Origin of the sequence: Pseudomonas sp. EL_65y_Pfl1_R83 (assembly GCF_963970695.1) — a bacterium.
Taxonomy (GTDB): Bacteria; Pseudomonadota; Gammaproteobacteria; order Pseudomonadales; family Pseudomonadaceae; genus Aquipseudomonas; species Aquipseudomonas tritici.
In genome coordinates, this window is sequence record NZ_CAXAQI010000004.1 from 1 (window position 1) to 226,340 (window position 226,340).

At 60.6% G+C, this 226,340-nt stretch carries 205 protein-coding genes and 11 pseudogenes (1 of these 216 running past the window's edge); 111 read left to right on the top strand and 105 right to left on the bottom strand.

All coding sequences use genetic code 11. From position 1 onward, the window contains the following. The 4 genes from AACY08_RS06470 to AACY08_RS06480 all read left to right on the top strand — a co-directional run. On the top strand, nucleotides 1-917 hold a 917-nt coding region (locus AACY08_RS06470; protein ID WP_339468679.1), incomplete at its 5' end, for an RHS repeat domain-containing protein. Next, on the top strand, nucleotides 914-1,279 hold the full coding sequence (locus tag AACY08_RS06475; protein WP_339468680.1) for a hypothetical protein: 366 nt from the start codon (nucleotides 914-916) through the stop codon (nucleotides 1,277-1,279). The genes AACY08_RS06470 and AACY08_RS06475, both read left to right, overlap by 4 nt. Then, nucleotides 1,227-1,442, top strand: a complete 216-nt coding sequence (locus tag AACY08_RS30365) for an RNase A-like domain-containing protein (protein ID WP_445262019.1) — start codon at nucleotides 1,227-1,229, stop codon at nucleotides 1,440-1,442. Before AACY08_RS06475 ends, AACY08_RS30365 begins: the two co-directional genes overlap by 53 nt. Continuing rightward, nucleotides 1,439-1,741, top strand: coding sequence for a contact-dependent growth inhibition system immunity protein (locus AACY08_RS06480; protein ID WP_339468681.1), 303 nt, complete (start codon nucleotides 1,439-1,441; stop codon nucleotides 1,739-1,741). Before AACY08_RS30365 ends, AACY08_RS06480 begins: the two co-directional genes overlap by 4 nt. A gap of 171 nt (nucleotides 1,742-1,912) precedes the next feature. Here the strand turns inward: AACY08_RS06480 and AACY08_RS06485 are convergent, their stop codons facing one another. Then, complete coding sequence (locus AACY08_RS06485; protein ID WP_049712913.1) at nucleotides 1,913-2,500, bottom strand: NUDIX domain-containing protein; 588 nt, start codon at nucleotides 2,498-2,500, stop codon at nucleotides 1,913-1,915. An 11-nt stretch (nucleotides 2,501-2,511) separates the two neighbouring features. Then, entirely contained in the window at nucleotides 2,512-3,369 is an 858-nt protein-coding gene (locus tag AACY08_RS06490; RefSeq protein WP_339468682.1) for an SDR family NAD(P)-dependent oxidoreductase, read from the bottom strand. Between the two features lie 160 nt (nucleotides 3,370-3,529). Between AACY08_RS06490 and AACY08_RS06495 the strand changes: the two genes are divergently transcribed. Continuing rightward, entirely contained in the window at nucleotides 3,530-4,456 is a 927-nt protein-coding gene (locus AACY08_RS06495) for an alpha/beta hydrolase (protein ID WP_339421277.1), read from the top strand. 192 nt (nucleotides 4,457-4,648) lie between these two features. On the opposite strand, the gene AACY08_RS06500 is transcribed toward AACY08_RS06495, so the two are convergent. After that, nucleotides 4,649-5,809, bottom strand: a complete 1,161-nt coding sequence (locus AACY08_RS06500) for an alpha-hydroxy acid oxidase (RefSeq protein WP_339468683.1) — start codon at nucleotides 5,807-5,809, stop codon at nucleotides 4,649-4,651. A gap of 121 nt (nucleotides 5,810-5,930) precedes the next feature. On the opposite strand from AACY08_RS06500, the gene AACY08_RS06505 reads away from it, so the two are divergent. Next, on the top strand, nucleotides 5,931-6,716 hold the full coding sequence (locus tag AACY08_RS06505; protein WP_339468684.1) for a DeoR/GlpR family DNA-binding transcription regulator: 786 nt from the start codon (nucleotides 5,931-5,933) through the stop codon (nucleotides 6,714-6,716). Between the two features lie 124 nt (nucleotides 6,717-6,840). Here the strand turns inward: AACY08_RS06505 and AACY08_RS30370 are convergent. From AACY08_RS30370 to AACY08_RS06520, 3 genes and pseudogenes are all read right to left on the bottom strand, one after another. Continuing rightward, nucleotides 6,841-6,936 (bottom strand): annotated as a pseudogene (locus tag AACY08_RS30370) (DUF72 domain-containing protein); the annotation flags it as partial. Between the two features lie 14 nt (nucleotides 6,937-6,950). Continuing rightward, nucleotides 6,951-7,382, bottom strand: coding sequence for a DNA methylase (locus AACY08_RS06515; RefSeq protein ID WP_339421269.1), 432 nt, complete (start codon nucleotides 7,380-7,382; stop codon nucleotides 6,951-6,953). A 2-nt stretch (nucleotides 7,383-7,384) separates the two neighbouring features. Then, the gene (locus AACY08_RS06520) at nucleotides 7,385-7,609 is read right to left on the bottom strand and encodes a hypothetical protein (RefSeq protein WP_339421267.1); all 225 of its coding nucleotides are present in this window, start codon (nucleotides 7,607-7,609) and stop codon (nucleotides 7,385-7,387) included. Nucleotides 7,610-7,805: 196 nt separating this feature from the next. On the opposite strand from AACY08_RS06520, the gene AACY08_RS06525 reads away from it, so the two are divergent. Further along, on the top strand, nucleotides 7,806-8,309 hold the full coding sequence (locus AACY08_RS06525; protein ID WP_339421266.1) for a DUF4142 domain-containing protein: 504 nt from the start codon (nucleotides 7,806-7,808) through the stop codon (nucleotides 8,307-8,309). 26 nt (nucleotides 8,310-8,335) lie between these two features. Continuing rightward, the gene (locus AACY08_RS06530) at nucleotides 8,336-8,896 is read left to right on the top strand and encodes a type 1 glutamine amidotransferase domain-containing protein (protein ID WP_339421265.1); all 561 of its coding nucleotides are present in this window, start codon (nucleotides 8,336-8,338) and stop codon (nucleotides 8,894-8,896) included. Between the two features lie 58 nt (nucleotides 8,897-8,954). Here the strand turns inward: AACY08_RS06530 and AACY08_RS06535 are convergent, their stop codons facing one another. Continuing rightward, complete coding sequence (locus tag AACY08_RS06535) at nucleotides 8,955-9,161, bottom strand: PLDc N-terminal domain-containing protein (protein WP_049712903.1); 207 nt, start codon at nucleotides 9,159-9,161, stop codon at nucleotides 8,955-8,957. A 279-nt stretch (nucleotides 9,162-9,440) separates the two neighbouring features. Between AACY08_RS06535 and AACY08_RS06540 the strand changes: the two genes are divergently transcribed. Then, nucleotides 9,441-9,917 carry a hemerythrin domain-containing protein gene (locus AACY08_RS06540; protein WP_339468685.1) on the top strand — a complete coding sequence of 159 codons (477 nt, stop codon included), beginning with the start codon at nucleotides 9,441-9,443 and terminating at the stop codon, nucleotides 9,915-9,917. Nucleotides 9,918-10,438: 521 nt separating this feature from the next. Here AACY08_RS06540 and AACY08_RS06545 read toward each other — a convergent pair. After that, complete coding sequence (locus tag AACY08_RS06545) at nucleotides 10,439-10,984, bottom strand: putative natural product biosynthesis protein (protein ID WP_339468686.1); 546 nt, start codon at nucleotides 10,982-10,984, stop codon at nucleotides 10,439-10,441. Nucleotides 10,985-11,047: 63 nt separating this feature from the next. Beyond that, nucleotides 11,048-11,431: a DUF2946 domain-containing protein gene (locus AACY08_RS06550; protein ID WP_339468687.1), complete on the bottom strand. Its 384-nt coding sequence runs from the start codon at nucleotides 11,429-11,431 to the stop codon at nucleotides 11,048-11,050. Between the two features lie 181 nt (nucleotides 11,432-11,612). Between AACY08_RS06550 and AACY08_RS06555 the strand changes: the two genes are divergently transcribed. Both AACY08_RS06555 and AACY08_RS06560 read left to right on the top strand, forming a co-directional pair. Further along, nucleotides 11,613-12,221 carry an SCO family protein gene (locus tag AACY08_RS06555; protein ID WP_339468688.1) on the top strand — a complete coding sequence of 203 codons (609 nt, stop codon included), beginning with the start codon at nucleotides 11,613-11,615 and terminating at the stop codon, nucleotides 12,219-12,221. After that, on the top strand, nucleotides 12,221-12,703 hold the full coding sequence (locus AACY08_RS06560; RefSeq protein WP_339468689.1) for a copper chaperone PCu(A)C: 483 nt from the start codon (nucleotides 12,221-12,223) through the stop codon (nucleotides 12,701-12,703). Before AACY08_RS06555 ends, AACY08_RS06560 begins: the two co-directional genes overlap by 1 nt. A gap of 48 nt (nucleotides 12,704-12,751) precedes the next feature. Here the strand turns inward: AACY08_RS06560 and AACY08_RS06565 are convergent, their stop codons facing one another. Continuing rightward, entirely contained in the window at nucleotides 12,752-13,081 is a 330-nt protein-coding gene (locus tag AACY08_RS06565; protein ID WP_314569705.1) for a DHCW motif cupin fold protein, read from the bottom strand. Between the two features lie 124 nt (nucleotides 13,082-13,205). Here AACY08_RS06565 and AACY08_RS06570 point away from each other — a divergent pair, with 124 nt between their 5' ends. Next, nucleotides 13,206-13,694 (top strand): HIT family protein, encoded by a 489-nt coding sequence (locus tag AACY08_RS06570; protein ID WP_339468690.1) that lies wholly within the window; start codon nucleotides 13,206-13,208, stop codon nucleotides 13,692-13,694. A 112-nt stretch (nucleotides 13,695-13,806) separates the two neighbouring features. On the opposite strand, the gene AACY08_RS06575 is transcribed toward AACY08_RS06570, so the two are convergent. Continuing rightward, nucleotides 13,807-14,277, bottom strand: a complete 471-nt coding sequence (locus AACY08_RS06575; RefSeq protein ID WP_339468691.1) for a GNAT family N-acetyltransferase — start codon at nucleotides 14,275-14,277, stop codon at nucleotides 13,807-13,809. A 207-nt stretch (nucleotides 14,278-14,484) separates the two neighbouring features. Between AACY08_RS06575 and AACY08_RS06580 the strand changes: the two genes are divergently transcribed. Both AACY08_RS06580 and AACY08_RS06585 read left to right on the top strand, forming a co-directional pair. Next, nucleotides 14,485-14,982, top strand: coding sequence for a GNAT family N-acetyltransferase (locus AACY08_RS06580; protein ID WP_339421324.1), 498 nt, complete (start codon nucleotides 14,485-14,487; stop codon nucleotides 14,980-14,982). Beyond that, a complete protein-coding gene (locus AACY08_RS06585) occupies nucleotides 14,979-15,404 on the top strand; it encodes a GNAT family N-acetyltransferase (RefSeq protein ID WP_339437291.1) in 426 nt (141 codons plus the stop codon). The genes AACY08_RS06580 and AACY08_RS06585 overlap by 4 nt, the downstream gene beginning before the upstream one ends. Before the next feature lie 15 nt (nucleotides 15,405-15,419). Here the strand turns inward: AACY08_RS06585 and AACY08_RS06590 are convergent, their stop codons facing one another. Further along, nucleotides 15,420-15,971 (bottom strand): hypothetical protein, encoded by a 552-nt coding sequence (locus tag AACY08_RS06590; RefSeq protein ID WP_049712798.1) that lies wholly within the window; start codon nucleotides 15,969-15,971, stop codon nucleotides 15,420-15,422. Nucleotides 15,972-16,271: 300 nt separating this feature from the next. Between AACY08_RS06590 and AACY08_RS06595 the strand changes: the two are divergent. Beyond that, nucleotides 16,272-16,634 (top strand): annotated as a pseudogene (locus AACY08_RS06595) (ATP-binding protein); the annotation flags it as partial. On the opposite strand, the gene dapF reads toward AACY08_RS06595, so the two are convergent. Continuing rightward, nucleotides 16,622-17,425 carry a diaminopimelate epimerase gene (gene dapF / locus AACY08_RS06600; protein WP_339468692.1) on the bottom strand — a complete coding sequence of 268 codons (804 nt, stop codon included), beginning with the start codon at nucleotides 17,423-17,425 and terminating at the stop codon, nucleotides 16,622-16,624. The pseudogene AACY08_RS06595 and the gene dapF overlap by 13 nt on opposite strands. Before the next feature lie 74 nt (nucleotides 17,426-17,499). On the opposite strand from dapF, the gene AACY08_RS06605 reads away from it, so the two are divergent. Next, nucleotides 17,500-18,051, top strand: a complete 552-nt coding sequence (locus AACY08_RS06605; RefSeq protein WP_339468694.1) for an AAA family ATPase — start codon at nucleotides 17,500-17,502, stop codon at nucleotides 18,049-18,051. On the opposite strand, the gene AACY08_RS06610 is transcribed toward AACY08_RS06605, so the two are convergent. Next, nucleotides 18,032-19,627: a L,D-transpeptidase family protein gene (locus AACY08_RS06610; protein WP_339468695.1), complete on the bottom strand. Its 1,596-nt coding sequence runs from the start codon at nucleotides 19,625-19,627 to the stop codon at nucleotides 18,032-18,034. The two genes, AACY08_RS06605 and AACY08_RS06610, sit on opposite strands and share 20 nt — an antisense overlap. 40 nt (nucleotides 19,628-19,667) lie before the next feature. Here AACY08_RS06610 and AACY08_RS06615 point away from each other — a divergent pair, with 40 nt between their 5' ends. Together AACY08_RS06615 and AACY08_RS06620 are read left to right on the top strand one after the other, a co-directional pair. Further along, nucleotides 19,668-20,381 carry a murein L,D-transpeptidase catalytic domain family protein gene (locus AACY08_RS06615; protein ID WP_049712791.1) on the top strand — a complete coding sequence of 238 codons (714 nt, stop codon included), beginning with the start codon at nucleotides 19,668-19,670 and terminating at the stop codon, nucleotides 20,379-20,381. 32 nt (nucleotides 20,382-20,413) lie between these two features. After that, entirely contained in the window at nucleotides 20,414-21,160 is a 747-nt protein-coding gene (locus AACY08_RS06620) for a creatininase family protein (RefSeq protein ID WP_339468696.1), read from the top strand. 57 nt (nucleotides 21,161-21,217) lie between these two features. On the opposite strand, the gene AACY08_RS06625 is transcribed toward AACY08_RS06620, so the two are convergent. Together AACY08_RS06625 and AACY08_RS06630 are read right to left on the bottom strand one after the other, a co-directional pair. Beyond that, the gene (locus tag AACY08_RS06625; RefSeq protein ID WP_339468697.1) at nucleotides 21,218-21,559 is read right to left on the bottom strand and encodes a hypothetical protein; all 342 of its coding nucleotides are present in this window, start codon (nucleotides 21,557-21,559) and stop codon (nucleotides 21,218-21,220) included. A 34-nt stretch (nucleotides 21,560-21,593) separates the two neighbouring features. Continuing rightward, complete coding sequence (locus AACY08_RS06630) at nucleotides 21,594-22,229, bottom strand: ATPase (protein WP_339468698.1); 636 nt, start codon at nucleotides 22,227-22,229, stop codon at nucleotides 21,594-21,596. A gap of 131 nt (nucleotides 22,230-22,360) precedes the next feature. On the opposite strand from AACY08_RS06630, the gene AACY08_RS06635 reads away from it, so the two are divergent. Further along, nucleotides 22,361-22,633: a hypothetical protein gene (locus tag AACY08_RS06635; protein WP_339468700.1), complete on the top strand. Its 273-nt coding sequence runs from the start codon at nucleotides 22,361-22,363 to the stop codon at nucleotides 22,631-22,633. On the opposite strand, the gene yfcF is transcribed toward AACY08_RS06635, so the two are convergent. Next, complete coding sequence (gene yfcF / locus AACY08_RS06640; protein ID WP_339421310.1) at nucleotides 22,608-23,240, bottom strand: glutathione transferase; 633 nt, start codon at nucleotides 23,238-23,240, stop codon at nucleotides 22,608-22,610. The genes AACY08_RS06635 and yfcF overlap by 26 nt on opposite strands. 96 nt (nucleotides 23,241-23,336) lie before the next feature. Next, the gene (locus tag AACY08_RS06645; RefSeq protein WP_339468702.1) at nucleotides 23,337-23,873 is read right to left on the bottom strand and encodes a DUF924 family protein; all 537 of its coding nucleotides are present in this window, start codon (nucleotides 23,871-23,873) and stop codon (nucleotides 23,337-23,339) included. Between the two features lie 146 nt (nucleotides 23,874-24,019). On the opposite strand from AACY08_RS06645, the gene AACY08_RS06650 reads away from it, so the two are divergent. Then, complete coding sequence (locus tag AACY08_RS06650; RefSeq protein ID WP_339468703.1) at nucleotides 24,020-25,174, top strand: DUF1624 domain-containing protein; 1,155 nt, start codon at nucleotides 24,020-24,022, stop codon at nucleotides 25,172-25,174. Nucleotides 25,175-25,222: 48 nt separating this feature from the next. On the opposite strand, the gene metE is transcribed toward AACY08_RS06650, so the two are convergent. Beyond that, complete coding sequence (gene metE, locus AACY08_RS06655; protein ID WP_339468704.1) at nucleotides 25,223-27,511, bottom strand: 5-methyltetrahydropteroyltriglutamate--homocysteine S-methyltransferase; 2,289 nt, start codon at nucleotides 27,509-27,511, stop codon at nucleotides 25,223-25,225. Nucleotides 27,512-27,693: 182 nt separating this feature from the next. Between metE and AACY08_RS06660 the strand changes: the two are divergent. Beyond that, nucleotides 27,694-27,921, top strand: a pseudogene (locus AACY08_RS06660) (GNAT family N-acetyltransferase); the annotation flags it as partial. 165 nt (nucleotides 27,922-28,086) lie between these two features. Here AACY08_RS06660 and AACY08_RS06665 read toward each other — a convergent pair. From AACY08_RS06665 to AACY08_RS06695, 7 genes are all read right to left on the bottom strand, one after another. Beyond that, on the bottom strand, nucleotides 28,087-29,406 hold the full coding sequence (locus tag AACY08_RS06665; protein ID WP_339468705.1) for an OprD family porin: 1,320 nt from the start codon (nucleotides 29,404-29,406) through the stop codon (nucleotides 28,087-28,089). 137 nt (nucleotides 29,407-29,543) lie between these two features. After that, nucleotides 29,544-30,377 carry a phosphodiesterase gene (locus AACY08_RS06670; RefSeq protein WP_339468706.1) on the bottom strand — a complete coding sequence of 278 codons (834 nt, stop codon included), beginning with the start codon at nucleotides 30,375-30,377 and terminating at the stop codon, nucleotides 29,544-29,546. 9 nt (nucleotides 30,378-30,386) lie between these two features. Next, the gene (locus AACY08_RS06675; protein ID WP_339468707.1) at nucleotides 30,387-31,418 is read right to left on the bottom strand and encodes an ABC transporter ATP-binding protein; all 1,032 of its coding nucleotides are present in this window, start codon (nucleotides 31,416-31,418) and stop codon (nucleotides 30,387-30,389) included. Then, entirely contained in the window at nucleotides 31,415-32,209 is a 795-nt protein-coding gene (locus AACY08_RS06680; protein WP_339428500.1) for an ABC transporter permease, read from the bottom strand. The genes AACY08_RS06675 and AACY08_RS06680 overlap by 4 nt, the downstream gene beginning before the upstream one ends. Further along, on the bottom strand, nucleotides 32,206-33,024 hold the full coding sequence (locus AACY08_RS06685; protein ID WP_339436934.1) for an ABC transporter permease: 819 nt from the start codon (nucleotides 33,022-33,024) through the stop codon (nucleotides 32,206-32,208). Before AACY08_RS06685 ends, AACY08_RS06680 begins: the two co-directional genes overlap by 4 nt. Continuing rightward, on the bottom strand, nucleotides 33,025-34,029 hold the full coding sequence (locus tag AACY08_RS06690) for an ABC transporter substrate-binding protein (RefSeq protein WP_339468708.1): 1,005 nt from the start codon (nucleotides 34,027-34,029) through the stop codon (nucleotides 33,025-33,027). Further along, entirely contained in the window at nucleotides 34,013-35,032 is a 1,020-nt protein-coding gene (locus AACY08_RS06695) for a LacI family DNA-binding transcriptional regulator (protein WP_339468709.1), read from the bottom strand. Before AACY08_RS06695 ends, AACY08_RS06690 begins: the two co-directional genes overlap by 17 nt. Before the next feature lie 262 nt (nucleotides 35,033-35,294). On the opposite strand from AACY08_RS06695, the gene AACY08_RS06700 reads away from it, so the two are divergent. The 4 genes from AACY08_RS06700 to AACY08_RS06715 all read left to right on the top strand — a co-directional run bounded on the left by AACY08_RS06700 (nucleotide 35,295) and on the right by AACY08_RS06715 (nucleotide 38,896). After that, a complete protein-coding gene (locus tag AACY08_RS06700) occupies nucleotides 35,295-36,392 on the top strand; it encodes a carboxynorspermidine decarboxylase (RefSeq protein WP_339468710.1) in 1,098 nt (365 codons plus the stop codon). 28 nt (nucleotides 36,393-36,420) lie between these two features. Continuing rightward, entirely contained in the window at nucleotides 36,421-37,665 is a 1,245-nt protein-coding gene (locus tag AACY08_RS06705; RefSeq protein ID WP_339428497.1) for a saccharopine dehydrogenase family protein, read from the top strand. 415 nt (nucleotides 37,666-38,080) lie between these two features. Beyond that, complete coding sequence (locus tag AACY08_RS06710; protein WP_445262020.1) at nucleotides 38,081-38,320, top strand: DUF6124 family protein; 240 nt, start codon at nucleotides 38,081-38,083, stop codon at nucleotides 38,318-38,320. Nucleotides 38,321-38,392: 72 nt separating this feature from the next. Then, on the top strand, nucleotides 38,393-38,896 hold the full coding sequence (locus AACY08_RS06715) for a signal peptidase II (RefSeq protein ID WP_339468711.1): 504 nt from the start codon (nucleotides 38,393-38,395) through the stop codon (nucleotides 38,894-38,896). A gap of 38 nt (nucleotides 38,897-38,934) precedes the next feature. Here AACY08_RS06715 and AACY08_RS06720 read toward each other — a convergent pair whose 3' ends face one another. The 4 genes from AACY08_RS06720 to AACY08_RS06735 form a co-directional block, all read right to left on the bottom strand. Next, nucleotides 38,935-39,678 (bottom strand): zeta toxin family protein, encoded by a 744-nt coding sequence (locus tag AACY08_RS06720; protein WP_339468712.1) that lies wholly within the window; start codon nucleotides 39,676-39,678, stop codon nucleotides 38,935-38,937. Then, entirely contained in the window at nucleotides 39,675-39,965 is a 291-nt protein-coding gene (locus AACY08_RS06725; RefSeq protein ID WP_314565446.1) for a hypothetical protein, read from the bottom strand. Before AACY08_RS06725 ends, AACY08_RS06720 begins: the two co-directional genes overlap by 4 nt. Before the next feature lie 152 nt (nucleotides 39,966-40,117). Beyond that, on the bottom strand, nucleotides 40,118-41,026 hold the full coding sequence (gene glsB, locus AACY08_RS06730) for a glutaminase B (protein ID WP_049712766.1): 909 nt from the start codon (nucleotides 41,024-41,026) through the stop codon (nucleotides 40,118-40,120). A gap of 55 nt (nucleotides 41,027-41,081) precedes the next feature. Beyond that, nucleotides 41,082-41,417, bottom strand: coding sequence for a hypothetical protein (locus AACY08_RS06735; RefSeq protein WP_339468713.1), 336 nt, complete (start codon nucleotides 41,415-41,417; stop codon nucleotides 41,082-41,084). A 91-nt stretch (nucleotides 41,418-41,508) separates the two neighbouring features. Here AACY08_RS06735 and AACY08_RS06740 point away from each other — a divergent pair, with 91 nt between their 5' ends. Beyond that, nucleotides 41,509-41,856: a hypothetical protein gene (locus tag AACY08_RS06740; protein WP_339468714.1), complete on the top strand. Its 348-nt coding sequence runs from the start codon at nucleotides 41,509-41,511 to the stop codon at nucleotides 41,854-41,856. 55 nt (nucleotides 41,857-41,911) lie between these two features. Here the strand turns inward: AACY08_RS06740 and AACY08_RS06745 are convergent. Then, nucleotides 41,912-42,055: pseudogene (locus AACY08_RS06745) on the bottom strand (LLM class flavin-dependent oxidoreductase); the annotation flags it as partial. Nucleotides 42,056-42,061: 6 nt separating this feature from the next. Between AACY08_RS06745 and AACY08_RS06750 the strand changes: the two are divergent. Next, a pseudogene (locus tag AACY08_RS06750) lies at nucleotides 42,062-42,583 on the top strand (sugar-binding domain-containing protein); the annotation flags it as partial. 24 nt (nucleotides 42,584-42,607) lie between these two features. Further along, complete coding sequence (gene tal, locus AACY08_RS06755; protein WP_339468716.1) at nucleotides 42,608-43,531, top strand: transaldolase; 924 nt, start codon at nucleotides 42,608-42,610, stop codon at nucleotides 43,529-43,531. Between the two features lie 260 nt (nucleotides 43,532-43,791). Here tal and AACY08_RS06760 read toward each other — a convergent pair whose 3' ends face one another. After that, complete coding sequence (locus AACY08_RS06760; protein WP_445261442.1) at nucleotides 43,792-44,265, bottom strand: Lrp/AsnC family transcriptional regulator; 474 nt, start codon at nucleotides 44,263-44,265, stop codon at nucleotides 43,792-43,794. 158 nt (nucleotides 44,266-44,423) lie between these two features. Between AACY08_RS06760 and AACY08_RS06765 the strand changes: the two genes are divergently transcribed. From AACY08_RS06765 to AACY08_RS06775, 3 genes are all read left to right on the top strand, one after another. After that, on the top strand, nucleotides 44,424-46,223 hold the full coding sequence (locus AACY08_RS06765; protein WP_339468718.1) for a tyrosinase family protein: 1,800 nt from the start codon (nucleotides 44,424-44,426) through the stop codon (nucleotides 46,221-46,223). Beyond that, nucleotides 46,220-47,953 carry a hypothetical protein gene (locus AACY08_RS06770; protein WP_339468719.1) on the top strand — a complete coding sequence of 578 codons (1,734 nt, stop codon included), beginning with the start codon at nucleotides 46,220-46,222 and terminating at the stop codon, nucleotides 47,951-47,953. The genes AACY08_RS06765 and AACY08_RS06770 overlap by 4 nt, the downstream gene beginning before the upstream one ends. 65 nt (nucleotides 47,954-48,018) lie before the next feature. Continuing rightward, complete coding sequence (locus AACY08_RS06775; RefSeq protein WP_339468720.1) at nucleotides 48,019-49,605, top strand: hypothetical protein; 1,587 nt, start codon at nucleotides 48,019-48,021, stop codon at nucleotides 49,603-49,605. Nucleotides 49,606-49,728: 123 nt separating this feature from the next. On the opposite strand, the gene AACY08_RS06780 is transcribed toward AACY08_RS06775, so the two are convergent. From AACY08_RS06780 to gspG, 9 genes are all read right to left on the bottom strand, one after another. Then, complete coding sequence (locus AACY08_RS06780) at nucleotides 49,729-62,301, bottom strand: filamentous hemagglutinin family protein (RefSeq protein WP_339468721.1); 12,573 nt, start codon at nucleotides 62,299-62,301, stop codon at nucleotides 49,729-49,731. A gap of 184 nt (nucleotides 62,302-62,485) precedes the next feature. Then, nucleotides 62,486-63,667: a substrate-binding domain-containing protein gene (locus AACY08_RS06785; RefSeq protein ID WP_339419770.1), complete on the bottom strand. Its 1,182-nt coding sequence runs from the start codon at nucleotides 63,665-63,667 to the stop codon at nucleotides 62,486-62,488. A 383-nt stretch (nucleotides 63,668-64,050) separates the two neighbouring features. Continuing rightward, on the bottom strand, nucleotides 64,051-65,262 hold the full coding sequence (gene gspF, locus AACY08_RS06790) for a type II secretion system inner membrane protein GspF (RefSeq protein ID WP_339468722.1): 1,212 nt from the start codon (nucleotides 65,260-65,262) through the stop codon (nucleotides 64,051-64,053). Then, nucleotides 65,262-66,680 carry a type II secretion system ATPase GspE gene (gene gspE / locus AACY08_RS06795; protein ID WP_339419767.1) on the bottom strand — a complete coding sequence of 473 codons (1,419 nt, stop codon included), beginning with the start codon at nucleotides 66,678-66,680 and terminating at the stop codon, nucleotides 65,262-65,264. The genes gspF and gspE overlap by 1 nt, the downstream gene beginning before the upstream one ends. A 370-nt stretch (nucleotides 66,681-67,050) precedes the next feature. Then, complete coding sequence (gene gspD / locus AACY08_RS06800; RefSeq protein WP_339468723.1) at nucleotides 67,051-69,357, bottom strand: type II secretion system secretin GspD; 2,307 nt, start codon at nucleotides 69,355-69,357, stop codon at nucleotides 67,051-67,053. Next, nucleotides 69,354-69,866, bottom strand: coding sequence for a type II secretion system protein GspM (gspM, locus tag AACY08_RS06805; RefSeq protein ID WP_339468724.1), 513 nt, complete (start codon nucleotides 69,864-69,866; stop codon nucleotides 69,354-69,356). The genes gspD and gspM overlap by 4 nt, the downstream gene beginning before the upstream one ends. Next, nucleotides 69,859-70,917, bottom strand: coding sequence for a type II secretion system protein GspL (gene gspL, locus AACY08_RS06810; protein WP_339468725.1), 1,059 nt, complete (start codon nucleotides 70,915-70,917; stop codon nucleotides 69,859-69,861). The genes gspM and gspL overlap by 8 nt, the downstream gene beginning before the upstream one ends. Next, a complete protein-coding gene (gene gspK / locus AACY08_RS06815; RefSeq protein ID WP_339468726.1) occupies nucleotides 70,914-71,783 on the bottom strand; it encodes a type II secretion system minor pseudopilin GspK in 870 nt (289 codons plus the stop codon). The genes gspL and gspK overlap by 4 nt, the downstream gene beginning before the upstream one ends. An 8-nt stretch (nucleotides 71,784-71,791) precedes the next feature. Then, on the bottom strand, nucleotides 71,792-72,241 hold the full coding sequence (gene gspG / locus AACY08_RS06820) for a type II secretion system major pseudopilin GspG (RefSeq protein WP_339419759.1): 450 nt from the start codon (nucleotides 72,239-72,241) through the stop codon (nucleotides 71,792-71,794). Between the two features lie 148 nt (nucleotides 72,242-72,389). Here gspG and gspI point away from each other — a divergent pair, with 148 nt between their 5' ends. Then, complete coding sequence (gspI, locus tag AACY08_RS06825) at nucleotides 72,390-72,755, top strand: type II secretion system minor pseudopilin GspI (protein ID WP_049708806.1); 366 nt, start codon at nucleotides 72,390-72,392, stop codon at nucleotides 72,753-72,755. Here gspI and AACY08_RS06830 read toward each other — a convergent pair. Next, nucleotides 72,742-73,173 (bottom strand): type II secretion system protein N, encoded by a 432-nt coding sequence (locus AACY08_RS06830; RefSeq protein WP_065889397.1) that lies wholly within the window; start codon nucleotides 73,171-73,173, stop codon nucleotides 72,742-72,744. The two genes, gspI and AACY08_RS06830, sit on opposite strands and share 14 nt — an antisense overlap. 93 nt (nucleotides 73,174-73,266) lie before the next feature. Between AACY08_RS06830 and gspH the strand changes: the two genes are divergently transcribed. Continuing rightward, nucleotides 73,267-73,719 (top strand): type II secretion system minor pseudopilin GspH, encoded by a 453-nt coding sequence (gspH, locus tag AACY08_RS06835; RefSeq protein WP_339468727.1) that lies wholly within the window; start codon nucleotides 73,267-73,269, stop codon nucleotides 73,717-73,719. Further along, nucleotides 73,716-74,336: a type II secretion system protein GspJ gene (locus AACY08_RS06840; RefSeq protein ID WP_339468728.1), complete on the top strand. Its 621-nt coding sequence runs from the start codon at nucleotides 73,716-73,718 to the stop codon at nucleotides 74,334-74,336. Before gspH ends, AACY08_RS06840 begins: the two co-directional genes overlap by 4 nt. On the opposite strand, the gene AACY08_RS06845 is transcribed toward AACY08_RS06840, so the two are convergent. The 3 genes from AACY08_RS06845 to AACY08_RS06855 are packed head-to-tail and all read right to left on the bottom strand — an operon-like array spanning nucleotide 74,333 to nucleotide 76,495. After that, complete coding sequence (locus AACY08_RS06845) at nucleotides 74,333-75,259, bottom strand: FecR family protein (RefSeq protein ID WP_339468729.1); 927 nt, start codon at nucleotides 75,257-75,259, stop codon at nucleotides 74,333-74,335. The genes AACY08_RS06840 and AACY08_RS06845 overlap by 4 nt on opposite strands. 37 nt (nucleotides 75,260-75,296) lie before the next feature. Further along, the gene (locus AACY08_RS06850) at nucleotides 75,297-75,842 is read right to left on the bottom strand and encodes an RNA polymerase sigma factor (protein ID WP_065876202.1); all 546 of its coding nucleotides are present in this window, start codon (nucleotides 75,840-75,842) and stop codon (nucleotides 75,297-75,299) included. Next, on the bottom strand, nucleotides 75,839-76,495 hold the full coding sequence (locus tag AACY08_RS06855) for a TonB family protein (protein WP_339468730.1): 657 nt from the start codon (nucleotides 76,493-76,495) through the stop codon (nucleotides 75,839-75,841). The genes AACY08_RS06850 and AACY08_RS06855 overlap by 4 nt, the downstream gene beginning before the upstream one ends. Nucleotides 76,496-76,697: 202 nt before the next feature. On the opposite strand from AACY08_RS06855, the gene AACY08_RS06860 reads away from it, so the two are divergent. Continuing rightward, complete coding sequence (locus tag AACY08_RS06860) at nucleotides 76,698-76,997, top strand: hypothetical protein (RefSeq protein WP_339419748.1); 300 nt, start codon at nucleotides 76,698-76,700, stop codon at nucleotides 76,995-76,997. A 462-nt stretch (nucleotides 76,998-77,459) separates the two neighbouring features. On the opposite strand, the gene AACY08_RS06865 is transcribed toward AACY08_RS06860, so the two are convergent. Then, on the bottom strand, nucleotides 77,460-78,527 hold the full coding sequence (locus AACY08_RS06865; RefSeq protein WP_339468731.1) for an NAD(P)-dependent alcohol dehydrogenase: 1,068 nt from the start codon (nucleotides 78,525-78,527) through the stop codon (nucleotides 77,460-77,462). Nucleotides 78,528-78,667: 140 nt separating this feature from the next. On the opposite strand from AACY08_RS06865, the gene AACY08_RS06870 reads away from it, so the two are divergent. The 3 genes from AACY08_RS06870 to AACY08_RS06880 all read left to right on the top strand — a co-directional run bounded on the left by AACY08_RS06870 (nucleotide 78,668) and on the right by AACY08_RS06880 (nucleotide 81,861). Then, complete coding sequence (locus tag AACY08_RS06870) at nucleotides 78,668-79,564, top strand: VOC family protein (protein ID WP_339468732.1); 897 nt, start codon at nucleotides 78,668-78,670, stop codon at nucleotides 79,562-79,564. Beyond that, entirely contained in the window at nucleotides 79,561-80,952 is a 1,392-nt protein-coding gene (locus AACY08_RS06875; RefSeq protein WP_339468733.1) for an alginate export family protein, read from the top strand. The genes AACY08_RS06870 and AACY08_RS06875 overlap by 4 nt, the downstream gene beginning before the upstream one ends. Before the next feature lie 90 nt (nucleotides 80,953-81,042). Continuing rightward, nucleotides 81,043-81,861 carry an alpha/beta fold hydrolase gene (locus AACY08_RS06880; RefSeq protein ID WP_339468734.1) on the top strand — a complete coding sequence of 273 codons (819 nt, stop codon included), beginning with the start codon at nucleotides 81,043-81,045 and terminating at the stop codon, nucleotides 81,859-81,861. Nucleotides 81,862-81,916: 55 nt separating this feature from the next. On the opposite strand, the gene AACY08_RS06885 is transcribed toward AACY08_RS06880, so the two are convergent. Beyond that, nucleotides 81,917-82,303: a DoxX family protein gene (locus AACY08_RS06885; RefSeq protein WP_339468735.1), complete on the bottom strand. Its 387-nt coding sequence runs from the start codon at nucleotides 82,301-82,303 to the stop codon at nucleotides 81,917-81,919. Between the two features lie 77 nt (nucleotides 82,304-82,380). Then, a pseudogene (locus AACY08_RS06890) lies at nucleotides 82,381-82,614 on the bottom strand (LysR substrate-binding domain-containing protein); the annotation flags it as partial. On the opposite strand from AACY08_RS06890, the pseudogene AACY08_RS06895 reads away from it, so the two are divergent. Both AACY08_RS06895 and AACY08_RS06900 read left to right on the top strand, forming a co-directional pair. Continuing rightward, nucleotides 82,613-83,293 (top strand): annotated as a pseudogene (locus tag AACY08_RS06895) (YbfB/YjiJ family MFS transporter); the annotation flags it as partial. The pseudogenes AACY08_RS06890 and AACY08_RS06895 sit on opposite strands and share 2 nt — an antisense overlap. Continuing rightward, nucleotides 83,290-84,288, top strand: coding sequence for an NAD(P)H-quinone oxidoreductase (locus AACY08_RS06900; protein WP_339468737.1), 999 nt, complete (start codon nucleotides 83,290-83,292; stop codon nucleotides 84,286-84,288). The pseudogene AACY08_RS06895 and the gene AACY08_RS06900, both read left to right, overlap by 4 nt. A gap of 148 nt (nucleotides 84,289-84,436) precedes the next feature. Here the strand turns inward: AACY08_RS06900 and AACY08_RS06905 are convergent, their stop codons facing one another. From AACY08_RS06905 to AACY08_RS06915, 3 genes are all read right to left on the bottom strand, one after another. Next, nucleotides 84,437-85,561, bottom strand: coding sequence for an alkene reductase (locus AACY08_RS06905; RefSeq protein WP_339468738.1), 1,125 nt, complete (start codon nucleotides 85,559-85,561; stop codon nucleotides 84,437-84,439). A gap of 80 nt (nucleotides 85,562-85,641) precedes the next feature. Further along, the gene (locus tag AACY08_RS06910; protein ID WP_339468740.1) at nucleotides 85,642-86,319 is read right to left on the bottom strand and encodes a type 1 glutamine amidotransferase domain-containing protein; all 678 of its coding nucleotides are present in this window, start codon (nucleotides 86,317-86,319) and stop codon (nucleotides 85,642-85,644) included. Further along, nucleotides 86,316-86,945: a TetR/AcrR family transcriptional regulator gene (locus tag AACY08_RS06915; RefSeq protein ID WP_339468741.1), complete on the bottom strand. Its 630-nt coding sequence runs from the start codon at nucleotides 86,943-86,945 to the stop codon at nucleotides 86,316-86,318. Before AACY08_RS06915 ends, AACY08_RS06910 begins: the two co-directional genes overlap by 4 nt. A 172-nt stretch (nucleotides 86,946-87,117) precedes the next feature. Here AACY08_RS06915 and AACY08_RS06920 point away from each other — a divergent pair, with 172 nt between their 5' ends. Continuing rightward, on the top strand, nucleotides 87,118-88,053 hold the full coding sequence (locus AACY08_RS06920; RefSeq protein ID WP_339419730.1) for a GlxA family transcriptional regulator: 936 nt from the start codon (nucleotides 87,118-87,120) through the stop codon (nucleotides 88,051-88,053). Nucleotides 88,054-88,253: 200 nt separating this feature from the next. On the opposite strand, the gene AACY08_RS06925 is transcribed toward AACY08_RS06920, so the two are convergent. Further along, nucleotides 88,254-88,760 carry a GNAT family N-acetyltransferase gene (locus AACY08_RS06925; RefSeq protein ID WP_339468742.1) on the bottom strand — a complete coding sequence of 169 codons (507 nt, stop codon included), beginning with the start codon at nucleotides 88,758-88,760 and terminating at the stop codon, nucleotides 88,254-88,256. A 179-nt stretch (nucleotides 88,761-88,939) separates the two neighbouring features. Here AACY08_RS06925 and AACY08_RS06930 point away from each other — a divergent pair, with 179 nt between their 5' ends. Next, nucleotides 88,940-89,812 carry an undecaprenyl-diphosphate phosphatase gene (locus AACY08_RS06930; protein WP_339468744.1) on the top strand — a complete coding sequence of 291 codons (873 nt, stop codon included), beginning with the start codon at nucleotides 88,940-88,942 and terminating at the stop codon, nucleotides 89,810-89,812. A gap of 102 nt (nucleotides 89,813-89,914) precedes the next feature. Here the strand turns inward: AACY08_RS06930 and AACY08_RS06935 are convergent, their stop codons facing one another. The 4 genes from AACY08_RS06935 to AACY08_RS06950 are packed head-to-tail and all read right to left on the bottom strand — an operon-like array spanning nucleotide 89,915 to nucleotide 93,386. Then, a complete protein-coding gene (locus AACY08_RS06935; RefSeq protein ID WP_339468745.1) occupies nucleotides 89,915-90,739 on the bottom strand; it encodes a sugar phosphate isomerase/epimerase family protein in 825 nt (274 codons plus the stop codon). 1 nt (nucleotide 90,740) lies between these two features. Beyond that, nucleotides 90,741-91,940, bottom strand: coding sequence for an NAD(P)/FAD-dependent oxidoreductase (locus AACY08_RS06940; RefSeq protein WP_339468746.1), 1,200 nt, complete (start codon nucleotides 91,938-91,940; stop codon nucleotides 90,741-90,743). 2 nt (nucleotides 91,941-91,942) lie between these two features. Further along, nucleotides 91,943-92,263, bottom strand: a complete 321-nt coding sequence (locus tag AACY08_RS06945) for a MocE family 2Fe-2S type ferredoxin (RefSeq protein WP_339419721.1) — start codon at nucleotides 92,261-92,263, stop codon at nucleotides 91,943-91,945. A gap of 28 nt (nucleotides 92,264-92,291) precedes the next feature. Then, nucleotides 92,292-93,386: a fatty acid desaturase family protein gene (locus tag AACY08_RS06950; RefSeq protein ID WP_339468747.1), complete on the bottom strand. Its 1,095-nt coding sequence runs from the start codon at nucleotides 93,384-93,386 to the stop codon at nucleotides 92,292-92,294. Nucleotides 93,387-93,548: 162 nt separating this feature from the next. Here AACY08_RS06950 and AACY08_RS06955 point away from each other — a divergent pair, with 162 nt between their 5' ends. Further along, complete coding sequence (locus AACY08_RS06955) at nucleotides 93,549-94,592, top strand: LacI family DNA-binding transcriptional regulator (protein ID WP_339468749.1); 1,044 nt, start codon at nucleotides 93,549-93,551, stop codon at nucleotides 94,590-94,592. Here the strand turns inward: AACY08_RS06955 and rtcA are convergent. Genes rtcA through AACY08_RS06970 form a run of 3 tightly spaced genes read right to left on the bottom strand, consistent with a single transcriptional unit; the run spans nucleotide 94,589 to nucleotide 97,651 of the window. Beyond that, complete coding sequence (rtcA, locus tag AACY08_RS06960) at nucleotides 94,589-95,614, bottom strand: RNA 3'-terminal phosphate cyclase (protein WP_339468750.1); 1,026 nt, start codon at nucleotides 95,612-95,614, stop codon at nucleotides 94,589-94,591. The genes AACY08_RS06955 and rtcA overlap by 4 nt on opposite strands. An 8-nt stretch (nucleotides 95,615-95,622) precedes the next feature. Further along, nucleotides 95,623-96,411: a nucleotidyltransferase domain-containing protein gene (locus AACY08_RS06965; RefSeq protein WP_339468751.1), complete on the bottom strand. Its 789-nt coding sequence runs from the start codon at nucleotides 96,409-96,411 to the stop codon at nucleotides 95,623-95,625. 13 nt (nucleotides 96,412-96,424) lie between these two features. After that, complete coding sequence (locus AACY08_RS06970) at nucleotides 96,425-97,651, bottom strand: RtcB family protein (RefSeq protein ID WP_339468753.1); 1,227 nt, start codon at nucleotides 97,649-97,651, stop codon at nucleotides 96,425-96,427. A 212-nt stretch (nucleotides 97,652-97,863) separates the two neighbouring features. Here AACY08_RS06970 and rtcR point away from each other — a divergent pair, with 212 nt between their 5' ends. Then, nucleotides 97,864-99,444, top strand: coding sequence for an RNA repair transcriptional activator RtcR (rtcR, locus tag AACY08_RS06975; protein WP_339468754.1), 1,581 nt, complete (start codon nucleotides 97,864-97,866; stop codon nucleotides 99,442-99,444). A 262-nt stretch (nucleotides 99,445-99,706) separates the two neighbouring features. On the opposite strand, the gene yghU is transcribed toward rtcR, so the two are convergent. Together yghU and AACY08_RS06985 are read right to left on the bottom strand one after the other, a co-directional pair. Then, nucleotides 99,707-100,540 carry a glutathione-dependent disulfide-bond oxidoreductase gene (gene yghU, locus AACY08_RS06980; RefSeq protein WP_339468755.1) on the bottom strand — a complete coding sequence of 278 codons (834 nt, stop codon included), beginning with the start codon at nucleotides 100,538-100,540 and terminating at the stop codon, nucleotides 99,707-99,709. 103 nt (nucleotides 100,541-100,643) lie between these two features. Beyond that, nucleotides 100,644-101,867, bottom strand: coding sequence for an MFS transporter (locus tag AACY08_RS06985; RefSeq protein ID WP_339468756.1), 1,224 nt, complete (start codon nucleotides 101,865-101,867; stop codon nucleotides 100,644-100,646). Between the two features lie 65 nt (nucleotides 101,868-101,932). On the opposite strand from AACY08_RS06985, the gene AACY08_RS06990 reads away from it, so the two are divergent. Together AACY08_RS06990 and AACY08_RS06995 are read left to right on the top strand one after the other, a co-directional pair. Continuing rightward, nucleotides 101,933-102,931: an AraC family transcriptional regulator gene (locus tag AACY08_RS06990; RefSeq protein WP_339469029.1), complete on the top strand. Its 999-nt coding sequence runs from the start codon at nucleotides 101,933-101,935 to the stop codon at nucleotides 102,929-102,931. A gap of 80 nt (nucleotides 102,932-103,011) precedes the next feature. Beyond that, entirely contained in the window at nucleotides 103,012-103,608 is a 597-nt protein-coding gene (locus AACY08_RS06995) for a glutathione S-transferase family protein (RefSeq protein ID WP_339468758.1), read from the top strand. Between the two features lie 64 nt (nucleotides 103,609-103,672). Here AACY08_RS06995 and AACY08_RS07000 read toward each other — a convergent pair whose 3' ends face one another. Continuing rightward, entirely contained in the window at nucleotides 103,673-104,440 is a 768-nt protein-coding gene (locus tag AACY08_RS07000; protein WP_339468759.1) for an SDR family NAD(P)-dependent oxidoreductase, read from the bottom strand. A gap of 136 nt (nucleotides 104,441-104,576) precedes the next feature. Here AACY08_RS07000 and AACY08_RS07005 point away from each other — a divergent pair, with 136 nt between their 5' ends. Further along, entirely contained in the window at nucleotides 104,577-105,725 is a 1,149-nt protein-coding gene (locus AACY08_RS07005) for an aldose epimerase family protein (protein WP_339468760.1), read from the top strand. Nucleotides 105,726-105,779: 54 nt separating this feature from the next. Here the strand turns inward: AACY08_RS07005 and araH are convergent, their stop codons facing one another. The 7 genes from araH to AACY08_RS07040 form a co-directional block, all read right to left on the bottom strand. Next, nucleotides 105,780-106,748 (bottom strand): L-arabinose ABC transporter permease AraH, encoded by a 969-nt coding sequence (araH, locus tag AACY08_RS07010; protein WP_339468761.1) that lies wholly within the window; start codon nucleotides 106,746-106,748, stop codon nucleotides 105,780-105,782. A gap of 9 nt (nucleotides 106,749-106,757) precedes the next feature. Beyond that, a complete protein-coding gene (araG, locus tag AACY08_RS07015; protein ID WP_339468762.1) occupies nucleotides 106,758-108,290 on the bottom strand; it encodes an L-arabinose ABC transporter ATP-binding protein AraG in 1,533 nt (510 codons plus the stop codon). Between the two features lie 63 nt (nucleotides 108,291-108,353). Next, entirely contained in the window at nucleotides 108,354-109,358 is a 1,005-nt protein-coding gene (locus AACY08_RS07020; protein WP_339419328.1) for a substrate-binding domain-containing protein, read from the bottom strand. Between the two features lie 37 nt (nucleotides 109,359-109,395). After that, nucleotides 109,396-110,259, bottom strand: a complete 864-nt coding sequence (locus AACY08_RS07025; RefSeq protein ID WP_339468763.1) for an SMP-30/gluconolactonase/LRE family protein — start codon at nucleotides 110,257-110,259, stop codon at nucleotides 109,396-109,398. A gap of 25 nt (nucleotides 110,260-110,284) precedes the next feature. Further along, complete coding sequence (locus AACY08_RS07030) at nucleotides 110,285-111,865, bottom strand: aldehyde dehydrogenase (NADP(+)) (RefSeq protein WP_339468764.1); 1,581 nt, start codon at nucleotides 111,863-111,865, stop codon at nucleotides 110,285-110,287. Between the two features lie 11 nt (nucleotides 111,866-111,876). After that, nucleotides 111,877-112,866: an AraD1 family protein gene (gene araD1 / locus AACY08_RS07035; RefSeq protein WP_339468765.1), complete on the bottom strand. Its 990-nt coding sequence runs from the start codon at nucleotides 112,864-112,866 to the stop codon at nucleotides 111,877-111,879. A gap of 15 nt (nucleotides 112,867-112,881) precedes the next feature. Then, on the bottom strand, nucleotides 112,882-114,204 hold the full coding sequence (locus tag AACY08_RS07040; RefSeq protein WP_339468766.1) for an MFS transporter: 1,323 nt from the start codon (nucleotides 114,202-114,204) through the stop codon (nucleotides 112,882-112,884). Nucleotides 114,205-114,396: 192 nt separating this feature from the next. Here AACY08_RS07040 and AACY08_RS07045 point away from each other — a divergent pair, with 192 nt between their 5' ends. Then, nucleotides 114,397-116,133 (top strand): IlvD/Edd family dehydratase, encoded by a 1,737-nt coding sequence (locus tag AACY08_RS07045; RefSeq protein ID WP_339419338.1) that lies wholly within the window; start codon nucleotides 114,397-114,399, stop codon nucleotides 116,131-116,133. Between the two features lie 48 nt (nucleotides 116,134-116,181). Further along, on the top strand, nucleotides 116,182-116,904 hold the full coding sequence (locus AACY08_RS07050; RefSeq protein ID WP_339419340.1) for a FadR/GntR family transcriptional regulator: 723 nt from the start codon (nucleotides 116,182-116,184) through the stop codon (nucleotides 116,902-116,904). 45 nt (nucleotides 116,905-116,949) lie between these two features. Here AACY08_RS07050 and AACY08_RS07055 read toward each other — a convergent pair whose 3' ends face one another. Beyond that, nucleotides 116,950-119,076: a TonB-dependent siderophore receptor gene (locus tag AACY08_RS07055; RefSeq protein ID WP_339468767.1), complete on the bottom strand. Its 2,127-nt coding sequence runs from the start codon at nucleotides 119,074-119,076 to the stop codon at nucleotides 116,950-116,952. Nucleotides 119,077-119,264: 188 nt separating this feature from the next. Beyond that, complete coding sequence (locus tag AACY08_RS07060) at nucleotides 119,265-120,356, bottom strand: NADH:flavin oxidoreductase/NADH oxidase (RefSeq protein WP_339468768.1); 1,092 nt, start codon at nucleotides 120,354-120,356, stop codon at nucleotides 119,265-119,267. 78 nt (nucleotides 120,357-120,434) lie between these two features. Here AACY08_RS07060 and AACY08_RS07065 point away from each other — a divergent pair, with 78 nt between their 5' ends. Further along, on the top strand, nucleotides 120,435-120,746 hold the full coding sequence (locus AACY08_RS07065) for an ArsR/SmtB family transcription factor (protein WP_339419343.1): 312 nt from the start codon (nucleotides 120,435-120,437) through the stop codon (nucleotides 120,744-120,746). A gap of 8 nt (nucleotides 120,747-120,754) precedes the next feature. Here the strand turns inward: AACY08_RS07065 and AACY08_RS07070 are convergent, their stop codons facing one another. Continuing rightward, nucleotides 120,755-121,213 carry a metallophosphoesterase family protein gene (locus AACY08_RS07070; RefSeq protein ID WP_339468770.1) on the bottom strand — a complete coding sequence of 153 codons (459 nt, stop codon included), beginning with the start codon at nucleotides 121,211-121,213 and terminating at the stop codon, nucleotides 120,755-120,757. A 123-nt stretch (nucleotides 121,214-121,336) separates the two neighbouring features. Between AACY08_RS07070 and AACY08_RS07075 the strand changes: the two genes are divergently transcribed. From AACY08_RS07075 to AACY08_RS07090, 5 genes and pseudogenes are all read left to right on the top strand, one after another. After that, entirely contained in the window at nucleotides 121,337-122,227 is an 891-nt protein-coding gene (locus AACY08_RS07075; protein WP_339468771.1) for a bestrophin family protein, read from the top strand. A 227-nt stretch (nucleotides 122,228-122,454) separates the two neighbouring features. Then, nucleotides 122,455-123,456 (top strand): annotated as a pseudogene (locus AACY08_RS30375) (cache domain-containing protein); the annotation flags it as partial. A gap of 324 nt (nucleotides 123,457-123,780) precedes the next feature. Beyond that, a pseudogene (locus AACY08_RS30380) lies at nucleotides 123,781-124,317 on the top strand (methyl-accepting chemotaxis protein); the annotation flags it as partial. Nucleotides 124,318-124,521: 204 nt separating this feature from the next. Continuing rightward, nucleotides 124,522-126,930 (top strand): glucose/quinate/shikimate family membrane-bound PQQ-dependent dehydrogenase, encoded by a 2,409-nt coding sequence (locus AACY08_RS07085; protein ID WP_339468773.1) that lies wholly within the window; start codon nucleotides 124,522-124,524, stop codon nucleotides 126,928-126,930. A gap of 55 nt (nucleotides 126,931-126,985) precedes the next feature. Next, nucleotides 126,986-128,251, top strand: coding sequence for a carbohydrate porin (locus tag AACY08_RS07090; protein ID WP_339468774.1), 1,266 nt, complete (start codon nucleotides 126,986-126,988; stop codon nucleotides 128,249-128,251). Nucleotides 128,252-128,257: 6 nt separating this feature from the next. Here the strand turns inward: AACY08_RS07090 and rpiB are convergent, their stop codons facing one another. After that, nucleotides 128,258-128,740 carry a ribose 5-phosphate isomerase B gene (gene rpiB, locus AACY08_RS07095; protein WP_339419352.1) on the bottom strand — a complete coding sequence of 161 codons (483 nt, stop codon included), beginning with the start codon at nucleotides 128,738-128,740 and terminating at the stop codon, nucleotides 128,258-128,260. 255 nt (nucleotides 128,741-128,995) lie between these two features. Here rpiB and AACY08_RS07100 point away from each other — a divergent pair, with 255 nt between their 5' ends. Genes AACY08_RS07100 through dhaL form a run of 5 tightly spaced genes read left to right on the top strand, consistent with a single transcriptional unit; the run spans nucleotide 128,996 to nucleotide 133,919 of the window. Continuing rightward, nucleotides 128,996-130,483 (top strand): sugar ABC transporter ATP-binding protein, encoded by a 1,488-nt coding sequence (locus AACY08_RS07100; RefSeq protein WP_339468776.1) that lies wholly within the window; start codon nucleotides 128,996-128,998, stop codon nucleotides 130,481-130,483. After that, complete coding sequence (locus tag AACY08_RS07105; protein ID WP_339468777.1) at nucleotides 130,480-131,457, top strand: ABC transporter permease; 978 nt, start codon at nucleotides 130,480-130,482, stop codon at nucleotides 131,455-131,457. The genes AACY08_RS07100 and AACY08_RS07105 overlap by 4 nt, the downstream gene beginning before the upstream one ends. A 14-nt stretch (nucleotides 131,458-131,471) precedes the next feature. Beyond that, nucleotides 131,472-132,230 (top strand): SDR family oxidoreductase, encoded by a 759-nt coding sequence (locus AACY08_RS07110; protein ID WP_339468778.1) that lies wholly within the window; start codon nucleotides 131,472-131,474, stop codon nucleotides 132,228-132,230. A gap of 36 nt (nucleotides 132,231-132,266) precedes the next feature. Next, a complete protein-coding gene (locus tag AACY08_RS07115; protein WP_339468779.1) occupies nucleotides 132,267-133,268 on the top strand; it encodes a dihydroxyacetone kinase subunit DhaK in 1,002 nt (333 codons plus the stop codon). Nucleotides 133,269-133,271: 3 nt separating this feature from the next. Next, complete coding sequence (dhaL, locus tag AACY08_RS07120; protein ID WP_339419361.1) at nucleotides 133,272-133,919, top strand: dihydroxyacetone kinase subunit DhaL; 648 nt, start codon at nucleotides 133,272-133,274, stop codon at nucleotides 133,917-133,919. Nucleotides 133,920-134,106: 187 nt separating this feature from the next. Here the strand turns inward: dhaL and AACY08_RS07125 are convergent, their stop codons facing one another. From AACY08_RS07125 to AACY08_RS07145, 6 genes are all read right to left on the bottom strand, one after another. Then, nucleotides 134,107-135,084 (bottom strand): sugar-binding transcriptional regulator, encoded by a 978-nt coding sequence (locus AACY08_RS07125; protein WP_049708871.1) that lies wholly within the window; start codon nucleotides 135,082-135,084, stop codon nucleotides 134,107-134,109. Nucleotides 135,085-135,172: 88 nt separating this feature from the next. Beyond that, nucleotides 135,173-136,345, bottom strand: a complete 1,173-nt coding sequence (locus AACY08_RS07130) for a XylR family transcriptional regulator (RefSeq protein ID WP_339428055.1) — start codon at nucleotides 136,343-136,345, stop codon at nucleotides 135,173-135,175. Nucleotides 136,346-136,433: 88 nt separating this feature from the next. Further along, entirely contained in the window at nucleotides 136,434-136,823 is a 390-nt protein-coding gene (locus AACY08_RS07135) for a hypothetical protein (protein WP_339436254.1), read from the bottom strand. Next, nucleotides 136,820-138,103 carry a PAAR domain-containing protein gene (locus tag AACY08_RS07140; RefSeq protein WP_445262023.1) on the bottom strand — a complete coding sequence of 428 codons (1,284 nt, stop codon included), beginning with the start codon at nucleotides 138,101-138,103 and terminating at the stop codon, nucleotides 136,820-136,822. Before AACY08_RS07140 ends, AACY08_RS07135 begins: the two co-directional genes overlap by 4 nt. Next, nucleotides 138,024-138,236, bottom strand: coding sequence for a PAAR domain-containing protein (locus AACY08_RS30385; RefSeq protein WP_445262021.1), 213 nt, complete (start codon nucleotides 138,234-138,236; stop codon nucleotides 138,024-138,026). Before AACY08_RS30385 ends, AACY08_RS07140 begins: the two co-directional genes overlap by 80 nt. 75 nt (nucleotides 138,237-138,311) lie before the next feature. Next, nucleotides 138,312-138,794, bottom strand: a complete 483-nt coding sequence (locus tag AACY08_RS07145; RefSeq protein WP_339468781.1) for a hypothetical protein — start codon at nucleotides 138,792-138,794, stop codon at nucleotides 138,312-138,314. 337 nt (nucleotides 138,795-139,131) lie between these two features. On the opposite strand from AACY08_RS07145, the gene xylA reads away from it, so the two are divergent. The 4 genes from xylA (at nucleotide 139,132) to AACY08_RS07165 (ending at nucleotide 144,238) form a co-directional block, all read left to right on the top strand. Beyond that, nucleotides 139,132-140,448 carry a xylose isomerase gene (gene xylA, locus AACY08_RS07150; RefSeq protein ID WP_339419371.1) on the top strand — a complete coding sequence of 439 codons (1,317 nt, stop codon included), beginning with the start codon at nucleotides 139,132-139,134 and terminating at the stop codon, nucleotides 140,446-140,448. Nucleotides 140,449-140,549: 101 nt separating this feature from the next. Further along, nucleotides 140,550-141,551, top strand: coding sequence for a D-xylose ABC transporter substrate-binding protein (gene xylF, locus AACY08_RS07155; protein ID WP_339468782.1), 1,002 nt, complete (start codon nucleotides 140,550-140,552; stop codon nucleotides 141,549-141,551). Nucleotides 141,552-141,556: 5 nt separating this feature from the next. Next, complete coding sequence (gene xylG, locus AACY08_RS07160; RefSeq protein ID WP_339468784.1) at nucleotides 141,557-143,101, top strand: D-xylose ABC transporter ATP-binding protein; 1,545 nt, start codon at nucleotides 141,557-141,559, stop codon at nucleotides 143,099-143,101. Continuing rightward, nucleotides 143,102-144,238 carry a sugar ABC transporter permease gene (locus tag AACY08_RS07165; protein WP_339468786.1) on the top strand — a complete coding sequence of 379 codons (1,137 nt, stop codon included), beginning with the start codon at nucleotides 143,102-143,104 and terminating at the stop codon, nucleotides 144,236-144,238. It abuts the gene before it with no gap. Nucleotides 144,239-144,538: 300 nt separating this feature from the next. Here the strand turns inward: AACY08_RS07165 and AACY08_RS07170 are convergent, their stop codons facing one another. The 3 genes from AACY08_RS07170 to AACY08_RS07180 all read right to left on the bottom strand — a co-directional run bounded on the left by AACY08_RS07170 (nucleotide 144,539) and on the right by AACY08_RS07180 (nucleotide 148,718). Then, nucleotides 144,539-145,789: a glycoside hydrolase family 68 protein gene (locus AACY08_RS07170; RefSeq protein ID WP_339468787.1), complete on the bottom strand. Its 1,251-nt coding sequence runs from the start codon at nucleotides 145,787-145,789 to the stop codon at nucleotides 144,539-144,541. A 251-nt stretch (nucleotides 145,790-146,040) separates the two neighbouring features. Then, nucleotides 146,041-146,979, bottom strand: a complete 939-nt coding sequence (locus tag AACY08_RS07175) for a pectate lyase family protein (RefSeq protein WP_339468788.1) — start codon at nucleotides 146,977-146,979, stop codon at nucleotides 146,041-146,043. Nucleotides 146,980-147,218: 239 nt separating this feature from the next. Beyond that, a complete protein-coding gene (locus tag AACY08_RS07180) occupies nucleotides 147,219-148,718 on the bottom strand; it encodes a CoA-acylating methylmalonate-semialdehyde dehydrogenase (protein WP_339468789.1) in 1,500 nt (499 codons plus the stop codon). 109 nt (nucleotides 148,719-148,827) lie between these two features. Between AACY08_RS07180 and AACY08_RS07185 the strand changes: the two genes are divergently transcribed. Both AACY08_RS07185 and AACY08_RS07190 read left to right on the top strand, forming a co-directional pair. Then, nucleotides 148,828-149,763, top strand: a complete 936-nt coding sequence (locus AACY08_RS07185; protein WP_339456103.1) for a LysR family transcriptional regulator — start codon at nucleotides 148,828-148,830, stop codon at nucleotides 149,761-149,763. A 172-nt stretch (nucleotides 149,764-149,935) separates the two neighbouring features. After that, nucleotides 149,936-151,618, top strand: a complete 1,683-nt coding sequence (locus tag AACY08_RS07190) for an AMP-binding protein (protein WP_339468790.1) — start codon at nucleotides 149,936-149,938, stop codon at nucleotides 151,616-151,618. A 54-nt stretch (nucleotides 151,619-151,672) separates the two neighbouring features. On the opposite strand, the gene AACY08_RS07195 is transcribed toward AACY08_RS07190, so the two are convergent. Further along, nucleotides 151,673-152,947: a glucarate dehydratase family protein gene (locus tag AACY08_RS07195; RefSeq protein WP_339468791.1), complete on the bottom strand. Its 1,275-nt coding sequence runs from the start codon at nucleotides 152,945-152,947 to the stop codon at nucleotides 151,673-151,675. Continuing rightward, complete coding sequence (locus tag AACY08_RS07200; protein WP_339468792.1) at nucleotides 152,944-154,305, bottom strand: MFS transporter; 1,362 nt, start codon at nucleotides 154,303-154,305, stop codon at nucleotides 152,944-152,946. Before AACY08_RS07200 ends, AACY08_RS07195 begins: the two co-directional genes overlap by 4 nt. A 106-nt stretch (nucleotides 154,306-154,411) precedes the next feature. Here AACY08_RS07200 and AACY08_RS07205 point away from each other — a divergent pair, with 106 nt between their 5' ends. The 4 genes from AACY08_RS07205 to AACY08_RS07220 all read left to right on the top strand — a co-directional run bounded on the left by AACY08_RS07205 (nucleotide 154,412) and on the right by AACY08_RS07220 (nucleotide 159,510). Further along, nucleotides 154,412-155,320 (top strand): LysR family transcriptional regulator, encoded by a 909-nt coding sequence (locus AACY08_RS07205; RefSeq protein ID WP_065876275.1) that lies wholly within the window; start codon nucleotides 154,412-154,414, stop codon nucleotides 155,318-155,320. A 149-nt stretch (nucleotides 155,321-155,469) separates the two neighbouring features. Then, nucleotides 155,470-155,925 carry a (2Fe-2S)-binding protein gene (locus tag AACY08_RS07210; RefSeq protein WP_314569485.1) on the top strand — a complete coding sequence of 152 codons (456 nt, stop codon included), beginning with the start codon at nucleotides 155,470-155,472 and terminating at the stop codon, nucleotides 155,923-155,925. Next, nucleotides 155,925-158,150 carry a xanthine dehydrogenase family protein molybdopterin-binding subunit gene (locus AACY08_RS07215; protein ID WP_339468793.1) on the top strand — a complete coding sequence of 742 codons (2,226 nt, stop codon included), beginning with the start codon at nucleotides 155,925-155,927 and terminating at the stop codon, nucleotides 158,148-158,150. The genes AACY08_RS07210 and AACY08_RS07215 overlap by 1 nt, the downstream gene beginning before the upstream one ends. A gap of 16 nt (nucleotides 158,151-158,166) precedes the next feature. Then, nucleotides 158,167-159,510, top strand: a complete 1,344-nt coding sequence (locus AACY08_RS07220; protein WP_339468794.1) for a c-type cytochrome — start codon at nucleotides 158,167-158,169, stop codon at nucleotides 159,508-159,510. A 2-nt stretch (nucleotides 159,511-159,512) separates the two neighbouring features. Here AACY08_RS07220 and AACY08_RS07225 read toward each other — a convergent pair whose 3' ends face one another. Continuing rightward, nucleotides 159,513-160,589, bottom strand: coding sequence for a GlxA family transcriptional regulator (locus AACY08_RS07225; RefSeq protein ID WP_339468795.1), 1,077 nt, complete (start codon nucleotides 160,587-160,589; stop codon nucleotides 159,513-159,515). Next, entirely contained in the window at nucleotides 160,586-161,995 is a 1,410-nt protein-coding gene (gene gabP / locus AACY08_RS07230) for a GABA permease (RefSeq protein ID WP_339468796.1), read from the bottom strand. Before gabP ends, AACY08_RS07225 begins: the two co-directional genes overlap by 4 nt. 511 nt (nucleotides 161,996-162,506) lie before the next feature. On the opposite strand from gabP, the gene AACY08_RS07235 reads away from it, so the two are divergent. From AACY08_RS07235 to AACY08_RS07265, 7 genes are read left to right on the top strand one after another with little or no spacing between them, the layout of a single operon-like run. Next, a complete protein-coding gene (locus AACY08_RS07235) occupies nucleotides 162,507-163,097 on the top strand; it encodes an amino acid synthesis family protein (RefSeq protein WP_049708911.1) in 591 nt (196 codons plus the stop codon). A gap of 44 nt (nucleotides 163,098-163,141) precedes the next feature. After that, the gene (locus tag AACY08_RS07240; RefSeq protein ID WP_339468797.1) at nucleotides 163,142-163,975 is read left to right on the top strand and encodes an alpha/beta fold hydrolase; all 834 of its coding nucleotides are present in this window, start codon (nucleotides 163,142-163,144) and stop codon (nucleotides 163,973-163,975) included. After that, entirely contained in the window at nucleotides 163,972-165,453 is a 1,482-nt protein-coding gene (locus tag AACY08_RS07245) for an aldehyde dehydrogenase (RefSeq protein ID WP_339468798.1), read from the top strand. Before AACY08_RS07240 ends, AACY08_RS07245 begins: the two co-directional genes overlap by 4 nt. A gap of 12 nt (nucleotides 165,454-165,465) precedes the next feature. Next, entirely contained in the window at nucleotides 165,466-165,951 is a 486-nt protein-coding gene (locus AACY08_RS07250; protein WP_339468799.1) for a flavin reductase family protein, read from the top strand. 13 nt (nucleotides 165,952-165,964) lie between these two features. Further along, complete coding sequence (gene pcaC, locus AACY08_RS07255) at nucleotides 165,965-166,354, top strand: 4-carboxymuconolactone decarboxylase (RefSeq protein WP_339468800.1); 390 nt, start codon at nucleotides 165,965-165,967, stop codon at nucleotides 166,352-166,354. Nucleotides 166,355-166,377: 23 nt separating this feature from the next. Then, nucleotides 166,378-167,130 carry a GntR family transcriptional regulator gene (locus AACY08_RS07260; RefSeq protein WP_049708916.1) on the top strand — a complete coding sequence of 251 codons (753 nt, stop codon included), beginning with the start codon at nucleotides 166,378-166,380 and terminating at the stop codon, nucleotides 167,128-167,130. 2 nt (nucleotides 167,131-167,132) lie between these two features. Then, complete coding sequence (locus AACY08_RS07265; protein WP_339468801.1) at nucleotides 167,133-167,696, top strand: NUDIX hydrolase; 564 nt, start codon at nucleotides 167,133-167,135, stop codon at nucleotides 167,694-167,696. Between the two features lie 50 nt (nucleotides 167,697-167,746). Here AACY08_RS07265 and AACY08_RS07270 read toward each other — a convergent pair whose 3' ends face one another. After that, nucleotides 167,747-168,040, bottom strand: coding sequence for a DUF1330 domain-containing protein (locus tag AACY08_RS07270; RefSeq protein WP_339468802.1), 294 nt, complete (start codon nucleotides 168,038-168,040; stop codon nucleotides 167,747-167,749). Between the two features lie 68 nt (nucleotides 168,041-168,108). On the opposite strand from AACY08_RS07270, the gene ribBA reads away from it, so the two are divergent. From ribBA to AACY08_RS07295, 5 genes are all read left to right on the top strand, one after another. Then, nucleotides 168,109-169,218 (top strand): bifunctional 3,4-dihydroxy-2-butanone-4-phosphate synthase/GTP cyclohydrolase II, encoded by a 1,110-nt coding sequence (gene ribBA / locus AACY08_RS07275; RefSeq protein ID WP_339468803.1) that lies wholly within the window; start codon nucleotides 168,109-168,111, stop codon nucleotides 169,216-169,218. Nucleotides 169,219-169,446: 228 nt separating this feature from the next. Beyond that, the gene (locus AACY08_RS07280; protein ID WP_339468804.1) at nucleotides 169,447-170,472 is read left to right on the top strand and encodes an ABC transporter substrate-binding protein; all 1,026 of its coding nucleotides are present in this window, start codon (nucleotides 169,447-169,449) and stop codon (nucleotides 170,470-170,472) included. Beyond that, nucleotides 170,469-171,386 carry an ABC transporter permease gene (locus AACY08_RS07285; RefSeq protein ID WP_339468805.1) on the top strand — a complete coding sequence of 306 codons (918 nt, stop codon included), beginning with the start codon at nucleotides 170,469-170,471 and terminating at the stop codon, nucleotides 171,384-171,386. The genes AACY08_RS07280 and AACY08_RS07285 overlap by 4 nt, the downstream gene beginning before the upstream one ends. 6 nt (nucleotides 171,387-171,392) lie before the next feature. After that, entirely contained in the window at nucleotides 171,393-172,202 is an 810-nt protein-coding gene (locus tag AACY08_RS07290; RefSeq protein WP_339468806.1) for an ABC transporter permease, read from the top strand. 17 nt (nucleotides 172,203-172,219) lie between these two features. Next, a complete protein-coding gene (locus AACY08_RS07295; RefSeq protein ID WP_339468807.1) occupies nucleotides 172,220-173,374 on the top strand; it encodes an ABC transporter ATP-binding protein in 1,155 nt (384 codons plus the stop codon). Nucleotides 173,375-173,584: 210 nt separating this feature from the next. Here AACY08_RS07295 and AACY08_RS07300 read toward each other — a convergent pair whose 3' ends face one another. From AACY08_RS07300 to glnT, 5 genes are all read right to left on the bottom strand, one after another. Beyond that, a complete protein-coding gene (locus AACY08_RS07300) occupies nucleotides 173,585-174,910 on the bottom strand; it encodes an ammonium transporter (protein ID WP_339468808.1) in 1,326 nt (441 codons plus the stop codon). A gap of 205 nt (nucleotides 174,911-175,115) precedes the next feature. After that, a complete protein-coding gene (locus AACY08_RS07305) occupies nucleotides 175,116-176,444 on the bottom strand; it encodes an FMN-binding glutamate synthase family protein (protein WP_339468809.1) in 1,329 nt (442 codons plus the stop codon). Between the two features lie 14 nt (nucleotides 176,445-176,458). Beyond that, nucleotides 176,459-177,133 (bottom strand): protein glxC, encoded by a 675-nt coding sequence (locus AACY08_RS07310; protein ID WP_339468810.1) that lies wholly within the window; start codon nucleotides 177,131-177,133, stop codon nucleotides 176,459-176,461. 11 nt (nucleotides 177,134-177,144) lie between these two features. After that, the gene (locus AACY08_RS07315; protein WP_339468811.1) at nucleotides 177,145-178,050 is read right to left on the bottom strand and encodes a class II glutamine amidotransferase; all 906 of its coding nucleotides are present in this window, start codon (nucleotides 178,048-178,050) and stop codon (nucleotides 177,145-177,147) included. Nucleotides 178,051-178,072: 22 nt separating this feature from the next. Continuing rightward, a complete protein-coding gene (glnT, locus tag AACY08_RS07320; protein WP_339468813.1) occupies nucleotides 178,073-179,407 on the bottom strand; it encodes a type III glutamate--ammonia ligase in 1,335 nt (444 codons plus the stop codon). 282 nt (nucleotides 179,408-179,689) lie between these two features. Between glnT and AACY08_RS07325 the strand changes: the two genes are divergently transcribed. The 7 genes from AACY08_RS07325 to AACY08_RS07355 all read left to right on the top strand — a co-directional run bounded on the left by AACY08_RS07325 (nucleotide 179,690) and on the right by AACY08_RS07355 (nucleotide 187,528). Next, nucleotides 179,690-180,289 (top strand): helix-turn-helix domain-containing protein, encoded by a 600-nt coding sequence (locus AACY08_RS07325; RefSeq protein WP_027603577.1) that lies wholly within the window; start codon nucleotides 179,690-179,692, stop codon nucleotides 180,287-180,289. Nucleotides 180,290-180,759: 470 nt separating this feature from the next. Further along, the gene (purU, locus tag AACY08_RS07330; protein ID WP_339468814.1) at nucleotides 180,760-181,626 is read left to right on the top strand and encodes a formyltetrahydrofolate deformylase; all 867 of its coding nucleotides are present in this window, start codon (nucleotides 180,760-180,762) and stop codon (nucleotides 181,624-181,626) included. Further along, nucleotides 181,623-182,528, top strand: coding sequence for a bifunctional methylenetetrahydrofolate dehydrogenase/methenyltetrahydrofolate cyclohydrolase FolD (gene folD, locus AACY08_RS07335; RefSeq protein ID WP_339468815.1), 906 nt, complete (start codon nucleotides 181,623-181,625; stop codon nucleotides 182,526-182,528). Before purU ends, folD begins: the two co-directional genes overlap by 4 nt. Further along, complete coding sequence (locus tag AACY08_RS07340; RefSeq protein WP_065881107.1) at nucleotides 182,510-183,751, top strand: FAD-dependent oxidoreductase; 1,242 nt, start codon at nucleotides 182,510-182,512, stop codon at nucleotides 183,749-183,751. The genes folD and AACY08_RS07340 overlap by 19 nt, the downstream gene beginning before the upstream one ends. A gap of 13 nt (nucleotides 183,752-183,764) precedes the next feature. Next, complete coding sequence (locus AACY08_RS07345) at nucleotides 183,765-184,064, top strand: sarcosine oxidase subunit delta (protein WP_065939715.1); 300 nt, start codon at nucleotides 183,765-183,767, stop codon at nucleotides 184,062-184,064. Beyond that, nucleotides 184,061-186,958 carry a 2Fe-2S iron-sulfur cluster-binding protein gene (locus AACY08_RS07350; RefSeq protein ID WP_339468818.1) on the top strand — a complete coding sequence of 966 codons (2,898 nt, stop codon included), beginning with the start codon at nucleotides 184,061-184,063 and terminating at the stop codon, nucleotides 186,956-186,958. Before AACY08_RS07345 ends, AACY08_RS07350 begins: the two co-directional genes overlap by 4 nt. Nucleotides 186,959-186,961: 3 nt before the next feature. Then, entirely contained in the window at nucleotides 186,962-187,528 is a 567-nt protein-coding gene (locus tag AACY08_RS07355) for a sarcosine oxidase subunit gamma (protein ID WP_339468820.1), read from the top strand. On the opposite strand, the gene AACY08_RS07360 is transcribed toward AACY08_RS07355, so the two are convergent. Beyond that, nucleotides 187,516-188,922 carry a purine-cytosine permease family protein gene (locus tag AACY08_RS07360; protein ID WP_339468821.1) on the bottom strand — a complete coding sequence of 469 codons (1,407 nt, stop codon included), beginning with the start codon at nucleotides 188,920-188,922 and terminating at the stop codon, nucleotides 187,516-187,518. The two genes, AACY08_RS07355 and AACY08_RS07360, sit on opposite strands and share 13 nt — an antisense overlap. A gap of 320 nt (nucleotides 188,923-189,242) precedes the next feature. Here AACY08_RS07360 and AACY08_RS07365 point away from each other — a divergent pair, with 320 nt between their 5' ends. Then, on the top strand, nucleotides 189,243-189,728 hold the full coding sequence (locus AACY08_RS07365) for a flavin reductase family protein (RefSeq protein ID WP_339468822.1): 486 nt from the start codon (nucleotides 189,243-189,245) through the stop codon (nucleotides 189,726-189,728). A 96-nt stretch (nucleotides 189,729-189,824) separates the two neighbouring features. Here the strand turns inward: AACY08_RS07365 and AACY08_RS30390 are convergent, their stop codons facing one another. Beyond that, the gene (locus AACY08_RS30390) at nucleotides 189,825-190,592 is read right to left on the bottom strand and encodes a methyl-accepting chemotaxis protein (RefSeq protein ID WP_406984843.1); all 768 of its coding nucleotides are present in this window, start codon (nucleotides 190,590-190,592) and stop codon (nucleotides 189,825-189,827) included. A gap of 90 nt (nucleotides 190,593-190,682) precedes the next feature. Beyond that, a pseudogene (locus AACY08_RS30395) lies at nucleotides 190,683-191,771 on the bottom strand (cache domain-containing protein); the annotation flags it as partial. A gap of 188 nt (nucleotides 191,772-191,959) precedes the next feature. On the opposite strand from AACY08_RS30395, the gene AACY08_RS07375 reads away from it, so the two are divergent. After that, complete coding sequence (locus tag AACY08_RS07375; protein ID WP_339468824.1) at nucleotides 191,960-193,003, top strand: LLM class flavin-dependent oxidoreductase; 1,044 nt, start codon at nucleotides 191,960-191,962, stop codon at nucleotides 193,001-193,003. A gap of 201 nt (nucleotides 193,004-193,204) precedes the next feature. On the opposite strand, the gene AACY08_RS07380 is transcribed toward AACY08_RS07375, so the two are convergent. Then, the gene (locus tag AACY08_RS07380; RefSeq protein WP_339419505.1) at nucleotides 193,205-193,510 is read right to left on the bottom strand and encodes a YdcA family protein; all 306 of its coding nucleotides are present in this window, start codon (nucleotides 193,508-193,510) and stop codon (nucleotides 193,205-193,207) included. Nucleotides 193,511-193,892: 382 nt separating this feature from the next. Beyond that, complete coding sequence (nhaA, locus tag AACY08_RS07385) at nucleotides 193,893-195,086, bottom strand: Na+/H+ antiporter NhaA (protein ID WP_339468825.1); 1,194 nt, start codon at nucleotides 195,084-195,086, stop codon at nucleotides 193,893-193,895. A gap of 388 nt (nucleotides 195,087-195,474) precedes the next feature. On the opposite strand from nhaA, the gene AACY08_RS07390 reads away from it, so the two are divergent. The 3 genes from AACY08_RS07390 (at nucleotide 195,475) to AACY08_RS07400 (ending at nucleotide 200,804) form a co-directional block, all read left to right on the top strand. Next, complete coding sequence (locus tag AACY08_RS07390) at nucleotides 195,475-196,962, top strand: SulP family inorganic anion transporter (protein ID WP_339469031.1); 1,488 nt, start codon at nucleotides 195,475-195,477, stop codon at nucleotides 196,960-196,962. 228 nt (nucleotides 196,963-197,190) lie between these two features. Further along, on the top strand, nucleotides 197,191-198,858 hold the full coding sequence (locus AACY08_RS07395; protein ID WP_339439203.1) for a BCCT family transporter: 1,668 nt from the start codon (nucleotides 197,191-197,193) through the stop codon (nucleotides 198,856-198,858). A 326-nt stretch (nucleotides 198,859-199,184) separates the two neighbouring features. Continuing rightward, the gene (locus AACY08_RS07400; RefSeq protein ID WP_339468826.1) at nucleotides 199,185-200,804 is read left to right on the top strand and encodes a methyl-accepting chemotaxis protein; all 1,620 of its coding nucleotides are present in this window, start codon (nucleotides 199,185-199,187) and stop codon (nucleotides 200,802-200,804) included. A 281-nt stretch (nucleotides 200,805-201,085) separates the two neighbouring features. Here the strand turns inward: AACY08_RS07400 and AACY08_RS07405 are convergent, their stop codons facing one another. Both AACY08_RS07405 and AACY08_RS07410 read right to left on the bottom strand, forming a co-directional pair. Further along, entirely contained in the window at nucleotides 201,086-201,808 is a 723-nt protein-coding gene (locus tag AACY08_RS07405) for a 3'-5' exonuclease (protein WP_339425983.1), read from the bottom strand. Next, complete coding sequence (locus AACY08_RS07410; protein WP_339419404.1) at nucleotides 201,805-203,685, bottom strand: DUF294 nucleotidyltransferase-like domain-containing protein; 1,881 nt, start codon at nucleotides 203,683-203,685, stop codon at nucleotides 201,805-201,807. Before AACY08_RS07410 ends, AACY08_RS07405 begins: the two co-directional genes overlap by 4 nt. 300 nt (nucleotides 203,686-203,985) lie before the next feature. Here AACY08_RS07410 and AACY08_RS07415 point away from each other — a divergent pair, with 300 nt between their 5' ends. Next, complete coding sequence (locus AACY08_RS07415) at nucleotides 203,986-205,239, top strand: cation:proton antiporter (protein ID WP_339468827.1); 1,254 nt, start codon at nucleotides 203,986-203,988, stop codon at nucleotides 205,237-205,239. Between the two features lie 107 nt (nucleotides 205,240-205,346). Next, nucleotides 205,347-206,624, top strand: coding sequence for a DUF2254 domain-containing protein (locus AACY08_RS07420; protein WP_339468829.1), 1,278 nt, complete (start codon nucleotides 205,347-205,349; stop codon nucleotides 206,622-206,624). Between the two features lie 5 nt (nucleotides 206,625-206,629). Here AACY08_RS07420 and AACY08_RS07425 read toward each other — a convergent pair whose 3' ends face one another. Next, nucleotides 206,630-207,952, bottom strand: a complete 1,323-nt coding sequence (locus tag AACY08_RS07425; RefSeq protein WP_339468831.1) for a chloride channel protein — start codon at nucleotides 207,950-207,952, stop codon at nucleotides 206,630-206,632. Between the two features lie 241 nt (nucleotides 207,953-208,193). Between AACY08_RS07425 and AACY08_RS07430 the strand changes: the two genes are divergently transcribed. From AACY08_RS07430 to AACY08_RS07460, 7 genes are all read left to right on the top strand, one after another. Continuing rightward, nucleotides 208,194-209,147, top strand: a complete 954-nt coding sequence (locus AACY08_RS07430; RefSeq protein ID WP_339468833.1) for a TAXI family TRAP transporter solute-binding subunit — start codon at nucleotides 208,194-208,196, stop codon at nucleotides 209,145-209,147. A 75-nt stretch (nucleotides 209,148-209,222) separates the two neighbouring features. After that, nucleotides 209,223-211,250 carry a TRAP transporter permease gene (locus AACY08_RS07435; protein ID WP_339468835.1) on the top strand — a complete coding sequence of 676 codons (2,028 nt, stop codon included), beginning with the start codon at nucleotides 209,223-209,225 and terminating at the stop codon, nucleotides 211,248-211,250. After that, nucleotides 211,247-211,633 (top strand): DUF1850 domain-containing protein, encoded by a 387-nt coding sequence (locus AACY08_RS07440; RefSeq protein WP_339468836.1) that lies wholly within the window; start codon nucleotides 211,247-211,249, stop codon nucleotides 211,631-211,633. Before AACY08_RS07435 ends, AACY08_RS07440 begins: the two co-directional genes overlap by 4 nt. A 214-nt stretch (nucleotides 211,634-211,847) precedes the next feature. After that, on the top strand, nucleotides 211,848-212,528 hold the full coding sequence (locus AACY08_RS07445) for a response regulator transcription factor (RefSeq protein ID WP_339468837.1): 681 nt from the start codon (nucleotides 211,848-211,850) through the stop codon (nucleotides 212,526-212,528). Next, nucleotides 212,506-213,921 carry a sensor histidine kinase gene (locus tag AACY08_RS07450; RefSeq protein WP_339468838.1) on the top strand — a complete coding sequence of 472 codons (1,416 nt, stop codon included), beginning with the start codon at nucleotides 212,506-212,508 and terminating at the stop codon, nucleotides 213,919-213,921. The genes AACY08_RS07445 and AACY08_RS07450 overlap by 23 nt, the downstream gene beginning before the upstream one ends. A 161-nt stretch (nucleotides 213,922-214,082) precedes the next feature. Further along, nucleotides 214,083-215,216 carry a D-alanyl-D-alanine carboxypeptidase family protein gene (locus AACY08_RS07455; RefSeq protein ID WP_339469032.1) on the top strand — a complete coding sequence of 378 codons (1,134 nt, stop codon included), beginning with the start codon at nucleotides 214,083-214,085 and terminating at the stop codon, nucleotides 215,214-215,216. Between the two features lie 17 nt (nucleotides 215,217-215,233). Further along, a complete protein-coding gene (locus tag AACY08_RS07460) occupies nucleotides 215,234-215,530 on the top strand; it encodes a DUF6388 family protein (protein ID WP_339468839.1) in 297 nt (98 codons plus the stop codon). A 91-nt stretch (nucleotides 215,531-215,621) separates the two neighbouring features. Here the strand turns inward: AACY08_RS07460 and AACY08_RS07465 are convergent, their stop codons facing one another. After that, the gene (locus AACY08_RS07465; protein ID WP_339468840.1) at nucleotides 215,622-217,076 is read right to left on the bottom strand and encodes a TrkH family potassium uptake protein; all 1,455 of its coding nucleotides are present in this window, start codon (nucleotides 217,074-217,076) and stop codon (nucleotides 215,622-215,624) included. Nucleotides 217,077-217,212: 136 nt separating this feature from the next. Continuing rightward, nucleotides 217,213-217,299 (bottom strand): annotated as a pseudogene (locus AACY08_RS30400) (Crp/Fnr family transcriptional regulator); the annotation flags it as partial. 553 nt (nucleotides 217,300-217,852) lie between these two features. Here AACY08_RS30400 and AACY08_RS07470 point away from each other — a divergent pair. The 5 genes from AACY08_RS07470 (at nucleotide 217,853) to AACY08_RS07490 (ending at nucleotide 221,774) form a co-directional block, all read left to right on the top strand. Then, the gene (locus AACY08_RS07470) at nucleotides 217,853-218,848 is read left to right on the top strand and encodes a TRAP transporter substrate-binding protein (RefSeq protein ID WP_370467854.1); all 996 of its coding nucleotides are present in this window, start codon (nucleotides 217,853-217,855) and stop codon (nucleotides 218,846-218,848) included. A 65-nt stretch (nucleotides 218,849-218,913) separates the two neighbouring features. After that, nucleotides 218,914-219,546, top strand: a complete 633-nt coding sequence (locus tag AACY08_RS07475; protein ID WP_339468842.1) for a TRAP transporter small permease — start codon at nucleotides 218,914-218,916, stop codon at nucleotides 219,544-219,546. After that, nucleotides 219,543-220,826 (top strand): C4-dicarboxylate TRAP transporter large permease protein DctM, encoded by a 1,284-nt coding sequence (gene dctM / locus AACY08_RS07480; RefSeq protein WP_339468844.1) that lies wholly within the window; start codon nucleotides 219,543-219,545, stop codon nucleotides 220,824-220,826. Before AACY08_RS07475 ends, dctM begins: the two co-directional genes overlap by 4 nt. A gap of 55 nt (nucleotides 220,827-220,881) precedes the next feature. Beyond that, nucleotides 220,882-221,316, top strand: a complete 435-nt coding sequence (locus AACY08_RS07485) for a YeeE/YedE family protein (RefSeq protein ID WP_339468846.1) — start codon at nucleotides 220,882-220,884, stop codon at nucleotides 221,314-221,316. Nucleotides 221,317-221,318: 2 nt separating this feature from the next. Beyond that, nucleotides 221,319-221,774: a YeeE/YedE family protein gene (locus AACY08_RS07490; RefSeq protein ID WP_339468847.1), complete on the top strand. Its 456-nt coding sequence runs from the start codon at nucleotides 221,319-221,321 to the stop codon at nucleotides 221,772-221,774. A gap of 88 nt (nucleotides 221,775-221,862) precedes the next feature. Here AACY08_RS07490 and AACY08_RS07495 read toward each other — a convergent pair whose 3' ends face one another. Continuing rightward, the gene (locus tag AACY08_RS07495; protein WP_445262024.1) at nucleotides 221,863-222,441 is read right to left on the bottom strand and encodes an amino acid permease; all 579 of its coding nucleotides are present in this window, start codon (nucleotides 222,439-222,441) and stop codon (nucleotides 221,863-221,865) included. A gap of 271 nt (nucleotides 222,442-222,712) precedes the next feature. Here AACY08_RS07495 and AACY08_RS07500 point away from each other — a divergent pair, with 271 nt between their 5' ends. The 3 genes from AACY08_RS07500 (at nucleotide 222,713) to AACY08_RS07510 (ending at nucleotide 225,315) form a co-directional block, all read left to right on the top strand. Further along, nucleotides 222,713-222,988, top strand: a complete 276-nt coding sequence (locus tag AACY08_RS07500) for a DUF2169 domain-containing protein (RefSeq protein WP_339468849.1) — start codon at nucleotides 222,713-222,715, stop codon at nucleotides 222,986-222,988. Between the two features lie 289 nt (nucleotides 222,989-223,277). Then, on the top strand, nucleotides 223,278-224,336 hold the full coding sequence (locus tag AACY08_RS07505; protein WP_339468850.1) for an aromatic ring-hydroxylating dioxygenase subunit alpha: 1,059 nt from the start codon (nucleotides 223,278-223,280) through the stop codon (nucleotides 224,334-224,336). A 28-nt stretch (nucleotides 224,337-224,364) separates the two neighbouring features. Beyond that, on the top strand, nucleotides 224,365-225,315 hold the full coding sequence (locus AACY08_RS07510) for a PDR/VanB family oxidoreductase (RefSeq protein WP_339468851.1): 951 nt from the start codon (nucleotides 224,365-224,367) through the stop codon (nucleotides 225,313-225,315). 6 nt (nucleotides 225,316-225,321) lie between these two features. On the opposite strand, the gene AACY08_RS07515 is transcribed toward AACY08_RS07510, so the two are convergent. Further along, entirely contained in the window at nucleotides 225,322-226,035 is a 714-nt protein-coding gene (locus AACY08_RS07515; protein ID WP_339468852.1) for a GntR family transcriptional regulator, read from the bottom strand. Between the two features lie 55 nt (nucleotides 226,036-226,090). Beyond that, nucleotides 226,091-226,340 carry the end of an acyl-CoA dehydrogenase gene (locus AACY08_RS07520; protein WP_339468853.1) on the bottom strand. It continues 1,493 nt past the right edge of the window, so only the last 250 of its 1,743 coding nucleotides appear in the window; its start codon lies beyond the right edge, outside the window; it ends in the stop codon at nucleotides 226,091-226,093.

Genomic DNA, 226,340 nt, shown 5'->3' on the forward strand with positions numbered 1-226,340 from the left:
TCCGCCCGTTGGCGCTGCTGGAAGGTTTCGGTCCAAAAGAAACGAAGCCCTACCATTACCAACTCGACCACCTCGGCACGCCACAAGAACTCACCGCCCCAGATGGCGAAATCATCTGGTCCGCGCATTACCGCGCCTACGGCGAAATCAGCCGCCTGGACATAGGAAAAGTCGACAACCCGCTGCGCTTCCAAGGCCAGTACTTTGACCAGGAAAGTGGGCTGCATTACAACCGCCATCGCTACTACAATCCGGATGTTGGTCGCTACCTGACGCCGGATCCGGTGAAGCTGGCGGGTGGGATCAATGCGTACCGGTACGTGCTCAACCCGACAGGATGGGTGGATCCCCTGGGATTAAGCACTTGCCCTGGTACGGATGCTTGCAAGCCGAGCGGTTCCGCTCAAAATCCTGCAAAAGGTGTTGATCACGGAGAACCAGCGTTACCGCAACTAACACATGCAGAACGACAGGTAAGAATTAATGAGCTGGCTGAGTCAAATATTCATCGGCGCTTATCGGAGCTTGAGACGTCAATTCCAGGAGCTCACTTCTTGGAAAAACATGGAGCTCAAACATCATTAGAGTCCCAATTTGTGCGGGTAACAACGGCTAGAAATCCGACCACAGGCGAAATCGAGACCTTCGACAGGGGAAGAAGAGCGGGTACACCAAGACCACCAAGTGCTGCTACGCACTTTCTTAGCCATAGAGATCAATTCAATGCAATTGAGCGAGCAACCTTAATATTAAAACTCAATGGTCGAGCCGAGGCCCAAAAACCCATAAACATGGGAAAAATTATCGGAGAAGGCTATAAAAGAGACGGGCTAGAATATGGAAAACAAACCAAGGCAGTCGTGTACTTCAATGAAGATGGAAAACCAATCACAGCCTACACGGAGTTTGACAGATGAAAAAGAAACCAAGCCTCGCCATATTGAAAGGTCTTTTATTCACTTACAGCACAGAAAACACTAAAAACTTAGAGCGCGAAGAAATCATAGCTTCAAAAAATGTCAATAATACAGCTGAGCTTTCAGAGCTTTTCGATATTTTAACCAAACCGGATTTCCTATTATACAGAAAGGATGAGCAAACATGGTTTATAGAAACCATTGAACACTACCTGTCAAAAAAGGAAAACTTCGAATCTGTCTTTTATCTACTCGACACATATTTCGAAGATAACATCACCAACAAGAGAGCGTTTATGGAAGTACTACTTGAACGCCTTAAAGATTACAGCAACGAGGCGGGAGCAAAAAATCAAGAATAACAATCAAATCGTCATCGCTCAAAAAACCAAATATCCCGTAGGCACCAGCATTAAAAAGGACAGTACGAGAGCGGTTTCGGGAAAGGAAATTTACCTAATAATCCGCAGAGACCATAACATGCATACTGGCTGCCGAATTCATACTGGATTTCCAAACCCATGAATCAAGACCACCCTGAACTACAACAATTTCTTGCTGGCTACTTCAATCAAGACTGGGTTGATGACCACAAAAAAGCGGACGATGTTATTGAATTTTTCATCTCCGAATCATCTGAAGATACGCTATTAGAAGTACAAGAAGAACTAGGTAAGCTGATGCGCAGTGGAAAGACAGAGCAAGAGCTTGAAGATTACTTATTCAGCGATATTGGTTGCTACTACTATTACCGCAGCGAGTGGCCCGACGGAATAACTTGGTTGAGACACGTTGTATCAATCCTTAAAAAGGGAAAAACCTAAACCACGCTCAAGAAAGCGAGACCCACTCCTGTGGCGAGCGAGCTTGCTCGCGTTGGGCCGCGCAGCGGCCCCAATCCAGGCAATGGGTTTTTCAGTTAAATCGGCAGTGTCTATTTTTAGGGCTGCTTAGCAGCCCAGCGCAGGGCAAGCCTGCTCACTACAAAAGCTGACTCACCACCCTTCTTTCAACATCCGCAATTCCAGATGCTGCAACAGCATGATGGTCTTCCCGTCCGCAATCTCCCCGCTTTGCACCATTGCCAGTGCTTGCTCAAAGCCCAGTTCCAGCACCTCTATATCCTCGCCCTCTTCTTCCAGCCCGCCGCCGCTGCCAACCCGATCCCCCGGTTGATATTCACCGATGAAAAAGTGAATCCGCTCCGTCACCGAGCCCGGGCTCATGAACGCCGCATAAACCTTCTCCACATGCCCCACGCGATAACCGGTTTCTTCTTCCGCTTCCAGGCGAATACGTTCTTCGGGACTGGCATTGTCGAGCAACCCCGCCGCCGCTTCGATCAGGTATCCGTGGTAATCATTGACGAACGTCGGCATCCGAAACTGGCGAATCAACAACACGGTGCGCCGCTCGCGGTTGTACAGCAGGATGGTCGCGCCATTGCCGCGGTCGTATACCTCGCGGGTCTGGGCTTGCCAGCTGCCGTCGCGGCGGCGCAGGTCGAAGCTGTATTTTTTCAGCAGGTACCAGTTTTCCGAGAGTGTCTCTTCTGCGGTGATGCGAACGGGGCTGTTATCCATGATCGGTTTTCTCAAGAAAGTGTCTGCGTTTGTTTGATGCGACCCCAGGCGGCAGCGACTTCTTCTGCGCTTCGGGCTTTGATTCGGGCCAAATCACGGGGGTATTCCACACCGGGATTTTCCGTAAAGCGCGTGGCGGTGAATTGCCCGTTGCTGGCGCGCAGAATGTAACCCGTGTCGTCGCACTGCGTTGATGCAAGGAACACAACCCCCGGCGTCACCCACTCCGGCTTGAGTTCATCCGGTTCTTCGGTCACGCCCCACATGCGCGTCTTGGCGACCGGCGAGATCGCATTGACTCTGATCCCCGCATCAAAGCCTTCATGGCTCAACGCGTTCATCATCCCCAGTTGCGCCATCTTGCCTGCGCTGTAGGCCACCAGGCCGGTCTGTTCATATTGCGCATACATGGCGCGGTCGGAGGTGCTGAGAATGATGCGCGGCGCAGATGAACGCAGCAGATGCGGCCAGGCGTGCTTGCACAACCAGAGTGGTGCGTAGAGGTTGATATCCATGGCACGTTGCAGGAACGCAACGTCGAGGTCGGCGATGTTCTGGTAACCCACCCAGCCCGCGTTGTGAATCAGGATATCGAGTTGGCCGAATGCCTCGATGGCGAACGCAACCAGTTGTTGGCAGCCCTCGTCCGTGGACAAGTCACCGCCGTGGCCGATAACAGTCAAGCCTTCGGCCTGCAAGGCCTCTGCCGCCGACTGCACCACCGAGGCATCGCTGCCTGAGCCGGCGTTGTCGGCGCCGATATCGCTGATCACCACTCGCGCGCCGCCTTGGGCCAGTGCCCGTGCATAGCTGAGTCCCAACCCGCGTGCGCCGCCAGTGACGATTGCGGTTTTGCCTGTGAAATCCATGTGCTTGCTCTCCTGTTCGGCCCCACCCTAACAATCCCTGCACGCATTGTTCAATGCTGTAACACTTTGCAAGCAATCCGCGTGGACGGCTGTCGAATTAATTCCTGCCTGTGTGGGCCATCTGGTAAAAACCCTGCTTCACCTTTTCTCTGGAAGCTTCATGCCCTCTCGTTTTTTCTCGCGCCTGAGCCTGCGCTGGTTTCCGCTGTTGTGCATGGCGTTGTTGATCGTAGGCCTGCCGGTGGGGTGCACCGTGCTGCAGCACAAGGAACGCGAACTGGTGTTTCGCATCGAGCCAGGTACCGCCAGCTGGTACAGCGGCTTACCTAAGGCCGTGCAGGAGTTCGAACTCAAACCCGCCAGTTTCAAATCGGGGCAGAACATACATGGCTGGTGGTACCCGGCGGACAAGAAGGACGCACCCGCGATCCTCTACCTGCACGGCGTACGCTGGAACCTCACCGGGCAACTGTTTCGCATCGAGCAATTGCACGCCCTGGGCTACTCGGTGCTGGCCATCGACTACCGCGGTTTCGGCCAGAGCCACGGCGAGCTTCCGTCAGAAACCAGCGTGTATGAAGACGCTCGAATTGCCTGGGAACGCTTCCAGGTGCTGCAACCTGACCCCAGCAAACGCCTGATCTACGGGCACTCCCTGGGCGGCGCGGTGGCCATCGATCTGGCCGCCGAGTTAGGCAAACAAACACCACTGCCAGTTCGCGGCTTGGTGATTGAATCCACCTTTACCTCGCTGGCAGATGTAGCCACGGCGGTGGCCAATAGTTCGTTGCCGGTGCGCTGGCTGCTGTCGCAGAAATTCGACTCCATCGACAAGATTGCCGATATCCATATGCCGTTGCTGGTGGTGCATGGCCTAGACGACCGCTACGTGCCGCCGCGTTTCAGCCAACAATTGTTTGAAGCCGCCCAGGAACCCAAACGGCTGTTATTGGTACCCGGCGCCAGCCATAACAACAGCATGAGCCTGGGCGGTCGCAGTTATGGCCAGGCGTTGGACAAACTGATGCAAGCGAAGATGCCACCCCAGGTTGTCACGCACGCCACAGGCCGCAACGGCGAGTCTTGAAAACACATTCCGGCACTGGATTCGCGCTTGCCTGTCAAGCGCAAACCCAGCCCATGCTGGGCCAAGTCAGAAGTTGATCAAATATTGATCTTGGCTTAAATCGCCAACCCTGTCGGGGCTTCGCAAAGTTATCCACAGAGATACCCACGGTTTTCGTGGACAACTCTTTTCATATTTTTACGTTTTTTTTGCTCAATAAAAGTTTTCTGGAAATGTGCCGGGCAACAAAATCTCGCGATTCACATCGCGTATATCGTTATACCCACACAGCGCCATCGACACGTCCAACTCACGGGCGATGATTTCAAGTGCCTTGGTCACGCCCGCCTCGCCCATCGCACCCAGGCCATACAAATGCGGCCGACCGATCATGGTGCCCTTTGCACCCAACGCCATCGCCTTAAGCACGTCTTGGCCAGAACGAATGCCGCCGTCGAGCCACACTTCAATACGCTCCCCCACCGCCTCCACGATTGCCGGCAGTTGGCTGATGCTCGACGGCGCGCCATCCAGCTGGCGACCGCCGTGATTGCTCACCACCAGTGCATCGGCGCCGGAATTCGCGGCCAGGCGCGCATCTTCTACATCGAGAATGCCCTTGATGATCAACTTGCCGCCCCAGCACTTCTTGATCCACTCCACATCGTCCCAGCTCAGGCGCGGGTCGAATTGCTGGGCCGTCCAGGAAGACAGTGAACTCATGTCCGCCACACCTTTCACATGCCCGACGATATTGCCGAAACCACGGCGCTTGGTGCCCAGCATGCCCATCACCCAACGCGGCTTGGTGGCCATGTTGAGGATATTCGGCAGGGTCAGCTTGGGCGGTGCCGAGAGGCCGTTGATCAAGTCCTTGTGGCGTTGCCCGAGGATCTGCAGGTCGAGGGTCAGCACCAACGCATCCACGCCGGCAGCCTTGGCGCGTTCGATCAAGTGTTCGATAAAAGCGCGATCGCGCATCACATACAACTGGAACCAGAACGGCTGGCCGACGTGTTCAGCGATGTCTTCCAGGGAGCAGATACTCATGGTCGACAAGGTGTAGCGCAGGCCAAACGCGGCAGCCGCGCGGGCGGTCAGGATCTCGCCATCGGCATGCTGCATGCCGGCCAATCCGGTCGGCGCCAGCGCCACCGGCATGGCCATGTCCTGGCCGATCATGCTGGCACGGATCGAGCGCTCGTCGATATTGCGCGCCACCCGCTGGCGGAATTTGATGCTGGCAAAATCGCTTTCATTCGCCCGGTAGGTGCTCTCAGTCCAGGAGCCGGAGTCGGCGTAGTCGTAGAACATCCGTGGGACACGTTTTTGCGCGAGCTTGCGTAAATCTTCGATGGTTGTAATCAACGACATCTAAGTCACCTCTCCCTGAACTGAACACTGAGAGTAACCGCCCATCGGCTGCTCAACCAGCCATTGCGTTTATATCGGCAGACGCATAATCTTGCATAAACACGCAAAATGACGCAAAAACATGCACGACACTCATCACGCCATTGACCTGCCTTCTTTGCGCAAACAGAAGATCCTGTTGTTGCTGGAACGCGACGGCAAAGTCACCGCCTCGGAATTGGTGGACCACTTTGCCGTATCCCAAGACACCATCCGCCGGGACCTCGGCGAACTCGCCGCCGCCGGTCTGTTGCAACGCGTGCACGGCGGCGCCCTGCCTCGGCCCAAGGACACTGGCAAAGACTTTTTCACCCGCGTTGGCGAAACCAACGAGGCCAAGCGCCGCCTCGCCCGACTGGCGGCCGACCGCGTGCAAGATGGCCAGATCGTGCTGTTCGATTCCGGGTCCACAACGCTGCAGATCGCGCAGTCATTGCCCCGCTCCATTCGCCTGACCGTGGTCACAACGTCGCCCTTGATCGCCATCGCATTGGCCGACCACCCCGATGTAAAAGTGATCCTCACCGGTGGCCAACTCAACCCCGCGACGCTCTCCACCAACGGCCACGAAACTGTGCGCCTTATCCAAAGCATAAAGGCCGACCTGCTGTTTACCGGGGTGTGCGCGCTGCATCCGCAAGTGGGCATCAGCTCGCTGCACTTTGATGAAGTGGCGGTCAAGCAAGCCTTGCTCGACAGCGCCTCCCATGTAGTGGCGGTGACCATGGCGGACAAGCTCGGTGCGGTGGAGCCCTTTGTGGTGGCGCCCTGCAGCCGCATTCATACGCTGATTACCGAATGGCATGTGCCGAGTGTGGAGGCGTATGAGCAGTTAGGCTTGGAAGTGTTGCGGGTAGAGGTCGAGTAGGGACAAGGCGTCGGGCAAGGCTCCGGTTTCAATCACAGCAGGATCAGCGGCAACCCTGCCAATTTCAAAATCCTGCAACATTACCTCAGCTGCGAGCCAGGTAGCGTAACGCGGCTCAAGCACCCGCATTGAAGCGTGACGCATAGCGCTGCAAATGGGTGCCCTCGACCACAAATGCCGGCCAATGCTCACGCGGTAAACTCCAGCCCGCGCATCCCACAAAAAGCGACGTGGTTAAAACAGCACCGGCGCCGCATCACGCATGAAAATCTCGATGGTTTTAGGTCCTACGCCGTCGAATTCCCCGAGGCGCTTTTCAAACGCCTGGCGGTCTTTACTGGCACTGCGCATCTGGGTGAGCTTGCCAGCGTACTCGGCATTCAGCTTGGCACTGAGGTCCAGCAAGCGCTGCGCGGTGGTTTCGTCGTAACGCACGTAGTGAGCACGCCCTAACATGACGACCAATTCCCGTGAAGTGCAGTGCTGCAACTTGCGTGCAGTGTCGCGACCTTGTTCTTCAACGATCACCTTGTAGGCCTGCGCAGCGATTGGCGCCTGAATCCGCTTGCCCATCAAGAAGCTGGCGATAAACCATTTGAACAGGCTCGCGTCATCGTCAGGCTTGAGCTCGATGCCCAACTCAGACGCGGTAATCGCCCGAGCCATGGCTAGTGCCCCAACTTGCGCTCGGCTTTGTCGGCCTGCTCGTTAATCGCATCGGTCTGGCGCTCAGTCTCTTTGATCGAAGTCGGTGTCAGCACTTTATCGACGGTTTCGGTCTTGGGGTTCGGACGGTCCAGGGTCTGCCCCTTGGATGGCTGTTCAATGCCTTTCTGCACGTTTTCCGAGCTGATCGGGTCTGGGGTTTTGTCAGCGTTTTTGTGATCGGTCATGGTCAATCTCCTGGCAGTTTCAGCCCGCAAAAATCCGCGGGCACCTAAGCAGCAGAGGCCACTGAATTTCGATAGTTCAAGAATTCAACCGGGCACGGCCACTGGCGAAATAAGCGCGAATTAAATTAAACCTTTTGCACAGCCACCCCCTCAACACTCAGGTAACGGCATCACGCCACCTTTAAGGAGCCACACCATGACTACTCAGTTAATGAAACAAATGGGCCTGACCTTCGTACTGGTTGCAGGCTCAATTTCGACCGCCATGGCGGCAACGTCCAATAGCTTTGTCGACAATGCGGCCGAAGGTGGCATCACCGAAATCGAAGCGGGCAAGCTGGCCCTGCAAAAGAGCAGTTCGGCTGATGTGAAGACCTTTGCCCAACACATGGTGACTGAACACACCAAGGCGAATCAGGAACTGGCGACCCTGGCTAAAAAGCTCGACATCGAAGTACCGGATGATGCTGCCCTGACGGATAAGGCTAAGAAAGCCATCCTGGAAATGCGCGACGAATCGTTTGACGAGGCCTACGCCAACAATCAGGTCGCCGCCCATGAAAAAACCGTCGAGCTGTTCAAGAAAGAATCCATGTCTTCGGACAATGCCGAGTTGAAGGCCTTCGCCACCAAGACTCTGCCAACCCTTGAAGCTCACCTGAAGGCCGCCAAGGATCTGCAAGCCAAATACGCCAAGTAACCCCACGACTCAGGAGGCACTCGAACATGAGCTCGCAACTCAACGGCAAGAACATCCTCATCATCACCTCCAACACGGGTATCGAACGCGACGAACTGCTTAAGCCCCTGGAAGCGCTGCGCGGTTTTGGCGCTACGGTGACCCATGGATCCAGTGAGGGCGGCACCACCCAGACGTTTGTCGGCGACACCGAAAAGGACCGCACCGTAGAGTCGGACGCCAAGCTGTCCGAACTGTCCGGGGCGGACTTCGATGCCCTGGTAATCCCCGGTGGCACCGTCAATGCCGACACCTTGCGCCAGGATGCAGCTGCCTTAACGTTGATCAACGAATTCGTCACGGCGGGTAAAACCGTGGCGGCGATCTGCCACGGACCATGGGCTCTGATCGATGCGGGCGTGATCGAGGGCAAGACCCTGACCTCGTATAAGAGTGTGCGCACCGACTTGGTCAATGCCGGCGCGGCGGATTGGGTCGATGCCGAGACCAAGACGTGCACAGCCAATGGCTGGACGCTGATTACCTCGCGCACGCCGGACGACTTGCCGGCGTTCAACGACACGATTGCCAAGGCTGTCGCAGGCTGAACAGGTGGCTTTGAACGCAAACAGGCGCCCAGTGGGCGCCTGTTTTTTTACCTCTGTTTTAGCCTCGATGCTGCTCGGGCATCTCACGTTTTGGCCCGAACATTGCCCATGCAATCAACCCAAACAGCGGCACAAAGATCAGGATTATCAGCCACAACCCCTTAGTCTCCCAGCCACTCGTGCTGCGCAACACAACGTTAATCGCCCACAGTTCTGCGAGCAGCAAAATCACGGCCAAACCGATCCAGATATATTCTAATTGCATGAGTCACCTCCTGAGGTCTTGTGCATTAGGTCAAGCATCGGCGCTGAGGGTTCATTTAAATTACCTGCAACGGCTAATACGCCCGCCATTCATGGTGGAATGCAACCCTCCACGCAGGCAACCATGCAAGCTGCACGACAACCGGCCCGTTATCTAGCCGCTAACCGCATGATTTATTTAAATATTCAGAAAAGGCTCAGCTTGGTACACCTGATGCAATGTCTCCTCAAGACGAGGCGTGCAATTCGACACGCCTGATTCTCCCGTGAGGTGTCACCCATGAATGCCATTGACCTGCTTAAAGCCGACCACGAACGCGTGAAGGCCCTGTTGACTCAATTGAGTGAGTCAACCGAACGCGGGGTTAAAAAGCGCACTGAGCTACTGGCCAAGCTGGAAGCAGAAATCAGCCTGCACACCAAGCTGGAAGAAGAGATTCTGTACCCGGCTTTCAGAAAGGCCGGTGGCAAGGAACAGGACATCATGTACCACGAAGCCAAGGAAGAGCATCGCACCGTCGACTCGCTGGTGCTGCCTGACTTGAAGCAGACTGAGCCTTCGACAACAGAGTTTTCCGGCCGCGTCAAAGTGGTCAAGGAGTTGCTGGAGCACCATATCGAAGAAGAGGAAACCGAGATGTTCCCCCAGGCTAAAAAACTGCTGGGTAAGGCGCTGCTGGAAGAGTTGGGCGCTGAAATGGAAGCCATGAAGGCCGCGCATAAAAAGGCGCAGTCGGCCAAGCCAATGGCGGCTTGATCGGAGCATGACCGAAGCCTGGACGTGATCCAGGCTTCGGGGCTGTTTCTGGATGTACCCACCCGATAGGGGATTGCGTCATGCAGACCAGATCGTCCCAACGGATTTTTCTTATCGTCGGCCTCTCAGCCTTGCTCGCCGGCCCCGCCCTCGCCGCCTTTGGTGATAACCCCGAGCCTGCCGCTAACGCCTTGACTGGCGACAGAGACGCCGGTTCCGCCCTGCCGCCTGGGACCTACCCCAGCAGCCCCTCAGACAGCGACAAAAAAACCAAAGCCACCGACAGACCGCCGAGCAAGCGGGCTAAGCCCGCCGATAGCCATAGAGACAGCCAGGAAGCACCCCGCACAGGCAGTTGACGGTTCATCCGTGACCGGTGACGGGTGCTTGGAGTGAAGCGGAAAAGGCTCGACCATAGGCGACTCCTTACCGGCGGACGACGCTCACACCCGACCTCCTTGATCGGCATCGCGCCTTGATGCAGATCAAGGCGGAGCTGTTGGGAGGCGCTCGGCAGCCGCTCAAGGCACCGGCAACCACCCACTGAAGTCACACGACGCTTTCAGCGGGCTCCAGGCAAAATCCCAGGGTGGCGGTGGCAGCGCCGGGTGCTCGGTCCCGGTACGCTGAGCGTGTTTCCAATCGAAAACCCGCGACGACTGCCAGGCCAGGACCACACCCTGGGCCTGGCTTTCGTCCGTATTGACCCAGCCCGCGGCCGCCGCCGCCATGAACGCCTCGATCGGCTCATCATCGATCTGCGCCCCATAGACCGAGCCCAGCAGCCAGCGGCAGACATTCAAGTGGTAGGTCCAATCCAGCGGCGGCCGGTTGCGATAGGCCCAGGTCATGAAGCTGCGAAACAGGTTGAGGCCCTCGGGCGGGTCGAGTTTGAGCAGCGCCGGGCAGATATCGAACAGGGTGTGCCAATAGGGCAAAAGGCGCGCATCCAGATGCACGAAGTTACGCGAATTACTGGGGTATTCAGGCGGAACAGGTGCCGCGCGCAGGCGACGGGACGCCTTGCTGACCAGGCGGCTGGCGCCTGCGGGCAGTAGGAGGTTCATGAAACGCACTCACAGTCATGACGATGGAACGCCTCCTGGTTTCAGGAGGCCCCGGGGCGGACGTCAGAATGCAGGTGAAGCGCGGGGGTTCGCCGAGGGCCAGGAATAACGCGGCGGCGCCTTGTTGCGTCGTTCATGGGTCGGACGTGGCGTTCGTCCCAGGCCTAACAGCCAGGCCAGCCCGACCAGAAACACCAGCGCAAGCGTCAACGCATTGCAAACTGGGCAAGCAAAGTAGTTCGAGATGTTGCTGGAAGACGGGCTGCCCAACCCTTTGTCTGAAACTGGCGCCTGGCTGCCATCCACCGAACAGAACGCCCCGCCGACGCCATTGAGTGTCTGGCCCGTCATCTGTCCATGAGCCAAACCGCAGACGAACAGGTTCATCAGCACGCAAAAGTACAGGGCCCAGGCGATCAGTGAACGGTCGGGGTGGGTCAATTTCATGGCGGCGACTCTACCACCAGAGCCACAAAAGGATGAAGCACGGCACGCCCCTGTGACAGAACGTCGCAGATTACGTGTCGCCGCCAGGGTTGGTAGACTTGGCGCCCTCCTCCTTTACTCCTTTTCAAAGCCTGATGTGTAGATCCAGAGCAATGCAGGCGTTTCACAGGACGCACCGTCGATGAGTACGCTATTCACCCGCCGCAAAGTGCTGACCGGCATGGGCCTTCTGGGCCTGGGCAGCCTGCTGGGCGGCTGTGACTACAGCCCCAAGCTGAACTTCAAGTACGGCAAGGACTTGAGCGACAAGATCATGGGTCGCACCTTCAAGCTCAAGAACACCGCCGGCGAAACCGTCACCCTCAGTTCGTATCGTGGCCTGATGCCGGTGGTGTTCTTTGGTTTCACCCAGTGCCCGGCCGTGTGCCCGACCACCCTGGCGCGTGCCGCCCAGGCCAAGAAGCTGATGGGCCGCGACGGCGAAATCATGCAGGTGGTGTTTATCACCCTGGACCCGGAACGCGACACCCCCGAGATTCTCGACAAGTACGTCAAGGCCTTCGATCCCAGCTTCGAAGCGCTGTATGGCACCCCGGAAGAAATCGCCGTGGCCGCCAAGGAATTCGGCATCTTTTATGAAAAGATCCCCGCCGGCGACACCTACACCCTGTCCCACACCGCCACCAGCTTCGTGTTCGATACCCGTGGCAACCTGCGCCTGGGCCTGCGGGCATCCCTTACCGCTAAAGAGTGCGCAGAAGACCTGCTCACCGTCATGGAGGTCTGCTAATGACTGCCGTTCAACACCTCAAACGCCTGACGTTCGGCCTGACCCTGCTCGGCCTCGCAGCGCACGCCAGCGCCCAGGTGCAAGTGACCGACGCCTGGGTGCGCGCCACCGTGCCGGGCCAGCCTTCCAGCGGTGCGTTCATGACCGTCACGGCCGACAGCGACAGCCAACTGCTGAGCGTGGCCTCGCCCGGGGCCAAGGACGTGCAGATCCATGAAATGAGCATGAAGGACGACGTGATGCGCATGGGCCCGGTGGATTCGGTGGCACTGCCTGCCGGCAAAGCCGTGACCTTCGACCCCAACGGTTACCACGTGATGCTGATGGGCCTGACCGGCCAGATCAAGGAAGGCGACCAGGTGCCGCTGACCCTCACCGTGCAAAATGCCAAGGGTGAAAAGCAGACTGTCGACGTCAACGCCAAGGCGCGTGGGCTGGATGGCATGGACCATGGCCATATGGACCACAGCAAGATGCATTGATGGAAGACCGTAGGCGCGAGCCTGCTCGCGCCTAAGGAGAATGACGGTTTAGTCCACGATAAACAGCTTCGCCCCGACGCCCGTCGATGAGCGATGCCCTTCCATGTCATTGCCCACCTGGTAACTCATTCCAGCTGTCAGTGTGAACTGGCGGCCATCTTCCAGCTCCGTGTGCAACTCGCCTTCAAGGCACAACAGCACATGCCCGCGCCAGCACCAGTGATCCGCCAGGTAGCCGGGCGTGTACTCGACCATGCGCACCCGAGTGGTACCAAAGTGACAGGTGCGCCACAAGGCGCTGCCGGTGACGCCAGGGTGGATACTGGGTTCGAGGGTGGACCAATCGGTGGTGCCAAAGGGGACGGCGGTGAGATCCATGGTGGGCTCGGTGGTGGTTGAAAGCCTTTGAGGCTATTCACCTGGTGCCGCGTGCGATAGACACAGATCGACCGCATTTGTGGGATACAGGTATTCTGCCGGTCCTGCTCCCATGGATACGCTTATGCAGATCGACCCTGCCTTCGTCCTCCACCAAACCGAACACTGGCGCCTCAACCATCACGTGGCTTCCGCATTGCCGGGGTACCTGATGCTGGGTGCCAAAGCGCCAATCCACTCCCTGGCGGAGATGCCGGAAGCGGCACTGGCCGAGTTGGGCGGTTTGCTTGCGAAGATCCAACGGGTGATGGAGGCGCAGTTCAAGCCGAAATGGCTGTACATCAGCCGCTATGGGCACATGCCGGGATTCCCGCTGCATTTTCATTTCATCCCGGTGTACGACTGGGTGGAGGACGCGTTTTGGCGGGATGAGCGATATCGGGTTCTGCAGGGTTTTGGCGCGCAGCCTCCCGCGCGGGCCCTGACCGACGGGGCCGAACTGACGCTGTTTGTGTGGCGCGAATTTGGCGAGAGCACTACGCCGCCGCAGGTCCAGGGGGAATCAATCTACCCAGTGATTGCGCGGTTGCGCACGGCTTTTCGGTCGATGTGATGAACATTGGCGCTGTCGAGCTCCGGCGCGGCTGCGAAGGCGGCAGCATTCCCAACATTTTCGTCGCCTGACTCACCGGCAAACCAGCCCCCACATCGGGAACCGTGCTCAGTCAGGCGCTCAGCCGTTTTGTCATCGGGATGCACACTAACGCTAACCCCGAGGGCGAGTGGTAAATCGCCTGCTTGTCCCCCACGTAGCCGCAGGCTCGATAGAACGTCGCTGCGTTCAACGTCGCATCCAGCACCACGGTTTCAATCTCCAGCTCGCGCGCCACGCTCTCAAGGTGATTGAGCATCGCCTTGCCATACCCACGCCCGGTGAATTCGGGCAGTACAAACAGCGCGCCCACTTCGTTGTTGTCCAAGTCGAGCATTCCAGTGGCTACCGCCTGACCGTTTACCTGCCCCAGGTAAAACAGTTTATCCATCAGCACGCCGTAGCCATCCTCGGCCTTTCCCCTCGTCCACAGCATCATTTGCTCGCGCGTGTAAGCGCCGATGCACTGGCTGCAGATGGCCTGCAAACGGATGTCGAACGCCACCTGCGCATCCTCCGGGGTAGCCCGTTTTATCTCCAGCACTTCACTCTCCCTCCATAATCCGCCGTCTTCGCAGCCTCGCTAAAGCTCGACAGCTCCCACATTTTGATCGTCGAACTGTACAGGCGATGCAGTCCCCTGTGGGAGCCGTCGAGCTTTAGCGAGGCCGCGAAGGCGGCAGCATGACTGGCAGTGATCTTGCCTGATGCCTATGATGTGGCCTTTCGCTCAACACCCCCTGGACACCCCATGCCCGCACTCACTTTCCGCAACGCCCTCCCCGCTGACGCCCCGCGTTGCTTCGAGATCGAAACCACCGCCTACGAAGGCGACGAAGCCGCCACCCTGGGAAAAATCGCCACGCGCATTGCGCAGTATCCGCAGGGCTTTCTGATTCTGGAAGCCGATGGCGAGGTGGTAGGTTTTATCAACTGCGGCTGCGCTCATAACGTGGTGATGTCGGACGAGGCATTCAAGGAGTTGGTGGGGCATTCGGCCGAGGCGCCGAATGTGGTGATCATGTCGGTGGTGGTCGACCCGGCGCATCAGGGCAAGGGGTATTCCACGGCGTTGATGACCGAGTTTGTGCAGCGCATGCGCGGGATGGGCAAGCAGACGATTCACTTGATGTGCAAGGAGCGGCACGTGCCGCTGTACGAGCGCATGGGCTATCGCTATGTGCGCCCTTCGCCGTCGGATCACGGTGGGATGGCGTGGCATGAAATGGAAATGGCGCTCCAGGGATGAACGCACCGCGTATTGAAGTCAGCGACCAACCCAACCCCGACGCAGAGCGCATCTTGGGCCATGGCCTCGCTGCCTTCAACGAAGCCATCACCGGCTACAACGATCGCCGCTTGCTCACGGTGCTGATCAAGGACCCCGACACCCAGCAAATCCTCGGCGGCATCACCGGCAAGACCACCTTGGGCATGGCCTTCCTCGACCTGTTCCACCTGCCCGATTCGCTGCGCGGCACAGGGCTCGGCAGCCAGTTGCTGCAAGCCTTCGAAGATGAGGCCCGGCGCCGGGGTTGTGCTAACGCGATGCTATATACCCTGAGTTTCCAGGCGCCGGGGTTTTACGAGAAGCATGGCTGGGTGCGGTTCGGCGAGATACCGTGCGAACCGCAGGGCAGCAGCCGGGTGTTTCTGTCTAAGGTGTTGTGACGCGCACCGGCGGGGTTATTCTTCCTCACCCGGCAACGGAAAAATCACTTCCTGGGTGTCCAGGTTCCGGATGCTCGAATAGGTGCGGTATTCAGTGCTGTAGTTCGGCCCCACAGGCCCGATACCTTTGGTGCTGGCCGTCAGGCGATAGGTCACCACGTAACGCTGGCCGGCTTTGAAGTCGACGTCGTCCGCGCCTTTGTTGCAGAACGCGCCACCAGTGCCCAGGGCGTTCATCGACACGTTGCACCAGCGCAGCGAGTGCTTGCCCGGCGTGAGTTTGAGGGCTTGCTCACCGCTGACGTCGAGGATCGAGCGACGTCCTGCCCCGGGCAGCGGTTGACCATCTACTTCGACGGCCAATACCAGGCGGTGGAACGGCACGCCCAGCTCGCGCTCGCGCCAGGTGTCGAAGTACACGAGCACCGCGTCCGGCGCGTTGTTGGACAGGTCGACCGGGTGAAGTTTTTCCGGGGCCCAGTCGCCCTGGTAGTTTTTGTAGTGGTAGTCGGAACAGGCGCCGAGCAGTGGGAGAGTCAATACGGCAGCGAGTTTCAGCAGTTTCATCGGGAGGACTGTCCTTGTGAGCGATGAGATCCTATCGACATCATCGCGAATATCTTGAGGTGAATGCCACTGGCGATTAGCGGCAGCCACTACCAGCTTCCGCAAGCGCCGCCGCTGGAACCACCGGCGCCGGAGGAGCTGCTGCTCGAGCTACTGCCGGAGCTGGAGCTGCTGGCACTCGAGTGTGAACCGCCGTCCGAGCTTGACCCGATCCCGCCGTGGGCCTTGCCAAAGATGAACAGCGCCGCGCACTGTTTGCCGAGCAAATGGTGGCGATCGTCAGCCATGACTTGCCCCCCTCACCCCGAAGGCAGCGCCGAAGCCAGCCTGAGCGCCGATCGCGTGCAGCAGATCATCGGCAACCGGGTGGCCAACAGCGTGGCCTATGGCGACCTGCAACAGCCGATCACGGTAACGTCGCGGCTGGGCGATGGCGCTTGCGAAGTGTCAGTACACGATTATGTTTCGGCGATTCCCGACGTGTTGCTGGCCGGGCTGTTCGAGCCGATGCCCCATGGCACCGACCAAGGCAGCGATGTACGCAGTGTGGGCCTTGGCCTGCATAGCGTGCGCAAGTTGGCCAAGGTACACGCCGGGGATGTGGCGGTGAGTTCCTGTGCCACACTCGGCACCACGTTTACCGTGGAGTTTCAGGGCACGTAGACGCTGCCCTGCATGACCGGCTCCACACTGCCCGTCAGCACCACACCGCCCTCGCCTGCCCAGTGCACGGTCACCGTGCCGCCGTCGCATTGCACCTGCACCGTGGCATCCAGCAACCCACGTCGAATCCCGTTGACCACCGCCCCACAGCAGCACGAGCCGGAACCCAACGGCACGCCACCGCCGCGCTCCCAGATACGCAGGCGGATATGGCCCCGGTCGAGCACCTGCACGAAATGCACATTGGTCTTGGCCGGGAACAGCGGGTGATTTTCCAGCGTCGGGCCCAGGGCAGCTACGTCGATAACAGCAATGTCTTCCACGAAAAACGTGCAATGGGGGTTACCCATGCTGCACGCCGCCGGGTTGCCTTCCAGAGGCAAGGTGCGTGTGTCCATGGCTTCAGCCAGCGGCACTGCCGACCACTCCAGCGAAGGTTCGCCCATGTTCACTGACACTTGCCGCCCCGGCGCACGCGCGCAGGTCAGCAGGCCCCGGTCAGTGCGCAGCACCACCGAATCCGTGCCGGCCTCATGCATCAAACGGTCGGCCACACCACGGGTGGCGCTGCCACAGGTCGCCAATGGCGTGCCGTTGGGGTTCCAGAATTTGATGCGTGCGGCGGCGTCTTCACAGTCGAGCAGCACGGCCAGTTGGTTGAAGCCGATTCCGGTGTGGCGGTTACCCAACTGGCGGGCGATTTTCGGGGTGATCGGATCGTCGAGGCCACGGCGGTCAACGATCATGAAATCGTCGCCGTGGGCGTGCATTTTTACGAACTGCAAAGGCATCGGCTGTCCAGTGGTCGACCTGCGGGGAGAGTGAAGGATACTCTGAACGGGCCCAACCCCATCGAGAGCAACGCATGTTAATTGTCTTCAGCGGACTGCCCGGCACCGGCAAAACCACGATTGCCCAGGCATTGGCGCGCCAGATCGGCGCGGTGTACCTGCGCATCGACGTGATTGAACAGGCGATCCGCGAGGCGGGTGTGTTGTCGAGCGATGTGGGCACCAGCGGCTATGGCGTGGCGAATGCGCTGGCGTTGAGCAATCTACGCTTGGGTCACACCGTGGTGGCCGACTGCGTGAACCCGGTCGAGGAAAGTCGGGAGGCGTGGAAGACCGTGGCGGCAACGGCAGAGCGGGCGTTGCTGGATGTCAGGGTGATTTGCTCAGACAGGCTGGAACATCAACGGCGGGTAGAAGCCCGTGCGGGGGACATTGCCGGCCTGGTGCCTCCAACCTGGGCGTCGGTTCTGGTGCATGAGTACGAAGATTGGAATGAAGCACCGCTGACGGTCGACACCGCCTTCATGACACCAGATCAGGCAACTGCAATGATTTTGACAAGTCTCACTTCTATTGCAGAAGAGGTCTTTGTAGTGAGCGGGCCCCTCAGAGCACACTCCCCATAGCCTTTATCAACACCAGGTCCCGCGCATAAATATCCGGCGCGTATACCAACCCACCCTGGCGGTCGACCTCGACCGTCCAGTAGCCCAACAGCACCGGCACCGGTGTGGCCAACCTGAACTCATGGGTCACGCCGGTCGCCAGCAGCTCATCCGTGCGGGCGCGTTCGGCCGGGCTTACCAATAAATCCCTGAGCACCAACGGTTGCTCGACCCGCACACAGCCCGAGCTGAACGCCCGCGGCCCTTTGGTAAACAGTGGCTGGCTGGGCGTGTCATGCAGGTACACCGAAAACGGGTTGGTAAAGCGCATCACAATCTTGCCCAGCGGGTTGCGCGGGCCGGCTTCCTGGCGCAGCAGGATATTGCCGGGGCGTGCCCAATCAATTTGCTCCGGTGCCAGCGGGTGGCCTTCAGCGTCGAGCACTTGCAGGTTTTGCTGGCGCAGGTATTCGGGGTTGAGGCGGATGGCCGGGAGCTTGTCCTCGCGCATGATGGTGGGCGGGATGGTCCAGGTGGGGTTGAGCGTCAGCCGCGTGATGCGCGATTTGAGCAGTGGCGTCTGACGTTCGGCGCGACCCACTTGCAGGCGGGTTTGCCACACCGGGATGCCGCTCTGGTACACGCTCAGTTGCGCGGCGGCGACGTTGACAAGCACGCCTTCAGGTTCCAGGTCCTGGGACAGCCAGCGGAAGCGTTCAAGGTTGATGCGCAGTTGTTCGCGACGGATCGCCGGGCTGATATTCAGTTCAGCCAAGGTGCCGGCGCCGATCACGCCGTCAGCCTGCAACGAATGGCTAAGCTGGAAGGCCTTGACCGCCTTGACCAGCTCGTCGTTGTACTGCTTGCCGCTGGAGGCGTTGGCCAGGTAGCCGCCACTGATCAGGCGTCGCGCCAGTTCCGGCACGCGTGGGTCTTCCATGCCGGGGCGCAAGAGTGGGCCGCTGGCGACCGGGTCCCAATGGGGCAACGGCTGCTGGCGCACAGTGGCATAGGCGTTACGCAGGCTGCGGTAGAGGTCCGCGCTGGGGCGAGCCTGGTCAAACGCCTGGGCCATGTCTTGCAGGCCGGTGGCGGCAAAGGCCAGCACTTCGATGTTGGGATCGCGGGTGGGCGGTTGGGAATGCCACAACGGTTCGAAGCGCGATTGCTGCAGGCGCCCGTAGTGCAGATCCTGCAGCGCTTGCAGGTAGCTTTGACTGATACTGATATCGCTGCACAGCACATTGGCCGTGGCGTGCGCCGAAGGCAAGCTATAGTGGGTGGGGTTCAGGCCGTCATCGGCGAGCATTTGCAGTTGGGTGTGCAAGGCTTGGCGGCGATCTTCGGCGGACCACAACGGCGCATTGCCCTCTTGTTGGTAGAAGGCTTGCAGGCGCAGTTGGCCGACGGCATCGATCTGCGCCGCCAGGCCTGGGCAGACACTGAGCAGTTGCGCCAACGCCTGCTGCACGGGCGCCAGATCGACCGGCGCCGGCGTGGTCACCGGCAACGGCTCAACCGGTAGCGCGTCGGCTGTCGCGACCAATGGTGCAACGAGCAGGCAAATGCTCAAGTAACATGCGTGTTTTTTGAACAATTGTCTTAGCTCCAATCCACAGCGGGGGAATGTACTGTAGATGTTGAATTTTCTTTGCCGCCTCGGCCTGATCGCCATGCCCTTGGTTACGTTGAGCAATTTTGCGCTCGCCGCCAATGGGATTCCTCCTTCCTTGTATAGCAGCCTGGCGCGATCGGCTCCAGAACTCAATCCCACAGTCTTGAAAAGCGCCCTGAACGCGGTGCAGTGCGCGGTTAATAACGGCGAAGAACGTTCCGATCGCCTGGCCGTTATTGATTACTCCCAGCCCTCGACCGCCCGTCGGCTGTGGATCTTCGATTTGCGCAAGAAGACCCTAGTGCTGCGCGACCTGGTGGCCCATGGCGCCAAATCCGGGGAGAACTTCGCCACGCAGTTCTCCAACCTTGAGGGCAGCCATCAATCCAGTCTGGGCCTGTTCCGCACCCAGGAGAGCTACCTGGGCACCCACGGTTACTCACTGCGCATGGATGGCCTGGAGCCGGGCTTCAATGACCAGGCCCGCGACCGCGCCATCGTCATTCATGCCGCCGACTACGTGAGCCCGTTGTGGAGCAAGCGCGAAGGCCGTATCGGCCGCAGCCAGGGTTGCCCGGCCGTGCGCCCGCAGGTGGCGCGCCAGGTGGTGGATAAACTCAAGGATGGGCAGTTCATGTTTTCGTGGTACCCCGACCAGCGCTGGTTGAAGTCTTCGACGTACCTCAATTGCAAACCCCAACAGGTGGCGAGTAGTCGTACAATCCGTGGCGGATAGCCTGTCCCCATAGATAAAAAAGTGAGCGTCGAATGCTTCTACACCAATCCACCTGGATCGAGATCGGGCAGTTTCTGGAGCGCAGCCGCACGGTGGTGATCCCCATCGGTTCCAACGAGCAGCACGGCCCCACCGGCCTGCTCGGTACCGACTGGATGTGCCCGGAAATCATCGCCCATGAGGCGCAAAAGAATGCCGACATCCTCATCGGCCCGACCTTCAATATCGGCATGGCCCAGCACCACCTGGGCTTCCCCGGTACCATTTCGCTGCGCCCTTGCACCTTCATGGCCGCAATTGGCGACTGGGTGCGTTCGCTGGCCGGGCATGGTTTCGAGAAGATCCTGTTCCTGAACGGCCATGGCGGCAATATCGCCACGATTGAAGCGGCGTTTTCCGAGCTGTACGCCGAAGCGAGCTTTGCCCGCCGCCCGGCCGGTTTTGCGTTGAAACTGGTGAACTGGTGGGACCTGGAAGGCGTGAGTGAACTGGCTCAGCGCCAATTTCCAGTGGGCCATGGCAGCCATGCCACGCCATCGGAGATCGCGGTGACGCAGTGGGCGTACCCGGACGCGATCAAGACTGCCGACTACTCGCCACAAATCGCCAACACCGGGCCGATCCGCGAAGCGCTGGACTTCCGCGCGCGTTTCCCAGATGGGCGCATGGGCTCGGACCCAGCGCTGGCGACGGTAGAGAAAGGGGGGGAATTGGTGGCGCTGGCGGCTCAAGGGCTGATCAAGACGGTCAACAACTTCAGCAACGAAGCCAAACCTTAAGCCCTACACACATCCAACTGTGGGCGCTGGCTCGCCAGCACCTACAGGGATCGTGTGTTACTTACATTCCTGTGCAGCCAGCTCCAACCGCGACGGCGTAATCGTCGACGCCAGCGGCTTGCGTCCATACAAGAACACCTTGGCGCCCTCCTGGGACTTGTAGGCTTCCAGTACATCGTCAGCGGCAATCTTACTGGTCAACAACACCCTGGCGTGGCGCGAGCCCTGTGTCACGGTGGCGGTAATCCCGTGCTTTTCCAGCTTGGGCAACACACATTGCACATAAGCCTCGGGGGTCTTGCTGGTTTGCAGGGTCAGCGTTGGTGCGTTGGGAGCAGAAACACAACCGGCCAGCAACAGGGAAGCAAAGGCCAAGCCCGGGGCGAAAGAAAAGCGCATGAAAAATTCCTGCCTATAAAAATAATGGTTCACATCAACCCGCACGGACTAATGCCTTGAGCGACGCATCGAACTGCTTCAAGGCATCCAGTTGCACATCGCGCTGCCGCTCGATCTGCGCGGCAATCTCTGGCGCGGCCTTGTCACGTACCCACACCGATGGCACCTGCTTGTGCACCGAACCTTCGGCCTTGGCGATGTAGTGCAGGTTCGCGTCATAGAACCGCGCAATAAAACGCGCCTCGACCTGGTCATTACGCTGGGTCAACAGTTGGTTATGGGTATCGAGCATCACGACCACATCGGGGTGAGCCTGCACCAGGGCATCCAGGTTGTCGTAGACAGTCACCGACAAAAAACTGCCTTGCAGCGAGTTCATCAACCAATCAATGGCCAATTCCGGGTCGGAACTGTTGACGAACGCCTGGCGGATACGCACGTCGAGGGCATCCTTGGCGCCATTCAAGGCCATGTCGTGATAGCGTTCAAGGTAGCTGAGGTTGTCGCGGGTGGTATCGCTCAACAACACACCTACCGATTGCGTGTGCCGCAGGGAGTCTACGCTAATGACGACAGGTAGCAAATGGCTATCATCGGCGAGTGCGACGTTGTTCACGGCGACCGCGCCAAGCATCAGCATCATTAAAACAAGCTGAATAAATGTCCTCATCACGCATTTCCTTGAACAGCGTCTCGATGGGGGGATTTTCCGCTTTTCCTGCAAAAACAGAACTTGCGATCCGTGATGGTGACTATTATCTGAACCGATAGTGCACTGATAAAACCTATAAGGACCACGCCATGAAGCCCCACCAGAAAACCTTCGACCGCATCCGCGAAGCCGTCCTGCCGGAGTTTCGCGAGCGGGTCGCCGATTACCTGGCCGACTATGAAAACGTACTGCAGGATGACGCGGCGGATGCTGGACAAGTCACGGCCAGCGCCCAGCAACTACGCGGTTACCTGCGTGGTTTGAATACCACGCGGGTACTGGGCATGGCCGACTGGGAAGACCTCGACCGCCGCGTCTTGCACATCACTGAACGCTCTACAGTGCAGGGCGTTGTTGATTGACCCACGCCTGTACGGATGGCCGCTGCCACTGGCGCTGCGCGTAATCCACCAGTTCGGCGGGCACGCTGTCGCCGTTGAGGATCAGGCGGTTGAGCATTACCGCCAGGTCTACGTCCGCAATCGACCACTCGCCGAACAGGTACGCCGGGTTACCTGCCAACAGCGTTTGTGCCGCACTGATCAACTTCGCAGCGCCAGCTTCAGCCACGGATGAAAGGGGTGGCATTTTCTGCCCATAGAACACCACCATCGTCGAACGCTCCTGGCGAATCGGCAGCAAATCGCTGCGCAGCCACGCCTGCACCTGCCGCGCCCTCGCCCGCTGCTTGGGGTCGGCCGGGTATACCGGCGTTTCGGGGTAAGCCTGTTCAAGGTACTCAGTGATCGCCGAAGACTCCGACAGCGCAAAATCACCCTCTACCAAGGTCGGCACGCGCTGGGTCAGCGACAGTTGGGCGAAGTCGGCTGTCTGATTCTGCGCCGCGTCCAGGTCGAGGGTGAGCGTATCGAACGCCAGGCCCTTTTCCTTCAAGGCTACGAACACCGACATCGCGTAAGGGCTGGTGTACACGTGATCAACATACAGGCGCAACGGACGCTGGCTCATAACGGCTCTCCTTGAATGGAACTCCACGCTACGAGATGTACGACGAGAAAGACAATGCGCTGTTTTTATGGGGGCATTCCTCGGCGGAATACCGGGCTAACCAGCAAACCCGCCCCTGTCCAGAAATGCACGTTCCTCATACGTAGTCTGCCGGGCCAACACCTCATTACGATGGGGAAAGCGCCCGAAGCGCTGAATAATCTCAGCGTGTTCCTTGGCCCAATGGTAGGTGCTGGCGTCCAGTTGCTGGTTCAGGATCAGAGAGCGCTGCTGATCCGCCGGGTCCTCCGAATGTTCGAACGGCAGATAGCAGAACGCACGCAACGCCGGGTCGATCTGCTGGTCCAGCCCAGCGTCCACCATGCGCTCGGCATACAACCGCGCCAGCGGGTCGGTGGCGAACATGTGCGCGGTGCCACGAAAGGTATTGCGTGGGTATTGGTCGAGCAGGATCAGCAGCGCCAGCGCGCCCTGGGCCGAGTCCAGCCAGCTTTCCAGTTCGCGGCGGGCGGCTTGCAGGTGGGCGGCATGGAAGGTGTCGCGGAACGTGGCGTCGAAGGCGTCGTCCTTGGCGAACCAGCGTTTGGGGCCGGCCTGTTTCCAGAAGTCGATGACGGATTGTGGGGTAGTCATGGTGAGGGGCCTACACAGCGATTTCGCTGAAGGTACCAGAATCCATAGGACGCCAAGGATCAATGTGGGAGCAACGAATCGCGGCAACGCGCAGATTAATGTTATAAGATAACGCCAAATTTCCACCCCTCCCTGTGACCCCGCCCATGACCGATGCTGTTCCGCTACGCCAACGCCTGCTTTCCATCGACGCCCTGCGCGGCCTGGTGATCCTGTTCATGCTGCTGGACCACGTGCGCGAAACCTTCCTGCTGCACCGACAGGTCAGCGACCCGATGACCATCGACAGCACCGAGCCCGCACTGTTTATCAGCCGCACCCTCGCCCACCTGTGCGCGCCAGTGTTTGTATTGCTCACGGGGTTGTCGGCCTGGCTATACGGCCAGAAATACCAGGGCCGCCGCGATGTCTCGGCGTTCCTGTTCAAGCGCGGGCTGTTCTTGGTGGTACTGGAATTTACCTTGGTCAACTTCGCCTGGACCTTCCAGCTGCCGCCCAGCGTGATCTATATGCAGGTGATCTGGGCGATTGGCGTGAGCATGATCGCCCTGGCCGCGCTGGTCTGGTTGCCGCGCCCGCTGTTGATCGGGGTGGCGGTGGTGATCATTGCCGGGCACAACCTGCTGGATGGGCTGCATTTCGATGCGGGTTCGGCGTTGCATATTCCGTGGACAATCCTGCATGAGCGCAACTGGATCGAAGTGGGCGACTCGCTGCGACTGCGCACCACTTATCCGGTGCTGCCGTGGATCGGTGTGATTGCCCTGGGTTACAGCTTGGGCCCGCTGTTTGCCAATGGCATGCAGCCGGCGTTTCGCCGACGTTATCTGTTGTTGGGCGGTGTGGGTGCGTTGGGGGGGGTTGTGGTATTGCGCACGGCCAATGGCTATGGCGAGAAGTCCTGGCAGGCGTATGACAGTGGCGTGCAGATGTTGATGAGCTTTTTCAACGTCACCAAGTACCCGCCATCGCTGTTGTTTTTGGCGCTGACGTTGGGGATTGGGTTGTTGCTGTTGCTGGCGTTCGAACGTGCGGGGCAGAAACGCTGGATTGGCGTGCTCGCCACGTTCGGGGCTGCGCCGATGTTCTTTTATTTACTGCATCTGTATGTATTGAAAGTGCTGTATGTCACGTGTGTGGCGTTGTTTGGCCTGAACCATGGCAACTACTTTGGGTTCGACGGCATGGGCGCGATATGGCTAATGGCGCTGTTGTTGCCCCTGGCGCTCTACCTGCCAGTGCGCTGGTTCGCCGGGCTAAAAGCGCGACGCCGGGACCTGGCCTGGCTCAAATACCTCTGACCTGACGCAGGCCCGCTCCCACATTTTTGACTGTGTTTGACTCAGGAATCAGGCCAGTTCGGCGCGCAGTTGACGGGCTGCCGTCACCAGGTGGATCAATGCCGCTTCCGTCTCCGGCCAACCTCGCGTCTTCAACCCACAATCCGGGTTCACCCACAACCGCTCCGCCGGAATCCGCTTCGCCGCCTTGCGCAACAGATTGGCCATCTCCGAAGCATCCGGCACGCGCGGCGAGTGGATGTCATACACGCCCGGCCCAATGTCATTCGGATAAGCGAAGGCTTCAAACGCATCCAGCAACGCCATATCCGAACGTGAAGTCTCGATGGTGATCACGTCAGCATCCATCGCCGCGATGCTTTCGATCACATCGTTGAATTCGCTGTAGCACATGTGGGTGTGGATCTGGGTTTCGTCACGCACACCCGAGGCGCACAGGCGGAATACTTCGGTGGCCCAATTCAGATAAAACTGCCACTGCGCCTGGCGTAGCGGCAGGCCTTCGCGGAATGCGGCTTCGTCGATCTGCACGATCTTGATACCGGCGGCTTCCAGGTCCACCACTTCATCACGAATGGCGAGGGCCAATTGACGGGCCTGCGCTTCACGGCTCACGTCTTCGCGGGGGAACGACCACATCAGCATCGTCACCGGGCCGGTCAGCATGCCCTTCATCACCTTGCCTGTCAGGCCTTGGGCGTAGCGTATCCATTCGACGGTCATGGCTTTCGGGCGGCTCAAGTCGCCCACAATCACCGCCGGTTTCACGCAGCGCGAACCATAGCTCTGCACCCAGCCGAAGCGGGTGAATGCATAGCCGTCCAGTTGTTCGGCGAAGTACTCGACCATGTCGTTACGCTCGGCTTCACCGTGCACCAGCACGTCCAGGCCGAGGTTTTCCTGCACCTCCACGGCGTGCTTGATCTCGCTGTGCATGGCTTCGACGTATTCGGCTTCGCTCAGTTTTCCAGCCTTGTACGACTGACGCGCCAGGCGAATCGACGCGGTCTGCGGGAACGAACCGATGGTGGTGGTCGGGAACAGCGGCAGTTTGAGGCCGGCACGTTGCTTCTCGATGCGCTGGGCAAACAGTGACGGGCGCCGGCTGTCCTTGGCGGTGATCGCAGCCACACGGGCTTGCACCGCAGGTTTGTGGATACGCGGCGACGCGGCGCGGGCCGCTTGTACGGTGCGGCTCTCAGCCAGGGCCGCCAGTACGCTTGGCGCTTCTGGCGCGTCGACCGCACGTGCCAACACGGCGACTTCAGCGCACTTCTGCACGGCAAACGCCAGCCAGCTTTTCAGCTCAGTATCTAATTTGTCTTCACGGCCCACATCCACCGGGCTGTGCAACAAGGAACAGGACGGCGCAACCCACAAACGATCACCCAGTTTCTCATGGGCGTGCTGCAAGGTAGCCAAGGCCTTTTCCAGGTCGCAACGCCAGACGTTACGGCCGTTGACCACGCCCAGGGACAGCACCTTATACGCCGGCAGGCGGTCGAGGATGGTCGGGTACTGGTCCGGCGCACGCACCAGGTCGATGTGCAGGCCATCCACCGGCAAGTTGGCGGCCAAACCGAGGTTCTCTTCCAGGCCACCGAAGTAAGTCGCCACCAGTTTTTTCAACGGGTCGCGCTGGATCTGGTTGTAGGCACGTTCAAAGGCGTTTTTCCAATCCTGCGGCAGGTCCAGCACCAGGATCGGCTCGTCGATCTGTACCCATTCCACACCCAGTTCAGCCAGGCGCTGGAAGATCTGGCCGTACAGCGGCAGCAGGCGATCAAGCAAATCGAGCTTGTCGAAATCGCCGCCCTTGGCCTTGCCTAGCCACAGGTAAGTCAGCGGGCCGACCACCACCGGCTTGACGTTGTGGCCCAGTTCGCGGGCTTCCTGGACTTCTTCGAACAGTTGCTCCCAGCCCAAGTGAAACTGCTGATCCGCACTGAATTCAGGCACCAGATAGTGGTAATTGGTATCGAACCACTTGGTCATTTCCTGGGCGTGGGCACCGCCGCAGCAGCTGTCGCTGACACCACGGGCCATGCCGAACAGGGTCTGCAACGTGGCGTTGCCATCCGCCGGGCGGAACCGCTCCGGGATCACACCGAACATCAGTGAGTGGGTCAGTACCTGGTCGTACCAGGCGAAGTCACCGGCTGGCAGCAGTTCAATGCCGGCCTGTTTTTGCAAGTCCCAGTGGGTCTTGCGCAGGTCACGGCCAACCGCGCGCAGGCCGGCTTCGTCAAGTTCGCCCTTCCAGAACGCTTCCTGCGCTTTTTTCAATTCACGATCGCGTCCAATGCGCGGAAAACCAAGGGAATGAGCGACTGCCATGACTTACAACTCCAATGTCAATATTTATGGAGCCATTGTCGGCAGATGCAGATAGTGAGACAAACTCATTTTATTCGAGATGATCACAAGATCTGCTCATGTTGATGGATGGTGAGCGGGCGACTCCCGCATTTGATCTTCTGGGTTTTCAGGGTTGAAAATGCCCGGACAGCCTTCCTTCGATACGCAAAATCGAACGACTTCCAGCACAGATCCGTATGTTGGAAGCCCAAGCTATCGCCGAAGGGTTCAGATTCCTTACGTGCCTGATGACCGATTGGGACGACCACGCCAATCGATTCGACCAACCGGGCGAGTGCCTGTTAGGCGTATTTTGCGAAGGGCAACTGGTTGCTGTCGGCGGTCTTAACTGTGACCCCTATGCACCTCCAGGCACGGGACGACTCCGTGCGTCTACGTTGCGCCTTCAGATTAAACTGCGGGAGTTGTCGAGCTTCAGCGAGGCTGCGATGGCGGTATGTCAGGCGGCATCTCTATCGGCAATGCCGCCGTCATCGCGGCCTCGCTGGGGCTCGACGGCTCCCACATTGGTTTTTGCAGTGCTTTGAGAGTAATTACATCAATGGAATCGAATAACTCACGAACAGCCGATTCTGGTCCTGATCCCGTGCGACCTCGCTGCGCGAAACCCCATTACGCCAGCCAAACCCAACGTTCTTGAACGTACCGCTCTGCACCACGTAATCCAGGGAAATATCCCGCTCCCACTCGCTCGCGTCATTACCGCTGGTGGTGAGGATATGCTCGCCCTTCAAGTACATCAGCGACGCCTTCAAGCCAGGCACCCCGAGCGAAGCGAAGTCATAGGCATATTGCGCAAACGCCGTGCGCTCACCGGCCTGGATGAAGGTCTGCACGGTGCGGTCGGTGTAGAGGTACAGGCTGGAACCACCCTCCCCTTTATTCACCAAACCGCCCTGGTTGAGTTGGGCGAAGTTGCTGTCGTCCGAGACTTGCTGGTAACCGGCAGTAATCGCGTGTGGGCCCAGAGAATAGATGAACGCCGCGCTCCAGGTGTTGTTGTCGATTTCACCGGTGCCGTTCTTGGTATAACCGCCAAGTTTGTAGCCTTCGGCACGACCGGCGACGGTGCTGTTTTTGCCGTCAGACGTGGTCTTGAAGTAACGCAGGTCAGTCTTCAGCGAGCCGTATTCGCCGAGCGGCAACACGTGGATCAGCCCGGCAAAGTGTTGTTGGTAATAATCCTCAAGGTTGGCGTAGTAGTACTGAACCATCAGGTCCTTGGTTACCTGGTAGTCGGCACCGGCATAGTTGAATTTATTGCTTTCCTGAGTGCCACCCGCCGCGGCCAGGCCGCTGCGATCACTGGAGCCTCGACCGGTGGTGTGTTGCAGTTGGCCGCCGACCAGGGTCAGGTTGTCGATATCCTTGCTGGTGATTTGCCCACCTTCGAACGACTGCGGTAACAGGCGGCCGTCGTTGCTCACCAGGATCGGCAGGTTCGGCCGCAGGTAACCGTAGCGCGCCTCGGTCTTGGCAAAACGCGCCTTAGCGGTGGCACCGCCACGGCTCCAGCTATCGGCGGCCTTACCGTCGTCGTTGGGGATCATCGAGCTGCCCACATGGCGGCCGGCGCCGCTGTCGAGGGTCAGACCGAGCATGCCGACCGCATCCAGGCCAAACCCCACAGTGCCATCGGTAAAGCCTGACTGATAGTTGAGGATAAACGCCTGGCCCCACTCTTCAGTCTTCGACGGTGCGGCGGCGCCGTCACGGTTGTCGTTGTTGAAGTAGAAGTTGCGCATGCTCACGTTGGCTTTACTGTCACTCAAGAAATCAGCCGAAGCCAAGGGGCTCAGGGCAATGCCCAGGCCGCCGGTCAATACGCTTAATATATTCAAAGTGGCTTTCATCAGGACGAACTCCGGCGCGGAATCCAAGTTCCGGGCGCAAATAATGGGCAGCAGGAAGCACGCGGACAAACTCGGGTTGGCCGGTGCGTTAACTAACGTTTACGACTTAGTTGCGCGAAGTGAACCTCCGTAAAACCTCAGTCAATCAATCCATGAGCGTCATAAAACGGGTACGGCCCCGGGTAGTCCCCGAACACGCCGTTATGGCTGATCAAACCTTGTTGCGCCTCCCAGCGATGCAACAAATAGCCCGCCGGCTCCAGGTTGAAATGCGCGGGCGCCGCTTCTTGCAAATCCAGCACGATCTGGTGAGACGTGCCGGGACACACACAACTCAAGCTGCCGCCGAAACGTCGCTGCATCGGCCGATGCAGATGCCCGCACAACAGCCGCTCCACTTGCGGATGGCGTGCGACGACCTGCTCCAGGCCGGCGGCGTTGATGAAGGGTTCGCGGTCCATATGGCCGATGCCGCTGATGAACGGCGGGTGATGCAGGATCAGCAAGGTGGGTGCACCAGGACGCCGCGCCAGTTGCTCATCGAGCCACTGCAATTGGCTGTCCAGCAACTGCCCGCCATGGCCGCCGGGAATGGTGGAGTCGAGGCCGATCAGGCGCAGCGGATACTCGTCCATCACCCAGTCCAACGGGCCATCTGCCGACATTGGCAAATAAGGATGGTCACGGAACGCCTCCAGCAATGGCCCGCGTGTGTCATGGTTGCCAGGCACCAGGTAGCAGGGCATGTGCAGGCGTGCGAGTTCGGGGTGCAGTACGGCGTATTCATCGGCGCGACCGAAGTCCACCAAGTCACCGCTGATCACCACGATATCGGGCCGTGGGTGGCTGGCGTTCAAGTGGTCGACGGCGCGGCGCAACGCACCCAGGGTATCCACGACGCCGTAAGTCAGGCGCTGGCCGGCTTTGAGGTGCAAGTCGCTGATCTGCGCGACGAGAAACGGACGATTCACAATAGATTCTCAAGCATTCAGGGTGAACAACATGTGCGGCGCAACCGCCAGGGAAATCGGCGCGCCGACGGCGTACAGCTGGTTGTCGCTGCTGTCGACCAACAGCGGTTGCGGGCCGCCGACATCCACCAACAGGCGGCTTTGCGCGCCCTGGAAAAACTGCGCCAGCAGATGGCCGTGCAGGTGCCCCTCGCCCTCCATCACCCGCAGGTGTTCGGGGCGGCAGTAGACCGTGCCCGGCAGGTTGGCTTCGTGCCACGGCAACTCGCCGCCGCAGACTTTCAAGCCATGGGCCGACGGCTCAATCACCGCGAACGCATTGAGGTTGCCGACAAAACCCGCGACGAAGGCGTTGGCCGGTTTCTGGTAGATGTCCCGTGGGCTGGCCAACTGGGCGACGCGACCGTGTTCCATCACCAGGATGCGATCGCCCAGGGCCATGGCTTCACCCTGGTCGTGGGTGACGAACACCGACGTAATGCCGAGCCCGCGCAGCAGTTCATTCAACTCGCTGCGCAGGCGTTCGCGCAGTTGCGCGTCCAGCGCCGCCAGAGGTTCATCCAGCAATAAAACCTTGGGGCGCGGCGCCAACGCACGGGCCAAGGCCACGCGCTGACGCTGACCGCCGGAGAGTTCATGGATGCTGCGCTTGCCGTGGTTCTGCAAACCCACCAGTTCCAGCAGTTCTTCACAACGCTTGTTGCGCTCCGGTGCCGACATGCCGCGAATTTTCAGGCCGTAGACGATATTGCCCGCCACATCCAAGTTGGGAAACAGCGCATAGTTCTGAAACACCATACCCACATCGCGCCGCTCGATGGGCAGGCGGGTCACGTTCTGGTCACCGAAAAACACCTGGCCCACATCCGGGCGCTCCAAGCCGGCAATCAGGCGCAGCGTGGTGGTTTTGCCACAGCCGGACGGGCCAAGGATCGCCAGGGTTTCGCCGCCTTCGACGGTCAGGTTCAAGTCATGCACGGCCACGGTGCCATCGGCGAACGCCTTGCGACAACCTTGCAGGCAGATAGTGATAGCGGTCATCGACGCTCTCCACGGGACAAACGGGCACTGATGGCCTGCAGTGCAATCAGCAGCGGCACGATCATCAGCAAAAAGATAAGGGTGTAGGCGCTGGCGATTTCCAGACGCGCCGAGGCGTAGCTGTCGGCCAGGCCGACGGGCAAGGTTTTGGTCATCGGCGTGTGCAGCATCCAGGTCAGGTTGAATTCACCCAGGGACAAGGTGACCACCATCAGCACACCCGCCAGAATCCCCGCCCGGCAGTTGGGCACCACCACGCTGAAAAAGCGCTTGATCGGCCCCGCACCTAGGCTGGCCGCCGCCTCCTCCAGCACCGGCAATTGCTGACGCTGCATCACCGCCATCACCGGGCGTACCAGGAACGGCAAAGTGAACAGCACATGGCCGACGAGGATGAACAGCCAACTGCTGCGAAAGCTGCCGAACTGGCCGTAGGTCAGCAGCAAGGCCAGCGCACTCGCCAGGCCGGGCATGGCCACCGGCAGCACCATCAACTCTTCGAAGGCGCGGCTGAAGCGGTTGTTCATGCGCACCAAGGCGTAGGCTGCCGGCACACCGATGACACAGACGCACACCGCGCAGGCCAAGGCCAACTGCAGCGACAGCCACACAGTCGGCGAATAGGCCTGCCACACCTGAATAACCCAATCGAAGGTCAAGCCACTGGACACACCCACGAAAAAGTTGCGGGTCAGCCCGGCCAGCAACGACATCAGCACCGGCACCAGCATGAAGGCGCACACCAGCAGGGTGAACAGCAGTTGAATCACAAACAGCGATGAGCGTTTCACAGCACCGTCCCCGCGTTTTTCACCAGGCGTCGCGTGAGCAGCAACACCGCCCAGGTCACCGCACCGAGTACCACCGACAGCGCAGCGGCGACGGCAAAATTGGCGTAGTTGGTGAATACATTGTAGATCGCCACCGGGGTGACATTGAGCCGCGTGCCCAAGGTAAAGGCGGTGCCGAAAGCGCCCATGGACGTGGCAAAGCAGATCGCCCCACAGGACGCCAACGCGGGTGCCAAACCGGGCACGATCACGTCGCAGACCACGCGCCAGTGCCCTGCGCCCAGTGAATGCGCGGCCTCCTCCAGGCTGCGGTCGAGGCTTTCGCAGGCGGCCATTACCGTGAGAATTACTCGCGGAATCGAGAAGTACAGGTAGCCCACAAACAGCCCCGCCAACGAGTAGGCGAAGATCCAACGTTCACCGGCCAGTTGCAGGCCCAGGGCGGCAAACAGACCTTGGCGCCCTGCCAACAGAATCACCAGAAAGCCCACCACCACGCCGGGAAAGGCCAAAGGAAAAGTGAGCAACGCCACCAGCGCCGAGCGCCCGAAGAACTGCTGTCGGGCGAGGAATACGCCGCTGATGCCGCCGATCACTAACGCGACCAACGTCACCACCACCGCCAGGATCAGGGTTTGCCCAAGGCTGCCCAGGTACTGCGCGCTGCTGAGCACCTGCCAATAGCCGCTGCCACTGCTGTCGCGGCTCTCGGCGCCAAGCATCATCAGGTGTGCCAGCGGCAACAACCAGAACGCGAGCAGTACTGCAAAAGCCGGGGCCAGCGCCCAGGCTGCATGCCTTGCCGATGCGGCCACTTACTTGACCTCGTTAAGGTATCGGGCAGCGAAGGCTTCCTGCACAGCGGCCATTTTTTCGTAGTCCACCACACCAGCACGGGCGTAGTCGCTGTCCGGGAGGAACTGCGCGGCCACGTCAGCCGGCATTTTCATTGGCCGCACTGGGCGCAAGTAGGCCTTGGCCCAAAGCGCCTGGCCTTCGTCCGACAGCACGAAGTCGAGGACTTTTTCGGCATTGGCGCGGTGTGGTGCATTGGCGACCAGGCTCATCACGTAGGGCACGCTGATGCTGCCTTCTTTCGGAATCACGAAGGCGACGTTGGCGTTGTCTTTGTAGCGCGCGCGGTAGGCGTTGAAGTCGTAGTCCACCAGGATCGGCAATTCGCCGGACAGCACCCGCGCATAGGCGGTTTGCTTGGGCACGATGGGGGCGTTTTTCGCGAGCTTCTGGAAGTAATCGATGGCCGGGGCAAAGTTGTCCAGGTCGCCGCCCATGGCGCGGTTGATCGCCACTGCCGACACGTAGCCGACGAAAGCACTGGACGGGTCAAGGTAACCGACCATGCCTTTGTATTCCGGTTTGAGCAGGTCAGCCCAGCTTTGCGGCACCGGCAAACCACCGAGCGCGTCGACATTGACCATGATGCCCAAGGTGCCGGAGTGGATCGCGAACCAATGCCCGGCCGGGTCTTTCAGGCCAGCGGGAATCTGCTCCCAGGCCTTGGGTTTGTAAGTGTCGACCACGCCGGCTTTTTGCGCCTGCAGGCCGAAGGTCACGCCGTAGTAGACGACATCGGCGACCGGTGCGGCTTTTTCGGCTACCAACTGCGCCAAGGACTGGCCGGAGTTCTTGTTGTCCAGCGGCACCTGCACGCCGGTGCTGGCGGCGATGGCCTTGAGCTGGGTGCCCCAATCGGCCCAGTCCGGCGGGCAGTTGTAGCAGATCGCGGTTTCGGCGGCCTGGGCCACGCTGGCCGCACCGCACAGCAACAGGGCTGCCAGGGTTTTACTGAGTGAGCGCATCAAGGGTCTCCTCGTAGGGTTGAGTACTTTCGCCAGGCCGGATATGGCAAGGCAGGCAATGGGACGTCGGAGCATTGCCGGCGATTTGCGCCAGCAGTTGGTCAATCACGGTGCTGGCCAACAGCGCAATGGGCTGCACCACGCTGCACAGGGTCGGGTGCATCTGGGTGCCGAGGCTGATGCCGTCGAAGCCCATCACCGAAAGCTGTTGGGGCACGTTCCAGGCGTTGCGACGCAGTTCGGCGATCAGGCTGATCGCCAGGAAATCGTTGGAGCACACCAAGGCGGTGGGTGCATCGTCGCCGTGGAGGAAAGGTTCGATGGCGGCGAATTCAGCCTGGGTGTGGGCCGGCATTTCGATCACCGGACGGCTCTTGAGGCCGTATTCCTGCATGGCATCGCAGTAGCCGGCATAGCGCAGGCGAGCGCGGTCCGATTGCAACGCGGGGCCGGCGACCATGCTGATGCGCCGGTGCCCGGCTTCGAGCAAATACCGCGTGGCCATGGCCATGCCGGCCCGGTTGTCGACCGACACCGCGCTGTAATTGGGGTTGCTCGGTTGGTGATAGGCCAATACGAACGGGGTTTTCTCGGTGTTCAGGCTACTGAGCACGACGTTGCTTTCGGCATCGGTGACCGTCAGCACCAGGCCGTCGACGCGCTGGCGGAGCAACTCTTCCACCACAATGCTTTCGCGCTCGCTGCTGTAGTCGGTGGTCGCCAGCAACAGGCTGTAGCCGCGCGAACGTGCCGCGCGCTCCATGGCCTGGAACTGTTCAGCGAACACCGGGTTGAGCAGGTTGGGCACCACCACACCGATCAACTGGGTGGTTTGCAGGCGCAATTGGCGACCCAGCAGATTAGGACGAAAGCCCAGCTCGCGGGCGGCGGCAAACACCTGCTCACGCGTCGCCGGGCGCACCTGGTCGGGGGAAGCAAAAGTGCGGGCGGCGGTGGCGCGGGATACGCCAGCCAGCCGTGCGACGTCTTTCAGGTCAGTCATGGTTACTCGCTTGAGATCGATCTCATTGGCGAGGACAGTACCGGGAGAATGTGGCATTCCGGCGGTAAGGAGATGACAGTTTGATGGCACCTGACTTGCTATACACAGATCAAAATGTGGGGTATGCCCATAGATGGTCATACTCCGCAGGTATTATTGAAAACCAAGGGCAGCAAATTCCGCCCACTAACCTTTCGATCTGATCCAAGTGCGGGCACAATGCGTGTCCTTTTTTGGCAGGCACCGCCGCAGGCTCTCAAAAATGATCAAAACGCCGTACTACCTCATCGATAAACAGAAACTTCTGGTCAACATGCAGAAGATTGCTTATGTGCGCGAGCAGTCCGGCGCCAAGGCGTTGCTGGCGCTCAAGTGCTTTGCCACCTGGTCGGTGTTCGACCTGATGCAGCAGTACATGGACGGCACCACCTCGTCGTCGTTGTATGAATTGAAGCTCGGCCGCCAGAAATTCGAAGGTGAAGCGCACGCCTACAGCGTGGCCTGGGCCGACGATGAAATCGAAGAGATGCTGGACAACTGCGATAAGATCATCTTCAACTCGATCAGCCAGCTGCAGCGCTTTGCCGAACGTTCCGAAGGCAAGACCCGTGGCCTGCGCGTGAACCCGCAGGTGAGCAGCTCCGACTACCTCCTGGCCGACCCGGCGCGCCCGTTTAGCCGCCTCGGCGAATGGGACCCGGTGAAGATCGAAGGCGTCATTGATCAGATCTCCGGCTTTATGTTCCACAACAACTGCGAGAACGGCGATTTCAGCCTGTTCGACAAAATGCTCGGCACCATCGAAGAACGCTTCGGCGCGCTGCTGCACAAGGTCGAGTGGGTCAGCCTTGGCGGCGGCATCCATTTCACCGGAGAAGACTATGCCGTGGACGCGTTCTGCGCGCGCTTGAAGGCGTTCTCCGAGAAGTACGGCGTGCAGGTCTACCTGGAACCGGGCGAAGCGGCAATCACCAACAGCGCCTCCCTGGAAGTGACCGTGCTCGACACCCTCTACAACGGCAAAAATCTCGCCGTGGTAGACAGCTCCATCGAAGCCCACCTGCTGGACCTGCTGATCTATCGCCTCAACGCCAAGCTGGCACCGAGCAAGGGTGAACACACCGTCATGGTGTGCGGCAAATCCTGCCTGGCCGGGGACATCTTCGGCGAGTATCAATTTGATCGTCCGCTGGCCATCGGCGATCGGCTGTCGTTCATCGACACCGCGGGCTACACCATGGTCAAGAAAAACTGGTTCAACGGCCTGAAAATGCCGTCCATCGTAGTGAAACAACTCGACGGTACAGTCGAAGTGGTTCGTGAATTTGGTTACGACGACTACCTGTCCAGCCTTTCGTAAGCTGGCGGATAAAGGAGAGATAAAGCAATTGAAAAAGAACGTTCTTATCATTGGTGCAGGAGGTGTCGCCAAGGTGGTGGCCCACAAGTGCGCGCAGCACAACGACGAACTCGGTCGTATTGCTATCGCGTCGCGCAACATCTCCAAATGCCAGGCCATCATCGACAGCGTCAAGGCCAAGGGTAGCCTCAAGGTTCCCGCCGACATCCAGGCCTTCGCGCTGAACGCCCTGGACGTGGAAGCGACCAAGGCCCTGATCCGCGAGACCGAATCGCAGATCGTCATCAACGTGGGTTCCGCGTTCCTCAACATGTCGGTACTGCGTGCCTGCATCGACACGGGTGTTGCGTACCTCGACACCGCGATCCACGAAGAGCCGGGCAAGGTCTGCGAGACCCCGCCGTGGTACGGCAACTACGAATGGAACCACCTGGAAGAGTGCAAACAGAAGAACATCACCGCCATCCTTGGCGTGGGCTTCGACCCAGGTGTCGTCAACGCGTACGCCGCGCTGGCGCAGCAACAGCATTTCGACCGCATTGACTCGATCGACATCCTCGACGTCAATGCCGGCTCCCATGGCAAATACTTCGCCACCAACTTCGACCCGGAAATCAACTTCCGCGAGTTCACCGGACAGGTGTGGAGCTGGCAGAACAGCCAGTGGACCAGCAACACCATGTTCGAAGTCAAACGCACCGACGACCTGCCGGTCGTCGGTTCGCAGAACCTTTACCTCACCGGCCACGATGAAGTGCACTCACTGTCGAAAAACCTCGACGTGCCCAACGTGCGCTTCTGGATGAGCTTCGGCGAACACTACATCAACGTGTTCACCGTACTGAAAAACCTCGGCCTGCTCTCCGAGAAGCCGGTCACCACCGCCGAAGGCCTGGAAGTCGTGCCGCTGAAACTGGTCAAGGCCGTACTGCCCGACCCGTCTTCGCTCGCGCCGGGCTACACCGGCAAGACCTGCATCGGCGACCTGGTCAAAGGCACCAAGGACGGCCAGCCGCGTGAGATGTTCATCTACAACGTGGCGTGCCATGAAGAAGCCTTTGCCGAGACAGACAGCCAGGGCATCTCGTACACCGCAGGCGTTCCCCCCGTAGCCGCTGCGCTGCTGGTAGCGCGCGGTGAGTGGGATGTGAAGCACATGGCCAACGTCGAGGAACTGCCCGCTGAGCCGTTCCTGAAAGCGCTGGACGTGATGGGGTTGCCGACTCGGATTAAAGACGAGAACGGTGATCGGGCTTGGGACGCGATTGCCTGAATAGGCGATAGCTGACCACAAAAAAATGCGCCCCGAGGGGCGCATTTTTTGTTGGGACTCACATAAATCCCAAAGAGCAATGAAAGTCAAAATGTGGGAGCTGGCACTCCGCCCCAGATTCTCGGATATTTCTCACAACCGTTTCAGGTTGTCGCTCGGAAGTGCGCTGACTAACCTCTCTGCCGTCGCTGCCAATTCAGCGACCGGATTTGACCGTCCGTACCCGAATACACTTATGCCAACATCGATTCAGGCGTTTTTTTTACGTCTGATGTATCGTGTCGCGGCAGTTGTACGCGGGATACCTTCGGGTATGCCGGGCTCCTCGGGACCGGTCGGTCAACCCGCGTATAGCTGCCACCCTATTTCGTTTGACCGCGAATCGTGGCGGCTCCATTCCCGACGGAGCTTCACCATGATTAAAAACAGTCCAAATCCCCCAGAAACACTCTTCACCGTCCGCACCGATTTAGGCACGGAAACCCTGCTGGTCAACGCCTCCCAGGACCTGGCCTCCATCAACGACATTGCAACTCATCTAGCCTTTGAAATCGACGGTGCTCAACGCAACGTCGCACTGGGTATCTGCCGCATGCTCGAAGGTGTGCAACTGCTGGTCGACAAGGCATTGGACGTTGCCCACCCGGCGGCTTGAAGATGGACGGGATAGAGCGCCTGAGCTATCTTCGGGCGCTCTATCGACCGCCCCCAAACAGGAAGTTACCGCTTGAGCACGTCCCCCCTACTGCGAGGCCGCACCTTCGCCCTCCTCGCCGGTATCGCCTTTATCGCCGTAGACCAACTCGTCAAACTACTGGCCCTGGTTACACTGCAAGCCAACAGTTTCAAAATCGGCGCCAGCCCCATCAACCTCGCGCTGGAACTGAGCCTTAACCCGGGCGCCTTCCTGAGCCTGGGCGCGGCTTTGCCGCCGCAGGTAAAACAGCTGATCTTTATCGTCGGCGTGGCGGTAGTGGTGGCCTGGGCGATGTGGTGGTCGCTTTCCAACTGGAGCCAACCGCTGCGTAAGGTCTTGCCGCTGTATGCGATTGCGTTGGGTGGCATTGCTAACCTGATCGACCGGGTTTTCCGGGATGGGCATGTCGTTGATTACATGGTGCTGAATGTAGGGCCTACGCATACCGGCGTGTTCAATATTGCCGATATCGCAATCACAGCCGGGGCGGTCTATTTAATGATCGACTTATTTGTAAAACCGCGCAGGGTTTGAGTCGATGAGCAGTAACGTAAAGGACAACGCCTTATCCTCTAAGTCAATTTGTCGATTACGTAGTGTTGAAACCAGGCTGGCTGTGTGTCCGAAACGATATCGATATCCTCGCCTTCGGTAATTTCAGCAAGCTGAGCGAAGCTAGGCTCACCATCTTGCGAGTTATCAAAAATATAAGCTCTGCTTGAAAGTAATATGGCCTCGGAGAGATTCTCCAAAGACCGCTTGTAGCGAGAGCGAATCTTGTCTGCAGGAACATCATGCCCTCCGATAGATGCCCTGTAAGCAACCCGCGCAACGTTAATATCGGCATCTGCAGTAGCAACGTAGTAAACGTATACCCGATAACCAGCGGCTTTTGCATGCCGCAGCAGCCCAATCTTGCTGCTGTCTGACATGACGGTCTCGAACGTGAAACTCACCCGCTCCTCAATCAAGGAAACTCGAATAAAGTCAGACAACGCAGACGCTATATAGGAGTCAACTTGTCGTGAGGGAAAAGCAATTTGATCGCCGTCCACGATCAGGTCTTCGAGCTTGGCAAGAGAATCAGGGAATTTTAAAAGTAATGTATGGCCACGTAAGAACGGAATCGCCCGAATGGCATACTGATCAAGCCCAAACGCAGCGAACTCAAAGACCCCCGTTTCACGGATGCTCAACTCAATTGCATCAGGGTTGATGTAGTTCACCAGCAAATGAGCCGGAACTTTCGAGTTGAACGTGCTCTTTCCACTCCCGTTCGGTCCGGCGAACATCCGGACGCGGGGGGTGGTGCTCAAGCCTGAATCTGCGCCTGGGTGGACCGTCGATCCAAGAGAGACTTCCTGGTTTTCAAACGGGTGCCTGCCTTGAGGGTGCCGTAGGTTTCCACGGGGCGGATAACCAACGTTTCTGTATTTGAGACTTTCACTAGCTGGCCGGCACGGACCACAAGCACAGATTCGCCCTTGGAAAGGGCAACTTTATAAGCATCACTGAATGCCTTGGCTGCAATAGAGGGAATACTCGACTCTTGTGCAAGAATCTGCGCCTCAGTGATTTGTGGCTTAACTTTTTTACGTGACATGTTGGTCTCCGGCTCAGGACAGGGGCAGATCAATGGCGGTTAGCATAGATCACCTCAAGCGTCGAACGCAGAGTCGACTTTACCTCAATGTGTGTCCCATGTCCTCACACCCGGCTTGCGAACCAACATATGCGTACTTCCCGTCCGAGACCTCAAAACACCGACCACCCAATCCGCTCACTCAACAACTCCAACGCCTTCATCCCCGCCAGCGAGTTCCCCGCCGCGTTCAGCTCCGGCGACCACACGCACACCGTAAACTGCCCCGGCACCACCGCGACAATTCCGCCGCCGACCCCGCTCTTGCCCGGCAATCCCACGCGGTAGGCGAAATTCCCCGCCTCGTCATACAGCCCGCTGGTGGCCATGATCGAGTTGACTTGCTTGGTCTGGCGCGCCGTCAGGATTTGCTCGCCGCTGTGGGCGCTGGTGCCCTCGTTGGCGAGAAAGCTGAACGCCTTGGCCAAGTCCAGGCAGCTCATCTGCAATGCGCAATAGTTGAAGTAGCTGTGCAGCACCGCGTCTACGTCGTTGTGGAAGTTACCGAAGGACTTCATCAGGTAAGCCATGGCCGCGTTGCGCGCGCCGTGCTGGGCTTCGGAGTCGGCGACGACGCTGTTCACCAGAATCTGCGGGTTGCCGGACAGGCGCCGTACAAAGTCGCGCATCGACAGGATTGGTACGGCAAAGCGCGATTGGTTGATGTCGCAGATCACCAGCGCACCCGCATTAATGAAGGGATTACGTGGGCGGCCACGTTCAAACTCCAACTGCACCATGGAATTGAACGGTTGCCCGGAAGGCTCGTGGCCCAGGCGCTCCCAGATGGTTTCACCGCCGTGGTCGATGGCCTGCACCAGGCTGAACACCTTGGAGATGCTCTGCACCGAGAACAACGTATCGGCGTCACCGGCGCGGTAGGCCGAGCCGTCGTTGCCGTACACGGCGATGCCGATCTGGTTGGCGGGTACATCGGCCAGCGCGGGGATGTAGTCGGCGACTTTGCCGAGGCCGATCAATGGACGAACTTCGTCAAGGATCGAGTCCAGCAGCGCCTGCATGTCTTGTCCTGTCATCTGTCTTTGAATCAGTGATAAGCGGGGCGCGGAGGATACTTCAATGCGCGCGCAAGCCCCACACAATATCTACCACCCGCTCGGCCACCACCAGATACACCAGGATCAACAACAGCTGTAGCGCCAGGTGATAACGCAGCTTGGCCAATCGACGGATGCCATCGCTGACGCTCAACAGCATCGACAGCACAATAAGCCCCCAGCCGGCCACGCTGGAGGCAAACACCCCGATAAACAGGTCCTGCTGGCTCACGAGCGTATTGGTCCCTGCCGCAAACAACAGCACGCACACCAGCAGGTTTTTCACGTTGTCGAAAATCTGTGTGCTCAGATCGTTTTCCAGCAAGGCAAAATACCGCTTCCATAACGCGAGCATGGGTAAGTACCGGGTAGGGATCGCTCGTCAATCAAAGTAGTCCAATTGCCCGTACACTGCACCGCTGCGCTTACCCAATGAGGACTTTTGCATGAAATTGATGATCGGCCTGGCCGCCCTGCTGTTGGTATCGGCTTGCACTTCAACAGCGCCTACTACGCCACCTGCGCAAGACTCCGCCGCGTCGACGTGCCTGGCAGGCGGCGGCACGATGAAGCAAGTCGGCAAGTTGCAGAGCTGGAAATGCATCACGCCGTACAAGGATGCAGGCAAGGCGTGTACCGACTCTAGTCAGTGTGATGGCGAGTGCCAGACCAGTGTCACCACCCAAACTGGCAGCACGCCGATCAGCGGCACCTGCCAAGCGGACAACAGCCACTTTGGCTGCTCGGCGACGGTGGAAAAAGGCAAGCTCGGCCGGGCGATTTGCGTGGACTGAGGGTCACCCCGATAGAACTGTGGGGCTGGCTTGCCTGCTCCCACATTGACCGAGTTCAGCGTGTGAGATCAGCGAGGCCCATGTGCTCGCGCAACGTCGCCCCCTCATACGCCGTGCGGAACAACCCCTTGCGCTGCAAATGCGGAATCACACCCTCCACACACTCCGTGAACGAGCCCGGCAGGTACCCCGGCGAAGCCAAGGTCACCTGGGAACCAGCCTGGCGTCCCAGGAGCATATCGGTATTTCGTCGTGGAGCAGCCCCCTTCGCGCCATGGTTGGCCGCTTGCAGGCGCAGCCGGGCAAACAGGCGGCCCAGGACGTGATACAACTGTTGGGCGGCGTCGGCCATAAGGGCGCATTTGAAGCCACGCTGCTCACCCAGCGCCTGGCCACCCTGGCGATTGTCGGCATCGGCGACCTGGAACCCTCGCAACTGCTGCGCAACAGCGGTAACTACTACACCGAAGACATGCGCCTGCTGGCCGAGCGCGGTGCCGTGGGTGATATCTGCCTGCGCTACTTCGATGCCCAGGGCAAGCCGGTACTGGAAGAAGACGAAGAATTCGTGGTGTCGGTGGCGCTGCCCAAATTGCGCTCGATCCACCGCGTGCTCGGCCTGGCCGGCGGGTTGAACAAGGTCCAGGCGATTCGAGGTGCGCTCAAGGGCCGCTACCTGGACATCCTGATCACCGACCTGGATACCGCACAGGCCTTGAATCACTAAACTCATTATGGAGATCGACCGCTCATGACATCCAAGCTCGAACAACTCAAGCAGTTCACCACGGTGGTCTGCGACACGGGCGACCTTGAGGCTATCAGCCGTCTGAAACCGGTCGACGCCACCACCAACCCGTCGCTGCTGCTCAAAGCCTCGGCTATCGCACACTACGGCGACATCCTGCGTCACTCGGTCGACCTGTCCAAGGGTGACCTGGGCCTGGCCTGCGACCAGTTTGCGGTGGCCGTAGGCTGCGGCATCCTCAAGGCCATTCCAGGTCGCATCTCGACCGAAGTCGACGCGCGCCTGTCGTTCGACGAAGACGCGCTGTGGGCCAAGGCCAACCAGCTCATTGAGCTGTACGACAAAGCCGGCGTCGGCCGCGACCGTGTATTGATCAAACTGGCATCTACCTGGGAAGGCATTCGCACCGCCGAGCGCCTGGAAAAAGCCGGTATCCAGACCAACCTCACGTTGTTGTTTTCGTTCGCCCAGGCGGCGGCCTGTGCCGATGCCGGGGTGTTCCTGATTTCACCTTTCGTCGGCCGCATCTACGACTGGTTCCGCAAAAGCACGGGCCTGGACTACACCGGCGCCGAAGACCCGGGCGTGCAGTCGGTTACGCGGATTTACAACTACTACAAGGCCAACGGCATCAAGACTGTGGTCATGGGCGCCAGCTTTCGTACCCTCAGCCAGATAGAGGAATTGGCCGGGTGTGATCGCCTGACCATCAGCCCCGAATTGCTGCAAAAACTCGATGAAGACCACGGCCCGCTGGAGCGCAAGTTGGTGCTGGGGGCGACGGGCGAGCCGCGCCAAACCATCGACGAGGCGCAGTTTCGCTGGGCTTCCAACGAAGATGCGATGGCGACCGAGAAGCTGGCCGAAGGCATTCGCCAGTTTGCGCGAGATCAGGAAAAGCTTGAGGCGGTATTGGCTGCGCTCTGATGAGGCTGCGTACTTTCGGTCCCGTGGCGACCTGACAGTCGCCGAACCTTATCAGGTATAAATCGATAAAAAGGTGGGGGGCTTGCTCGCTCCCACCGTTTTGACCGAGTTCGACCACACAATACCGGGTAAGCCCGCCGCGCTTTTGCTGTTGATCTGGGGCGAAGTCCTTTTGGTTACTTTTGGGTCTTTCTTTCCAAAAGTGACCCGCTGTAAAAGCGGAGCCATAAGCCGCCATTACCGCAGAAACGGCTATGCACTCACCCACCAAGAAACCCCACCCCCTGCAAAGGCAGTTCATAAGACTTCTTGACCGTGCGCACCACCAACGTCGACGAATAAGTCCGAATCGGAATATCCCGATAAGTCTCCATAAACCGATAGATATACTCCGTGTACTCCGTAGCATCCCGAAACTTGGCCACCATCACAAAATCAAACTCCCCGGTCATCAAGTAACAATCCTGAATCTCCGGGCGACTGGCGAGAATCTGCTGCATCCTGCGGTCAATATCCTTGCTGTCCCTGTCCAGCTTGATCAGGAAAAACGCCGTGACATGGATCCCCAGCTTGCGCTCATCCAGTACGGCGACTTTAGCCTTGATAACCCCCACGCTTTCCATGCGGCGAATCCGCCGGTAACAACTGGTGGACGACAGCCCCACGCTGTCACTCAACAACTCCAGGCTCTGGTCGCAATCCTTTTGCAACTTGCCCAGGATCTTCAAATCCATGGCGTCTGTCATCGGTTCCAAATCGTCCTTGAAAAATGCAATGAATCCGTCGCAATGACGGGCCAATTTGCACAAATCCTGCGCAGTGGCTAGTTAACATCGATTCAGCTTAGCAGCCCCGCCAACACCTGGCCTGAGGGCGGCATGAGAGGGATCTTATGATAGTCGCGAAACCGACATGGACCGCTGATATCCAAGGACTTTTCAGTGCACCCTACTGGGTGCCCGCCGCCCAACGCGCCGCCGTGGCGGCCACCTGGGTGGGCTGCATGAATGCCTACGACGTATTCCTGGAAGACCCGGCGTCGGTCAAGGCCTGGTCGGAAACCATCTACCAGCACCTCGCCTCGCGCAACATGCCGCTGACCACCGACCAGCAGCAATTCTGGCCGATCGACGCCCTGGAAACCTTCCGGCTGTGGGTCAACCAGGGGTGGCGGCTGAACAGCATTTCGCCGTTTGACCTGGCCGAACGCATCCCGCCTCCGGCGTTGCCGCACCCGGTTAAACGCGTACGCCAGGACATCCGCGCCCTGAGCCCAGAGCAATTGAACCTGTACCGCGCCAAGCTGGATGACCTGATGCACATCGGCGACCCGGACAGCGGCTCGCCCTGGCAGCGTTACGCCTACATTCACACAAACTGGTGCCTGCATTACCAAGAGGCCTTCGCCCTGTGGCATCGCGCTTACTTGCTGTACCTGGAAGCGTTGATCGACTGCGCGATCCCGTATTGGGACTGGATGGCCGCAGACGCCAGTGTAGACGGCAGCCCCCAAGCCGGTTTACCCCAGGCATTCCTTGATGAAACCTATGTGCACCCGCACACCAGCGAGGTGCGACGTAACCCGCTGCGCTATGCAGCGGCCAAGGATGGTTGTTCAAAGGTCTGCGCCACGGCACCCGTCGCGGGCGTGGAATGCCTGTACGTGCAACGCAACCCGTTGTTCTACACCCAGGGCGAGGCTTTTCGCGCCGAGCGGACCCAGCTGTATGGCATGAGCCGGATCTTCCAGCAGCAAGTGGTCGATGCGCTCGCGTTCACCACCTTCAGCCAGCCCCAAGGTGTGCCGGGTTATCCCTGGGCCAACATCACCGCCTTCAATCCGCCGCAACCCGACAACCTGTACCCCAACCGTGCGCTGAACTTCGACGGGCTCTACGAGCAACCCCACGACAACTATCACGGCTGGATCGGTGGCGACATGGCCGATAACGCCTACACCGCCTTTGACCCGGTGTTCTGCTCGTATCACGCCAATATCGACCGCATGCTCGAAGTCTGGATTCGCGCCAATCCGGCGGCGCAGTACACCACTCAGTGTCTGCTGCAGCCCTTCGCCGGGGCCCAGGCCGACGATGTGACCTTCACCAGCGCCGATGCCTGGCGCTACACCACGCTGGGAGACATGGCGCAGGACAGCCGGCACATCGGCTACGACTACGGCACCCCGGTGGCCCCGCAGTTCGGCGCAGCCAAAGCGATGGCTCCGGCCTGTTGCCAGGCGCAAGCGGCCGGCAGCGGGCCCTGGGTGGTGTTCGACCACGTGCGTTGCACCCACGACACGTACCTGATCGACGTCTTTCTCAATCAACCCGACGCCACGGCGCAGCACGCGAGTGCCGACAACCCGCATTACGTCGGGCGTTTCAGCCGCATCGGCATGGGCCTGGTGGACGACAAGGGCCGCTGCATCACCCAGGGCGTCTCCCGCGCACTGAATGCCGCGCGCGCCGTCAAGGCGCTGAACCTTGCCCCGACTGACGCGGCGCATTTATCGCTGATCGTGACTCACCCCGATAGCGGCCAGGTGTTGACGCCCGAAGCGTACACGCCACTGCCTGGCTTTATCGCCCAACTGGTGTGGGACGACCCACGCCAATCCTCCGCCGGCCCCGCTCCGGGAACCGGTTGCTGCTCCACTTCCACCACTACCCCTGCTGGAGAACGCACATGAGCACGCCCTTCACCCAATTCACCTCCCCTGCCGAACAAGCGCCCAAGGACTACAACAAGCTGGGCCTGGAGGACCAGCTGTCGACCTTCGAAACCAATTGGAACAACAACGTCACCGGCTGGACCCAAATGTCGGTCATCGGCAACCCCTGGTCGAACCTCAATGACGCACCGCGTTCGGGCTACTACAACCCGCTGGAAAGCGGCTACGGCACGCAGACACCGCTGACCATTACCTGGCAGCCCTTCCCCAATCGACTGTGGACGTTTTTCTACAACAATGGCGCCGCCGTGGTTCCGCAACTGGGCGGCACGGCCATGACCCTGGACCAGGTGATGCAGTTGACCGATCACGGCCAGATCACCCTTAACAACACGCTTTATTCGCTGTACCCGGACCCGGCGGCAACCCAACTGCAGATCCCCAAAGTGTTGTGCAAGTCCATCAACTGGCACGGCCCCTATGCCGATTTTTCGCCCTCGGGTCCACGAGGCTGGCTGGATGAGTATTGCGAGTGGTCCATCACCCGCGACCCCGACGGCAACATGCGCAGCATCATGTTCACCAGCGAGAACCCGGCCTACTTCCTGACCATGTGGAACATCGACCCAAATGCCGTGCTGGGGCTGTACCAGGCGTACGTCGACCCGCAGGTGAAACTCGAAGACCTGTACCTGCGCTACACCGCCAACGGCCCGACCGGCAATGCCGGTGACCCGGTGATCGATGAAACCACCGGGCGGCCCGCCTATGACACCGTCAACAAATGGAACGCCGGCACCGTGCGTATACCGGGCGTCTCAGGCGGCGCGATGCACCTGACCTCCGGGCCCAACACCCTGAGTGCCGAGATCTACCTGGCGGCCGCGGCTACCATCCTTCGGCCGATCCAAAGCAGCGGCAACCAACAGAACCTGATCTGTTGCGCTCAATACGGGCAGAACTATCGCAACTCCGACCCGCATATCGGCTTTTCCGCCAACCAGGCCGCGGTTAAAAACCTGATCTCGTTGACCAATCCCATCGGCCTGTACCTGCAACAGCCGAAATCCTTCAGCACCTGGAAAGGCCCTCAAGGCCAGGATGTGAGCAGCTACTGGCGCGTCACCCGTGGCACTGCCGGCACCGGCCCGAACAACTCCGACCAGATTTTGCAGGCGGTGTTCGAGGTGCCGCAAAGCGCGGGGTTCTCGATCAATGACATCACCATCAACGGCACGCCGATCGACTACGTGTGGGTGATTGCCAACGAATTAAATGTCGCCTTAAGCGTGACGCCAGCACCGTTGACCGCCACGCCCAAGGAATGCGACTGCGTGGCCGCCAATAACACCGATGCCCAACCCTGGCCCGTGCAACTGCTGCCATTGGACCTGTTCTACGGCCAGTCACCCAGTGACTTGCCGGCCAGTTTTGCACCCGGCAGCTCAGCTCAGTTCGTGCTGGTGGTGCAAGGGGCAGACCCGAACACCACCGTGGCGGATGCGCGGGTGCAGTTTTCCAACCCGGGGATCAGCGCCCAGGTCACGCAGTTCTTGCCGGATGCCTCGGCGATTCCCGGGCAGACCGACAGTGGCGGCACGCAAGGCTACGTCATGACCGTCAACGTCAGCGGCAACGCTGCGCCGGGGCTGGTCAGCGTGCGGGCGCTGAACCCCAGCGAAGCCGCCAACCCCAGCGCGGCCCAACACCCATGGGAAAGCGGCCTTGCGCTGGTGCCAGGCGCCTGACTGGTCCCTGCCGCCCATGCCTGGCGTGGGCGGCTCCCCTTAAGCCTTGAGCAAGGAATGCGATCATGTACGGATGGCCTCGCCCGCTGTGTCGGGCTCGCTTGAATGTTTTCTCGTTACTGGCCGGCGCCCTGCTGTCACTGGTGGCGCCGCCACCGGCCAGCGCTTCGGACGCGCAGACCTGCGTCCAGCAACTGGTGTTCGACCCCGCAAGTGGGGGCTTCCTGCCGGTGAACAATTTCGGCACCGAGCAGGACTTTCTCAATTGTTTCGGCTGGCAACTGTTCATCGCCATGAACTGGCCGGTCAATCCCGGCTGGCCGGCCGACCCGACCCTGGCGGGCGAGCCAGACACGCAAAGCAGCGCTGCACAGTTCGGCGTGCCGCAAACGCCCGGCAAGCCGATGAGCAACGCGCCGGTGTGGGCCAGCTACAAGGACGCCAACGACATTTTCCTGCCCGGTGCACCCAAACCGACCGGCTGGGGCGTGGAAACCCTGGTGCCGTCCAATTGCACCGCCACCGGCAACCTGAAAGCGCTCTCCACCGGCGCGCGCAAATTCATTACCGCCACGTCGGAAAGCGCGATCAACCGCAAGCACCGCTTCCACCTGTCCAGCGGCACCCAGGTGACCCTGCCCGATTCGATCATGGAAGCCGCCGGCGGCTGGCTGACGGACCAGTCGGGCAACCTGGTGTTTTTCGAGCGCAAGGTCGGCAAGGCCGAGTTCGACTACATCGTCAATAACGGCTTGTACGACGCCGCCAATCAATTGATCGTGGCGCAGAACAGCGACAACCGACACCCCGCCGGCCTGTCGTTGCCTGCGGGCAAGCTGGTGCGTGAGCTGCCGGCCAAGGCGCTGCCCCAGGAAGAATTGGGCGCCCTGGAACTCAAGGCGGCCTGGCGCGTCCTCACCCACAAACCCGAGCTGTACGCACGCTACCTGACAACCGTCGCCTGGCTGCAACGCCCTGACACGCTGCAATGCACCCAGGAAGTCGTGGGTCTGGTGGGCCTGCATATCATCAACAAGACCCAGACCCAGCCGAACTTCATCTGGACCACGTTCGAGCAGGTCGACAACGTGCCTGACGGCGGCGCTACACCGCCGCAGGGCTACAGCTTCAACAACCCGGCCTGCACCGGTGATGCCTGCACACCCAACGTCGCCCGCGTGCAATGTGACGCCACCCACACTCCGCCCAACTGCACGCCATTTAACCAACCGGTACAGGCCACACGGGCCAATGCCACGCCTGAGGACATGCAAGCGTTAAACACGGCGGTGCAGCAGACCTTTGCCCAGCAGACCCAGGGCCAATCAGTGTTCCAGTACTACAAACTGGTGAACGTGCTGTGGTCTAAAACGCCCAACGCACCTAACGATCCAGGCCCTGGGCCGAACGTGAAGACGCCGCTGTCCTATGGGCCGTTTGTCAGCGATCAAAGTGTTGCCGTCGCCAATACCACCCTGGAAACCTATGTGCAGACAGAGAACTGCAACGACTGCCACCAGTACGCGGCCATTGCCGGTGGTTCCAAATTGGCGTCGGACTTCTCCTTCCTGTTCGGCAGCGCCGACTCCGCGAAGAACACTCGCCTGATCAAACGCATCGAGGCGTTCAAGACCCTCAAGGATGATCATTAGGCGGGTGTTGCAGGCCTGACCCTCAGAGGGAGGCCGGCCCCACAGCCGACCGAGAAACGCCCGAAAAAAAGGGGCGATCATTGATCGCCCCGAACGGTACATCGAGAGGTCCTTTCCTAAGCCTTACAAACTGATCTGCTTGCGCTCCTCATCCGTCAACCGCGCCCGCGCCTGTTCGCTCAGCGGCCCCGCGCCCAGCACCTGAACCGGGCTGTTGGGGTTGTAGGCAGAGTTTTTCTGCTGCGGTTCCGGTTCACGCGGCAACGGCTCGCTGCCCAGGCTCAATACTTCCACCGTCATGATCGAAGGCCGGCCCTGCTTGGCCGCCGCCTGCTGGCTGCGCGCCGCGTCTTCCGCCGCCTGCGATGCCGCTGCCCCCGCCGCGCTGGCCGAGCTCATGGCTCCCGTGTTGACCGTGGCCGACACCGGCACCCCGGACGACTTGCCCTGGCTCTGGATATTCGCCGCGTTCACCACGCGCAACGCGGCGATGTTGACGTTGCCGGATACGCGAATCCCCGCCTCCCCTGCGTCGATGGTGCCCAACGGTGCGATCAGGTCGATGTCCCCCGCCGGCACTTCCGGAATCGGGTTCAAGGTCGCGATCCCCGCGCCCGTGCTCGGCACCGACGGCGACAGGCCGACGTTGCCCCAGTTGTCATAGACACGCTTGGGCGGCGTATACACCACGGTGGTCTTGGACCCGCGACCGGCGTTGATGTCGCCCTCGCTGGTCCACCCCATGATCGAACCGCCGAAGGTGGTCATGATGCGGCTCTGGCCAAGCAGGATGCTGCCCATGGAGTACAGCTGGATATCACCGGCACCTTGGGTAATCACGCCCGCCGTCGACGGGGGCGCCTCGCCTTCGATGCCGAAGGTCTGGCGGCCGCCTGGGGTGAGCATCTGGATCGAACCACCAAAGTTGGTGTGCACGCCCGAGCCGCCGAACAGTGTGATGTCGCCTTTGTAGGTAATCGGGTTGCCGGCCACGTCCTTGTCCGGGAACAGCGCCGCAATAGCGGCGCGGCCACGCAGGTAGCTGCCTTGGCGCACGCTGCCGTCGGTGTTGTACTCGCGCCCTGCGGCCTTGAGTTCGGCAAAGTACAGGTCGCGGGCAAACACGCGTTGCTGCTCGGCGGGCAGCGCCGCGTAGTAGGCGCGTGCCTGCTCGGTATCGCCGACAAAACCGAAGCGCTCGGCGAGCCAGGTGACCAGCTCGTTTTCGTACGTCTTGGCGACCTTATTGCCTTGAATCGACTCGCCAGGCTGCGCCAGGTTGGCGGGGTCCAGGTACGCCTCGACGAAGCGCCGGTAATCCGGCCCATGGGGACCGACGCCCGCCTGCATGACGATGCTCGCCCCAGGACGGTTGTCCCCGGCCAACAGGGGCCCGAGGCTGGTCACGCTGGACTCGCCCAACGCCCCGGAACCGGTCAGGAGGATATTGCGCCCCGCCGACAGTTCCAGCAGGCCGGGCCCGGCGACCTGGAAGTTGCTGTACAGAATGTCGCGGCCGGCGGACACCACGGAGATGTCGTTGAGGTTGTTGTGAAGGATCAGGTTGTCCTGGGTGCGTATGTCCACAACAGCAGTCGACTCCTGACCGAAGCGGCGACCGCTGCTGACGATATCGCGTCCAGCCATCATCCAGACCGGTCCATTGCCCTCATACCAGGTCTGGCCTTCATGCAAGCTGCCCGCCGCTGCACTGAAGGCAATCACGCGGCCACTGCTGACGCCGACCAGATCCCCGTCTATCGCGTAAAAACGTGCGGGTTCAGCACTGCCACCGGGAGACAGCGTGGCCGTCCCCGGCCCGTACACAAACAACGGCTGGCTGCCCGAGTTACCGTTAACCGACAGGTTGCTGGCCTTCACCGTGTTACCGATGCGACCCTGATACGCCGGATGCCAAGGCGTTGCCAGAGTACTTTGCGCCGTCCCGGATTGGCTGACGGTCATGCCGCCGGCGTAGATCGAATCCTGGGCCAGGAACTGCAACTGGCCGTTTTCGCCGGGCGCCAACAGCAGTGGGTAACTGTAGTTGTCGTCGCCATTCACCTGCGTCTGCGCCGCTTTACCGTAATACAGACTGCCGCCGGCTGCCGTAGCCCTGACGATCGATGGATAGACCACCGCCAAATCGGCCGTCGCGTCGGATCGGCTGAAGGGCGTGAGGTTGCCGCCCAGGGAAAACAGGTCGATCGACGTACCCTTGGTCCACAGTGTGAACCAACTGGTACCGGTGCCCTGTTCAGCCCCTTGAGCGAAGGGGGACAGGTGGGAGAGTACGACTCGCCCCGGGTCTTCGACGTTCTGCACCACCAGGTCACCCAGGGTTTGCAGATTGAACGTAGCATCGCCCGGCACCAGGGTCATTCCGCCGCGAGCCGCCCCACGGGTCGCGACCAGTGGGTCGTAGGCACGGGTTTCGCCGGGGCTCTGGAAGTTGGCGCTACTGCCATACATCACGTCGACACTGCCCACGGTAGCACTGCGTAATTGCACGTCACCTCGCAGGTTGACCAGTACACCATCACGATGGTCAGCGGTGTCGGCAACGCTGGCCGGGTTCAGTGCCCCACCGATGCGCACGCGCAGGTCGCCGCCACCGGTCAGTTGCAGGCTGCCATCGCTGGCGACCCGGCCCGTGCTGCCCACAGCCAGCACCAAGCCCTGGCTATGCGGGTTAGCCTCGACATGACTGGTGCTGTAGCCCAGTGTGTTCAACACGCCGGCATCACCGCTGACGTTGACATCCACGTTCCCGCCGCCAAGGGCACCGAAGCCGGTAAAGCCGAGCATCTTGTCCGCCGCCGTCGTTGCGGTGTAGCTGCCGAAATTGATCCACCAGGCCGTCGGCTGAGCTTGCCCGCCCGTCGCCACATCGCTACTGCCCTGGCGCCATAACCAATTGCCGACGGCAGCGGAGTCCACCCCGGCATCCTTGGGGTTGGGGCGCGTGGGGCTCAACGCGGTGAGGCTGGTGATATGACCGGTCAGGTCCCCTCCGACATTCAGCGTCAGGTTGCCCCCTGCCTCCGGGTACCAGGCCCGATACAGGCTGGTCGGCGAGCCATTGACGAACTGTTCAAAGAAGCTGCCGGGGTCGCTCAGCACCGTTTTACTGGACGGGTCAGCGCCTGTCGGCGTCGCCTTGGGCAGGTTATAAGGGTCGCCGGCAAAGGTGCCGGTCGACGAGGTGCCGGCCGTGTAGACGCCGTACAACGAATCCATGCTCAGGCTGCCCGCACTCAACAATTCCAGGTCGCCGGTGCCAGTGCGGATGACGCTGAATCGCGTGCTGGAAGGGGTGGCGGCGTATTCCTTGTCCGCCTTCAACAGGCAGAACTCAGGCGCACTGCCACACACCTCAGCCACAGTCGGGTATTCAATGCTCTGGAAAAACGCATCGGTCATCTCGGTATTGACGACCACAGTGATGCCTTGACTTGCCAACTGATCAACAGCGTACTGGGTGAATACATAGGTGACCTTGGGCTTACAGTACTCCGGCGATGCGGCACAGAAGTCCTCGATTGAACCCAGCCCGAAGCCATCGAGTACCGCCTGATCAATCGGTTCGCCCTCCTTGACGACCACACCGGCAAAGCCCATATCAATGACTGCCTGGGCGGTCCAGGTTTGCACGCCTTTTGCCGGAATTTCCTTGGCAAACATGCCGTAGTGGTTATCCGCCAAGTGGATGTCACCACTGCGCGGGTGGGCTTGCAGGATACGGCTGTCAGCCGCCTCGGTGTCGGCGCCCGCCACCAGGCGCAACGACCACGATTGAGTGCCTTCGGCCAGCATCGGCGAGATCGCCCACACCTGGCCGGCGGCGCCGGAAACCCCGACGCGCAGTTGCACCGACGTCGCCCCGTTGGGCAGTTTCACATCGGTGCCTGCGGGGATCAGTCCGCCCTTCGGCAAGGCTTTGGTGCCGCTGAGCAAGACGATGTTATTGCTCAGCGTTGCGCCGTGCACGGTGGGCAGCGGCACGCCTTTGGGCCAGATCATGGCTTGCAGGCGCGTGCCCTCCGTCAACAACGTGCCGGCCCCCAGTTGTGTGCCCGCCACCAGGGTTTGCGCCTGGCTGAGCAAGGTGCCGGCGGCAAACAGCAGGTTACCGCCGGCATCGCGCACATCCGCCGACAACACCCTGCCGGCGGGCAGCACCAGGTCCTGGTCCAAGGTCGCGGCCACCGGCAAGCGCGTGTCGGCAGCCACTGTCAAGCCTTTGATCGGCAAGTCGTAGTTAAGCGTGGCGCCCGCCGGGAAGGCAGTGCCGTCGGCCAAGGTCACGCCATTGCCCGGCACCACGATAGTCCCACCACTGAAATCGACACCCGGCAACAGCACCCAGCCTTTGTCATCCTCGGACACTGGCGGCTTGGCGAAACCGTCGTTGATGCTGCCGTAGATATTCAGGTCGCCGCCGGCACGCAGGGTCAGGCTGCCGGACTCGCCGCTGCCATACACCGCGTTGTTCTTCTGGCTGTTGGGGTTGAGGCTGGCATAGCGGTAGCCGGACAGGTCCAGATCGCCTTGCACCACCAGGTCGCCGTCCAGGGTTTTGCTGACGATTTCCACGCCTGGGCGCAGGTGGAAGGCATCGGCATACGTGGCGTTGTTCAACCCGGCGAGTTTGTTTTGCAACAGATCGTTATTGAGCAGCGCGGCATTGATAAAAGCCTCGCTCAAGGCGTGCTTGCCATCCAGGTAGCCCTGGGTGATCTCCTGATACGGTCTGCCGCTGGCGGTCGGGTCGGTTTTCTCCGGGGCATCGTCGTAGGTGGCCATGCCGTTGAGGGTAATCGAGCGCGCGCCCTGGATAGTCAGGCGCCCGCTGGCATCGATATTGATGTCATTGCTGCTGCCGTCCGGGTTGAACAACCGTGGCGCGTTCAGCTCCAGGGTGCCGCGATTGCGCCCATCGTTGCCGGCCGTGCCGTCGGTGCCGTGGCGCAGGTCGATGCGCACGCCATCGGCCAGGGTCAGTTGGCCGGTGCCGGAACCCAATACCACCATGGCGCGGTTCGGCGCGTCGATGATCTTGCCGTAACTGTCCACGCGCAGCTTGCTGCTATGGGCGTCGAGCACTGCCGTGCTGTCCAGGGTCAGGCCATTTTTGCCGGCCAGGTTGATGCTGCCGACCCGCTCACCGCTGGCGTCCACCAGGCCATTGACGCGCAGGCTGCCATTGTCCACCGACACGCTGATGGTGCCGGCCTTGAGCCCGTTGCCGATGGTCAGGTCACCCTGCTTGAGCTGGAAGCTGCGCGCGCCGAACACTTCGCCCTGGTTGAGGCGCTGGTTGAGGTCGGCGAACTGTTGGTCGAGGGCGCCGCTGCTGCCCAGGCGTTGCGCCTGGATTTCCACGGTGCCGGCCTGGTACGGCATTGAAGTGCCGCCGGCCAGGTAGCGGCCGCTGCTGCTGCCGAGGATTTTGCCTTGCAGGTCGACGATGCCCCCGGCCGCGTCTGTTGCCACGGCGCGCAGTTTGCCGGCCTGGTTGTTCTTCGCGGACAGGTCGATGGTCGAACCCGCCGCCTGCAGGATATTGCCGCTGCGGCTGTCCAACAGCACATCGCCGCCCCAACCGTATTGGGTCACGTCGTTGAAGGGAATGGCGCGACCGGCCACGTCGATCAACGCGTCATCGGTCAACACCACATCACCACGGGCGCTGAGGCTGACTTTGCCGCTGGGCAACACCACCGCACTGGCCAGCCGAATGCTGTCGCCCTGCAGGGACAGTTCGGCACCCTGGCCGCTGGCCGTGCCACGCGGGCCGGCGGACGCGCCGATGTCGATCGCACCGCCCGCCTTGATCACGTTCACCGAGCCGGCTTCACCGGTCATCAGTGGCGTGCGGATAGTCAGGTTGCCGCCGCTGTACTGAAAGCCGCTGATCGGGTCATAGGCGCCCTGGCTCTGGTACACCGACAGGCTGCCCTTATGGTTGGCCGTGATGCGCTCGCTGGCGTTCAGACTGACGTTGGCAAAGCCCAGCGCCAGGCGGTCGAAGCTTTTCACGTTGCTCGGCTGGCCAAAGGCGCCATAACCGAACTCGATCCGCTCGGCGTTGACCTCCAGGCGCCCGCTGCCGGTGCCCGCTCCCCCCGCCACCACCGCGCCCGGCGCCGTGATCGCGCCCAGCCAGATCAGGTTGGCGGTGTGGATTGTCGCCACGTCGTTGGCGCCACCGGCGCCGTACAGGGCCGGGGTGGACAGCATCAGGTTGCTCAGCAGCGATTTGCCGGTGAGCGGGTCATAGGTGTCGAGTACCGCATTGCCGTAGAAATTGAACCCGTCGCGGGCCGAGAGCTGCAGGGTTTCCAAGGCCGGTGCGCCGAACTGCGTATCGCCGCGCAGCAATTGATCAAGCAGCGCCTGGCTGAGCGTCAGCCCAGCCGGCAAGCGATTGGCCGCCGCCGCTGCGGCCAGGGCGTCCGCGCTGCCCAGGTTGATGGTGTTCACGCCCAGGTTCAAATGACGGGTGCCGTAACGCACCTGGTCGCCGAGCTGAAAGGTGCTGTCGGTCAGGGCCACGATGCTACCGTTGGAGTACAGCCCGGTCTGGCCACTGCACACACCACTGCTGCAGGCACCGATGTTGATGCCCTGGCTGATCACACTGCCCACCTTGGGCGCACTGATCACATTGAGCAGGCCATTGGACACCGCCAGCATGTTGGCCACCTGGTAGATATAGCCGTCGCGGGCATCGTAGCTGGCATTACCGCGCCCCAGGGTATTGATGGAAGCACCCTGCTCCACGACGATCGAGCCGGTGTCACTCACCAGGAACACTTCCGGTGCAGCCAGGGTTGCGCCATTGCGCAAGATCACGTTGCTATTGGCGCGATTGACCCCGCCCGCCAGGGAAATGAAGTTCCCGGACTGGCCGTACGCCACAGCCGTCATCCCACCCACCATCAGCCGCGAAGCACCCAACGCATTCAGGCTATCGGCGTTAAAGGTGATGCCAGCGAACCCGGCGGTTGCTGCCTGCCCGGCGCCGACCACTTCGATCCCTTGCATACTCCGGTCGATCACGGCCACCGTGCCGCCATACCCTCCCGATGCGGCGCCAAAGCGCCCAATACCTTGGAACGAGAAGGCCTCGGCGCCGCCTCCCGGACGCAGGGCCAGCTTCAAGGTTTTCGCGTCGGCCTCCAGCATCGGCCGTGGCACACCCAACCTCGCCGCATCGGCCCTGGCGAACTGGGCGTAACTGGTTTCGTTGTATTGGGAGTAGCGCCGCAAGGTATCGGCCGAGGTCAGGATCAATTGGCTGGCTACGCTGTTGCTGATCCCGGTATGGGCGATCGACAGCTGCCCGGCAGTGGCCCACGAGCCGTTGCGCATCAAGGTGGTTGCGGTGCCGCTGCCCAATCCGGCCAGGCCATTGATCTCGACGCGGAACGCGCCTGGCATCAACGCGTAGGTCGACGGCATCAGCGTGTAGGTACCCGCCGGCAACCCCGGCACACCGGCGCCGATGGTGACTTGCTGGCCGACCAACGGCGTTACGGCCCCGCCCTCTGCTGCGACCGGCGCGGCGCCCGGCTGTATCCCCGGCACAATGGCATAGATCGGGTTGGTGGACAGTCCCGGCAGCACGAACCCGCCAGTGGCGCCAAATTGCACCAACGGGCTGTAGCGCGCATCCGTGGAACCACCGCGCCCGGACACAAAGCCGGCACCCAACAAATCGCCTCCGCCGGACAAGTCCAGGGTGGCGTCCGGCAACACGCTGATCGACTTGCCCCCCAGAATGACCCCGACACTCAGGTCAGTTTCACGTGGGGCCACACCTCCCTGACCGATAAATTTCACAGTCTTGCCGTTGTACTTATAGACCTGGCCGTCCAGCGTTCCGCCATAGGGCAGCACCAGGCCCTTGCCACTCACCGAGGTCAGGCTGCCAGGCAGCAGTTGCACCACGCTGCTGCCCATGCTGCCGATATCGATCAACCCCAGGGGTGCGCGCACCACGCCACCCTGGCGCACCGTCGCCGCGCCCAGTTGCAGCCGGCCAAACGCCGAATACGGGACAGGCGCATCGGCGTTGCCCACGCGGCCGATGGTCAGCGTACGCAACGGATCGAAATCCAGGTCAAGGGAAGTGGTGGTCGACTGCCCACGGTAACCGGCGATGACGCGAGCACTGACTTCAGTGGTCGGGTACAGCTGCGCGGCGCGCAAGGTCATATCGCCCTGGGTCAGCAACTGCGTGCTGACACCGGTAATGATGTCGTTCTCGGCCGCACCGGCGAGAAAACGCAGGTCGCCCTGGCTGGTCAGGTTGACCTGATCGAACCCGCGACGCTCAAGGCTGGCCTGGCTGTTGTCCGCCCTGAACAGGTGGCTACGGTTACCAAAGATGACATTGCCGCGTACCTCAATCAGGCTGCCGGATGCATTGAATTGTGCCTCGGTGGCCCGCTGGGACGGGGCCGGCAGCACCGGTATCGGTCGCACATACAAATCCTTGCCCGTCTCTTCAGGCGCGAGGAAACCCGCCAACAGCAGGTGCGGCGCCGCAAGGTTGATGCGCGAGTTGCCCGCTGCGTTATCGCTGAGGCCGTAGCCACGGCTGTACAGGCGCAGGCTCTGGCCCATGTTCAAGGTTACGTCGCCATCAAAGCTCAACAGGCCGTTGCTCAACAGCGCCAGGTTAACGAAACCGCCCGCACTGACTTGGTCAACGCCCAACCGAGCATGCCCGTACTCCAGGCTGGCGGCAGCGTCTTCAGCAGTGCCGGCCAGCGTCGTCGGCTGACTTGTCTGCCCCAGCACCAGTTCACGTACTTTGAGGACGCGGTCGGTGACGGACGCTTTCTGGTAATACGGGGTGTCCAACGCCAGGTTGAGACTGCCGCCTGCCGCACCGGCACCACCGGCCCTGGCGACAAAACTACCGTCCAGGTACAGGCCATTATTCGACGCCAGCGTAATACTGCCGCCATTGCTGGCCGCTTGCACGGCGCCCTGCCCCGGCACGTTTATGAGGGCTTGGGTGCCGGAGGCCTCCAGGCGCGCGCCGTTACGCACCACCACGAACAAGTCACTGGCCTTGGCCAGGCCAGTGTTCAAGTCGAAGGTGCCGCCAATATTGATGCTGCCGCCGTCACGCACCAAGCCATAGGTGCGCCCACGGTTGTCCACCGCCGTCGCCGCGCGTGCCGCGACGTCGATCACCGCCTGCTCGCCAACCCAGATTGAGCGGCCATGGCCGATGGCGTTCACCGCTTCCGAGGCAGCCGTCGTCAAGCCGCCCAGGCCCACACTGCCGCCCCAGGCATTGAGCGTGCCGTCCATCGTCAATTGCCCGACGCTGCGCAGGTTGATCGCTTGGCCGGGATCCACGTTGATCACTGCGCCCTGACCCACGGTGAGCGCCGTGGTCGCCAGTTGCGCGGCGGTGGCATTGACATGGCCGGCGGTAAGGCTCAAGCCCGCGCCCCGGCGTTGGGTCAGCACGCCTTTGGCAGCGTCTTCCTGGTACAACGGCGGCGTCCAGCGCTCCAGTACGCTGGCAGGATCGCTACCGGTGGGCGTACCCGAGGCTTGGGCACCTAACCGGTAAACCGGCAGGCTGACGTCCACCTGAGTACCGTCCGTGACGATCAGCCCTTCATTGCCGGTGATGTCGTAGGCCGAGAAGCCCTTTTTGAAGAAATCACCCGCCAGTTTCAGGGTGTCGCTGCCAAGCGCATTGGCACTTTCACCGATCTGCACCTTATGCGCCTGCAACGCCAGGGTGCCGCCGCCGTTGACGCCATAGCCGCGAATATCACCCTCCAGGGCCAGGGCACCGAGCGCGCCCAGGGTTACGTTCCCGCCCTTGCCGCCAGTGAGCTTGCCATCCACGCCAAGGGTGGCCCCGGAAGACGTATCCACGACACTGCCGGCGGCCAGGTTCACGTTGCTGGAACTGCGCACCGACACCTTGCCACCGTTCACGTACGCCACACCCGCGCTGGAAGTCGGGTCCAGCGCCAGGTTGTTCCAGCGGCCGCTGGTGTCCAGCTTGACGCCGGCGGCGACGTTCACACTCGAACCACCGGCCAGGATCGTATCCGCCACCTCACCGGCCTTGAGCCGATCGACCTGGCTGAGAATGTTGCCGGCGTTGATACTGCCGCCGTGGGCCGTGAGGTTGGCATTAATCTGCACACCCGACCCGAACACGGTGATATCGCCACCGTCCGCCACACTGAGCGCGCCATTGACGGTCACCTGTTGCTTGGCAGCGACCTTGACCGCGCCCAACTGGTAGCCATTGAGCTGATCGCTGTCTAGCAGGATCTTGCCCTGGCGATCAAGCGGCAGCACGCTGCCGAGGTCCAGGCCGTCGGCGATTGCCTGGGTGTTGCTGTCGATCAGCACTTGGTCGGAGGTACCACTGAGGGCATAACGCAGCGTGCCGGTGGTTTTGTTGTAGATCGGAATGTATTGGCCAATGATCAGTTGCGCACGCTGGGCCCTGGCTTTCTGGGATTGCTGGTAACCGTCGAGGTTGATGTTCGGTGCCTGGGTCTGGCGATCCCCCTGGAACACGTCACTGATCACCTGGCCTTCCAGCACTGCGCTGGCGGTGCCGATGACCAGCTTGCCGGCATCGCGGCCCACGGTGTAACCGGCTTCGTAGCGACGCTGGGGAGCGATCAGCGGGTTGTAGTAATACTCGGTCTGGCCCCAGCGCGCGCTGTTGTCTTCATAGCCCTTGTAGAACCCGGAATAGAGAATGTCCCCCGGCGCTTTCGACAATTCATACAAGCGGCCATTCGGGCCCTTGAGCCAGGTCTGCTGAATGTAACCGGCCTGCACATCCACGGCACCGCCCGACAGGTTGATCTGCGCGCCCTGTTGGGTCACCACCTCCTTGCCGGTAAAGGTCACAGTGCCGCCTTGGGCCATCCACTCGCCCACCGTGTGGCCCTGGGTGCCCAGGTAGCCGCCTACTTCCAGCAAGCCGCCGGCGGTGTACCAACGGTCGGTGGCGTAGCCGTTGGTGCCGGCCGGTACAAACACCAACTCGCGCAGGTCGACCCACACGTCATTGTTGATCAGTTGCCCGCCGTCGCGGTTGACCGGCGCATCGCGCTGCTCGTTGCCCTGTACGTTGATCTTGATGTTGTTGGCTTCCATCGCCACCTTGACGCCGATGGCACCCGACACATCGATCATCGCGCCATCGCGCACCAGGCTGCGCTGCCCGGCGCTGACCGCGACCTGGCCGCCGGTGGCCAACGTGATCGAGCCCTTTTGGAAGTCCACAGTGCCGCCGCTGACAATCTCGATGCGCGACTGGTCGGTGCGGTCAACCACCGCACTGAGGTTGTTGAACTGCCCGGTGATCAGGTTGGCGGGCGTGCCGTCGAGCTTGATCAGGCCATTGTCTTTCTGGCTGTTGAGGGCCTTGCTGCCACTGGCGTCGAGCAGGATCGCGGTGGTGCTGCCCTCACCCAGGGTCACGCTGCCGCTGGTGTCGCTGGCGGCGTTGAGCAAGTGAATCGTGCCGCGTGTATCCACCGAGGTGCTGGCCAGGGCCACGCCATTTTGCTGCACCTGATGGCCGGTCAGGGTGATGTCGCCAGTGGAGGCCATGATCAGGCCGCTGTGGGTGACTTTGCCAGAGGTGCTGACAGCCTTGAGGCTGGTCGCCACTTCATTGCCACGGGTGGTGGAACGGTCGTTGCCCGCCGTGCCGACGCCTTTGCGAATGTAAAAGCTGTCGCCAGCCGCCAGGGTGGTCTGGCCCTTGGCAGTGATGATGGTCCCGGCGTTTTCCACCTCGCTGCCCAGCAACAAGGCATAGCCGCCTGAGTCCGTGGAGGTCGCGGCAGTGTGCGTCTGGATCAGCGCGCCGCGCTGTACTTCCACCTTGCCCGCCGCATCGGTGAACGTGGGTTGGGTGCCATTGGTGTCGACATACAGGCCGCGCTGGGTGAACTGGTCATCCGTGATGGTCGCGGCGGCCGCCACCAGGTTACGCACATTGACCTGGCTGGTGCCGCTGAAGACCACACCGTTACGGTTCATGATCATCACGGTGCCGGCGCCGTTGATCTGGCCCTGAATTTCGCTGGGGCGCGCATTGGGGTCATTGACGCGGTTGAGCACGGCCCAGTTGGACTGCTGCTGAAAATCGACAGTGGTATTGCGCCCGACGTTGAAGGTTTCCCAGTTGAGGATCGCCTTGTCAGCGGTCTGCTCGATGGTCACCGTGGTCTTGCCGCCGGATTGGCTCTGGGTGGGCCCCTTGGCGTTGGTCCAGCCCTGGGTCAGGCTGTTATCGACCTGCAGGCCGCCCTTGCCCAAGCCATCGGGGATATTCGAGACCTGGCCGAACGCCGCCTGGCGCCCCGCCGCTTGCGCCGCCTGCTGGGCCGCAATCGCCGCGACACTGGTGTTCAATGTGCTGATGGAACGCGCCAACTGCTGCTTGACCTGCGCCTGCTGGTTCAGCGAAGGAATCCCCGGGACTTGGCCGGCACCGGTGCGCGCTGCCGTGCTTGCCTGAGACGCGCCCTTGTCGGCAAACCAGCCGGAACTGAACGCCGTGGCCGCCTGGGCATTACCGGCCACCATCAACAAGGCAATGGCCTGGGCCAAAGGCTTGAGGCGCAGGACTGTCACGGGGGTTTTGACGTTAACCGGTGATTTGCAGCGAACCATCTGGAATCTTCCTTCTTTGTTATCGCACTGGGGCCAAGACAGGCTCACGTATGAGGGTTAGGCGGTTGGCGAGGCGCGGGACTGAACTTCTGTCATGGAAAGTTCACGCAGGGCTGTTAACGAAAATAAATCAGCAACGGCACAGGCCGTTGCTGATCGGTGTTGCGGGTCGTTGAAGCGTGGGTTACAGCGGACGACCGATGGCGTTGCAGACGCTGGTGTTGCCGATGCCTTGAGCGTTGGAAGCGGTGGCGAAGGTGTCACGCACGGCTTTTTTCCAGTTGGCTGGCAGCGGTACGAAGCGGTTGTTGCTGATCGCGGTGTCGTTGTTACCGAAAGCACCGTAGTGACGGGCGAAGAAGCCGCGCACTTGGGTGGTCTGGGTGGCGTCGGCGTAGCACTGGCTGAAGATCAGGTTAGTGAAGCCCAGGATCGGGTAGCCGCTGGATGGGTAAGCGAAGGTGGCTGGGCCGCTTGCAGTGGCAGCAAACACCGGTACCCAGTTGTCCGGGTTGGTAGCGTCGATGAACGAGCCATCCGCGCGGGCTTCGGTTGGCGCTGGAATCAGGCCAATCGCAGTCGACACGTTGGCAGGCGCAGGGGAAACACCGCCAACCTTGGCCACTTTGGTAGCGTCATCCAGACCGGCCAGGGTGGTCGCCGCGTAATCCGGGCTCATGTAGGTGATACGGCCTTCTACGGCGTTCAGTGCATCCATCACGCCCTGGCTGCCAGTGGCGGCCACAGCCGTCGATGGCAGACCACCGCCGTAGCTGGAGGAGAAAGTGGTAGTCACTGCGAAAGGCAAGGCTTCGGTGCATTTGGCATTCAGGAAGCGCGTGAACAGCTCAGTGGTGCCGCTGGACTCGCTGCGATACACCAGGGCAATCGGGCCAGTGCGGCCAGAGTTGGTGATCTCGTTCCAGGTGGTCAAACGACCGGAGAACACGCCACACAGTTGGTTAACGCTCAGGTTGACGGCGTTGGTGCCGGCCTTGTTGAACGGAATGGCAACCGAAGTGGCCACCGAAGGCACCTGGATCAGCTTGCCCCAGGTAGGTTGCTTGGTGGAAGCATAGGTCGACAGTTCAGTCGCGCTCAGCTTCGAATCGCTACCCGCCCAGTGCACGTTCTTGTTAGTCACGCCAGCCACGAACTTGGTGTAGTCATTGTTCAGGAAAGCCGACTTGCCGTTGCCGCTGCCCACGCCGATGTACGGAGCGAAGCCAGTGGTGAGTACGCCAGCGGTTTGATACAGCGGCTGTGGCAGAGTTGCGCCGCCGCCGTTGATGTCAGCGAATGCAGCCTGTGCAGAGCACAGTGCAGCGAGGGTCATGGATACCGCGAGAACGTTGCGCTTAAACATGAAAAAGCTCCTTTCGTCGTGTTTGTACGTTGGGGTAGATGGCTCTTGCATGACGCCATGGCTTCGGTCCCAACCTATGTTTCGGGGGTGGCCGGGGGTGAAAACCATGGAGAGAAAGTCGCAGTTTCCGATGACAGCTGTGGGAAAAAACCTCGGGAGGAACGCCTTGATTTTAAAAAGATTCTCGGGTGTTTTGGTCGTGGTTTCGAGCGGTTTCGGGGCAGGTGACAGCGAGGTTTCAGTGCGGGGTTGCTGGAGGCGGTGTGGCGTGTGTCGAGGGGGGTGGGATGTGACGGAATGAGGAACCCGAGGTTGGGCGTGGCGGCCAGGATGTCGGCAAACCAACTGAATGGGCGCAGTTCATTTGCTTCGGGTTTCGTCAGTCAGGTGACCAGCTGGTTGATCTCGATGATCGGCAACAGGACCGCCATGACGATCACCAGCACCACGGCGCCCATCACCACGATCATCAGCGGTTCCAGCAGCGCGGTCATGCCCATGGCGCGGCGTTCGATATCCCGCGACAGGGTCTGCGCCGCGCGCTCGAGCATCGGCGGCAGCGAGCCGGTTTTTTCGCCGCTGGCGATCAGGTGGATCAGCACCGGCGGGAACACCTTTTCCACCGCCAGCGCCGGGGCCAGGTTGACGCCTTCGCGCACTTTGGCGGTGGCGTCGTTGACGCACTGGCTCAAGCGGTCATTGGACAGGGTCTGCCGCGCCGCCTCCAAGGCCCGTAGCAACGGCACGCCGGCACCGCCGAGAATGGCCAGGGTCGAGGCAAACCGCGCGGTGTTCAGGCCCAGCACAAAGCGCCCGATCAGCGGCAGGCGCAAGACGCGGCTATGCCAATTCAAACGCGCCACCGGGTTGCGTAAATACAGGCGCCAACTCCAGAAACCGCCGACGATCCCGGCGAAACACAGCCAACCCCAGGCACGGATAAAGTCACTGGCGTTGAGCATCGCCAGGGTCAGCCCCGGCAGGTCCTGGCGCGCCTGGGAAAACGCGCTGACCACCTGGGGCACCACGTAGCTCAGCAAAAAAATCACGATGCCAATCGACACCAACCCCACCACGCCTGGGTAGATGAACGCAGTGAGGATCTTGCCGCGCAGGTTGTTGCGCTCCTCGATGTAGTCGGCGAGGCGCTCCATCACCTGGGCCAGGTCGCCGGACTCCTCCCCCGCCGCGATCAGCGCGCGGTAAATCGAAGGAAAATCCCGTGGCCGCGCCGCCAACGCCTCCGCCAGGCGCATGCCGCCACGCACATCGGCGCGCACACCGGCGAGGGTCTGGGCGATGTGTTTTTTCTCGGCCTGCTCCACCGTGGCGCTCAACGCCGCCTCCAACGGTAGACTGGCGCCCAGCAGGCTCGCCAGTTGCCGCGTGGCCCAGGCCAAATCATTGTCTGAGAGTTTGGCAGTGAACAGGCTGCTGCCCACCGCTGCTGGTTGACCACCTTCGATCTGCACCCGCAACGCGGTCAAACCGCGGCTGCGCAAATTGGCAAAGGCCGCACTCTGGCTGTCGGCCTCCACATGCCCGGCCTCGACTTTGCCGCTGGCATCGGCGGCCTCGTAGCGATAGCGATTCATCAGGCGTCCCGTGTCACGCGCAGGATTTCTTCGGGCGCGGTGGCGCCGCTGCGCACCCAACGTTCGCCGTCTTCACGCATGCTGAACATCCCGGCACGGCGCGCGGCCAGGCGCAGGTCCTGTTCGTTGGCGCCCTGGTGGATCAGGCTGCGCACATCGTCATCGACGCAAAACAATTCATGGATACCGGTACGGCCGCTGTAGCCGATCTGGTTGCACTGTGCGCAGCCCACCGGACGCCACGTGCCGGGCGCAGCCGGGTCTTCCTGCTTGCAATGCGGGCACAGACGGCGCACCAGTCGCTGGGCCAAAACGCCCAACAAGGACGACGCCAACAAGAACGGCTCCACGCCCATGTCGATTAAGCGATTGACCGCCGACACCGCGTCGTTGGTGTGCAAGGTGGCGAGCACCAAGTGGCCGGTGAGCGAAGCCTGCACGGCGATTTGCGCAGTCTCCAAGTCACGGATTTCGCCGATCATGATGATGTCCGGGTCCTGACGCAGAATAGCGCGCAAGGCCAGGCCAAAGGTCATGTCGATCTTGGCGTTAACCTGGATCTGGCTGATGCCCGGCAAGTCATATTCCACCGGATCCTCCACGGTCAGGATATTGCTGGTACTCGCATCCAGCCGCGCCAGCGCAGCGTACAGGCTGGTGGTCTTGCCGCTGCCGGTGGGCCCGGTGACCAGCACGATGCCGTGGGGCTGACGGATCAACGTGTCCAGGCGGGCGAGCAATTGTGGCTCCATGCCCAGGGTTTCCAACTGCAAACGCCCGGCCTGTTTGTCCAACAGCCGCATCACCACGCGCTCGCCATGCCCGGTGGGCACCGTCGACACCCGAATATCAATCGGCCGCCCCGCTACACGCAGCGCGATGCGGCCATCCTGGGGCAGGCGTTTCTCGGCGATATCGAGCTGAGCCATGATCTTGATCCGCGATACCAGCGCGCCATGCAACGCCTTGCGTGGCGACACCACATCACGCAGGGTGCCGTCGACGCGGTAGCGCACCACGGAATGGGTCTCATAGGGTTCGATATGAATATCGCTGGCCTCGTCGCGCGCGGCCTGGGTGAGCAAGGCGTTGATCATGCGGATAACTGGGGCGCCGTCCTGGGTGTCGAGCAGGTCGGTGATTTCGGGCATGTCTTGCATCAGGCGGTCGAGGTCGACCTCGTTTTCGGCGGCACCCACCACGGCGGCGGCGCTGCCGGTGTCGGCATAGGCACTGGTGAGCAGGCCGTCGAGTTCGTCGTCGCGCACCTGTTCGAGATGGGCCTGGCCGAACTGGCGGTGGACTTCGCTGATGGACCAGCCGGGGGTTGAGGGGCACACCGTCAGTAGCATGCCTTGCTCGCCGGGGCGCAGGAGGATGCGTTGGGATTTGGCCCAGGCGTAAGGGAGCAGGCTCATTGGGGTAGCCCCTTTTTTGCGTGTACATATCCATTATTTGGGTAACGGCTGATTAGGGTTCCGCCCTTACGGCGGCTCACTTTGGAAAAGCCCCAAAGTAAGCAAAGGGCTCTTACCCCAACACTCGGCACCTCGCCTAGGCTCGGTGTGCCCGTAATCCGACAGGACGCCGGGTTAGCCGCGCTGGGCCAAGGATGGCCCATCGCGGCGGCCCACGCTCCAAAGCCGGAGTGAGGGCATGCCGAGCCTAGGCGAGGCACCGAGTGGTGGGGCGAAGACCTTTTGGTTACTTTTGGGGCGTTTGCCAAAAGTGACCCGCTGTAAGAGCGGAACCCTAAGCGGCCGTGACCGCAGCAACGGATATGTACACTCACTTAGGCACCGCCCTGATCACCGCCCTAGGCCCCTGCTGCTGCATCCCAGGAATCGCCTTCTCCACCGAAGGCAACTGCGGCGCCTGCACATCCGGCATCGCCCAGCTACGCTCCGGCTGTACCCCCCCCTGCGCCCGGCGCATAAACTCATACCGGTTCAACGTAATACTGCGCCCCGCCCCACTGTCCCGAATAATGTAAGGTCGTAAAAACACCATCAGGTTGGTCTTGTTCACACTGCGTTTCTCATTGCGAAACAACGCCCCCAACCCCGGAATATCCGACAACCACGGCACCGCATCATTACTCTGGCTATACCCATCCTGCAGCAACCCACCGAGCACCATGATCTGCCCGTCATCCAACAAAATACTGGTATCGATCGCGCGTTTATTGGTCACCGTCCCCGCCGTCACGGAAGCTCGCTCATCCACGGTGCTGACTTCCTGGTAAATATCCAGCTTCACCGTGCCGCCCTCGGAAATCTGCGGCCGTACATTCAACTTGAGCCCCACCTCTTCACGCTGCACGGTCTGGAACGGGTTGTTGCTGGTGCCCCCGCCCCCGGTCACATAACTGCCGGTGACAAACGGAATCGTCTGCCCCACAAAAATGCTCGCCGCCTCGTTGTCCAGGGTCAGCAGGTTCGGCGTGGACAGCACGTTGGTGCCGCCCTTGCTCTTCAATGCACGGGCCAACACCTTGAGGTCGAGCACCTTGCCAATGCCGGGAATATCCACGGTGCCGTTGACCAACCCCACGTTCAGCCCCTTGGGCAATACGTCGATGCTGGTCTTGCTGGTAGGCGTACTGTTCACACCACTGCCGCCCAAGTTGACCCCGCCAAACCCACCCTTGCCACCGAGGTTGCCGGCCTGCCACTGCACGCCAAACTCAGTCGCATCGTCCTCGCCGACTTCCACGATCAGGCTTTCGATCACCACCTGGGCGCGGCGCTGGTCGAGCATGTCGATCACTTCGCGCAGGTTGCGGTACAGCGGGTCCGGCGCGGAAATCAACAAGGTGTTGGTGGTGGCGTCTGCCTGAATGGTCACGCCGCCAGCGCTGAACGCGGTGTCCTGATCATTGGGGGTGCCGCTGGTGCCAGTGCTGCTGGTCGAACCGGTGGACTGGCCATAACCCGACTGCACACCGCTGCCCGTAGGCGTGCCACTGCTGTTTTGCGCATTGCTCGTGCCTTGGCTGTTTTTGCCATTGCCGCCCATGGCGCTGAGCTTGCCACGGGCATCGTCGCTGACGCCGGAATCGCTTTCACCGGTCAGCAACCCGCGCAGCGACTGCGCCAGCTTGCCCGCCTGGGCGTTGCGTAAATACACCACGTGCATGTTGCTCGGGTTGCTCTGGGCGTTGTCGAGTTTGTAGATAAGGTTGCGCGCCAGCTCCGTGCGCTCCGGGCTGCCGGAACGGATGATGATCGAGTTGGAACGCGGGTCGCCGATCACGTTGATCTTCTGGGTCTGGTCGGCGCCCTGGGTTTCCAGCAGCTCGGCGACCATCGCGGCGATGTCCACAGCGATGCCGTTCTGCACCCTCACCACGTCGGTGTCGATGGCGCTGGGGGTGTCGATGCCGTTGATGATCTGCGCGACACGCGCGAGGTTTTCCGCGTAGTCGGTGATGACGATGCTGTTGTTGCCTGGGTAGGCATTGATCGGGTTGTTCGGCGACACGATGGGGCGCAGCACCGGGATCAGGTTCACCGCGTTTTCATATTGCAGGCGAAAGGTACGGGTTTGCATGCCGCTGCTGCCGGCCGTGTAGATCGGCCCGCCGAGCAACTTGGCATCGGCCTCGGGCACCACCTGGGCGACGCCGCCCACATCGACCACGCTGAAGCCCTGCATGCGCAGGGCCGCCAATAGCATGTCGTAGGCCTGGTGCGCCGGCACCTGACCTTCGCTGACCAGGGAGAGGTTGCCCTTTACACGAGGGTCGACCAGGAACTGCTGGCCCGTCGCACGGGACAGCGCGCGCACTACCGCCTGGATATCGGCGTCGACAAAATTGAGCTGCACCGGCTGGTCGCCCAGTGGGTTGCGTGCCTTGACCACCGCCGGGGCGTGGCTGCGGGCGCTGTTGGTAACCCGGTGCTGGACGGGCGGTTGGGGGGCGGGTTCACGTTGGCGATCCAACACCGTCTCACCGCTGCGGCGGGTGTCGGCCAAGGGTTGGCCAAGTTCACTGTCCACCAGCAACGGCGTGGTTGACTGACTGCTGCACGCACTCAGGGCCAGCACCAGCAGCGGCGCGACCATGCGAAAAGGGGGGACTGACCACTTCATGAAGCTTCCTTAGCGCCAAGCGCCTGATCCATGCGAACGGTCCCGGACACAGTGCCGGCCGAGTTATCGACGGGGTCGAGGGCGCGCTGCAAACGCGCCTCGGACACCTCCAGAGAAAACGAACGGGCATTGCCCAGCAGCCAGCCCACCACCGCATCGGCCGGGGCGTTGTCGAAGGTAAGGCGCCAGCCGCCGGGGGCCAGCGCCTGCAACTGGTAATGGCCTTGCAGGCCGGCGCTATCGAGGGCTTGGCGCAACGCGGTTTCATCGCCCTGGCGAGGCGCAGCGACGTCCTGCAACAACACCTGCAAGGCCGCGGCCTGGGCACGTAACTTAGGCGTTTCGGCCTGCCAGTAGTCGATCTTCTTCAACGCGGGCTGCACCAGCACGAGCCAGGTCAGCAGGCTCGCCAGGACCAGGCCGGCGCCGCCGAGCATGCGTTTTTCGCGCAGGGCCAGGCCGCGCCAGAACACCTGGGCCTGGCTGCGCAGTCGCTGCACTTTATTCATCGCCGGCACCTGGCTTTTCCGCTGCCGGCGCCGGGCCAATGGTCCAGGCATGGTCATCGCGGGTGGCTATGAAGCCGGCCTGGGCCAACGCCGCCTGCCATTCCCCCTCAGCCGTCGGGTTACGACTGTCGGCGAGTAATTCCACGTGCAAGCGGCCTTGTTCAAAGGTCAGGTTGTCGACGCTGCCGACCATGAACGGCAAGCTGCTGCCCGCCAGTTGCAGGAGGCTGGTGAAGCGTTGCCCTGGGTCTGAGGCCGCGCCGGTCTGGCGCGCCGCCAATTGCTGACGGGCCTGCTGCAAAGGGTTGAGCACCACCGGCAATTCGGGAAATGCCTGGCGCACCTGCTGGCTCATCAAGGCCTTGAGTCGCTGACCTTCATGCACTTGGCGCGCGGCGTACAGGTTGAGCCCGACGGTCCAGATGGCCGTCGCCAGCGCCACACATGCCAGCGCCCTGCCCCATCCGGCCGTCGAGGGTTGGCGCAGGCGACCGTGCAACCCCCATGTGGGCACTGGCCCACTCCAACGTTGCTGCGCATCCACCAGCCGCACGTCCAGCGTCTGCAAACCCAATGGGTGCACCGCGCCTTGTTGCAGGCTGTCACGCGTCAACAGATAGCCTTCGTCCAACGCCGCAGTGCCCACCGGCAAGGCATAGGGCGCCGGGTACACGCCGCGCAGCTTGAGTTGCACCTGCGCCAGCCGCTCCAGCGCGGCCTTGGACACCCAAGCCACCTGCACGCGCCCATCGCTTTCACGCGGGCCGTGGGCCACCTGCATCTGTCCCACCGGGCCCAGGATCAATGCCTGCGCGGCGCAGGCTACGGCGTCCGCCGTTTTCGCGGCCGGCAGCGGTGGCAGCTCCAGGCTGGTGAGCAAGCTGTCGCGCGGGTGCAGGAAACACTCCACTGCCTGGCGGGCCTTGCCCAACTGCGCCAAGCTTGCGTAGCCCTCTTCAACGACCACGCCACGGTCCAGCCAGGCAAATTTCACCTGGCTCTCAAGGGTCAGCTTATCCAGCGGCGGCAAGCCAATGCGCAAGCGTTTCATACACCCACCCGCGACCAGATCACGCGGGGCTCGCGGTCTTCGGGCCGATGCAACAACGCATCAATCGTCACCCGCCGCTGCTCACGGCGCGCCCGGCCCTGCAAGCGGAACCACTCACTGGTAATGCCCACCTGCACCGAATCCACCTCGATTTGGGGCAAGCGCAGGCGGTTGACGAAATCCCCGCGGTTGATAAACCAGTGCCCACCGTCACGCTCGGCCACCAGCCCATGGGCCTGGGACAGGCTGAGCTGTGGCACCACCGCGCTGAGCACTTCGGCGCTGGCGGTATTGCCGTTGACCCAGGTAGGGCCCGGCAACACGCTGATGTACGCCTGCATGCGCTGCAACACGTTAGGGTCGAGACCTTCGATCGCGCTCAAGTCATCCAGGCTGCGCAGCATCGGGTATTGGGTGGGGGGTACATAAGAGGCGATCACCCGCTGGCTGATGCGCCGGCTCACCGCCGGGTCGACGCCGATCAGGCGACACAGCCGCTCGAAGCTCTGCAACTGCTCGGTGTCCACCTGCTCGCGATTGACCAGGTTGCGCAGGTTGAACTTGCCCTGTTCGTCCACGATTCGCCCCTCAAACACGCCACTTTGGGCACGGGCCCAGGGTTGATCGAGGCGGGTCAGCACGTCTTTTTGGCGCGCGTCCCAGAGCATCTGCCGGCTGCGCTCAAGGCCGCCCTGCAACAACCATTGGCCCTGGATGCGCAACTGCTCGGCTTCCAGGCGACGGGTGAACACGGTCTGGCGCGTGAGCATGGCGCCAGCCAGTACAGCCACCACCGCAGCGATCAGCATCGCGCTGATAATCGCCATGCCGCGCTGCTTCGCCGCTGGGGGCGAATACCGTTTCATGGCGCGCCTTACAACTGCCAGGAGCCAATATCGGCATTCACGCCGTCGCCATCCGGCTGGCCGTCGGCGCCGAGGGAGAACACATCTACCTCGCCATTGGCGCCCGGGTTGAGGTAGTGATAAGGGTGGCCCCAAGGGTCGTTGGGCAGACGTTCCAGGTAAGCGCGCCAGGTGTTGTTCTTCGCATCCGCCGGGCGTTCCACCAGTACTTTCAACCCCTGGTTCATGCTCGGATAAGTGCCGTGGTCCAGGCGATAGAGTTTCAACGCCTGCATCAACCCGCCGATATCCTGCTTCGCTGCGGTGGCCCGTGCCTGGTCCGGCCGATCAAGGACCTTGGGCACCACCATCGCGGCCAGGATCCCGAGGATGACCACCACCACCATGATCTCGATCAACGTGAAGCCACGCTGCCCGCGAGGGCCTGGCAATGGGGACGTTAGGCGCGCGATATCCATCTCGACATTCCTTGGCTTGAGTGCAATTCGTGGCGCAGTGTTGCAAGAACACATGTCAGTCGTATTGAAAATCCTCGGGAGTTTCGGTCGCCAATCGGTCAACTGCCGGCGCTAGTCTGCGGGCCTGTTTCCCGGCTTTGAGAGCGCCATGTACGGCCGACGCAAGGAGCAAGGTTTCACCCTGATCGAGGTGCTGGTAGCGCTGGCGATCATCGCCGTGGCCATGGCCGCCGCCGTGCGCGTGGCCGGGCTGATGGCCCAGAGCAACGGCCTGTTGCGCGACAAGTCGATCGCGTTGCTGGCGGCGCAGAGTCGCCTGGCGGAGTTGCGCCTGGAGGGGCACCTGCGCAGCGGCAAGAAAACCTTCGAGTGCGACCAGGGCCGCTTGAAACTGCGTTGCGAGCAGACCATCAACGCCGATGGGCGCCTGTTTCAGGTCAACCTGCAGGTGCTCGACGCCAGCCGCGAAGCGCCGCCACTGGCCCGCCTGGACACCCAGGTCATGGCCGAGTGAGCATGGGCAACGCAGGCCCCTGCGGCAGCTTGTCGAGGTTGACGCGCAGCTTCTCGCCACCGCGTTCTATCTCCACACCATCGCCTTCGATGGCCGTCAGCCGCACGCCGGGGCTGAGGCGCTCACCCAACAGAAAACTGCGCGGCGGGCCATCATTCAGACTGAGGATCGCCACCGCACCACGGGCGCCCGCCAGCACGCCGGTAACCTTCACCTGCAGCGCCGTCGGCGCATTGGAAAACCATTGCAGCGCCGGGTTATCGCTGCGCGCCGCCAATGCTTGGGGCGTGGCTTGGGGCGTATGGGATTCGGCGCTGGTGAGCAGCAGCGGCGTCCAGACCGCCAGGCCAGCCAGTGCGGCCAACACACCTAGCGCCTGCACGCCATGGGCCAGGGTGAAACGATGGGCAAATGTCATGGGCTGGACCTCCTGTTTGTCCGTCGCACCAGCCTACAGGTCAATTCGCACGCTTTTATTTCACACACTCCCCAGTTTTCCAGGAAGCGCGCGATGAAACAGCAAGGCTTCACCCTGATCGAACTGATGGTGGTGCTGGTGATCATCGGCATCGCCAGCGCTGCCATCAGCCTCACGATCAAACCCGACCCACTGCACCTGCTGCGCAAAGACGCCGAGCGCCTGAGCCAACTGCTGCAAGTCGCCCAGGCCGAAGCCCACGTCGACGGCCGCCCCATCACCTGGCGCGCCGATGCCAAGGGCTTTCGTTTCAATCGTCAAAGGGATGACGGGACAGGTATCGAGACGTTTAAAAACGACGACCCACTTCGCCCACGGTTATGGGAAAGCACGCCAATGCAAATCAACATCGAACCCCGGCAAACCCTGGTGCTGAATGCCGAATGGATCAACCCACCGCTGCGCGTGGTGCTGTCCGACGGGCAACACAGCCTCAGCCTGCAACGCGACGCCGCCGGTTTGATGCGCGTGGTGAACCAGCCATGAACAACGCCCAGCAAGGCTTCACCCTGATCGAAGTGATGGTGGCGATCATGCTGATGGCGTTGGTCAGCGTGATCGCCTGGCGCGGCCTCGACAGCGTGACCCGCGCTGATCAGCATTTGCAGGCGAGCACCGAGCAAACGGAGGTGCTGCTGAGAGCGTTGAATCAGATGCAGCGGGATATCAGCTTGCGGGCCAGTGTTGAACTCACGGTCCCCAGCGCGGCCGAAGACGGAGCGGCTAAAACAGAGGGGCTGGCTGCGGTGACGGTTCGCAGTTCCGACAGCAAGGGCTTTCGCCTGGACGTGATCCGCAGCGCCCCAGTGGCAGGGGACGGGCTGCAACGCGTACGGTGGTGGCTCAAGGGGGATTCGCTATACCGGGCAGCAGCGCCAGCACGAGACCGCTACCCGCTGCCGGCAGCCAAGGATGGCGTGGTGGTGTTGACCGGCGTGAGTGATTTGCAGGTGCGGGTGTGGGAGACGGATAAGGGATGGCGGCAGTTGAGTGGTAATCGCCGCGAGGATCCGCAGGGGCTGGAAATCAGCTTAGTGCGGCAGACGCCACAAGGCGTGGAAAAATATCGCCAGGTGGTGGGGCCGTTGAGGTCGTTGAACTAACTCAACAACACCACCCCACCCGGCAATTCCGTACATTTGGCCCCATATGCATCGCGAATCAACAACGCCACCCCCGCCAACTGCTGCAAGCTGAACCGCGCCTGCACCCGGCGTTGGCCAAGTTCTCTGTTCAGCAACACCAGCATCCCCGGTCGATAGCGGTTGATCTCATCCACCACCGTCGCCAGCGTGGCATTGTTGAACACCAGTACCTGTTTGCGCCAAGCAACCACTGCCTGGGTGTCTACCGTGGTCACTTCACTGGCCCCGGCGCTGCCATAGGTCAGTTGCCGGCCACCGTCCAGGCGCACGCTGCGCCCGGCGGTGCCCACCAAGAGCGAGCCCTCGATACAGGTCACGCACACGTTGTGGTCGGTGTTGCGCACATTGAAGCGGGCCTGCGCCGCACTGACCCAGCCTTCGCCGGCCTGGACCTTGAGCGGCTGCGCACTGTGGGCGAGCACCTCGACTTCACCCTCAAGCAATTCAATACCCTGCCCCACTCGGCTGATGCGCGTCTGGGTATTGAGCTCCAGGCTTATCCCTTCGCTCAACATCACCTGGCGCTGCTCGCCGACTTCGGTGCGGTAGTCCGCCGTGAGCCCGGCGAAGCCGCCCGGTACGCCGACACGGACCATCACCACGGCCGCCGAGGCAGCAATCGCACCGCCCAGGAAGGCACGACGGCCAAAGCTGCGCGGTTGCGACACCTGTTCAAGGGCGGGGACCAAGTCGCGCCATAACGCCTTGGCCTGTTCGAACGCCTGGGCATGTTCCGCGCTCTGCGCGCACCAGGCCTGCAGGGCCTTGGCGTCGGCCACGGTGGCGCGGCCCGAGGTTAGCAGGAGCAGCCAGTCGCGGGCTTCATCGTGCAGGGGTCTGGCGGCGGGTTGCCGGGCGGTGGAGAGGCTAAAAATATTCAAGCGCGCACGTACTCACGGATTTATCAGGGACTCGACACTAAGACGGTTTTCCGGCCCCGGGACCGAACCGCTGAATCACTTTTCTTTCAAGGCGCTTGGCACAGTGGCCCAGGGCAGCCTTGATTTCCTTCTCGACCATGCGCGTGGAGATACCGAAACGCTGGGAAATTTCCAGGTGCGGGGCTTCTTCCAAGCGCGCGGCGATGAGGATCTTGCGGCGGCGTGCCGGCAGTTCGTAGAGGGCCTTGACCAGGGATTGGATTTCTTTCTGGCCGCCCACCACCCGCGACGGGTCCTGGGCTTCGTCGGCGCTTTGCAACAGTTCCTCCACCTCGCTGCCGGTGAGCAGACGCGCGTCGGCCTGGCGGCGGTCGGCGGCGATGTTCAAGGCCATGCGGTACAGGTAGGCGTTGGGTTGTTGCAGGTTCGGCGGCACGTCCATGCGGTCGACCCGCAGGTAGGTTTCGTGCAGCACGTCGTTGGCCAGGTCCTCCGAACCCAGGCGCTTGCGCAAACGCACCTTGAAGTCTTCGTAGGAGGCCAGGAACAAGCTGACCATCGGACTGTGCCCGGTATTTTTCATCCGCCCGAGGCTCCTTTCGCTACTGTGCATTCCATGCGCGTTCCTGTTGTGTCGGGCATCAAAAGTAAAGTCACCGGTTGGCGCAGTGAGCTCGGCGCCGGGCGTTCGACCCGGGCCGCACTCAGGCGGCGCACCAGTGCTTCATCGCGTTGTTCATCGCCGGTGGAACTGACCAGCCGACTGTGTTCAATCACCCCGTCGGGGTTGACCCATACCTGCACCAGCGCGCGAAAACTACCGGGCCGGGTCAGCGGCGAACGGCACAGGCTGGTTTCGATGGCTTGTTGCAACGCCGTCGCGTAGCTGTTGTTGATCCGCGCGGCGCTGCGTGCCGCCGCACCCTGGGTGGGCGGCTGGCTGACCTGCGGTGTCTGCAAGGTAAACGCATCGCTGCGTGCATAACGTGCCATCAGGCCACTCCCTGTCAGCAACATCGCCAGCGCCTCTTGCGCCGTAAAGCGCCCGCGCACCCCAATGGAGCGCCGGCCCCGCGTCAACTCGCGGTCCACCAGCACCGCCATCCCGGTGGCGCGGCTGTAGGCTTGCAGTGCCTGCTCCAGGTCCTGCGCAGGCAGGTCCAACGACAGCAGGGGTGACTCTGCCAGTGCCGTACGACCAGCGGCCAGCAGCAACAGCAAGACCAGGACGCACATGACGCGCCTCCGGACTCCCTGTTCACCCCCTGCTCTGCATCGCTGCACGGCCGACGCGCCCTAGAAAACCGTCATCCTGAGGCCAGTTTATGAATCTGATGTTACGGTGATAGCAAAAAAAACATCACGGTGACGACAAGCCGGCTGCACTACACTTTGCAGCCTTACCGGCCCAGTCCCTCGGGCCCGCCAGGAGGCCCTGATGAACGTGCTACCAACCCTCGCCAGCCTGTTGCTGTGCGCTGTCCTGCCCTTGGTTGCCCATGCCGATAATTGCGCAGAGGTCACGGTGGATGGCTATAAGGCGCCCGACTATGGCTGCCTTAGCCACCAGATGGGTAATGACACGAATGCAACAAAGGCGACGCAAAAAAACCGCGAGGCGCAGAATATTTCCATCGAAAAGCGCCTGCCCAATAAGGTCGGTTTAGCCACCCCAGCGGCGACCAGTGTGCGAATGGGCAACACCTTCGGTACGTCGGTGAAACCGCAGCGGCCTTGAGCCGTTAGAAATTGTCTGAGTACACATGTAACAAATGTGGGAGGGAGCTTGTTTACGAGGCGGCCTTTGGGCCGACCAGGTGCTTGGGTTGGAATGAGTACATATCCATTCCTGCGGTAATGGCTGGTATTGGTTTCGCCCTGACGGCGGGTCACTTTGGAAAAGAGCCCCAAAGTCACCAAAGGGCTCTTGCCCCACCACTCGGCACCTCGCCTAGGCTCGGTGTGCCCGAACGAAGGCTTTGGAGCGTGATTGACGGGGCGCCTAAGATCAAGATCACAAGCCAGATCAAGAGCAGATCAATAGCGAGTGGTATCTGCCTGATGTATGGAGATCCAAATGTGTGCGGGCTTGCTCGCGAATGCAGAGTGTCAGTCACTGATGATTTGACTGATCCACCGCATTCGCGAGCAAGTCGAAGCGTCGAACCGCCGCTCGCACAGTTTGGACTTGCAGCGTGTCTCAGGCCGCGTGGCTTTCTTTCTTCAAACTCTCCATATCAATCACAAAACGATACTTCACATCACCCTTGAGCATCCGCTCATAGGCCTCGTTGATGCCCTGGATATCGATCATCTCCACGTCCGACACAATCCCGTGCTTGGCGCAGAAGTCCAGCATGTCCTGGGTCTCCTGGATGCCGCCGATCAGCGACCCCGCCAGGCTGCGGCGCTTGAAGATCAGGTTGAATACGGTTGGCGACGGGTGCGGGCTGTCGGGGGCGCCGACCAGGGTCATGGTGCCGTCACGCTTGAGCAGGTTGAGGAAGGCGTCGAGGTTGTGCGGTGCGGCGACGGTGTTGAGGATGAAATCCAGGCTGTTGGCGACCGCGGCCATTTCATCCGGGTTCTTCGACACCACCACTTGATCGGCACCCAGGCGCAGGCCGTCTTCGCGTTTGTTGGGTGAGGTGGTGAACAGCGTGACGTGCGCGCCCATGGCGTGGGCGATCTTCACCGCCATATGCCCAAGGCCACCGAGGCCAACCACACCGACCTTTTTGCCGGGGCCAACCTTCCAGTGGTGCAGCGGCGAATAGGTGGTGATGCCTGCGCACAGCAACGGCGCCACGGCGGCCAGGTTGGAAGCGTCGTGGGAGATGTGCAGCACGAACTTCTCCTTGACCACGATGCTGTCGGAGTAGCCGCCGAAGGTGTTTTCGCCGCCGAATACCGGGCCGTTGTAGGTGCCGGTAAAGCCGCTCTCGCAGTACTGCTCCTCGCCTTCGGCGCAGGAGGCACAATGCTGGCAGCTGTCGACCATGCAGCCGACACCGGCCAAATCACCGACTTTGAACTTCTGCACATTGGCGCCTACCGCCGTAACACGGCCGACGATTTCATGGCCAGGCACGGAGGGGTACAGGGTGTTGTTCCATTCGTTGCGGGCGGTGTGCAGGTCGGAGTGGCAGACCCCGCAATAGAGAATGTCGATCTGTACATCATCCGCCCCCGGCGCGCGGCGCTCGAAGGTAAAGGGCTTGAGGGAATCCTTGGCGTTCTGAGCGGCGTAGCTGTAGGTCTTGGCCATTTCGTTCACCTGTGTGATCGGATGCTGGAAGTCAGATGACCAGCATCGACGCTGAATCGTTCAACCGAGCACGTCCATACAATCCGCGTCACTGCGCGGCCCCTAAGCTCCTGACTTTCTCAAGACGCTGGAGAGTGGGCATGTGTAAAAAAGTGAGGACGGTATCGCTGGCTGTCACGTTGCTGGCCGCGGCCATGATGGGCAGTGCCTTTGCGGCAACACCCACGGTAGCGGTGGCCCCGCAATATGACACCAGCCACGTCTATGTGGCGCCGGCCGATGTCGACCGTTTTGCCCAGAGCTTCCTGGCCACTTTCGGCGGCAAAAGCACAGCTCAGGTGGTGGTGAATGTGTTGCCGGTGCCGAGCAGCACCACCTCGCAATTGCTGCAGACCCCGGCGGGCACGGTGTCGTTGTTTGGCTTCACCACGCCGATCCCGCACCCGTTCGGCCAGGAGCGCAACGGTTACCTGGTCAAGGACATGGACGTAGCGCTCAAGGCCGCCCGGGAAAACGGTGCGGCGGTGATCGTCAGCGACTTCCCCGACCCGATCGGGCGTGATGCCGTGGTGCAGTGGCCGGGCGGCGTGAATATGCAGCTCTATTGGCACACCAAGACCCCGTATTACCCCGCGTTCCAGACCGTGCCGGAAAACCGCGTGTACCTCAGTGCCGACCGTGCCGACCGCTTTATCAAGTCGTTCCTGGGCTTTTCCCACGGCAAAGTCCTGGCCGATGACAAGCACGCGCCTGGCGTGGATATCGGTCAAGCCAGTGGCAGCTACCGTCGTGTCGACATCGAGTCGCCGTTCGGGCGCATGGCGGTGCTGGTCACCAAAGGCCAACTGCCCTACCCCTTTGGTCATGAAACCACCGGCTATCAAGTGACTGACCTGAAGGCGACGCTGGGCAAGGCCACCGGCTCCGGCGCCACAGTGCTGGTGCCCGCCTTTGACAGCAAAGGCCGTCGCAGCGCATTGGTCGAGTTCCCGGGCGGCTATGTCGCGGAGATTCACCAGCTCAACGCGGCAAAATGAAGCGTCGCACAGGCTGGGGCCTGGCCGTGCTGTGGCCGCTGCTCGCCGGCGGCGTCCACGCCGATGAGCAAGCGACACGCCCGACCCTCAAGGCCAACCGTTGGCAGGAAGACTGGTCGGTCCTGCAAAACCCGGCGCTGCGCACGCAGCCGCTGGACAATTGGAAGTACATCCCATTGTCAGGTGCCAACCCGTTCACCTACTTGTCCCTGGGCGCCACGTTACGCGAGCGCTTCGAGATGAACGATGCCAGTGGTTTTGGCGTGCGCGATGTGAAGCGTGATCGCTACTTGATCCACCGCTTCCAGGTGCATGCCGACCTGCACCTGAACGAAAACTGGCGGGTGTTCACCCAGCTTGAAGACGTACACGCGTATGACAAGACGACGATCGGCGGCGCCGACCAGAACCACGTCGACCTGCGCCTGGCCTTTGCCGAATACGTCAATGCCTTCAGCAGCGGCACGCTGAAAGCACGTGTCGGGCGCCAGGATTTCGCTTTCGACTTGCAGCGCTTCATCTCATCGCGGGAAGGCCCGAATGTGCGGCAATCCTTCGATGCCCTGTGGGCCGACTGGGAGACGAGCAACTGGCGCTTTATCGGGATTGCCAGCCAGCCGGTGCAGTATCAGGACGGGCGGCACTTCGACGACAAATCCAATAGTGACGCACGCTTCCACATGGTGCGGGTCGAGCGGCTGGTGGGCGGTAAAAACGAGCTGTCAGCCTACTACGGCGTGTATGAACGCAGCGCGGCGCACTACCTGGACGCGGACGGCGACGAAACCCGCCACCTGTTCGACGCCCGCCTGGGCGGCGCGGCCATGGGCTTTGACTGGGACGTCGAAGCGATGCTGCAAAGTGGCTCGGTGGGCAACAAGGATATCCGCGCCTGGGCCTCTGGCAGTCGCACCGGCTACACCTTTGACAGCCTGGCCTGGACGCCGCGCCTCGGCCTGCAACTGGACATCGCCTCGGGCGACCGTAAAACCGGGGATGGCACTGTTGGCACATTCAACCCGCTGTTTCCCAACGGCTACTACTTTTCCCTGGCGGGCTACACCGGTTACAGCAACCTGATTCACGTCAAGCCGTCGATCACCGTCAAACCGTTCGACAAGCTCAGCGTGCAAACCGCCATCGGCCTGCTCTGGCGGCAAACCACCAGCGATGCGGTGTACACCCAGCCCAACCTGCCGGTGGCCGGCACCGCTGGCAGCGGTGATCGCTGGACCGGCGCCTACGCGCAACTGCGCACTGACTATGTGTTCAGCCCCAACCTCACCGGCGCCGTCGAAGCCGTGCACTACGACGTCGGCCAGACCCTGCGCGATGCAGGCGGTGATGACAGCAATTACCTGGGGGTCGAGCTCAAGTTCAGTTGGTAATCCCAAGCAAGCACACCCGTACAAGCCCTCGAAACACTTAAGGGCAATAGTGATCCTGAGTTTTCCAGCCTATACACCAAGGAGTTTTCCATGAGCACATTCGTTGCCAAAGACGGTACCCAGATCTACTTCAAGGATTGGGGCAGCGGTAAGCCCGTGCTGTTCAGCCACGGCTGGCCGCTGGATGCCGACATGTGGGAATACCAGATGGAATACCTGAGCAGCCGTGGTTTTCGCACCATCGCGTTTGACCGTCGTGGCTTCGGGCGCTCGGACCAGCCATGGACCGGTAACGACTACAACACCTTCGCCGACGATATCGCGCAGTTGATCGAACACCTGGACCTCAAGGACGTGACCCTGGTGGGCTTTTCCATGGGCGGCGGCGACGTGGCGCGCTATATCGCTCGCCACGGCAGCGCCCGCGTCGGCGGCCTGGTACTGCTGGGGGCGGTGACACCGCTGCTCGGCCAGAAACCGGATTTCCCGCAGGGCGTGCCGACTGAAGTGTTCGATGGCATCAAGGCTGGGCTGTTGAAGGATCGCGCGCAATTTATCAGCGATTTCAACACGCCGTTTTTTGGTATCAACAAGGGCCAGACAGTCTCCGAAGGGGTGCTGACCCAGACCCTGCAGGTGGCAATGCTGGCGTCGCTGAAATCGACCGTGGATTGCGTGACCGCCTTCTCCGAAACCGACTTCCGCCCGGACATGGCCAAGATTGACGTGCCGACCCTGGTCATCCACGGTGACGGCGACCAGATCGTACCGTTCGAAACCACCGGCAAAGCCGCCGCGGCTTCGATCAAAGGCGCCGAGCTGAAGGTCTACAAGGACGCACCACACGGGTTCGCCGTGACCCATGCCCAGGCCTTGAATGAAGACCTGCTGGCGTTCCTGACCCGCTGAAACACCTGAACCACCCTCTCCTTATTTCGGCCGGGCTTGCCCGGCCTTTTTTTGCTCAGGAGAAACGTTGGCTCACGACCAGACGCCCAGGCCCTGCGATCAACACGCTGCTGAAAATGATCAACAGCAGCCAGCCGAATTGCCCTTCCAGCAACGTCCACTCCGGGTGCACCACCAGCATGGCAATCAACAGCACCGCCAGGATCGGCAGGCACGCCAGGCGCACCAGCACCCCTGCAATGATCAGCAGCGGGCACAGCACCTCGGCAAATATCGCCAGCAGCAGCGTGATGTGAGCGCCCAAATGAAATGGGTCCTCGATCAGCTTCAACTGCTCGCTGTAGTTCAACAGTTTCGGCAAACCGTGCACCCACAGCAGGAATAGCGCCCCGCTGCCCCGTAGAAACAACAACCCCAGGTCCTGTTGTTTTGATTCGTTCATACGTGCTCTCTGTTGGTCGAGACAAACGTCGATTGTGTCAACGGTGCCATCCGCCTGCTTGCAAGCCTGTGCTGACCTCACTCCCCCGTACCGGCAAATGCCGCGACGATTTCATCGATCACCACCCGCACTCGCGCGGTGTGGCGCAGATCGGCGTGGGTCACCAGCCACACGTCATACGGCAAGGGCCGCGTGCGGTCGGGCCGCAGGCGTACCAGCCCGTCACGTTCGCCGGTGTACACCGGGATTTCGCCGATGCCGATGCCCGCGGCAATAGAGCGGCACACCAGCAGGCTTGAACTGAGGGCCGCGGTTGCGAGCTGGTTCGCATGGCCCAGCGGTAAGCTGCATGAGGCACCGGCACGAGCAGACACTTGCGCAGCGACACCTTCTGGCGTGTACCTGTTGTTCGCCCAATACGCTTTTATGGCGGCGGGCTTGGTGCCGGCGATGGTGTTCCTGGTGGATTACGTGGCCCGTGGCCTGGGAGACGGCGCGCACATCGGCGCGATGATCTGGGTAATGTACGGCCTGGGCGCGATTGCGGGGCCGGTGACTTACGGGTTCCTCGTCGATAAACTCGGGGCCCGCTTGAGTATTCGCGGGGCGCTGGTGGTGCAGGCGATTGCGGTCGGCTTGCTGCCGTTTGCCGGCTCGTTTACCGCCCTCGCGGTGATCCTCGGTTCCTTCCCGCCGGGCATCGTGCCGCTGGCACTGGCGCGGGTGCATGAGTTGCTGCCCAACCATCACCAGCAACAAGTGGCATGGAGCCGCGCCACGGTGTCCTTCGCGACGTTCCAGGCGCTCTCCGGCTTTGCCTATTCGGCACTGTTCAACAGCAGTGGCGGGCAGCATGCGCTGTTGTTCATGATCGCCGCCGGGGCCATTGTGGTCGCATTGGCACTGGAACCGGGCATGATCCTGCTGAACCGTCGACCGCTCGGTACGGTCCCAACCCATACGCTCATCGCTGCAGGTAATCTGAAATGACGCTTCCTCAAGAAATGACCCTGATCGAAATCACCACCCCTGGCGGGCCTGAAGTGCTGCAACCGCGCCAGGCCGATGTGCCTGTCGCCGGCCCCGGCGAGATCCTGATCCGTGTTCACGCCGCCGGTGTCAACCGTCCCGACGCCCTGCAACGCGCCGGCAAATACCCGATGAAACCCGGCTTCAGCCCGATCCCAGGGTTGGAAGTGGCCGGTGAAGTGGTGGCGCTGGGTGAAGGCGTAAGCGAATACCAGGTGGGCGACAAGGTTTGTGCCCTGACCAACGGCGGCGGTTACGCGCAATTTTGCAGCGTGCCGGCCGGCCAGGCCTTGCCGATCCCTGAGGGTATGGACTGGATTCAAGCCGCCGCCGTACCGGAAACGTTCTTCACCGTGTGGGCCAACCTGTTCGGCCTTGGCGATGCGCACACCGGTCAACGCGCGCTGATTCACGGCGGCACCAGCGGCATCGGCACCACCGCTTTGATGCTGTGCCGCGAGTTTGGCATCCAGGCGTTTGCCACCGCTGGCAGCGCCGACAAATGTGCCGCGATTGCCAAGCTGGGCGCTGAACCTATCAATTATCGCGAGCAGGACTTTGCCGAAGTCATCGCGCAGCAGACCGACAACCAGGGCGTCGATGTGATCCTCGACATCATGGGAGCCTCCTACCTCAACAACAACCTCAAGGCCTTGGCCATGGACGGTCACTTGGTGATGCTGGGCTTCCTCGGCGGCGCCAAGGCCAATGACGTCGACCTGCTGAGCATTCTCGGCAAACGCGCGGTGATTACCGGCTCACTCCTGCGGGCACGCAGTAAAGAAGAGAAAGCTGCCATCGCCGAACAACTGCGCGAATACATCTGGCCGGTACTGGCCGCCGGGCGGTGCCTGCCGATCATCGACAAGGTGTACGCCTACACCGACACCGCCCAGGCGCATGCGCGGATGGAGGGTGGGGACCATATCGGGAAGATTGTGTTGCGGGTGGAGTGACGCTGATCCTGACCCTGTAAAGATCCAGTGTGGGAGCTTCGGTGCGACGATTCGACTTGCCTGCGATGCAGACACCTTGGTCATTCAGTTGAACCGAGTCGATGCTATCGCAGGCAAGCCAGCGCCCACATGGATCACCTTCGCAGGGCTACTCGGCGTACACCGGGTAGTCGATGTATCCGGCTTGCGTCCCACCGTAAAGCCCCTCAGCCTTCAGCGGGTTCAGCGGCCACCCATTGAAAATCCGTTGCGGCAGGTCCGGGTTGGCAATGAATGGCCGCCCGAATGCGATCAAGTCCGCCAACCCCGCTTCTACCAGAGCAGCGCCGCGTTCAGCGGTGTAGCGGCCAGCGTAGATGATGCGACCACTGAAGGTGCTGCGCACCGCTTCACGGAAAGTGTCTGGCAACACTGGGGCGTTGTCCCAGTCGGCTTCAGCGATGGACACATAGGCGATGCCTGACTCTTCCAACACCTTGATCGCTTCGATATAGGTGTGATGCGGGTCTTCTTCCACCAGGCCGATGTACACGCGATCCTGATCAGTGCCACTGAACAAGGGCGAGAAGCGCACACCCAGGCGCTCCGGCCCAACCACGGCGCTCACGGCCTCAACGATCTCACGCAGAAAGCGCAGGCGATTGTGCAGTGAGCCGCCGTATTCATCGTCACGCTGATTGGCGTGGGCCGAGATGAACTGGTTGACCAGGTACCCATTCGCCGAATGGATTTCCACCCCGTCAAACCCGGCATCCAGTGCATTGCGTGCGGCCTGGGCGTAGTGCCCGACCAACTCTTCGATCTCAAGAGCGCTCAAAGCACGCGGTACCGGCGGCTGCTTCAGCTCACCCACGCCAGGACCGGTTTCGATAAAGGCCTTGGCCTGCTGCGCCTGGATTGCCGACGGCGCGACGGGTGCGGCGCCGTCTGGCTGCAACGCGTTATGCGAGACCCGGCCAACGTGCCACAACTGGGCAAAGATCACCCCGCCTTCGGCGTGCACCGCGTCGGTGACTTTGCGCCAGCCGTCGATCTGCGCCGGGGTGTAAATGCCCGGCGTCCACGCATAACCCTGGCCACGCGGCTCGATCTGCGTGCCTTCGCTGACCATGAAACCAGCCGTGGCACGCTGGCGGTAATACTCGGCCATCAAGTCCGTCGCGATGTCGCCAGGCTGAGCGCTGCGCTGGCGCGTCAACGGCGGCAGGACGATACGGTTGTTTAACGTGTGGTGGCCCAGTTTTACCGGCGTACTCAGAACATTGTCAGTCATGTAAAGTTTTCCAAATTGCGGACGTGCTAAAGCATTGGCGACTTATAAAAGTCGCCAATGAATACAGCGGTTTTTTTAAATTAAGCGGTGAGTGTCAGCAGGGCTTTGGCCACATCACTGGAACTGCCAGGGTTTTGCCCGGTGACCAAAAGGCCATCTGTGATAACAAAGGATTGCCAATCGGCGCCCTTCTCGTAATGGCCACCGAGTTTCTTGAACTCATCTTCAATCAGGAACGGCACCACGTCGGTCAACTCCACCGCCGCTTCTTCCGAGTTGGAGAACCCGGTGACGCGACGGCCCTTGATCAACGGGTCGCCATTGACCGCCTTGACGTGACGCAGCGCGCCCGGTGCGTGGCAGACAAAACCGATCGGTTTGCCAGCGCGTTCGAAGGACTCGATCAAGGCAATCGAGACGGGTGACTCCGCCAGGTCCCACAGCGGGCCGTGGCCGCCTGGGTAAAACACGGTGTCGAAGGCGTCGGCGTTGACGGTTTCCAGTTTCAGTGTGTTGGCCAGGGCCTGCTGTGCAGCCGGGTCGGCGGCGAAGCGATGGGTCTGTTCAGTCTGGGCGTCCGGCTGGTCGCTCACCGGGTCCAGCGGCGGTTGACCGCCGGCCGGGGATGCCAGTACCACTTCGGCGCCAGCGTCCTTGAACGCGTAATAGGGTGCAGCAAATTCTTCGAGCCAGAAGCCGGTCTTGCGCCCGGTATCGCCAAGCTGGTCGTGAGAGGTCAGTACCATTAATACTTTCATTTTCCAGTGCCTCGATAGGTGTGAGTGTCAGTGTGTTCAGGGCAGCCCAACAGGTGTCGGGTCAGCCACAGCGCCTCGTCGAACGGCGCGCAAGTACGTGTGATCTTGCTCATGACGCTGGTCCCCAGCCACAACGCATACAGGCGCTGGGCCAGGCTTTCAGGGTGTTGCGCAACCTTCAGCGAGCCGTCTTCGATGCCGCGTTGCAAGGCAATTGCGAGCAACGCAATAGTGCGTGCGGTGCCGCGCTGCAGGGCCAGGCGCATCGGCTCTGAAAGGTCTGACACCTCTGCACCCAGTTTGACGGCAAGGCATTTGCCTGCGTCGGTGCCGCCGGTCTGGTTGTCGATCCAGCTGTGCCAATAGCGCATCAACTTGGCGTGCTGGGTTAAGTCCGGCTGATTGAACAGCTGTTCCATACCGTTCAAGTAGTTGTCGAAATAGGTATCGAGCAATACCACCCCGAACGCATCTTTAGAGTTGAAGTAGTGATAGAACGAGCCTTTAGGCACATCGGCGGCTTGAAGTATTTCGTTCAATCCCACCGCAGAAAACCCTTTGGCGCCCACAATCGGCTGCGCACTTTCCAGAATCGTCTGCCTTGCACTCTTAGTTTCGCGGCTCATTTTTCATCCCGTCCGATTAGACCAGTCGTCTCGTTCGTTGGGTGAATGTTAGGGGCCGGGTAAAACGCGCACAATGTCAGATCCGCAAGGATTCCGGACATGCGGCAAAGTCGGTTGCCGTTTTCCCGGCAGCCACCGACAATCCCCCCTACCACGCTTCTGGAGACATGCGATGCACAGCGTAGCGCTGATGGTTTACCCGAACTTCCAATCCCTGAGCCTCAGCCTGGGCTCGGTGTTCGAGTGCGCAAACCTGCTGCGCGGCGAGCCGGCCTATGAGTTTCACCTGGTGTCGGAAAGTGGCGGCGCGGTGATGACCTCCCAGGGGTTCTCGGTGAATACCCTACCGATCCGGCCGCAGGGCTACGACACGCTGATCGTCAGCGGCTACCTGGAGTTTCGCCTGCCGGAAGCGAACCTGCTGGAACTGGTCAAGGCCGCCTCGGCCCAATCGCGACGCGTCGCCTCGTTGTGCATGGGCATCTTCGTGCTGGCAGAAGCCGGCTTGCTGGAGGGCAAGCGCACCACCACCCATTGGATTCACGCGCCGGCCTTTCGCAAGCGCTATCCGGATATCCGCCTGGAAGAAGACAAGCTGTTCATCGTCGACGGCCAGGTGTGGACCGGCGCCGGCATGAGCGCCGGGGTGGACTTGGCGTTGGCGATGGTGGAGAACGACCTGGGCAGCGACCTCGCGCGGCGCATTGCACGCAAGCTGGTGATCGCCCAACGTCGGGGCAGTGAACAATCGCAGTTGTCGGCGCTGTTGGAACTGGACCCCAAGTCAGACCGCGTACAACTGGCCCTGGCCTATGCCCGTGAGAACCTGACCCATGATCTCTCGGTGGAAGCCCTGGCCGATGTTGCCCGGCTCAGTCCACGCCAGTTCAGCCGGGTGTTTCGCGAAGAAACCGGGCAAACGCCGGCCAAGGCCATCGAGTCCCTGCGGGTAGAGGCCGCGCGGGCGATGATGGAAACCAGTCGTCATCCCGTGGAAGTGGTGGCCCGTGAGACCGGGTTTGGTGACCGCGAACGCATGCGCCAGGCGTTTCTCAGGGCGTTCGGGCAGCCGCCGCAGGCGATGCAGCAGGCGTTGTTCAGAAGCTAGAGCGTCTAGCGGCAGTGGTAAGGGCTTTCGCTGCTGAGTGCTTCCCCAGTGTTCAGGTCACGGATGGTCACCGTGCCCTTGGGGTCGTTCAGGCAGAACGCATTACGCACGGAGTAGATGCCGCTGCCACGGGGGGGTGAACACCATTTTGACCGACAAGCCTCTGAGGCGCCCCCCCTGCTTTAAGTTCAACCTCGCGCTTAGTGCAACACCGCGCGTGTCACCAGGTAACTCACCAACTGCGGATCATCCGCCAACTCGATCGCCTGTACCGGGCGCGGCAGGTTGTCCAGCACCCTGCGCCAGAACGCCTGGGACACTTCATCCTGGTCGTAAAAGCGCACCAGCCAATCCGCCTCGCCGCTACACAGCACCTGGCTGGCGATGGCACGGCCGATGCCTTTGCGCCGATAGCGCTTGAGGATGAACAGGTCAGCCAGTTCCAGAGCGTCGATACCCGGCAGTTCGCTGCCTTCGATCAGCAGGAAACCGGCGATGTAGCCATCGACCAGCAGCAGGTTGGCGCTCCATTGCGGGTCTTGCCAATAGCGGGCCAGGTGTTCGTCGTGAATGTAGAAACGGCCGTCCGCCTCGACATCTTCCTGTTCCCAGTCCGAGGATTCATAGGCGTAATACTGGTAGAGATTGCGGATCAGCTCGGCTTCTTCAGGGCCGGTCTGGATCAATTCGACGGTGGTTTCAGGCATGGGACCCTCAGTGAAAAAACGCAGGGCGCCATTGTTCACAAAACCTGAGCACAGTCCAATAGCGTGGCCAACCTTTCTACTTGCTGAACCGAATGCAAAAAGGCGTTGCCCCTTCCGAAACCTTGAAACATTTCGAATAAACTCCGCGAAATTGCCGCTCTTTTTCAAGGACATGTATTTTGACAAACGTCTGTACCGCCGGCCTGGATGTAGGTTTTGCCTCCCTGGACTACCTGCAGATCTTCATCCTGGGCGTGATCCAGGGCATTACCGAACTGCTGCCGGTGTCGTCCACCGCCCATATGCGCGTAGTACCCGCCCTGCTCGGCTGGCAAGACCCCGGCTCGGCGTTTTCCGCAGCCATGCAGTTGGCGGCACTGGCCGCGGTGGTCAGTTATTTCTGGCGCGATGTACGCCAAGTGACCACCGGCAGCATCAGCGCGGTGCGCCGGGGTGACTACAACGACCGGTGGTTCAAGCTGGCGGTGGCGATTGTGCTGGCGACCATTCCTATCGGCATCGCCGGCCTGGCGTTGTCTTCGACCTTGAATGCCTGCAACTCGCCGTTGCGTGGGCTGATGGTGATCGGGATTTCCTGCGTGGTCATGGCGGTGCTGATGGCAGTGGCGGAAGTCCGTGCACGCCACACCCGGGAGGTGAGTGAAATGCGCCTGCGGGATGCGTTGATCGTGGGAGTGGCGCAGATTGGCGCGTTGATTCCAGGGGTGTCGCGTTCCGGCTCCACCCTGACGGCGGCACTGTTTCTCAACTTCAAACGTGAGGAAGCGGCGCGCTTTTCTTTCCTGCTGGGCCTGCCCGCCATCGCCCTCGCCGGTTTGAAAGAACTGTGGGTGCTGCTGCATGCCGATATGCCGGCCCATGCCTGGCCGCATTTGATCTTTGGTTTGGTGGTGGCGAGCATCTCGGCGTTTTTTGCGATCTGGGGCCTGATGAAGTTTTTGGAGCGATTCTCCACCTGGCCGTTCGTGATTTATCGCGCGCTGCTGGGGGTGTTCCTGATTGTGGCGGTGAGTACCGGGTTGCTGAGTTGAACTGACGCTATTTAAAACCAACCCTAACCTAATGCGCGGGCTTGCCCGCTCCCAGCGTTGAATTGCTTTGTGTTGAAGACCGCATTCCGCGGCTCAGCGGGTTCAAGGCAACCGCTGACAGCTCTGCCACACCTGCCGAATCAACACCTGCAGCTTCAGCGCTTGAGCCCAGCGATCACTGATCTCACGCCCATCCGCGCCGGTGATCGCATAGGGCGGCGGGCCCAGTTCGCAGGTGAAGCTCAGGCTTTGCGGCGTATCGGAACGGGCCAGCCAGTCTTCGATCCCGTAGCGCCACCACTCGGTAAAACGCTGTACCCAGGCTTGATGCTGGGGAAAGTCCAGCGACACCTGCACCTGTTCACTGCTGGCCACGCGGCCGTGAAAGCCCCAGCTGTTGCGCAGGATCGTGCGGATCTGCTCGTCATCTTCAGCAGTAACGGGCTCGGGCAACTCACGCCCGACCACGTAGTGGGACAGGTCGGCCAGCAGCTTCAAATCGGGCATCTGTGCCAGCAGGTCGAGGGTGAACAGCAGGTCGTTGGTGAGCCGATAACGATGGGTTTCCAGCAGCACCGGAAAGTCCACCTGCTCGGCCAGGCGCTGCCAGCCTTCGACCAACCGTGCGGCCTCGGTTTGAGTGCGCGGGCGCACGTCGGCTTGCAGGGTGAGGTGGTGGCAGCCGTAGCGGCTGATTACGTCCAGTGCGGCCGCCAGATCATCCACCGACTGCGGGAACAGCTGGCCTTCGATCTGCAAGCCCCTGGCCGTGGCGGCGGCGTGCAGGCGCGAGACGTCGGCAGGCTTGAAGTAATGGTCGGTGATGCCGTCGAAACCGGCGGCTTTGATGCGCTCGAGTTGCGCTTCGAGGGGGCCGGGCTCGGTTTGCATGGCCCACAGGGATTGGAACACCAGGAATTGGCGCATATCAGCCTCGCAGGATGTGTTTGAGGGGCAGCTCGGGGTCGGCCAGGCTGGTCGCGTTGAGCGGGGTGCATGCGCAGATCAGGCGTTCGCACAGCTTGATGTCCTTGGCCACGCTGTTGCCTGGCGCCCATCCACAAGCACCTTGCAGATGGTGATCGGCATCCAGGTAGAACAGCAGCAAGCCGCCGCCCGGCAATGGCCGACTGACCGTAAGCGGCGTGATCACACCCACGGTTTGCACCCCCCAATCGTACTGGTCGGACCAGAAACCGGGGAGCGCCTCGAACGGCACATTGCGCCCCAACATATTCAGCGCCGCATGCCGCCCCTGGGCTTCGGCATTGCGCCAGGTTTCCTGGCGTTGGTACAGGCCGTCCAGGCGGAATTCGCACACATCGCCAGCGGCATAGATGTCCGGTGCGCTGGCGCGCAGGTACGTATCGACGCGAATGCCCTGCCCCACGTCCAGCCCCGCCGCCGTGGCCAGTTCGATGTTGGGCTGCATGCCAATGCCGACCACCACCCAGTCGCAGGGCAACCGCTGCCCGTCCACCAACAGCACGGCGTCGGCCTGGATGGATTCCAGCGCCACGTTCAAACGCACATCCACCCCTTGGCGACGATGCAAATCCAGCAGCGCTTGGGAGATAACCGCCGGCAACACCCGGCCCGCCAGGCGCGGTCCGGCTTCCAGTACCGTCACCTCACAGCCCAGGCCGCGTGCTGTCGCCGCCACTTCCAGCCCGATAAACCCGCCACCCACCACCACCAGCCGCGTGCCGGGGTTCAGGGCACTGCGCAAGGCCAGCGCCTCATCGTGGGTGCGCAGGTAAAGCACATTGGCCTGCGCCTGAGGCAATCGTCGTGCCCTGCCGCCAGTGGCCAACAGCAGACCGGCATACGGCAGCCACTGGCCGTCGGCAAGTTGCAGGCGATGGTGTTGCGGCGTCAAGCGAGCCACCGGATTACCGGCGATATGCTCAATATCCAGCTCGGCCAGCCGCGCGCTGTCGCACAGGCTGCACCCGGCCAAATCCGCTGTGCCCTGCAACAGGCCTTTGGACAGCGGCGGCCGCTCGTAGGGCACGTGCGGCTCATCGCCGATCAGGATCAGCCGCCCGGTATAACCTTCTTCGCGCAAGGTCAGCGCCGCACGGCCACCGGCATGGCCGGCACCGACGATAATCAGAGCCTCGTTCATCATCACGCCGTGACGGCGAGCAATACCCGCCCCGCTTCGACCCGCACCGGGTAGGTCTTGAGGTTGACGCACACTGGCGCGCCCAGGGCCTTGCCGGTGCGGTAATCGAAGCGCCCGTTGTGCTTGGGGCACTCGATGATGTGGTCCATCACGAGGCCGTCGGCCAAGTGAATTTTCTCATGGGTGCACAGCCCCGCGGTGGCAAAAAATTCATTGTCGGCCGAGCGATACACCGCGTAGGTGTGCGGCCCGTGGTCGAAGCGCAGCACGTCTTCTTCGTCTATTTCGCCCACGGCGCAGACGTCGATCCATTGATCGTTCATGGCGTTTTCTCTTGTTCTTGGAAGGCATTCAGCCGGCAGTGGCTTCTGCATGCACGGGGGCATTGGCGGCCGGTTCGGCACGCGGGCGTATCGGGCGCTGAACGAAATGGTTGGGGTCGCTGCGCTGCTTCCAGATGGTCGGCAGGATTTCCTTGTACGCCTCGAACAGATCGGCGTAGGGCGCCGGGCAGTCGCCGCGTATTTCTTCGTGCAATTGCGCCAGGGCGTGATACGGCACCATCGGGTACATGTGGTGTTCGAGGTGGTAGTTCATGTCCATGTAGATAAAGCGCAGCACACGGTTCATATAAATGGTGCGGCAGTTGCTGCGGTGGTCGAGCACATCCTCGGCCAGGCCCACGTGTTGAGTGAGGCCGAAAATATAGCCCAGCCAGGCACCGTAGATACTCGGCAGGCCAATCAGCATCAGCGGCAGCCAGCTGTGCAGGTACAAGGCGGCGCCGATGACCACCGCGTAGATACCGACCCAGATACGCGCCGCGCGAAACACCTTGGGCCATTCGGACTCGGGGATAAAGTCTGCCTCCTGGGCACTCATCTTGCCGACGGCATGGCGCGCCACGCCGCTGAACGTCTTCCAGGCCAAGGGCACATTGAACAGGCTCAAGAACATCATCGAGAAGCGCGGTGGGCGCGGCTCGACAATCTCAGGGTCGCGACCGACGACGATGGTGTCGGTGTGATGACGGGCATGGCTCCAACGCCACACATGGGGCTCGAAGATGCACATAAAGCTTGCAACCTGGTACAGCACGTCATTCATCCAACGGGTTTTGAACGCCGTGCCGTGGCCGGTTTCGTGCCAGCGCGGGTTGGACGCGGTGCCGTACAGCACGCCATAGGCCAGGAAGAACGGCACGCAGGCCCAGGTGCCCCAGAACCAGTAGCCGCCAAAACCAGTGGCGAACAGCGCGGTCACCCAAATGGCAGTGTCGAGCAAGGCCGGGCCGTCGCGACGCTGCATCAGTGCTTTCATGCGTTTTCGGGAAACCGGCGACTGATACCAACTGGCCGAGACCAGGCCTTTATCAAAGGCGCGGGCGGCTTCGGGGCCGGTGAGGCTGTAGTCGCGCCGGGCGGGATGAGCGGTGTGTTCAGGCATTGTTATTGTTCTCCGCAAGCGGGTGGTTTCAGGTGCTTTGTGAAACCCACGATAGAGAACGCCTAAATCACCCTCAAGGCCTTGAATCCATTCCCTATCAAGCTATCATCCAGGCCCAGCGGGGCTTGATAGTTTTCTATCAAGACGCTCAAGGGGCTTGTCATGAACAACAATAAACGCCCAACCATTGCCACCGTTGCCGCCAAGGCCGGGCTGAGTGTGGCCACCGTCGACCGCGTATTGAATGCCCGTGCGCCGGTCAATCCCGACACCGCCGAACAGGTGTTCCAGGCCGCCGAAGCCGTGGGTTACTTTGCCGCGCGGCTGATTGGCCAGCGCATTCGCGAACGTCGCCCGACCTACCGCCTAGGCATCCTGTTGCTGGGCACCGCCCAGGCGTTCTACGCCAACCTGGCCCATGCCATCGGCGATGCAGCCGAGCAGCATGCCGGTGCCAACCTTACGTGCCAGTTCGAATACATCATCGATCGCACGCCCAGCGCCATCGTCGCGCAAATCGAACAGTTGGCCGTGCAGTGCGATAGCCTCGCGGTGGTCAGTTTTGCCCACCCACTGATCAACGCCTGCCTGGCGCAGATCCGCGCAGCCGGCGTGCCGGTGGTCGCCCTGCTTTCGGATATCCACGAACACGCCGATGAGCCCTATGTGGGCCAGGACAACCACGTGGTTGGCCGCACCATGGGCTGGTTGCTCGCCCGCACGTGCGGCGCACGCAAAGGCAGCGTGGGGATCTTGCTCGGCGGCCACCGCTTTCTCGGCCACCAGGCACGGGTCGAAGGCCTGCACAGCTACCTCGCCGAGCACGCGCCGGGGCTCAAGCCGTTGGAGCCGCTGATCAACCTGGATAACTGCGACATCACCGAAGAAGCCACCCTCGACTTGATCAGCCGTCACAGCGACCTGCGCGGGCTGTGCGTGGTGGGCGGCGGCGGTGACGGCATCATCAGTGCCCTGGCACAACTGCCCAAACGACCAGCGCTGTGTTGCATTTTGCAGGAGTCGACCGAGCTGTCGCGCCAGGCGTTGAGCCAGGGTTTGATTGACGTGGTGATGGACTCGCAGCCAGGGCGGACGGCCGTGGCATTGGTGGCGTTGATGGTGGCGTTGCAGAGCGCCGAGGGGTTCGATCCGGTGCGGCATCGGGTGTATATACCGCCGCAGATTGTGACGTCGGAGAATCTCTAGCGCGCTCGGCACTCGACCTTCAAGCCGCCCGCCTCCAGCACGTGACTCTCGATCACCACGGGCAGGAAGCGCTGGATCACCAGCATGTTGCTGTGCAAATGCTCGCTCATGTGCGGCGTGGTGAAACGGCCGCCACCCGCCAGTGCCATTGGCAACAGCAACTGATCGGCCAGGTGTTCGCCTACTGCCGTGTCGGTGCCTCGCCACTCACTGGCCTGGTCGATAGCCTGGTCGGCCACAGTTTCGGCGCGCACCTTGGCCATGCCAAAGGCACTGAATATTTCGGTGACGTGCTCGTGGACGTACTCCAGCATCAGCACATTACCTGGGCCCTGTTCCGGGTCAATCTCGACCGGGAACAGTTGCGTGTCAGCAAACGATAGACGCTGGCGCACGCGCTTGAACTGGCGCTCGGTCACTTGGGCGGGCAACCCTGCGTTAAGGGTTACCGCGCGGGCTTCGAGCAGTTTTCCACGCTGCATCAACTGCAGCGGCATCAGCTCGCTGGGTTGGATAAACGCCTCTAACTCACCCCCGCCAGCCGGTACAAACCCGTAGCGGTTCAGGCTCAATTCGATGCGCGCGCCCATACGCTGCAACAATGGAAGCCAGGCGCGCTGCAGGAAGTCCACCGGCGGTGCCAGCGGGTTATGGCTGCCGCCGCAGATCGTCACGCGGCTGGCCGTGGGTGCGCGCAGCAATGCCGGCAACAAGGTCTGCAGCACCAGGGTGCAACTGCCGGCCGTGCCAATTGAAAACCGGTATTCGCCCCCTTGAATCGGCCCGGGTTCGAACACCAGTGTTTGCGAGCCCAGTTCAGCCCCTTGCACCTTGGCACCACAGACCTGCGCCGCCGCCAGCACGGCAGTCAGGTGTTGACGCATCAAGCCTGGCCGACTGCGCTTGGCGCGGATGTTTTTGATGCGCAGGGTCAACCCGGTCACCATCGACAGGCTGAGCCCGCTGCGCAGTACCTGGCCACCGCCGATGGCGCCGTCGAGTTCAATCAGGTCCTGTTTCATATTTATCCTTAAGCAAAGCGTGTGACCGTGCCCCGCAGGTAGTGGTCCAGTTGTTGGGAGTCTTCATGGGTGCGTGGCAATACCGGCACTTCGCGTTCCAGTTCACGCTGTATGTAGGCGTGTAACGCCGGGCGCCGTGGCCCGTAGGCCGCTTCCCCGGCATTGCGTTTCAACACCAGCAGGGTTGCGACCTCATCGAGCAGTTGTGCGTCATCCACTGTGCCCAACAAATCGGCGAAGGTCATCGGCGGCCGCCCCAGCCCCAGGTCGATCCAACGCACTGCCAGCAACGGCCGCAGCACGTAGAAGTACTTCTTGAACCGCACCGTGTCGCCTTGCAGATAGCCGCGAAAGTTCTTCTTGGCCATCGACAGATAATGATTGCGCGCCGCCGGCGGGCTGTAGAACGCCTCGGCCAGCACACGCAATTGCGCCGTGGCCTCGGCCTCCTGGCGATACACCAGCGGCGAATCAAGCCATTCCAGCAGCGTGGGGTTGGATTTGCGCAACAGGCCCAAGGTCTTGCGCAACTCCCAGCCGCTCACATCCAGCTCGTCATCCAATGGGCGTTCGATCACGTCGCGCGGCGTATCCACTTGCATGAACCAGTCAGGTTTTTCCACGTAGACAAAACGCACATCGTAGTCGCTGTCGGTGGAGGCAAAACCCCAGGCCCGGCTGCCGGATTCGCAGGCATACAGTACCGTCACATTGCGCTCACGCTCTATGCGCTCCAACTCCTCCAGCACCCGCGCGCGCATGGCGTCGTTCAATGGGTGGCGCTCTTCCCTTTCCATCTCTATTCCCCTCTTATCCTTTGACGCACACCACTTGACGCAAGGTGTGCAGCACTTCCACCAGCTCGCGCTGGGCGTGCATGACGTGGTCGATGTCCTTGTAGGCCATCGGAATTTCATCGATCACATCGGCGTCCTTGCGGCACTCAACATGGGCCGTCGCGCGGATCTGGTCGGCCAGGGTGAAGGTGTTCTTCGCCTTGGTACGGCTCATGGTGCGGCCGGCGCCGTGGCTGCACGAGCAGAACGACTCTTCGTTGCCCAGTCCACGCACGATGAAGCTTTTGGCACCCATGGAGCCCGGAATAATCCCCAGCTCGCCCTTCTTCGCCGACACCGCGCCCTTGCGCGTCACCAGGATGTCTTCGCCAAAGTGCCGCTCTTTCTGCACGTAGTTGTGATGACAGTTCACCGCTTCCAGCGCCACCTCAAACGGCTTGCTGATCACCTGGCGTGTGGCCTGGACCACCGCGCGCATCATCAACTCGCGGTTCTGCCGGGCGAAATCCTGAGCCCAGCCCACCGCTTCCACGTAGTCATCGAAGTGCTGGCTGCCCTCTTCGAAATACGCCAGGTCGCGGTCCGGCAAATTCGCCAGGTGTTGCTGCATATCCGCCTGGGCCAACTGGATAAACAAGTTGCCGATGGCGTTACCCACGCCACGCGAACCGCTGTGCAACATGAACCAGACACGGTTGGCTTCATCCAGGCACACCTCGACAAAGTGGTTGCCGCCACCCAGGGTGCCGAGGTGCTGGCGGTGGTTGCTGCGTTCCAGTTGCGGGTACTTGTCGGTAATCGCCTTGAAACGTGGGTGCAACGCCGTCCATGCCTGATCAGCCTGGGCCGGCACATCTTCCCATGCACCTTTGTCACGGCCTTTACGGCTGCGAGTGCGGCCATGGGGTACGGCTGCCTCGATGGCGCAACGCAGGCCGTGGAGGTTGTCGGGTAAGTCGCTGGCGGTCAGCGTGGTACGCGCGGCGATCATGCCGCAGCCAATATCCACGCCCACCGCTGCCGGGATGATTGCGCCCACGGTGGGGATTACGCTGCCGATGGTCGAACCCTTGCCCAAGTGCACATCCGGCATCACCGCAAGGTGCTTGAAGATAAACGGCATCTTGGCGGTATTCATCAGTTGCTGGCGGGCCTCGGGCTCGACGGGCACGCCCTGGGTCCAGAGTTTGATCGGCTTGCCGTCGGCGACTTCCAGCAGTTGGTAGGTTTTCTCTTGCATGATCTCAATTCTTTTTTGAAAGCCGGCTCTGCGGCGTTGATAGCGACATAGCAGCGGGCGTGCCAGTTTTTTAAAAGTCGTTCTAAAAATACCTATCTATTTGTTTTATATCGTTATTTTTAACAATCGATCACTCACACCTAAAAAACCCATGACAAGCTGATCGTCAACTTCATATCCTCACATATCGTTACTTATATTTTGGTCTAGCCATGAAACACAAGCGCACCGTCGCCATCGGGTTTATCGGCTCCAAGCTGGATCGTGTCGGCAAGGGCGCCAACCGCTGGAATCACTGGCGTCCCAGCGTCGGCCTGTGCCAGCAGGACAACCTGCAGATTGATCGCCTGGAGCTGATCCACGACATCGACGCCCGTGACGTCAGCCTCGCCGAGCGGGTGCGCGCCGATGTCCAGCAGATCTCGCCCCACACCGAGGTGCGCCTGCACCCCATGCCGCTGAACAACCCCTGGGATTTCGAAGAGGTCTACGGCGCGCTGCACGACTTCACCACCGACTACCGCTTCGACACCGAACACGAGGACTACCTGGTCCACATCACGACCGGTACGCACGTGGCGCAGATTTGCTGGTTCCTGCTGACCGAGGCGCGCAACCTGCCCGCGCGGCTGATCCAGACCGCGCCCATGCGCCGAGTTGACGACACCGCGCCCGCCACCGGCACCCACACCCTGATCGATCTCGACCTGTCGCGCTACGACCGCATCGCCTCACGCTTCGCCCACCAGCGCCTGGAAGGCCTGGCGTTTCTCAAGTCGGGGATCGCCACGCGCAACAGCGCGTTCAACGCCTCCATCGAGCAGATCGAACGCGTGGCCGTGCGCTCCACGGCGCCGATGCTGCTGATCGGACCCACGGGCGCGGGTAAGTCGTTTCTCGCCCGCCGCATCTACGAACTCAAGCGCAGCCGCCATCAAGTGCAAGGGCGCTTCGTGGAAGTCAACTGCGCCACCCTGCGCGGCGATGGTGCTATGTCGGCGTTGTTCGGCCATACCAAGGGCGCCTTCACCGGCGCACAAAACGCGCGCGACGGTCTGCTGCGCGCGGCGGATGGCGGCATGTTGTTCCTTGATGAAATCGGCGAACTGGGCCCTGATGAACAGGCGATGCTGCTTAAAGCCATCGAAGAAAAGCGCTTCTACCCCATGGGCGCCGACCACGAAGTGGCCAGCGACTTCCTGATCATCGCCGGCACCCATCGCGACCTGCGCGGGCGCGTGGCCGAAGGGCTGTTCCGCGAAGACCTGTACGCGCGCATCAACCTGTGGACCTTCGATCTGCCGGGCTTGGCGGGCAGGCGCGAAGACATCGAGCCCAATATCGATTTCGAGCTGGAGCGCCACGCCCGCGAGCAAGGCCGCCGCGTGCGCTTCAACCTCGAAGCGCGCCGCCGCTACCTGGCGTTCGCCTGTTCCAGCGAAGCGGCGTGGCTGGGTAACTTTCGCGAGCTGTCTGCGTCGATCACCCGCATGGCGACCTTGGCCGACAGCGGGCGTATCGATGAGGCCCAGGCCGAAGAAGAAATCCAACGCCTGCGCTACGCCTGGGGGCTGTCCGAGCCGCACACCCTGCTGCCCGCCGACCTGGACCTGTTCGACCAGTTGCAACTCAAGGCCGTAATCGAGGTGTGCCTGCAATCCGACAGCCTGTCCGACGCCGGCCGCCGCTTGTTCGGTGTATCGCGCCAGGCCAAGGCCCAGCCCAATGATGCGGATCGACTGCGTAAATACCTGGCGCGCTTTGCGATTGACTGGAAGCAGTTGAAGCCCTAGCTCTGCGACCCGCTCAGTTGCCGGTCGACCAGACGGATCAGGCGATTAACGGCCCATTCAGTGATCGGGTTTAGTCGCCCGGATTCAGACAGGCGCATGGTCCGATGACGTTTTATGGCGGCTGTGCGCAGGGCGCCCTCCGGCGCGCCGGGTTCCTCGGCTGGCCGGTCGACTAACCTGCGTACAGCCGCCCCCCCGTATCTACACATTTTTAGCCATCCCCTGGCGTAGCAGCTCCCACATTTCTTACCGTGTCAGGCTTTTAATCCAGGTCGCTTGCAGAATGGCGCTCGGCCAACTGCTCCGCAGGCTCCCCGGATACCCGGTTCACCCTACGCCCCCGCTGCACCGCCGGCCGCGCTTCAATCGCATCCGCCCAGCGCAACACATGCGTGTACTCATGCACGGCCAAAAACTCCGCCGCGCCATACAAACGCCCTTTTACCAACCCGCCATACCAAGGCCAGATCGCGATATCGGCGATGGTGTACTCATCCCCGGCAATGTACTCACTCACCGCCAGGCGCCGATCCAATACATCCAGCTGACGCTTGGTCTCCATGGCAAACCGATTGATCGCATACTCCATCTTGCTCGGCGCATACGCATAGAAATGCCCGAAACCACCGCCCAGGTAAGGTGCGCTGCCCATCTGCCAGAACAACCACGACAGGCATTCCGCGCGCGCCGCAGGCTCAGTCGGGAAGAATGCGCCGAACTTTTCCGCCAGGTACTGCAAAATCGCGCCCGACTCAAACACACGAATCGGCGTGGCGCCACTGCGGTCCAGCAATGCCGGGATCTTGGAATTGGGATTGACCCCGACAAAGCCGCTGCCGAACTGGTCGCCGTCGCCGATCTTGATCAGCCAGGCATCGTATTCCGCCCCGCTGTGCCCCAGGGCCAGCAGCTCTTCCAGCAAGAGGGTGACCTTCTGCCCATTGGGCGTAGCCAGGGAATACAGCTGCAGCGGGTGCTCTCCCACCGGCAGCGCCTTGTCGTGGGTTGCCCCGGCAATCGGTCGGTTGATGCTGGCGAAAGTGCCGCCGCTTTCGGTGTCCCAGGTCCACACTTTCGGGGGTACGTACTCGGTCATGCTGACTGCTCCAGAGGCGTTTTCGATCGACGTAGTGCTCCAGACTAAACCAAACGTTGCTGGAGCGTCACACAGTGAATGCCGGCCCAGCCGCAAGGCCGGTTCAAAGATGCAGCGGTACGCCAGCGGCGCCATTGCGCGGCACGTGTACCCGTAGCGCAATCAACAAGGCTGCCAACAACATCAGTACCCCGGCGCCGAGAAACACACCGCCAATGCCACTGACACTGAACATCGCGCCCCCACCGGCCGCCCCCGCCGCGATGGCTGACTGCACCGAAGCCACGACCATGCCACCCGCACTTTCGGCTTGATCCGGCACGGCGCGAGCCACCCAGTTCGACCACGCCACGGGCACCCCGCCAAAGGCCATGCCCCACAGCGCCAGCAGCAGCGCCTGGCCGGGCAGAGAGGCAGGCAACAGCACCAGGGCGAGCGCCGCAACGCCGACCAATACCGGCATCAACACCAATGTGCCCCGTGGATAGCGCACCAGCAGCCAACCGGCCAGCAGCGTGCCGACGAAGTTTGCGGCGCCGAACCCCAGCAGCATCAAGGCCAGCCCTTGAGTCTGCACGCCCGTGGTGCTTTCCAGGAATGGCCGAATGTAGGTGAACAGCGCGAAGTGCGCGGTGTGTACCAATACGCAGGCAAACATGCCGATGGCGATGCCAGGGCGCAGCAGCACATCCAATACCGTGCGCAGCCGTGCACTGCCAGTGGGAGCCAGGCGTGGCAGCGTGAGCAGCTGGAACGCCAACGTCACCACGCCAACGGCGGCCGCAGCCACAAACGCACTGCGCCAGCCATACACATCGCCGAGGTAGCTGCCCAGCGGCACGGCAACCACCGTGCCCACCGCAATGCCACTGAATATGATCGACAGCGCACGGGGCAGCAACGCCGCCGGCACCAGGCGCATCGCCACTGCTGCCGCCATACTCCAGAAACCACCCAGGGCGACGCCCAGCAGGATGCGCATCAACAGCAGCACCGCCAGGCTCGAAGACAGCGCCACCAACAAGTTAGAAGCAATCATCAACGTGGAAAACCCCAGCAACACCACGCGCCGGTCGATCCCGCGCGTCAGGCCGGGCACCAGCAACCCGGCGAACAACGCCACCACCGCCGTCACCGTCACGGCCTGGCCGGCCAGGGCCTCCGACACCCCAAGGTCCATCGCCATCGGCGTCAACAGGCTGGCCGGCAGGTATTCTGCCGTCAACAACCCGAATACCCCCATGGCCAGGGAAAACACCGCCATCCAGGCCGGGGTAGCGGGCTCCGCCTTGGAACGGATAGAGGCTTGAGCTACACAATCATTCATCACACGACATCCTCAGGAAATTAGCGCGACCGCCAGTCTAGGTTCGCCAACCCGGATGATCTATGATGCAAACCCTTGAGTTTTTGACCGAAACCCCGAACATGACTGCACCGGCCCCGTTCAATCTGTCCTCCGACCTTATCGATGAACTGCTGCGCGGCATGCGCCTGCGCGGGGTGCAGTACCAGCGCATTCAGGCGGGACCCAGCTTCGGCATGGGCTTCGACGCCAAACCCGGGCACGCCTACTTCCACTTCCTCGCCGCCGGTGTGGTCACCCTGCGCACCGACGACGGCAACTTGTTTGAATTGTCGGCAGGCAATGCCGTGTTCATCTCCCACGGCGGCGCACATGCGCTGTTGTCCACGGCGGATGTCGCTGTGCAGGACATCAGCCGATTTGACGCCACCCCGCTGGGCGATACCGTCTGCGCCGTGGATGCATCGCCCGACACGCCCCCCAATACGTTGCTGTTCAGCGCCTGCATGGAGTTCGAAATCGGCAGTATTCAGGGGCTCGGCAGCCTGATGCCGGCCTTGATGCTGATCGATACCAAGGGCCAGCGCTACCCGGGCCTGATGCCGATCCTGGCGGTGATGGAGCGCGAAGTCGCCAGTGCTCGCGTCGGCTACTCGGGCATCCTCGCGCGCCTGGCCGATGTGGTGGCCGCCATGATCGTGCGGGGCTGGGTGGAATGCGCCTGCGGCAATGCATCGGGGCTGGTGGCAGCGTTGCGCGACGCACGGCTGGCCGGGGCCCTGCTTGCCCTGCATCAGCAACCAGGCCGCGATTGGAGCGTGGCCGAGTTGGCCGCGCACAGTCATACCTCCCGTTCGGTGTTCGCCGAACGCTTCCAAGCCACCCTGGGTCTTCCGCCGCTGCGCTACGTGACGCAATTGCGCATGCGCCTGGCCAGCCAATGGTTGACGCTGGAGCGCTTGCCCATCGAAGAAGTGGCGCTGCGCCTGGGCTATACCTCCCAGGCGGCGTTCAGTCGCGCATTCAAGCGCATCACCGGCCAGCCACCTGGAGCCAGCCGCCAGGGCTCCAGGAGCCCGGCATGAAACGGCGCCAAGCCATTGCGCAGGCTGATCCCGCGCCCTTACTCTCTTGAGCTCACCCCCTAGCAAGCAATGGAGGTTTCATGAAACTGATCGGCATGCTGGACTCGCCTTACGTACGCCGCGTGGCGATTTCCCTGGAGCTGTACGGCGTGGATTTCGTGCATGAACCGCTGTCGGTGTTTCGCACCTTCAACGAATTCGCGCAGATCAACCCGGTGGTCAAGGCCCCGACCCTGGTGCTGGACGATGGCACGGTGCTGATGGATTCCAGCCTGATCCTGGACTACCTGGAAACCCTCGCCCCGGCTGACAAAAAGCTGCTGCCCCCGCAGCCCGCCGCGCGCGCCCATGACTTGCATGTGCTTGGGCTGGCGCTGGCGGCCTGTGAGAAGAGCGTGCAGATCGTCTATGAGCACAACCTGCGCCCGGCCGAGAAACTGCATGCGCCGTGGCTGGAGCGTGTCACCGGGCAATTGCTGGCGGCTTATTCGCTGCTGGAAAAACAACTGCCTGAGAGTGAGGCGCTGACTCAGGCTTCGATTACAGCGGCGGTGGCCTGGTCGTTCAGCCAGTTAACCGTGGCGTCGGTGGTCAAAGCGGATGCGTTTCCCAACGTGAAGCGCCACGCCGAGCGCCTGGAGCAGCACCCGGCTTTCAAGCAGTACCCGATCGAATAAACACCATCGTCTCAAGCCCGCTGCCACCTTTGGCCTGCGTCGTTATGAAGTTAGCTAGCCCTGCCTAAACCCAGCCGCCATCCACAATAAAATTCTGCGCCGAACACATCGCCGACGCATCGGAAGCAAGAAACAACGCCATATTGGCGATGTGTTCCGGCAGCACACTGCCCGGCAAACACTGGCTGCGGCTGATCAGTTCCCTGGCGGCATCGTCGACCCACATCGCCAGTTGTTTCTCTGTCATCACCCAACCCGGCACCAGCGTGTTCACGCGGATGCGACTCGGCCCCAGTTCGCGAGCCAGCGCGCGGGTCATGCCGTGGGCGGCGGCCTTGCTGGCGGCGTACACCGGGTAGCCGGCGGAAGCCATCATCCAGCCGACCGAGCCGAGGTTGATGATCGCCCCGCCGCCCGCGCTTTTCATCATGGGCACCACGGCCTTGGCGGCGAAGAAAGCGTGTTTGAGGTTGACGGAGATCAGCCTGTCGAACATTTCCGAGTCGACTTCTTCCAGGGTGTGACGCACGTCATTGGCGGCGTTGTTCACCAGCACGGTGATCGGCCCCAGAGAGTGTTCGAAACGAGCGATGGCGGCTTTATAGGCAATCTCGTCGGTGATGTCGCAGTTCACGAACTCCACCGTGTGCCCGCGGGAACTGAGCAGCGCCGCGAGGCGTTCGCCCTGGCTTTGCGCGCGGTCGACAAAGCCCACCTTGGCGCCCTGGGCGGCGAAGGCCCGCACCATGAATTCGCCGATCCCTGAGGCACCTCCGGAGATCAGGACGGTTTTGCCTTCAAGGTCGGGATACACGGCGTGTTGAGTACTCATAACATCTTGCCTCGCTCAATTAGTCTTATTTTATTTTGCAAAAACGGCTTTTAAGGCTATAAATTCGCTGTCATAACGACAAAATATCGCTATTAGTAGAACTATTCCACTCAAAACAACAAAAGGAAGTTCGACCATGAAGCACCCTCGTTATCTGCTGTCAGGTCTCGCCATGTCCGTATTAATCGCCAGTGGCGGGGCTCACGCCGCAGGCCTCTCCAGTGAACACAAGCCTTTCGGTAAAACCAACGACGGCACCGCCGTCGAGCAGTACATCTTGCGCAACAGCCATGGCATGCAAGCCACGGTGATCACCTACGGCGGCGTGTTGCAGTCGCTGAAAGTGCCGGACAAAAACGGCAAGGTCGACGACGTGGTGCTGGGCTTTGACGACGTGCAAGGCTACCAAGCCGGCACGGCGTTTTTCGGCGCGACCATCGGGCGCTTCGGCAACCGCTTGGCCGGCGGTGCCTTTGAGCTCGACGGCAAGCGCTTCCAGGTGCCGCTCAACGATGGTCCCAACTCACTGCATGGCGGCGCCCAGGGCTTCGACAAACAGGTGTGGAAGGCCGCACAGGTCAAGGGCAAGGACTCGGTCGGCGTGACCCTCACCTACCTGTCCAAGGACGGTGAAATGGGCTTTCCCGGCAACCTGAAGACCGAGGTCACCTACAGCCTCAACGAGAAAAACGAACTGCACATCGACTACAAGGCCACCACCGACAAACCCACGGTGCTCAACCTTACCAACCACAGCTACTTCAACCTCGCCGGTGCGGGGAATGGTGACATTCTCAAGCAGGTCGCGACCCTGCATGCCAGCCATTACACGCCGGTGAACGCCACCTTGATTCCAACCGGCGAAATCGCGCCGGTGAAAGGCACGCCGATGGACTTCCTGAAACCGACGCCGATCGGCCAGCACATCAAGGACGATCACCCGCAGCTCAAGTTCGCCGAGCCGAAACAGGGCGGGTTTGACTTCAACTGGGCACTCGATACCAAGGGTGACGTGAAACAGTTGGCTGCCCAAGTGCATGATCCTGAGTCGGGGCGGCGGTTGCAGCTCTACACCACAGAGCCCGGTGTGCAGTTCTATACCAGCAACTTCCTCGATGGTTCGGTGAAGGGCAAAGCGGGGAAGACGTATCTGCACTGGAGCGGTTTCACGTTGGAGACCCAGCATTTTCCGGATGCGCCTAATCAGCCGAAGTTTGCGTCTACCCGTTTGAATCCAGGGCAGACTTACACCCAAAACACTATCTTCAAGTTCTCCGCCGATTAAAACTGTGGGAGCTGGCTTGCCAGCTCCCACATTTGAGCTTCACATGGCAAGGGTTCAGCGTTGTTTCATGCGGTCGATGACCACCGCCAGCAGCAGGATCGAGCCGCGAATCACGTACTGATAAAACGTGTCGATGTTCTTCAGGTTCATCGCGTTCTCAATGATCGCCAAAATCAACACGCCGGCAATCACATGGCGAATCATGCCAACCCCACCACTCAACGACACCCCGCCCAACACACATGCCGAGATCACCGTCAGCTCAAAACCCTGGCCGATCATCGGCTGGCCGGAGGTCATGCGCGAGGCCAGGATCACCCCGGCCAGGGCGCCGATCACACCGTGCACGGCAAATATCAGGATCTTGGTGCGATCAACGTTTACACCCGCCAGCAACGCCGCTTCCGGGTTGCCGCCGATGGCCAAGGTGTTGCGCCCATAGGTGGTGTAATTGAGCAGCCAGCCGAAAAACACGAAGCACAGGATGGTAATCAGGATCGGCACCGGCACGCCCAGCAGTTGGCCGTTACCGAAGATAAAGAACTGCTCCTCGGACACCCCCACCGCCTTGCCGTTGGCGAAGATGTACGCCAGCCCGCGCACGATCTGCATGGTCGCCAGCGTGGTAATCAGCGCATTGACCCGCAGCTTGGCAATCACGATGCCATTGATCAGCCCCACAACCAGGCCCATCAGCAAGGCGGCGCCGATACCGAGCATGACGCTGTCGGTGTCGCGCATCACAATCGCCGCCACCACCCCGGCGCAGGCAATTACCGAGCCCACCGACAAGTCGAAGTGCCCCGACGCCAGGCAAAACAGCATGGTGCAGGCGGCGATGCCCACCGTGGAAATCGCCAGGCCCAGACCGCGCATGTTCAGCGGCGAGAGGAAGTTGTCGATGAGCAAGGCGCACAGCAGGAAGATGCCCACCGCGGCCATCAGCATCGCCCAGTTGTCGAGCAGTGCGCGCATGTCCAGGGGTTTGCGTGCCGAGGGCAACGCGTTGTCTTGGGTTGTCATAGTCGTCTCTCAGTTCGCCAGGCTGCGCGGCAAAGCCAGTTGCAGCAGGTTGGATTCAGTCGCGTGCTCGCGGGTTTGCTCACCCCGCAGTGCGCCTTCGCACAGCACCAGGATGCGGTCGGAGATGCCCATCACTTCCATCAGGTCGCTGGACACCACAATGACTGCAATGCCTTGGGCGGCGAGGTTATGGATGATCTGGTAGATCTCGGCCTTGGCGCCGATATCGATGCCACGGGTAGGCTCGTCCAGCAGCAGGACTTTCATCGGCATCGACAGCCAGCGGCCAAGAATGGCCTTCTGCTGATTGCCGCCGGACAGGTACATGATTTTCTGCGCCGCGTTGGGCGTTTTGACCTTCATCGCCTTGATTTGCTGGTCGGCGTTGCCCTTCTCCCACCCCTCGCGCAACAGCCAGCCGAACCGGGAGTGAGTGCCGCGTGCGCTGATATTGATGTTCTCGGCGACGCTGGACAGCGGAATGATGCCTTCCTTCTTGCGGTCTTCCGGGCACAGCAGCACGCCCGCGGCGATGGCATCGCGCGGTGAGCGCAGTTGCAGTGCTTGACCGCAGAGCTCCAGTTGACCGGCGCCCGCACGCTCCAAGCCGCTGAGCAGGCGGAACAACTCGGTACGCCCAGCCCCCACCAACCCGAACAAGCCGAGAATCTCGCCCTTGCGCACGTTGAAACTGATCGGCTCACGCAGGCCGGGGCCGAGCAGGCCATCGACCTTGAGCGCGACCTCGCCGTGCTCACGTGGGCGGTAGTCGTAAATGTCCTGGATATCGCGCCCGACCATGCAGGTCACCAACTGGTCATGGGTCAGCGCGCTCATGTCCTCGAAGGTGCGCACGTAGCGGCCATCCTTGAACACCGTGACCGCGTTGCAGATGCGGAACACTTCTTCCATGCGGTGCGACACGTAGAGCACCACTTTGCCCTCATCGCGCAGGCGCGTGATGATCGCCATCAAGCGGTCGATCTCCCGCGCCGACAGGCTGCTGGTGGGTTCATCAAACGCGATCACATGCGCACCACGGGACAACGCCTTGGCGATTTCCACCAGTTGGCGTTGGCCCAGGGACAGGCGGCCGAGCTTTTCATCCGGGTCGATTTCATCCGCCAGGCCCTTGAGGCAAGCCAAGGCCTGCTTGCGCAGCAGCGCCCGATTGACCACCCCAAAACGCGACGGCAAATGCCCGAGGAACAGGTTCTCGGCCACGGTCATTTCCGGCACCAGATGCAGCTCCTGGTGGATCACCGCCACGCCGCTGGCGATGCTGTCCGCCGCGTTCTTGAACGCCATGGTCTGCTCGCCGATTTGCAGCGTGCCGCTGTTGGGGATGTAGGCGCCGCCGAGGATCTTCAGCAGCGTCGACTTGCCCGCGCCGTTCTCGCCCATCAAGGCATGCACCTGCCCAGGGTGGGCGGTGAAGCTGATGCCATCCAGCGCCTTGACCGCGGGAAAGGTTTTACCGATGCCGTCAAAACGCAGACTGGCGCCGGCAGTGTGTTGTTGTTCATTGACTTGCGCGTGCATAACCACCTCATCACACCGATCAGGCAGCCCTGTTGCCGGGGCTGCCGAGGAAAGCGAACTGCCTTATTTCCACAGGCCGATCTTTTCCAGCTCCTGCTTGAAGTTTTCGCGGGTGATCAGGGTCACTTCGTCCATGGCGGTGTACTTCGGCGGCTCGGTGCCTTTGGTGACCCACTCGTACATCATCAGCGCGGTGTTGTAGCCCTCGATGTGCGGGCTAGGCAGCATCGAACCGAAGAAGCCGCTGTTGGCTTTCTTCAGTTCACCGATAGCGTCGGTGCCATTGATGCCGATGCCGATCACATTGGCGGCTTTGAAGCCGGCGCTTTCGGTCGCGCGTACGCCGCCGAGTACGGTGTTGTCGTTCATGCCACCGATGATCAGGTTTTTCGCGCCGCTGGGCAGCTTGACCAGCGCCGAGTTGGTGGCGTCCATGCTGCCTGGTACGTCGAGGGTTTTAAGCGCAGCGGTGAGAATATGGTCGTCAGGAATGCCGGCCTCTTTCAGGGACTGTATCGATCCGTCGGTGCGTTTTTTACCGGTGTCGAGCTCGTTGAAGGTGTTGATCACCGCATAGGTGTCCTTCCAGTCCCAGCCGCGTTTTTTAGCTTCGGCGGCCATGGCCGCCCCCTGCTTCTGGCCGACTTCAAACGCAGCCATACCCAGGTACGGCACGTCTTCCATGAAGGCGCCTTTGGCGTCGACGAAGCGGTCATCCACAGCAATCACTTTCAAGCCGTTGGCCTTGGCCTTGGCGACAATGGCCGGGCCCAGGGACACGTCCGGCGGGCAAATCACAAAGCCTTTGGCGCCGTTGGCCGCCAGGCTGTCGATAGCCGACAGGGTTTTTTCGCCGTCGGGCACGGCGATCTTGATCACGGTGAAGCCATGCTCCTTGCCGGCTTTTTCGGCAAAGGCCCATTCGGTCTGGAACCACGGTTCTTCAGCCTGCTTGACCAGAAAACCGATCTTCACTTCCTCAGCGGCCAGCAGCAGCCCGCTCAGGCTCATGGCCGAAACCGCCACAGCGGCGCAGCACAGGGAACGCAAACCTCGACGACGATTCATACAGGTGACTCCTTGTTGTTGTTTTTAAAATCGGGATTTAGCCGGCAAAGCGGTGACAGGGCTTGCCTGGCACGTCAACCTCAATGGCCAGCACGGCGCCGTCCAAAGGGTGATCCAACGGGCTGGCGGCACTGGTGATATAGAGGGTGGTGAGGTTCGGGCCGCCAAATACGCAACTGGTGGGGCGGCTCACGGGCAGCTCGATGATGCGGTCCACCTCACCACCAGGCGTGAGGCGCAGCAGGCAACTGCCGTCCCAGCGCGCGTTCCAGATATAGCCTTCGACGTCCATGGCCGAGCCGTCCGGCCCGCCACGTTCATGGGGGCCGAACCAGACGTGCGCGGGTTCGAGTTGCCCGTTCGGCAGAATCCCATGCCGGTACAGCGTGCCCTCCATGCTGTCGCCAAAATGCACGTGGCGGCCGTCATCGCTCCACAGCAAGGTGTTGGGAATGCCCAGGCCACTCAGCAACGGCGTGACCTGCGCATCGGCATCAATGCAAAACAGGCCGCCGGAGCGTCGGGTGATGGGCAGGTCTTCGCCCTGCTCGCCAATGTTGTTCTGCATAGTGCCCAGCCACAGACGGCCCTGGGCATCGCAGCGCGCTTCATTGCCACGATTGCCCGGTTGCGGGTCGGCCACACACATCAGGGTCAAGGCTTCGGTGACCAGGTCCAGGCGGTACACGCCGCTGCTCAAGGTCACCACAGCATCGCCGCTTTCACACGGGATAAACGCCGAGACATGCTCGGGCAATTGCCAGACCTGTAACTGCCCGTCCATCAGGCGCAATGCCTGTTTGCCGGCAATATTGACCCAGTACAGGGCCTGGGTGGGCACGTCCCAGAACGGGCCCTCCCCCAATTGCGCACGGTGCGCGGTGACGGCGCTCAGCGACATGAAACCTCCTGCTTCATTGTTGTTTTTACAGCGCGTCGCGTGAAGGCGTGCCATCCACGAGCCGCTGGATACGCAACGGGTTAGCGTTTTTCAACGCGTCGGGCAGCAGGCTATCAGGGTAATTCTGGAAGCACACCGGGCGCAGGAAACGGTCGATGGCCAGGGTACCGACCGAGGTGCCACGCGCATCGGAAGTCGCGGGGTACGGCCCGCCGTGCACCATCGAATCGCAGACTTCCACACCGGTCGGGTAGCCGTTGAGCAGGATGCGCCCGACTTTCTGTTCGAGCAGTGGCGTGAGTTCGGCGAACTGTTGCAGGTCGGCCGGCTCGCCAATGATCGTCGCCGTCAATTGACCGTGCAGGCCATGTAAGGCGGCGCTGAGTTGGGCCTGGTCGGCGACTTCGACAAATACCGTGGTGGGGCCGAACACTTCTTCCTGCAGCACTTCATCGCCGTCGATCAACAGGCGCACATCGGCCTTGAACAATTGCGGGTGTGCCTGGTTACCGGCCTGAGCGCTGCCCGCGAGGTGCTGGATGCCGGGGTGCGCCAGAAGTTTTTCCAGGCCTTTGCCGTAGCTGCCCAGGGTGCCGGCGTTGAGCATGGTCTGCGCCGGTTGATCACCGATCAGTTGCGCAACTTGTTGAGTAAACGCCGTGAATGCAGGCGAAGCGATACCGATCACCAGGCCTGGGTTGGTGCAGAACTGGCCGCAGCCTTGCACTACCGAGGCGGTCAGGTCACGAGCAACACTTTCAGCCCGTGCTGTGAGGGCCTGGGGCAGCACGATCACCGGGTTGATGCTCGACATTTCGGCAAACACAGGGATCGGCTGCGCACGTGCCGCGGCCATGTCGCACAAGGCACGCCCGCCCTTGAGCGAACCCGTGAAGCCTACGGCCTGGATCGCCGGGTGCTTGACCAGCGCTTCACCGACGCCACCGCCGAAGATCATATTGAACACGCCGGCCGGCATCTCGGTGCTTTCGGCCGCCCGAATGATCGCATCGGCCACCCGCTCGGCGGTCGCCATATGCCCACTATGGGCCTTGAAGACGACCGGGCAGCCCGCCGCCAGTGCGGCTGCGGTGTCGCCGCCCGCCGTGGAAAAGGCCAGGGGAAAGTTGCTCGCGCCGAACACCGCAACCGGCCCGAGGCCGATACGGTATTGGCGCAAATCCGGGCGAGGCATCGGCTGGCGATCCGGCAGCGCCTTGTCGATACGCGCGCCGTAGAAATCACCGCGACGCAGCACGGTCGCGAACAGGCGCATCTGGCCGCTGGTGCGCCCACGCTCGCCCTTGATACGCGCAGCCGGCAGCGCGGTTTCGCGGCAGACCAGCTCGACAAAGTCATCGCCCAACGCGTCCAGCTCATCGGCCACCGCGTCCAGGAACTGCGCGCGACGCGCCGCACTTATGGCACGGTACGCAGGGTAAGCCTGCGCGGCAGCCTTGGCGGCGGCGTCGACTTCTTCCGAGGTAGCCTGGTAGAAATCCTGGGGCAAGGCTTCGCCAGTGGCGGCGTCGACGCTTTGCAGTTTGACGCTGCCGTTGGCGCTGCGCTGGCCGCCGATGTAGTTGTGGCCGAGGAACTGGGTCATGGGGTTCTCCATTAAAGGGTGATGACGTGGCCGGGTTCGAATGCCGCATCGCTGTTGCCGACGCTGTTGATCAATGGCGCGCCGAACTCGGCTTGGCTGATCTCGAACACATCGCCCGGTTGAGTACGTATACCGTCGGCGAATGACAAGGTGGCGGTGCCGAAAAAGTGGACGTGCACATCGCCGGGCTTGAGGAACTGGCGGTATTTGAAGTGGTGATACTCGAGGTTTTCCAGGCTGTGGCACATATTGGCCTCGCCGCTGAGGAATTCGTTCCGCCAGATTTCCTTGCCGTTACGCAGGAGGCGGCTGGTACCCGCCAGGTGCTGGGGCAACTCGCCCACGCGCAGCTCCGGGCCGTAGCTGCAACTGCGCAGTTTGGAATGGGCCAGGTACAGGTAATTCTTGCGCTCCATGATGTGGTCGGAGAACTCGTTGCCCACCGCGAAACCCACACGGTAGGGCTTGCTGTCCGGGCCGATCACATACAGGCCGCCGATCTCCGGTTCTTCGCCGGCATCTTCGGCAAACGGTGGCACCGGGAAGGCGGCGCCTGGACGCACGACGATGCTGCCGTCACCTTTGTAGAACCACTCCGGTTGCACGCCCGCCTGACCCGCTGCTGGCTTGCCGCCCTCCACGCCCCATTTGAAGATGCGCATGGTGTCGGTCAGTGCAGTGTCATCGCCGGTCTGGTGCATTTTGTCCCGCGCCGAGGCGCTGCCCAGGTGGGTCAGGCCGGTACCGCTGATCAACATGTGCGCCGGGTCCGGGTGGTCCAGCGGCGGCAGGATCTTCAGCTCGGCCAGCAGTGCGGCGTAGTCGTGGCTATCGCCCAGACCGAGGCTGTTCACCTGTTGTGCCAGGCCGACGCCCGCTTCGATGGCGGCCAGGGCCAATTCGCGCACACTGCGCGACGTCTGGACTTCGCGCAGGCTGTCGCCCTCTACAACGCCGACCCGACGCTCGCCATTGCTTAATTCGAACTGAACTAAACGCATGAAACTTCTCCCAGATTAAGTACGTGTGGCGCCACGAGCGCTGGCGGCGAATTGATCGGCGGGCAGTGCGTGCTTGCGCTCCAGCACGCGATAGACCACGCCGGTCAAGACCAGCCCGAACACCATGACCCCGGACAGGAAGTACAAGCCCGAGGCGAGGTTGCCGGTGTATTCCTTGAGCGCACCGATCACGAACGGACCGATATAGCCGCCGAGGTTGCCCACCGAGTTGATCAAGGCAATGCCCGCCGCCGCACTGGCGCCGGCAAAAAACCGACCCGGCAAGGTCCAGAACACCGCCGTGCAAGAAAACATCGCGAACGCCGCCAGGCACAGCGCCGCCATTTGCAGCACCGGCACGCTCAGCCATGCGCTGAAGAACAGGCCGATGGCACCGAGTATATAAAGCACCGCCAGGTGGCCGTAGCGATCGTTCAAACGGTCGGAACTGCGCGGGATGATCAGCAGGCCGATGATGCCGAAGATATACGGCACGGCGGAGATGAAGCCGGTGGTCAAATCACTGCCGCCGAACTGTTTGATCAACGTCGGTAACCACAGGCCCAGGCCATAAATGCTCAGGGTCACCGGCAGGTAGAACAGCGCCAGCAGCAACACGCGCTTGTCTTTCAAGGCATGCAGCGGGTTGCCGTGACGGGTCTGGCCGTAGGCTTGCAAGTCTTTGTTCAACTCGCCGGCGAGCCAGGCTTTTTCCTCGTCGCTCATCCATTTGACGTGCTTGGGGCCGTCCGGCAGGTAGCGCAGCACCGGCCAGGTGAGCAGGATCGCCGGGCTGCCGATCACGATAAACAGCCACTGCCAGCCGTGCAGACCAAGGATGCCGTCCATGCCTAGCAGCCCGCCGGATACCGGGCCGGTGATCATCATTGCGATGGGTTGCGACAGGATAAACAGCCCGAGGATCTTGCCGCGATGGCGCACCGGGAACCATTGGGTGATGTAGTAGAGAACGCCCGGAAAGAACCCCGCTTCCGCCGCGCCAAGCAGAAAGCGCATCACATAGAAGCTGTGTGGACCCTGCACAAAGGCCATGCCGATGGTGATGGCGCCCCAGGTGATCATGATTCGCGCGAACCAACGCCGTGCGCCGAAGCGGTCGAGCATCAGGTTGCTGGGGATCTCGAAAAGGAAGTAGCCAATGAAGAACAACCCCGCGCCCAGGCCATAGGCCGCATCGCCGATACCGACGTCGGCGCCCATGTGCAGCTTGGCAAAACCCACGGCAGAGCGGTCCACGTAGGCGATCAGGTACAGCAGGATCAGGAAGGGAATCAGTTTCAGCGTGATGCGCCGAATAAGCCGCAGTTCCTGGCTCATGGGGTCGATCTCCGATTGTTGTTTTTATAGAAGCTCGGGGGACGCCTCTCGCGAAAATCCGCCAGGGTCATACCTCAGTTAAGCCAGACTATATAGTATGACTATTTGCAAAACAACTCTTCCAAAGCATCGATTTTGCGCTTATGTTTAGGCGCAGATAGAACATATAGTCATACAATAAGAGAATCGATCATGTCTGATAAAAAGCCCGGCCTACGCTCCGCCCAGTGGTTTGGTACTGCCGACAAAAACGGCTTCATGTACCGCAGCTGGATGAAGAACCAGGGCATTGCCGACCATCAGTTCCATGGCAAGCCAATCATCGGCATCTGCAACACGTGGTCGGAGCTGACGCCGTGCAACGCGCATTTCCGCCAGATCGCCGACCACGTCAAACGCGGCGTGATTGAGGCCGGTGGCTTCCCCGTGGAATTCCCGGTGTTCTCCAACGGTGAATCGAACCTGCGCCCTACCGCCATGCTCACCCGCAACCTGGCGAGCATGGACGTGGAAGAAGCCATTCGCGGCAACCCGATTGACGGTGTGGTGCTGCTGACCGGCTGCGACAAGACCACTCCGGCCCTGCTGATGGGCGCCGCCAGTTGTGACGTGCCGGCCATCGTGGTCACCGGTGGGCCGATGCTCAACGGCAAGCACAAGGGCCAGGACATCGGCTCGGGCACCGTGGTGTGGCAGCTCAGTGAACAGGTCAAGGCCGGCACCATCACGCTGGATGATTTCCTCGCGGCCGAGGGCGGCATGTCGCGTTCGGCAGGCACCTGCAACACCATGGGCACGGCGTCGACCATGGCCTGTATGGCCGAGGCTCTCGGTACTTCGCTGCCCCACAACGCGGCAATCCCGGCGGTGGATGCGCGGCGTTATGTATTGGCGCATATGTCGGGCATGCGCGCCGTGGAGATGGTGCGCGAAGACTTGAAACTGTCGAAGATCCTCACCAAAGAGGCGTTTGAAAACGCAATCCGCGTGAACGCCGCCATCGGTGGTTCGACCAACGCCGTGATTCACTTGAAAGCCATCGCCGGGCGCATTGGCGTTGAATTGGACCTGGACGACTGGACCCGCATCGGTCGTGGCATGCCGACCATCGTCGACCTGCAACCGTCCGGGCGCTTCCTGATGGAAGAGTTCTACTACGCCGGTGGCCTGCCCGCCGTGCTGCGTCGCCTCGGTGAAGCCAACCTGATCCCGCACCCGAACGCCCTGACCGTCAACGGCAAGACCTTGGGCGAGAACACCAAGGACTCGCCGATCTACGGCCAGGACGAGGTGATCCGTACCCTCGACAATCCGATCCGCGCCGACGGTGGCATCTGCGTGCTGCGCGGCAACCTGGCGCCATTGGGCGCGGTGCTCAAGCCTTCGGCGGCCAGCGCCGAGCTGATGCAGCATCGCGGCCGTGCGGTGGTGTTCGAGAACTTCGACATGTACAAGGCGCGCATCAACGACCCGGAACTGGACGTGGACGCCAACTCGATCCTGGTCATGAAAAACTGCGGCCCCAAGGGTTACCCAGGCATGGCCGAAGTCGGCAACATGGGCCTGCCGGCCAAGCTGCTGGCCCAGGGTGTGACGGATATGGTGCGAATTTCCGACGCGCGCATGAGCGGCACGGCCTACGGCACGGTGGTGTTGCACGTGGCCCCGGAAGCCGCTGCCGGCGGACCGTTGGCCACCGTGAAGGAAGGCGACTGGATCGAACTCGACTGCGCCAATGGCCGTTTGCACCTGGACATCCCCGACGCAGAACTGGCGGCGCGCATGGCAGACCTTGCGCCACCTGAAAAGCTCATCGTCGGCGGCTACCGGCAGTTGTACATCGACCATGTGCTGCAGGCCGACCAGGGTTGCGACTTTGACTTCCTGGTGGGTTGCCGTGGGGCTGAAGTCCCCCGGCATTCCCACTAATTGGGATGCTATGATGCCGCGAATTTAAGTCAGAGCATCCCTGTCGTTATGGATCACCAGCCGCCCAAGCCGCGCAAGAGCCAGCATGCCCAGATCGTTCAGGACTTGGGCATGCACATCGTTTCCGGTCGCTTCAAGCCCGAAGAACGGCTGCCCATGGAGGCAACGCTCTGCGAGGAGTACAAGGTCAGTCGCTCGGTGTTGCGCGAAGCGACCCGGGTGCTCAGCGCCAAGGGCCTGGTGTATTCCAAGCCGCGCGTGGGCGCGGTGGTGCGGCCACGCTTGAAATGGCACCTGCTCGACCCGGACGTGTTGTCCTGGTTGATGCAGTCCACGCCCCACAGTGAGTTTTTCAATACCTTGGCCGGTGTGCGGCGCATCCTCGAACCGGAAATTGCCGCCATGGCCGCAACCACCGCCACCGATGACGACATCGCCACCATCGAAAAAGCCTACCAGGGCATGGAAACCGCGCAGACTCACGAACAGCTGTTGCAGGCCGACCTGGACTTCCACCGCGCCATTGCCGACGCCACCCGCAACGACCTGCTGGCCTACATGTGCAACATGCTGTCGCTGCCATTGCGCGAGTCGATCAACATCACCAACCAGCGCCCGGATATCCAGGGCCTGAGCCTGCCCCGGCACAAGGCGATCCTTACCGCGATCCAGAACCGCGACGCCCTTGGGGCGCGGCATGCGTCGCTGGTGCAGTTGGATGACACGCGAGTGGCATTGGATACGGTGATGAATGTGCTCACGCCGCTTTAATGTGGGAGCTGGCTTGCCTGCTCCCACCGGGATAGGGTCCCGCTACTACAGGGTGTAGGAGATCCCCACCTGCACCGTGCGCGGCTCGCCGGGGTAGGCATAGAAGTTCAGGAACGAGCCCTCTTCGTACTCACGGTTAAACAGGTTCTTCACATCCAGGTTCAGCCGCACGTTTTCGTTGACCTTGTAGTAACCGAGCAGGTCGACCACTGTGTAAGCGTCCATGGTGAACGTGGAGTTGTTGGTCTGCCCGGCACGATCAGCCACGTACTTTCCACCGGCGCCAAGGCCCAGGCCCTTGAGTGCGCCGTCCTGGAACTCATACACGTTGAGCAGGCTGAAGCTGTTGCGCGGGATGTTGGCCAGACGCGTTCCGGTACGCACTGTCGTGTCCTTGGTGACGGCGGCATCCACGTAGGCATAGCCGCCGATCATCCGCCACTCGGGCGTCAGGTTGCCGGCCACGTTCAGGTCGAAGCCGCGGCTGCGCACCTGACCGGTCGCGACGTTGAAAGCGGAGTCGAGCGGGTCGACACCTTGGACGTTTTTCTTTTCGATCTGGTAGATCGCCGCGTCGACGCTCAGCTGTTTATCCAGCGCTTCCCATTTCACGCCCATCTCATAGGACTTGCCCTTCTCCGGCTCGAACCCGCCACCCTGGCGGCTGGCGCCAGTGTTCGGCTTGAAGGAGCGGGCGGCATCAGCGTAGATCGCGACGGTGTCGGTGAGGTCGTACATCACGCCGACGCGCGGGGTGACAGCATTATCGGCGGCGTTCCAGTCGCGCACGCCGGTTACGTAGGATTTGTACTTGTGCTCGAACCGCTCAAAGCGCGCGCCCGCGAGGACTTTCAAACGGTCGGTCAATGCCACCTGGTCCTGGACGAATGCGGCGTAAGTCTTGAGGTTTTCTTTATCGTGGGTCGGCGTGCGCGTCAGCGCCGGACGCGGCTGGCCATAGACCGGGTTGAAGATATCGATCGGGAACGCAGCACTGGAACGCTGGATGATCGACTTGTAGTCGTAATCTTCGTATTCGATACCGGTGAGCAAGGTGTGCTCCAGCCCCCCGGTGGAGAAGTGCCCGGTCAGGTTGAGCTGGTAGTCCTTGTCGGTCCAGTCCAGCTTGCGGTAGTTGAAGTTGCGCTGCAGGGTGCGGCCGTCGGCCCCGAGGCTGCTGGCGTTGTTTGCCTCCACGCCATTGCCCTTCATCGTGCCGTCCAACCACTGGAACCCTCCGCCCAGAGTCCAGTTGTCGTTGAGCATATGCTCGAAACGCAACTGCGCCATGTTGTTATCGTTGTGCAGGTTGCCGGCGTATTTTTCGCCCCAGAAGGTGTCGCGCGACGGCGTGCCGCGCTGGTTGGCAAAGCGCGTCAGGCCGCGATCCAGCGGGTGGTTGTTGCGTATGAAGTCGCCTTCGAAGATCACCTTGGTTTCGTCGGTGGCTTGCCAGGTCAGCACCGGGGCCACACCGTAGCGTTCGGTGGAGACGTGGTCGCGGAAGGTGTCGCCGCCCTCGCCCACCACGTTCAGGCGATAAGCCAGGCGGCCCTCCTCATCCAGCGGGCCGGAGGCATCCAGGGTGCCGCGCTTCATGCCTTGATCATCCAACTGGCTGCCCAATGTGACCGTGCGCTCGGCCAGGGGCTGCTTGGACACCACGTTGAAGGTACCGCCGGGATCGCCACGGCCGTAGAGCATGGTGGCCGGGCCACGCAGCACTTCAAGGCGTTCGATCGTGTTGGCATCAGGCATGGCCGGGTAGCCGCGGTTTACAGGAAAGCCGTTGCGATAGAACTCGCCAGTGGTAAAGCCGCGCACGGTAAAAGTGGTCAGGCCCTGCCCGCCGAAGTTGTTGGCGCGGCCGACACCACCGGCGTAGTCCAGCGCTTCCTGCAAACGGGTGGCGCCGATGTCCTCGACCACATCTTTGGACACCACGGTGATGGACTGCGGCGTTTCATGAATCGAGGTATCGGTGCGCGTTGCACTCGCTGACCGTGTGGCGTGGTAGCCCTTGACCGGCCCCTGAGCCGTCTCGTAGTCCGCCTGTCCCGTGACATTGGTGGCTTGCAGCTCAAGACTGGCCTTGTCGGCAGAGACAACCTCTGCCCAGGTAAAAGGCGAAAAAGCTTGAAGCACACAGAGGGAAATCAGGGTACGACGCATGAATGTTGCACCTAGTGAATGAGCCAGATAGGACGGCAAACCTGCCAAGAATTCGACGCGCATGGTATATCAAAGAATTCTCGTTTGATATCTATTCTCATTCGTTATTTTTTGGGTATCCGTTTTGTATCAATGCCGAGACAAAAAAAGCCACTCAATTGAGTGGCCTATAGACTGCCTGGCTTACCTTAGCGATAGCGCTCCAGCCAATGGGCGTAAGGCGCCGGCAACGTCCAGGAGGATTTCTCCACGCCCAGTTCCTTGGCCGCAAAGTAGGCCCAATGCGGGTCAGCCAGGTGCGCACGACCGACCGAGACCAGGTCCAGGTGCCCAGACTGCAACGCGCCTTCTGCCAGTTGCGGCGTGCCAAAGCCCCAGGCCGAGGTCACCGGGATGCCCGCTTCGCGGCGCACGCGCTCGGCGATCGGGCCCATGAAGGCCGGGCCCCACGGGATATGGGTGTCGGGGATGGTAAAACCGACGCTGACGCTCAGCAGGTCCAGGCCGCCAGCCTTGAAGTTGCGGGCCAGTTCGATGGATTCGGTAAGGGTCTGCTCGTCACGGCCGTCGTATTCGATCACGCCAAAACGCGCGGTCAGGGGCAGGTTCTCTGGCCAGACTTCGCGCACGGCGGCCAGGGTTTCCAGGAGGAAGCGGCTGCGGTTGTCAAAGCTGCCGCCGTAGGCGTCGGTGCGCTGGTTGGAATGCTCGGAGAAGAAGCTCTGGCCCAGGTAACCATGGGCGAAGTGCAGTTCGATCCACTCGAAGCCGGCGTCACGGGCCCGGCGCGCGGCGTCGACGAAGTCCTGCTTGACCCGAGCGATGTCGTCCAGGGTCATGGCGCGTGGCACTTGCGGCAGGTTGGCACCGAAGGCGATCGCCGACGGTGCGATGGTTTCCCAGCTGCGCGCATCGGAAGCAGGCATGTGGTCGTCACCTTCCCACGGGCGGTTGGCGCTGGCTTTGCGGCCGGCGTGGCCGATCTGGATGCCTGGCACCGAGCCGGCGGCCTTGATGGCCTTGACCATGGGCACGAACGCTTCAGCGTGGGCGTCACTCCAGATACCGGCGCAACCTGGGGTGATACGCCCCTCAGGCGCTACAGCGGTGGCTTCGACCACCAGCAACCCGGCGCCGCCACGCGCCATACTGGCCAGATGCACGAGGTGCCAGTCGTTGACGATGCCATCATCGGCCATGTATTGGCACATTGGCGGGATGGCGATGCGATTGCGCAGGGTGACGTCTTTGAGTTTGAACGGTTCGAACAAAGCGGGCATTGAGAACTCCGGGAGCGAGTGAATGATTCGATAGTTCGATGGTAATCGAACTATGGTATTCGATGATACCCCCCTGTTATGATTCGTTTCATGCGAGCCTTTAAACACCCCCCCCTTGAAGACCTGACCCTCGAGCGCCTGCTGTACGCGCTGAGTGACCCGGTGCGCCTGGAAATCGTGCGCTGCCTGGCCGGTGTGCCCGAAGCCACCTGCGGCGAACTGGACGGCGGGCGTCCCAAGTCGAGCATGTCCCATCATTTCCGCGTGTTGCGCGATGCCGGGCTGGTGCAGACTCGCAGTGCCGGCACCACTCATCTGAATTCGTTGCGCGGCGATCTGCTTGATGAGCGGTTCCCGGGATTGCTGCAAACCATTCTTGCGCAGCGGTAAAACGCGACTCAGTCCAGCAGCGCGATCAAGCGCGCCTCGATGGACGTCTCCAGCACCTCCAGCAACGCCAACGTCACCGGCAACTTGAAGCGCCGCCGCCCTGCGCTGCCGGGGTTCACATACAACGTTGCGCCGCGCCACTCGATCAGCGGCTTGTGCGAATGGCCGGTGATCACCAGCCGCGTGTGTGAATCGAGTAACCCCGGTACATCGGCGATGTCATGCACCAACAGCGCCTTCCAGCCGTTCACATCAATCGTCAGATGATCGGGCACCGACTGCGCCCATGCAGCATCCTGATCGTTATTGCCGCGCACCACGTGAAGCGGTGCGATCAGCGCTAATTGATCGAGAATATCCAGGCTGCCGATATCTCCGGCATGGATGATCTGTTCACAGCCCTGCAATGCTGCGACGGCCTCTGGCCGCAGTAATCCGTGGGTATCGGAAATCACGCCGATTTTCATAAGTGCTCCGGAGCAGTGTTGATACCTATGTAACTTAAACGATTCAGGTACGGGGCGAACCTTCCCCGCCGACGGGCGTCCGAGTTAGGCACTGTTGCTTACTGCTCGCCGCGAGGTCCGCGTTTGAAAGCCGCCATTCTCAAAAAGTACCGACTGATCATCAAGACCATGGGCTACGTGGGCTGGGCCCTGTTCTGGCTGTTGCTGTGGGACGTCGCCGTCACCGTCGACTTCATGTTGTTTCTCACCTACAAGATCAATCTGCCGCTGATGCCCCTGACCCTGCTGGGTTCGGCGCTGGTGGTGCTGATCAGTTTCCGTAACAGCAGCGCCTACAACCGCTGGTGGGAAGCCCGCACCTTGTGGGGTGCAATGGTCAACAACTCGCGCAGCTTTGCCCGCCAGGTATTGACCCTGCTCGATGACCCCGCCGGCGAAGTGAACCCGGTCAAGGCCACCCTGCTGCGCCGCCATGTGGCCTATGTGAATTGCCTGGCCGCGCACCTCAAGGGCCAGCCGTGTCCCGCGGAAGTCCGGGCGTTTATCCCCGGCGATGAGTTTGCGCGCAACGGCGCCACCAACAACTTTGCCAACGACATCCTCACCGGCTCCGCCGCATTGCTGTCCAGGGAATACAAGGGTGGCCACCTGGACAGCATCCGCCTGGCGCGGCTGGAGTCGACCCTGGTGGATCTGTCCAACGCCCAAGGTGGCATGGAACGAATCGCCAACACGCCGCTGCCCTACCCTTACGTGTACTTCCCGCGATTGTTTATTTCGCTGTTCTGCCTGATCGTGCCGGTGGGCCTGGTGGAGTCCCTGGGGTGGTTCACCCCGCTGGCCTCGACGGTGGTGGGCTTCATGCTGCTGGCCATCGAGCGCATCGGTACCGACCTGCAAAGCCCGTTCAATTCCAGCGAACATCAGATCCAGATGGACACCATCTGCGAAACCATCGAAAAAAACCTGCAGTCGATGCAGCGTGATGCGCTGGGTGGCGAGCGCATCGGCTAAATACGCCCTTCGGCCTCAAGTGCTTGCCCCCGCAGTCGATATACAGGGGGTACGCATGGGCCACACCCCCCGTCATAACAACACATGCGACGCTCGACGCTACTGTTTTCTCCTTGCCAAAATTATAAATACCCGCGGGTGAAGTCATGAATATCAAGCAAAAGCTGACCTGGGCGTTTGCCGCCATCGCGTGCGTCCCGGTCATTTTGGTCGCTGTGTTGGTTGTAATGAATCTGCGCGAGGGGGCCCTGGCCAATTTCCTCGACAGCAGCGGCCGCGAGATCCGCCAGATCGACAATGGCATGAAGCAATTCTTCGACGGTATCAGCCAGAACGTCGATTTTGTGGCCAAGGACCCGCGCGTTGTCGCGGCCAAGGATCTCAAGAGCTACGCCGGTGCCGACGCTGCACAACTCCCGCTGACCCCGACCAACAAAGAGCTGCTGGAGATTTTCGACCAGTTTGCCAAGAGCCATCCGAGCACCGCCTACCTGTCCCTGGGTTTGAAGGACGGCGGCTACGCCAGTTGGCCCGACGACACCAAACTGAATAACTACGACCCGCGTGTACGGCCCTGGTACCAGGCGGCCATCGCCGCGCCGGGCGCCACCGTGCGTACCGGCGCCTATTACTGGGCGCCGGACGATGTGGTGCTGATCGGCACCGTGCACACCGTCGCCGACGCCACGGGCAACATCCTGGGCGTGGTCGGCCTGGACGTATCGCTCAAACAACTCACCGAACTGGTGCGCAACATCAAGCTCGGTGACAGCGGCTACCTGATGCTGGTGGAAGGCAACGGCAACGTGCTGGTCGACCCCAGCGATGCCAAGCACAACTTCAAACCCCTGGCCGACTTGGGCCCCAACTATGCCGAACTGGCCAAGCGCGGCGACGGCGTGACCCAAATCGACATCGATGGCGTGGCTTACATGGCCAACGTGGTCAGCTCCAAAGACTTGGGCTGGCGCTTTATCGGCCTGATCAAGCGTGATGAAGTGATGGCCGGCGCCACCCGCTTGACGTGGTTAATTGGGGCCATCGCAGCGGTATTGGCGTTGGTGTTCGCGATTGTCGGCGCCAGTTTCGCCAGCGTGATCGTACGCCCGATTCGCGGCGTGGCCGACGGCCTGCAGGAAATCGCCGAAGGTGAAGGCGACCTGACCCGTCAGCTCAAAGTACAAGGCAAGGACGAAACCGCCACTTTGGCCGGTTGGTTCAACCAGTTCCTCGGCATGATCGCCCAGTTGGTGCAGCGCATTGGCAATGCGTCTTCAGACCTGCAGACCGCCGCCGCCGACACCAGCGAAGTCGCCAACAACATGAACCAGGCGGCCGGCCGTCAACGTGAAGCCGTGGAACTGGTGAGCACCGCATTCAACGAAATGGTAGCCACTGCCAACGAAGTCGCACGCTCCTGCAGCGCTGCCGCCACCAGTGCCGACGAAGGCTACCGCGACGTGCACGATGGCCAGCAGCACATTGGCGAAGCCACCGGCAGCGTGCTCAAGTTGAGCGAAGACCTGCAAAAGTCCACTCAGACCATGCAATTGCTGGAGCAGGACAGCAAAAACATCAACACCATCCTCGACACCATCCGTTCGATTGCCGAACAGACCAACTTGCTGGCGCTCAACGCGGCCATTGAGGCCGCCCGTGCCGGTGATCAGGGCCGAGGTTTTGCGGTAGTTGCCGACGAAGTCCGCGCCCTCGCCCGCCGCACCGCCGACTCCACCGGCGAAATCGACAGCCTGCTCGGCAACCTCGCCCGCCGCACCCAGGAAGTGACGCAGCAGATGCAAGGCAGCCTGCTGGTGTCTCACACCAGCGTGGAACGCATCCAGCAGGCCCGCGACAGCTTTGACAAGATCCGGGGCTCGGTCGACTCGATCCGCGACCAGAATACCCAGATCGCCACGGCCGCCGAAGAACAACACCAAGTCGCCGAAGAGATCAACCGGCATATCGCGCAGATCCATGCCGATGCGCAACTGGTCGAAGAGTTTGCCCACTCAGCGCACACCGGGTCAGGCCGGCTGACCGATATCTCGGGCCAGCTCAAAGGGTTGGTGGGTCGATTCAAGTTCTAACCTGACGCGCTACCCGTTCAGCGCGCGAGTGTGGTGAGCGGGCTTGCCCCGCTCACCACACTCGCGCCGCCGCCAAACGCGACTTTAGCCTCAACCCATCATCGCACCCCCTGCAATAGTCTATTGCAGGACTCTAATGTACTAACCAGTTACTTATGTTGCTAAAATCGCGTCTTTGCCCTCTCACATTCGAGTCCTTTCGACATGAAACGAGCATCGCGCGCCGTTGGCGCCTCTAGATTTTTACTGCTGGGCCTGGGCGTAATCATCGCCCTGCTCGGCCTCGCGCTGGCCATCGGCGGCCTCAAACTGGTCAGCCTGGGAGGTTCCTGGTACTTCCTGATCGGCGGCCTGGCCATGGCGATTGCCGGCTTGATGATCGCCCGGCGTAAACCGGCGGGCGCGTGGCTGTTTGCGGCTTTCCTGGTCGGCACAGCCATCTGGGCGGTGGCGGATGTGGGCCTGGTGTTCTGGCCGCTGTTCTCGCGTGTATTCATGTTTGCGGCCATCGGCATGGTGGTAGCGCTGGTCTACCCGCTGCTCGTCAATAAGCCTGCACGCGGTGCCTATGGCGTCGCCGCGGTATTGGCGATCGGCGTGGCCGTGGCGGCGGGCAATATGTTTGTCGCCCACCCAAGCGTGGCCCCGACCGGTACCGGCCCTGGCATCACGCCGGTAGCCCCCGCCGATGCTCAGAAAGACTGGGCGCACTACGGCAACACCGAAGGCGGCAGCCGCTTCGCCGCGCTGGACCAGATCAACCGTGACACCGTCAACCAACTCAAAGTGGCGTGGACCTACCACACCGGCGACGTGGCAATCAGCGACGGCAACGGTGCCGAAGACCAACTGACGCCCTTGCAGATCGGCAACAAAGTCTTCATCTGCACGCCGCACAATAACCTGATCGCCCTCGACGCCGACACCGGCAAAGAACTGTGGAAGAACGAGGTCAACGCCAAATCGGCGGTGTGGCAGCGCTGCCGCGGCATGGCTTATTTCGACGTCACTGCGCCGATTGCCCAGCCGCCCCAACCGAACAGTTCGCCGATCATCGCCGCCAGCGTTCCTGCCGGCGCGCAGTGCCAGCGTCGCTTGCTGACCAACACCATCGACGCCCGCCTGATCGCGGTAGATGCCGACACCGGCAAATTCTGCGAAGACTTCGGCACCCACGGCCAAGTCGACTTGAAAGCCGGCCTGGGTAACGTGCCGGACAGCTACTACCAACTGTCCTCCGCGCCGTTGATCGCCGGTACCACTGTGGTGGTGGGTGGCCGCGTGGCCGACAACGTACAGGCTGACATGCCGGGCGGCGTGATCCGTGGTTTCGACGTGATCACCGGCCAGATGCGCTGGGCTTTCGACCCCGGCAATCCGCAAGACAAGCAGGCCCCGGCCGACGGCAGCACCTATGTGCGCAGCACCCCGAACAGCTGGGCACCGATGTCCTATGATCCGCTGATGAACACGGTTTTCCTGCCGATGGGCAGTTCGTCCACCGACATCTATGGTGTGGAGCGCACCGAGCTTAACCATAAATACGGCGCTTCGGTATTGGCGCTGGACGCCTCCACCGGCGCGGAAAAATGGGTCTACCAGACCGTCCACAATGACCTGTGGGACTTCGACCTGCCGATGCAGCCAAGCCTGATCGACTTCACCCCGCCGGGCAGCGACAAGGCTGTGCCAGCGGTGGTGATCGGCACCAAGGCCGGGCAGATCTACGTGCTCGACCGCGCCACCGGCAAGCCACTGACCGAGGTTAAAGAAGTACCGGTCAAGGCCGCCAACATCCCCAACGAACCCTACTCGCCCACCCAGCCAAAATCGGTCGGCATGCCGCAGATTGGCGCCCAAACCCTGACCGAATCAGACATGTGGGGTGCCACGCCGTTCGACCAGTTGCTGTGCCGCATCGACTTCAAAGGCATGCGCTACGACGGCCTGTACACCGCGCCGGGCACGGACAAATCCCTGAGCTTCCCGGGATCGCTGGGCGGCATGAACTGGGGCAGTATTTCCACCGACCCGGTACACGGCTTTATCTTCGTCAACGACATGCGCCTGGGCCTGTGGATCCAGATGGTGCCGTCGCAGAACAAGGCGCTGGTCGCGTCCGGTGGCGAAGCGCTGAACACTGGGATGGGCGCCGTGCCGCTCAAGGGCACGCCGTATGCAGTGAACAAAAACCGCTTCCTGTCGGTGGCTGGCATTCCGTGCCAGGCGCCGCCCTTCGGCACCCTGACCGCGATCGACATGAAGACCCAGAAAGTCGCCTGGCAAGTGCCGGTCGGCACCGTGGAAGACACCGGCCCGCTGGGTATCCGCATGCACCTGCCGATCAAGATCGGCTTGCCGACCCTTGGCGGCACCCTGTCGACCCAGGGCGGCCTGATCTTTATCGCCGGCACCCAGGACTTCTACCTGCGCGCCTTCAACAGCGGCAACGGTGAGGAAATCTGGAAAGCCCGCCTGCCGGTAGGCAGCCAGGGTGGGCCGATGACCTACATTTCGCCGAAAACCGGCAAGCAATATGTGGTCGTCACCGCTGGCGGCGCACGCCAGTCCACCGACCGTGGCGACTACGTGATCGCTTACGCCCTGCCATAACCGCCTTTAAGCGCGGTGCTCTTTGCACCGCGCCGTCTGCTTTGGAAGAACCCGCATGACCCGCTCTTCTTATCTTTCCCTTGGGCGCCTGTTGCTCGGCCTGGCCTTTGGCGCCGCCCTGCCCGTTCAAGCCAGTGACACCACCCTGACCGGCGACTGGGGCGGCCTGCGCCGTGAACTCGACGAGCAAGGCATTCGCTTCACCGGCGACTACAGCGGCGAAACCGCCTACAACGCCCACGGTGGCCAACACCGCTCGGCGCGCTACTCGCAAAACCTCAAGCTCGGCGTGCAGTTCGACCTGGGCAAGCTCTACGGTTTCAACCATGGCGACCGCATCCAGGTCACCCTCAATGACCGTCGCGGCAACAGCGCTTCCGAAGACCTGGTGGGCAACCGCCTGCCGATCCAGGAAAATTACGGCGGCCTCTACACCCGCCTGACCGAGCTGAGCTACGAGCGCACCCTCTTCACCCCGGCACTGAACGTCAAGCTCGGCTACATGGCCATGGGCAATGACCTCGGCGGTCTGGACAGCGGCATTCTGTGCAACTTCATGAACGCCGGTTTCTGCGGGCACCCGCTGAACATGTCCGGCGGCAGCGGCTGGAGCAACTACCCGAACGCGCGCCTGGGTGCGCGGGTGAAATACGACTTATCACCCTCCTGGCAACTGCGCGTCGCCGCGTTCAATGTGGACCCCGACAGCAACGGCGATTCCAGCCGCGCCTGGCACTTGAGCCCCAAACACACCACAGGCACCGTGGTGCCGATCGAACTGGTGTACAAACACGCTGGCACCCTGCCGGGCGAATACAAACTGGGCTATTACTACGACAGCTCCGATGTGAAACGCATTGGCAGTAACAAGGAGGTCAGCGGACGCGCCAGCCACTACCTGCTGATCGACCAGGCGGTGTGGGCGTCGGATTCATCCGCCGGCCGCGTGCTGCACGCCTTCGGCCAATACTCCGCTGCCAGCGAAGCAGCGTCGCCGTTCAGCAAGTGGTACAGCGTGGGCGTGGTGCTGTACAAACCGTTCGAAGGCCGGCCACGTGACAGCCTGGCCCTGGGTTATGGCCGAGCCGTACCGAACCCGCGCAGCCGCGAGGTGCAGGAACTGGCCGCCTTGAACGCCGGCACGGATTATCCCAACCTGAACAATGCCGAGCAGTTGATCGAACTGAGCTATGGCTACCAGGCCACGCCATGGCTGACCCTGCGCCCGGATGTGCAATACATCATCGAGCCGGGAGCGTTTTCCGGCGACAACATCGACAACGCTTTGGTGCTGGGCCTGCAGGTCAAAGCGGTATTCTGACCCGGCTCAGTCGTCTGACGGCAACGCCCTGTTCGCCCGTTCGAGCGCCGTGATGCGCTCGACTTTCGCCCCGGAGCGCTCCGCTTCGAATTCCGACTCGAGAAACACTTTCACGATGCTCTTGGCCAGCTCGGGCCCGATCACCCGTGCACCGATCGACAGGATCTGCGCATCGTTGCTTTTGCGCGCCCGCTCGGCGGAATAGGTGTCATGGGCTTGGGCCGCCCGCACCCCCTTGATCTTGTTGGCTGAAATCGCCATGCCGATACCCGTGCCGCAAATCAACACACCCAGGCGCTGTTCACCGGCACCGACCGCCATCGCTACAGCCGCCGCGATATCCGGATAGAGCACTGGGCTGGACGAATGGCAGCCAAAGTCCTCAACCTCATACCCCAGGTTTTCGATAAAGCGCTTGAGCAATTCCTTGAGCTCGAAGCCCGCCTCGTCGCATCCGACGGCCACCGAAAACGTCGTTTGTGCACCCATCACTGTTTCTCCATCAGACCGATCAAATGATCACTCACTGAAATTATGCACAATCATTAGCCAGCGACTGACAGGGTGCTGTCAAGGCTTATTTAAGTGAGAAAACAGTTTAAAACTGCCACGCCACCGGAAGACGTTGTACCGGACCATTGACAAAACCGGCTCAAGCAGTTTAAACATATGATCACTATCCGATCATATGATCAGGCTACTGGACAAAACACCTAATAAGAAAATCAGCAAGAGGACACACCAATGGCAGCGCCATTACTGCTCCACGCTGAACACGTTTCCAAAGCCTACGCGGGGGTTCCAGCCCTGCGCGATGGGCGCCTCTCCCTGCGTGCCGGTAGCGTCCACGCCCTGTGCGGCGGCAATGGCGCCGGCAAATCGACTTTCCTCAGTATCTTGATGGGCATCACCGGGCGCGACGCCGGCAGCATCCTGCTCAACGGCCAGCCGGTGCAGTTCGACCGCCCCAGCGCGGCACTCGCCGCCGGCGTGGCGATGATCACCCAGGAGCTGGAACCGATTCCCTACATGACCGTCGCCGAGAACATCTGGCTGGGTCGCGAGCCGCGGCGCGCCGGCTGCATTGTCGACGGCAAGGAACTCAACCGGCGCACCCGCGAACTCCTGCAAAGCCTCGAATTCGACGTGGACGCCACCAGCCCGATGCACCGCCTGAGCGTGGCGCAGATCCAACTGGTGGAAATCGCCAAAGCCTTCAGTCATGACTGCCAGGTGATGATCATGGACGAGCCCACCTCGGCCATCGGCGAACACGAGGCGCAAACCCTGTTCAAGGCCATCCGCCGCCTCACGGAGCGCGGTGCCGGCATCATTTATGTGTCTCACCGCCTCAGCGAACTGGCGCAGATCGCCGACGACTACAGCATCTTTCGCGACGGCGCCTTTGTCGAAAGCGGGCGCATGGCCGATATCGACCGCGCTCATCTGGTACGCGGTATCGTCGGCCAGGAGCTGCAGCGCATCGACCACAAAGTCGGCCGCGAATGCGCCGCCGCCACCTGCCTGGACGTCAACGGCCTGAGCCGCAACGGCGAATTCCAGGACATCAGCCTGCAACTGCGCCAAGGCGAAATCCTCGGTATCTATGGACTGATGGGCTCGGGCCGCAGTGAGTTCCTCAACTGCCTGTATGGCCTCACCGTGCCCGACGCCGGCAGCGCCACCCTGCAAGGCCAACCCCTGCCCACTGGCACACCCGCTGCGACGATTCGCGCCGGCCTGTCACTGGTCACCGAAGACCGCAAAGACAGCGGCCTGGTGCTCAGCGCCAGCATCCTCGCGAATATCGCACTGTCGGCCTACAAGCAGCTGTCGAGCTGGTCGGTGATCAACGCGCGCAAGGAGCAAGCCCTGGCGCAAAGCATGGTCAAGCGCCTGCAGATCAAGGTCTCGTCCCTGGACCTGCCGGTGGAATCCATGAGCGGCGGCAACCAGCAAAAGGTGGTGCTCGCCAAATGCCTGTCGACCCAGCCGATCTGCTTGCTTTGCGATGAACCCACGCGCGGCATCGACGAGGGCGCCAAGCAGGAGATCTATCACCTGCTCGATGAATTTGTGCGTGCCGGCGGCGCGGCCATTGTGGTCTCGTCCGAAGCGCCGGAGCTGCTGCATCTAAGTGATCGCATCGCGGTATTCAAGGGCGGCCGCCTGGTGACCGTCAGCACCGACACCGCCCTCTCCCAGGAAGCCTTGTTGAGTCTTGCCTCATGAATAGCAAAGTCCTTGCTGCACCCGTGACCGCCGCGCCGCGCAATCGCCTGCGCATATCCCTGGACCGCTTCGGCCTGCCGCTGGTGTTTATCCTGTTGTGCGTGGTGATGGCGTTTTCCAGCGAATACTTCATGACGTGGCGCAACTGGATGGACATTCTGCGCCAGACCTCAATCAACGGCATCCTCGCCGTGGGCATGACCTACGTGATCCTGACTAAGGGCATCGACCTGTCGGTGGGTTCGATCCTGGCGTTTGCAGGCTTGTGCAGCGCGCTGGTCGCCACCCAGGGCTATGGCCTGCTGGCAGCGGTGAGTGCGGGGATGTTTGCCGGGGCCATGCTGGGTGTAGTCAATGGCTTTATGGTCGCCAACCTGTCGATCCCGCCGTTTGTCGCCACTCTTGGCATGCTCAGCGTGGCGCGGGGCATGACCTTTATTCTGAACGACGGCAGCCCCGTCACCGACCTGCCCGACAGCTTCCTCGCCCTGGGTATCGGCAAGCTCGGGCCCATTGGCGTGCCGATCATTATCTTTGCCGTGGTCGCGCTGATTTTCTGGATGGTGCTGCGCTACACCACCTACGGCCGCTACGTGTACGCCGTGGGCGGCAATGAAAAAAGCGCACGCACCTCCGGCATCGGCGTGCGCAAGGTGACGTTCTCGGTGTATGTGATTTCCGGCCTGCTGGCGGGCCTTGCGGGCGTGGTACTGGCCGCGCGCACCACATCGGCCCTGCCCCAGGCAGGCGTTTCCTACGAGCTGGATGCGATTGCCGCCGTGGTGATCGGCGGTACCAGCCTGTCGGGCGGCACCGGCAGCATTATCGGCACGCTGTTCGGCGCGCTGCTGATCGGCGTGATCAACAATGGCTTGAACCTGCTGGGAGTGTCGTCGTATTACCAACAAGTGGCCAAGGGGTTGATCATCGTGCTCGCGGTGTTGATCGATGTCTGGCGCAAGAAAAAACGCTAAGTGGAGTGTGTGCAATGTCCAATTTCTGGAACCAGGCGTTTGACCTCACCGGCCGTTGCGCCGTGATCACCGGCGGCGCGGCCGGTATCGGCCTGGCCTGTGCCAATTTATTGGTGGAACGCGGTGCCAGGGTGGCCCTGCTGGATCGCGACCCGGCGGTGGTGGACGTCGCCGCCAGCCTCGGCGCCGGCCACCTGGGCCTAGTGGCCGACCTGCGCCAGCTCGACTCGGTACACGCCGCCGTCGACCTGGCTGCCGCCGCGCTTGGGCGTATCGATTACCTGGTCAACAGCGCCGGCGTTGCATTGCTGGACAAGGCGCTGGAGGTCAGCGAAAACGCCTGGGACACCACCCTCGATATCAACCTCAAGGCCAGCTTCTTCGTGGCCCAGGCCTGTGCCCGGCACATGATAGAAAGCGGCGGCGGGCGCATCGTCAACCTTGCTTCCCAGGCTGCAGTAATCGGGCTGGATCGCCATGTGGCCTACTGCGCCAGCAAGGCCGCCGTGGTCGGCATGACCAAGGTGTTAGCCATGGAATGGGCGCGCCACGGCATCAACGTCAACGCCGTGTCGCCAACCATCGTCGAAACCGCCCTGGGCAAGAAGGCCTGGGCCGGTGAACTGGGCGAGCGCGCCAAATTGCAGATCCCGGTGGGACGCTTCGCTCAGCCCGAAGAAATCGCCGGCCTGGTGCTCTACCTGGTCAGCGACGCAGCCAAGATGATCAACGGCGAGAACGTGGTGATCGACGGCGGCTACAGCATTCAGTAATCCGCTTGCTCACGAATAAGAATAAGGAAACAGCGCATGAATCGAGTGATAAACGACCCAGACCTGGTGGTCGAGGACATGCTCGCGGGCATTCTCGTGGCGCACCCAGAGCTGGTGCAGTACGAGAGCAACCCACGGGTCATCCGCCAACGTAAAACTTCACCGGCCGGCCAGGTGGGCATTGTCACCGGTGGCGGTTCGGGCCATGAGCCGGCGTTTCTCGGCTATGTCGGCCCTGGCCTGGTGGATGCGGTGGCGGTCGGCGAGATTTTCTCCTCACCCACCGCCAAAAGCTTCTTCGATGCCTTCCGCGCTGCGGACCAGGGCGCGGGCGTGGCCTGCCTGTACGGCAACTATGCCGGCGACAATATGAACGTGAAGCTGGCAATGAAAATGGCCGCCAGCAAAGAGATGAACATCCGCACCGTGGTCGCCAACGATGACGTGGCCTCTGCCCCTGCGGCGGATATCGCCAAGCGGCGCGGCGTGGCCGGTGAGATTTTCATGTGGAAGATCGGCGGAGCCGCCGCTGCCCAGGGCTACGACCTCGACGGCGTGATCCGCGTGGCCCAGAAAGCCGTGGACCGGTGCCGCTCCATCGGCGTGGGCCTCACGCCCTGCACCATTGCGGCCGTCGGCAAACCCAACTTCCAGATCGAAGGCGGCATGATGGAACTGGGCATCGGCCACCACGGCGAACCCGGCATCGAAGTGGTGCCGGTGGAATCCGCGGCCGCGATGGCTAAACGCATGCTCGCACCGATCCTGGCCGACCGCGACTTCAGCGCAGACAAAAGCGTCGTGGTGCTGGTCTCGGGCCTGGGCGCCACGCCGCTGATGGAGCTGTACATTTTCTACGCCGAGGTCGAGCAGCAACTGCGTGCCAAGGGCCTGCGCATTCACCGCTGCTACGTAGGCAATTACTTCACGTCGCTGGAAATGATGGGCGTGACCCTGACCGTGCTCGGCCTCGATACCGAGCTGACCACCTTAATCGATCACCCCTGCCGCTCCATCGGCATGACACAGTCGGAGTGAAGCATGAGCGAGCATTTCCCCAGCAACACCGGTAGCGCCATCGTCACCAACCTGGTGTCGATCATCGTTGCCAACCGCGAATACCTCAGCGAAGTGGACGGCGCCATCGGCGACGGCGACCACGGTATCAATATGGCCAAGGGGTTCTCGCGCTGCGGCAAGACCCTCGAAGGGCGCGAACTGTCGCTGGCCGAGGCGCTGGACGAACTGACCCTGGCGCTGATGGAGGGCATCGGCGGCTCCATGGGCCCGCTCTACGGCAGCCTGTTTATCGGCATGGCCGACGAAGTGCGCGGCCGCGACAGCATTGATGCGGCGAGTTTCGCCAGGTTGCTGCGCGGTGGCCTCACGTCACTGCAAGACATCAGCGATGCAGGCGTGGGCGACAAATGCCTGATGGACACGCTGATCCCGGCCGTGGAGGCATTTGAACGGGCCGAAGCCAGCGGCGCTTCGTTTGCCGAAGCCTTGCGCCAGATGAAAAATGCGGCCTCCCAGGGCCGCGATTCAACCCGCGACCTGGTGGCGAAAATCGGCCGCGCCAGCCGCCTGGGGGAGCGCTCCCTCGGCGCGCTGGATGCCGGCGCGGTGTCTTGCTGCCTGATCCTCACCAATCTCGCCGATTCGGTCGAGGCCCGGCTGGTAGCGTAATTGTGGGAGCGGGCTTGCCCGCGAAGGCGGTGTGTCAGTTGGCATAAATGCTGGCTGACCCATCGCTATCGCAGGCAAGCCAGCTCCCACATTGGGTTCTGCGCCTGGCCGGTCAACTGAGCACACCCCCCATCCTTGTGGGAGCGACGATCCGACGCGCCCGCCAAGGCTGCGCGCCCCTATGCACTTAACGACGCGTCGCATCATCCAGGGCGAGGATCGTGTAGGCATTCGACACGGTCGTCGCCAGGGTGTTGATCACCCCGGAACGCAACGCGCCGAGGGTCGCCGCCGCCTTGGTGTTCTCGCTGGCAATCGCCACCACATCCGGAATACGCACCAGTTCCTGCACCGACAAGCCGATCACCCTGCCCTGCATGGCGTTGACCGCCGGCTGGCCGTGGATGTCGATGAAGTCGTAGCCCATCATGTCGCCCACCGTACCGGACACACGGGCCTGGGCAATTTCCTGGGGCGAGAACCAGCCCATGCGCACCATGTTGCTGTTCTCGCTCATGTCACCGATGCCAATCAAGGCGATATCGGCGCGGCGCGCGCGGTCGAGGGTCGAGCGTACGGTGTCGTTGTTGATCAGCACACTGCGCAGTTCCGGGTTGGCCACCAGGGCCGGTGCGTACAGGGTTTCGCTCTCGGCGCCGAAACGCAGGGCCAGGCGCCGGCAGATATGGTCGGGGTTCATGTATTCGCCGGCCTTGAGCGAGCCGCCAATCGCACACACAAACGTGCAGTTGCGCGTCACCGGCAGGAACACATTGTCGGCCACCGCGCCGACATTGCGGCCCATGCCGACGGCGATGATCATGCCGTCGCTGAGGGTTTTGTTCAGGTAGTTGGCGACTAGGCTGGCGACGGCCGAACGCTGGGTGTCGGGGTCGCCGTGGTCGACCGCGATCAACGCACGGTCCAGCTGGAAACGCTCGACCAATGCCTGCTCCAGCTCAGTGTTCAGCGCCGGGTGTTGCAACACCCGCACCTCCACCACCCCTTCATCACGGGCGCGCTTGAGCAACCGGCTGACCTTGACGCGAGACAGGTCGAAGCGCTTGGCAATGGCTTCCTGGGTGATGTTGTCGAGGTAATAAAGCATGGCCACTTCGGTCATCAGGTCGATGTCGCTGGCGGCACGCTGGGCACTGTCGGTCATGGGAGCTTCCATTTACGCCACAAAAAACCATTCTCCCTAGTCTGTACGGTGCAAGTCCAGCAGCGAATGGGCCTGGCTGGCAAAGTTTCTAATGACTCTGCTGGTATTCGCGTGGCGTACAGCCGAACTCGCGACGGAACACCGTGTGCAGGTACTGCGCAGATTTGAAGCCGCATTGCTGGGCGATGTCGGCAATCGCCAGGTGGTTGCCTTGCAGGCCCTTGGCGGCGTTGGCGAGCTTGAAGCGCAGAATCTCGTCATGCACGCTGCAGCCGCGCGCCTTGCGAAAGTGCGACTCCAAGGATGAACGCGACACGCCGACATAGGCCGCTACCTGGGCGGTCTTGATGCCCTGGCAGGCGTATTGGCGGATAAACAGCAGCGCCTGCATCACGTAGGGATTACCCAGCGGTTGATGCAGGCTGGATGCCTGCACGTTGATCGCATCCGGCGGCACCAGCACCTGCGTGCCCGTGCAGGGCTTGCCGTGCAGCATCTGGTGCAACAGCGCGGCGGCGGTGCGGCCCATGGTTTCGGTGCCCTGGATCACCGAACTCAGTGGCACGCGTGTAAGGGTGCGGGTCAGCGGGTCGTTGTCGATGCCGATCAGCGCCACTTCTTCCGGCACCGCGATGCCGGCGGTGAGGCAGGCTTGCAGCAGTTGCCGGGCGCGGGCGTCGGTGACGGCGATGATGCCGATGGGCTTGGGCAGGCTTTGCAGCCAGGCTATCTGCTGCTCCACCGCGCTGTCCCACAGCGGCGCGCTGGTGCCCAGGCCGCGATAGATCTGCACCGGCAAGCCATCCCGTTGCATCAACCGCTTGAAGGCTTTTTCGCGCTCCTGGGCCCAGCGATTGGCCTGGGCTTCGGGCAGACTGAAACAGGCAAAGCGCGTCAGCCCGGCCTCGATCAGGTGCGCGTACGCCATCGTCATCAAGGCATCGTTGTCCGTTGCCACGTAGGGAATGCCCTTGGGGTAGGCGCGCGCATCTTCATAGGAGCCTCCCACCGCCACCACCGGCACCTTGCTCCCGGCCAGCGCTTCGCCGATCAGCGGGTCGTCAAAGTCGGCAATGATGCCATCGCCCTGCCAGCGCTCAATGCCTTTGAGGCGGCACAAAAAGTCTTCTTCGAGGAACAAATCCCAGGACGCGCGGGTGCTGCTCAGGTAGTTGCCAATGCCGGCAATGATGCCGCGGTCATAGATTTTGCTGCCGTTGAAGAGCAAGGCAATGCGGTGCACGGGCGGTAGGGTTTTCATTGTTTTTATCCTGGGGCCGGTGGGTGCAGATTAGCATGCAGGGACTTGGTTATTGAGGGAAGCGGGCCTCGGGCAAGGCCCGGTTGAGTTACCTGAACTGCAGCAGAATGGCTACAACTATCATCCAAATACATGAGGTGAGCATAAGCGTCGTATTGACGATCAGATGCCTTTTCAAGTGAGGTGGAAAGCTATCAAGATCGACGGGGTTTACATCGCCTAAACGGATATATGCCTTTGGCCACAAGACCATTCCGGCAATTCTCGAAATCTCAAATAGAGACCAGATCAACCCCCTCCTCCCCAGGCTAGGCCCCCAGAGATAAATATAACGGCTGTTTTTCAAGGCATCCTTTATCTCGCCCAGGTGGCAGCGGCTCAGATACAGACTGTATACAGTGCCCGCAACTGCAAGCAGGCCTGGGAAACCAGCAACAAAGATCGCAACCCAGGGAGACCACGTGTCGATACTGGTCATGGCTGTGCAGCCTCGTAGATTTTTTCACCTATGTATTCTCCACCCATACCGCCAACAGTTGTACCTGCCCAGGCTCCGGCCCCCACGATGGCTGCGACGCAGACAACCCCTCCAATACCTCCTGTGGCTACGCCAATCGCCAGACAGATCGGTCCACTGGCAACTCCGCCCGCCCATCCACCCGCAACACCGACAGCTGTGGACAAACCGAATTTCGCCGTTTCAGTAAACTTCACCTTTTCACAAGCCGCCCCGAAATCACCATTACACACCTGCGCAATAGCCAGCGCCGAAGACACCCCACCCAGACCAATCCCAATATACCCACCCGCTTTCATATATTTGGCAGCACGACTCACCGCCTCGACATGAGCCGAATAGCCCGGTATCTGCCCCGGCCCACCCGCCTTGTCCCAGTGATGCACCAGACTACGGCTGGAAATGCCAAGCGCCGTTTTCAACTTGGCGTGATCACCCAGCGTCGTCTGGCCGCGCAAACGTGTCGAGTTCAGCAGATGGGCGTCCAGTTGAGTCAGCAGTCGCTGGCGCTCAGCGAAAAACTGCGGCGACTTGAGGTGACCGTGCTGGCGGTAGCTCTCCTGATGCAAGCGTTCGATGGCTTGAAGGGAGTCGCGCAAGTTTCCCAGGTGTTTTTCCATCACCACCGCACTGACGCCCAGCCAGGTGGAGGTATGGCCGATAAAACCGGCGATCTCGGCACCGTGCCGATACGAAAAATCGGCCTCATCCGGCGTCAGCGTTTCCAGGGATGCATCGACTTGTTGAGCCGCCCGCATCAGTTGCGCTTCCTGATAGGTACAGGACGTATTGTTCGGATCGCTGAGCACGATCATCGAGCCGGCTTTAACCTCACCCTTGCCAGGGTTAAGTGATCGATACTTGCTCATCACAGCGGGGTCATGACCAGGGAAAAGCGTGGCTTCCAGTGCCTGGCGAGTCATGCTTTTGGGCACCACGTAGAAACCAGGCTCCTCAGCATCCATGCCTCTGGATCGCACTAAGGCCAGGCTGCCGGAAGGAACAAAACCCGATTGATGCCGGGCCATCGGGCGGTCGTTTACAGATGAGGCGCCCGGCTGAACGGCTCGCGTGTTCATAGGCGCTGGTGCGCTCTCGTTCTCGTAGGTAGCGGTGTACACCGAGGGAATCAGCCCCGCTCGACAGGGGCAACTGCTGAAGCTATCCAGCGTGCCAGCCACCAGCTTGCCATGACTCTCTATATGCGAAATGCCGCCGAGTATTTGATAAATCCCCCGCATGTTTTCCACAACTGACTCGGTCACCTTCGCGAGCGTGCAGGAGGCCATGTATGTCAATTCTTGGATCGCCATCAAGCACTTCTCCACCGCAAGTGGTCTTATCGCCCAAGCCAATAAAATATCCTTCAGTCATCTATGTTCTCCGCTCTATAACGCCTGAGCATTCCAAACGCGGCATAGCCACGCTCAGCACTAACACGCGTCATGGTCAATTCTGGATAAGGGGTAAAAAATCCTCGGCCAACTGCACACCCTCACGCGCGATGAGGATTACTGAGCCTTGAGGTGTATTGATGATTTCGTCACCGTTACTGAGCAAGCTGCCCACTAGCGCAATGTTGCTATTGCTTTCACCGGCACCCGTCAAAATGTGCGCCTGGGAACCGTCGACGTACTCAACGTAATCGCCCTTGTGTGCGGCGCGTACGCGCTCACCGTTGGTCAATTTGAATGTCATCGCTGAGGTCGTTTGTTTGATCGTTCCGCCGTTGCGGGTTTGACTGCCCACGGCTGCCACTCGGTAAACGGCAACGGCCGGATGAGTTTTTAAGTAAAACTGCCGCTGACTGATTACCTCCAACGCGTGTTCGTTGAATTCTGCAAGTTGCTGCTCAGTGAAGCAGTGATCGTCCAAACTACTTAGATATGCCGAAGACACTTCATTGGTGTACAGCATGGGGCGACTGCGCATTCATGTTTTCATCCTTATTTAGTATGTGCCTGATGAGTACCGCGCCCTCAACCGCGAATGGCATCAAGTCAAAGAAAATGACGATGCAGGCCAAACTTTGGAGAGGCACTTGCTTGAGGTAAAGCCAGACGTTTCCGCAAATCACGTAGTACTTAAGAGTTTGATTAGGGATCACTCTGAAAAAATAAATAAACTCGGATCGTCCCCTATGCAGTGACGCTACGCTCAAGCAAAGACATTACTCAAAATCGCACCCTTCCTTGGTGATTTTCATAATCGGCAGCCCCACCGCCGTTGCTAGTATCGGGACACCGCCAAGAACAATAAGGAAAACGCCATGCCGTACTTCCCCGGTGTCGAGAAGGTTCGCTTCGAAGGCCCCAGCAGCGAATCGCCCCTCGCCTTTCGCCATTACGACGCCAACAAAATCATCCTCGGCAAACCCATGCGTGAACACCTGCGCATGGCCGCCTGTTATTGGCACACCTTCGTGTGGCCAGGCGCGGACATGTTTGGCGTCGGCACCTTCAAACGGCCATGGCAACGCAGCGGCGACCCGATGGAACTGGCCATCGGCAAGGCGCAAGCAGCGTTTGAGTTTTTCTCCAAGCTGGGCATCGACTACTACAGCTTTCACGACACGGACGTCGCCCCCGAAGGCAGTTCGCTCAAGGAGTACCGCCACCACTTTGCACAGATGGTCGATCACCTGGAGCGTCACCAGGAACAGACAGGGATCAAGCTGCTGTGGGGCACCGCCAATTGCTTCAGTAACCCACGCTTTGCCGCCGGCGCCGCCAGTAACCCGGACCCGGAGGTGTTTGCCTACGCCGCCGCCCAGGTGTTCAGCGCGATGAACGCAACCTTGCGGCTCAAGGGTTCCAACTATGTGCTGTGGGGCGGCCGTGAAGGTTACGAAACCCTGCTCAACACCGACCTGAAACGCGAGCGCGAACAGCTCGGGCGCTTTATGCGCATGGTCGTGGAACACAAGCACAAGATCGGCTTCAAGGGCGACCTGCTGATCGAGCCCAAGCCCCAGGAGCCGACCAAGCACCAATACGATTACGACAGCGCCACCGTGTTCGGCTTCCTGCATGAATACGGGCTGGAGCATGAGATCAAGGTGAATATCGAGGCCAACCACGCGACCCTGGCCGGGCACAGTTTTCACCATGAAATTGCCACCGCCGTGTCCCTGGGCATCTTCGGCAGCATCGACGCCAACCGCGGCGACCCGCAGAACGGCTGGGACACCGACCAGTTCCCCAACAGCGTCGAGGAAATGACCCTCGCCACCTATGAAATCCTCAAGGCTGGCGGGTTCAAGAATGGCGGCTATAACTTCGACTCCAAGGTGCGCCGCCAAAGCCTGGACGATGTGGACCTGTTCCATGGGCATGTAGCCGCCATGGATGTATTGGCCCTGGCCCTGGAGCGCGCGGCGACTATGGTCGAGAACGATCGGTTGCAGCAGTTCAAGGACCAGCGCTACGCCGGTTGGCAGCAACCGTTGGGCCAGGCCGTGCTGGCGGGAGAATTCAGCCTGGAGTCGCTGGCTGAACATGCGTTTGCCCATGAACTGAACCCCCAGGCCGTGAGTGGCCGTCAGGAGATGCTTGAAGGTGTCGTGAATCGCTTTATCTACCGGTGACATTTGCGCGACAAATCTCTGCACAGAGCGTCGAGGGACGCTCTACAGTTTTACCCGCATCACGCTGTGTCTTTCCAACAACAATAAAAGGACGCACCACCATGAAGTCATTCAAACGTACCCTGCTCGCCACTGCCCTGGCCCTGCTCGCCCTGCCGGTCATGGCCGACCCGGCCCACCCGAAAATAGGCTTCTCGATCGATGACCTGCGTCTGGAACGCTGGTCCCGTGACCGTGACTACTTCGTCGCGGCGGCAGAAAAACTCGATGCCAAGGTCTTCGTCCAGTCTGCCGATGCCAACGAGCAGAAGCAGATTTCCCAGATCGAAAACCTGATCTCCCGGGGTGTCGACGTGATCGTCATCGTGCCCTTCAACGCTACCGTCCTCACCAACGCCGTCGCCGAAGCCAAGAAGGCCGGAATCAAAGTGGTGTCGTATGACCGCCTGATCCTTAACGCTGACATCGACGCCTACATCTCCTTCGATAACGAAAAGGTCGGCGAAATGCAGGCCAACGGCGTGTTGCAAGCGGCGCCCAAGGGCAACTACTTCCTGCTCGGCGGCGCGCCCACCGACAACAACGCCAAAGTGCTGCGTGAAGGCCAGATGAAGGTGCTGCAACCGGCCATCGACAAGGGCGATATCAAGATTGTCGGGCAGCAGTGGGTGAAAGAATGGAACCCCACTGAAGCCCTGAGCATCGTCGAAAACGCCCTGACCCGGAACAACAACAAGATCGACGCCATCGTGGCTTCCAACGATGCCACCGCCGGCGGTGCGATCCAGGCCCTGGCCGCGCAGAAACTGGCAGGCAAGGTACCGATCTCCGGGCAAGACGCCGACCTGGCCGCGATCAAGCGTGTGATCGACGGCACCCAAACCATGACCGTGTACAAGCCGCTCAAGCTGATCGCCACCGAAGCCGCCAAGCTCTCCGTGCAGCTGGCGCGTAACGAGAAGCCGACCTACAGCTCGCAGTACGACAACGGCAGCAAGAAGGTCGACACCATCCTGCTCACGCCTACCCCGCTGACCAAAGCCAATATCGATCTGTTGGAGAAAGACGGGTTCTATACCAAAGAGCAGATTGCCGGGCAGTGACCGCCATGTCCGACTATCTGCTGCAAATGAACGGCATCGTCAAAACCTTTGGCGGTGTCAACGCCCTCAACGGCATCGACATCAAGGTACGGCCGGGGGAATGCGTCGGCCTGTGCGGCGAGAACGGCGCCGGTAAATCAACCCTGATGAAGGTGCTGTCGGCGGTTTATCCGTACGGCACCTGGGACGGTGACATTCTCTGGGACGGGCAGCCGCTCGAGGCTCATTCGATCAGCGAGACCGAGGCGGCGGGGATCGTGATCATTCACCAGGAACTGACCCTGGTGCCTGACTTGTCGGTGGCCGAAAACATCTTCATGGGCCACGAACTGACCTTGCCGGGGGGGCGCATGAATTACCCGGCGATGATCCACCGCGCCGAAGCCTTGATGCGCGAGCTCAAGGTACCGGACATGAACGTCGCGCTGCCGGTGTCGCAGTACGGCGGCGGCTACCAGCAATTGGTGGAAATCGCCAAGGCCCTGAATAAACAGGCGCGCCTGTTGATTCTCGATGAGCCTTCCTCGGCCCTGACGCGCTCTGAAATCGAAGTACTGCTGGACATCATCCGCGGCCTCAAGGCCAAGGGCGTGGCCTGCGTGTACATCTCCCACAAGCTCGATGAAGTGGCGGCGGTGTGCGACACCATTGCGGTGATCCGCGATGGCAAGCACATCGCGACCACGGCCATGGCCGACATGGACATCGCGCAGATCATCACCCAGATGGTCGGCCGCGAGATGAGCCACCTCTATCCCACCGAGCCGCATGACGTGGGCGAGGTGATTTTCGAGGCCCGCAACGTCACCTGCTATGACGTCGACAACCCCAAACGCAAGCGTGTGGACGACATTTCCTTTGTGCTCAAACGCGGGGAAATCCTCGGCATTGCCGGGTTGGTGGGGGCCGGGCGTACGGAACTGGTGTCGGCGCTGTTCGGCGCCTACCCAGGGCGCTACAGCGCCGAAGTCTGGCTGGACGGCCAGGTCATCGACACGCGCACGCCGCTCAAATCCATCCGCGCCGGGCTGTGCATGGTGCCCGAGGACCGCAAGCGCCAAGGCATCATTCCCGACCTGGGCGTGGGCCAGAACATCACCCTGGCGGTGCTCGATACCTATGCGCACATGACGCGTATCGATGCCGAAGCCGAACTGGGCAGCATCGACCAGCAGATCGCACGCATGCACCTGAAGACCTCCAGCCCGTTTTTGCCGATCACCAGTTTGTCCGGGGGCAATCAGCAAAAGGCCGTGCTGGCGAAAATGCTGATGGCCAAGCCCAAAGTGTTGATCCTCGACGAACCCACGCGCGGCGTGGACGTGGGCGCCAAATATGAGATCTACACGTTGATGAACGCCCTGGCGGCCGAAGGGGTGTCAATCATCATGGTGTCCTCGGAGCTGGCCGAAGTACTTGGGGTCTCCGACCGCGTGCTGGTGATCGGCGAAGGCCAACTGCGCGGTGATTTCGTCAACAACGGCCTCACCCAGGAGCAGGTGCTCGCGGCTGCGCTCAGCCATAACAATAATGATCGGAAGACCGCGTAGATGAATCAGCTCAAACAGCTGTTTACCCGTTACAAAATGCTCGCCCTGGTGATTGCCGTGGCGGTGATCTGGCTGTTTTTCAGCTGGCAGACCGAGGGCGGGTTTCTCACACCACGCAACCTGTCCAACCTGCTGCGGCAGATGTCGATCACCGGGATCCTGGCGTGCGGCATGGTGCTGGTGATCATCAGCGGCGAGATCGATTTGTCGGTGGGGTCATTACTGGGGTTGCTGGGCGGGTTGGCGGCGATCCTGGATGTGGTTTATCACATTCCGCTGCTGGCCAACCTGAGCTTGGTAGCGTTGTGCGGGTTGGTGATCGGGTTGGCAAATGGGTACATGACAGCCTATCTGCGCATCCCGTCGTTTATCGTCGGTTTGGGCGGGATGCTGGCATTTCGCGGGATCCTGCTGGGGATCACGGGCGGTACCACCATTGCGCCGGTTTCACCGTCGCTGGTGTATGTGGGCCAGGGGTATTTACCGCATTCAGTCGGTATTGGCCTCGGGGTTTTGCTGTTTGCCCTGACACTGTTCCTGGCATGGAAACAGCGTCGCAATCGCGCGCTGCATGGTCTTGCGGCACATTCCCTCGTGCGTGATCTGGTGCGCGTGGTACTTATCGGCGCCGTGCTGACCGGGTTCGTCACCACGCTCAACAGCTACGACGGCATTCCCGTCCCCGTCTTGCTTCTGCTGGTGCTGTTGGGTGTATTCAGCTACGTCACCCGCCAGACCGTGTTCGGCCGCCGTATCTACGCGGTGGGCAGCAACATGGAAGCCACACGCCTGTCGGGCATCAACGTACAAGCGGTGAAGCTATGGATCTTCGGCATCATGGGCGTGATGTGCGCCCTCGCCGGCCTGGTCAATACTGCCCGGCTCGCGGCCGGTTCGCCGTCGGCGGGGAATATGGGCGAGCTGGATGCCATCGCTGCGTGCTTTATCGGCGGCACGTCAATGCGTGGCGGCTCGGGCACGGTGTACGGCGCGTTGCTGGGCGCGCTGGTGATTACCAGCCTGGACAATGGGATGTCGATGCTGGATGTGGACAGTTACTGGCAGATGATCGTGAAGGGCAGCATTCTGGTGCTGGCGGTGTGGGTGGATGTGAGTACGCGAACGGGCCGGCGGTAAAGATCCGGAAGAACACCGACGCTCAAATGTGGGGGCTGGCTTGCCTGCCGTAGCGGCCTATCAGTACCCGATGTGCTGACTGATACTGCGCTATTGCGGTCACGCCCTCTCCCACATTTGATAGGTGGCGTGAGTGGCTTTGGGTCATGATTCGTAAAGCGCCAGTAAGACGTGTCGCGTTTAATTGCAGGCATCAATGGCGTGCCTGTGATCCCCCCCTCGAGTGTCTGAAGCCATCAACAGCGCCTGCATGAAAAACAGCCGTAAAAAAGCCACTCCGAAGAGTGGCTTTTTAGTCAGTTACTGGCTCAACACAACATCGCGCATCGCCGGGATGTAGCCGTAGTCATAAGCCTCCTGCACAAACGAGCGATCGCCCTTCAATACAATCCTCACGGTGGGTGCTTCGGTGCCGCCGATGCGGTAGTCATCGCCGCTGGTGGGCACGCTGTCGATAAAGGAGGTCACCAGGCCATTGGGCATCACGCAGTGAGAATACGTCTGGAACGGCTGCGAAGGCGGATTGCCCAGCACCAGCCCCGAGGCGTTCATCGGCGTGTAGGGGCCGAACAGATGATCGCCGACAAAACCGTAGACGCCATCCGGACCCGTCACACCATCCGCGTAGGTGAATTTGTGGCTGATGGTGAACAAGTAGTACTTGTTGTCCTGGAACACGTAATGGGGGCGTTCGGTCTGGTCATTCACCCCGACGGCGGTGACCAGCGGCGGCAGGATTTCCCATTCATCACCGTTTAGGTCCTTGGCGACCGCGATGCCGATACAGCCGACCTGGTAACGGGCACCGCCCACATCTTCGTGGCCCGGCGGTACCAGGCCCAGTTCATTCGGGCCCACTTCGTGAGTCCCGCGCTCGCCGGCAACGTTGCCCTCAAACACCATGTATAACTTGCCGTCATTTGGATCGATAAACGGGCTTGGATCGCGAAAGTTCCAGGTCGCATTCTGCGCTTCGGTTTGATAATAGGTGCCGTCTGCATCAAACAACGACTTGACCTGGGTGAAGCCTTGCAGCTCGACACCGGTGTCGGAAGTGACCACCTGGCCCCTGACTTTGGCAATGGTGGCACCCGGCGTTACACAGGTGTAATACAAGTCAATGTCACCGTTATTGTTGAGCAGGATAGGTGTACCCGCCCATTCACGCGTGGTCGGCGAAACCCCTTCGGCCATGACCCAGCCGCCGAAGATCCAGTCCTTGCCGGTGCGCGAGTACCAATAGCAGATACGCGCATGGCCATGGCGGTCTTCCCAATCGCGCTTGATGTCGTAACGGCCATCGGCGTTGATGAATTGTGGATCATGGGGGCGACGGTCGGCGGTCAGGGTGAAGATCACCGACCAGCCATTGACCGATACAACCGTGCCATCCAGCTCACGCAATGGCATGGTGTCCCAAATGAATACAGTGTCACTCATGACAGGAAAGTCAGGACTCACTAGCGGCTGTGTGGTCGTCGGGTCATTTTCATTAACTTTTAGCGCATCGGCCCGTGTCCAGCGAGTAGGTGCGTGATTCGCATGTTTCATGATGATGTCCTTTTACTGATGCTTACGTGACAAGCGAAGATTGAATAACACATAACAGCCAGCAACTTTGCTGCGACTGAAAAGAATGAGCCGTAGTTGGCCCTGAAGTGCGGAACTAGGTTTAACATGACCACCCGCCTATCGCAGCGTGAAGAATTATTTAGATTAAAAAGGCCATCACTGTATTTATATCCTTGATATAAATACAGTGGCATTTGCAATCGATGCCAACCAACTAGAAAGCTAGCTAATCAACTACCGAATACCAGCGCACCGGACTGGGCTCCGGCATTCTTCTGCGTAAAGTCTTTGGCTTGGGCTGCGGTTTTCAAGGTGTAGGCGTAGTTGGAAGTGGCCGTCCATTGCGCCTTTGGTGACTTCTGGTTGGTGATCGGTGGAACACTGTTGGTATCAGTGAACGTCCCAGTCCCCTTGTCATCCAACATGCCGTTGTTTTGGCTGCCCTCACCAAAGTAGTTACTTTCAGAAAGGATGTTGGCGTTCTGCGCCAGGGTAAAACCGAGGTGGAAGTTATTGATGTAGTTGTTATAAACATGAAAGTATCCGTAACGCATCAAGCCCGGCGCACGCACTTCCATATTCTCGAAGCGGTTATGGCACACCGTCAGGCGTGGGTACCCGTTGAACGCCGCATTATTGTCATCCGCCGGATGACCGAAGATCAGCCCGTACTTGTGACTGCCAAAGAAGCAGTTGCTGAGGGTGGCATAATCGGCCTTCTCACCGATATACAGCAGCTTATCTTCACTGCCGTCAGTGGTGGACCAGCTGTGCCCAACAAAAGAGCAATGGTCAATCCAGTACTTGCTGCCGTCGTTCAGGTAAACCTGAATATCGTCATTGGCCTTGATAGTCGCCGAGTGCTTGAAAATAATATTCTGCAGAATAATGTTCTGCGACTGCGCCGTTGCCCGCAGGTGAATATTTTCCAAGGTTCGATTCTGGAATGAGCCGATCAGGGTCTTGTTAGCGCCCATCGTCACTTTGGTGAGACGCGAGGCCGAGAGATTACTGTTGATCACCAATACCCGCGGGGTGGTGTCGCCAATATTGGCCTTGAGTTGATCGAGCGTAGTGATGCTGACCACGGGACCCGACCAGCCACCTGTCACTTTTGCCGCTTGGGCGAAACCGGTCAAACCGGTGAGTTTGCTTTCTGGATACGACATGAGTTCCCTCTCTAAAATAAAAACAGCTCGCTATGACGAACGGGTGCATCAAGTTAATCCGTTAACTTGCACACAGTGTTTGGCAGGACTGAGATTGCCGTGTGAGGTTCGATCAGCGCTTAAACACTGTGTTTATATACAGTATTCGGCATTCACCAAAACGTCAACCCTTGTGCGGGCAAAAAAAAATGGGAGGGGCAAGCCCCTCCCACATTGGGTCCTACAGCATCTGTTCAACCTTACTTCGACACCGGCATCGCAAACTCCGCGCCCTGCTCGATGCTCTCCGACCAGCGCTGCATGATCGACTTCTGCTTGGTGTAAAACCGCACACCCTCCGTGCCATACGCATGCATGTCGCCGAACAAACTCTTCTTCCAGCCGCCGAACCCGTGCCATGCCATCGGCACCGGGATCGGTACGTTGATGCCGACCATGCCCACTTCAATCCGCCGTGCAAACTCGCGGGCGATATTGCCGTCGCGGGTGAAGCAACTCACGCCATTGCCGAATTCGTGGTCGTTGACCAGTTTGATCGCTTCGGCGAAGTCACTTACGCGCACGCACGCCAGCACCGGGCCGAAGATTTCTTCACGGTAGATGCTCATCTCTTGGGTCACGTGATCGAACAAGGTCGCGCCGAGCCAGAAGCCGTTTTCCAGGCCCGCTTCGGTGGGCACGTAGTCGCGCCCGTCGAGCAGCAGTTGCGCACCGGCCTGTACGCCTTGTTCGATGTAGCCGCTGATACGCTCCAGCGCCGCGCGGGACACGATCGGGCCCATTTCGGCCTTGAGGTCGCGGCCGTCGGTGATGCGCAGTTGCTTGGCACGCTCGGTCAAGGCGGCGATGACTTTGTCACCCACATCACCCACCAGCACGGCGACGGAGATGGCCATGCAGCGTTCGCCGGCACTGCCGTAGGCGGCGCCCATCAGGGCGTCGACGGTTTTTTCAATATCCGCGTCGGGCATTACTACCATGTGGTTTTTGGCGCCGCCCAGGCCTTGCACACGCTTTCCGTTACGCGCGCCGGTTTCGTAGATGTACTGGGCAATCGGCGTGGAGCCAACAAAGCTCACGGCCTTGACGTCCGGGTGTTCGATCAGCGCGTCCACCGATTCCTTGTCGCCCTGCACGACGTTGAACACGCCCTTGGGCAAGCCGGCTTCACGCAGCAGTTCGGCCATGAACAACGATGCGCTTGGGTCGGTCGGGCTTGGCTTGAGGATGAAGGTATTGCCCGCCGCAATGGCGATCGGGTACATCCACATCGGCACCATCACCGGGAAGTTGAACGGTGTAACACCGGCTACAACGCCCAGCGGCTGGCGCAGTGTCCAGTTGTCCATGCCACGGGAAACCTGGTCGGAGTGTTCGCCCTTGAGCAAGTTCGGAATGCCGCAGGCAAATTCGAGGATATCGAGACCACGGTCGACTTCACCCTGGGCGTCGGTAAAGACCTTGCCGTGCTCGGCGACAATGATCCGCGCCAGGTCATCCTTGCGTGCACGCAGCAGGTGCAGGTATTCGAACAGCACGCGGGCGCGGCGGATTGGCGGGGTGTCGGCCCAGTCGGCGAAGGCAGCCTGGGCGGCGGCGACGGCTTCGGACACGGTCTGGTGACTGGCCAGGGCGACGCGGCCGGTCTTTTCGCCGGTGGCCGGGTTGTAGACGTCCTGATAGCGATCATCGCGGGACACGCGCTGATCGTTGATGTAGTGCTCGATTGTTTTAGTCATGGCAGTAGATCCCAGGTGGGTAGCGTTGGGACACACGATAGGCTTTCGGTTTGTTCCAAACCAGAGCAGAATCCAGAACTTATTGTCCATACAAGCGAACAATACCCGCATGGAAAAGTCTGAGATCGAAGGGCTGTGGACCCACATTCACTGGCTGTCGGTGCTGGAAGAACAAGGCACCTACACCGCCGCAGCCGCGCGCCTGGGGGTGAGTAAGTCCGCCGTCAGCCAGCGCATTTCGGACCTGGAAAAAGCTACCGGTACGCGGTTGGTCACGCGAACGACGCGCAGCGTACGGCTCACCGATGCCGGGCTGTCGCTGACCCGGGAGGTCCGCAGTGCCTATGAGCAGATCGCGCGCAGCTTCTCGTCGGTGCGCGACTCTGCCGGCGAGATTCGTGGTTTGGTGCGCTTGACCGCGCCGGTGGCCTTCGCCAGGCAGCAGTTGGTGCCACACCTGGCGGAATTCCTGCAGCAGTTTGCGCAAGTACGTATCCAGTTGGATGTGTCGGATGCGTTGAGCTCGCTGGCAGCCGAGGGCTACGACCTCGCCGTGCGCCACGGCTTCCAGGTGCCGGAAACCCACGTGGCGTGGAAGCTGTGCGACACCGGCTCGGTGTTGGTCGCCACCCGCGATTACCTGCAACGCCACGGCGAACCCCGTGAGCCTGGCGACCTGTCAGCCCACAACTGCCTGTTCTACCCGCGCGGCACCGACCAGCCGGCGTGGACCTTTGAGCGCGGCAGCAAAAACGTCGAGCGCCTTACCGTGCCCATCGCCGGCAGCTTTGCCACCAACAACAGCGAAGCCCTGCGCGATGCGGCCCTCAACCACCTGGGCATCGCCCTGCTCCCGGACTTCAGCGCCCATGCCGCATTGGCCAGCGGCAAGCTGGTACAGGTGCTCAAGGGCTGGACGCTCAAGGGCGCGTTTGCCGATGAGATCTACCTGATCCGGCCGTATTCACCGCATGTGCCCAAGTCGGTGACGGCATTGGTGGGCTTCCTTAAGGAAAAACTGTCAGGTGGGTTCAGGTTTGATTGACGGCCATCGCTTGCGCGTAGGCACCGTCATGTTGGAAGGCTGAGCATGACTTTTTTGCACAACGCACCGGTATTTTTGGGCGTTCTTCTCTGATTTATGCGTGCCTATACTCGGTCCAGCCTCTCGGTTCAGCCGAGGGCCAGTCCCACAACAATAATTAAGGACAGCCACCATGACCCAGCCCTTCCTGGCCGCTCGGGATTTTCTGCTCGCTCACCGCACCGACTACGCCACCGCCGTACGGGATTTCCGTTGGCCGCAACTGGGCGAATTCAACTGGGCCCTGGACTATTTCGACGCCATGGCGAAGGGCAATGCGGCCAATGCGCTGTGGATCGTCGAGGAAGACGGCAGCGAGCAGCGCTACAGCTTCGAGCAACTGGCCGCACGCTCCAACCAAGTGGCCAACCACCTGCGCGCCCACGGGGTTGGGCGCGGTGATCGCGTACTGCTGATGCTCGGCAATGATGTGGCGCTTTGGGAAACCATGCTCGCCGCCTTCAAGCTCGGTGCAGTGGTCATCCCCGCCACCGCCCTGCTGAATGCCGACGACCTGCGTGACCGTATTGAGCGCGGGCAGGTTCGTCACTTGGTGGTCGGCGAGGCGCATGTGAGCAAATTCGCCGGGCTGGCTGAAGGCTGCAGCCGCATCTGCGTGGGTTCGGCGCCCGCCGGCTGGTTCCCACACAGCGCCGCCTGTGAATATCCCGAGCAGTTTGAAGCCGAAGGCCGCACCCTGGCCATCGACCCGATGCTGCTCTATTTCACCTCGGGCACCACATCAAAACCGAAGATGGTGTTGCACAGCCACCAGAGCTATCCCGTTGGGCACCTGTCGACCATGTACTGGATCGGCCTGCAACCGGGCGACCTGCACCTGAATATTTCCTCACCGGGGTGGGCCAAGCATGCTTGGAGCTGCCTGTTTGCGCCGTGGAACGCCGGCGCCTGCATCTTTATCCATAACGTCGCGCGGTTCAGCGCGCCGGCCTTGCTCAGTGCATTGGAACGCTACGGCGTGACCAGCCTGTGCGCGCCGCCCACCGTGTGGCGTATGTTGATTCAGGAAGATCTGGCCAGCTACAAATCGCGCCTGAACCTGCGCGAACTGGTCGGCGCCGGTGAGCCGCTGAACCCGGAAATCATCGAGCAGATCCAGCAGGCCTGGGGGTTGCCGCTGCGTGATGGCTTCGGCCAATCGGAAACCACCGCACTGGTGGGCAACACGCCCGGGCAGTTGCTCAAGCCAGGCTCCATGGGCCGCCCGCTGCCGGGCTATCAAGTGGCCCTGCTCGACCCGGATGGCAACCCCGCCAATGAAGGCGAAGTCGCCCTGCCCCTGGACGTGCGCCCGCTCGGCCTGATGCTGTGCTACGAAGACAGCCCGGAAAAAACTGCAGAAGTCATGCGTGACGGTTATTACCGCACCGGTGACACCGCGCAGGTCGACGCCGACGGCTACATCACCTTTGTCGGTCGCGCCGACGATGTGTTCAAGGCCTCCGACTACCGCATCAGCCCATTCGAGCTGGAAAGCTCGCTGATCGAGCACCCGGCAGTGATGGAAGTGGCCGTGGTGCCCAGCCCCGATCCATTGCGCCTGGCCGTGCCCAAGGCCTTCCTGATCCTGGCCCATGACGCCCCCGGCAGCGCCGAGCTGGCCCGGCATATTCTCGCCTTCGCCCGCGAACATCTGGCGCCCTACAAGCGGGTGCGGCGTATCGAATTCGTGACCGAACTGCCCAAGACCATTTCCGGGAAAATCCGTCGGGTGGAACTGCGCCAGATGGAAGTACTGCGTCGCCAAAGTGATACGCGGGGCGAACAGGAACACTTCGAAGAAGATTTTGGCTGAAAAAAAGCCCGGCGACACACATGTGTGTTGCCGGGCAAAGCGAAGCGACCAGCTTCAGAAACGCGGTTTCACAGTCTTCCAATCCGGTTGGTAACGCTGCATCTGCTTTACGTCGTCGCGCTGGCGAATGCCGCAACTGAGGTACTGCTCATGCAGCTTGCCCAGTTGGTCATGGTCAAGTTCCAGGCCCAGCCCCGGGGCACGGGTGATCGTCACGCAGCCATCGACAATCGGCACCTTGCCGCCCTTGATGACTTCCTCGTCCGGCTCCTGCCAGGGGTAATGGGTGTCGCAAGCGTAATCAAGGTTGGGCACCGACGCGGCCACATGGGCCATCGCCATCAGGCTGATGCCCAGGTGTGAGTTGGAATGCATCGACACGCCCAGGCCGAAGGTCTGGCACATCTTCGCCAACACCTGGGTGTCGCGCAGGCCGCCCCAGTAATGATGGTCAGCGAGGACGATCTGCACGCTGTCCAGGGCAACGCTGCGGCGGAACTCGTCAAAATCGGTGACCACCATATTGGTCGCCAGGGGCAAGCCGGTGCGTTTGTGCAGCTCGGCCATGCCTTCCAGGCCCGGGGTCGGGTCTTCGTAATACTGCAGGTCATCGCCCAGCAGTTCAGCCATGCGAATCGAGGTTTCCAGCGACCAATTGCCATTCGGGTCGATGCGCAGCGGCACGCCGGGGAAGGCTTTTTTCAGCGCTTTGATGCACCGCACCTCATGTTCCGGTTCCAGCGCGCCGGCCTTGAGCTTGATGCTTTTGAAGCCGTAGGCTTCGATCATCCGCCGGGCCTGGGCAACGATCTGCTGTTCGTTGAGCGCTTCGCCCCAGCTGTCAGGCTTGTAGGGCGAGTCGATGTGTTCGGCGTACTTGAAAAACAAGTACGCACTGAACGGAATCCGGTCGCGGATAGCCCCACCGAGCAAATCCACCAGTGGCACATTCAAGGCGTGGGCCTGCAGATCGAGCAAGGCCACTTCGAACGCCGAATAGGCATTGCTCACGGCCTTGCTGGCGTGAGAGCCCGGCGCCAGTTCTGCGCCGCTGAGGCTCACGGGCCTGTGCGCGGCCACCGTGGCCTGGACGATCGCACGCAGCCCGTTCAGGTTGAAGGGATCGAGGCCGATCAGTTGCGGCTGCACCTGTTGCTGGATCGCCAGCGCCGGGGCATCGCCGTAGCTTTCGCCAAGGCCGATGTAGCCGGTGTCGCTCTCGACCTCGATGATCGAGCGCAGTGCGAAGGCTTCGTGGATACCGCTGGCGTTAAGCAGCGGGGGGTCGCGAAAGGCGATGGGCGTGACGGTAACGCGGACGATTTTCAAGAGGCTGCTCCCTGTGGGCCTGGACGCGAGGCGTGCTGATGTGTAGTCGGTGTGGGGGGCACGGTGCCCCGTGGTGCGGTGCGCGCAAAAAACACCACCACCGCCGCCGCCAGGGAGGTAGCGGCCAGGCCATACAACCCGCCTTCGATGGAGCCGGTGGTCTGTTCCAGCAAACCAAAGGTGGTGGGGGCGACAAAGCCTCCCAGGTTGCCGACCGAATTGATCAAGGCAATCACCGCCGCGGCGATCCGGGCATCCAGATACCCCTGGGGAATTGGCCAGAACAAGGCAGAGGCGGCCTTGAAGCCAATCGCGGCAAAACAGATGGCGACAAAGGCAAACACCGGCCCGCCGGTGGTAGACATGAACATACCGAACGCGGCGATCACCAGCATCAGCGCAACCCATGCCTGCTGATGTTTCCATTTGCTGGCGAGGGCGGCGAAACCGTACATGGCGACGATGGAAATCAACCAGGGAATCGAATTGAACAAGCCCACCTGGAAGTCGCCCAGGTTGCCCATTTTCTTGATCATGCTGGGCAGCCAGAAGGTGGCGCCATAGATGGTCAGGGCGATGGAAAAGTAAATAAAGCAAAACAGCGCGATCTGTCTGTCGGCGAGGAGCTTGAACATTGAGGGCCGGACAGTCCGGACGGCTTCACGCGCTAGCTGTTCCGCCTCGATGGCACTCACCAACGCGTGTTTTTCCTCTGCGCTGAGCCACGTCGCCTGATCGGGACGGGACTGCAACCAGAACCATACAAAGCCACAGAGCACGATCGAGGCAAACCCTTCGATCAGAAACATCCACTGCCAGCCATGCAGGCTAAACCCATTGATGTGCAGCAAGGCCCCCGACACCGGGCCTGAGATCACCGAGGCAATCGCAGAGCCGCTGAGGAAAATCGCCATCGCCTTGCCACGCTCGGAGGCTGGCAGCCACTGGGTGAAGTAGTAGATGACACCGGGGAAAAACCCCGCCTCGGCGGCGCCGAGGACAAAGCGCAAGATATAAAAACTGGTTTCACCTTTGACGAAGGCCATGGCCATCGCGGCCGCGCCCCAGGTGAACATGATGCGCGTCAGCCAGGCCCTTGCGCCGTAGCGCTGCAGGAGCAGGTTGGACGGTACTTCAAAGATCGCGTAGCCAATGAAGAACAAACCGGCACCGAGGCCGTAGGCGGCCGCGCCAATGCCCAGGTCGATCTCCAAATGGCTGCGCACAAAGCCGATGTTGACCCGGTCGATGTAGTTGACGATGAACATCACCACAAATAATGGCAGTACATGACGCTTGACCTTGGTGGCCGCACGGGCGAGCACGGTCGGATCTGGCGGATTCTGAACAGTGTCCAAGGGCAACTCCCAATCATTGTTTTTTTAGGGACGCGTTGATCATGGACGCCGGGCATTGATCCCGTCTAATCTAACTTGGCATCCGATTGATACCTGGATTAGATCAATGTTCGAGCTCACTCAACTGCGTTGCTTCACCACTGTGGCCACTGAGCTGAATTTTAGGCGGGCGGCCGAACGGCTGAACATGACCCAGCCGCCGCTCAGCCGACAGATCCAATTGCTGGAACATCACTTGGGGGTCGAACTGTTTGCCCGCACCACCCGCAGCGTTGCCCTCACCGCTGCCGGCCGCGCATTTTTTATCGAGGCGCAGAACTTGCTGGAGCGCGCCCAGCAAGCGGCGGTGACGGCGCGTCGTTTCGCAGAGGGCGATATCGGCACGGTCAATATCAGCTTCGTCGGCAGCGCGGTGTACGAGTTTTTGCCACGCGTGATCGCCGAGGCGCGGCTCCGGCAGCCCCAGGTGAAGATCGACCTGTCAGAGATGAACACCTACCAGCAATATGAAGCGCTGCGCGCCCGCCGGATCGACCTGGGGATCGTCCGCGCGCCGCTGCTGGAGCCGGGCTACGCCACCGAGTGCCTGGTGCGCGAGCCCTTCGTGCTGGCAGTTCCCAGCAGCCATCGGCTGGCCAATGCCGAGACGGTCAGCGTGCACGACTTGGACGCCCAGCCCTTCCTGATGTACGCCCACTCGGCCTACCCGCCGTTCAACGAACTGCTCACCGGCCTGCTGCGCTCAGCGCGCGTGGCGCCGGAGTTTGTGCAGTGGCTGGGGTCATCCCTGACCATCCTGGCGCTGGTCAATGCGGGCATGGGCCTGGCATTGGTGCCACGTTGCGCCAGCAGTGTGGTGTTCAAGAACGTGGTGTTCCGCGATATCGACTTGGGTGAAGGGGCGCAGAGTGAGCTGCATTTGATCTGGCGCGAGAACAACGACAACCCGGCATTTGCAATGTTGCTGGACGGGATTCGCAGTGCGGTACGTCAAGAATGGGATCAGGCACGCTAGCTCAATCCTCTTGAATACTTGCCTGATCCTCCGACTTCTCGGATTTCGGATAGATAGCCCTTGCACCGTGGTCTAGAGTTCGACAATAAGCGGCCGCCGCAACCTCATACTAAAAATGGCCGCATACACCGATGATCAGCAGGTGAGCCATGGAATTACGAATCAACCAGAAAACCTATCAGGTCGAAGCCGACGCTGACACGCCCCTGCTGTGGGTGATCCGCGACGACCTGGGCCTGACCGGCACCAAATACGGCTGCGGCCTGGCCCAGTGCGGGGCCTGTTCGGTGCTGGTGGACGGTAATGTGGTGCGCTCGTGTGTCACGCCAGTGGCCGGAGTGGTCGGGCGTGAAATCACCACCATCGAAGCGATTGAAGACGATGAGGTGGGCAAGCGCGTGGTCGCGACTTGGGTCGAGCATCAGGTGGCGCAATGCGGGTATTGCCAGTCCGGGCAGGTAATGGCCGCGACTGCGCTGCTCAAACACAGTCCCGCCCCTAGTAAAGCGCAGATTGATGCGGCAATGATCAACCTGTGCCGTTGCGGCACCTATAACGCCATCCATGCGGCGGTCGACGCACTGGCCAAGCAGGAGAGCGTCTGATGAGCATCCTCAATGAACTGCTCGAGGCACCGGTAAACCTGTCGCGCCGCCGCTTCTTGGCGAGCACGGCGGTGGGCGCGCTGGTGATCGGTTTCGGCCTGCCGCTTGGCTCGTCGAGGGTGCAGGCGGCCACGGCCAACGCCGCAGAACGGGGCACTCAGGTGCCAGCGTTTCTTGAAATTCGCCCGGACGGCACGGTGCGCCTGCTCAGTCCGTTCATGGAAGGCGGACAAGGCACCCACACCGCCATGGCGCAGATTGTCGGCGAAGAGCTGGATGCCGACCCCGCCAGGTTCATCGTCGAAGCCGCGCCACCCGGCGAAGCGTATGTGGTGATGGACAACGGCCTGCGCATCACCGGCGGCAGCATGTCGGTGCGCATGAGCTACCCGACCATGCGCCGCCTGGGCGCCCTCGCCCGCGCGATGCTGCTGCAAGCCGGTGCCGCGCAGTTGGGTGTACCGGTTGCGGAACTGACCACCCAGCCTGGCCGGGTGGTACATACGGCTTCCGGCCGTTCGTTGGGCTACGGCGAATTGGCCAGTCGCGCTCTGGACATGCCAGTGCCCGACCCGGCCAGCGTCACGCTGCGCGACCCAAGCCAGTTCCGCTGGATCGGCAAGCCGGTCAAACGCCTGGATGCCTACGACAAATCCACCGGCAAGGCGCAATACAGCATCGACCTGAAAGTCGACAACATGCTTCACGCGGCGGTCCAGCATGCGCCACGCCTGGGCATGACCGTGGGCAGTGTGCGTAACCAGTCGCAAGTGGAAGCCATGAAAGGCGTGCATTCGGTGCACGCGCTGCCCGGCGCAGTGGCGGTGGTGGCTGAACGTTGGTGGCACGCCAAGCGTGCGGTTGAAGCGGTCCAGGTCGACTGGCAAGAAGCGGCTGCCGACTCGACACTGCGCGTCATGCCGGCAGACTTCTCCAGCGACAAGCACCGCGACTTCCTCGCTGCCCAGCAAGGCCCGGCCCATGACGACGAAAACGAAGGTGACGTGGCCGCCGCCCTGTCAGGCGCCAAGACCAAAATCGAAGCGACGTATCACAACCAATACCTCAACCACGCCCAACTGGAGCCGCCGTCGGCACTCGCACGCTTCAACCCCGATGGCACCCTGGAGATCTGGCTGCCTAACCAGGCGCCTGACATGTTCCGCGCCGACATCGCCAAGCGCACCGGCCTCGACCTCGACAAAATCACCCTGCACTCGCCACTGCTGGGCGGCTTTTTTGGGCGGCACTTTCTGTATGACTCCGCCAATCCCTTCCCCCAGGCCATTGCGCTGGCCAAGGCCGTGGGGCGTCCGATCAAGCTGATCTGGAGCCGTGAAGAAGAATTCCTGCGCGACGTGCTGCGCCCGCTGGCCGTGGTCAAGTTCCGCGCCGCGCTGGATGACAAAGGCTTCCCGGTGGCCATCGAAGCGGTCAGCGCGACCGAAGGCCCGGCCGAAGCGCTGGCCGGCAAGCAGGGCGATAAAATCGACCCCACGGCCCTCGAAGGGTTGTCGGGCAAGTCCTACACCATTCCCAACAAACGCATCGCGCAGATCTACGTCAAAGGCGCGCCCATGCTCGGCTACTGGCGTTCGGTGGGCAACTCGCTCAACGACTTCTTCTATGAGTCGTTTCTCGACGAACTGGCGGACAAAGGCGGACATGATCCCTATGAGCTGCGCCTGCATCTGCTGCGCGACAACCCACGGCTGACCACGTTGCTGCAAGCGGCGGGTGAATTGTCCGGTGGCTGGAAGCGTGGCCCCTTCACCGCCGAGGACGGTACCCGACGCGCTCGCGGCGTGGCCATGGCCTCACCGTTCGGCTCCCACACGGCAGCGATCGCCGAAGTGTCCATCGAGAATGGAAAGGTCAAGGTGCACGATATCTGGCAGGCCATCGACCCGGGCAGCATCGTCAACCCGGCGATTGTCGAGGCGCAGGTCAATGGTGCCGTGGCGTTGGGCTTGTCCCAGACCTTGCTGGAAGAAGCGGTGTACGTGGATGGAAAACCACGGGCGCGCAACTACGACCTGTACCCGATCCTGGCGCCCGCACAGATGGCGCGGGTGCATGTACGGGTGGTCGAGAGTGGCGAAAAAATGGGCGGTATCGGCGAACCGCCGTTGCCCGCCGTGGCACCGGCCGTGGCCAATGCGGTGGCGCAGTTGACGGGCCAGCGCGTGCGCAGCCTGCCCTTGAGCCGACACACTTTCAGCTGACCCTCAGGAAACGCCCATGAACAACCGTCGATTCGCAAGAACCGCAGGCTGGCTGGCGCTGCCCTGCCTGGCTGCCGCAGGCCTGCTGGCCTGGTATGTCACCCGTGAACCTGCTACTGCGTTCGAACAGGAACAGGCGGGTGCCAGCTTCGAACCCGCCTTGGTCAGCCGTGGCGAGTATGTCGCCCGCCTCAGCGATTGCGTGGCCTGCCACAGTTTGGCAGGCAAGGCACCGTTCGCCGGGGGGCTGGAAATGGCCACGCCGTTGGGGGCGATTCACGCCACCAACATCACGCCGGACAAAAACACCGGGATCGGCACTTACAGCCTGGCTGACTTCGACCGCGCAGTGCGCCATGGCGTGGCGCCGGGTGGGCGACGGCTGTACCCGGCCATGCCCTACCCGTCCTACGTAAAACTCAGCGATGACGATATAAAAGCGCTGTACGCGTTCTTCATGCAGGGCATACAGCCGGCCAACCAACCGAATATCCCCAGCGATATTCCCTGGCCGCTGAATATGCGCTGGCCGATCGCGCTGTGGAATGGCGTGTTCGCCCCCACTGCCACCTATGCAGCCAAGCCAGACCAGGACGCACTGTGGAACCGCGGCGCCTATATCGTTCAAGGCCCCGGCCACTGCGGCAGCTGCCACACACCACGCGGCCTGGCCTTTAACGAAAAAGCGCTGGATGAATCCGGCAAGCCGTTCCTCGCCGGCGCCCTGCTCGACGGCTGGTACGCACCGAGCCTGCGCCAGGACCCCAATACTGGGCTAGGGCGCTGGAGCGAGCCGCAGATCGTGCAGTTCCTCAAGACCGGGCGTAACGCGCATGCGGTGGTCTACGGCTCTATGACCGAAGCCTTTAACAATTCCACGCAGTTCATGCAGGACGACGATTTGGCCGCTATCGCTCGCTATCTCAAGTCGCTGCCTGGCGACCCGCAGCGCGACGGCACGCCCTGGCAGTATCAGGCGGTGACCACGAACCAGGACGTCCCCGGCGCCCGCACTTACGCGACCCGTTGCGCCTCGTGCCATGGCCTGGACGGCAAGGGCCAGCCCGAGTGGATGCCCCCGCTGGCCGGCGCCACTTCGGCACAGGCCAAGGAAAGCGCCTCCGCGATCAACATCACCCTCAACGGCTCGCAACGCGTAGTCGCGGCCGGTGTACCGGACGCCTACCGCATGCCTGCGTTTCGTGAGCAATTGTCCGACCAGGAAATCGCTGAAGTTCTGAGCTACGTGCGCGGAACCTGGGGTAATCAGGGTGGCACGGTGGACGCGAAGGCGGTGGGCAAGCTGCGCGGGCATACCGACCCGGCGAGCAGCAGCCCGATCATCCTGCATATGCGCTGAATTCAGGACTTCAGGTTTTTCACGCTGGCAAACGTGGCCTCGCCCCGCGCCTGCTCCAACACGTTCATGGGCGCAGGCGAAGGCAACGCGTGCAGCACCGGCTTGAGCGCGACGGATCGCTCGCTGTCCGTGACTGAACGCTCATCGCTGGGCGGTACGCCGAAGTATTCGCGGTAGCACTTGGAGAAGTGCGGCGTGGACACAAAGCCACAAAGCACGGCCAATTCCACGATTGAAATGGGTGTCTGCTTGAGCAACTGCCGCGCACGGATCAGCCGCAGCCTGAGGTAATAGCGCGAAGGCGAACAGTGCAGGTACTTCTGGAACATGCGCTCAAGTTGGCGACGCGACAACGCGACATACGCGGCCAGCTCGTCCAAGTTGATCGGTTCCTCCAGATTCGCCTCCATCAATGCCACGAGTTCCTGCAACTTGGGTTGCTGGGTGCCCAGCATATGCTTGAGGGGCACGCGCTGATGGTCCTGCTCGTTGCGGATCCGCTCGTACACAAACATGTCGGAAATGGCCGCCGACAGCTCATGCCCGTGATCCCGACCGATCAAGTGCAGCATCATGTCCAAGGGCGCGGTACCGCCCGAGCTGGTGAGACGGTCCCGGTCGAGGCTGAACAGGCTGGAACTGACAGTCACCCGTGGGAAGGCCTCCTGCATGGCGGCCAACCACTCCCAATGCACGCTGCATTCATAGCCATCCAACAAGCCGGCCCGCGCCAACACAAAGCTACCGGTACAAATACCGCCCAATCGCTTGGCGTAACGCGCCTGGCTGCGCAACCACTTGACCAGTTCGCCAGTCACGGTGCCCTGGATGCCGATGCCGCCACAGACAATCACAATGTCGGCGGGCGGCACGCTGACTATCGAACCGTCAGGCGTGATGGGCACGCCGTCACTGGCCCACACAGGGTTGCCGTCCGGGCTCGCGGTATGCCACTTGTAAAGCTCCTGGCCGGACAACTGATTGGCCATGCGCAAGGGCTCGACTGCAGCCGCCAGTGACATCAAGGTGAACTGGTCCAGCAGAACGAAAACGATGCTGCTGACAGGACGGGCACTCATGGCTGCGAAGCTGCGGCCACTGTTTTTTGCGCGCGTTCAGGCTGCCGCGCGGTGAGCAAGCCAATCAGGGAAATTATCAAGGCCAGGCCGATTGTCGAGGACACTTCAGAACGGTGCTCGGGGGTCACCAACATCACCGTCAATGCGGTACAGATGAACGCAATGACCAACCAGGTCAGCCACGGAAACAGCCACATCTGGAAGGTCAGCGTGACGTTGCGCTGTCGTAGGATCTTGCGCATGCGCAACTGGGAAATGGCGATCACCAGGTACACCAGCAAGGCGATGGCGCCCGAACTGGCCAGCAGGAAGTGGAACAGCCCGGCCGGCGCGAAGTAGCTGAACAGGGTCACTCCCGCGCCCAGGATCGTGCTGGCGATCACCGCCGCCCTTGGCACGCTCGCCGCCGAGGTCTTCCTCATCAGCTGGGGTGCGTCGCCCCGCTTGCCCAGGGAAAACAGCATGCGCGAGGCGATGTAGATGGAGGAATTCATACAACTGGCCACGGCGATCAACACCACCCCATCAACCAGCAGTTTGGCGTGGGGAATGTTCATCAGCTCCAGTGCCCGTTGATACGACCCTACAGACGCCAACAGCGGGTCATTCCATGGCACCACGGAAATCACCACGAAAATCGACAACAGATAGAACACGCCGATGCGCCACATCACCGAGCGCGTGGCCCGGGCGATGTTCTGCGCCGGGTTACTGGATTCGGCCGCCGCGATGGTAACCGCTTCGGTACCGATGAAACTGAACATGATCGTGATGAAAGCCCCGACCACTGCCGACAGCCCGTTGGGCGCGAAACCGCCATGTTCCTCCATCAACCGGCTCAACCCACTGGCCTCCCGCTCGGGAATCCAGCCCATCAAAACCGCGAAGCCCAGACCGATGAAGCCGATGATCGCAATTACCTTGGCCATGGCGAACCAGAACTCGAACTCACCGTACTTGGACACGCTGAACAGATTGGTGACCACCAACAAAAAGATCGACAGCAAGGCAAACAGCCAAGCGTCGATCTGTGGGAACCACTGGTTGAGAATATGCCCGGCGGCCAGGGCTTCGATGGGGATCACCAGCACCCAGAACCACCAGTACAACCAACCGATGGTGAACCCGGCCCAGCGGCCGATGGCCTGGTCGGCATAGGTCGAGAATGACCCCGTATCGGGGTTGGCCACCGCCATCTCCCCCAACATGCGCATAACCAGCACCACCAGCGTGCCGGAGAACAGATAGGCCAGCAGCACCGCCGGCCCAGCCGCGGCGATCGCGTGTCCGGAACCGACGAACAACCCCGCGCCGATAATGCCCGCAATGGAAAGCATGGTGACATGACGCGGCTTGAAGCCCTGCGCCAACTGGCCGTTCGAATCGTTGGAATTCAGGCTATTCATTGTTTTTGTTGTTCTCGGTGATCGACGTCAGGGCGTACTGACTGAAGGGTCAGGCGATCATCATTTCTTAATGATGGGTCACCTTACGCGGCCTGACTTCACTGAAAACAGCCTGAAAGCGGCAGGGATTGGTCTGATATCGACATCGGTGTACGGCCTGCGTTTATGCCGCTCTGTTATGGGCAGACTCTCGCGGAGCCCCGGCTTGTACGCCTTGTGGGTACTGGCAGGCAAACCGTCGGGATCAGATCGATGTTGCCAGGCGTCCTTCTGAAGGCGAACTCAGGTATTGGATCGGTGCCCTGCTGGTTGTCGACAACGTTCATGACCACTTGATGCTCCCTGCTCCACATACTTACCTTGATGAGGAGACGTTTACCCCCCTCCACAACAAGTCATCTCTTCGACCTTTCATCGCATCACTCCGTCCTCGGTTCATTTCTGACTCTTGCGCTTCTGGTATTATGGTATACCATCATACGCAAACCAATCGTATCCCGTTGGAGCAGCCATGAGTTTCGAAATCCGCAAGATCGTCAGCTACGTAGAAGAAACCTTTATCGAAGGAGGCAAGGCCTCCGACACCCCCGTGAAAATGGTGGGTCTGGCCGTGGTGTTGAAAAATCCCTGGCTGGGGCGTGGTTTCGTCGAAGATCTGAAGCCGGAGATCCGTGCCAATTGCTCCGACCTCGGCGCGCTGATGGTCGAGCGCCTGGTGGGCATCATCGGTGGTGCTGAGAACATCGAGGCCTACGGCAAAGCGGCTGTTGTCGGTGCCGACGGCGAGATAGAACATGCCAGTGCGATCATCCATACCCTGCGCTTCGGCAACCATTACCGTGAAGCCGTAAAAGCCAAGAGCTACCTGAGCTTCACCAACAAGCGTGGCGGCCCGGGCACCTCGATCCAAATCCCGATGATGCACAAGGACGACGAAGGCCTTCGCTCGCACTACATCACTCTGGAAATGCAGATCGAAGACGCGCCGCGGGCCGATGAAATTGTCGTGGTGCTGGGTTGCGCCGATGGCGGCCGCCTGCACCCGCGCATCGGCAACCGGTATATCGACCTGGAAGAACTGGCCGCCGAAAAGGCCCAGTAAGCCAGGCAAGCACCCCAATAAGAAAAGGCATGCAGGAGCGCTCCATGATTCGGCTCACCGCTGAACGCACCCCGGCTGGCACCAGTTATCTGGCGACCGGCCAAGGCCAGCCTGTGGTATTGATCCACGGCGTGGGCCTGAACAAAGAAATGTGGGGCGGGCAAGTCGTTGGCCTAGCCACAAACTACCGCGTGATCACCTACGACATGCTCGGCCATGGCGCCAGCCCGCGCCCGGCCGCCGGCACGCCGCTGCTGGGTTATGCCGACCAACTGCTGGAGCTGCTCGACCACCTGCAACTGCCCCAGGCCACTGTGATCGGGTTTTCCATGGGCGGTTTGGTGGCGCGAGCGTTTGCCCTGCACTACCCCGACCGCCTCAAAAGCCTGGTGGTGCTCAACAGTGTGTTCAACCGCAGCCCCGAGCAGCGTGCCGGCGTGATCGAACGCACCGCCCAGGCCGCCGAACACGGGCCGGATGCGAATGCCGAATCGGCGCTGTCGCGTTGGTTCAGCCGCGAATATCAGGCGGCCAACCCAGCGCAGATCGCCGCGTTGCGTCAGACCCTTGCGGGCAACGACCCCCAAGGCTACCTGACCACGTATGAGCTATTTGCAACCCAGGACATGTACCGCGCCGATGACCTCAAGGGTCTGCGTGCCCCCACCCTGGTCGCCACCGGAGAACTGGACCCCGGCTCAACGCCGGAAATGGCCCGGCAACTCGCCGATCGTATTCCAGGTGCCACGGTTGCGGTGCTGGCTGAGCAACGGCATATGATGCCGGTGGAATCGCCGCGCCTGGTCAATCAGTTGCTGCTGGGGTTTCTTGACACCGTATACGCCCACAATAATCCAATAAAGGGGATCGTTGCATGATGCTTGAACGCTTCCAGATGTGCATCGGCGGTGAATGGGTCGATGCCCTTTCCGGCAAGACCTTCGACAGCCTTAACCCGGCCCTGGCCGAGCCCTGGGCGCAACTGCCCGACGCCGACGAAGCGGACGTGGAGCGCGCCGTACAGGCTGCCCAAACGGCCTTTGACAGCCCGGCCTGGCGTGGCCTTACTGCCACCGCGCGGGGTAAAATGCTGCGCCGCCTCGGAGACCTGATCGCCGAGAACAAAGAGCAACTGGCCCAGCTGGAAAGCCGCGACAACGGCAAGCTGATCCGCGAAACCCGTGGCCAGGTCACCTACCTGCCGGAGTTCTTCCACTACACCGCAGGCCTGGCCGACAAGCTCGAAGGCGGCACGCTGCCCCTCGACAAGCCCGACCTCTTCGCCTACACCGTGCACGAAGCCATGGGCGTGGTCGCCGCGATCATTCCATGGAACAGCCCGCTGTACCTGACCGCGATCAAACTCGCGCCGGCCCTGGCAGCAGGCAATACCATCGTAATCAAACCCTCCGAGCATGCCTCGGCGACCATCCTCGAGCTGGCGCGCCTGGCCCTGGAAGCGGGCATCCCACCTGGCGTGGTCAACGTGGTCACAGGGTATGGCCCCAGTACCGGAGCCGCCCTCACCCGCCACCCGCTGGTGCGCAAGATCGCCTTTACCGGCGGCGCGGCCACGGCACGGCATGTGGTGCGCAGCAGCGCGGAGAACTTCGCCAAGTTGTCCCTGGAATTGGGCGGCAAGTCACCGAATATCATCTTTGCCGACGCGGATCTGGACAGCGCCATCAATGGTGCGATTGCCGGTATTTACGCTGCATCGGGCCAGAGTTGCGTCTCCGGTTCGCGCCTGCTGGTGCAGGATGAAATCTACGACGAGTTCGTCGAGCGCCTGGTGGCGCGCGCCCAACGCATACGCATCGGCAATCCTCAGGACGACGCCAGTGAAATGGGCCCCATGGCCACCGCACAGCAACTGGCCGTGGTCGAAGGCCTGGTGGCGGATGCCATCGCTGAAGGTGCACGCCTGCGTACCGGCGGCAAGCGCCCGCCGAACCTTGGCGAAGGCTGGTTCTACGAACCGACGTTGTTCGAGTGCGACCGCAACTCGATGAAGATCATGCAGGAAGAAGTGTTCGGTCCGGTGGCGTCGGTCATCCGTTTCAAGGACGAGGCCGAAGCGCTGACCATCGCCAACGACTCGCAGTTCGGCCTTGCCGCCGGCATCTGGACCCGTGACCTGGGCCGCGCCCATCGCCTGGCCCGCGACGTGCGTTCGGGCATCATCTGGGTCAACACCTACCGTGCCGTCTCGGCCATGGCGCCCATCGGCGGCTTCAAGAACAGCGGCTACGGACGTGAAAGCGGCATCGATTCGGTACTCGCCTACACCGAGCTGAAGACGGTGTGGATCAACCTCTCCCAGGCGCCCATGCCTGATCCTTTTGTGATGCGTTAAGAGTCCACCACCATGATCGAACCCAGCATTTACAAAGACGTCATGAGTTCCTTCCCTTCCGGCGTCACGGTGGTTACCACCCTTGACCCGGACGGCGGCATCGTCGGCATTACCGCCAGTGCGTTCAGCGCGCTGTCGATCGACCCGGCGCTGGTGCTGTTCTGCCCCAACTACGCCTCCGACACCTACCCGATCCTGCGCGACAGCAAGCGTTTTGCGATTCACTTACTGTCAGCCGACCAGACCACCGAAGCCTATGCCTTTGCCAGCAAGGGCAAGGAAAAAGCCAAAGGTATCGAGTGGCACTTGAGCGAACTGGGCAACCCGCTGCTGGCGAAGGCCACCGCGATCATCGAGTGCGAACTGTGGCGCGAATACGACGGCGGCGATCACGCAATCATCGTTGGCGCGGTGAAGAACCTGATCCTGCCCGAGCAGCCGGTCACACCGATGATCTATCACAAAGGCAAGCTGGGCCCGCTGCCCACCCTGGCCTGAGGGGCGCTGAAGCATGAGTAACGACAAATACGAGCAGGGCCTGAAGATTCGTACTCAGGTACTGGGTGACGCCTATGTGCAGCGTTCGATCGAGAATGCCGATGACTTCACCCGGCCGCTGCAGGAGATGGTCACCGAGTACTGCTGGGGCCACGTGTGGGGCCGGGAGGGTTTGTCGCTTAAAGAACGCAGCATGATAAACTTGGCAATGATTTCAGCCCTCAATCGGCCCCACGAACTCAAGCTGCATGTACGCGGCGCCTTGCGTAACGGGCTGAGTCGTGAACAAATACGCGAAATTTTGCTTCAAGTCGGTATTTATTGCGGGGTTCCCGCCGCCGTGGACAGCTTCCGGCTGGCCCGTGAAGCCTTCGCTGAAGCCGATGCCGAGACCTCCAGTTAACCGTTACATTCAGAGCAGACCCCATGAAACGCGCGCCCCTCGACGACAGCTTCAAGGTCAATCACAACCCGGTCACCCTGCGCGAAATCGTGCTGGAAAAGCTGCGCAGCGCCATCATGAATTTCCAACTGCTGCCCGGTGACCGCCTGGTAGAACGCGACCTGTGCGACCGCCTCGGCGTCAGCCGCACCTCGGTGCGCGAAGCCTTGCGCCACCTGGAGTCGGAAGGTCTGGTGGAGTTCGCCGATGCCAAGGGTCCGCAGGTGGCAATCATTACCCTCGCCGATGCCGTCGATATTTATGAACTGCGCTGCGTGCTTGAAGGCTTGATCGTGCAGTTATTCACCCTGCGCGCCAAGGCCAAGGACATCAAGGCCCTGGAAAAAGCCCTCGAGGAAAACCGCAAGGCCCTCAAGGAAGGCGAATTGCAGCAGGTGATCGATTCGGTGCAGGGTTTCTACGACGTGCTGCTCGAAGGCTCCGGCAACCATGTGGCCGCCACCCAGCTGCGCCAGTTGCAGGCGCGTATCAGCTACTTGCGCGCGACCTCGGTGTCCCAGGAAAACCGCCGTGGCGCCAGCAACCAGGAAATGGAACGCATGGTCCAGGCGATCAAGAGCGGTGACCCCCTCGCCGCCCACCAGGCCTGTGTCGATCACGTGCGCGCCGCCGCCGCCGTCGCCCTGGATTACCTCAAGCGTAAACAGGAAGAGACCGGCAAACTCCCCGAGATCACCCTGCCCATCGCGCTCAAAGAACCGCGCATAGGTCACTGACCATGCCCGGCCCCAGCTTTTGCCCGACATGCGGCGGCAGTGACCTCGGTCACCAGCTGCCACCGGGCGATACCCAAGAGCGCCTGATGTGCCGGGGCTGCGGCTATATCCATTACATCAACCCCAAGATCATCGCCGGCTGCATCATCGAGCGAGACGGTAAATACCTGCTGTGCCAACGCGCGATTCCGCCGCGCCCCGGCACCTGGACTCTGCCCGCCGGCTTCATGGAAGGTGGCGAAACCACCGAACAGGCCGCATTGCGCGAAGTCTGGGAAGAAAGCGGCGTACGTGCCGAGATCCTCTCGCCCTACTCGATCTTCAGCGTGCCCAGGATCAGCGAGGTGTACATCATCTTCCGCGCCATCGCGCTGGAGATCACCGGCCAGTTCGGGCCCGAGACCCTCGACTACAAGTTTTTCGCCCCCGAGGACATTCCCTGGGACAGCATCTACTATCCGGCGATCCGGCAGATCCTTGAGCGGTATATCGAGGAGCGGCAGGCTGGGGTGTATGGCATCTACATTGGGAATGACGACAGCGGCAAGATTCACTTCATCCGCTGACTTGCAGGCCGAACCGCTCCCACATTTAAATCGGCTTACACCCGAAAAATCTAAGGTGCCAGGCCTTCCACAATAATAATCTGCGCCTGCCCCACGCCCTCTCGGTGCGCCTTCGCCGCCTGATACTCCGCCGACTCATAACACGCCACCGCCTGCTCGTAGCTGTCGAATTCGATCACCACATTCCGCTGCCGTGCTGGCCCGCCTTCCATCGCTGCGCTGCGCCCTCCCCTGGCCAGGAATCGTCCGCCATACAAGGCAAACGCCGCCGGCGCGCGCTGAGTGTATTGCGTGTACTGCTCTGCATCAGACACATCCACATGGGCAATCCAGTAGGCCTTCATCGTAACATCCTCTTGTTGAATTTTGTGGTATACCATAATACATACAACCAACAAATCGAGCACTCTCCATGTCCTTCAACAGCATCGCAGACATCATCGAAGACTACCGCCAAGGCAAGATGGTGCTCCTGGTGGATGACGAAGACCGAGAAAACGAAGGCGACCTGTTGCTGCCCGCCGCGTGCTGCACCGCCGAGACTATCAGCTTCATGGCCCGCGAAGCCCGTGGCCTGATCTGCCTGACCCTCACCGATGAACATTGCCAGCGCCTGGGCCTGGAACAGATGGTGCCGAGCAATGGAAGCGTGTTCAGCACGGCATTTACCGTGTCCATCGAGGCCGCCACCGGCGTGACGACCGGCATCTCAGCCGCCGATCGGGCGCGCACCGTCGCGGCCGCCGTCGATATTAATGCCGGGCCTGCCGATATCGTGCAGCCGGGGCATATCTTTCCGTTGCGCGCTAAAGACGGCGGTGTATTGACCCGCGCCGGCCATACCGAGGCCGGTTGCGACCTGGCGCGCCTGGCCGGGCACACGCCCGCCTCAGTGATCGTAGAAGTCATGAATGACGACGGCACCATGGCGCGGCGTCCCGAACTGGAAATTTTCGCGCGCAAACACGGGATCAAGATCGGCACCATCGCCGACCTGATCCACTACCGCCTCAGCACCGAACGCACCGTGGTGCGCATTGGCGAACGCGACCTGCCCACGGTGCACGGTACGTTCCGCCTGATCACCTTTGAAGACCGCATCGACGGCGGTGTGCATATGGCGATGGTGATGGGCCAGTTGCGCCGCGATGAACCTGCGCTGGTGCGCGTGCATGTGATCGACCCGCTGCGCGACCTGGTCGGCGCCGACTACAGCGGCCCGTCCAACTGGACGCTGTGGGCGGCTTTGCAACGTGTCGCCGCTGAAGGCAGCGGCGTGGTGGTAGTGCTGGCTAATCATGAGTCGTCCCAGGCGCTGCTGGAACGCGTGCCGCAACTGACCCAGGCGCCGCGCCAGTTCAACCGTTCGCAGTCGCGCATCTATTCTGAAGTGGGCACCGGGGCGCAGATCTTGCAGGACCTCGGCGTCGGCAAGCTGCGTCACCTCGGCCCGCCCCTCAAATACGCCGGGCTGACCGGCTACGACCTGGAGGTGATCGAGAGCATTCCCTTCACCGAATGACGGATAACCGGTAAGGCAAAATGCTTGCACAAAGTTTGGAATACCATAATATGATATTCCATAGACCGAACGCTTCTGCCAAGTGCGCCCGCCAGGGAGAGCACCAATAAAAGCCCTTGGCACGGTCGCCTTTTGGGGTCTCGATTAGAGGCTCCCGATGGACCTACTGCTCCCGATAGGCGGGCATTACCAAGCCCGCTCAATAACAAAACAAATGAGGGCGTGAAAATGGTGTTGAATAAACGTGCAACCGCGGTGCTGTTCGCGGGTTTATTGGCTACGGCCACTCACGCGGCCATGGCGGCCGAAAGCGTCAATTTCGTGAGCTGGGGCGGTAGCACCCAGGACGCGCAGAAGCAGGCGTGGGCCGACCCGTTCAGCAAGGCCAGCGGCATTACCGTGGTCCAGGATGGCCCCACCGACTACGGCAAACTCAAGGCCATGGTCGAAAGCGGCAACGTGCAGTGGGACGTGGTGGATGTCGAAGCCGACTTCGCCTTGCGCGCCGCCGCCGAAGGCCTGCTCGAACCCCTCGACTTCTCGGTGATCCAGCGCGACAAGATCGACCCGCGGTTTGTCTCCGACCATGGTGTGGGCTCGTTCTTCTTCTCCTTCGTGCTCGGCTACAACGAAGGCAAGCTCGGCGCTGGCAAGCCTCAGGATTGGTCCGCGCTGTTTGACACCAAGACCTACCCTGGCAAACGCGCCCTCTACAAATGGCCAAGCCCTGGCGTGCTTGAACTGGCGCTGCTGGCCGACGGCGTAGCCGCCGACAAGCTCTACCCGCTGGACCTGGACCGCGCCTTCAAGAAACTCGACACCATCAAGAAAGACATCGTCTGGTGGGGCGGCGGCGCGCAGTCGCAACAGCTGCTGGCCTCCGGCGAAGTCAGCATGGGCCAGTTCTGGAACGGCCGCATCCATGCCCTGCAGGAAGACGGCGCACCGGTTGGCGTGAGCTGGAAGCAAAACCTGGTGATGGCCGACATCCTCGTCGTGCCTAAAGGTTCGAAAAACAAAGCCGCCGCGATGAAGTTCCTGGCCAACGCCAGCAGCGCCAAGGGCCAGGCTGATTTCTCCAACCTGACCGCCTACGCACCGGTGAACATCGACAGCGTGCAGCGTCTGGATTCGGTGCTAGCGCCGAACCTGCCGACCGCCTACGTCAAGGACCAGATCACCCTCGATTTCGCCTACTGGGCCAAGAACGGCCCGGCCATTGCGACACGGTGGAATGAATGGCTAGTCAAATGAAAATGACGGCAACCACACCGACCGGGAGCGCCCTCGGCGCTGCCGGCGCGTTTTCGGCCAAGGCCGGGGCGCCGTCCCTGGCGCAGCGCTGGCGGGGGTCGAGCAACCTGATCCCGGCCCTGCTGTTCCTCGGCCTGTTCTTCCTGGCGCCGCTGATCGGCCTGTTGCTGCGCGGCGTGCTGGAGCCGGTGCCGGGCCTGGGCAACTATGAACAGCTGTTCGCCAACTCGGCCTATGCCCGGGTGCTGCTCAACACGTTCTCGGTGGCGGGCCTGGTGACCTTGTTCAGCCTGCTGCTGGGCTTTCCGCTGGCCTGGGCGATCACCCTGGTGCCACGCGGTTGGGGACGCTGGATCCTCAACATCGTGCTGCTGTCGATGTGGACCAGCCTGCTCGCCCGCACGTATTCCTGGCTGGTCTTGCTGCAAGCCTCCGGGGTGATCAACAAGGCGCTGATGGCCATGGGCATCATAGATGTGCCCCTGGAGATGGTGCATAACCTGACCGGCGTGGTGATCGGCATGAGCTACATCATGATCCCGTTCATTGTGCTGCCTTTGCAGGCGACCATGCAGGCCATCGACCCGATGATCCTGCAGGCCGGCTCCATCTGCGGCGCCAGCCCGTGGACCAACTTCTTCCGGGTGTTCCTGCCGCTGTGTCGGCCGGGTTTGTTCTCCGGCGGTTTGATGGTGTTCGTGATGTCCCTCGGTTACTACGTCACCCCGGCGCTGCTCGGCGGTGCGCAGAACATGATGTTGCCCGAGTTCATCATCCAGCAGGTGCAATCGTTCCTCAATTGGGGCCTGGCCAGTGCCGGCGCCGCGTTGCTGATCTTCATCACGCTGGTGCTGTTCTACTTCTACCTGAAACTCCAGCCGGAATCCCCGGTTGGCGCCAGCGACGCGAGGTAAGCCGTCATGCTCCTGACCCCCAACGCCATGAGCCGCAGGATGCGCTTGGGCCTCTACACCACCACCGGATTGATCGGCCTGTTCCTGCTGTTGCCGATCGTGTTTATCGTGCTGTTATCGTTCGGTTCGTCGCAATGGCTGGTGTTTCCGCCGCCAGGCTGGACGTTCAAATGGTACGACCAGTTCTTCTCCAACGCGGATTGGATGAACGCTGCAATGGCCAGCCTCAAGGTGGCGGTGCTGACAACGATCTTCGCGGTGGCGCTGGGTTTGCCGACCGCCTTTGCCCTGGTGCGTGGACGCTTCCCCGGCCGCGAGCTGCTCTACGGCCTGTTCACGCTGCCGATGATCGTGCCGCTGGTGATCATTGCCGTGGCGGTGTACGCGCTGTTCCTCAAGCTGGGCTACACCGGCACGATGTTCGCCTTTGTGGTTAGCCATGTGATCGTCGCGCTGCCCTTCACCATCATCTCGATCATCAACTCGCTGAAGCTTTTCGACCAGTCGATTGAAGACGCGGCGGTGATCTGCGGCGCGTCACGCTTGCAGGCGGTGTTCAAGGTGACCTTCCCGGCGATCCGCCCGGGTATGGTCGCCGGTGCGCTGTTTGCCTTTTTGGTCTCGTGGGACGAAGTGGTGCTCAGCGTGATGATGGCGAGCCCAACCCTGCAAACCCTTCCCGTGAAAATGTGGACCACCCTGCGCCAGGACCTGACGCCTGTGATCGCCGTCGCTTCGACGCTGCTGATCGGCCTGTCGGTACTGGTCATGGTGATTGCCGCCGTCGTTCGTCGACGCACTGAAACCCGCGCTTGAGCGCCGAGGAGTAGAACATGAGTGCAGTGATCCAAGACGTCGCGCAGAGCCATGGCCAGCCCCTGGTCAGCCTGCGCAACCTGAACAAGTACTACGGCGAGTTTGCCGCCGTGGACAACATCTCGCTGGACATCCAGGACGGCGAATTCCTCACCTTCCTCGGCTCCAGCGGCTCGGGCAAAAGCACCACGCTTTCGATGCTTGCCGGCTTCGAAACGCCGAGCAGCGGCGAGATCCTTGTCAGCGGCCAATCACTGGTCAACGTACCGCCGCACAAGCGCGACATCGGCATGGTGTTCCAGCGTTACTCACTGTTCCCGCATTTGTCGGTGCGCGACAACATCGCCTTCCCCCTGGCGATACGCAAACTGCCCAGCGCCGAACGTGAGAAGCGCGTCGACGCCATGCTCAAGCTGGTGCAGCTGGAACAGTTCGCCCATCGCCGCCCTTCTCAATTGTCTGGCGGCCAACAGCAACGGGTCGCCATCGCACGCGCGCTGGTGTACGAGCCACGCATCCTGCTGATGGACGAACCCCTCGGCGCGCTCGACAAGAAACTGCGTGAAGACCTGCAGGACGAACTACGCCAACTGCACCGGCGCCTGGGCATCACCATCGTCTACGTGACCCACGATCAGGAAGAAGCGATGCGTCTGTCCCAGCGCATCGCGATTTTCAGCCACGGCAAGATCGTCGGCCTGGGCAGCGGCTTCGACCTCTACCAGAACCCGCCGAACGCTTTTGTGGCGTCGTTCCTCGGCAACTCCAACTTCCTCAAACTCAAGGCTCAGGGCAACGCGGTGGCGTCGTTCGAAGGCCAATCGTTGTCGATCCGCCTGACCAGCGGGCTGCGTACAGAACAGGACGTGCTGCTGATGGTGCGCCCGGAAAAAGCCCTGGCACTGAGCGCCGAACAAGCCGCCGAGCAACCGCTGCTGTCAGGTTGGAATGAAGTGTCGGCGATTGTCGGTGAGGTGTTGTTTCTTGGCGAAAGCCAGACCTGCGCGGTGAAGACCCTCGGCGGCACATCGATGACGGTCAAGGCGCTGTCCGCTGCGGGCATGCCGCTCAAGGCCGGCGACCCGGTGCGTGTGCGCTGGGCGACGGCCGATGCGTGTGTGTATACGGAGTGGGCCGAAAGCGATCTGAACAAGGCGGCCGGCGCCCATTGAGTCACACATGTAGGAGGGGCGGTGCGATGATTCGACTTGCCCCCGATAGCAGTGTGTCAGTTACAGGTGCATTCACTGACACTCCCTCATCGGGGCATGGGTATCTACACAACTTTTTTCAGCGGTCTGTGGCGAGGGGAGCTTGTTCCCTCACCACAGGTACAGTGCTCGCCCTTAACTGACTGGCAAACAGTTTGAGCTGCGTTTACTTCAGTGGTTGTAGGCCCGCTCATTATGCTCGGCCAGGTCCAACCCCATCTCCTCCACCGACTCATGGGCACGTAAGCCAACCAAGGCATTGACCACCTTGAGGATGATCCAACTGATCACAAAGCAGTACGCCGTGGTCAGCAGCCCCCCCTTAAGCTGGGCGACCACCTGCCCGCCCATGGTCACGCCTTCCACCAGGCCACCCATGGACGGTACACAGAACACACCGGTCAACACCGCGCCGATCATCCCGCCAATGCCGTGCAAGCCGAACACGTCGAGGCTGTCGTCGTAGCCGAAGCGGCGCTTCAACACCGTCACGCTCAAATAACAAAACACCCCGCACAGCAAGCCGATGGCCAACGCACCGCCGACGCCCACGTAGGCACACGCCGGGGTGATCCCCACCAGGCCGGCCAGCGCACCACTGGCCAGGCCGAGGGCACTGGGCTTGCCGACCTTGAACCACTCGGTGAACATCCAGCCAAGAATCCCGGCGCAGGCGCCCAACTGAGTGTTGAGCATGACGATGCCCGAGGTGCCGCTGAGGCCGCCACCGGGGCCTATATTGAAGCCGAACCAGCCGACCCAGAGCATCGCCGCGCCGGCCATGGTCAGGCTGAGGTTATGCGCAGGCATCGGCGTGTTCTGGTAGCCCTTGCGCTTGCCGAGGATCAGGCACGCAGCGAGCGCAGCCACACCGGCATTGATGTGCACGGCGGTGCCTCCGGCAAAATCGAGCACGCCCCAGTTATGCATCAAGGCCCCCGATCCGCCCCAGACCATATGCGCCACCGGGGCATAGACCAGGGTGAACCAGATGGCCATGAACAGCAGCGCCGCCGAGAATTTCATGCGTTCGGCAAAGGCGCCGGCGATCAGGGCCGGGGTGATGATGGCGAACGTCATCTGGAAGGTCACGAACACCCCTTCCGGAATATCCCCCACCAGGCTCTCCGGGGTCATGCCCGCCAGAAAGGCGCGGTTCAGGCCGCCAACAAAACTGTTGAAAGTCACCTGCCCTTCGACCATACCGGTGGTGTCGACCACCATGCTGTAGCCGTAGACCACCCACAGCACGCCCACCAGGCCGGCGATACCGAAGCACTGGGTGAACAACGAGAGCATGTTTTTCGCACGGACCAGGCCGCCATAGAACAAAGCAAGCCCCGGCAGGCAAATGAACAGCACCAGCACGGCGGCGGTGACCATCCAGGCGGTGCTGCCGGTGTTCAAGGTGGGTGCGTCGGCGGCCTGGGCCAGGGGTGCAAAGGCACCGGCCGCCAATAAACCGAAGAGGGATTTGCCGAGAAGACGATTGACCATGTTCAAAGCTCCTGCAAAAGAAATGGGAAGTGTCGGGCAGCGAGCAGTTGTTGTTTGGAGAGCCTCTTGGCGGGCGCCTTGATTTGCCTATCTGTTGTGGCGAAGGAGCTTGCTCCCGCTGGGGTGCGAAGCAGCCCTAAAAAGCCGGCTCCAGCTGCGCTGTCGAACGGGAGCAAGCTCCCTCGCCACAGATGCTTATCCCGCCTCAGTAACCGCTACCCGAACCCGGCACCCAACGGGTACCCGCCAGCGGCACCCGGGCCATGGCCGCCGATTCCACGGTCAACGCCACCAAGTCCTCGGGGTCGAGGTTGTGCAGGTGCGATTTGCCGCACGCACGCGCCATGGTCTGCGCCTCCAGCACCATCACCCGCAGGTAGTTGGCCAAGCGCCGTCCGCCTTCCACCGGGTCGAGGCGCTTGGACAGCTCCGGGTCCTGGGTGGTGATGCCCGCCGGATCGCGGCCGTTCTGCCAGTCGTCGTAGAAGCCGGCGGCCGAGCCGATCTTTTTCAGTTCCGCGTCCAGCCGTGGGTGGTTGTCGCCCAGGGCGATCAGCGCCGCAGTGCCGATGGCCACCGCGTCCGCGCCCATCGCCATGGCCTTGGCCACATCGGCACCATTACGAATCCCGCCCGACACGATCAACTGGACCTTGCGGTGCATACCCATCTCTTGCAAAGCCTGTACCGCTTGCGGGATGGCCGACAAAATCGGAATGCCCACATGCTCGATAAACACTTCCTGCGTCGCGGCGGTGCCGCCTTGCATGCCGTCGAGCACGATTACATCGGCCCCGGCCTTGACCGCCAGCTTCACGTCGTAATACGGCCGGCTCGCGCCGATTTTCACGTAGATCGGTTTTTCCCAATCGGTGATTTCGCGCAGCTCGGCAATCTTGATCGCCAGGTCATCCGGGCCGGTCCAGTCCGGGTGGCGGCAGGCGCTGCGCTGGTCCACGCCGATGGGCAAAGTGCGCATGCCGGCCACACGCTCGGTGACTTTCATGCCGAGCAACATGCCGCCGCCGCCGGGCTTGGCGCCCTGGCCGAGGACGATCTCGATGGCATCGGCCTTGCGCAGATCATCCGGGTTCATGCCGTAGCGCGATGGCAGGTACTGATACACCAGGTGCTGGGACTGGCCGCGCTCTTCCGGGGTCATGCCGCCGTCACCGGTGGTGGTGCTGGTGCCGGCGATCGTCGCGCCACGGCCCAGGGCTTCCTTGGCGTTGGCCGACAACGCACCGAAACTCATGCCAGCGATGGTCACCGGGATCTTCAGGTGGATAGGCTTCTTGGCGAAGCGATTGCCGAGGATCACATCGGTGCCGCACTTCTCGCGATAGCCTTCCAGCGGGTAGCGCGACACGCTGGCGCCGAGCAGCAGCAAGTCATCGAAGTGCGGCAGCTTGCGCTTGGTGCCGCCGCCGCGAATATCGTAGATGCCAGTTTCGGCGGCACGCTGGATTTCCTGGATGGTCAGGCGGTCGAAGGTGGCCGACTCGCGCAGGACCGGAGGGGTTTGTTCAGTCATGGTGGAGCTCCTGATCAGTACGCGGAGGCGTTATCGACTTTGAAGTTGTAGAGTTGACGGGCCGAGCCGTAGCGCTTGAAATCTGCCGCCTGGTGGGCGAAACCGGCGCGGTCGAGCAGTTCCTGCAGCTCGTGCAGGTGTTCGCTGCGCATCTCTTTTTCGACGCAGTCCGAGCCCAGGGACTCCACCGTGCCTTTCACGTAGATGTGGGTTTCGTACAGCGAGTCCCCCAGCGCATCGCCGGCGTCGCCGCACACCACCAGACGCCCGGCCTGGCCCATGAAGCAGCTCATATGGCCGATGCTGCCGCCGACGACGATGTCGATGCCCTTCATGGAAATCCCGCAACGCGCGCCTGCGTCGCCCTCAATCACCAGCAAACCGCCATGGGCCGTGGCCCCGGCCGCCTGGGACGCACTGCCTTTGACGCGCACCGAACCGGACATCATGTTCTCGGCGCAGCCCACGCCGACATTGCCGTGCACGGTGATCGAGGCTTGCTGGTTCATGCCCGCGCAGTAGTAGCCGGCGTGGCCCTCGATATCGATGGACACGGCCTGGTTCACCCCCACCGCAAGGTTGTGCTTGCCGTTGGAATGGGTGATGCGCCACTCGTTGTCGATGGCATGGGCGTGCAGGGCCTGGTTGAGGTCACGCACGGTGGCGGTGGAAAGATCGATGGTTTTCATGTGTGCGCTCCTTAAGCTGAATGGCGTTCCCAGATGTACAACGTGGCCGGTGCCGGCTCCCAGATCCGCGCGTTCTCGATGCCCGGCAGGCTCGACAGCGCCTGGTACTCGGAGGCCATGGCGACGTAGTCGTCGGTCTCGGCCAAGATCGCCGGCTTGCACGCAATCGGGTCGCGGATCACTGCAAAGCCATTGCGCGTGCCGATGGCGAAGGTGAAGAAGCCGTCGAGGTCTTCCAGGGAATGGTCCAGCGCTTCCTTGAGCGAATCGCCCTGTTGCAAGCGCCAGGTCAGGTAGCCGGCGGCGACTTCGGTGTCGTTGTCGGTTTCAAAATGGATGCCTTCGCGCTTGAGTTCCTGGCGCAGGCGGAAGTGGTTGGACAGCGAACCGTTGTGCACCAGGCACAGGTCGGCGCCGGTGGAAAACGGGTGGCTGCCTTCCATGGTCACCGCGCTTTCCGTGGCCATGCGGGTATGGCCGATGATGTGGCTGCCCTGCATGTTTGCCAGGCCGAAGCGCTGGGAAATCTCCTGGGGCAGCCCCATGCCCTTGAGGATCTCGATGCTCTGACCGGCGCTCATGATACGCACGCTCGGCGCCAGTTCGGCCAGGGCCAGGCGTACCGGGGCTTCGTCGGCGTGGATCTTAAGTACAGCGGCGCTGGCGTTCTGGAACCAATCCAGGGAACAGCCGAGGCGCCCTTCCAACTCGCCCATCAAGCCTTTCCAGTCGAAGGCTTCGGTGGTGGCTTGCAGGGTCAGCTTGACCCAGCCATCGGCGACTTCATCGCCGTAGATGGCGAAACCGGCGCTGTCCGGGCCACGGTCGGTCATGGCTTGCAGCATGGGTTCAAACAGCTTGCCGAGCTGGGGTTCCAGCTGCGGATTCTTCAGGTACAGGCCTACGATTCCACACATAACAAGTCTCCGTCACACGGTGTCAGAAAAATTCGGTATAGCGCTGGATTTCCCAGTCGCTCACATGGCGGCTGTACTCCACCCACTCCATGCGCTTGAGCGTGATGAACTCGCCCACGATCTGCGGGCCAAGCACTTCGGCGAACAGCGCGTCGGCTTCCAGTGCGTCGCAGGCTTCCTTGAGGGATTGCGGTAGGGTCTTGATGCCGCGCTCGGCGATCTGCTCGAGGCTCAGGCTGTAGAGGTTTTCATTGCAGACGTGGTCGATTTCCAGCTGGCGATCGATACCGTCCAGGCCCGCGGCGATGATCGCGGCGCTGACCAGATAGGGGTTGCAGCCTGCATCCGGTAGGCGAAATTCCAGGCGACCGTACGGCACGCGCACCATGGCCGAGCGGTTGTTGGCGCCAAACGCGATGAAGGCCGGGGCCCAGGTGGCGCCGGACAACGAGTTGCCGACCACCAGGCGCTTGTACGAGTTGACCGTGGGCGCAGCGAACGCACAGAGCGCCGGGCCGTGGGCGAGCAAGCCGGCGGCGAAGTGATAGGCGAGTTTCGACAAGCCCATGCCGCTCGGGTCGCTGGCGTCATGGAACAGGTTTTTGTTCTCGGCGCTGCTGATAGACAGGTGAAAGTGCATGCCATTGCCGGCGCGTTTCGGGTCGGGCTTGGGCATGAAGGAGCAGATCATGCCCAGGTCATTGGCGATCTCGCCGGCGGCCATGCGGAAGAAGGTGAAACGGTCGGCGGAGGTCAAGGCGTCGCTGTAGGTGTAATTGATCTCGAACTGGCCGTTGGCGTCTTCATGGTCGATTTGATAGACCTCGAAATCCACCGCCTGCAAGGCTTCGGTCAGGCGCTCGAGGAACACCCGCGAACGCGACAGGCCCTTGTAGTCGTAGCAAGGCTTGTCGAGGTTGTCGCTGGGGTCCACCAATTGCAACGTGCCCTGCTCGTCGCGGCGCATCAGATTGAACTCGGGTTCGAGGCCGGTGTTCAGCGTCCAGCCCTTGTCCTGCAGGCGCTGCACCTGTTGCTGCAGCACGTAGCGGCTGTCGTAGGGATGGGGCTTGCCGTCGACATGACCGACGCACACCACCCGCCCGTAACCCGGCTGCCACGGCACCGGGGTCAATGTCGACAGATCGCCCCGCGCCATGAAATCCGGCCCGTGAGGCTCCATGCCCATGCCGCTGATGGCGAATCCGGCAAACCCCGCGCCCTCTTTGGCGACCGTCTTAAGCCCACAGATCGGCACCGACTTGGTCTTGGCCGCACCGTGTATATCCACAAACTGCGCAAGCACGTACTTGATCCCGTGCTTATCGATGATGCGCTGGGTTTCTGCTGGCAACATTGCTCGTCACTCCTCGCGAAAGGCAAAACCGTGTGGGTGGGCTAGGCTGTCTTTTTATTCCTAAAAAGAAAGTTAGTTTCCCTACAGGAATGCAATACCCTTGCCAGAATCGCGGACGACTGTTTGATGTGCCGGTGAAAAGCGCTTTTGTGCTGTATATATGAGAAAATTCTTTTCTCCGCAGGAATACGTACAGCGGGGCGGCCTTTAAGCGCCAGACTTTGCACTTTCCCAGTGCGAAAATAATATTACTGAACGGAAACCGTGCAGGAGCCGATGATCATGTCCACCGAAACCGCCCCGCGCCTCAAGCTTGAGCAATACCTGGGGCTGCAGATCAAACGCCAGCGCCAGGCCCAGGACCTGAAGCTATCTGACGTGGCAAAAATTGCCGATATCAGCCAGGGCATGTTGAGCAAGATCGAGAACGCCCAGGTCTCTACCAGCCTCGATACCTTGAGCCGCCTGTGCGATGTGCTCGGGCTGCCGCTGTCGAAATTATTCAGCGAATACGACCAGCAGGATGGCAGCGCCTTGCTGGTCAAGGCCGACCAAGGCATGGAAGTGGTGCGCCGGGGGACCGAGAAGGGCCATACCTATCACCTGCTCAACCATACGCGCGGGCCGAAGAAGAGCTTCGAGGCGTACATGGTCAGCATGGATGATGCGAGCGAGGAGTTTCCTACGTTTGCGCACCCAGGGACCGAGTTTCTGCACCTGCTTGAAGGGGAGCTGATTTATCGCCACGGCAACCAGTTGTATCGCATGGAGGCCGGGGACAGCCTGACGTTTGAGGGCGAGATTCCCCATGGGCCCGAGGAGTTGGTCAGGGTGCCGATTCGGTTGTTGTCGATCATGAACTACGGTAACGACAAGGAGTGATGCACGAACCGAGAGCGGCTCTGCTGTGGGAGCCTGATGGGTATCTGCACATCTTTTAAGGGCACATGAGCACCTTGTAGTGAGCGGGCTTGCCCCGCGCTGGGCGGCGAAGCCGCCCCAGTAAAAACATCGCCGAGTTCCAGATAAGACCAAGTCGCCTGGTTTGAGTCGGCTTCGCCGCCCAGCGCGGGGCAAGCCCGCTCACAGTTTTTGCAGATACCTATGACCATCGCAGGCAAGCCAGCGCCCACCTTTGATCGCATTGGACCTCCCCGTCGCCCCGCAAAAAAAAATTCCCCCCAGTTAAAAATCTTTCCCAAAAGCCCTAGACGCCCCGCCTTCATTCCCCTATAAAGCCAATTCAGGAATATTTTATTCCCCAAAAGAAAACGCGCTCATGGAATGAGCCTGCTGTCCTCAGACATTTTTCGCTATGCGATGAGCTGCCGCCATCATCCCGAGGACGTGTCATGCAACACGAAAAAAACCATTTCATCATCAAGGTCACTTGTCCCGCGGTGTCCGGAATTGTCGCTGCCGTCACCACTTACCTGGCGGACAAGGCGTGCTACATCGGGGAGATGGCGCAGTTCGATGACGATTTCAGCGGCCGCTTCTTCATGCGCGCCGTGTTCCGCTTCAACGATGGCCACGAAGGCAACCTGCAACAGATCAGAGACGGTTTCGCCGATGTCGCCCAGGCCTTCGACATGCAGTGGGAACTGCACGACACCCGCGAGCCAATGCGCGTGATGCTGATGGTGAGCAAGTTCGACCACTGCCTCACCGACCTGCTCTACCGATACCACAAGGGCGAGATGGACATGACCATCACCGCCATCGTCTCCAACCACCTCGATCTGCGGCCGATGGCCGAGCGCGAGGGCATTCGCTTTATCTACCTGCCGGTGTCCAAGGACAACAAGGCCGCGCAGGAAGCCGAGTTGATGAAGATCGTCGACGACACCCGCACCGAACTGGTGGTGTTGGCGCGCTACATGCAGATCCTCTCCGACGACCTGTGCCGGCAACTGTCGGGGCGGGCGATCAATATCCACCATTCGTTCCTGCCCGGTTTCAAGGGTGCCAAGCCCTATCACCAGGCTTATCAACGCGGCGTGAAGTTGATCGGTGCCACCGCGCACTACGTGACCAGCGACCTGGATGAGGGCCCGATCATCGAGCAGGAAGTGCAGCGCGTCGACCACGTGTACAAGCCCGACGACCTGGTCGCCATCGGTCGCGACACCGAAACCGTGGCCCTGTCCAAGGCGGTCAAGTACCACCTGGAGCACCGGGTCTTCCTCAATCAGGACAGAACGGTGGTGTTCCGGTGAACGCGCATAAACTGATCGACGGCAAAGCCGCCGCCGCACGGGTGCTGCTGCAAGTGCGCGAGGACGTAACGCGTCTGCATGGGCAGGCTATTCAACCGGCGCTGGCAGTGATCCTGGTGGGCAACGACCCGGCCAGCCAGGTGTATGTGCGCAACAAGATCCTGCGCGCCGAAGAGGTGGGCATCCGCTCCGTGGAGCGTCGCCTGCCCAGCGATACCAGCACCGAACAATTGTTGATCCTGATCGGCCAATTGAATGCCGACCCGGCGATCCACGGCATCCTCCTGCAATTGCCGTTGCCGCCGCAGATGGACGAACTGCGCGCCCTGGAGGCCATCGCGCCGGACAAGGACGTCGACGGTTTTCACAGCCAGAACGTCGGCGGCCTCAGCCAGGGGCGCGCGGTGCTCACGCCGTGCACGCCGAGTGGTTGCCTGTACCTGTTGGAGCAAACCTGCGGCGACCTGCGCGGCAAACACGCGGTGGTGATCGGCCGCTCGAACATCGTTGGCAAGCCCATGGCCGCGCTGCTGCTCAAGGCGGATTGCTCGGTGACCGTGCTGCACTCACGCAGCCACGACGCCCAGGCCCTGTGCCGCCAGGCCGATATCGTGATCGCTGCCGTGGGCCGCGCCCGCTTGATTGACGCGAGCTGGTTGAAACCCGGCGCGGTGGTGATCGATGTCGGCATCAACCGCATCGACGACGACGGCCGCAGCCGCCTGGTGGGTGATGTCGACTTCGACAGCGCCCTGCCCCATGTCGCCGCCATCACCCCGGTGCCCGGCGGTGTCGGGCCGATGACCATTGCCTTCCTGATGAAAAACACCGTGGCCGCCGCCCAGGCGCAACACCACGCCCTACGCAGCCAATCGGAGGCCGTATGCCATTCAATCTATTGAAATACGGGCTGAGTTCGGAGTACCCGGTGGAGGTGGACCTGCCACCGCCCAAGGAACTCAAGTCGAGTTACGACGTGGTGATCATCGGCGCCGGTGGCCACGGCCTGGCGACGGCTTACTACCTGGCCAAGTACCACGGCATCACCAATATCGCGGTGCTGGAAAAGGCCTACCTGGGTGGCGGCAATACCGCGCGCAATACGGCGGTGATCCGCTCCAACTACCTCACCAGCGAAGGCGTTCGTTTCTACGCCGAGTCGGTGAAGATGTTCCAGTCGCTGTCCAACGAATTCGATTTCAACATCATGTACTCCGAGCGCGGCCAACTGACTCTGGCCCACACCGACGCCACTGTGCGTTCGTTCCGCCAGCGCGCCGAGGTCAACAAGCACTTCGGCGGGCGTACCGAGATGATCGACCGCCAGCAGATCCGCGAGCTGGTGCCCAGCCTCAACCTCGACCCCGGCCACTTGCCGGTGATTGCCGGGCTCTGGCATATCGACGGCGCCACCGCGCGCCACGATGCCGTGGCGTGGGGCTACGCCAAGCAGGCGGCCAAGCGCGGCGTGGAAATCCACCAGCTTACTGAAGTGCAGGATCTGGTCATCGAAAACGGCACTATCACCGCCGTGAAAACCAATCGCGGCACCATCAAGTGTGGTTGCGCGGTGCAAGCGATTGCCGGGCACAGCTCGCTGCTGATGGCCAAGGCCGGTATCCGCTCGCCGATCCAGACGTTCCCGCTGCAAGCCATGGTCACCCAGCCGTTCAAGCCGTTCCTCGATCCGCTGGTGAGCTCCTCGGCCCTGCACTGCTACGTGCAGCAAACCAGCCGTGGCGAAGTGGTGTTCGGTGGCGGTTCCGACCCGTACCCGCTGTTCAACACGCGCTCGACCCTGGACCTCAAGGAAAGCCTGTTGGCCCATGCCATCGAGATGTTCCCGTTCCTGGCCAACGCCAAGTTGATGCGCCAGTGGGCCGGGATCACCGACATGACCCCCGACTACAGCCCGATCATGGGCCTGTCGCCGGTGAAGAATTACTACCTCGACGCCGGCTGGGGCACCTGGGGCTTCAAGGCCACGCCGATCTGCGGCAAGACCATGGCCGAACTGGTCGCCAGCGGCGGCAAGGTGCCGGACTTGATCAAACCCTTCGGCCTCGAGCGCTTTTCGACCTTCCAGCAGGTCAACGAAATGGGCGCCACAGCGGCCAGCCACTGACGGAGAGCAGACGATGAAAATCATGATTTGCCCGCTCAACGGGCCGCGCAATATCAGCGAGTTCACCTACGGCGGTGAATTCAAACCGATGCCCGACCCGGTGACCTGCAGCGATGCCGAATGGGCCGACTACGTGTTCAACACCGACAACCTCGCCGGTGTGGTGCGCGAATGGTGGATGCACACGCCGTCCAGCTACTGGTTCCTCGCCGAGCGCCATACGGTCACCGACGAGATCGTGCGCACCTTCGATCCGCGCGAAGTGTTCACCACCCGCGTCGACTTCACCACCGCCAAGGAGATCGCCGGATGAACCGCCTCCCCGCCCCCATGGGCCTGCTGATCCAGCGTGACCAGCCACTCGACTTCAGCTTCGACGGCCTGCCCTACCAAGGTTTGCAGGGCGACAGCATCGCCAGCGCCCTGCTCGCCAACGGGCGCTTCCTGATGTCGCGCTCGTTCAAATACCACCGCCCACGCGGCCCGTTGACCATGGCCGGCCAGGACGCCAACAGCCTGGTGCAACTGCCTCGCGAACCCAACGTATTAGCCGACGCCCACACGCTGTCCGCCGGCTTGGCGGTGACGGCGCAGAACGTCAACGGCTCGCTGGACAACGACAAGGACGCCTACCTGGGCAAGTTCTCCAAGTTCATGCCGGTGGGTTTCTACTACCGTTCGTTCTACAAGCCCAAGGGCATGTGGAAAGTCTGGGAGCCGATCATTCGCAAAAAGGCCGGCCTGGGCGTGCTCGACCTGACGTTCCAACCCGAGTACTACGACAAGGCCTACCTGTTTACCGACCTCGCCGTGATCGGCGCCGGCCCCGCTGGCTTGCAGGCCGCGCTGACCGCCGCGAATGCCGGCGCCAAGGTGTTGCTGATCGAGCAGCAACCGATCCTCGGCGGGTCGCTGACCTACGCGCGCTTCGATATTGCCGGCACCCGTGCCGACACCTTGCGCCGCGAGTTGCTGGGCACGGTGCAGCAACACGCGAATATCCAGGTACTCACCGACGCCACCTGCAATGCCTGGTTCACCGACAACTACCTGCCGGTGATCCAGGGCAAGCGCCTGTACAAAGTGCGCGCGCAGCAGTGCCTGGTGTGCAGCGGTTCGTTCGACCAACCGGTGGTCTTCCGCAACAATGACCTGCCGGGGGTGATGCTCACCAGCGCGGCGCAACGCCTGATGAAGCTGTATGCGGTCAAGCCCGGCAAGCGCGCGGTGGTGCTCACCGGCAACGATGACGGCTACCTGGCCGCCCTCGACCTGCATGACCAGGGCGTGGACGTGGCCGCTCTGGTCGACCTGCGTCACGCCCCGGCGGACAAAGCCCTGCCGGGCGCCCTGGCCCAGCGCAAGATCCCGTGTCTGAGCAACAGCACGGTGTTCGAAGCCCTGTATGAAAAAGGCCTGCGCCATGTGAAAGGCGTCGACGTGCGCCAGATCACCGGCCAGGGCCAGGTCAGCGCCAGCGGACAAGTGATCGACTGCGACCTGCTGTGCATGTCGGCCGGTTATATGCCGGTCTATCAGCTGCTATGCCAGGCAGGTGGCAAGCTGGCCTATGACGACTCGCGGGCAGAGTTCAGTCTCAGTGGCCTGCCGCGCAACCTGGGAGTGGCCGGTTCCGTAAACGGGCGGCATCAACTGGACAATGTGCTGGCGGATGCGACCAACGCCGCCGCCGACAGCCTGCGCGCCCTCGGTTTGAACAGCGCCAGCTCGCCTGCAGCGCTGCGCAGCGAAGCCCAGGTCAACTTCCACTGGCCGATCTTCGCGCACCCTAAGGGCAAGGATTTCGTCGACTTCGACGAAGACCTGCAAGTGGCGGACATCGTCAACGCCACCCGCATCGGCTACCGCGATGTGCAGTTGGTGAAGCGCTATTCCACAGTCGGCATGGGCCCGTCCCAGGGGCGCCACTCGGCGCTGCCGACTGCACGGCTGGTGGCCTGGGCGACCCAGCGTAATATCAGCGAAACCGGGGTCACCACCGCACGGCCGCCGTTCGTCGCGGAGAAACTCGCGCATGTCGCCGGGCGCGCCTTCGACCCTTACCGTCAAACGCCGATGCACGCGCGCCATGTGCAAGCCGGAGCGAAGATGATGCCCGCCGGTATCTGGCAGCGCCCGGCCTATTACGGCAAGACACAGGACCGCGAAGCGTGCATGCAGGCCGAAGCGCTGCACGTGCGCAACAAGGTCGGGCTGATCGATGTGTCCACACTCGGCGGCCTCGACGTGCGTGGCCCAGACGCCGCCGAATTGCTCAACCGTATGTACACCTTTGCGTTCCTCAAGCAGCCGGTGGGTCGTTCGCGTTATGCGCTGATGACCAACGAACACGGCGTGGTGATCGACGACGGCGTGTGCGCACGGCTGGCCGACAACCATTTCTACGTCACCGCCACCACCAGCGGCGTCGACCGCATCTACCAGCAGATGCTCAAGTGGAACGCGCAGTGGCGCCTGGACGTGGATGTAGCGAACGTCACCGCTGCGATCTGTGCGGTCAACGTCGCCGGGCCGGATTCGCGCAAGGTGCTGGAACAGGTGTGCAGCGATCTCGACCTCAGTGCCGAAGGCTTCCCCTATCTGGGCGTGCGCCAGGGCACGGTGGCCGGGATCAAGGCACGCCTGCTGCGGGTCGGGTTCGTCGGCGAACTGGGCTATGAAATCCACGTACCGGCACGCCACGGCCTGGCGTTGTGGGACGCGTTGATGGCGGCCGGCAAGGCCTTTGACATGCGTCCCTTCGGCGTCGAAACCCAACGCCTGCTGCGCCTGGAAAAAGGCCACGTGATCATCAGTCAGGACACCGACGGCATGACTCACCCGGCAGAAATCGACATGGGCTGGGCGGTCAGCCGCAACAAGCCGTTCTTCGTCGGCCGCCGCTCGGTGGACATCCTCGAAGCCCAGCCGCTGAAACGCAAACTGGTGGGCTTCAGCCTGCCAAAGGGCAGTGTGCAACCGCTGGAAGGCCACCTGGTACTCAACGGCGCGGACATCAGTGGCAACGTCACCTCGTGCGAATACTCCACCAGCCTGGGCCGCATCATCGGACTGGCCTATGCCGGGATCGATCAAAGCACACCGGGGCAGCGCATTCCGATTCGCGTCGAAGGCGGCATCGTCGTCCAGGCCGAGGTGGTGCAACTGCCGTTCTTCGACCCCACCAACCAACGCCAGGAGGGTTAAGCCATGACCAGTCTGAAGGCCCACGAATTGTTCACCCCGCCCTGCCAACTGCAAGATCAGACCGACCTGCCCCGGGTCGGCTTTCGCGGCGCACAAAGCGCCGAGTACCTCACAGCGCGCGGCTTCACGTTGCCAGGCGCGCCTAACCAAGCCTGCGAGCAAGCGGACGGCAGTTGGGTGGCGCGCCTGTCGCAGAACGAATACCTAGTGCTGGGCAGCCCACGGGATCAGGGGCAACGGATTGCCGATGAAGAAGCGCGTTGGGAACTGGACCACCGCGCCAACTACCTGCTGCCGCGCCAGGATAGCCATGCCTGTGTGCGGCTCAGCGGGGAGGTGATTGCGCAGGTGATGGCGAAGCTGTGCGGGGTGGATCTCAGTTTTCCAGCCTTCAAGCCGGGGATGGTGGCGCAGACGTCGGTGGCGCGGGTCAATGCGATTGTCATCCACACAAGCAGTGTGGAACTGCCGGCGTTTCATATCCTCTGGGATCGCGCCTCGAAGGAATACTTCGAGGGCGCGTTGCGGGATGCGCTGGAGGAGTTCGGCGGGGAGGCTCAGTCGGTGTAGCCCAACCGCGCCGCCCTGACCTTTTGGGTGTGTTGACGTGTCGCCAGGCAGTAATACAACGGGCACGTCACCACCAATCCCACCAGCCACGACAAGTCCGCGCCTTCCACCAGGTTGGCCCACGGCCCCACGTACAGCGACGTATTGGCAAACGGCAGTTGCACGATGATGCCGATGAAATACGCCACGATCGCATGCAGGTTGAATCGACCGTAGATTCCACCGTCCGCCCGGAAGATTGAGGCAATGTCGTAGGCGCCGCGCTTGATGATGTAGAAGTCGATCAGGTTGATCGACGCCCATGGCACCAGTACCAACAACAGCGCAAGGATCAGGCCGATAAATTGCGAGATGAAGTCGGCTGACGCCCCCAACGCCACCACGCAGCAACCGGTGAGGACGACGCCCGACAGCACCACGCGCACCTTGATGCTCGGGGTCCATTGGCTGGCGAAGGTCTGGATCGAAGTGATGATCGACAGCACCGCGCCATACAGATTCAGGGCGTTGTGGCTGATGATATTGAGCAGGAACAGCACCATCAGGATCGGCCCCAGGACGCCTGTTGCCTGCTTGACCGCGACCATGGCTTCGGTGCCTTCGGGTGTGGCCAATGCGGCCACCAGGCCAAACGCGAAGGACAGGATGGTGCCGAGGGTCGCGCCCAGGTAGGTCGCGATAAAAGGCCGCGCAATGCCGATATCGGCCGGCAGGTAGCGTGAGTAGTCGCTGGTGTAGGGCGAAAAGCTGATCTGCCAGATCACGCCCAGCGACACAGTAGCCAGCCAGCCAGCCACGTGGAAGCCGCCACGGGTGAGGAAATCCGCCGGCAAGTCGTGGGCGAAGATGTAGATGAAGCCGGCGAGCAACGCGCTGCCCATTACCCAGGTGCCGATGCGGTTGAGGGTATGGATAAAGCGGTAGCCGATCACGCCGATGGCGGTGGCGCTGAGGGCGCCGATCAGGATGCTCGCCGGCACCGGAACCGAAGGCACAATGCCGACGATCGACTTGCCGGCCAGCACGATATTGGAGATGAAAAAGCCGATGTAGATCAGTGCCGCAAAAAACACGATCAGCAGCGCGCCATAACGGCCAAACTGACCACGGCTCTGGACCATCTGCGGAATGCCCATGCGTGGGCCCTGAGCCGACGCAAGAGCGATCACAATGCCGCCGAGCATATGCCCGAGGGCAATCGCCAGCAGCCCCCACATCAGGTTGAGATGAAACACCTGGGCCACCATGGCGCCGGTGACGATGGGCAGCGGTGCAATGTTGGTGCTGAACCATAAGGTGAACAGGTCGCGGGCCTTTCCATGGCGCTCTGCGAAGGGGACGTAGTCGACCGTGTGATTCTCGATCAAGGGGTCTTGCCGGGACATCTGGGGCATGGAAATGAACTCGCGCTTGTCTGATCTTATAGTTGTTTGACGCCAAACCGGGGGAGCTTCATGGTCACCCTCAGATGAACACCATATTATGGTATTCCAATATTTCCACAAGACTGATCCGCAGTTTCGGAGCGCATCTGATCCGTAATTGTGCCACATGACGTCGCGCCTTCTCCCGACTGATTCCCCGTATTTATTGACTGTACTACCGGTATTTGACGTTCATCGGACGGTTGAAAAAGCTGTTGCACAGATTGTATTACGGTATACCATCAGACCTACAAGACTCATAAAACTGCTTATTTTCAGAGGACCGTCCCATGATCGATGCCGCTATCTACAAACAAGTGATGGGCTCGTTTCCGTCTGGGGTCACCGTGATCACAACGCTTGATGACGACGGGCAAATCGTCGGGCTGACCGCCAGCGCTTTCAGTTCGTTGTCGATGGACCCGGCCTTGGTACTGTTTTGCCCCAACTACAGCTCCGACTCGTACCCGGTATTGATCAAGAACAAACGCTTTGCCATCCACGTGCTCTCCGGTGGGCAGCAGACCGAAGCCTATGCCTTTGCGCGCAAGGGCAAAGACAAGGCCCAAGGCATTGAGTGGACATTGAGCGCACTGGGCAACCCGATTCTGGCCAATGCCACAGCGGTGATCGAATGCGAGTTGTGGCGCGAATATGAAGGCGGCGACCACGCAATCATGGTCGGCTCGGTGAAAAACTTGATCGTGCCCCAGCAGAACGCCGGGCCACTGGTGTATTGCCACGGCAAGATGGGCGCCCTGCCCTTGGTTGCCTGATCCCCGACACCTTTCTGAAAACACCGAAGATCAAATGTGTGAGCGGGCTTGCTCGCTTCCACATTCGAACCTACTCCAAAGGGAGGGCGGTGTCAGTCAGGTTCGGAAGCGGCTGACCAATTGATTCAACGTCTGCGACAGCGCCGTCAATTGCTGCGCATCCTGGCGCGTGGAGTCGGCCAGGCTCGCTACTAACTGCGCATCCCCATGAATCTGACTGATGTGCCGATTGATGTCTTCGGCCACTTGGTGCTGTTCTTCAGCGGCGGTGGCGATTTGCGTGTTCATGTCGCGGATCACGTCGACCGACTCGCGGATCAGGCCAAAACTGGCCCGCGCGTCGTTGATCGACACCACCGTTTCCTGGGAAACCTCCAAGCTCGCATGCATCTGCTTGCCCATCTGATGAGTGCGGCGTGCCAGGTTGCCGAGCAGTCCGTCGATTTCACCGGTGGAGTCGGAGGTGCGCTTGGCCAGTGCGCGCACCTCATCCGCCACTACCGCAAAACCGCGACCCTGTTCACCCGCCCGCGCGGCTTCGATAGCGGCGTTCAGCGCCAACAGGTTGGTCTGCTCGGCGATGGAGCGGATGGTGCCGAGGATCGACTGTATGTCATTGCTGTCTTTTTCCAGCTGCTCCATGGCCTGGGCGGAGTGGCCGATTTCCTCGCTCAAGCGCCCGACACTGCTCACCGCCGCGTCGATCTGCTGCTGCCCGGTATGGGCCTGACGCTGACCGTTGTCGGCCGAGTCGGCCGCCTGGCTGCAGGAGCGCGCGACTTCGTTGGAGGTGGCGACCATTTCATGAAACGCCGTGGAGACCATGTCCACCGCTTCGCGCTGGCGCTCGGCGACTTCGGCCATCTCCACCGAGACTTCAGTGGCACTGCCTGAGCTGGTGTGAATCTGCGCGGCGGCCTGGCCGATACGTTGGATCAGCGTGCGGATGGCTTCGAGGAACTGGTTGAACCAACCGGCAAGCTGCGCCGTTTCATCGCGACCTTTCACCTCCAGGCGCGCGGTCAAGTCACCTTCACCTTGGGCAATGCCTTCCAGGCCGCTGGCCACGCCACGAATCGGCTTGACGATCAGCCCGGCAAACCAGGCGCCGGCCACCGCGAACAACACACCGCACACCAGCGCGATGGCCGCAATCAGCCAGGTCAGGCGTGCTGCGCCGGCCATCACCTCACTCTCACGCACCAGCCCGACAAACCGCCAGCCCAAGGCCTTTGATGGCCATACCAAGGCCATATAGCGCTCACCCGCCAGTTCGACTTGCACCAGGCCCTCGCCGGCTTCGCTCAACTGCCGATAGCCTTCCCCCAGCTCGCCAAGCTTCTTGAAATTGTGGGACGGGTCATTCGGGTCCACCAGCACGGTGTTATTGGCCTCCATCAGCATCAGGTAGCCGCTCTCGCCCAGCTTGATCTGCTTGACCAGGTCGGTCAGTTGCTTGAGGGACACGTCGATGTTCACCACCCCGCTCGCCTTGCCCTGGCGGTCGTTGAAGCTTTGCACGGTGCTGACCAGCACCACATCGTCGGCGGCCCAGTAATAGGCTTCAGTGCGCAGGGTCTTGCCTGGCTGGGCCATGGCCGTTTTATACCAAGGCCGCGTGCGTGGGTCGTAGCTGGCCAGCTTGGGGTCGCCGGGCCAGAACACATAGCCGCCGTCCTCGGTGCCCAGGGACAGATAGGTGTAGGCCGAGTGACTCTTGGCCAGCCCCTCGAACAACGTGAACAGTTGCCCGTCACGCGCACCGGGAGCGATCTGCGCCGCATCACTGGCCAGGTAGCGTTTCACGTCACCATTGATACTCTGCAACTGCGGGTGTCCGGCCAGATAGGCGACGTTCTGGCTGATGCCTTCAAAAAACAGCTGCATCGCATTGTCCACCTGGCGGATCTCGCGCCCATTGCTGTCGACAAAGCCGTCCCTGGCCTCATGACGCACATTGAGGATGATCAGCACAGCCACCAGAATCACCGGCAGGCTGGCGATCACCGCAAAGGCCAGGATTAATTTTTGTTTTATGTTCATCGAGCTCGCCTTCCTTGTGAGGTGAGGGTGCAACCGTTGGAGAGAAAAGTTTTGCGGATATTCCGTATTATGGTATACCAACAATCAATCCGCCGAACAGCCGTTATCACCGGCACGCGTCACATTGGCGAGAGCACTTAAGGGCCCGCAGTCGACAGGCCGATCACAATAGATCCGAGGTAAGCGTCATGAAGTTTTCCCTGTTCGTACATATGGAACGTTGGGATGAGAGTGTCAGCCATCGCCAGCTATTCGAAGACTTGACCGAACTGACCCTGATGGCCGAGGCCGGTGGCTTCAGCACCGTATGGATTGGCGAGCACCACGCCATGGAATACACCATCTCGCCAAGCCCGATGCCGCTGCTGGCTTACCTCGCGGCCAAGACCACCACCATTCACCTGGGCGCTGGCACCATCATCGCGCCGTTCTGGCATCCATTGCGGGTGGCAGGCGAATGCGCCCTGCTCGACGTGATCAGCAACGGGCGTATGGAAGTCGGCTTGGCCCGGGGTGCCTATCAGGTCGAGTTTGACCGCATGGCTGGCGGCATGCCCGCCTCAAGCGGCGGTCAGGCCCTGCGCGAGATGGTACCGGTGGTGCGTGCACTGTGGAAAGGCGACTACGCCCACGACGGCGATATCTGGAAGTTCCCCACCTCCACCAGCGTGCCCAAACCGATCCAACAGCCTAACCCGCCGATGTGGATCGCCGCCCGCGACCCGGACTCCCACAACTTCGCCGTGGCCAACGGCTGCAACGTAATGGTCACGCCGCTGATGAAGGGTGATGAAGAAGTCCTCGACCTGAAAAACAAATTCCAGGCCGCTCTGGACAACAACCCTGACGTACCTCGCCCGCAACTGATGGTGCTGCGCCACACCCATGTGCATACGGCTGACGACCCGGAAGGCTGGAAAGTCGGGGCCAAGGCAATCTCGAAGTTCTACCGCACCTTCGATGCCTGGTTTGGTAACAAGAGCGTGCCGGTCAACGGCTTCCTCGACCCTAGCCCGGAAGAAAAATTCGCCGGTCGCCCTGAGTTTGAACTGGAAAGCCTGCATAAGACTGCGATGATTGGAACGCCGGAAGAGATCATTCCGCGCATCCAGTACTACCAGGAGCTGGGTGTCGACGAGTTCAGCTTCTGGTGTGACAACAGCCTGTCCCACGCAGAGAAGAAAAAATCCCTGGAATTGTTTATCAAGCATGTGGTGCCGGCGTTTCGTTGAGTACGCGGCGAACTGCGTAGATCGAAAAGCTGCGGACACTGGGTGAAGCCGGGGCACAACGCTTGTCCCCCGCCCCTCACCGCTCTTACGGGCTCGGGCAGAATCCATCTGCCTGGGTTGCTGGATAAGGCATAAGCGCCTGCGCAGAGAGCCGCATCAATGGGCAATCATGCGTGGTGCATGTAAGCGCAGGCGATGATGTCAACGACGCCGATAACTTTTTTGCCCGGAAGGCGTGAGGCAGTAAACCCCACCCCTTGGTCCGGTGCAGTAAGCACCACTGCCGCAGCCGCAGCTATCTTTAAGATCTTGCAGCGGTTGCAACGCGGGCCGTGCCTGGCGATTGCCGATGTAGGCCGGACAACTTTTTTTCGAAGCACTGATGGAGCCGTCGTTGCACAGGAACGCGTCACCATCACAGCCCGCAATCCCACCCTTGCGACCTGAACAAGGCGTATTGGCAGCCAGGGTGATCGTGCTTGATAGCATCAAAACGAGGCCCAGCATCACTCTACGGTTGTAAGAACGAGACATTGCGGACACTCAAAAAGGGTGGCTTGATGCTATCAACCTTTGCCTGGCTTTAAAAATAGTCCGTTGTTCTATAAAGACGCCTAACAGGTGAAATGGCTCAGATACTGCTTGCGACTGACGGCGTTTACAAAAAAGACACTTAAGCGTCTATTTCATAAATCGCAGGCAAAAAAAGGCCACTCACCAGAGTGGCTTTTCTTGCCGGAGCAGGAAATCATTTAATTCTGGATTTGTTTTCGGAGCATCTCAAGGCCAAAAAATTAATCGAACATCAGCCTTCGTGATGCCTGAACCCCTCGGCGCGACTGGATGCTCATCCCCCCATGCAGTTATCAACGGACAGATAAGCTCAGGATTAACGTTTAGCCTTCAAAAGAACAGCCACACCGAGGACAGCGGAAAGAATAGAGCCCATAAGCACGCCAACCTTCACCTCATCGACCAAATGCGGGTTATCCGGGAAGGCCAGCGCCCCGATGAACAGGCTCATTGTGAAACCAATGCCGCACAGCAGCGCTACACCGTACAGCTGAGACCAATTACATTGCTCAGGCAGCTTGGCCAGCCCTGCGCGAATCGCCAACGCAGCCAAACCAAACACGCCAATTTGCTTGCCTAACAATAGCCCAAGCGTAACCCCCAGAGGTACCGGGTCGATCAGGTTATTGGGCGAGATACCGGCAAGAGATACACCCGCATTGGCAAAACCGAAGATGGGTACAACGGCGAAAGCGACCCACGGGTGCAGCTTTTCTTCCAAGTGGATGAGCGGCGATTTGCGCTCGCTGCTCGCCGCCCGCATCGGAATGCACAGTGCGAGAATGACACCTGCCAGGGTTGCGTGGATACCCGACTGAAGCATAAAGAACCACAGCAGACCGCCCGCTATCAGGTAAGGCCAGAGCCGGGTCACACCGAATCGGTTGAGCATCACCAGGAACACAATAACGCTCAGTGAGGCCAGCAACATGCTGACCGACAAGCCGCTGGTGTAAAACAGGGCGATGATCAGTACGGCGCCAAGGTCATCAAGAATCGCCAGCGCGGATAGAAAGATTTTCAACGAAATGGGCACACGTTTACCGAGCAGCGACAGTACGCCCAAGGCAAACGCGATATCGGTCGCTGCAGGAATAGCCCAACCCCCCAAGGTTTCGGCATTGCCCCAGTTGACCGCAATGTAGATCAAAGCAGGCACCAGCATACCGCCTACCGCGGCGAACCCTGGAAGTGCGCGCTGGCTCCAGCTCGATAATTGGCCAACCAGCATTTCACGCTTGATCTCCAACCCGACCAACATGAAAAAGACAGCCATCAGGCCATCATTGATCCAGTGCTCAATCGAGAGGCCAACGACTTTTACGTGCAGTGACGAGAAGTAAATGTCTGCCAACGGGGAGTTGGCGACGAGGAGTGCTATCGAAGCAGCGGCCATGAGTATCAGGCCACCCGCGGATTCCGCGGCCAGGAATCGGGAGAAAAAAGCACGCGTGTCGCGTGATTCACGATGGCCCTGGTTTTTATCAGGACGTGAAGATTTCAAGCTCATAGGCACAGCCACTCCGCGCGGCGGCCCGACCTGCGCTGAATTAAACCTGCCCTCCCGCGTTTTGCGGTGACACCCATGGGCGCATTCTACATGATACGTTCGTGCAAACCCGCCTATCGGTTGTGCGCGTGCGCTACTGCCGGTTATTATCCTGCGGTCTATCGACGACACGCCAAAGGAGTTACCTTGCCCCGTTCCAGCTGGCTGCCTACGCCGCCATAGCGCACCGCCCCCTCGCACGCCCCTGACCGCCCCCTAGCTGCGGTCGTATTTTGCCGCGCCTGCTTTTTTGGCCGCAGCCACTCCACAACTCAATTGAAGACAGATACACACGCACTGCTCAGCGCCCACCGCTGCGCGGGATGTGGTACCTGCCATGGGTGAATCAATGTTTGAAAAGATCAAAGTCGCTTGGCTGTCGAATATCCGAGCCGATGTCCTCGCGGGCCTCGTTGTCGCACTGGCCCTTATTCCAGAGGCTATTGCCTTTTCTATTATTGCCGGCGTCGACCCAAAGGTTGGCCTTTATGCCTCTTTCTGTATCTGCACTGTGATCTCGTTTGTCGGGGGGCGTGCGGCGATGATCTCGGCGGCCACCGGCGCCATGGCATTGCTCATGGTCAACCTGGTCAAGGATCACGGCCTTCAGTACCTCCTCGCCGCCTCGCTGATGTGCGGCGTACTTCAAATCATCGCGGGCTATCTGCGGCTGGGCGAGCTGATGCGCTTCGTATCGCGATCAGTCGTCACAGGTTTCGTTAACGCCTTGGCGATCCTGATTTTCATGGCGCAGCTGCCAGAACTCACCGGGGTAACCTGGCCCGTTTACGCCATGACTGCTGGCGGACTGGCGATTATTTACCTGTTCCCAAGGCTGCCGGGCGTAGGAAAACTGCTCCCCTCGCCGCTCGTATGCATCATCGTGCTGACGGCGATTTCGATCTACATGGGCCTGAATATACATACGGTAGGCGACATGGGTTCGCTGCCTGATAGTCTGCCGATATTCTTGTGGCCAAGCGTGCCGCTAAACCTTGAAACACTGATCATCGTACTGCCGTACTCTGCCGCGCTGGCAGTGGTCGGTTTGCTGGAGTCGATGATGACAGCAACCATCGTCGACGACCTGACAGACACGAGCAGCGACAAGAATCGTGAATGCAAAGGCCAGGGTATCGCCAACATCACCAGCAGCCTCATTGGCGGCATGGCAGGCTGCGCGATGATCGGGCAGTCGATGATCAACGTTAAATCTGGCGGACGAACCCGCTTGTCTACGCTGAGTGCAGGCGTTTCACTGCTGATCATGATGATCTTCATGGGCGACTGGCTCGCCCGCATACCGATGGCCGCGTTGGTCGCCGTGATGATCATGGTCTCCATCAGCACCTTCAGTTGGGACTCCATCCGCAATCTCAAAGACTATCCGCTCTCAACGAACATCGTCATGCTGGTCACGGTGGTCGTGGTCGTCGCGACCCATAACCTGGCCTACGGCGTTGTCGCAGGCACCTTGCTGGCCGCCATGTTCTTCGCCAACAAGATCGGACATTACCTGGAGGTCACTTCTCAGCGTGACCCCGCACATGCCCATCGCACTTACTACGTCACAGGCCAGGTGTTTTTTGGCTCTGCGGACAGGTTCACTCATTCGTTCGATCTTAAGGAACGACTGGAGACCCTGACCATCGATCTTCGAGAGGCCCACTTTTGGGATATCACTTCAGTCGCTGCGCTCGATAAGGTCGTGCTCAAGCTACGCCGAGAAGGGGTTCACGTAGATGTCATCGGGATGAACCAGGCTACGTCCACGATCGTGGATCGCTTTGGCGTTCACGACAAACCCGATGGCATAAATAAGTTGATGGGGCATTAAGCGGGCCCGCGCAAACCTGTTCATTGCACTCAATCGAATAGATTGCAGCCCACAAAGACGTCATGTGACGGTGACATATTCGATCGAAGGGCTATGCAATCGGCAGGTTTTGGCGGTTTTGTTCTAAAAGCTTGTTAGGATACAGGCGTTTACATCTCGTTTTACCATAGGAACAGCGGGGATAATCACAACTACACGTTAAGACGTGCCAACAATAAGGAGATTCTTATGGTTGAAAAGCCTACGGATGATCGGCCTAACACCCCTCACATTGCCAGTGAGGACGGTATTCCGGCTCCAAGTGGAGCTGCCAATCTGATCGACACCGACTATGTTATTGGTCAAGACAATATCAAGGGAGAGTTTTCGTTCTCGCTCGATATCCACGGCAAAGTCTTCATCATTTCAGCGGCCACCATCCTGCTGTTCGTGATTTTGACACTGGCCTTGCAGAATGAAGTAGAACCCCTCTTCAGCGCTATCCGGAACTGGTTAACCAGCCACCTCGCCTGGCTTTTCATGAGCATTGCGAACGTTTTTGTGGTGCTGTGCATTGCGCTGATTTTCTCCCCGCTGGGGAAGGTGCGTTTGGGCGGCAGAGATGCCAAACCCGATCACTCCTACGTCGGATGGTTTTCAATGCTGTTTGCCGCGGGCATGGGCATCGGCTTGATGTTTTATGGCGTCGCCGAACCGATGTCGCATTACGCGGCGTCCATGGGAGGCGTGACAGTCGATGCGAGCGGCGTGCGTACGGACTGGGCGCCGTTGGGCGGTGCAGCAGGCGATATGAAAGCATCCGCCGACTTGGCAATGGCCGCTACGATCTTTCACTGGGGACTTCATCCCTGGGCGATCTATGCGATTGTGGCGTTGTCCTTGGCGTTGTTTTCTTACAACAAGGGGTTACCGCTTTCGATACGCTCGATTTTCTATCCACTGTTGGGTGAGCGCGTTTGGGGCTGGCCGGGGCATATCATCGATATCCTGGCGGTATTCGCCACGCTATTCGGGTTGGCAACCTCTCTGGGCATTGGTGCAGAGCAGGCTGCCGCGGGGATTGAATACCTCTTCGGGATACAATCGACGAACCTCAGTAAAGTCGTGCTGATCGTTGGCATTACCTTGATCGCGCTGTGGTCAGTCCTTGCCGGTTTAGACAAGGGCGTCAAAATGCTTTCCCAGATCAATATGGGACTCGCATTGCTCTTACTGGTGTTTATCATCGTAGTGGGACCGACCTTGGCCATCTTCACAGGGTTCTTCAAGAACCTGGTGACGTATGCTGAATACCTGCCGGCACTGTCAAACCCATTCGGCCGCACTGACACCCAATTCACCCAAGGCTGGACGGCCTTCTACTGGGCGTGGTGGATCAGTTGGTCGCCGTTTGTAGGCATGTTTATCGCGCGCGTCAGTCGTGGTCGCACGGTCAGAGAGTTTCTGATCTCGGTCTTGCTCGTTCCCTCAGTGGTGTCTGTGCTGTGGATGACAACGTTCGGCGGAACCGCCATTGACCAAGCGACCTTACAGGGCCTGGTGGGCGTCAAGGACGCTGTGCTGGAGCTGAAGTTGTTCGCCATGCTGGGAGAGCTGCCGCTTAAAGAGATCACCTCCTTCCTGGGCATCGTTCTGGTCATTGTGTTTTTTATTACCTCTTCGGACTCAGGCTCCTTGGTAATCGACACGATCACCGCCGGCGGCAAGGTGGATGCGCCTGTGCCTCAGCGAGTGTTCTGGGCGGTCATCGAAGGCGTGATTGCGATTGCCCTCTTGTTGGGCGGCGGTCTTGTAGCACTGCAGGCAATGGCAGTGTCCACCGGGTTGCCTTTCGCAATCGTTTTAATGCTGGGATGCATATCCCTCGTGAAAGGACTGATGTCTGAGCCCCGTTAGCACTTAGGGCTTTCGCTGTCAGCGCACAGCAAACACACCCGTGACGCCATCGCCCGGGGCGATGGCGTCCGTCTGAGCAGGCGGGTATTAACGACAGAAAAAACCACCCCGGTAAGAACTTGGTACATGCATGCATGAACGCTCACGTTCTGGTTGTCAGCAGCGCTTGGTATTAGACACTTAAACGTAGCGCAGCACTTTAGTGCATCGACTGATGCGCGCAGACGACTGAGCAGAGCACCTAAAGCGAGAGGCCTGATTAAGTTTATTACCGTCAGGTCGATAGACTGGTTACCTAGATCATTCCCTCGCGTCAGGAAGTTCGCATGAACCTTAGAAACCTTAACGTAGCACCCCGAGCTTCCTTGTTTTTCGCGTCGATCATTGCATTGGTCTTTGTACTCGGCGCGGTCGCTGCTGTGCAAATGGGCAAGCTGCGGGACGCCGAAAAAGATGTCGAAAACAATTGGCTTGCAAGTATCCGACAAACGGCGCTTATGAACGTTGGCGCAATGCGGCTCAGGCTTGAAACCCAGCGTGCACTTGCTGACCCTCAAGCAGTTCAATCGACGGTTGCGTCCTTCCCAGGCTACCGGAAGGCTTTCGCGGATGCGGTGCTAAATTATGAACCTCTGATCACTAGTAACGACGAACGCTCGCGTTATCAAGTAGTGATGGCGTCCGCCGATGCGTACGGCAAACAACTGGATATCCTCGAACCGTTGATGGCGCGCGGTGACATACCTGCCGCCGTTAACCTCGTGAGTACAAGTATACGGCCGTTGACGAATAGGTTGGAGGGCGAAATCAAAGCCCTGACTGACTTCAACAACGACGGCGCCACAGCGGCTGGGCAATACGCAACCAATACGTACTCCGACGGCATCTGGACAATAATTGGCCTTATTACCGTCGTCGTCGTCCTGACTGTCGGGTTGGCAATACTTCTGACCAAGAGCATTACGACCCCAATCGGTGCAGCGTTATCTGTGGCAGAACGCATCGCCGGCAGTGATCTCTCCAAAGAAGTGCACGTCAGCGGGAAGGATGAAGCCGGACGCCTGTTAAAAGCGCTGGCCCAGATGCAAGAGAACCTTCGCAGAACCATCATGCAAATCGGCGACTCATCTACACAGCTGGCCTCAGCCGCAGAAGAAATGACAGCGGTCACTGAGGAATCCAGTCGAGGTCTCATCTCCCAAAATGATGAAGTCAACCAAGCGGCCACTGCGGTAACTGAGATGAGTGCGGCGGTTGATGAGGTGGCCCGTAATGCGGAGTCGGCCTCGGAAGAGTCGCGTCGCACCCAGGGCTTTACTGAAACCGGTTTAGAGCGAGTCTCTCAAACGTTGAAGTCGATTGAAAAACTCAGCGGCAATGTTGAAGCCACGAGTGACAAGATTCAGGTTTTGTCACAGCGGGCTCAAAGCATCAACAAAGTCGTCGAAGTGATTCGTGCAATCGCAGAGCAAACTAACCTTCTGGCGTTGAACGCAGCGATTGAAGCTGCCAGGGCTGGTGAGCAAGGCCGCGGCTTTGCAGTCGTTGCTGACGAGGTCAGGGCGTTGGCGCACAGAACGCAGTCTTCCACTCAAGAGATCGAACAGATGATCTCTGCAATGCAGAGCGATTCAGCTGAAGCAGTGGAAGCCATGAGTAAAAGTAAAGAGCTGGCAACCCAATCCCTCGATGTGGCACAGGAGGCCAGCAGTTCACTCGATCAGATCGCCAAGGCCATTACGCAGATTAATGAGCGAAATATGTTGATCGCAACGGCGTCTGAAGAACAGGCCCATGTTGCCCGAGAAGTTGATCGTAATCTCGTCAGCATTCGAGAGCTTGCCGTGCAGAGTTCTGCGGGCGCCAGTCAAACAGCCAGCGCGTGCGGGGAAATGTCAAAGTTGGCGGTTGACCTTAATAGGATGGTGAATCGCTTCGTCGTTTGAAAAAATGACGCAGGACACGCGATGTGTGCCTGGCGCGATGAGGGCTCTCAAACGGATCATGAGACACGCTGAGAGCTTGACTGGCAGTCTTTTGCAAGCTCAATGGCCGAGGTAATGGCAGCCCGCGCTTGCGGGCTATTCCTCCCGCACCTCGGTCAGGTTACGGCCAATGCCTGAGCCAGGATGTCACAAGCATTCACCGTACTGAGTACCGCTGGCGAGTCAATGCGCACAGGAATATCGGTCGGACAGGCGTTAGCGTTTCACTATCAAGCGGTGACTCAGTTCCATAACTCGCCAACAGGCGTGGACGCTGAGTAATAAGTCGCTACCTGCGCCTGCAGCAGTTCTGCGGTTGCCAGGGCATCGGTTAATGCATGGTGCGCGTGATAAGCCGGAAGGCCAAGGCGCGCTCGGCTATCTGCCAGCCTTATGGACGGTTGTGAGCGCCCCATAAGTCGGGCAAACCACCCGCGCTTTTGCCGGTGCAGTCGGGCTTCCAACTGCATCGTATCGATGACCGGGAACTCAAACCCTTCCCCTAAATGCCTACGCACTGCCTGATCCAAAAAGGCCCGCTCAATATTCCGATAATGGACCACCATCACCTTGCCTGCCATGGCCTCCAGCAATGGGGCCAGCACCTGCTCAAAGGTGGGCGCATCTGAAATTTCAGCATGGGTTATGTGATGAAACGTCACCGACTTTTCATTCAGCTCGGACGCTGGTTTTATTACCCAGTAAAGCGAGTTCCCACAATAAATGCGCTGCAGCGTGAACGGCATGACCCCGATGCTCACAACGCTGTCAGCTTGCGCATCAAGGCCGGTGGTTTCCACGTCCATGGCCAGCAGTTGCACGCTGTCAATGGAGGCCTGCGCAGAGACCGCGCCGGCTTGATAGAACTGTCGCAAGCGGCTGTTAACGGCATTGTCTGCCAGGGTCTCGAACCTCGAAGACCACTCCAGCATTTTATGATCGGGTTGCGCTTTCACGTGTTTCATGACGGCAGGCGACCCTTTGATGGATAGCGGAATCTTAAGAAATTCTGGCCATTACTCAAAACCTGAAACGCCTCTTTCAGGTTATGTCGCTCACTGTTGGAAAAGCGTTCCGGTTCGACGTAATTATTCAGCGCAGCGCCCTGCTCCAGTGCGTCAACCTGGTGTCGAATTCGCACCATCGACAGGAACTCCAGCGCGTATCGCAGTTGCTTTAATGCTTCAGGCGGAATGACGTTGCTCTTCGCGATGGCATCCATGCGATCAAATGAATTCTGCGCGGTACTGCCACACGCGAGCGCATGAATGCGGATCAGGTCCGTCAGCGGTGCGGTGCCTCGACCCTTGAGGTTGATGATCCGTTTGTGCTGCCCGTCTGTCTCAACGACAAAAGTACGGAAAAAGCCCAATGGCGGCGTCCGGTTAAGCGCAATCCGAGCCATGGCACTCAAAAAAACAGGATGTGCGCTGGATTTTCGAGCGCACAGCACCTTAAGCTCTTGTACGAGTTCCACTTGGCCAAATACGCCGTCCAAGTCGAAAAAAATACAACTATTGAGCAACGTCGTCGGGTTAGGCTTTTCGATCCACTGATCAAAATAACTTCGCCATACCTTCAATGGCTGACGCCACTGGTCGTTCGTCGCCATGATCCCGCCTTTGCAATAGCTGTAACCGCACGCGGCCAGGCCATCACTCACAAACGTCGCCAACGCTCGGAAGTAAGCATCGTGCTGGAGTGGATCGAAGCCGTCGTCGAGCACCAGGGCATTATCCTGGTCAGTCACCAATAACTGCTCATCACGCGCCATGGAACCCAGCACCATGAAGCAGTAAGGCACCGGAGGCGGCCCCAGCTTTTTCTCTGCCAGTTCCAGCAAACGCTGGGTAAAGGCACGGCCAATGCCGGAAATCGCGCTACCAATCATGTGCGCCGTCGCGCCGTCACGCACCATGCGGATGTAGGTTCCGCGCAGGTCACGCAAAAGCGATTTCAGACCGTCGACCGACGTCTGGTTAGAGATTCTGTTGACCAGGTACAGACTGCTGTGTGACTCGTAGCGGATGATATCCGACAGGTTGATCAGCCCGATCGGATGGCCATGGTGGACCACCGGCAGATGGTGAATATTACGGCGCAACATCACCAGCATCGCTTCAAACACTGAGTCGTCGGCGCCTATCGTTACCGGCTCGGCCGTCATGATGTCTCGGGCAGCCGTTTCGCCAGCGTTTCGGCCGGCCGCGACAACGCGTGTGCGAAGGTCCCGATCCGTCACGATTCCCTGGATTTGAGCCGCCTGCAAGCCCGCTGATGACATCACTAGCACGCAAGAAACGCTTTGTTCTGTCATGATTTTTGCCGCGTCGCCAACGCAGGTATCCGACGTGACCCATACCAAAGGCCGAGAGATAAGGCCGCGGCATTTGAGCTGAATAAGCTCACTCGCACGCCCCTGCGCCTCAACGGCAGTCTTGAGCCTGGAGTGCCCCTCAGCTTCAACGAAGTCGGCGAACGCATCATGCTGCGCACACAGGTCGGCGAAGACGTCGGCGGGTATGTAATAAATCAGGCTATCTTCCAAGGCTCTGGCGGGAAAACGCACCTTGTTACTGCGCAGCAAACCGGCCTGACCGAAGAGGTCGCCTTCGACAAGTCGGTTGTAGAGCTCGCCATTGCGCCGGTAAATCTCCACCGCACCACTACGCACATAGTGCAAGTCATGAATGATCGCGCCCGCTTCAAGGATGTCACTGCCGGCCTTGAAATAACTTACTTCTACCCGCCGAGCGATGGCGTCTACCGATTCCTTTGGCAGCGTATCAAATGGAGCGAAACGGTAGAGGTGGTCGCTAATCTCCTGTAACTCGATTTGCATGAAACCTCGAAATGCTGAAAAGAATTAAACTTGCGAGCGCCCTACATCGCAAAGGGCAGTGGTCTTTCTGTGTCGCCCACCACATCACATCCCGATACGAGGATCAAGCGCCACGTCTGATCTACGCTATGAGTGGCAACAACTGCTGCGTAACGGCTGACCGTCATATTTACACTCCCGGCAGGCGCGGCATTCACTGAATGCACAGCGCAGGCGGTGGTTATTTCTGAACGCTCAGAGGTATTTGCGATCTGCATTGCCTAGGGTGCTTTCCTCATCCTGTGTTTTTGGAGCGGGTCAATGCTGAACATTATTGCGATCTTCCTTTGCATCACAGCAGTACTCGCCTATCTCAATCGGCGCTACGTCGGCCTGCCATCCGCCATCGGTGTAATGGGCATTGCCTTGGGCCTGTCACTGTTGAATATGGCATCCGATGCGCTGGGCTTTCATGCCTTGCATACCCTTGAGCAATCGCTGGTGGAGTCCATCGACTTTTCCGAACTGCTGATGCAAGGCATGTTGTCATTGCTGCTCTTTGCTGGCGCGTTGCATGTGGACCTGTCGGAGCTGCGGGCCTACAAATGGCAGGTTGCATCCTTGGCCGTGGTAGGGACAACGCTCTCGACATTGTTCATCGGCTTTGGGCTCTGGGCGCTGTTGTCCCTTACCGAACTGCAGCTACCGTTATCTTATTGCCTGGTGTTTGGCGCGCTGATCTCCCCCACCGACCCCATCGCCGTGATGGGTATTCTGAAATCTGCCGGCGCGCCAAATAGCGTGGAGCTGGTCATTTCCGGTGAGTCACTGTTCAACGACGGTGTGAGTGTCGTGCTGTTTTCGCTGATCGTCGCAATGATTGCCAGCGGGGAGGCTCCGTCGGTTATCGGCGCATCGCAGCTGTTACTGAAGGAAGCCGGGGGCGGTGCCCTGTTAGGCGCCTGCGTGGGCTATATCACTTACAGAATGCTCAAGAGTATCGATAGCTATCAGGAAGAGGTGCTCATCACCCTGGCCGCGGTTCTCGGCGCCTATGCAGTCGCCACTCAGTTCCATGTTTCGGGCCCATTGGCGATGGTGGTGATGGGACTGATTGTGGGTAACCAAGGACGCTCCCATGCCATGTCCGAGCAGACTGAAAAAAACCTGGACATGTTCTGGGAACTGATCGATGAAATACTCAACGCAGTGCTGTTTGTATTGATCGGCTTGGAAGTCGTTCTGATCCAGTTCTCCAACCCATTGCTCACCACGGGCCTGCTGGTCATATTGCTGACGTTGTTATCACGATTGTTGACTGTAGGGGTTCCCATTGCGGTATTGGGTAAACGCTTCCGCCTACCGGAAGGTGCCTGGAGTGTGATGACCTGGGGCGGCCTGCGTGGCGGGATATCGGTGGCATTGGCGTTGTCGCTGCCCCCAGGCGCAGCTCGCGATATCGTGGTTTCCCTGACGTACCTGGTGGTCGTTTTTTCTATCCTGATCCAAGGCATGTCGATCGGTAAATTGGTCAAGCGAGTCATTCCTTGTGCAGCAACCAAAGACGCTGGATGAACCCTTGGCCCGGCAAAAGACTCTATTAAGGATAATCAACTCACCGCCTTCGTTTCCCTGAATCCTTGCGGTGGGTTCCATCGTGTTATTGGCAGAAGGGATAAAAAATGCTCGCACGCTGGCGCTGGGTGCTACACCAATTGACCAAACGGCTGTGGTTCAGGGCGAGTCTGTTTTCCTTGCTGGGTATTGCGACCGCGTTACTCGCCGTTGTCTTCAAGGACTACATTCCCGAGTCGTTGCCCGCCCGCATCGGTGCCGACGCCGTCGATAAGATATTGGGCATCATTGCCTCAAGTATGCTCGCGGTGACGACCTTTTCGTTAAGTACCATGGTCAGCGCTTACGCTGCAGCGAGCAGCGGCGTGACGCCCCGCGCCACTACACTGGTGATGGAAGACACCACGACACAAAATGCCCTGGCCACCTTTATCGGCTCATTCCTGTTCAGCCTGGTTGGGATCATTGCGCTGAGTACCGGCGCCTACGGTACACAAGGGAGGGTTTTGCTATTCGCGGTGACCATCGCCGTGGTCATTCTGATTGTCTACACCCTTTTGCGCTGGATCGATCATTTGTCCAAGCTTGGCCGGGTGGGAGAAACCATTGACCGTGTCGAGCAGGCAACCATAGATGCCATTAACAATCGAGTCCAATGGCCGCATTTGGGGGCAGCCGCCTACCCTTGCGAGTCAGTGATCCCCCGCTCTGCGCTGATCATCACAAGCCTCCACACGGGGTACGTTCAGCACATTGACGTTCAGGCGTTAGGCGCGATCGCCAAAGCAGACGAGATACAGATATTTATGGACGTCCTGCCGGGAAGCTTTGTGCATGTCGGCATGCCGCTCGCAAGAACCGTCAGCTTGAACAAGGCACGCGGGGAAGAACTGGCGTCGAGCAACGAAAAAATCATCGCTACCCTGGCTATCGGCGTGCGTCGAACGTTCGAACACGACCCCCGGTTCGGCTTGTCAGTGTTGTCGGAGATCGCCTCCCGCGCCTTGTCGCCGGCCGTCAATGACCCCGGCACCGCCATTGACGTCATTGGGCGCGGTGTCAGAAGCCTGACATGTTGGGGTAAACCTAAAGAACCCGCCGCGAAAATCGACGCTGACTGCCAGCACGTTTACCTGCGCGGTTTGACCGTGGATGACCTCTTCGATGACTTCTTCGCACCGATTGCCAGAGATGGCGCGGGCCTGTTGGAAGTCGACCTACGCATGATGAAGACCCTTGTAAGCCTGGCACAGATAAACCCGGCGATGTTCAGGGGTGCCTGTACCCGGCACGCAGAACGGCTGCTCAAGCACGCGAACACTGCGCTTGTACTCGAAGAGGACCGGCACACGCTCAGCGCAGCGGCGCGACCGCTGCTGCACTGACCACTCTACGTGTTAATTTTTTTCGCGGCGGCGCCACTGCCGTCCGATTGCAGAAAGCCACGCGCCAACTGCTGATAGAGCTCGGGGCCCATCCTGGCACTGACTGCTTTGGCAATCAGCGCAACAGCCATCAGACTGATGACCATGCCATGGCTGTCGATCATCTCCATCACGATGATTGCAGAGGTGATCGGCGATTGCGTGACCGCTGCCAGAAACCCCACCATGCACAGTGCAATGATGGGCTGTGCCGCCAGGGCGAAGTATTCAGCGACATTGGCCCCCACAGCAGCGCCTACCGCCAAAGAAGGGGCAAAAATACCGCCCGGTATGCCCGAAAAATAAGTCACGACGGTCGCAAGAAAACGCGTAATCGGCGCGTGCCACGGCAAACCGACATCGGACACGATGATCTGGGAGGTGATCCCGTAACCGCTGCCAAAGGACATGCCACCGCTGAGCCAACCGAGAATCGCCACGATCATGCCGCAGCCACCGGCGAACCAGACTGGATGCAGGCGGCGCCATTCCCAGACGACAAAACGGCGATAGCGCTGTGGCCACAGGAGCATCCGACTGAACAATCCCCCCATAAGGCCACAGCCAATACCAATCGTCAGTATCGGAAGAACGATATCGAGATTGGCCTCTTGTACGTCGAAGTGCCCGAAATAGTTGTAGTTGCCCTGCAAGGCAATCGCGACCATCCCCGACAAGATGATCGTGCTGAGCAACACTCCGCTGGTGCGGGTTTCCAACTTGCGCCCCAGCTCCTCTACCGCAAAGGCCACACCGGCCAGGGGCGTATTGAAGGCGGCGGCAATACCCGCTGCGCCACCGGCCAGGATGAGGTCTTCAGGGCGAATGATGCGTGCGTTGGGCAGGTAACGATGAAAGAAATGCATGATTGAAGCGGCGACTTGCACCGAAGGCCCTTCACGCCCCGCTGAAAAGCCACCGGTCAGGGCCAGGGTACCGAGGCCTATCTTGGCGAAGGCCAGACGCAATGACACCAACGTATTCACAGGCTTGCCTTGGTGGGCCAACCGTGTGGCCGCGATCACCTGGGGAATACCGCTGCCTTGGGCGCCTGTAAAAAAACGCGAGGTCATCCACACCACAAACATGCCGATCAGCGGCGTGTAGATAAACGGCAGCCACGGCCGGGCGGCGGCCTGTTGGGCGAACTGCATCAGCGCAAGGTCAGCCAGCCGGGCGAACATCACAACCAGCAACCCTGCGAGGGTAGCAGCAGCCCAGAGCGTCACTCGAGTACGCCATCGGATCGAGGCAAAACGACGACGTATCAGCAATATCGGTTTGATCACCCGAGCGGATTCCCGTTGTTGAGATTCAATAAAATGTAATAACCAGATTAACGGGTTAAACGGTCAGGTCCAACCGGCAGTGACCCGATCACTACAACCCCGGCTCGCGTCTAACCGCTCGCTCGGCCCCCTCACCCAGCCATTCTGATACATAGTATGACTGTCTGCTCGCCACTGCGGTGATCAATCAACTACAGTTGAGTCGCTCTGAATAAAAACAAGACAAGCCGGAGAGATTCCCATGCGAGTAAAGAACCGCTTCATCCTGCTGGCAGCCGCCGCAACCCTGACACTCACCACCGCGACACAGGCAGCCCCGGTATTCATTAACATCCTGACAGGCGGCACCAGCGGGGTGTATTACCCGATCGGGGTCGGCCTCTCCCAGATCTACAATGAAGGCATCCCCGGCGTAAAGACTTCGGTTCAGGCCACCAAGGCCTCCGTGGAGAACCTGAACCTGCTGCAATCGGGTCGAGGCGAGTTGGCACTGGCGCTGGGTGACTCGGTGGCGGATGCCAAGAACGGCGTCGAGGAGGCAGGCTTCAATACACCACTGACCAAGTTACGCGCCATTGCCGGCGCGTACCCCAACTACATTCAAATCGTGGCCAGCAAAGAGTCGGGGATCAAGACGCTGGCGGACCTTAAAGGCAAGACCCTCTCAGTCGGAGCGCCGAAATCGGGTACCGAGTTGAACGCACGGGCGATTTTCAAGGCAGCGGGCCTGACCTACGCAGACATGGGCAAGGTGCAATACCTGCCCTTTGCCGAGTCAGTTGAGCTCATCAAGAACCGGCAACTGGATGCCACGCTGCAGTCTTCCGGACTGGGCATGGCCGCCATCCGCGACTTGTCATCGGTGATGCCGCTGAACTATGTGGCGATCCCCCCGGAAGTGGTGGCGAACATCGGCAACGCGGCCTATCACAGCGCGGTGATTCCGGCCAACACCTATGACGGCCAACCTGACGCGGTGCCGACGGTTGCGATCACCAACATTCTGGTGACCCGCTCGGATGTACCCGATGAGCTGGCCTACCAGATGACAAAATTATTGTTCGAAAACCTCCCCCGCCTCGGTAACGCTCATTCGGCTGCCAAGGACATCACCCTGGAAAACGCCACCAAGAACCTGCCGATTGCGCTGCATCCGGGTGCCGAACGCTACTACACCGAAAAAGGCGCGCTCTAGCGACGCACGGCGCAGCGGCACCCGATCGCTGCGCCAACGGTCCGCCCTTTTTCCATGCAGTGAGGCAGGCAGCTAATGAGTGAAGATCATCACGGCATCTCTGCGAACCCGCGAGACTGGCCAAAAACGCTGTTTTACGTCGCGTTGTTATTTTCGATCTTTCAGATCGTCACGGCAGCGTTTTCACCCTTTTCAAGCCAGGTACTGCGCGCCATACACGTCGGCTTCTTATTGTGGGTGGTCTACCTGAGCTATCCGGCCTATGGCAACAAGCGCCCCTGGCAACCATTGGCCTGGGTTCTCAGCCTGGCAGCCATTGCCACCGCCTTTTATCAATGGCGGTACGAGGCTGACCTGATCCAGCGCTCTGGGGACCTGACAACCGCGGACACGGTGATCGGCATTGTGCTGGTGGTGCTGGTGTTCGAAGCCGCGCGACGGGTGATGGGCATTGCCCTGCCGATCATATGCGGGTTGTTCCTGGCGTATGGTTTGTTTGGCGAGTATCTACCGGGTGAACTGGCCCATCGAGGTTATGGCTTCGACCAAATCATCAACCAACTGTCTTTTGGCACCGAAGGGCTGTACGGCACGCCCACCTATGTTTCGGCGACCTACATCTTCCTATTTATCCTGTTCGGCGCATTCCTCGAACAGGCAGGCATGATCAAACTGTTCACCGACTTTGCGATGGGCCTGTTCGGCCACAAACTGGGTGGGCCGGCCAAAGTCGCCGTGGCCTCATCGGCGCTGATGGGCACTATTACCGGCTCGGGGATCGCCAACGTGGTGACCACAGGGCAATTCACCATCCCGCTGATGAAGCGCTTTGGTTACCGGGGTGCCTTTGCCGGCGGGGTGGAAGCGACCGCCAGCATGGGCAGTCAACTGATGCCGCCGGTCATGGGCGCCGTCGCCTTCATCATGGCCGAAACCATCAACGTACCGTTTGTGGAGATCGCCAAAGCGGCATTGATCCCTGCCATCCTGTATTTCGGTTCGGTCTTCTGGATGGTCCACCTGGAAGCCAAGCGCTCCAACCTCAAGGGGTTGCCCAAGGATCAATGCCCCAGTGCGTTGAACGCTGTGAAGGAGAACTGGTACCTGCTGATCCCACTGCTGGTATTGGTCTACTTACTGTTTTCAGGGCGTACGCCGTTGTTTTCCGGCATGGTCGGACTGGCACTCACGGCCATCGTGATTCTCGGCTCGGCGATCATCCTGAGAGTACAAAGCTTTGGCTTGCGCTGCGCCTTCTGGATAGCGCTGGGCATCCTATGTACCGGTTTTTTCCAACTGGGAATCGGCGTGATCTTTGCCGTGATTGCAGTGCTGGTGGCGGTCTGTGGGTTCATCAAGGGCGGGCACGAGACCTTGACCATTTGCCTGCACGCGCTGGTAGAAGGTGCACGCCATGCTGTACCGGTTGGCATCGCGTGTGCCTTGGTGGGCATCATTATCGGCGTGGTTTCACTGACGGGCGTCGCTTCGACGTTTGCGGGGTATATCTTGGCGATCGGCCGAGATAACCTACTGCTTTCGCTGATCCTGACGATGATCACGTGCCTGGTGCTGGGCATGGGGATTCCCACCATTCCCAACTACATCATCACCAGCTCGATCGCAGCGCCTGCCCTCTTGGAATTGGGCGTGCCGTTGATTGTGTCGCACATGTTCGTATTTTATTTCGGCATCCTCGCCGACCTGACGCCCCCCGTCGCCCTCGCCTGCTTTGCCGCGGCACCCATCGCTAAAGAGACCGGGTTCAAGATCAGCCTGTGGGCGGTGCGAATTGCCCTGGCGGGGTTTGTCATACCGTTTATGGCGGTCTACAACCCGGCGTTGATGCTGCAAGGTGGTAATTTGTGGATGGCCGCGTACATGCTGATTAAGACCCTGCTGGCGGTCGGGCTCTGGGGAATGGCGTCCACCGGGTATTTGCAGCGCAAAATGCCCTTATGGGAGCGATTGCTGTGTGTGGCTGCTGGGGCCTTGCTGGTGGTGGCGTTACCGCTGACCGATGAATTGGGCTTCGCGCTGGGGATCGTGGTGATATTCCAGCATATCTGGCGGTCCCGTCGTGCCGAGCCAGCCCTCCCATGATCGGCGTGTGCCTGGGCCTGACGGGTGTGGTGTGGGCCCAGCTGTCGATTTCCCACTTCACGCTGGCCTGGGATCACACCATTGAAAAGATCCGCTGGGAGGAAGACTACCGCGTGACCGAGCAAGGGCTAGTGCTGGAAGAAGCACGTGTACGCGGTAACGGCGCAGGGATGGAGGTTCCAGACGACGCGCGACTGGAAAATGGCAGTTGGCACTACCGGCGCCTATTGCCGCCCTTGCAACCCTTGCGCCTGGGGCGAACACCGGAGGCTGGCGATTACCAGCTGTGTGTTGATGGCCAGTGTTCCGCCCTGAGTCATTGGGTGGGCGCGCCAACCACTCGCCATCCGTTCATTCAACTGTGGACGTGCAAAACCGACTGATGGCCGGATGACCACGTTCACCCTCATTTCCGCTCATCTCAGCCAGCACGTTAGGGTGTTATCAGGAATATATCCATGCAGGCGAGGTGGGAAGGTTAAGGTGGGTTAAGAAATAGTTAGTGTTCGCACGCGCCTTAGATCAATAGGGTTCGCTGGCACTGGGTGTCGGCATTGAGTCGGGAACACCGAAAAACAGGTTCAAAGGGAGGACATCATGAGTAATGCGTTGGTCATAGAGGACGACCAAGTAACGGCGGAAATCATCGTCGCCGAACTCCAGCGCCACGGCTTCAGCTCAAAGTGGGCGGCCACCGGGCGCGACGGGCTGGCCCTGGCGATTGGAGGCGGCTACGACGCCATCACGCTGGATCGCATGCTGCCGGACTTTGACGGGCTGACGATTGTCAGCACCTTGCGCAGTCTTGGGATTCAGACGCCGGTCCTGATGATCAGCGCTCTTTCGGACGTGGATGAGCGCGTTCTGGGACTTCGTGCGGGCGGCGATGACTACCTGACCAAGCCCTTTTCGGCCGTCGAGATGGTCGCGCGCCTTGACGCATTGCTCAGACGCACCGCCGCAGACCCCAGCAACCCACACCTCAGTTGCGGCAACCTGCGACTGGACTTGGTGGAGCACAAGCTGACGCGCAATGACGAAGACATCCAATTGCTGCCCACCGAGTTCAAACTGCTCAATTTCCTGATGCGCAGTGCCGGCCAACTGGTCACTCGCACCATGCTGTTTGAAGGCGTCTGGGGCTATCACTTCGACCCCGGGACAAACATCATTGATGTGCACATCGGTCGGCTGCGTAAAAAGCTGGAAAGCGACAAAGACTCACCTGTGATCCATACAATACGCGGTGCCGGCTATGTCCTCGCCACCAAAAAATGAGGAATGGCGCTCGTCCGGTAGTCGATTGATCGGGTTTTACGCGGTGTTCTTCGTGGCCTGGGGAGCACTCTTTACCGGTGCGCTGTACTGGGAAATCTCCCACTATCTGGGCACGGTTGCCGAGCGTACGTTGTTGCAACGCGCCCACTACTATCAAAAGGTCGACGACTCGAACCTGCTTGCTGAGTTGGCGGCGAGTGAGGCTTACTCGACCCCCGGGATCGACGCCTACGGGTTATTTGCACCCGATGGCACCCATGTCGCCGGCGACCTGCTGAAGCTGCGCTCCAACCTGCCCGACGATGGCCAGGTTCATTACCTTGAGCGCGGCTTGAGCATTGCGTTACCCAACACAGAAACCCGAAGCAGCTATGCCTTGCTGGCACGGCGCGCCGACGGGCATATCCTGATTTTGGCACGTGACGGCGGGTCGATTTCCGCCGTGGGCGGCATTATTGAGCAGGCCCTGATGTGGGGGTTGTCATTAACCCTTATCCCCGGTTTGATTGGCTGGCGCTTACTGCGACGTCGCCCATTGCGCCGTGTCAAACGCCTGCAGCTGTGTACCGAAAGTATCGTTTCGGGCAACCTGGCTGAGCGTTTGCCGTTGTCAACACGCCGCGATGAACTGGATATGCTGGCCAACGCTGTCAACACGATGCTCGATCACATTGAGCAGTTGATGCACGAGGTGAAAAGCGTCTGCGACGGTATTGCCCATGATTTGCGCACGCCCTTGACACGCTTACGCGCACGGCTCTATCAGCTCCAGAAATTGCCGCTGGCCCGTGAACATAAGCAGACCTTGAACCAGGCGTTTGAGGAGAGCGAGTCGATCATGGTGCGCTTTCAAGGACTGCTGCGGGTCGCAGAGCTTGAGGATATTCGTCGCCGTTCTGCCTTTGCGCCCTTCCCGATCATGACGTTGTTGAAACAGGCGCATGAGTTTTACGAGCCGATGGCACTTGACCGCGCCCAAACGCTTTCGCTGGACATTCCCAGCGATTGCGCCCAGGTGTATGGCGACTCTTCGTTACTGTTCGAAGCGCTGGTCAATCTGCTCGATAACGCCATTAAATTTACCCCGGAGGGCGGCCATATCGAATTGCGGGGGAGCATCAAGGACTCAGCTGTTATTATTCAAGTCGTGGACGATGGTACCGGCATCCCTGAAGCGGACCGTACGCATGTCATTCGCCGGCTCTATCGCGGCGAGGGAAGCCAGATAAACCCAGGCCACGGCTTAGGCCTGTCATTAGTCGCCGCCATCGTGAAATTGCACGGATACACACTGGATATCCACCCTGGTGCCTCAGGCAGGGGAACACGCGTATTGATTCACTGCCCGATGTTCAGCGGTCAAGCCACGGATCGATTTGTACCTCAACATTAAATTTAACTTAATACTGGTTAATTTGAGCGCCTCTGCGCCCAGGCCTAGTTTGGCAGCACATATTGCTGACCCAAGGCCTTTTGCTTGTGAAATATCTGTTGTTGCTGCGTGTGTTAACCGTGCTCTGCGTAACACCACCGCTTCTTTGGGCGAATGCCGCTATGGCTGCCAACGCAACCCTGGGGACAATGATCCCCGCTGCGCCGAAGCTGGGCGCCGAAGCCTGGATACTCATCGACGCGGAAACGAACAGGGTCATTACCAGCCACAACAGTGATGCACGCCTACCACCGGCCAGCCTGACCAAGTTAATGACTGCGTACATCACGACGCATGAGATTAAGGCCGGCCTGATCAGCGCAGATGATGAGGTCGTCGTGAGCGAAAATGCCTGGCGAACAGGTGGATCACGGATGTTTCTCAAGCCCGGCAGCTCTGCTTCGGTTCACGATTTGCTAAACGGCGTAATCATCGACTCAGGCAATGACGCGAGCGTTGCGCTGGCCGAACATATCGCTGGAAGCGAAGCCGGGTTTGTCGGAATGATGAACTCAACCGCTTCAACACTGGGAATGCTCAACACCCACTTTATGAACGCCACCGGCCTACCGGACCCGGAGCACTATTCTTCCGCACGTGACATGGCAACCCTGGCTCGAAAAGTCATCAACGAAGGGACCACCTACTACCCTCTTTACGCCAAGAAAACCTTCACCTGGAACGGCATTCAGCAATCCAACCGCAATACGCTTTTGTGGCGTAATTCCACCTACGACGGCTTGAAGACCGGGCACACAGAGGCAGCGGGCTACTGCTTGGTCGCCTCCTCACAGCGCGATGGGCAACGTTTGATCAGCGCAGTCCTGGGCGCCAGTAGCGCCCACAAGCGCACGGCAGAAACGGAAAAGCTGATGGGGTATGGCTTTCGCTTCTACGACACCCAAACCTATAAGAAAGGTGGCGAAGTACTCTCGCAGGTCGCGCTCTGGAAAGGCATACAACCCTACGTGAATGTGGGTTTGCTTAAAGACATGACCCTCACGCTGCCCAAGAATAAAAACCGAGACGTCGAGATGCGCCTGGCGTTTGATGGCCCCATCGAAGCCCCTATCACGGCAGGCACGGTCGTCGGAAGGCTCGACCTGTTCGACGCCGAGCATAAGCTGGGGAGTCGGTCATTGGTGGTCCTTGTGGACGCAGAGCAAGGTCATTGGTGGCAACGCTGGTGGGATACCGTGCATTTGTTTTTTACCCAGACGGTCCGCAGCTGGTTCGATGAGGCCCAGGTAACGTGAATAGTGAGGAGAAGGTCATGAACTCCGATGATCTACGCAAAGAACTCGCGCTATCAAAATTCTTCGAAGGCGATTCATCCGTCAATGACGCTGTACAGGGACTGAGTCAGGCTGAAAGGAAACTGTGTATCGAATCGGCCTTTGAGCAAGAGGCCGCAAGGCTTGGGGTAGAAGTGTGGGAGCTGACGCTGACAATGATTTCGCAGTCTCCCCAAGAGTTGAAACGCCTGACCCTGGCGTTTCATCGGGAAGTGTCAGAAATAGTTGAGATGCCATGGAAGGATTACTGCACGCTGAATGGGATCACCGAGTAGCCTTTGGGCCGCACATGCATCGGCGCTTCGCGTCGCGACGGCCCTGAGTGCTGACCGTCTATCCTGGCTAAAGCCTCTCAACAGTGAACACTCAATATCTCCAGAATACCGGCGTGACGAGCACTAACACTGTCAGGATTTCCAGCCGTCCAAGTAGCATGCCTAGGGTCAGTAGCCATTTGGCGGCATCCGGCAGTGATGAGAAATTACCGGCCGGCCCAATGATTGTGCCAAGCCCAGGCCCGACGTTACACACCGCCGTAGCGGCACCGCTCAACGCCGTTGTCCAATCCAGCCCAATCAGGCTCAGGCCCAAGGCAATCAGAGCAATCGTGATGGTGAAAAAGAATGAGAACGTCAAAAGCGAACGTAAGATCTCTTCGTCGATGGGGTGGCCATTGTACTTTTTCTGAATCACGGCGCGTGGATGGATCAGTTGCTTCAAACTGCTCACCAGTAAAGTTGCCGCCACTTGAAAACGGAAGATTTTAAGACCACCCGCTGTGGAACCTGAGCAGCCCCCCACAAAGGTCAAATAGAAAAAAAGCAACACGGAGAAACTGCCCCACACGGTGTAATCGCCGACAGCGACGCCGGTGGTGGTGACAACCGATGTCACATTCACCGCCACGATACGAAATGCATCCCACCATCCGTAGTCGCTGTGAAGACAAAGCCAAGTACCTACCGCCAGCCACGCGAAGACCAAGAACCCAATAAATCCACGAACCTGGTCATCCTTCAGCAGCGCGCGCCGATGGCCGCGCAATGTCGCGACGTATAACGTAAAAGGCAGGCTACCCAGAATCATGATGGCAACTGCCACCCAGTGAATAGCAGGCTGTGTCCAATGCCCAAGCGAGGCGTCCGACGTCGAGAAACCACCGGTAGAGATCAACGACATGGCGTGATTGACGGCGTCAAATGGCGTCATCCCGGCAATCCAGAGCGCGAGCGTTCCGCCCCCCGTGAGTCCCAGATAGAGAAAAAGAATGTATTTGGCTGCCACATGGGAGCGCGGCGTCACTTTTTCCGACCAGTCTGAAGACTCTGTCTGGAACAGCCGCATGCCCCCTACTCGCAGCAGCGGAAGAATCGCCACGGCCATGCCGATAAAACCGATCCCACCCAGCCAGTGAAGCATCGATCGCCAGATCAACAGCCCCGGCGAGGCGGTGTCCAAACCACTCAACACCGTTGAGCCGGTGGTTGTAATGCCAGACATCGTTTCAAAAAAAGCGTCGGTGTAACTGATGTGACTGATAAACACCATTGGCAACGCCGCGAAGATACACACCACCACCCAACTGCCGGTCGTCAGTAGGTACATGTCCCTTGGGCGAAGTTGAGCGGTCTCTGGGCGCCCTCGCATGACCAGCAACAGGCCGCAGATGAACGTAATCAAGCTGGACCAAAGAAAGGCGGACAGATCGTCGCTGCGCTCATAGACCACCAAGGTGATCATGGGGATGGCCATGCTGATGGCCAACGTAATCAGAAACAGACCTAAGACAAAGCCGATGAGTCGTATTGCCGCGTGGGACATAAACAATAACCTGGCAAATTAGCGCCGCGCAGTATCGCGGCGCCAAAACGTCTCCACCCGTAAATTTCTCGTAAATTTTTTAGGGCCGACGGGTCGCTTCGTCAACCTTAGCCTATTCCAAAGACTGCGCGGTTTTGGCAATGCGTTCTTGGGTCATCACCAATGCGTGATCGGGTAGGCGATCCAACGGCAGTAATAACCAACGACACCGCTGCTGGCCGATTCAACGCAGCACCTCCCCGAGGTTATATAAAACCCTGCCAACGGGAACTGATACCCCCTCGAGCTCAGGAAACAGACCATGGCGAACATCGCCAGGGAGTAAGGCGAGTAAACGGTTCTGCTGGGGGGTTGGCGTCTCCGACATATTCAGTAACCTTTTTTTCGGCACCCTTGACACGGTGCGGAGCACGCGAGTTCAGCGGCCAGGCAACGCCGACTTGAGCGTGCGCTCTACGCCAATACGGCATACCCCCACGTTAGCGGCCTGAGAGGCGCTTGAGTAGCCTCGGAAACTGCCTACAGACAAGCATGGGCGGTATGACTGGGCGGATACCAGGAGGCCCGTGCGCCCCCAGAGTCTGGCCCGTTCTAAAGCCGCAGATGTCGCGCAGGGGCAAAAGGTGCGAAAACTACTCAGTGGCGCTTTCCATTGTCACGCTGACGCGCCTGCACCCAGTGATGTTTTTTTGCCTAGACTGGACGCTTAGCCGTATAACCAAATGCGCGTCAGAGCACAGGCCGCACAAAAACTAAAATAAGAGGAATCCCCCAAAATGTTCAAATCCATCTGCAAGGCACTCGCCTGCACGGTTGCTCTAGGGAGCATGAGTGCAGTCATGGCAGCTGATCCAATCATCATCAAGTTCTCACACGTCGTCGCCGACCATACGCCCAAAGGCCAAGGCGCACTGCTGTTCAAGAAACTGGTAGAGGAACGCTTACCCGGCAAGGTCAAGGTCGAGGTGTATTCCAACTCATCGTTGTTTGGTGACGGCAAAGAGATGGAAGCCCTGTTGTTGGGGGATGTGCAGTTAATTGCGCCGTCACTGGCCAAGTTCGAACAGTACACAAAGACCCTGCAACTGTATGACCTGCCCTTTCTGTTTGATGACATCGCTGCGGTTGACCGCTTCCAGATGAGCCCGCAGGGCCAGGGGCTGCTTAAGTCCATGGAGAGTAAAAACATCACCGGCCTGGCCTATTGGCACAATGGGATGAAGCAGTTGTCGGCCAACAAACCGCTGCGTGTTCCTGGGGATGCCCGCGGCCTGAAGTTTCGGGTGCAGGCCTCTGCCGTGCTTGAGGAGCAGTTCAAGGCCCTGCGCGCCAACCCGCGCAAAATGAGCTTTGCCGAGGTGTATCAGGGCTTGCAAACCGGTGTGGTCAACGGTGCAGAAAACCCTTACTCGAACATCTACAGCCAGAAAATGCATGAGGTGCAGAAATACATCACCGAATCCAACCATGGTGTGCTCGATTACATGCTGATCACCAACACCAAGTTCTGGAATGGCCTGCCGCCGGACATTCGCAGTGAACTGGACAAGATTATTGTGCAGGTGACCGCGCAGGTTAACAAAGATGCCGAGCAGCTCAATCAGGACGCCAAGCAAAGCATCATTGCCGCCAAAACCACCGAAATCATTACCCTGACACCTGAACAACGCGAACAATGGCGCGTCGCGATGAAACCCGTCTGGAAAAAATTCGAAGCCGATATCGGCCCTGAGCTGATCACCGCAGCCGAAGCCGCCAACAAGGCTCAATGACCGGGAGGCAGGTGTTGCCGACGTGGTAGCACCTGCCAGTCATCACGATACGGGAGATGCCATCCATGCAGGCCTTTCGGCGCATCTGGGAACACTTTGAGGAAGGCTTCATTGTCTTCCTTTTGGCCGCGATGACATTGGTAACGTTCGTCTACGTCATTCTCAACAATCTCTATACGCTTTTCTACCGGCTTGCCGATAACTGGGAAGGCGCCAGCAACCTATTGTTCACCATCGGCGATGGCGTCATGAGCATGGCTCAAGCCATGACCTGGAGCACCTCACTCACCAAGGCGCTGTTCGGCTGGCTGATCTTCTTCGGCCTGTCCTATGGCGTGCGCACCGCCGGGCATATTGGCGTTGACGCGCTGGTAAAGCTGGCGAGTAAACCCGTCCAACGGCTCATTGGGATCTTGGCCTGTCTTTGCTGCCTGCTCTATGCCGGCCTGTTCAGCGTGGCCAGCTTCGAGTGGATTCATACCTTGATGTCGGCGGGAATAGGCGCCGAGGACCTTGGCCATTTCGGGATCATGCAATGGCACATAGGGCTGATTGTCCCTGTGGGTTTTGCATTGGTATTCATCCGTTTCGCTGAAATTTTCGTGCGCATCCTGCTGCACCGCCAAACCGGTCTCGGCCTGGCCGATGAAGCCGCCGACGTGATGAAACTGACCGAACACGAGGACAATAAACCATGACCATTGCCTTCCTGTTCGCGGCACTCTTCGCATTGATGTTCATTGGTGTGCCCATTGCCATTTCCTTGGGCCTGGCGGGCTCGCTGACCCTTGTATTTTTCAGCCCGGACTCCGTTCGCTCCCTGGCCATAAAGTTGTTTGAAACATCAGAGCACTACACCCTGCTGGCGATTCCGTTTTTCTTGCTTGCGGGCGCCTTCATGACCACCGGCGGCGTCGCACGCCGGCTGATCGACTTTGCCAACGCCTGCGTCGGCCATATCCGTGGGGGGTTGGCCATCGCCGCCGTAATGGCCTGCATGCTGTTTGCAGCCCTCTCCGGCTCCAGCCCCGCAACGGTTGCGGCGGTGGGTTCGATCGCGATTGCCGGCATGGTGCGCTCTGGTTACCCGCAGGCATTCGGCGCGGGAATCGTCTGTAACGCGGGCACACTGGGTATCCTGATACCGCCCTCAATCGTGATGGTGGTGTATGCCGCCGCCACCGAGACATCCGTTGGCAAGCTGTTCATGGCCGGCGTCATACCTGGCCTGTTGCTGGGGATAACGCTGATGGTGGCAATCTACATCGTCGCCGTTAAGAAAAACTTGCCGGCCCTGCCACGCGCAACCCTGCGTGAGTTTCTGAGTGCTGCGCGTAAAGCCGTCTGGGGATTGCTGTTGATGCTGATCATCCTGGGTGGCATTTACACCGGGATGTTCACGCCGACGGAAGCCGCTGCCGTGGCGGCCGTGTATTCGGCGTTCATCGCCTTGTTCGTCTACAAGGATCTGACGTTTCGCGAGACACCTAAAGTGCTGCTGGACGCTGCCAAGCTGAGCATCATGCTGATGTTCATCATTGCCAACGCCATGCTCTTCGCTCACGTATTAACCACCGAGCAGTTACCCCAACAAATCACGGCCTGGGTGATCGAGGCGGGGCTGACACCGGTGACCTTCCTGCTGGTGGTGAACATCGTCTTGTTGGTGGCAGGTGCCTTTATGGAGCCCTCGGCCATTATCCTGATCCTGGCGCCGATCCTTTTCCCGATCGCCATGAAGCTGGGTATCGACCCGATTCACCTTGGGATCATCATGGTGGTCAATCTGGAGATCGGTTTGATCACGCCCCCGGTCGGTCTGAACTTGTTCGTGACGTCCGCGGTGACGGGCATGTCAGTGCCTGCCACCATCAAGGCAGCCATGCCCTGGCTGGTGCTCTTGCTGCTGTTCCTGGTGCTGATTACCTATGTACCCTGGATTACCCTGGCACTGCCCAACTGGCTGGGCATGAATTAATGCCCGCCCGCCCCAATCAGTCATCCTCCTCGCAGCGCCCTGAAAGGAAATCGCTATGATCGATATGAGCCACTTCACGCCGCTGAGTGCATGGGTCGGTGGCCTATTGATCGGCTCGGGCGCCGTGCTGTTGATACTGTTCAACGGTCGCATCGCCGGCATCAGCGGCATCGTCGGCGGCCTGCTACGCCCGGTGACCGGGGACGTGGCCTGGCGAACGGCATTTGTGCTGGGGCTGCTGATGGCACCCGTGGCTTACCAACTTATCGCGCCATTGCCTGCGGTGCAGATCGACGCCGGTTATCCACTCGTGATCCTTGCCGGCCTGCTGGTCGGTATTGGCACGCGCTATGGGGCTGGGTGCACCAGTGGTCACGGTGTGTGTGGCCTGTCGCGTTTATCCCCGCGCTCCGTGGTCGCCACACTCGTGTTCATGAGCGCGGGTTTCATCACCGTTTATGTCGTTGGCCATCTCCTGGGAGGCCTTTGAACATGCCGCTTTTTTATGCGTGGGTTGCCGGTTTGGTGTTCGGCATCGGCTTGCTGGTTTCCGGAATGACAAACCCGGCCAAAGTCATAGGTTTCCTCGACGTGAGCGGACGCTGGGATCCCTCACTGGCCTTTGTCATGGGCGGCGCCATTGCGGTGGCGGCAGTCGGTTTCAAATTCGCAAGAACGCGAACCCGATCGCTGCTGGGGCTGCCGATGAACCTGCCCACCGCTCGAAATATTGATCGGCGCCTGGTCATGGGTAGCCTTCTATTCGGCGTCGGTTGGGGCGTGGCGGGTATTTGTCCGGGGCCGGCCTTGGTGCTGCTAGGCTCGGGCATTCCTGAAGGTGTGGTTTTTGTCATCGCCATGTTAGCCGGCATGGGACTCTTTGAATGGCTCGAGCGACGCAGACGTCGTGGAGCGTCGATCAGCGCCAGCGTAGATAAAGCCAACTGAATCAGCTTCGCCTTGGACAAATCGCTGTCTGTCGACCTCGACTGTGCTTCGATCAAGGCCTCTGCGCCGAATGAATCGTCACAACAGTTCAACCGGGAACGCGAGAATAGACCTGTGCCAGGTGGCCGCTGAACAGCATCCACAGCGCTAATACGCCAAGGACGACAAGCAGCACGGCAACAATCATCTCGAGCCTTTTGAACACAGGCTCAGTCGGCGAGTGCTCTTTGCGTGCCCAGATAAACACCCCGTTGCCTATGGCAAAGAACATGGCGCCGGCGAGCATGTATTCAAGGCCAGCGGCATAAACAAGCCAACACCCATAGACCGTACCCAACACACTGCTAACCAACGCCGTGGTTTTACCGAGCTTTGCGGTCGTCGGGTAACTGCCATTCGCGATGATTTTCCACAAGAAGCCCGTGGCGCCGATGTAGGCCGGCAATATCATCACGCCAGTGATGGAGAGCATCACGTTCCACGCGTTGTTCGAGAAGAACATCAGAATCATCGCCGCCTGCATGACGAAGGTGGAAACCCACAGCGAGACCGACGCATAGCCCTGTTTGTTAGTCATGGCGAACGCCTGGGGAAATGTCCCGTCCTTGGCCGCAGCCCAGGGTAGTTCAGCGACAAGCAGGGTCCATACCAGGCCGCCGATGTTTATGGTCTTGCACCCCATGCCGGGCGCGGTGGTTGGACGTGGTACACAGGCTCGGCCGGCTGGATGTAGCGCCTTGGTATGGAGTCGCCGTTAGGCCTGTTCACCCCGACACCGGCTTTCGCCACACCCGCTACATCGCCGTAGCCGTAGCCGTAGCCGTAGCCGTAGCCGTAGCCGTAGCCGTAGCCGTAGCCGAACCGACCCTGGCGCGCTTCAATATGCGTTCCAACTGGGGGATCTTCGAGGGCCAGAGATCGAGCCCATCGACAAACCGGTGTGGTGCCTCGATCGGGCCAACCATCACGACGGCGAACTCGATGCCAACGGCATAGCGCAGAACGCGGCCTGCTACAAAAACCAACCGCCCGGATTTGGCGTTGTGAGCCGCGCCTGGGCGCCACGTTTGCCGCTCGCCGCAGCCTATGACGAAACCTGGACGCGGGAGCGTTCGCCAGGGTTGCCGCCGGATGCTGATTACCCTACGCACAGCGACGAATATAAAAATGCACAAACAAAAACGCCGACCATTTCTGATCGGCGTTTTCGTTAAAGTGGGTCGCGGGTTTGGCAGAGCATTCATTGATGATTACACCTAACTGAAGTCGGTGGAGACTCGCTAGTGAGGTCGGATTTAATGAGCAAATCAAATCAGCCGGCAGGCCTTTCGCTTCTGCCATCGGCGCACGAAACCACTCCAACTCAATGGATCCATTAAAATATATTTTGTCGATAATCGCCCAAAACAACCTGAAATTACTGATTTACATATTGACTCGCAGCAGCTCCAGAAATTTAATGGATCCACTAAATAAGAATAATACCTCGCCTGGAGAGTTGCTATGTACCCCAAGAACACTTGGTATGTCGCCTGCACACCCGATGAAATCGCTCATAAACCTCTGGGTCGGCAGATCTGCGGTGAAAAAATGGTGTTTTATCGGGGCCTGGAAGGCGTCGTGGCTGTCGAGGATTTCTGCCCCCATCGTGGCGCGCCGCTCTCGCTGGGCTATGTCGAAAACGGCAACCTGGTCTGTGGGTATCACGGCCTGGTCATGGGGAGCGACGGCAAGACGGTGGAAATGCCGGGCCAGCGGGTGCGCGGTTTTCCGTGCAACAAGACATTTGCGGTGGTGGAACGCTACGGCTTCATCTGGGTGTGGCCCGGCGATCAGGCCCAGGCGGACCCCGCGCTGATTCATCATCTTGAATGGGCCGTGAGCGATCAGTGGGCCTACGGCGGCGGGCTCTTTGATATCCAGTGCGATTACCGCTTGATGATCGACAACCTGATGGACCTGACCCACGAAACCTACGTCCACGCCTCCAGCATCGGCCAAAAGGAAATCGATCAAGCCCCACCCGTCACCACGGTTGAAGGCGACGAAGTCGTTACCGCCCGGCACATGGAAAACATCATGGCTCCGCCGTTCTGGCGCATGGCCCTGCGCGGCAACAACCTTGCCGAGGACGTGCCGGTGGACCGCTGGCAGATCTGTCGCTTCACCCCGCCCAGCCATGTGCTGATCGAAGTCGGCGTGGCCCACGCCGGCAAGGGCGGCTACCACGCAGCGCCCGAACACAAGGCTGCAAGCATCGTGGTCGACTTCATCACCCCGCAAACCGAGACATCAATCTGGTATTTCTGGGGCATGGCGCGCAACTTCAACCCTCACGATGAAGCGCTGACCGCCAGCATTCGCGAGGGCCAGGGGAAGATTTTCAGCGAAGACCTGGAGATGCTCGAACGTCAGCAGCAGAACCTGCTGGCCCACCCGCAACGCAACCTGCTCAAGTTGAATATCGATGCTGGCGGCGTGCAGTCGCGCAAGATCCTTGAGCGACTGATTGCCAAGGAACGCGCCCTCGAACCGCAACTGATCACGACCACCACCGCCTGAACGGCGCGACACTCTGCGAGGACCGAACATGATCGATGTGGTGGTGGTATCCCGTAATAACGAAACCCAGGACATTTGCAGCTATGAACTGGCCAGGGTCGATGGCCAGCCGCTGCCAGCCTTCAGTGCCGGCGCGCACATTGACGTGCATCTGCCGGATGGGCTGGTGCGCCAGTATTCGCTGTGCAATCACCCCGAGGAGCGTCATCGCTATCTGATCGGCGTACTCAACGACCCGGCTTCTCGCGGCGGCTCGCGCAGCTTGCACGAGCAAGTACACGAGGGCACCCGCCTGACGATCAGCGAACCACGCAATCTGTTCTCCCTGGCCCATGAAGCACGCCGTAGCCTGTTGTTCGCCGGCGGCATCGGCATCACCCCGATCCTGTGCATGGCCGAGCGCTTGGCCCATGCAGGTGCCGACTTCGACCTGCATTATTGTGCCCGCGCCAGTGAGCGAGCGGCATTTGTACAACGACTCAAGGCGTCGCCGTTTGCCGAGCGGGTGTTCCTGCATTTCGATGAGCAGCCGCACACGGCCTTGAATGCTGCCGAGGTGCTGGCGGCGCCCGCAGACGATGTGCACCTGTATGTATGCGGCCCTGGCGGCTTCATGCAGCATGTACTCGACAGCGCACGCGCACAGGGCTGGCAGGAAGACTGCCTGCACCGCGAATACTTTAGCGCGGCACCGGTGGATAACAGCCTCGACGGGAGCTTTTCGGTGAAGCTCGGCAGCAGCGGCCAGGTCTTCGAAATCCCCGCCGAAAAGACCGTAGTCCAGGTCCTGGAAAGCCACGGTATCGAGATTGCCGTGTCCTGCGAACAGGGGATTTGCGGCACCTGCCTGACCCGTGTGCTGGAGGGCATACCTGAGCACCGCGACCTGTTCCTCACCGAGCAGGAACAGGCGCTGAATGATCAGTTCACGCCCTGCTGTTCACGCTCGAGGACCCCGCTGCTGGTGCTCGATATCTGACAGGTGTCACGACGCGGGCAAAATCACCTTCATGCGCGCGTCGGCGGTGGCTGAACTGAAGATCTCGGCATAACGCAACGTCGCATTGGCGTGCTCGCGCATGATGGCTTCGGCGCGCGCGCCCTGGCGATTGACCAGGGCGTCAAACACCGAATGGTGCTGCATGTGGGCATAGTTGAAGCGCCGGTATTCACGGGCCATGTCCTCGCGATCCACCGCCAGCGCGGTCACCGATGCGAATGGCAGGTGATCATTGCGAGCCAGCGCATCCGCGATCGCCGGGTTGTGGCTGCCTTCGACGATGACCTGGTGAAAGCGCATGTTCAGGTCGTGGTAAACCTCAAGGTCATCTTCAGTCACGTAGCCTTTGTCGAACAGTTGGTCGCCTTCCACCAGGCAGCGCTCCAGCGCCGCACGCGCCGCATCCGACAGGCCATGCTCGGCGGCTTGCCGCGCAGCCAGGCCTTCCAGCACACCGCGCACTTCGACGGCGCCAGCAATGTCACTGGGGCTGACCGAGCGCACCTGATAGCCGCGCCCGCCAAACGGCACCAGCAGCCCTTCCTGCTCAAGGGTACGAAATGCCATGCGCACCGGCATGCGCGACACTCCAAAACGTTGCGCCGTAGGGATTTCCATCAGGCGCTCCCCCGCCACCAACTCCCCGCTGGCAATCATCTTGCGCAGTGCAACCAGCACCAATTGACCGGGCTTACTCATCCAGGCAACTTCCAGAAAACATGGCCGGCCATAGTACCGCAAGCATCCGATCCCGTCAGACGAACGCCAGCGCGGCGCGGGCACCCTCTATGGCACCCAGGTGGTGCGCCAGCCGCGACGGCAGGTAATCGAAAAAGAACCCGGCGCTGTGCAGCTTGGCAGCACGCAACGGATCGTCTTCGGGCAATGCCCTGGAGACACGCGCAGCCCGCGCCCAGGCAAAGGCCAGTAACGCCACGCCACATAGCTGGAGGAAATCCGGCGCAGCCCGATAGGGGTATTCACTGTCTTCCTGCGAGCGTTCA

What these genes read in the sequence shown, in the direction of transcription:
- AACY08_RS06770 (WP_339468719.1), top strand. Translation starts at nt 46,220, where the DNA reads ATGAGCACGCCCTTCACCCAATTCACCTCCCCTGCCGAACAAGCGCCC.
- AACY08_RS07100 (WP_339468776.1), top strand. Translation starts at nt 128,996, where the DNA reads ATGGCAGCGCCATTACTGCTCCACGCTGAACACGTTTCCAAAGCCTAC.
- gspF (WP_339468722.1), bottom strand. Translation starts at nt 65,262, where the DNA reads ATGAATCGCTATCGCTACGAGGCCGCCGATGCCAGCGGCAAAGTCGAG.
- AACY08_RS07290 (WP_339468806.1), top strand. Translation starts at nt 171,393, where the DNA reads ATGCTCCTGACCCCCAACGCCATGAGCCGCAGGATGCGCTTGGGCCTC.
- AACY08_RS07020 (WP_339419328.1), bottom strand. Translation starts at nt 109,358, where the DNA reads ATGAATCGTCGTCGAGGTTTGCGTTCCCTGTGCTGCGCCGCTGTGGCG.
- dhaL (WP_339419361.1), top strand. Translation starts at nt 133,272, where the DNA reads ATGAGCGAGCATTTCCCCAGCAACACCGGTAGCGCCATCGTCACCAAC.
- araD1 (WP_339468765.1), bottom strand. Translation starts at nt 112,866, where the DNA reads ATGCGTTTAGTTCAGTTCGAATTAAGCAATGGCGAGCGTCGGGTCGGC.
- AACY08_RS06630 (WP_339468698.1), bottom strand. Translation starts at nt 22,229, where the DNA reads ATGAGGACATTTATTCAGCTTGTTTTAATGATGCTGATGCTTGGCGCG.
- AACY08_RS06570 (WP_339468690.1), top strand. Translation starts at nt 13,206, where the DNA reads ATGCAGATCGACCCTGCCTTCGTCCTCCACCAAACCGAACACTGGCGC.
- AACY08_RS06585 (WP_339437291.1), top strand. Translation starts at nt 14,979, where the DNA reads ATGAACGCACCGCGTATTGAAGTCAGCGACCAACCCAACCCCGACGCA.
- AACY08_RS06920 (WP_339419730.1), top strand. Translation starts at nt 87,118, where the DNA reads ATGCACAGCGTAGCGCTGATGGTTTACCCGAACTTCCAATCCCTGAGC.
- AACY08_RS06485 (WP_049712913.1), bottom strand. Translation starts at nt 2,500, where the DNA reads ATGGATAACAGCCCCGTTCGCATCACCGCAGAAGAGACACTCTCGGAA.
- AACY08_RS07240 (WP_339468797.1), top strand. Translation starts at nt 163,142, where the DNA reads ATGATTCGGCTCACCGCTGAACGCACCCCGGCTGGCACCAGTTATCTG.
- AACY08_RS07190 (WP_339468790.1), top strand. Translation starts at nt 149,936, where the DNA reads ATGACCCAGCCCTTCCTGGCCGCTCGGGATTTTCTGCTCGCTCACCGC.
- AACY08_RS07205 (WP_065876275.1), top strand. Translation starts at nt 154,412, where the DNA reads ATGTTCGAGCTCACTCAACTGCGTTGCTTCACCACTGTGGCCACTGAG.
- AACY08_RS06910 (WP_339468740.1), bottom strand. Translation starts at nt 86,319, where the DNA reads ATGAAAGTATTAATGGTACTGACCTCTCACGACCAGCTTGGCGATACC.
- AACY08_RS07400 (WP_339468826.1), top strand. Translation starts at nt 199,185, where the DNA reads ATGAACCTTAGAAACCTTAACGTAGCACCCCGAGCTTCCTTGTTTTTC.
- AACY08_RS06955 (WP_339468749.1), top strand. Translation starts at nt 93,549, where the DNA reads ATGAACAACAATAAACGCCCAACCATTGCCACCGTTGCCGCCAAGGCC.
- AACY08_RS07180 (WP_339468789.1), bottom strand. Translation starts at nt 148,718, where the DNA reads ATGACTAAAACAATCGAGCACTACATCAACGATCAGCGCGTGTCCCGC.
- AACY08_RS07045 (WP_339419338.1), top strand. Translation starts at nt 114,397, where the DNA reads ATGTCTGATAAAAAGCCCGGCCTACGCTCCGCCCAGTGGTTTGGTACT.
- AACY08_RS06985 (WP_339468756.1), bottom strand. Translation starts at nt 101,867, where the DNA reads ATGAATGATTGTGTAGCTCAAGCCTCTATCCGTTCCAAGGCGGAGCCC.
- AACY08_RS07450 (WP_339468838.1), top strand. Translation starts at nt 212,506, where the DNA reads ATGTCCTCGCCACCAAAAAATGAGGAATGGCGCTCGTCCGGTAGTCGA.
- rtcA (WP_339468750.1), bottom strand. Translation starts at nt 95,614, where the DNA reads ATGAAACAGGACCTGATTGAACTCGACGGCGCCATCGGCGGTGGCCAG.
- metE (WP_339468704.1), bottom strand. Translation starts at nt 27,511, where the DNA reads ATGGCAGTCGCTCATTCCCTTGGTTTTCCGCGCATTGGACGCGATCGT.
- nhaA (WP_339468825.1), bottom strand. Translation starts at nt 195,086, where the DNA reads ATGAGCTTGAAATCTTCACGTCCTGATAAAAACCAGGGCCATCGTGAA.
- AACY08_RS07050 (WP_339419340.1), top strand. Translation starts at nt 116,182, where the DNA reads ATGGATCACCAGCCGCCCAAGCCGCGCAAGAGCCAGCATGCCCAGATC.
- AACY08_RS07225 (WP_339468795.1), bottom strand. Translation starts at nt 160,589, where the DNA reads ATGAGTGCCCGTCCTGTCAGCAGCATCGTTTTCGTTCTGCTGGACCAG.
- AACY08_RS07070 (WP_339468770.1), bottom strand. Translation starts at nt 121,213, where the DNA reads ATGAAAATCGGCGTGATTTCCGATACCCACGGATTACTGCGGCCAGAG.
- araG (WP_339468762.1), bottom strand. Translation starts at nt 108,290, where the DNA reads ATGCACGCGCAAGTCAATGAACAACAACACACTGCCGGCGCCAGTCTG.
- AACY08_RS07295 (WP_339468807.1), top strand. Translation starts at nt 172,220, where the DNA reads ATGAGTGCAGTGATCCAAGACGTCGCGCAGAGCCATGGCCAGCCCCTG.
- AACY08_RS07210 (WP_314569485.1), top strand. Translation starts at nt 155,470, where the DNA reads ATGGAATTACGAATCAACCAGAAAACCTATCAGGTCGAAGCCGACGCT.
- AACY08_RS07280 (WP_339468804.1), top strand. Translation starts at nt 169,447, where the DNA reads ATGGTGTTGAATAAACGTGCAACCGCGGTGCTGTTCGCGGGTTTATTG.
- tal (WP_339468716.1), top strand. Translation starts at nt 42,608, where the DNA reads ATGACATCCAAGCTCGAACAACTCAAGCAGTTCACCACGGTGGTCTGC.
- AACY08_RS06970 (WP_339468753.1), bottom strand. Translation starts at nt 97,651, where the DNA reads ATGCAAGAGAAAACCTACCAACTGCTGGAAGTCGCCGACGGCAAGCCG.
- AACY08_RS06885 (WP_339468735.1), bottom strand. Translation starts at nt 82,303, where the DNA reads ATGAACGAATCAAAACAACAGGACCTGGGGTTGTTGTTTCTACGGGGC.
- AACY08_RS06780 (WP_339468721.1), bottom strand. Translation starts at nt 62,301, where the DNA reads ATGGTTCGCTGCAAATCACCGGTTAACGTCAAAACCCCCGTGACAGTC.
- AACY08_RS07505 (WP_339468850.1), top strand. Translation starts at nt 223,278, where the DNA reads ATGTACCCCAAGAACACTTGGTATGTCGCCTGCACACCCGATGAAATC.
- AACY08_RS07265 (WP_339468801.1), top strand. Translation starts at nt 167,133, where the DNA reads ATGCCCGGCCCCAGCTTTTGCCCGACATGCGGCGGCAGTGACCTCGGT.
- AACY08_RS07410 (WP_339419404.1), bottom strand. Translation starts at nt 203,685, where the DNA reads ATGCAAATCGAGTTACAGGAGATTAGCGACCACCTCTACCGTTTCGCT.
- dctM (WP_339468844.1), top strand. Translation starts at nt 219,543, where the DNA reads ATGACCATTGCCTTCCTGTTCGCGGCACTCTTCGCATTGATGTTCATT.
- AACY08_RS06935 (WP_339468745.1), bottom strand. Translation starts at nt 90,739, where the DNA reads ATGCGCCAATTCCTGGTGTTCCAATCCCTGTGGGCCATGCAAACCGAG.
- gspH (WP_339468727.1), top strand. Translation starts at nt 73,267, where the DNA reads ATGAAACAGCAAGGCTTCACCCTGATCGAACTGATGGTGGTGCTGGTG.
- AACY08_RS06875 (WP_339468733.1), top strand. Translation starts at nt 79,561, where the DNA reads ATGAAGCGTCGCACAGGCTGGGGCCTGGCCGTGCTGTGGCCGCTGCTC.
- AACY08_RS06530 (WP_339421265.1), top strand. Translation starts at nt 8,336, where the DNA reads ATGAGCTCGCAACTCAACGGCAAGAACATCCTCATCATCACCTCCAAC.
- AACY08_RS07235 (WP_049708911.1), top strand. Translation starts at nt 162,507, where the DNA reads ATGAGTTTCGAAATCCGCAAGATCGTCAGCTACGTAGAAGAAACCTTT.
- AACY08_RS07060 (WP_339468768.1), bottom strand. Translation starts at nt 120,356, where the DNA reads ATGCCCGCTTTGTTCGAACCGTTCAAACTCAAAGACGTCACCCTGCGC.
- AACY08_RS30385 (WP_445262021.1), bottom strand. Translation starts at nt 138,236, where the DNA reads ATGACTGAAGGATATTTTATTGGCTTGGGCGATAAGACCACTTGCGGT.
- AACY08_RS06475 (WP_339468680.1), top strand. Translation starts at nt 914, where the DNA reads ATGAAAAAGAAACCAAGCCTCGCCATATTGAAAGGTCTTTTATTCACT.
- AACY08_RS06710 (WP_445262020.1), top strand. Translation starts at nt 38,081, where the DNA reads ATGATTAAAAACAGTCCAAATCCCCCAGAAACACTCTTCACCGTCCGC.
- AACY08_RS06515 (WP_339421269.1), bottom strand. Translation starts at nt 7,382, where the DNA reads ATGGCTCGGGCGATTACCGCGTCTGAGTTGGGCATCGAGCTCAAGCCT.
- AACY08_RS06480 (WP_339468681.1), top strand. Translation starts at nt 1,439, where the DNA reads ATGAATCAAGACCACCCTGAACTACAACAATTTCTTGCTGGCTACTTC.
- AACY08_RS07215 (WP_339468793.1), top strand. Translation starts at nt 155,925, where the DNA reads ATGAGCATCCTCAATGAACTGCTCGAGGCACCGGTAAACCTGTCGCGC.
- AACY08_RS06620 (WP_339468696.1), top strand. Translation starts at nt 20,414, where the DNA reads ATGCTTCTACACCAATCCACCTGGATCGAGATCGGGCAGTTTCTGGAG.
- gspD (WP_339468723.1), bottom strand. Translation starts at nt 69,357, where the DNA reads ATGAAGTGGTCAGTCCCCCCTTTTCGCATGGTCGCGCCGCTGCTGGTG.
- AACY08_RS07185 (WP_339456103.1), top strand. Translation starts at nt 148,828, where the DNA reads ATGGAAAAGTCTGAGATCGAAGGGCTGTGGACCCACATTCACTGGCTG.
- AACY08_RS06665 (WP_339468705.1), bottom strand. Translation starts at nt 29,406, where the DNA reads ATGAAAGCCACTTTGAATATATTAAGCGTATTGACCGGCGGCCTGGGC.
- AACY08_RS07065 (WP_339419343.1), top strand. Translation starts at nt 120,435, where the DNA reads ATGATTCGTTTCATGCGAGCCTTTAAACACCCCCCCCTTGAAGACCTG.
- AACY08_RS07000 (WP_339468759.1), bottom strand. Translation starts at nt 104,440, where the DNA reads ATGAGTACTCAACACGCCGTGTATCCCGACCTTGAAGGCAAAACCGTC.
- AACY08_RS07355 (WP_339468820.1), top strand. Translation starts at nt 186,962, where the DNA reads ATGACCAGTCTGAAGGCCCACGAATTGTTCACCCCGCCCTGCCAACTG.
- AACY08_RS06535 (WP_049712903.1), bottom strand. Translation starts at nt 9,161, where the DNA reads ATGCAATTAGAATATATCTGGATCGGTTTGGCCGTGATTTTGCTGCTC.
- AACY08_RS07030 (WP_339468764.1), bottom strand. Translation starts at nt 111,865, where the DNA reads ATGACCCAGTTCCTCGGCCACAACTACATCGGCGGCCAGCGCAGCGCC.
- AACY08_RS06860 (WP_339419748.1), top strand. Translation starts at nt 76,698, where the DNA reads ATGAACGTGCTACCAACCCTCGCCAGCCTGTTGCTGTGCGCTGTCCTG.
- AACY08_RS06760 (WP_445261442.1), bottom strand. Translation starts at nt 44,265, where the DNA reads ATGGATTTGAAGATCCTGGGCAAGTTGCAAAAGGATTGCGACCAGAGC.
- AACY08_RS06645 (WP_339468702.1), bottom strand. Translation starts at nt 23,873, where the DNA reads ATGACTACCCCACAATCCGTCATCGACTTCTGGAAACAGGCCGGCCCC.
- AACY08_RS06830 (WP_065889397.1), bottom strand. Translation starts at nt 73,173, where the DNA reads ATGACATTTGCCCATCGTTTCACCCTGGCCCATGGCGTGCAGGCGCTA.
- AACY08_RS06500 (WP_339468683.1), bottom strand. Translation starts at nt 5,809, where the DNA reads ATGTCGTTGATTACAACCATCGAAGATTTACGCAAGCTCGCGCAAAAA.
- AACY08_RS06735 (WP_339468713.1), bottom strand. Translation starts at nt 41,417, where the DNA reads ATGCTCGCGTTATGGAAGCGGTATTTTGCCTTGCTGGAAAACGATCTG.
- AACY08_RS07490 (WP_339468847.1), top strand. Translation starts at nt 221,319, where the DNA reads ATGCCGCTTTTTTATGCGTGGGTTGCCGGTTTGGTGTTCGGCATCGGC.
- AACY08_RS06520 (WP_339421267.1), bottom strand. Translation starts at nt 7,609, where the DNA reads ATGACCGATCACAAAAACGCTGACAAAACCCCAGACCCGATCAGCTCG.
- AACY08_RS06850 (WP_065876202.1), bottom strand. Translation starts at nt 75,842, where the DNA reads ATGAAAAATACCGGGCACAGTCCGATGGTCAGCTTGTTCCTGGCCTCC.
- AACY08_RS07365 (WP_339468822.1), top strand. Translation starts at nt 189,243, where the DNA reads ATGATCGATGCCGCTATCTACAAACAAGTGATGGGCTCGTTTCCGTCT.
- AACY08_RS07110 (WP_339468778.1), top strand. Translation starts at nt 131,472, where the DNA reads ATGTCCAATTTCTGGAACCAGGCGTTTGACCTCACCGGCCGTTGCGCC.
- AACY08_RS06740 (WP_339468714.1), top strand. Translation starts at nt 41,509, where the DNA reads ATGAAATTGATGATCGGCCTGGCCGCCCTGCTGTTGGTATCGGCTTGC.
- glsB (WP_049712766.1), bottom strand. Translation starts at nt 41,026, where the DNA reads ATGCAGGCGCTGCTGGACTCGATCCTTGACGAAGTTCGTCCATTGATC.
- AACY08_RS07145 (WP_339468781.1), bottom strand. Translation starts at nt 138,794, where the DNA reads ATGCGCAGTCGCCCCATGCTGTACACCAATGAAGTGTCTTCGGCATAT.
- AACY08_RS30390 (WP_406984843.1), bottom strand. Translation starts at nt 190,592, where the DNA reads ATGGCCGAAGTCGCCGAGCGCCAGCGCGAAGCGGTGGACATGGTCTCC.
- AACY08_RS07375 (WP_339468824.1), top strand. Translation starts at nt 191,960, where the DNA reads ATGAAGTTTTCCCTGTTCGTACATATGGAACGTTGGGATGAGAGTGTC.
- gspG (WP_339419759.1), bottom strand. Translation starts at nt 72,241, where the DNA reads ATGGATATCGCGCGCCTAACGTCCCCATTGCCAGGCCCTCGCGGGCAG.
- AACY08_RS06550 (WP_339468687.1), bottom strand. Translation starts at nt 11,431, where the DNA reads ATGAAATTGACCCACCCCGACCGTTCACTGATCGCCTGGGCCCTGTAC.
- AACY08_RS07040 (WP_339468766.1), bottom strand. Translation starts at nt 114,204, where the DNA reads ATGAGCCAGGAACTGCGGCTTATTCGGCGCATCACGCTGAAACTGATT.
- AACY08_RS07440 (WP_339468836.1), top strand. Translation starts at nt 211,247, where the DNA reads ATGATCGGCGTGTGCCTGGGCCTGACGGGTGTGGTGTGGGCCCAGCTG.
- rpiB (WP_339419352.1), bottom strand. Translation starts at nt 128,740, where the DNA reads ATGGGTGCACAAACGACGTTTTCGGTGGCCGTCGGATGCGACGAGGCG.
- AACY08_RS07510 (WP_339468851.1), top strand. Translation starts at nt 224,365, where the DNA reads ATGATCGATGTGGTGGTGGTATCCCGTAATAACGAAACCCAGGACATT.
- AACY08_RS06505 (WP_339468684.1), top strand. Translation starts at nt 5,931, where the DNA reads ATGCACGACACTCATCACGCCATTGACCTGCCTTCTTTGCGCAAACAG.
- AACY08_RS06565 (WP_314569705.1), bottom strand. Translation starts at nt 13,081, where the DNA reads ATGGATCTCACCGCCGTCCCCTTTGGCACCACCGATTGGTCCACCCTC.
- AACY08_RS07130 (WP_339428055.1), bottom strand. Translation starts at nt 136,345, where the DNA reads ATGAAAACCCTACCGCCCGTGCACCGCATTGCCTTGCTCTTCAACGGC.
- gspE (WP_339419767.1), bottom strand. Translation starts at nt 66,680, where the DNA reads ATGAGCCTGCTCCCTTACGCCTGGGCCAAATCCCAACGCATCCTCCTG.
- AACY08_RS06545 (WP_339468686.1), bottom strand. Translation starts at nt 10,984, where the DNA reads ATGAACCTCCTACTGCCCGCAGGCGCCAGCCGCCTGGTCAGCAAGGCG.
- glnT (WP_339468813.1), bottom strand. Translation starts at nt 179,407, where the DNA reads ATGTTGCCAGCAGAAACCCAGCGCATCATCGATAAGCACGGGATCAAG.
- AACY08_RS06965 (WP_339468751.1), bottom strand. Translation starts at nt 96,411, where the DNA reads ATGGAAAGGGAAGAGCGCCACCCATTGAACGACGCCATGCGCGCGCGG.
- AACY08_RS06905 (WP_339468738.1), bottom strand. Translation starts at nt 85,561, where the DNA reads ATGACTGACAATGTTCTGAGTACGCCGGTAAAACTGGGCCACCACACG.
- rtcR (WP_339468754.1), top strand. Translation starts at nt 97,864, where the DNA reads ATGAAACACAAGCGCACCGTCGCCATCGGGTTTATCGGCTCCAAGCTG.
- AACY08_RS07005 (WP_339468760.1), top strand. Translation starts at nt 104,577, where the DNA reads ATGAAGCACCCTCGTTATCTGCTGTCAGGTCTCGCCATGTCCGTATTA.
- AACY08_RS07220 (WP_339468794.1), top strand. Translation starts at nt 158,167, where the DNA reads ATGAACAACCGTCGATTCGCAAGAACCGCAGGCTGGCTGGCGCTGCCC.
- AACY08_RS07325 (WP_027603577.1), top strand. Translation starts at nt 179,690, where the DNA reads ATGTCCACCGAAACCGCCCCGCGCCTCAAGCTTGAGCAATACCTGGGG.
- ribBA (WP_339468803.1), top strand. Translation starts at nt 168,109, where the DNA reads ATGTCCTTCAACAGCATCGCAGACATCATCGAAGACTACCGCCAAGGC.
- AACY08_RS07025 (WP_339468763.1), bottom strand. Translation starts at nt 110,259, where the DNA reads ATGTCGCTGAGCGCCGTCACCGCGCACCGTGCGCAATTGGGGGAGGGC.
- AACY08_RS07105 (WP_339468777.1), top strand. Translation starts at nt 130,480, where the DNA reads ATGAATAGCAAAGTCCTTGCTGCACCCGTGACCGCCGCGCCGCGCAAT.
- AACY08_RS07175 (WP_339468788.1), bottom strand. Translation starts at nt 146,979, where the DNA reads ATGTCGTATCCAGAAAGCAAACTCACCGGTTTGACCGGTTTCGCCCAA.
- AACY08_RS06950 (WP_339468747.1), bottom strand. Translation starts at nt 93,386, where the DNA reads ATGCCTGAACACACCGCTCATCCCGCCCGGCGCGACTACAGCCTCACC.
- AACY08_RS06995 (WP_339468758.1), top strand. Translation starts at nt 103,012, where the DNA reads ATGAAACTGATCGGCATGCTGGACTCGCCTTACGTACGCCGCGTGGCG.
- AACY08_RS07485 (WP_339468846.1), top strand. Translation starts at nt 220,882, where the DNA reads ATGATCGATATGAGCCACTTCACGCCGCTGAGTGCATGGGTCGGTGGC.
- AACY08_RS06540 (WP_339468685.1), top strand. Translation starts at nt 9,441, where the DNA reads ATGAATGCCATTGACCTGCTTAAAGCCGACCACGAACGCGTGAAGGCC.
- AACY08_RS07350 (WP_339468818.1), top strand. Translation starts at nt 184,061, where the DNA reads ATGAACCGCCTCCCCGCCCCCATGGGCCTGCTGATCCAGCGTGACCAG.
- AACY08_RS06725 (WP_314565446.1), bottom strand. Translation starts at nt 39,965, where the DNA reads ATGTCACGTAAAAAAGTTAAGCCACAAATCACTGAGGCGCAGATTCTT.
- AACY08_RS07305 (WP_339468809.1), bottom strand. Translation starts at nt 176,444, where the DNA reads ATGACTGAACAAACCCCTCCGGTCCTGCGCGAGTCGGCCACCTTCGAC.
- AACY08_RS07090 (WP_339468774.1), top strand. Translation starts at nt 126,986, where the DNA reads ATGACCCGCTCTTCTTATCTTTCCCTTGGGCGCCTGTTGCTCGGCCTG.
- yghU (WP_339468755.1), bottom strand. Translation starts at nt 100,540, where the DNA reads ATGACCGAGTACGTACCCCCGAAAGTGTGGACCTGGGACACCGAAAGC.
- AACY08_RS07380 (WP_339419505.1), bottom strand. Translation starts at nt 193,510, where the DNA reads ATGCTGGGCCTCGTTTTGATGCTATCAAGCACGATCACCCTGGCTGCC.
- AACY08_RS07445 (WP_339468837.1), top strand. Translation starts at nt 211,848, where the DNA reads ATGAGTAATGCGTTGGTCATAGAGGACGACCAAGTAACGGCGGAAATC.
- AACY08_RS07260 (WP_049708916.1), top strand. Translation starts at nt 166,378, where the DNA reads ATGAAACGCGCGCCCCTCGACGACAGCTTCAAGGTCAATCACAACCCG.
- AACY08_RS06775 (WP_339468720.1), top strand. Translation starts at nt 48,019, where the DNA reads ATGTACGGATGGCCTCGCCCGCTGTGTCGGGCTCGCTTGAATGTTTTC.
- AACY08_RS07470 (WP_370467854.1), top strand. Translation starts at nt 217,853, where the DNA reads ATGTTCAAATCCATCTGCAAGGCACTCGCCTGCACGGTTGCTCTAGGG.
- AACY08_RS07125 (WP_049708871.1), bottom strand. Translation starts at nt 135,084, where the DNA reads ATGACCGACAGTGCCCAGCGTGCCGCCAGCGACATCGACCTGATGACC.
- AACY08_RS07395 (WP_339439203.1), top strand. Translation starts at nt 197,191, where the DNA reads ATGGTTGAAAAGCCTACGGATGATCGGCCTAACACCCCTCACATTGCC.
- AACY08_RS06925 (WP_339468742.1), bottom strand. Translation starts at nt 88,760, where the DNA reads ATGCCTGAAACCACCGTCGAATTGATCCAGACCGGCCCTGAAGAAGCC.
- yfcF (WP_339421310.1), bottom strand. Translation starts at nt 23,240, where the DNA reads ATGAGCCAGCGTCCGTTGCGCCTGTATGTTGATCACGTGTACACCAGC.
- AACY08_RS07415 (WP_339468827.1), top strand. Translation starts at nt 203,986, where the DNA reads ATGCTGAACATTATTGCGATCTTCCTTTGCATCACAGCAGTACTCGCC.
- gspI (WP_049708806.1), top strand. Translation starts at nt 72,390, where the DNA reads ATGTACGGCCGACGCAAGGAGCAAGGTTTCACCCTGATCGAGGTGCTG.
- AACY08_RS07085 (WP_339468773.1), top strand. Translation starts at nt 124,522, where the DNA reads ATGAAACGAGCATCGCGCGCCGTTGGCGCCTCTAGATTTTTACTGCTG.
- AACY08_RS07515 (WP_339468852.1), bottom strand. Translation starts at nt 226,035, where the DNA reads ATGAGTAAGCCCGGTCAATTGGTGCTGGTTGCACTGCGCAAGATGATT.
- AACY08_RS07055 (WP_339468767.1), bottom strand. Translation starts at nt 119,076, where the DNA reads ATGCGTCGTACCCTGATTTCCCTCTGTGTGCTTCAAGCTTTTTCGCCT.
- AACY08_RS06940 (WP_339468746.1), bottom strand. Translation starts at nt 91,940, where the DNA reads ATGAACGAGGCTCTGATTATCGTCGGTGCCGGCCATGCCGGTGGCCGT.
- AACY08_RS06625 (WP_339468697.1), bottom strand. Translation starts at nt 21,559, where the DNA reads ATGCGCTTTTCTTTCGCCCCGGGCTTGGCCTTTGCTTCCCTGTTGCTG.
- xylG (WP_339468784.1), top strand. Translation starts at nt 141,557, where the DNA reads ATGTCCGACTATCTGCTGCAAATGAACGGCATCGTCAAAACCTTTGGC.
- xylF (WP_339468782.1), top strand. Translation starts at nt 140,550, where the DNA reads ATGAAGTCATTCAAACGTACCCTGCTCGCCACTGCCCTGGCCCTGCTC.
- gspL (WP_339468725.1), bottom strand. Translation starts at nt 70,917, where the DNA reads ATGAAACGCTTGCGCATTGGCTTGCCGCCGCTGGATAAGCTGACCCTT.
- AACY08_RS07455 (WP_339469032.1), top strand. Translation starts at nt 214,083, where the DNA reads ATGGCTGCCAACGCAACCCTGGGGACAATGATCCCCGCTGCGCCGAAG.
- AACY08_RS07390 (WP_339469031.1), top strand. Translation starts at nt 195,475, where the DNA reads ATGTTTGAAAAGATCAAAGTCGCTTGGCTGTCGAATATCCGAGCCGAT.
- AACY08_RS07135 (WP_339436254.1), bottom strand. Translation starts at nt 136,823, where the DNA reads ATGACCAGTATCGACACGTGGTCTCCCTGGGTTGCGATCTTTGTTGCT.
- AACY08_RS07475 (WP_339468842.1), top strand. Translation starts at nt 218,914, where the DNA reads ATGCAGGCCTTTCGGCGCATCTGGGAACACTTTGAGGAAGGCTTCATT.
- AACY08_RS07140 (WP_445262023.1), bottom strand. Translation starts at nt 138,103, where the DNA reads ATGCGGGGGATTTATCAAATACTCGGCGGCATTTCGCATATAGAGAGT.
- AACY08_RS06605 (WP_339468694.1), top strand. Translation starts at nt 17,500, where the DNA reads ATGTTAATTGTCTTCAGCGGACTGCCCGGCACCGGCAAAACCACGATT.
- AACY08_RS06880 (WP_339468734.1), top strand. Translation starts at nt 81,043, where the DNA reads ATGAGCACATTCGTTGCCAAAGACGGTACCCAGATCTACTTCAAGGAT.
- AACY08_RS07310 (WP_339468810.1), bottom strand. Translation starts at nt 177,133, where the DNA reads ATGAAAACCATCGATCTTTCCACCGCCACCGTGCGTGACCTCAACCAG.
- AACY08_RS07465 (WP_339468840.1), bottom strand. Translation starts at nt 217,076, where the DNA reads ATGTCCCACGCGGCAATACGACTCATCGGCTTTGTCTTAGGTCTGTTT.
- AACY08_RS07300 (WP_339468808.1), bottom strand. Translation starts at nt 174,910, where the DNA reads ATGGTCAATCGTCTTCTCGGCAAATCCCTCTTCGGTTTATTGGCGGCC.
- AACY08_RS07430 (WP_339468833.1), top strand. Translation starts at nt 208,194, where the DNA reads ATGCGAGTAAAGAACCGCTTCATCCTGCTGGCAGCCGCCGCAACCCTG.
- araH (WP_339468761.1), bottom strand. Translation starts at nt 106,748, where the DNA reads ATGACAACCCAAGACAACGCGTTGCCCTCGGCACGCAAACCCCTGGAC.
- AACY08_RS06700 (WP_339468710.1), top strand. Translation starts at nt 35,295, where the DNA reads ATGATCAAAACGCCGTACTACCTCATCGATAAACAGAAACTTCTGGTC.
- AACY08_RS06590 (WP_049712798.1), bottom strand. Translation starts at nt 15,971, where the DNA reads ATGAAACTGCTGAAACTCGCTGCCGTATTGACTCTCCCACTGCTCGGC.
- AACY08_RS07435 (WP_339468835.1), top strand. Translation starts at nt 209,223, where the DNA reads ATGAGTGAAGATCATCACGGCATCTCTGCGAACCCGCGAGACTGGCCA.
- AACY08_RS06840 (WP_339468728.1), top strand. Translation starts at nt 73,716, where the DNA reads ATGAACAACGCCCAGCAAGGCTTCACCCTGATCGAAGTGATGGTGGCG.
- AACY08_RS07270 (WP_339468802.1), bottom strand. Translation starts at nt 168,040, where the DNA reads ATGAAGGCCTACTGGATTGCCCATGTGGATGTGTCTGATGCAGAGCAG.
- AACY08_RS06580 (WP_339421324.1), top strand. Translation starts at nt 14,485, where the DNA reads ATGCCCGCACTCACTTTCCGCAACGCCCTCCCCGCTGACGCCCCGCGT.
- AACY08_RS07250 (WP_339468799.1), top strand. Translation starts at nt 165,466, where the DNA reads ATGATCGAACCCAGCATTTACAAAGACGTCATGAGTTCCTTCCCTTCC.
- AACY08_RS07315 (WP_339468811.1), bottom strand. Translation starts at nt 178,050, where the DNA reads ATGTGTGGAATCGTAGGCCTGTACCTGAAGAATCCGCAGCTGGAACCC.
- AACY08_RS06490 (WP_339468682.1), bottom strand. Translation starts at nt 3,369, where the DNA reads ATGGATTTCACAGGCAAAACCGCAATCGTCACTGGCGGCGCACGCGGG.
- gabP (WP_339468796.1), bottom strand. Translation starts at nt 161,995, where the DNA reads ATGAATAGCCTGAATTCCAACGATTCGAACGGCCAGTTGGCGCAGGGC.
- pcaC (WP_339468800.1), top strand. Translation starts at nt 165,965, where the DNA reads ATGAGTAACGACAAATACGAGCAGGGCCTGAAGATTCGTACTCAGGTA.
- AACY08_RS07405 (WP_339425983.1), bottom strand. Translation starts at nt 201,808, where the DNA reads ATGAAACACGTGAAAGCGCAACCCGATCATAAAATGCTGGAGTGGTCT.
- AACY08_RS07285 (WP_339468805.1), top strand. Translation starts at nt 170,469, where the DNA reads ATGAAAATGACGGCAACCACACCGACCGGGAGCGCCCTCGGCGCTGCC.
- AACY08_RS07115 (WP_339468779.1), top strand. Translation starts at nt 132,267, where the DNA reads ATGAATCGAGTGATAAACGACCCAGACCTGGTGGTCGAGGACATGCTC.
- gspK (WP_339468726.1), bottom strand. Translation starts at nt 71,783, where the DNA reads ATGAAACGGTATTCGCCCCCAGCGGCGAAGCAGCGCGGCATGGCGATT.
- AACY08_RS06990 (WP_339469029.1), top strand. Translation starts at nt 101,933, where the DNA reads ATGCAAACCCTTGAGTTTTTGACCGAAACCCCGAACATGACTGCACCG.
- AACY08_RS07360 (WP_339468821.1), bottom strand. Translation starts at nt 188,922, where the DNA reads ATGCCCCAGATGTCCCGGCAAGACCCCTTGATCGAGAATCACACGGTC.
- AACY08_RS06765 (WP_339468718.1), top strand. Translation starts at nt 44,424, where the DNA reads ATGATAGTCGCGAAACCGACATGGACCGCTGATATCCAAGGACTTTTC.
- AACY08_RS06635 (WP_339468700.1), top strand. Translation starts at nt 22,361, where the DNA reads ATGAAGCCCCACCAGAAAACCTTCGACCGCATCCGCGAAGCCGTCCTG.
- AACY08_RS06900 (WP_339468737.1), top strand. Translation starts at nt 83,290, where the DNA reads ATGACGCTTCCTCAAGAAATGACCCTGATCGAAATCACCACCCCTGGC.
- AACY08_RS06615 (WP_049712791.1), top strand. Translation starts at nt 19,668, where the DNA reads ATGTTGAATTTTCTTTGCCGCCTCGGCCTGATCGCCATGCCCTTGGTT.
- AACY08_RS06870 (WP_339468732.1), top strand. Translation starts at nt 78,668, where the DNA reads ATGTGTAAAAAAGTGAGGACGGTATCGCTGGCTGTCACGTTGCTGGCC.
- AACY08_RS07345 (WP_065939715.1), top strand. Translation starts at nt 183,765, where the DNA reads ATGAAAATCATGATTTGCCCGCTCAACGGGCCGCGCAATATCAGCGAG.
- AACY08_RS06495 (WP_339421277.1), top strand. Translation starts at nt 3,530, where the DNA reads ATGCCCTCTCGTTTTTTCTCGCGCCTGAGCCTGCGCTGGTTTCCGCTG.
- AACY08_RS06525 (WP_339421266.1), top strand. Translation starts at nt 7,806, where the DNA reads ATGACTACTCAGTTAATGAAACAAATGGGCCTGACCTTCGTACTGGTT.
- dapF (WP_339468692.1), bottom strand. Translation starts at nt 17,425, where the DNA reads ATGCCTTTGCAGTTCGTAAAAATGCACGCCCACGGCGACGATTTCATG.
- AACY08_RS06690 (WP_339468708.1), bottom strand. Translation starts at nt 34,029, where the DNA reads ATGCGCTCACTCAGTAAAACCCTGGCAGCCCTGTTGCTGTGCGGTGCG.
- AACY08_RS07245 (WP_339468798.1), top strand. Translation starts at nt 163,972, where the DNA reads ATGATGCTTGAACGCTTCCAGATGTGCATCGGCGGTGAATGGGTCGAT.
- AACY08_RS07170 (WP_339468787.1), bottom strand. Translation starts at nt 145,789, where the DNA reads ATGAAACATGCGAATCACGCACCTACTCGCTGGACACGGGCCGATGCG.
- AACY08_RS06865 (WP_339468731.1), bottom strand. Translation starts at nt 78,527, where the DNA reads ATGGCCAAGACCTACAGCTACGCCGCTCAGAACGCCAAGGATTCCCTC.
- AACY08_RS06675 (WP_339468707.1), bottom strand. Translation starts at nt 31,418, where the DNA reads ATGACCGCTATCACTATCTGCCTGCAAGGTTGTCGCAAGGCGTTCGCC.
- AACY08_RS06855 (WP_339468730.1), bottom strand. Translation starts at nt 76,495, where the DNA reads ATGTGCGTCCTGGTCTTGCTGTTGCTGCTGGCCGCTGGTCGTACGGCA.
- AACY08_RS06785 (WP_339419770.1), bottom strand. Translation starts at nt 63,667, where the DNA reads ATGTTTAAGCGCAACGTTCTCGCGGTATCCATGACCCTCGCTGCACTG.
- gspM (WP_339468724.1), bottom strand. Translation starts at nt 69,866, where the DNA reads ATGAATAAAGTGCAGCGACTGCGCAGCCAGGCCCAGGTGTTCTGGCGC.
- AACY08_RS06650 (WP_339468703.1), top strand. Translation starts at nt 24,020, where the DNA reads ATGACCGATGCTGTTCCGCTACGCCAACGCCTGCTTTCCATCGACGCC.
- AACY08_RS07340 (WP_065881107.1), top strand. Translation starts at nt 182,510, where the DNA reads ATGCCATTCAATCTATTGAAATACGGGCTGAGTTCGGAGTACCCGGTG.
- AACY08_RS06560 (WP_339468689.1), top strand. Translation starts at nt 12,221, where the DNA reads ATGACTGCCGTTCAACACCTCAAACGCCTGACGTTCGGCCTGACCCTG.
- AACY08_RS07460 (WP_339468839.1), top strand. Translation starts at nt 215,234, where the DNA reads ATGAACTCCGATGATCTACGCAAAGAACTCGCGCTATCAAAATTCTTC.
- AACY08_RS07165 (WP_339468786.1), top strand. Translation starts at nt 143,102, where the DNA reads ATGAATCAGCTCAAACAGCTGTTTACCCGTTACAAAATGCTCGCCCTG.
- AACY08_RS06695 (WP_339468709.1), bottom strand. Translation starts at nt 35,032, where the DNA reads ATGACTGACCTGAAAGACGTCGCACGGCTGGCTGGCGTATCCCGCGCC.
- AACY08_RS07420 (WP_339468829.1), top strand. Translation starts at nt 205,347, where the DNA reads ATGCTCGCACGCTGGCGCTGGGTGCTACACCAATTGACCAAACGGCTG.
- AACY08_RS06555 (WP_339468688.1), top strand. Translation starts at nt 11,613, where the DNA reads ATGAGTACGCTATTCACCCGCCGCAAAGTGCTGACCGGCATGGGCCTT.
- AACY08_RS06915 (WP_339468741.1), bottom strand. Translation starts at nt 86,945, where the DNA reads ATGAGCCGCGAAACTAAGAGTGCAAGGCAGACGATTCTGGAAAGTGCG.
- xylA (WP_339419371.1), top strand. Translation starts at nt 139,132, where the DNA reads ATGCCGTACTTCCCCGGTGTCGAGAAGGTTCGCTTCGAAGGCCCCAGC.
- AACY08_RS06945 (WP_339419721.1), bottom strand. Translation starts at nt 92,263, where the DNA reads ATGAACGATCAATGGATCGACGTCTGCGCCGTGGGCGAAATAGACGAA.
- purU (WP_339468814.1), top strand. Translation starts at nt 180,760, where the DNA reads ATGCAACACGAAAAAAACCATTTCATCATCAAGGTCACTTGTCCCGCG.